At 64.4% G+C, this 226,228-nt stretch carries 211 protein-coding genes, 9 tRNA genes and 1 other RNA gene; 129 read left to right on the top strand and 92 right to left on the bottom strand.

All coding sequences use genetic code 11. From position 1 onward, the window contains the following. The 4 genes from QWY79_RS03870 to QWY79_RS03855 form a co-directional block, all read left to right on the top strand. On the top strand, positions 1-5,246 hold a 5,246-nt coding region (locus QWY79_RS03870; protein WP_290270065.1), incomplete at its 5' end, for a beta strand repeat-containing protein. A 176-nt stretch (positions 5,247-5,422) separates the two neighbouring features. Further along, entirely contained in the window at positions 5,423-6,829 is a 1,407-nt protein-coding gene (locus tag QWY79_RS03865) for a TolC family protein (RefSeq protein ID WP_290270064.1), read from the top strand. Positions 6,830-7,059: 230 nt separating this feature from the next. Further along, entirely contained in the window at positions 7,060-7,305 is a 246-nt protein-coding gene (locus tag QWY79_RS03860; protein ID WP_290270063.1) for a sulfurtransferase TusA family protein, read from the top strand. Beyond that, the gene (locus tag QWY79_RS03855) at positions 7,305-8,405 is read left to right on the top strand and encodes an AI-2E family transporter (RefSeq protein WP_290270062.1); all 1,101 of its coding nucleotides are present in this window, start codon (positions 7,305-7,307) and stop codon (positions 8,403-8,405) included. Before QWY79_RS03860 ends, QWY79_RS03855 begins: the two co-directional genes overlap by 1 nt. Positions 8,406-8,458: 53 nt before the next feature. Here QWY79_RS03855 and QWY79_RS03850 read toward each other — a convergent pair whose 3' ends face one another. Then, positions 8,459-8,935 (bottom strand): peroxiredoxin, encoded by a 477-nt coding sequence (locus QWY79_RS03850; RefSeq protein WP_290270061.1) that lies wholly within the window; start codon positions 8,933-8,935, stop codon positions 8,459-8,461. 178 nt (positions 8,936-9,113) lie between these two features. Here QWY79_RS03850 and dapA point away from each other — a divergent pair, with 178 nt between their 5' ends. The 4 genes from dapA to purC all read left to right on the top strand — a co-directional run bounded on the left by dapA (position 9,114) and on the right by purC (position 12,605). Then, complete coding sequence (gene dapA, locus QWY79_RS03845; RefSeq protein ID WP_290270060.1) at positions 9,114-9,998, top strand: 4-hydroxy-tetrahydrodipicolinate synthase; 885 nt, start codon at positions 9,114-9,116, stop codon at positions 9,996-9,998. A 45-nt stretch (positions 9,999-10,043) separates the two neighbouring features. Further along, the gene (locus QWY79_RS03840; RefSeq protein ID WP_290270059.1) at positions 10,044-11,018 is read left to right on the top strand and encodes an outer membrane protein assembly factor BamC; all 975 of its coding nucleotides are present in this window, start codon (positions 10,044-10,046) and stop codon (positions 11,016-11,018) included. Beyond that, positions 11,018-11,809 (top strand): MBL fold metallo-hydrolase, encoded by a 792-nt coding sequence (locus QWY79_RS03835; protein ID WP_290270058.1) that lies wholly within the window; start codon positions 11,018-11,020, stop codon positions 11,807-11,809. Before QWY79_RS03840 ends, QWY79_RS03835 begins: the two co-directional genes overlap by 1 nt. An 82-nt stretch (positions 11,810-11,891) precedes the next feature. Beyond that, complete coding sequence (purC, locus tag QWY79_RS03830) at positions 11,892-12,605, top strand: phosphoribosylaminoimidazolesuccinocarboxamide synthase (RefSeq protein WP_290270057.1); 714 nt, start codon at positions 11,892-11,894, stop codon at positions 12,603-12,605. A 75-nt stretch (positions 12,606-12,680) separates the two neighbouring features. Here the strand turns inward: purC and tsaA are convergent, their stop codons facing one another. Continuing rightward, entirely contained in the window at positions 12,681-13,409 is a 729-nt protein-coding gene (gene tsaA / locus QWY79_RS03825; protein WP_290270056.1) for a tRNA (N6-threonylcarbamoyladenosine(37)-N6)-methyltransferase TrmO, read from the bottom strand. A gap of 92 nt (positions 13,410-13,501) precedes the next feature. On the opposite strand from tsaA, the gene QWY79_RS03820 reads away from it, so the two are divergent. Further along, the gene (locus QWY79_RS03820; RefSeq protein ID WP_290270055.1) at positions 13,502-14,059 is read left to right on the top strand and encodes a GNAT family N-acetyltransferase; all 558 of its coding nucleotides are present in this window, start codon (positions 13,502-13,504) and stop codon (positions 14,057-14,059) included. A gap of 121 nt (positions 14,060-14,180) precedes the next feature. On the opposite strand, the gene nadC is transcribed toward QWY79_RS03820, so the two are convergent. Continuing rightward, positions 14,181-15,035, bottom strand: coding sequence for a carboxylating nicotinate-nucleotide diphosphorylase (gene nadC, locus QWY79_RS03815; protein ID WP_141317267.1), 855 nt, complete (start codon positions 15,033-15,035; stop codon positions 14,181-14,183). A gap of 79 nt (positions 15,036-15,114) precedes the next feature. Between nadC and ampD the strand changes: the two genes are divergently transcribed. The 6 genes from ampD to QWY79_RS03785 all read left to right on the top strand — a co-directional run bounded on the left by ampD (position 15,115) and on the right by QWY79_RS03785 (position 23,272). Next, complete coding sequence (ampD, locus tag QWY79_RS03810) at positions 15,115-15,684, top strand: 1,6-anhydro-N-acetylmuramyl-L-alanine amidase AmpD (RefSeq protein ID WP_290270052.1); 570 nt, start codon at positions 15,115-15,117, stop codon at positions 15,682-15,684. Positions 15,685-16,019: 335 nt separating this feature from the next. Further along, on the top strand, positions 16,020-18,698 hold the full coding sequence (aceE, locus tag QWY79_RS03805) for a pyruvate dehydrogenase (acetyl-transferring), homodimeric type (RefSeq protein WP_290270050.1): 2,679 nt from the start codon (positions 16,020-16,022) through the stop codon (positions 18,696-18,698). A gap of 71 nt (positions 18,699-18,769) precedes the next feature. Beyond that, entirely contained in the window at positions 18,770-20,803 is a 2,034-nt protein-coding gene (aceF, locus tag QWY79_RS03800) for a pyruvate dehydrogenase complex dihydrolipoyllysine-residue acetyltransferase (protein ID WP_290270048.1), read from the top strand. A gap of 236 nt (positions 20,804-21,039) precedes the next feature. Continuing rightward, on the top strand, positions 21,040-21,696 hold the full coding sequence (adk, locus tag QWY79_RS03795; protein WP_290270046.1) for an adenylate kinase: 657 nt from the start codon (positions 21,040-21,042) through the stop codon (positions 21,694-21,696). Between the two features lie 107 nt (positions 21,697-21,803). After that, on the top strand, positions 21,804-22,508 hold the full coding sequence (gene tsaB / locus QWY79_RS03790; RefSeq protein ID WP_290270044.1) for a tRNA (adenosine(37)-N6)-threonylcarbamoyltransferase complex dimerization subunit type 1 TsaB: 705 nt from the start codon (positions 21,804-21,806) through the stop codon (positions 22,506-22,508). Beyond that, positions 22,505-23,272, top strand: a complete 768-nt coding sequence (locus QWY79_RS03785) for a class I SAM-dependent methyltransferase (RefSeq protein WP_290270041.1) — start codon at positions 22,505-22,507, stop codon at positions 23,270-23,272. The genes tsaB and QWY79_RS03785 overlap by 4 nt, the downstream gene beginning before the upstream one ends. A 6-nt stretch (positions 23,273-23,278) precedes the next feature. On the opposite strand, the gene plsB is transcribed toward QWY79_RS03785, so the two are convergent. Beyond that, the gene (plsB, locus tag QWY79_RS03780; protein ID WP_290270040.1) at positions 23,279-25,708 is read right to left on the bottom strand and encodes a glycerol-3-phosphate 1-O-acyltransferase PlsB; all 2,430 of its coding nucleotides are present in this window, start codon (positions 25,706-25,708) and stop codon (positions 23,279-23,281) included. 64 nt (positions 25,709-25,772) lie between these two features. Further along, on the bottom strand, positions 25,773-26,420 hold the full coding sequence (locus QWY79_RS03775) for a YecA/YgfB family protein (RefSeq protein WP_290270039.1): 648 nt from the start codon (positions 26,418-26,420) through the stop codon (positions 25,773-25,775). Positions 26,421-26,483: 63 nt separating this feature from the next. On the opposite strand from QWY79_RS03775, the gene QWY79_RS03770 reads away from it, so the two are divergent. The 3 genes from QWY79_RS03770 (at position 26,484) to QWY79_RS03760 (ending at position 30,019) form a co-directional block, all read left to right on the top strand. Continuing rightward, positions 26,484-27,035: a SprT family zinc-dependent metalloprotease gene (locus tag QWY79_RS03770; RefSeq protein WP_290270038.1), complete on the top strand. Its 552-nt coding sequence runs from the start codon at positions 26,484-26,486 to the stop codon at positions 27,033-27,035. A 176-nt stretch (positions 27,036-27,211) separates the two neighbouring features. Continuing rightward, the gene (gene acs / locus QWY79_RS03765) at positions 27,212-29,161 is read left to right on the top strand and encodes an acetate--CoA ligase (RefSeq protein ID WP_290270037.1); all 1,950 of its coding nucleotides are present in this window, start codon (positions 27,212-27,214) and stop codon (positions 29,159-29,161) included. Between the two features lie 192 nt (positions 29,162-29,353). Further along, positions 29,354-30,019 (top strand): LuxR C-terminal-related transcriptional regulator, encoded by a 666-nt coding sequence (locus QWY79_RS03760; protein WP_290270036.1) that lies wholly within the window; start codon positions 29,354-29,356, stop codon positions 30,017-30,019. A 311-nt stretch (positions 30,020-30,330) separates the two neighbouring features. Here QWY79_RS03760 and QWY79_RS03755 read toward each other — a convergent pair whose 3' ends face one another. The 5 genes from QWY79_RS03755 to QWY79_RS03735 all read right to left on the bottom strand — a co-directional run bounded on the left by QWY79_RS03755 (position 30,331) and on the right by QWY79_RS03735 (position 38,264). Beyond that, positions 30,331-31,470: a low temperature requirement protein A gene (locus tag QWY79_RS03755; protein WP_290270035.1), complete on the bottom strand. Its 1,140-nt coding sequence runs from the start codon at positions 31,468-31,470 to the stop codon at positions 30,331-30,333. Between the two features lie 41 nt (positions 31,471-31,511). Then, positions 31,512-35,453, bottom strand: coding sequence for a hybrid sensor histidine kinase/response regulator (locus QWY79_RS03750; RefSeq protein ID WP_290270034.1), 3,942 nt, complete (start codon positions 35,451-35,453; stop codon positions 31,512-31,514). A 122-nt stretch (positions 35,454-35,575) separates the two neighbouring features. Then, a complete protein-coding gene (locus tag QWY79_RS03745; RefSeq protein WP_290270033.1) occupies positions 35,576-36,109 on the bottom strand; it encodes a hypothetical protein in 534 nt (177 codons plus the stop codon). 96 nt (positions 36,110-36,205) lie between these two features. Then, on the bottom strand, positions 36,206-37,999 hold the full coding sequence (locus tag QWY79_RS03740) for a sodium:solute symporter family protein (protein WP_290270032.1): 1,794 nt from the start codon (positions 37,997-37,999) through the stop codon (positions 36,206-36,208). Positions 38,000-38,003: 4 nt separating this feature from the next. Next, on the bottom strand, positions 38,004-38,264 hold the full coding sequence (locus QWY79_RS03735) for a DUF4212 domain-containing protein (protein ID WP_290270031.1): 261 nt from the start codon (positions 38,262-38,264) through the stop codon (positions 38,004-38,006). A gap of 575 nt (positions 38,265-38,839) precedes the next feature. Between QWY79_RS03735 and QWY79_RS03730 the strand changes: the two genes are divergently transcribed. The 9 genes from QWY79_RS03730 (at position 38,840) to QWY79_RS03690 (ending at position 43,886) form a co-directional block, all read left to right on the top strand. Next, complete coding sequence (locus QWY79_RS03730; protein WP_290270030.1) at positions 38,840-40,654, top strand: putative nucleotidyltransferase substrate binding domain-containing protein; 1,815 nt, start codon at positions 38,840-38,842, stop codon at positions 40,652-40,654. Between the two features lie 31 nt (positions 40,655-40,685). Next, positions 40,686-41,357, top strand: a complete 672-nt coding sequence (locus QWY79_RS03725) for a 3'-5' exonuclease family protein (protein WP_290270028.1) — start codon at positions 40,686-40,688, stop codon at positions 41,355-41,357. Positions 41,358-41,454: 97 nt separating this feature from the next. Then, positions 41,455-42,333 carry a tRNA 2-thiocytidine(32) synthetase TtcA gene (gene ttcA, locus QWY79_RS03720; RefSeq protein ID WP_290270026.1) on the top strand — a complete coding sequence of 293 codons (879 nt, stop codon included), beginning with the start codon at positions 41,455-41,457 and terminating at the stop codon, positions 42,331-42,333. 185 nt (positions 42,334-42,518) lie between these two features. Then, positions 42,519-43,256 carry an alpha/beta family hydrolase gene (locus tag QWY79_RS03715; protein ID WP_290270025.1) on the top strand — a complete coding sequence of 246 codons (738 nt, stop codon included), beginning with the start codon at positions 42,519-42,521 and terminating at the stop codon, positions 43,254-43,256. A gap of 141 nt (positions 43,257-43,397) precedes the next feature. Further along, a tRNA-Val gene (locus QWY79_RS03710) sits at positions 43,398-43,473 on the top strand. 41 nt (positions 43,474-43,514) lie between these two features. Then, positions 43,515-43,591, top strand: a tRNA-Asp gene (locus QWY79_RS03705). A gap of 27 nt (positions 43,592-43,618) precedes the next feature. Next, positions 43,619-43,695 (top strand) — tRNA-Asp (locus QWY79_RS03700). A gap of 34 nt (positions 43,696-43,729) precedes the next feature. Beyond that, a tRNA-Val gene (locus tag QWY79_RS03695) sits at positions 43,730-43,806 on the top strand. 3 nt (positions 43,807-43,809) lie between these two features. Beyond that, a tRNA-Asp gene (locus QWY79_RS03690) sits at positions 43,810-43,886 on the top strand. Between the two features lie 258 nt (positions 43,887-44,144). Here the strand turns inward: QWY79_RS03690 and QWY79_RS03685 are convergent. The 48 genes from QWY79_RS03685 to QWY79_RS15795 form a co-directional block, all read right to left on the bottom strand. Continuing rightward, a complete protein-coding gene (locus QWY79_RS03685) occupies positions 44,145-44,675 on the bottom strand; it encodes a hypothetical protein (protein WP_290270024.1) in 531 nt (176 codons plus the stop codon). Beyond that, the gene (locus QWY79_RS03680) at positions 44,656-45,720 is read right to left on the bottom strand and encodes a reverse transcriptase/maturase family protein (RefSeq protein WP_290270023.1); all 1,065 of its coding nucleotides are present in this window, start codon (positions 45,718-45,720) and stop codon (positions 44,656-44,658) included. Before QWY79_RS03680 ends, QWY79_RS03685 begins: the two co-directional genes overlap by 20 nt. A gap of 304 nt (positions 45,721-46,024) precedes the next feature. Further along, a complete protein-coding gene (avd, locus tag QWY79_RS03675) occupies positions 46,025-46,417 on the bottom strand; it encodes a diversity-generating retroelement protein Avd (RefSeq protein ID WP_290270022.1) in 393 nt (130 codons plus the stop codon). Between the two features lie 59 nt (positions 46,418-46,476). Further along, positions 46,477-48,132, bottom strand: coding sequence for a hypothetical protein (locus tag QWY79_RS03670; protein WP_290270020.1), 1,656 nt, complete (start codon positions 48,130-48,132; stop codon positions 46,477-46,479). After that, positions 48,132-49,007, bottom strand: a complete 876-nt coding sequence (locus tag QWY79_RS03665) for a hypothetical protein (RefSeq protein ID WP_290270017.1) — start codon at positions 49,005-49,007, stop codon at positions 48,132-48,134. Before QWY79_RS03665 ends, QWY79_RS03670 begins: the two co-directional genes overlap by 1 nt. Before the next feature lies 1 nt (position 49,008). Further along, a complete protein-coding gene (locus QWY79_RS03660) occupies positions 49,009-50,457 on the bottom strand; it encodes a hypothetical protein (RefSeq protein ID WP_290270015.1) in 1,449 nt (482 codons plus the stop codon). Continuing rightward, the gene (locus QWY79_RS03655; protein ID WP_290270014.1) at positions 50,454-56,387 is read right to left on the bottom strand and encodes a DUF4214 domain-containing protein; all 5,934 of its coding nucleotides are present in this window, start codon (positions 56,385-56,387) and stop codon (positions 50,454-50,456) included. Before QWY79_RS03655 ends, QWY79_RS03660 begins: the two co-directional genes overlap by 4 nt. A gap of 4 nt (positions 56,388-56,391) precedes the next feature. Then, entirely contained in the window at positions 56,392-56,718 is a 327-nt protein-coding gene (locus QWY79_RS03650; protein ID WP_290270010.1) for a DUF1799 domain-containing protein, read from the bottom strand. Positions 56,719-56,738: 20 nt separating this feature from the next. After that, the gene (locus QWY79_RS03645) at positions 56,739-57,062 is read right to left on the bottom strand and encodes a hypothetical protein (protein ID WP_290270009.1); all 324 of its coding nucleotides are present in this window, start codon (positions 57,060-57,062) and stop codon (positions 56,739-56,741) included. Positions 57,063-57,072: 10 nt separating this feature from the next. After that, positions 57,073-57,999, bottom strand: coding sequence for a phage tail tube protein (locus QWY79_RS03640; RefSeq protein ID WP_290270072.1), 927 nt, complete (start codon positions 57,997-57,999; stop codon positions 57,073-57,075). 2 nt (positions 58,000-58,001) lie between these two features. Further along, positions 58,002-58,424 carry a phage tail terminator protein gene (locus QWY79_RS03635; protein ID WP_290270007.1) on the bottom strand — a complete coding sequence of 141 codons (423 nt, stop codon included), beginning with the start codon at positions 58,422-58,424 and terminating at the stop codon, positions 58,002-58,004. Next, complete coding sequence (locus tag QWY79_RS03630; protein WP_290270005.1) at positions 58,424-58,675, bottom strand: hypothetical protein; 252 nt, start codon at positions 58,673-58,675, stop codon at positions 58,424-58,426. The genes QWY79_RS03635 and QWY79_RS03630 overlap by 1 nt, the downstream gene beginning before the upstream one ends. Positions 58,676-58,686: 11 nt before the next feature. After that, entirely contained in the window at positions 58,687-59,091 is a 405-nt protein-coding gene (locus QWY79_RS03625; RefSeq protein WP_290270002.1) for a gp436 family protein, read from the bottom strand. A 1-nt stretch (position 59,092) separates the two neighbouring features. Further along, positions 59,093-59,368: an HI1506-related protein gene (locus tag QWY79_RS03620; RefSeq protein WP_290270000.1), complete on the bottom strand. Its 276-nt coding sequence runs from the start codon at positions 59,366-59,368 to the stop codon at positions 59,093-59,095. A 12-nt stretch (positions 59,369-59,380) separates the two neighbouring features. Further along, a complete protein-coding gene (locus QWY79_RS03615) occupies positions 59,381-60,283 on the bottom strand; it encodes a Mu-like prophage major head subunit gpT family protein (protein ID WP_290269998.1) in 903 nt (300 codons plus the stop codon). 12 nt (positions 60,284-60,295) lie between these two features. Beyond that, a complete protein-coding gene (locus QWY79_RS03610) occupies positions 60,296-60,712 on the bottom strand; it encodes a hypothetical protein (RefSeq protein ID WP_290269995.1) in 417 nt (138 codons plus the stop codon). Positions 60,713-60,727: 15 nt separating this feature from the next. Further along, positions 60,728-61,858 carry a phage protease gene (locus QWY79_RS03605; RefSeq protein WP_290269994.1) on the bottom strand — a complete coding sequence of 377 codons (1,131 nt, stop codon included), beginning with the start codon at positions 61,856-61,858 and terminating at the stop codon, positions 60,728-60,730. A gap of 62 nt (positions 61,859-61,920) precedes the next feature. Then, positions 61,921-62,454 (bottom strand): hypothetical protein, encoded by a 534-nt coding sequence (locus QWY79_RS03600; protein WP_290269992.1) that lies wholly within the window; start codon positions 62,452-62,454, stop codon positions 61,921-61,923. Beyond that, positions 62,451-63,440, bottom strand: a complete 990-nt coding sequence (locus tag QWY79_RS03595; protein ID WP_290269990.1) for a hypothetical protein — start codon at positions 63,438-63,440, stop codon at positions 62,451-62,453. The genes QWY79_RS03600 and QWY79_RS03595 overlap by 4 nt, the downstream gene beginning before the upstream one ends. 161 nt (positions 63,441-63,601) lie before the next feature. Then, the gene (locus QWY79_RS03590) at positions 63,602-64,045 is read right to left on the bottom strand and encodes a phage virion morphogenesis protein (protein ID WP_290269988.1); all 444 of its coding nucleotides are present in this window, start codon (positions 64,043-64,045) and stop codon (positions 63,602-63,604) included. Between the two features lie 161 nt (positions 64,046-64,206). Next, the gene (locus QWY79_RS03585; RefSeq protein WP_290269986.1) at positions 64,207-65,364 is read right to left on the bottom strand and encodes a phage head morphogenesis protein; all 1,158 of its coding nucleotides are present in this window, start codon (positions 65,362-65,364) and stop codon (positions 64,207-64,209) included. Next, positions 65,351-66,982 carry a DUF935 domain-containing protein gene (locus QWY79_RS03580; protein ID WP_290269984.1) on the bottom strand — a complete coding sequence of 544 codons (1,632 nt, stop codon included), beginning with the start codon at positions 66,980-66,982 and terminating at the stop codon, positions 65,351-65,353. The genes QWY79_RS03585 and QWY79_RS03580 overlap by 14 nt, the downstream gene beginning before the upstream one ends. Then, on the bottom strand, positions 66,976-68,493 hold the full coding sequence (locus QWY79_RS03575; protein WP_290269982.1) for a hypothetical protein: 1,518 nt from the start codon (positions 68,491-68,493) through the stop codon (positions 66,976-66,978). Before QWY79_RS03575 ends, QWY79_RS03580 begins: the two co-directional genes overlap by 7 nt. Then, on the bottom strand, positions 68,493-69,041 hold the full coding sequence (locus QWY79_RS03570; protein ID WP_290269980.1) for a DUF3486 family protein: 549 nt from the start codon (positions 69,039-69,041) through the stop codon (positions 68,493-68,495). Before QWY79_RS03570 ends, QWY79_RS03575 begins: the two co-directional genes overlap by 1 nt. A gap of 11 nt (positions 69,042-69,052) precedes the next feature. Next, on the bottom strand, positions 69,053-69,355 hold the full coding sequence (locus QWY79_RS03565) for a VpaChn25_0724 family phage protein (RefSeq protein WP_290269978.1): 303 nt from the start codon (positions 69,353-69,355) through the stop codon (positions 69,053-69,055). Continuing rightward, positions 69,352-69,702: a DUF2730 family protein gene (locus tag QWY79_RS03560; RefSeq protein ID WP_290269976.1), complete on the bottom strand. Its 351-nt coding sequence runs from the start codon at positions 69,700-69,702 to the stop codon at positions 69,352-69,354. Before QWY79_RS03560 ends, QWY79_RS03565 begins: the two co-directional genes overlap by 4 nt. Next, positions 69,699-70,328, bottom strand: a complete 630-nt coding sequence (locus tag QWY79_RS03555) for a 3TM-type holin (RefSeq protein ID WP_290269974.1) — start codon at positions 70,326-70,328, stop codon at positions 69,699-69,701. Before QWY79_RS03555 ends, QWY79_RS03560 begins: the two co-directional genes overlap by 4 nt. Before the next feature lie 3 nt (positions 70,329-70,331). Continuing rightward, complete coding sequence (locus QWY79_RS03550; RefSeq protein ID WP_290269972.1) at positions 70,332-70,685, bottom strand: D-Ala-D-Ala carboxypeptidase family metallohydrolase; 354 nt, start codon at positions 70,683-70,685, stop codon at positions 70,332-70,334. A gap of 2 nt (positions 70,686-70,687) precedes the next feature. Further along, on the bottom strand, positions 70,688-71,212 hold the full coding sequence (locus tag QWY79_RS03545) for a hypothetical protein (protein WP_290269970.1): 525 nt from the start codon (positions 71,210-71,212) through the stop codon (positions 70,688-70,690). A gap of 161 nt (positions 71,213-71,373) precedes the next feature. Then, positions 71,374-71,982, bottom strand: coding sequence for a type VI secretion system-associated protein TagO (locus tag QWY79_RS03540; protein ID WP_290269968.1), 609 nt, complete (start codon positions 71,980-71,982; stop codon positions 71,374-71,376). Between the two features lie 104 nt (positions 71,983-72,086). Next, positions 72,087-72,422 carry a hypothetical protein gene (locus tag QWY79_RS03535; RefSeq protein ID WP_290269966.1) on the bottom strand — a complete coding sequence of 112 codons (336 nt, stop codon included), beginning with the start codon at positions 72,420-72,422 and terminating at the stop codon, positions 72,087-72,089. 23 nt (positions 72,423-72,445) lie between these two features. Continuing rightward, a complete protein-coding gene (locus tag QWY79_RS03530) occupies positions 72,446-72,850 on the bottom strand; it encodes a Mor transcription activator family protein (RefSeq protein ID WP_290269963.1) in 405 nt (134 codons plus the stop codon). Beyond that, on the bottom strand, positions 72,843-73,262 hold the full coding sequence (locus QWY79_RS03525) for a gp16 family protein (protein WP_290269960.1): 420 nt from the start codon (positions 73,260-73,262) through the stop codon (positions 72,843-72,845). The genes QWY79_RS03530 and QWY79_RS03525 overlap by 8 nt, the downstream gene beginning before the upstream one ends. Beyond that, positions 73,259-73,459, bottom strand: coding sequence for a hypothetical protein (locus QWY79_RS03520; protein WP_290269958.1), 201 nt, complete (start codon positions 73,457-73,459; stop codon positions 73,259-73,261). The genes QWY79_RS03525 and QWY79_RS03520 overlap by 4 nt, the downstream gene beginning before the upstream one ends. Beyond that, a complete protein-coding gene (locus QWY79_RS03515) occupies positions 73,459-73,866 on the bottom strand; it encodes a hypothetical protein (protein WP_290269955.1) in 408 nt (135 codons plus the stop codon). Before QWY79_RS03515 ends, QWY79_RS03520 begins: the two co-directional genes overlap by 1 nt. A gap of 9 nt (positions 73,867-73,875) precedes the next feature. Beyond that, an RNA gene (locus tag QWY79_RS03510) (hammerhead ribozyme type II) lies at positions 73,876-73,944 on the bottom strand. Further along, positions 73,943-74,155, bottom strand: a complete 213-nt coding sequence (locus QWY79_RS03505) for a hypothetical protein (protein WP_290269954.1) — start codon at positions 74,153-74,155, stop codon at positions 73,943-73,945. Before QWY79_RS03505 ends, QWY79_RS03510 begins: the two co-directional genes overlap by 2 nt. Continuing rightward, positions 74,152-74,475 (bottom strand): hypothetical protein, encoded by a 324-nt coding sequence (locus tag QWY79_RS03500; RefSeq protein ID WP_290269952.1) that lies wholly within the window; start codon positions 74,473-74,475, stop codon positions 74,152-74,154. The genes QWY79_RS03505 and QWY79_RS03500 overlap by 4 nt, the downstream gene beginning before the upstream one ends. A 1-nt stretch (position 74,476) precedes the next feature. Next, positions 74,477-75,097: a DUF3164 family protein gene (locus QWY79_RS03495; RefSeq protein ID WP_290269950.1), complete on the bottom strand. Its 621-nt coding sequence runs from the start codon at positions 75,095-75,097 to the stop codon at positions 74,477-74,479. 1 nt (position 75,098) lies between these two features. Further along, positions 75,099-75,536: a hypothetical protein gene (locus QWY79_RS03490; protein WP_290269948.1), complete on the bottom strand. Its 438-nt coding sequence runs from the start codon at positions 75,534-75,536 to the stop codon at positions 75,099-75,101. Next, entirely contained in the window at positions 75,536-76,144 is a 609-nt protein-coding gene (locus QWY79_RS03485) for an HI_1489 N-terminal domain-containing protein (protein WP_290269946.1), read from the bottom strand. The genes QWY79_RS03490 and QWY79_RS03485 overlap by 1 nt, the downstream gene beginning before the upstream one ends. Continuing rightward, positions 76,141-76,389, bottom strand: a complete 249-nt coding sequence (locus tag QWY79_RS03480; protein WP_290269945.1) for a hypothetical protein — start codon at positions 76,387-76,389, stop codon at positions 76,141-76,143. Before QWY79_RS03480 ends, QWY79_RS03485 begins: the two co-directional genes overlap by 4 nt. Then, positions 76,386-76,781 carry a hypothetical protein gene (locus QWY79_RS03475; RefSeq protein WP_290269943.1) on the bottom strand — a complete coding sequence of 132 codons (396 nt, stop codon included), beginning with the start codon at positions 76,779-76,781 and terminating at the stop codon, positions 76,386-76,388. The genes QWY79_RS03480 and QWY79_RS03475 overlap by 4 nt, the downstream gene beginning before the upstream one ends. Next, positions 76,778-77,407, bottom strand: coding sequence for a hypothetical protein (locus QWY79_RS03470; RefSeq protein ID WP_290269941.1), 630 nt, complete (start codon positions 77,405-77,407; stop codon positions 76,778-76,780). Before QWY79_RS03470 ends, QWY79_RS03475 begins: the two co-directional genes overlap by 4 nt. Before the next feature lie 2 nt (positions 77,408-77,409). Next, on the bottom strand, positions 77,410-78,129 hold the full coding sequence (locus QWY79_RS03465) for an AAA family ATPase (RefSeq protein WP_290269939.1): 720 nt from the start codon (positions 78,127-78,129) through the stop codon (positions 77,410-77,412). Between the two features lie 24 nt (positions 78,130-78,153). Beyond that, on the bottom strand, positions 78,154-80,247 hold the full coding sequence (locus QWY79_RS03460) for a DNA-binding protein (protein WP_290269937.1): 2,094 nt from the start codon (positions 80,245-80,247) through the stop codon (positions 78,154-78,156). Beyond that, entirely contained in the window at positions 80,244-80,681 is a 438-nt protein-coding gene (locus QWY79_RS03455) for a hypothetical protein (RefSeq protein ID WP_290269935.1), read from the bottom strand. Before QWY79_RS03455 ends, QWY79_RS03460 begins: the two co-directional genes overlap by 4 nt. A gap of 2 nt (positions 80,682-80,683) precedes the next feature. After that, positions 80,684-81,061 (bottom strand): helix-turn-helix domain-containing protein, encoded by a 378-nt coding sequence (locus QWY79_RS15795; protein ID WP_353960355.1) that lies wholly within the window; start codon positions 81,059-81,061, stop codon positions 80,684-80,686. Between the two features lie 126 nt (positions 81,062-81,187). Between QWY79_RS15795 and QWY79_RS03450 the strand changes: the two genes are divergently transcribed. The 7 genes from QWY79_RS03450 (at position 81,188) to QWY79_RS03420 (ending at position 90,798) form a co-directional block, all read left to right on the top strand. Next, a complete protein-coding gene (locus QWY79_RS03450; protein ID WP_290269933.1) occupies positions 81,188-81,934 on the top strand; it encodes a LexA family transcriptional regulator in 747 nt (248 codons plus the stop codon). A 320-nt stretch (positions 81,935-82,254) separates the two neighbouring features. Continuing rightward, entirely contained in the window at positions 82,255-84,294 is a 2,040-nt protein-coding gene (locus tag QWY79_RS03445) for an NADPH-dependent 2,4-dienoyl-CoA reductase (protein ID WP_290269931.1), read from the top strand. A gap of 289 nt (positions 84,295-84,583) precedes the next feature. Further along, the gene (locus tag QWY79_RS03440; RefSeq protein ID WP_290269929.1) at positions 84,584-86,506 is read left to right on the top strand and encodes a PrkA family serine protein kinase; all 1,923 of its coding nucleotides are present in this window, start codon (positions 84,584-84,586) and stop codon (positions 86,504-86,506) included. Between the two features lie 133 nt (positions 86,507-86,639). Beyond that, positions 86,640-87,926, top strand: coding sequence for a YeaH/YhbH family protein (locus tag QWY79_RS03435; RefSeq protein ID WP_141317290.1), 1,287 nt, complete (start codon positions 86,640-86,642; stop codon positions 87,924-87,926). Positions 87,927-87,946: 20 nt separating this feature from the next. Beyond that, positions 87,947-89,500, top strand: coding sequence for a SpoVR family protein (locus QWY79_RS03430; protein WP_290269924.1), 1,554 nt, complete (start codon positions 87,947-87,949; stop codon positions 89,498-89,500). 108 nt (positions 89,501-89,608) lie between these two features. Next, positions 89,609-89,884 (top strand): Lrp/AsnC family transcriptional regulator, encoded by a 276-nt coding sequence (locus QWY79_RS03425; RefSeq protein ID WP_141317295.1) that lies wholly within the window; start codon positions 89,609-89,611, stop codon positions 89,882-89,884. A 59-nt stretch (positions 89,885-89,943) separates the two neighbouring features. Continuing rightward, positions 89,944-90,798, top strand: coding sequence for a DNA/RNA non-specific endonuclease (locus tag QWY79_RS03420; RefSeq protein ID WP_290269922.1), 855 nt, complete (start codon positions 89,944-89,946; stop codon positions 90,796-90,798). Between the two features lie 106 nt (positions 90,799-90,904). Here the strand turns inward: QWY79_RS03420 and QWY79_RS03415 are convergent. The 3 genes from QWY79_RS03415 to QWY79_RS03405 all read right to left on the bottom strand — a co-directional run bounded on the left by QWY79_RS03415 (position 90,905) and on the right by QWY79_RS03405 (position 91,271). Beyond that, positions 90,905-90,991: transfer RNA gene (locus QWY79_RS03415), tRNA-Leu, on the bottom strand. A gap of 38 nt (positions 90,992-91,029) precedes the next feature. After that, a tRNA-Leu gene (locus QWY79_RS03410) sits at positions 91,030-91,116 on the bottom strand. 68 nt (positions 91,117-91,184) lie between these two features. Continuing rightward, positions 91,185-91,271 (bottom strand) — tRNA-Leu (locus QWY79_RS03405). A gap of 235 nt (positions 91,272-91,506) precedes the next feature. Here QWY79_RS03405 and rnr point away from each other — a divergent pair. The 6 genes from rnr to rsd all read left to right on the top strand — a co-directional run bounded on the left by rnr (position 91,507) and on the right by rsd (position 100,347). Further along, positions 91,507-93,918 (top strand): ribonuclease R, encoded by a 2,412-nt coding sequence (gene rnr, locus QWY79_RS03400; RefSeq protein WP_290269920.1) that lies wholly within the window; start codon positions 91,507-91,509, stop codon positions 93,916-93,918. 35 nt (positions 93,919-93,953) lie between these two features. Beyond that, positions 93,954-94,745: a 23S rRNA (guanosine(2251)-2'-O)-methyltransferase RlmB gene (rlmB, locus tag QWY79_RS03395; RefSeq protein ID WP_290269917.1), complete on the top strand. Its 792-nt coding sequence runs from the start codon at positions 93,954-93,956 to the stop codon at positions 94,743-94,745. Positions 94,746-94,900: 155 nt separating this feature from the next. Next, the gene (locus tag QWY79_RS03390) at positions 94,901-97,255 is read left to right on the top strand and encodes a Tex family protein (protein ID WP_290269915.1); all 2,355 of its coding nucleotides are present in this window, start codon (positions 94,901-94,903) and stop codon (positions 97,253-97,255) included. Positions 97,256-97,619: 364 nt separating this feature from the next. After that, positions 97,620-99,248 (top strand): glutamate--cysteine ligase, encoded by a 1,629-nt coding sequence (gene gshA, locus QWY79_RS03385; RefSeq protein ID WP_290269913.1) that lies wholly within the window; start codon positions 97,620-97,622, stop codon positions 99,246-99,248. Continuing rightward, positions 99,245-99,796 (top strand): disulfide bond formation protein B, encoded by a 552-nt coding sequence (locus tag QWY79_RS03380; RefSeq protein ID WP_290269911.1) that lies wholly within the window; start codon positions 99,245-99,247, stop codon positions 99,794-99,796. Before gshA ends, QWY79_RS03380 begins: the two co-directional genes overlap by 4 nt. Before the next feature lie 62 nt (positions 99,797-99,858). Then, the gene (gene rsd / locus QWY79_RS03375; protein ID WP_290269908.1) at positions 99,859-100,347 is read left to right on the top strand and encodes a sigma D regulator; all 489 of its coding nucleotides are present in this window, start codon (positions 99,859-99,861) and stop codon (positions 100,345-100,347) included. A 325-nt stretch (positions 100,348-100,672) separates the two neighbouring features. Here rsd and QWY79_RS03370 read toward each other — a convergent pair whose 3' ends face one another. Next, positions 100,673-103,735, bottom strand: coding sequence for an efflux RND transporter permease subunit (locus QWY79_RS03370; RefSeq protein WP_290269905.1), 3,063 nt, complete (start codon positions 103,733-103,735; stop codon positions 100,673-100,675). Between the two features lie 2 nt (positions 103,736-103,737). After that, a complete protein-coding gene (locus QWY79_RS03365; protein WP_290269903.1) occupies positions 103,738-104,847 on the bottom strand; it encodes an efflux RND transporter periplasmic adaptor subunit in 1,110 nt (369 codons plus the stop codon). A 226-nt stretch (positions 104,848-105,073) separates the two neighbouring features. Between QWY79_RS03365 and QWY79_RS03360 the strand changes: the two genes are divergently transcribed. Then, positions 105,074-106,048, top strand: coding sequence for a malate dehydrogenase (locus tag QWY79_RS03360; protein ID WP_290269901.1), 975 nt, complete (start codon positions 105,074-105,076; stop codon positions 106,046-106,048). 134 nt (positions 106,049-106,182) lie between these two features. On the opposite strand, the gene QWY79_RS03355 is transcribed toward QWY79_RS03360, so the two are convergent. After that, positions 106,183-106,839: a histidinol-phosphatase gene (locus tag QWY79_RS03355; protein ID WP_290269899.1), complete on the bottom strand. Its 657-nt coding sequence runs from the start codon at positions 106,837-106,839 to the stop codon at positions 106,183-106,185. A gap of 149 nt (positions 106,840-106,988) precedes the next feature. Between QWY79_RS03355 and QWY79_RS03350 the strand changes: the two genes are divergently transcribed. Together QWY79_RS03350 and ptsP are read left to right on the top strand one after the other, a co-directional pair. Next, positions 106,989-107,483, top strand: coding sequence for an RNA pyrophosphohydrolase (locus tag QWY79_RS03350; protein ID WP_141317306.1), 495 nt, complete (start codon positions 106,989-106,991; stop codon positions 107,481-107,483). Between the two features lie 79 nt (positions 107,484-107,562). Beyond that, the gene (gene ptsP / locus QWY79_RS03345; RefSeq protein ID WP_290270070.1) at positions 107,563-109,824 is read left to right on the top strand and encodes a phosphoenolpyruvate--protein phosphotransferase; all 2,262 of its coding nucleotides are present in this window, start codon (positions 107,563-107,565) and stop codon (positions 109,822-109,824) included. Between the two features lie 23 nt (positions 109,825-109,847). Here the strand turns inward: ptsP and QWY79_RS03340 are convergent, their stop codons facing one another. Beyond that, positions 109,848-110,615: an NRDE family protein gene (locus tag QWY79_RS03340; protein WP_290269898.1), complete on the bottom strand. Its 768-nt coding sequence runs from the start codon at positions 110,613-110,615 to the stop codon at positions 109,848-109,850. A gap of 201 nt (positions 110,616-110,816) precedes the next feature. On the opposite strand from QWY79_RS03340, the gene QWY79_RS03335 reads away from it, so the two are divergent. From QWY79_RS03335 to QWY79_RS03295, 9 genes are all read left to right on the top strand, one after another. Further along, the gene (locus QWY79_RS03335; protein WP_290269897.1) at positions 110,817-111,878 is read left to right on the top strand and encodes a response regulator; all 1,062 of its coding nucleotides are present in this window, start codon (positions 110,817-110,819) and stop codon (positions 111,876-111,878) included. Then, complete coding sequence (locus QWY79_RS03330; protein ID WP_290269895.1) at positions 111,875-112,669, top strand: sulfite exporter TauE/SafE family protein; 795 nt, start codon at positions 111,875-111,877, stop codon at positions 112,667-112,669. The genes QWY79_RS03335 and QWY79_RS03330 overlap by 4 nt, the downstream gene beginning before the upstream one ends. Positions 112,670-112,847: 178 nt before the next feature. Beyond that, a complete protein-coding gene (gene lgt, locus QWY79_RS03325) occupies positions 112,848-113,627 on the top strand; it encodes a prolipoprotein diacylglyceryl transferase (protein WP_290269893.1) in 780 nt (259 codons plus the stop codon). Between the two features lie 235 nt (positions 113,628-113,862). Beyond that, a complete protein-coding gene (locus QWY79_RS03320; RefSeq protein WP_290270068.1) occupies positions 113,863-114,636 on the top strand; it encodes a thymidylate synthase in 774 nt (257 codons plus the stop codon). Beyond that, the gene (locus QWY79_RS03315) at positions 114,633-115,172 is read left to right on the top strand and encodes a dihydrofolate reductase (protein ID WP_290269891.1); all 540 of its coding nucleotides are present in this window, start codon (positions 114,633-114,635) and stop codon (positions 115,170-115,172) included. The genes QWY79_RS03320 and QWY79_RS03315 overlap by 4 nt, the downstream gene beginning before the upstream one ends. Before the next feature lie 63 nt (positions 115,173-115,235). Beyond that, complete coding sequence (locus QWY79_RS03310; protein WP_290269889.1) at positions 115,236-116,408, top strand: ProQ/FINO family protein; 1,173 nt, start codon at positions 115,236-115,238, stop codon at positions 116,406-116,408. A 388-nt stretch (positions 116,409-116,796) separates the two neighbouring features. Next, positions 116,797-117,858 (top strand): porin, encoded by a 1,062-nt coding sequence (locus tag QWY79_RS03305; RefSeq protein WP_290269887.1) that lies wholly within the window; start codon positions 116,797-116,799, stop codon positions 117,856-117,858. Between the two features lie 101 nt (positions 117,859-117,959). Beyond that, the gene (locus tag QWY79_RS03300; RefSeq protein WP_290269885.1) at positions 117,960-118,991 is read left to right on the top strand and encodes a hypothetical protein; all 1,032 of its coding nucleotides are present in this window, start codon (positions 117,960-117,962) and stop codon (positions 118,989-118,991) included. Between the two features lie 153 nt (positions 118,992-119,144). Continuing rightward, entirely contained in the window at positions 119,145-121,121 is a 1,977-nt protein-coding gene (locus tag QWY79_RS03295; RefSeq protein ID WP_290269883.1) for a sensor domain-containing diguanylate cyclase, read from the top strand. A gap of 6 nt (positions 121,122-121,127) precedes the next feature. Here the strand turns inward: QWY79_RS03295 and QWY79_RS03290 are convergent. Continuing rightward, positions 121,128-121,204: transfer RNA gene (locus QWY79_RS03290), tRNA-Arg, on the bottom strand. Positions 121,205-121,350: 146 nt separating this feature from the next. On the opposite strand from QWY79_RS03290, the gene QWY79_RS03285 reads away from it, so the two are divergent. Together QWY79_RS03285 and QWY79_RS03280 are read left to right on the top strand one after the other, a co-directional pair. Continuing rightward, positions 121,351-122,154 (top strand): methyltransferase domain-containing protein, encoded by an 804-nt coding sequence (locus tag QWY79_RS03285; RefSeq protein WP_290269882.1) that lies wholly within the window; start codon positions 121,351-121,353, stop codon positions 122,152-122,154. Then, entirely contained in the window at positions 122,151-123,161 is a 1,011-nt protein-coding gene (locus tag QWY79_RS03280; protein WP_290269881.1) for a methyltransferase, read from the top strand. Before QWY79_RS03285 ends, QWY79_RS03280 begins: the two co-directional genes overlap by 4 nt. Before the next feature lie 28 nt (positions 123,162-123,189). Here the strand turns inward: QWY79_RS03280 and greB are convergent, their stop codons facing one another. After that, a complete protein-coding gene (gene greB / locus QWY79_RS03275) occupies positions 123,190-123,735 on the bottom strand; it encodes a transcription elongation factor GreB (RefSeq protein ID WP_141317317.1) in 546 nt (181 codons plus the stop codon). 222 nt (positions 123,736-123,957) lie between these two features. On the opposite strand from greB, the gene QWY79_RS03270 reads away from it, so the two are divergent. From QWY79_RS03270 to QWY79_RS03255, 4 genes are all read left to right on the top strand, one after another. Continuing rightward, a complete protein-coding gene (locus QWY79_RS03270) occupies positions 123,958-124,590 on the top strand; it encodes a TRAP transporter TatT component family protein (RefSeq protein ID WP_290269880.1) in 633 nt (210 codons plus the stop codon). 79 nt (positions 124,591-124,669) lie between these two features. Further along, a complete protein-coding gene (locus QWY79_RS03265; protein ID WP_290269878.1) occupies positions 124,670-125,308 on the top strand; it encodes an NUDIX domain-containing protein in 639 nt (212 codons plus the stop codon). Between the two features lies 1 nt (position 125,309). Continuing rightward, entirely contained in the window at positions 125,310-125,756 is a 447-nt protein-coding gene (locus QWY79_RS03260) for a DUF1249 domain-containing protein (RefSeq protein ID WP_290269876.1), read from the top strand. After that, entirely contained in the window at positions 125,756-126,505 is a 750-nt protein-coding gene (locus QWY79_RS03255) for a metallophosphoesterase (protein WP_290269874.1), read from the top strand. The genes QWY79_RS03260 and QWY79_RS03255 overlap by 1 nt, the downstream gene beginning before the upstream one ends. 16 nt (positions 126,506-126,521) lie before the next feature. Here the strand turns inward: QWY79_RS03255 and cmoB are convergent, their stop codons facing one another. Together cmoB and cmoA are read right to left on the bottom strand one after the other, a co-directional pair. Then, a complete protein-coding gene (cmoB, locus tag QWY79_RS03250; protein ID WP_290269872.1) occupies positions 126,522-127,517 on the bottom strand; it encodes a tRNA 5-methoxyuridine(34)/uridine 5-oxyacetic acid(34) synthase CmoB in 996 nt (331 codons plus the stop codon). Then, on the bottom strand, positions 127,517-128,260 hold the full coding sequence (cmoA, locus tag QWY79_RS03245) for a carboxy-S-adenosyl-L-methionine synthase CmoA (RefSeq protein WP_290269870.1): 744 nt from the start codon (positions 128,258-128,260) through the stop codon (positions 127,517-127,519). The genes cmoB and cmoA overlap by 1 nt, the downstream gene beginning before the upstream one ends. An 85-nt stretch (positions 128,261-128,345) precedes the next feature. On the opposite strand from cmoA, the gene pgi reads away from it, so the two are divergent. The 13 genes from pgi to QWY79_RS03180 all read left to right on the top strand — a co-directional run bounded on the left by pgi (position 128,346) and on the right by QWY79_RS03180 (position 141,668). Beyond that, complete coding sequence (gene pgi, locus QWY79_RS03240; protein WP_290269869.1) at positions 128,346-130,019, top strand: glucose-6-phosphate isomerase; 1,674 nt, start codon at positions 128,346-128,348, stop codon at positions 130,017-130,019. Positions 130,020-130,095: 76 nt separating this feature from the next. Continuing rightward, positions 130,096-130,740 carry a YqiA/YcfP family alpha/beta fold hydrolase gene (locus QWY79_RS03235; RefSeq protein ID WP_290269866.1) on the top strand — a complete coding sequence of 215 codons (645 nt, stop codon included), beginning with the start codon at positions 130,096-130,098 and terminating at the stop codon, positions 130,738-130,740. Positions 130,741-130,743: 3 nt separating this feature from the next. Further along, positions 130,744-132,624, top strand: a complete 1,881-nt coding sequence (gene parE / locus QWY79_RS03230) for a DNA topoisomerase IV subunit B (protein WP_290269864.1) — start codon at positions 130,744-130,746, stop codon at positions 132,622-132,624. A 146-nt stretch (positions 132,625-132,770) separates the two neighbouring features. Continuing rightward, positions 132,771-135,029, top strand: coding sequence for a DNA topoisomerase IV subunit A (gene parC, locus QWY79_RS03225; RefSeq protein ID WP_290269862.1), 2,259 nt, complete (start codon positions 132,771-132,773; stop codon positions 135,027-135,029). Between the two features lie 88 nt (positions 135,030-135,117). After that, positions 135,118-136,323, top strand: coding sequence for a phosphoserine phosphatase SerB (gene serB, locus QWY79_RS03220; RefSeq protein WP_290269861.1), 1,206 nt, complete (start codon positions 135,118-135,120; stop codon positions 136,321-136,323). A 17-nt stretch (positions 136,324-136,340) separates the two neighbouring features. Further along, the gene (locus tag QWY79_RS03215; protein WP_290270067.1) at positions 136,341-137,177 is read left to right on the top strand and encodes an ion transporter; all 837 of its coding nucleotides are present in this window, start codon (positions 136,341-136,343) and stop codon (positions 137,175-137,177) included. A 182-nt stretch (positions 137,178-137,359) separates the two neighbouring features. Then, positions 137,360-137,731, top strand: a complete 372-nt coding sequence (rpsF, locus tag QWY79_RS03210) for a 30S ribosomal protein S6 (RefSeq protein ID WP_141317330.1) — start codon at positions 137,360-137,362, stop codon at positions 137,729-137,731. A 33-nt stretch (positions 137,732-137,764) separates the two neighbouring features. After that, positions 137,765-137,992 carry a 30S ribosomal protein S18 gene (gene rpsR / locus QWY79_RS03205; protein WP_141317331.1) on the top strand — a complete coding sequence of 76 codons (228 nt, stop codon included), beginning with the start codon at positions 137,765-137,767 and terminating at the stop codon, positions 137,990-137,992. Between the two features lie 12 nt (positions 137,993-138,004). Further along, complete coding sequence (locus QWY79_RS03200; RefSeq protein WP_290269856.1) at positions 138,005-138,856, top strand: hypothetical protein; 852 nt, start codon at positions 138,005-138,007, stop codon at positions 138,854-138,856. 15 nt (positions 138,857-138,871) lie between these two features. Continuing rightward, on the top strand, positions 138,872-139,318 hold the full coding sequence (gene rplI, locus QWY79_RS03195) for a 50S ribosomal protein L9 (RefSeq protein WP_141317333.1): 447 nt from the start codon (positions 138,872-138,874) through the stop codon (positions 139,316-139,318). A 177-nt stretch (positions 139,319-139,495) separates the two neighbouring features. Then, positions 139,496-140,884 (top strand): replicative DNA helicase, encoded by a 1,389-nt coding sequence (dnaB, locus tag QWY79_RS03190; protein WP_290269852.1) that lies wholly within the window; start codon positions 139,496-139,498, stop codon positions 140,882-140,884. A gap of 70 nt (positions 140,885-140,954) precedes the next feature. Next, positions 140,955-141,248 (top strand): hypothetical protein, encoded by a 294-nt coding sequence (locus QWY79_RS03185; protein WP_290269850.1) that lies wholly within the window; start codon positions 140,955-140,957, stop codon positions 141,246-141,248. Positions 141,249-141,365: 117 nt separating this feature from the next. Beyond that, entirely contained in the window at positions 141,366-141,668 is a 303-nt protein-coding gene (locus QWY79_RS03180; protein WP_290269848.1) for a DUF6482 family protein, read from the top strand. A 118-nt stretch (positions 141,669-141,786) separates the two neighbouring features. On the opposite strand, the gene QWY79_RS03175 is transcribed toward QWY79_RS03180, so the two are convergent. After that, entirely contained in the window at positions 141,787-143,361 is a 1,575-nt protein-coding gene (locus QWY79_RS03175) for a cryptochrome/photolyase family protein (RefSeq protein ID WP_290269846.1), read from the bottom strand. 105 nt (positions 143,362-143,466) lie between these two features. Between QWY79_RS03175 and hemH the strand changes: the two genes are divergently transcribed. Continuing rightward, positions 143,467-144,537: a ferrochelatase gene (hemH, locus tag QWY79_RS03170; protein WP_290269844.1), complete on the top strand. Its 1,071-nt coding sequence runs from the start codon at positions 143,467-143,469 to the stop codon at positions 144,535-144,537. 98 nt (positions 144,538-144,635) lie between these two features. On the opposite strand, the gene QWY79_RS03165 is transcribed toward hemH, so the two are convergent. The 6 genes from QWY79_RS03165 to QWY79_RS03140 are packed head-to-tail and all read right to left on the bottom strand — an operon-like array spanning position 144,636 to position 150,474. Then, positions 144,636-145,031: a Na+/H+ antiporter subunit G gene (locus QWY79_RS03165; RefSeq protein WP_290269841.1), complete on the bottom strand. Its 396-nt coding sequence runs from the start codon at positions 145,029-145,031 to the stop codon at positions 144,636-144,638. A gap of 14 nt (positions 145,032-145,045) precedes the next feature. Further along, positions 145,046-145,315, bottom strand: a complete 270-nt coding sequence (locus QWY79_RS03160) for a K+/H+ antiporter subunit F (protein WP_141317337.1) — start codon at positions 145,313-145,315, stop codon at positions 145,046-145,048. Further along, complete coding sequence (locus QWY79_RS03155; protein WP_290269838.1) at positions 145,297-145,806, bottom strand: Na+/H+ antiporter subunit E; 510 nt, start codon at positions 145,804-145,806, stop codon at positions 145,297-145,299. Before QWY79_RS03155 ends, QWY79_RS03160 begins: the two co-directional genes overlap by 19 nt. Beyond that, positions 145,803-147,314: a monovalent cation/H+ antiporter subunit D gene (locus QWY79_RS03150; protein ID WP_290269836.1), complete on the bottom strand. Its 1,512-nt coding sequence runs from the start codon at positions 147,312-147,314 to the stop codon at positions 145,803-145,805. The genes QWY79_RS03155 and QWY79_RS03150 overlap by 4 nt, the downstream gene beginning before the upstream one ends. Next, positions 147,311-147,658 (bottom strand): Na+/H+ antiporter subunit C, encoded by a 348-nt coding sequence (locus tag QWY79_RS03145; protein WP_290269835.1) that lies wholly within the window; start codon positions 147,656-147,658, stop codon positions 147,311-147,313. The genes QWY79_RS03150 and QWY79_RS03145 overlap by 4 nt, the downstream gene beginning before the upstream one ends. After that, complete coding sequence (locus QWY79_RS03140; RefSeq protein ID WP_290269833.1) at positions 147,658-150,474, bottom strand: monovalent cation/H+ antiporter subunit A; 2,817 nt, start codon at positions 150,472-150,474, stop codon at positions 147,658-147,660. The genes QWY79_RS03145 and QWY79_RS03140 overlap by 1 nt, the downstream gene beginning before the upstream one ends. Before the next feature lie 231 nt (positions 150,475-150,705). Between QWY79_RS03140 and QWY79_RS03135 the strand changes: the two genes are divergently transcribed. The 8 genes from QWY79_RS03135 (at position 150,706) to QWY79_RS03100 (ending at position 157,880) form a co-directional block, all read left to right on the top strand. After that, entirely contained in the window at positions 150,706-153,039 is a 2,334-nt protein-coding gene (locus tag QWY79_RS03135) for a putative monovalent cation/H+ antiporter subunit A (RefSeq protein ID WP_290269831.1), read from the top strand. Further along, complete coding sequence (locus QWY79_RS03130) at positions 153,032-153,469, top strand: Na+/H+ antiporter subunit B (protein ID WP_290269829.1); 438 nt, start codon at positions 153,032-153,034, stop codon at positions 153,467-153,469. The genes QWY79_RS03135 and QWY79_RS03130 overlap by 8 nt, the downstream gene beginning before the upstream one ends. Before the next feature lie 9 nt (positions 153,470-153,478). Next, positions 153,479-153,826, top strand: a complete 348-nt coding sequence (locus QWY79_RS03125; protein ID WP_290269826.1) for a Na+/H+ antiporter subunit C — start codon at positions 153,479-153,481, stop codon at positions 153,824-153,826. After that, positions 153,823-155,337 carry a Na+/H+ antiporter subunit D gene (locus tag QWY79_RS03120; RefSeq protein WP_290269823.1) on the top strand — a complete coding sequence of 505 codons (1,515 nt, stop codon included), beginning with the start codon at positions 153,823-153,825 and terminating at the stop codon, positions 155,335-155,337. The genes QWY79_RS03125 and QWY79_RS03120 overlap by 4 nt, the downstream gene beginning before the upstream one ends. Further along, positions 155,334-155,807: a Na+/H+ antiporter subunit E gene (locus QWY79_RS03115; protein ID WP_290269822.1), complete on the top strand. Its 474-nt coding sequence runs from the start codon at positions 155,334-155,336 to the stop codon at positions 155,805-155,807. Before QWY79_RS03120 ends, QWY79_RS03115 begins: the two co-directional genes overlap by 4 nt. 48 nt (positions 155,808-155,855) lie before the next feature. Continuing rightward, entirely contained in the window at positions 155,856-156,125 is a 270-nt protein-coding gene (locus tag QWY79_RS03110; protein WP_290269820.1) for an MrpF/PhaF family protein, read from the top strand. Further along, positions 156,118-156,552, top strand: coding sequence for a monovalent cation/H(+) antiporter subunit G (gene mnhG, locus QWY79_RS03105; protein ID WP_290269818.1), 435 nt, complete (start codon positions 156,118-156,120; stop codon positions 156,550-156,552). Before QWY79_RS03110 ends, mnhG begins: the two co-directional genes overlap by 8 nt. Before the next feature lie 62 nt (positions 156,553-156,614). Further along, positions 156,615-157,880 carry a lytic murein transglycosylase gene (locus QWY79_RS03100; protein WP_290269814.1) on the top strand — a complete coding sequence of 422 codons (1,266 nt, stop codon included), beginning with the start codon at positions 156,615-156,617 and terminating at the stop codon, positions 157,878-157,880. A 30-nt stretch (positions 157,881-157,910) separates the two neighbouring features. Here the strand turns inward: QWY79_RS03100 and QWY79_RS03095 are convergent, their stop codons facing one another. Further along, positions 157,911-158,624: a 16S rRNA (uracil(1498)-N(3))-methyltransferase gene (locus tag QWY79_RS03095; RefSeq protein WP_290269811.1), complete on the bottom strand. Its 714-nt coding sequence runs from the start codon at positions 158,622-158,624 to the stop codon at positions 157,911-157,913. Between the two features lie 164 nt (positions 158,625-158,788). Between QWY79_RS03095 and phaR the strand changes: the two genes are divergently transcribed. The 6 genes from phaR (at position 158,789) to coq7 (ending at position 163,196) form a co-directional block, all read left to right on the top strand. Continuing rightward, complete coding sequence (gene phaR, locus QWY79_RS03090) at positions 158,789-159,256, top strand: polyhydroxyalkanoate synthesis repressor PhaR (RefSeq protein WP_290269809.1); 468 nt, start codon at positions 158,789-158,791, stop codon at positions 159,254-159,256. 74 nt (positions 159,257-159,330) lie between these two features. Then, positions 159,331-160,623, top strand: coding sequence for a phosphoribosylamine--glycine ligase (purD, locus tag QWY79_RS03085; RefSeq protein WP_290269807.1), 1,293 nt, complete (start codon positions 159,331-159,333; stop codon positions 160,621-160,623). A gap of 42 nt (positions 160,624-160,665) precedes the next feature. Continuing rightward, positions 160,666-161,100, top strand: coding sequence for an acyl-CoA thioesterase (locus QWY79_RS03080; RefSeq protein ID WP_290269805.1), 435 nt, complete (start codon positions 160,666-160,668; stop codon positions 161,098-161,100). Beyond that, positions 161,100-161,972 carry a phosphoribulokinase gene (locus tag QWY79_RS03075; protein WP_290269803.1) on the top strand — a complete coding sequence of 291 codons (873 nt, stop codon included), beginning with the start codon at positions 161,100-161,102 and terminating at the stop codon, positions 161,970-161,972. Before QWY79_RS03080 ends, QWY79_RS03075 begins: the two co-directional genes overlap by 1 nt. Before the next feature lie 77 nt (positions 161,973-162,049). Then, the gene (locus QWY79_RS03070; RefSeq protein ID WP_141317355.1) at positions 162,050-162,391 is read left to right on the top strand and encodes a histidine triad nucleotide-binding protein; all 342 of its coding nucleotides are present in this window, start codon (positions 162,050-162,052) and stop codon (positions 162,389-162,391) included. 160 nt (positions 162,392-162,551) lie between these two features. Beyond that, positions 162,552-163,196, top strand: a complete 645-nt coding sequence (gene coq7, locus QWY79_RS03065) for a 2-polyprenyl-3-methyl-6-methoxy-1,4-benzoquinone monooxygenase (RefSeq protein ID WP_290269801.1) — start codon at positions 162,552-162,554, stop codon at positions 163,194-163,196. Positions 163,197-163,296: 100 nt separating this feature from the next. Here the strand turns inward: coq7 and QWY79_RS03060 are convergent, their stop codons facing one another. The 3 genes from QWY79_RS03060 to QWY79_RS03050 form a co-directional block, all read right to left on the bottom strand. Further along, the gene (locus QWY79_RS03060; protein ID WP_290269799.1) at positions 163,297-163,728 is read right to left on the bottom strand and encodes an OsmC family protein; all 432 of its coding nucleotides are present in this window, start codon (positions 163,726-163,728) and stop codon (positions 163,297-163,299) included. Between the two features lie 78 nt (positions 163,729-163,806). Further along, complete coding sequence (gene murU / locus QWY79_RS03055) at positions 163,807-164,472, bottom strand: N-acetylmuramate alpha-1-phosphate uridylyltransferase MurU (protein ID WP_290269796.1); 666 nt, start codon at positions 164,470-164,472, stop codon at positions 163,807-163,809. Continuing rightward, positions 164,469-165,512 carry an aminoglycoside phosphotransferase family protein gene (locus tag QWY79_RS03050; RefSeq protein ID WP_290269794.1) on the bottom strand — a complete coding sequence of 348 codons (1,044 nt, stop codon included), beginning with the start codon at positions 165,510-165,512 and terminating at the stop codon, positions 164,469-164,471. Before QWY79_RS03050 ends, murU begins: the two co-directional genes overlap by 4 nt. A 159-nt stretch (positions 165,513-165,671) precedes the next feature. Between QWY79_RS03050 and QWY79_RS03045 the strand changes: the two genes are divergently transcribed. The 8 genes from QWY79_RS03045 (at position 165,672) to QWY79_RS03010 (ending at position 173,522) form a co-directional block, all read left to right on the top strand. Then, positions 165,672-168,134: an LPS-assembly protein LptD gene (locus tag QWY79_RS03045; protein ID WP_290269790.1), complete on the top strand. Its 2,463-nt coding sequence runs from the start codon at positions 165,672-165,674 to the stop codon at positions 168,132-168,134. A gap of 28 nt (positions 168,135-168,162) precedes the next feature. Then, on the top strand, positions 168,163-168,804 hold the full coding sequence (locus tag QWY79_RS03040; protein WP_290269788.1) for a SurA N-terminal domain-containing protein: 642 nt from the start codon (positions 168,163-168,165) through the stop codon (positions 168,802-168,804). After that, positions 168,801-169,856: a 4-hydroxythreonine-4-phosphate dehydrogenase PdxA gene (gene pdxA / locus QWY79_RS03035; RefSeq protein ID WP_290269787.1), complete on the top strand. Its 1,056-nt coding sequence runs from the start codon at positions 168,801-168,803 to the stop codon at positions 169,854-169,856. Before QWY79_RS03040 ends, pdxA begins: the two co-directional genes overlap by 4 nt. Positions 169,857-169,955: 99 nt before the next feature. After that, entirely contained in the window at positions 169,956-170,756 is an 801-nt protein-coding gene (gene rsmA / locus QWY79_RS03030; protein ID WP_290269785.1) for a 16S rRNA (adenine(1518)-N(6)/adenine(1519)-N(6))-dimethyltransferase RsmA, read from the top strand. Then, the gene (gene apaG, locus QWY79_RS03025; RefSeq protein WP_290269781.1) at positions 170,756-171,145 is read left to right on the top strand and encodes a Co2+/Mg2+ efflux facilitator ApaG/CorD; all 390 of its coding nucleotides are present in this window, start codon (positions 170,756-170,758) and stop codon (positions 171,143-171,145) included. The genes rsmA and apaG overlap by 1 nt, the downstream gene beginning before the upstream one ends. A 30-nt stretch (positions 171,146-171,175) precedes the next feature. Next, positions 171,176-171,982 (top strand): symmetrical bis(5'-nucleosyl)-tetraphosphatase, encoded by an 807-nt coding sequence (locus QWY79_RS03020; RefSeq protein WP_290269779.1) that lies wholly within the window; start codon positions 171,176-171,178, stop codon positions 171,980-171,982. 51 nt (positions 171,983-172,033) lie between these two features. Further along, positions 172,034-172,381 carry a thiosulfate sulfurtransferase GlpE gene (gene glpE, locus QWY79_RS03015; protein WP_290269777.1) on the top strand — a complete coding sequence of 116 codons (348 nt, stop codon included), beginning with the start codon at positions 172,034-172,036 and terminating at the stop codon, positions 172,379-172,381. After that, positions 172,374-173,522, top strand: coding sequence for a tRNA nucleotidyltransferase/poly(A) polymerase-related protein (locus tag QWY79_RS03010; protein ID WP_290269775.1), 1,149 nt, complete (start codon positions 172,374-172,376; stop codon positions 173,520-173,522). The genes glpE and QWY79_RS03010 overlap by 8 nt, the downstream gene beginning before the upstream one ends. A gap of 153 nt (positions 173,523-173,675) precedes the next feature. Here the strand turns inward: QWY79_RS03010 and folK are convergent, their stop codons facing one another. After that, positions 173,676-174,200 (bottom strand): 2-amino-4-hydroxy-6-hydroxymethyldihydropteridine diphosphokinase, encoded by a 525-nt coding sequence (gene folK / locus QWY79_RS03005; RefSeq protein ID WP_290269773.1) that lies wholly within the window; start codon positions 174,198-174,200, stop codon positions 173,676-173,678. Then, positions 174,197-174,565, bottom strand: a complete 369-nt coding sequence (gene folB / locus QWY79_RS03000; protein ID WP_290269770.1) for a dihydroneopterin aldolase — start codon at positions 174,563-174,565, stop codon at positions 174,197-174,199. Before folB ends, folK begins: the two co-directional genes overlap by 4 nt. 150 nt (positions 174,566-174,715) lie before the next feature. On the opposite strand from folB, the gene QWY79_RS02995 reads away from it, so the two are divergent. Further along, complete coding sequence (locus QWY79_RS02995; protein WP_290269768.1) at positions 174,716-175,291, top strand: glycerol-3-phosphate acyltransferase; 576 nt, start codon at positions 174,716-174,718, stop codon at positions 175,289-175,291. Between the two features lie 290 nt (positions 175,292-175,581). Here QWY79_RS02995 and tsaD read toward each other — a convergent pair whose 3' ends face one another. Further along, the gene (gene tsaD, locus QWY79_RS02990) at positions 175,582-176,610 is read right to left on the bottom strand and encodes a tRNA (adenosine(37)-N6)-threonylcarbamoyltransferase complex transferase subunit TsaD (protein ID WP_290270066.1); all 1,029 of its coding nucleotides are present in this window, start codon (positions 176,608-176,610) and stop codon (positions 175,582-175,584) included. A 235-nt stretch (positions 176,611-176,845) separates the two neighbouring features. Here tsaD and rpsU point away from each other — a divergent pair, with 235 nt between their 5' ends. The 3 genes from rpsU (at position 176,846) to rpoD (ending at position 181,163) form a co-directional block, all read left to right on the top strand. Beyond that, on the top strand, positions 176,846-177,061 hold the full coding sequence (gene rpsU / locus QWY79_RS02985) for a 30S ribosomal protein S21 (protein ID WP_013333229.1): 216 nt from the start codon (positions 176,846-176,848) through the stop codon (positions 177,059-177,061). Between the two features lie 193 nt (positions 177,062-177,254). Then, positions 177,255-179,081: a DNA primase gene (gene dnaG / locus QWY79_RS02980; protein ID WP_290269766.1), complete on the top strand. Its 1,827-nt coding sequence runs from the start codon at positions 177,255-177,257 to the stop codon at positions 179,079-179,081. Between the two features lie 234 nt (positions 179,082-179,315). After that, entirely contained in the window at positions 179,316-181,163 is a 1,848-nt protein-coding gene (gene rpoD / locus QWY79_RS02975) for an RNA polymerase sigma factor RpoD (RefSeq protein WP_290269764.1), read from the top strand. 102 nt (positions 181,164-181,265) lie between these two features. Here the strand turns inward: rpoD and QWY79_RS02970 are convergent, their stop codons facing one another. Then, complete coding sequence (locus QWY79_RS02970; protein WP_290269762.1) at positions 181,266-181,916, bottom strand: hypothetical protein; 651 nt, start codon at positions 181,914-181,916, stop codon at positions 181,266-181,268. An 82-nt stretch (positions 181,917-181,998) separates the two neighbouring features. Further along, complete coding sequence (locus tag QWY79_RS02965; RefSeq protein WP_290269760.1) at positions 181,999-182,925, bottom strand: LysR substrate-binding domain-containing protein; 927 nt, start codon at positions 182,923-182,925, stop codon at positions 181,999-182,001. Between the two features lie 198 nt (positions 182,926-183,123). Between QWY79_RS02965 and QWY79_RS02960 the strand changes: the two genes are divergently transcribed. Beyond that, positions 183,124-184,503 (top strand): L-serine ammonia-lyase, encoded by a 1,380-nt coding sequence (locus QWY79_RS02960; RefSeq protein WP_290269758.1) that lies wholly within the window; start codon positions 183,124-183,126, stop codon positions 184,501-184,503. 67 nt (positions 184,504-184,570) lie between these two features. Here the strand turns inward: QWY79_RS02960 and QWY79_RS02955 are convergent, their stop codons facing one another. Next, complete coding sequence (locus QWY79_RS02955) at positions 184,571-185,470, bottom strand: LysR family transcriptional regulator (protein ID WP_290269755.1); 900 nt, start codon at positions 185,468-185,470, stop codon at positions 184,571-184,573. Positions 185,471-185,592: 122 nt separating this feature from the next. Between QWY79_RS02955 and QWY79_RS02950 the strand changes: the two genes are divergently transcribed. From QWY79_RS02950 to etfB, 10 genes are all read left to right on the top strand, one after another. Then, positions 185,593-186,702 carry an S-(hydroxymethyl)glutathione dehydrogenase/class III alcohol dehydrogenase gene (locus QWY79_RS02950; RefSeq protein WP_290269753.1) on the top strand — a complete coding sequence of 370 codons (1,110 nt, stop codon included), beginning with the start codon at positions 185,593-185,595 and terminating at the stop codon, positions 186,700-186,702. Between the two features lie 65 nt (positions 186,703-186,767). Further along, complete coding sequence (gene fghA, locus QWY79_RS02945) at positions 186,768-187,619, top strand: S-formylglutathione hydrolase (RefSeq protein ID WP_290269751.1); 852 nt, start codon at positions 186,768-186,770, stop codon at positions 187,617-187,619. 315 nt (positions 187,620-187,934) lie between these two features. Beyond that, a complete protein-coding gene (gene gbdR / locus QWY79_RS02940; protein WP_141317382.1) occupies positions 187,935-189,077 on the top strand; it encodes a choline metabolism transcriptional regulator GbdR in 1,143 nt (380 codons plus the stop codon). 14 nt (positions 189,078-189,091) lie between these two features. After that, a complete protein-coding gene (gene mtgA / locus QWY79_RS02935; RefSeq protein WP_290269749.1) occupies positions 189,092-189,790 on the top strand; it encodes a monofunctional biosynthetic peptidoglycan transglycosylase in 699 nt (232 codons plus the stop codon). A 134-nt stretch (positions 189,791-189,924) separates the two neighbouring features. Next, complete coding sequence (locus QWY79_RS02930; RefSeq protein ID WP_290269747.1) at positions 189,925-190,902, top strand: dipeptidase; 978 nt, start codon at positions 189,925-189,927, stop codon at positions 190,900-190,902. A gap of 303 nt (positions 190,903-191,205) precedes the next feature. Beyond that, complete coding sequence (locus QWY79_RS02925) at positions 191,206-191,754, top strand: 4-vinyl reductase (protein WP_290269745.1); 549 nt, start codon at positions 191,206-191,208, stop codon at positions 191,752-191,754. A gap of 12 nt (positions 191,755-191,766) precedes the next feature. Further along, on the top strand, positions 191,767-193,839 hold the full coding sequence (gene dgcA / locus QWY79_RS02920; RefSeq protein WP_290269744.1) for a dimethylglycine demethylation protein DgcA: 2,073 nt from the start codon (positions 191,767-191,769) through the stop codon (positions 193,837-193,839). A 109-nt stretch (positions 193,840-193,948) separates the two neighbouring features. Then, positions 193,949-195,943: a (Fe-S)-binding protein gene (locus tag QWY79_RS02915; RefSeq protein ID WP_290269743.1), complete on the top strand. Its 1,995-nt coding sequence runs from the start codon at positions 193,949-193,951 to the stop codon at positions 195,941-195,943. Continuing rightward, positions 195,943-197,211, top strand: a complete 1,269-nt coding sequence (etfA, locus tag QWY79_RS02910) for an electron transfer flavoprotein subunit alpha (RefSeq protein ID WP_290269742.1) — start codon at positions 195,943-195,945, stop codon at positions 197,209-197,211. The genes QWY79_RS02915 and etfA overlap by 1 nt, the downstream gene beginning before the upstream one ends. Beyond that, on the top strand, positions 197,201-198,004 hold the full coding sequence (etfB, locus tag QWY79_RS02905) for an electron transfer flavoprotein subunit beta (protein WP_290269741.1): 804 nt from the start codon (positions 197,201-197,203) through the stop codon (positions 198,002-198,004). Before etfA ends, etfB begins: the two co-directional genes overlap by 11 nt. 102 nt (positions 198,005-198,106) lie before the next feature. Here etfB and QWY79_RS02900 read toward each other — a convergent pair whose 3' ends face one another. Then, positions 198,107-198,622, bottom strand: a complete 516-nt coding sequence (locus QWY79_RS02900; RefSeq protein ID WP_290269739.1) for an invasion associated locus B family protein — start codon at positions 198,620-198,622, stop codon at positions 198,107-198,109. Positions 198,623-199,015: 393 nt separating this feature from the next. Here QWY79_RS02900 and fdhA point away from each other — a divergent pair, with 393 nt between their 5' ends. Next, the gene (fdhA, locus tag QWY79_RS02895) at positions 199,016-200,209 is read left to right on the top strand and encodes a formaldehyde dehydrogenase, glutathione-independent (protein ID WP_290269737.1); all 1,194 of its coding nucleotides are present in this window, start codon (positions 199,016-199,018) and stop codon (positions 200,207-200,209) included. 198 nt (positions 200,210-200,407) lie between these two features. Continuing rightward, complete coding sequence (locus tag QWY79_RS02890; RefSeq protein WP_307725334.1) at positions 200,408-200,671, top strand: hypothetical protein; 264 nt, start codon at positions 200,408-200,410, stop codon at positions 200,669-200,671. A gap of 82 nt (positions 200,672-200,753) precedes the next feature. Here QWY79_RS02890 and gbca read toward each other — a convergent pair whose 3' ends face one another. Beyond that, entirely contained in the window at positions 200,754-202,049 is a 1,296-nt protein-coding gene (gene gbca / locus QWY79_RS02885) for a glycine betaine monooxygenase oxygenase subunit (protein WP_290269735.1), read from the bottom strand. Between the two features lie 328 nt (positions 202,050-202,377). Here gbca and gbcB point away from each other — a divergent pair, with 328 nt between their 5' ends. The 10 genes from gbcB (at position 202,378) to QWY79_RS02835 (ending at position 215,164) form a co-directional block, all read left to right on the top strand. After that, positions 202,378-203,484 (top strand): glycine betaine monooxygenase reductase subunit, encoded by a 1,107-nt coding sequence (gene gbcB, locus QWY79_RS02880; RefSeq protein ID WP_290269732.1) that lies wholly within the window; start codon positions 202,378-202,380, stop codon positions 203,482-203,484. A gap of 156 nt (positions 203,485-203,640) precedes the next feature. Continuing rightward, the gene (locus QWY79_RS02875) at positions 203,641-204,702 is read left to right on the top strand and encodes a GlxA family transcriptional regulator (protein WP_290269730.1); all 1,062 of its coding nucleotides are present in this window, start codon (positions 203,641-203,643) and stop codon (positions 204,700-204,702) included. Positions 204,703-205,005: 303 nt separating this feature from the next. Continuing rightward, positions 205,006-206,307 (top strand): serine hydroxymethyltransferase, encoded by a 1,302-nt coding sequence (gene glyA, locus QWY79_RS02870; protein WP_290269728.1) that lies wholly within the window; start codon positions 205,006-205,008, stop codon positions 206,305-206,307. A 45-nt stretch (positions 206,308-206,352) separates the two neighbouring features. Then, a complete protein-coding gene (locus QWY79_RS02865; RefSeq protein ID WP_141317398.1) occupies positions 206,353-207,603 on the top strand; it encodes a sarcosine oxidase subunit beta family protein in 1,251 nt (416 codons plus the stop codon). A gap of 94 nt (positions 207,604-207,697) precedes the next feature. Then, positions 207,698-208,057 (top strand): sarcosine oxidase subunit delta, encoded by a 360-nt coding sequence (locus QWY79_RS02860; protein ID WP_290269725.1) that lies wholly within the window; start codon positions 207,698-207,700, stop codon positions 208,055-208,057. Beyond that, positions 208,054-211,092 carry a sarcosine oxidase subunit alpha family protein gene (locus QWY79_RS02855; RefSeq protein ID WP_290269723.1) on the top strand — a complete coding sequence of 1,013 codons (3,039 nt, stop codon included), beginning with the start codon at positions 208,054-208,056 and terminating at the stop codon, positions 211,090-211,092. Before QWY79_RS02860 ends, QWY79_RS02855 begins: the two co-directional genes overlap by 4 nt. Further along, positions 211,085-211,735 carry a sarcosine oxidase subunit gamma gene (locus QWY79_RS02850; protein ID WP_290269721.1) on the top strand — a complete coding sequence of 217 codons (651 nt, stop codon included), beginning with the start codon at positions 211,085-211,087 and terminating at the stop codon, positions 211,733-211,735. Before QWY79_RS02855 ends, QWY79_RS02850 begins: the two co-directional genes overlap by 8 nt. 254 nt (positions 211,736-211,989) lie before the next feature. Further along, on the top strand, positions 211,990-212,385 hold the full coding sequence (locus QWY79_RS02845; RefSeq protein WP_290269719.1) for a DUF4168 domain-containing protein: 396 nt from the start codon (positions 211,990-211,992) through the stop codon (positions 212,383-212,385). Positions 212,386-212,533: 148 nt separating this feature from the next. Next, positions 212,534-214,441 carry a DUF294 nucleotidyltransferase-like domain-containing protein gene (locus QWY79_RS02840; RefSeq protein ID WP_290269717.1) on the top strand — a complete coding sequence of 636 codons (1,908 nt, stop codon included), beginning with the start codon at positions 212,534-212,536 and terminating at the stop codon, positions 214,439-214,441. Further along, complete coding sequence (locus QWY79_RS02835; RefSeq protein WP_290269715.1) at positions 214,442-215,164, top strand: 3'-5' exonuclease; 723 nt, start codon at positions 214,442-214,444, stop codon at positions 215,162-215,164. A gap of 72 nt (positions 215,165-215,236) precedes the next feature. Here QWY79_RS02835 and cobO read toward each other — a convergent pair whose 3' ends face one another. Then, the gene (gene cobO / locus QWY79_RS02830) at positions 215,237-215,836 is read right to left on the bottom strand and encodes a cob(I)yrinic acid a,c-diamide adenosyltransferase (RefSeq protein WP_290269713.1); all 600 of its coding nucleotides are present in this window, start codon (positions 215,834-215,836) and stop codon (positions 215,237-215,239) included. Between the two features lie 178 nt (positions 215,837-216,014). Between cobO and QWY79_RS02825 the strand changes: the two genes are divergently transcribed. The 3 genes from QWY79_RS02825 to pepN all read left to right on the top strand — a co-directional run bounded on the left by QWY79_RS02825 (position 216,015) and on the right by pepN (position 219,725). Then, positions 216,015-216,506 (top strand): GNAT family N-acetyltransferase, encoded by a 492-nt coding sequence (locus QWY79_RS02825; RefSeq protein WP_290269711.1) that lies wholly within the window; start codon positions 216,015-216,017, stop codon positions 216,504-216,506. A 93-nt stretch (positions 216,507-216,599) separates the two neighbouring features. Then, positions 216,600-216,977: a YbaN family protein gene (locus QWY79_RS02820; protein ID WP_290269708.1), complete on the top strand. Its 378-nt coding sequence runs from the start codon at positions 216,600-216,602 to the stop codon at positions 216,975-216,977. Positions 216,978-217,094: 117 nt separating this feature from the next. Next, positions 217,095-219,725, top strand: coding sequence for an aminopeptidase N (pepN, locus tag QWY79_RS02815; protein ID WP_290269706.1), 2,631 nt, complete (start codon positions 217,095-217,097; stop codon positions 219,723-219,725). A 74-nt stretch (positions 219,726-219,799) separates the two neighbouring features. On the opposite strand, the gene QWY79_RS02810 is transcribed toward pepN, so the two are convergent. Together QWY79_RS02810 and QWY79_RS02805 are read right to left on the bottom strand one after the other, a co-directional pair. Continuing rightward, positions 219,800-220,087 carry a hypothetical protein gene (locus tag QWY79_RS02810; protein ID WP_290269704.1) on the bottom strand — a complete coding sequence of 96 codons (288 nt, stop codon included), beginning with the start codon at positions 220,085-220,087 and terminating at the stop codon, positions 219,800-219,802. A gap of 89 nt (positions 220,088-220,176) precedes the next feature. Continuing rightward, positions 220,177-221,775 (bottom strand): cation:proton antiporter family protein, encoded by a 1,599-nt coding sequence (locus tag QWY79_RS02805; RefSeq protein WP_290269702.1) that lies wholly within the window; start codon positions 221,773-221,775, stop codon positions 220,177-220,179. A 136-nt stretch (positions 221,776-221,911) separates the two neighbouring features. Between QWY79_RS02805 and yegS the strand changes: the two genes are divergently transcribed. The 3 genes from yegS to QWY79_RS02790 all read left to right on the top strand — a co-directional run bounded on the left by yegS (position 221,912) and on the right by QWY79_RS02790 (position 224,284). Then, positions 221,912-222,820 carry a lipid kinase YegS gene (yegS, locus tag QWY79_RS02800; protein WP_290269699.1) on the top strand — a complete coding sequence of 303 codons (909 nt, stop codon included), beginning with the start codon at positions 221,912-221,914 and terminating at the stop codon, positions 222,818-222,820. Between the two features lie 72 nt (positions 222,821-222,892). Further along, a complete protein-coding gene (locus tag QWY79_RS02795) occupies positions 222,893-223,321 on the top strand; it encodes a VOC family protein (RefSeq protein ID WP_290269697.1) in 429 nt (142 codons plus the stop codon). A gap of 225 nt (positions 223,322-223,546) precedes the next feature. After that, entirely contained in the window at positions 223,547-224,284 is a 738-nt protein-coding gene (locus tag QWY79_RS02790; protein ID WP_290269695.1) for a hypothetical protein, read from the top strand. A gap of 166 nt (positions 224,285-224,450) precedes the next feature. Here the strand turns inward: QWY79_RS02790 and QWY79_RS02785 are convergent, their stop codons facing one another. Continuing rightward, positions 224,451-224,657, bottom strand: a complete 207-nt coding sequence (locus QWY79_RS02785) for a cold-shock protein (RefSeq protein ID WP_141317413.1) — start codon at positions 224,655-224,657, stop codon at positions 224,451-224,453. 299 nt (positions 224,658-224,956) lie between these two features. Between QWY79_RS02785 and QWY79_RS02780 the strand changes: the two genes are divergently transcribed. Together QWY79_RS02780 and QWY79_RS02775 are read left to right on the top strand one after the other, a co-directional pair. Next, positions 224,957-225,382, top strand: coding sequence for an NINE protein (locus tag QWY79_RS02780; protein ID WP_290269691.1), 426 nt, complete (start codon positions 224,957-224,959; stop codon positions 225,380-225,382). A gap of 15 nt (positions 225,383-225,397) precedes the next feature. Continuing rightward, positions 225,398-226,042, top strand: a complete 645-nt coding sequence (locus tag QWY79_RS02775) for a LysE family translocator (RefSeq protein WP_290269688.1) — start codon at positions 225,398-225,400, stop codon at positions 226,040-226,042. Positions 226,043-226,228 lie beyond the last annotated feature (186 nt).

The following is a 226,228-nucleotide window of genomic DNA, read 5'->3' as shown; positions in this document are numbered from 1 at the left end:
CCGACTTCAATGGCACGGACAGCTATACCTACACCGTAACCTCCGGCGGCGTCACCGAGACCGCTACCGTCGATGTGACGGTCGAACCGGTGGCTGACGGCGTTGCCGACAGCTTTACCACCCTGGAAGACACGCCGCTTGATGCCGACGTGTCGACCAATGACACGCACAGCGCCGCGGCGAGCTACGCGCTCAACACCGATGCCGCCAACGGCACGGTGTCGATGAACCCGGACGGCACCTTCACCTACACGCCGGATGCCGACTACAACGGCAGTGACAGCTTCACCTACGACGTCACCGATGTGAACGGCGACACCGAGACGGTGACGGTGGATCTGAGCGTGACGCCGGTGCCCGACATCAGTGATGACACGGCGACCACCGATGAAGACACCGCGGTGACGACCGACGTTCTCGATAATGACAGCTTCGAGTCGCCGGACGCCGAGGTGACCGCGGTTACTCAGGGCACCAATGGCTCGGTGAGCATCGACGGCAATGGCCAGGTGACCTACACGCCCAATGCCGACTTCAATGGCACGGACAGCTACACCTATACGGTGACCTCGGGTGGCGTGACCGAGACGGCGACCGTCAACGTCGCGGTCGATCCGGTGGCTGACGGCGTCGCCGACAACTTCACCACGAACGAAGACACGCCGCTCAGCGATGACGTGTCGACCAATGACACGCACAGCGCTGCGGCCACCTATAGCCTGAATAGCGATGCCAGCAACGGGTCGGTCAGTCTCAACGGCGATGGCACCTTCACCTACACGCCGGGTGCTGACTATAACGGCAGTGACAGCTTCACTTATGACGTCGAGGACGTGAACGGCGACACCGAGACGGTGACGGTGGATCTAAGCGTGACGCCGGTGCCCGACATCAGTGATGACACGGCGACCACCGACGAGGACACGCCGGTCACCACTGGGGTCCTGAACAATGACGACTTCGAGGGCACACCGACGGTCACGGGGGTGACGCAGGGCACGAATGGCAGCGTCACCAACAACGGTGATGGCACGGTGACCTACACGCCGGACGCCGATTTCAATGGCTCCGACAGCTATACCTACACGGTGACCTCCGGCGGCGTCACCGAGACCGCTACCGTCGATGTGACAGTCAATGCGGTGGCTGACGGTGTGGCCGACAGCTTTACCACCCCGGAAGACACGCCGCTCAGCGAGGATGTGTCGACCAATGACACGCACAGCGCCGCGGCGAGCTACAGCCTGAACACCGATGCCGCCAACGGCACGGTGGCAATGAACCCGGACGGCACCTTCACCTACACGCCGGATGCCGACTACAACGGCAGTGACAGCTTCACCTACGACGTCGAGGACGTGAACGGTGATACCGAGACGGTGACCGTCGATCTGACCGTTGATCCGGTTCCTGACATCAGTGATGACACGGCGACCACCGACGAGGACACGCCGGTCACCACTGGGGTCCTGACCAATGACGACTTCGAGGGTACGCCGAGCGTGACGGCGGTGACTCAGGGCACCAATGGCTCGGTGAGCATCGACGGCAATGGCCAGGTGACCTATACGCCCAATGCCGACTTCAATGGTACTGACAGCTACACCTATACGGTGACCTCGGGTGGCGTGACCGAGACGGCGACGGTCAACGTCACGGTAGACCAGGTCAATGATCCGGCGAGCTTCGCCGGGGACACTTCCGGCAGCGGTGATGAAGACACCGCTATCACTGGCACGCTGACGGTCAACGACGCGGCCGACGGCATGAGTACCCCGGGCTTCACGATCGAGGCGGGTGATGAGCCGGCCAACGGCACGGCGAGCATCGATGCCGATAGCGGTGAGTGGATCTACACACCGAACGCCGACTACAACGGCAGTGACAGCTTCACGGTCAGCGTCACCGATGATGATGGCAACGTGGAGACCCGGACGATCGACGTCACGGTCTCCCCGGTGGCGGATATCGTCAATGACAGCGCGACCACCGATGAAGACACCTCGGTGACCACCGACGTTCTCGATAATGACAGCTTCGAGGGCACACCGACGGTCATGGGGGTGACGCAGGGCACCAATGGCTCGGTGAGCATCGACGGCAATGGGCAGGTGACCTACACGCCCAATGCCGATTTCAATGGCACGGACAGCTATAACTACACCGTAACCTCCGGTGGCGTCACCGAGACGGCGACGGTCAACGTCACGGTAGACCAGGTCAATGATCCAGCGAGCTTCGCCGGGGACACTTCCGGCAGCGGCGATGAAGACACCGCTATCACCGGCACGCTGACGGTCAACGACGCAGCCGACGGCATGAGTACCCCGGGCTTCACGATCGAGGCGGGTGATGAGCCGGCCAACGGTACGGCCAGCATCGATGCCGATAGCGGTGAGTGGACCTACACGCCGAACGCCGACTACAACGGCAGTGACAGCTTCACGGTCTCGGTCACCGATGATGATGGCAACGTGGAGACCCAGACGATCGACGTCACGGTCGATCCGGTGGCGGATATCGTCGATGACAGCGCGACCACCGATGAAGACACCGCGGTGACGACCGATGTTCTCGATAATGACAGCTTCGAGTCGCCGGACGCCGAAGTGACGTCGGTCACCCAGGGTACGAATGGCAGCGTCACCAACAACAATGATGGCACGGTGACCTATACGCCGGATGCCGACTTCAATGGCACGGACAGCTACACCTATACGGTGACGTCGGGAGGCGTCACCGAGACGGCGACGGTCAACGTCACGGTCAATGCCGTGGATGACGGCGTGGCCGACAGTTTCACCACCCCGGAAGACACGCCGCTCAGCGAGGATGTGTCGACCAACGACACCCACAGCGCTGCGGCGAGCTACGCGCTCAACACCGATGCCGCCAACGGCACGGTGTCGATGAACCCGGACGGCACCTTCACCTACACGCCGGATGCCGACTACAACGGCAGTGACAGCTTCACTTATGACGTCGAGGACGTGAACGGTGAGAGCGAGACGGTGACGGTGACCCTGACGGTGACGCCGGTCAATGATGCTCCGGTTGGCGTGGATGACAACCTTGCGGTAACCGAAGACACGCCAGTTACGCAGAATATCCTGGGTAACGACGTCGACACCCAGGGCGATCCGTTGATGGTTTCCTCGGCGGAGATCGACATAGATGGGGACGGCACGCTGGATCCGTTGACGCTGGGGTCCACGACGCCACTCACCGATGGCGCGGGCAACCCGATCGGTGACATCACGCTGAACTCGAATGGCGACGTGACCTTCTCCCCGGCGGTGAACTACACCGGTCCCGTTCCTGAGCTGAGCTATACACCGAATGATGGGAACGACGACGGTACGCCCGCAAGTGTCAGTATCGGACCGGTGTCGCCGGTCAATGATGCCCCGGTGGCCGAGGATGACAGCTTCACGGTGGCTGAGGGTGGCAGCACCAGTGTGGCGGTGCTGGGCAATGACAGCGATGTCGACGGTGACAGCCTGAGCGTGGCCACCATCGACGGCCAGGCCGCGACCGTTGGCACGCCGATCACCCTGGCGGACGGTTCCGGCACCGCGACCCTGGAAGCCGGCGGCAGCATCACCTTCAAGCCCGCGGCAGACTACAACGGCCCGGCGAGCTTCGAGTACGAGATCTCTGACGGCACTGCTACGGCCACGGCGACAGTGAACGGCACGGTCACGCCGGTCAACGACGCCCCAACGGGCGTCGAGGACAGTATCCCGGTGACCGAGGATACGCCGGTCACCAACAACATCCTGACCAATGACGGCGATCCGGATGGTGACCCTCTGACGGTCGACACGGCGACCATCGACCAGGACGGTGATGGCACGCCGGATCCGTTGCCGCTGGATACGCCGACCGAGATCACCGATGGCTCGGGTACGCCGATCGGCACGATCACGCTGACCCCGAACGGTGAGCTGACCTTCGAGCCGGCATCGAACTATAATGGCCCGGTGCCGGAGCTGACCTATATCCCGACGGACGGCACCGATCCGGGTGCGCCGACTACAGTGACGCTCGGCCCGGTGACGCCGGTCAATGACGCGCCGACGGGCGTCGATGACAGCATTCCGGTGACCGAGGACACGCCGGTCACGGACAACATCCTGACCAATGACAGCGATCCGGAGGGTGACCCGCTGACGGTCGACACGGCGACCATCGACCAGGACGGTGATGGCACGCCGGATGCGTTACCGCTGGGCACGCCCACCGAGATCACCGATGGCTCGGGTACGCCGATCGGCACGATCACGCTGACCCCGAATGGCGATCTGACCTTCGTGCCGGCAAAAGGGTATACCGGGCCTGTACCCTCTCTGGGCTATTCCCCCAGTGATGGCCAGGATGCGGGGGAACCCCGAACGGTAAGCTTCGGGCCCATCGAGCCGCTGGAGGACATCCCGACGTCGCGTCCTTCCGCCGACCCCGGTGGTGACCCGCTGGAGGAAAGGCCATTCGATCGGCGCGCCGGGATCTACGCCGATCCGATCGTCGGCAGCGTTGCCAATGCTCAGAACGACCTGTCCAGCACAGCGAGCCTGATGTCGGATGTCAACACCGGTCAGGGGGTCAGGCATCCGCTGATGACGGCAGTCGATGCCATTCAGTCGCTGGGTGGCACTTCGGATCTGCAGAGTCAGGCACTGTATGGGAATGACGCCAGTGTCGAGGCCCGCGGCGCCGTGCTCGCCGCCGTCGACAATGTTGGCTTCGAACCCATTTTCGGTGGCCAGACTTTTGCGACCAGCGACTTTGATGAGCGCTTGAAGGCTCTGTTTGATGCCGGCCGTCAGCAGCAAAGTGCCGAACTGATCACCGAACGCGGGGAAGGCCTGCGGTTTGTCGCCTTCCGGGGTGACGACGGCTGGGTCGTCCAGGCTTCCGCGATGACGTCAAGCGGCAACCCGCTGGGTATAGACGCGATTCACGTGCAGGGAGAAACGGGGGTCTCGGCCGAGTTTGATGCCAATGGCATCGCGCTCTTGACCCTTGATGAGGCGCCTGGCAACTCGCAGCTCGAGATTGGCATGGCGAATGGGTATAGCACACACATCTCGCTCGACCTGTCAGTCGATGGTCAGGGTGACGCGGTCGGCGTGAGTGCCAGCGAGGTGCTCGGTCATACCTTTACCGCCCAGACGGAACGACTGGTATTTGCCCGCAACGCCGAGGCATCGAGACTCATGAATGCAGTATCCAGGGGAGTGCTATGAAGCTAGCAGGTCATCGTGGCATGGCGCAGGAGAACAAGTCGATGAAACCATTACGGCAGGGTCTGGGGCTTGGACCGTTGGGCATGATGCTACTGGTGGTGTCAGGTTGTTCGATTAACCCCCAGCCACTGACCCAGGCTGAGATGGATGAATTTGCGGCTGACAAGCAGAGTCGAATGATCTCCGATGAGCAGGTACCGGTGACGCAAAGCATCGATCTTTATGAAGCCATGGCGCGGGCACTGAAGTACAACCTCGACCATCGCCTGGAAGTAGCGGATCGCCGCCTGCGCAACGCGGAATTCCGCGACGCGGAGATGGATATGCTGCCCGAGCTGGTGGCCAAGGCCAATTGGTCGGACCGCAACAACGATCCCTTTTCGACCTCCATCACGGAAGAAGGCAGCCTGGAAAATTCCCTGGCATCAACCTCGGCAGACCCGGGGAGCACATCGGGAAGCCTGGAATTGACCTGGGATATTCTGGATTTCGGACTTTCCTACTTCCGTGCCAAGCAGGCCGGCGACAAGTTCTTCATTGCGGAAGAGCAACGGCGCTCCACGGTCAACCGACTGCTGGAAGATGTGCGTACTGCCTATTGGCGTACCGTGGCCGCGGAACGCCACCTGGACGAGATCGAGCAGCTCGAGAAGCGCGCCGCTGAAGCCCTGCAGGAGGCCAGGGAGCAGGTCAGTCGTGGGGAGGGCGGACGCCTCGATGCGTTGCGCTACCAGCGTGAGATGCTGGATACCCTCAAGACGGCCAAGGAGTTGCGTCGCGACCTCTTTGTCGCCAAGAACCAGCTGGCAGCCTTGATGAACCTGCCGCAGGGCCAGGATTTCTCGGTGGTCATGCCCGAGCACACGGATTTGCAGACGCCGGTGACGACCCTGTCGCCTGAGGCGATGACCGACGCTGCATTGCGCAACCGGCCCGAAATGCGCGAAGTGGCCTATCGCCTGCGTATCAACGATGAAGAAGAAAACGCCTCCATCCTAGAAATGTTGCCTTCCATCCGCGGCTACCTGGGGGCCAACTTCGATACCAACGAATTTCTGGTCAATCAAAACTGGACGGGCTGGGGCGCCCGGGTATCCTGGGATCTCATGAGTCTGGCTCAGTATCCTCGGCGCCAGGACGCCATCGAGCGCCAGGATGACCTGCTCAATGCCCGGGCCCTGGCATTGACACAGTCCATCGCGACCCAGGTCTATGTGGCACACAAGCGCTTCAGCAGCCTGCAGGAAGAGGTGCAGACTGCCGAGGAATATCACGAGACATCGCAAAGCATCTTTCGGCAGGCTCGCAACGAGTATGAAGCCGGCGTCGGATCGCAGCGTGAATTGGTACGCGAGCAGCTCAAGTCGATTCTGGCTTCGCTGCGCTATGATGCGACCTATGCCGAGATGCAGGGCGTCTTCGCCAATGTGTATGCCGCCATGGGACTCAATGCCTATGATGGCAACATGACGGGGGAGGAATCACTCGAGGATCTCGAGAAGGCGCTTCGAGAGCTCTGGCGCGAACGTGGTGACATGGTTCAGACCAGCCGGAGCGCATCAGCCCAGGATGTAACGGGGTAGTAAGAGGATGGCGCGTACCTGATAGCGCCGGCCGGTTATCGCCAGGGCTGCTTCAGCTCTGGCGATCCTGTTTGTGGACCCCGATGCGCCATGGCCACATAACGTGGTCATGGCGATTGAAGCAGTCGTTGTCATTGATTCAGTGGTCAAAGTGCCTTTAAATCCTCAGGGCATGTCGAGGGTGGCGTTAAAGCGCCTGACATGCTCCAGTAAACCGCCCGGGAGACACTATGACGCTGCAAGCTGATGATGTGCTGGATGCACGAGGTCTCGCCTGTCCATTGCCGTTGCTCAAGGCCAAGCAGGCCCTGGCGGGGATGGCGTCGGGGGCGCTGCTGGAAGTCAGGGCGACCGATGCAGGCTCCTGGCGAGATATCGAGTCTTTCATCGAGCAGAGCCGGCATCAAATGCCCGCCCGAGAAGTTCGTGGCGACGTCTATCACTACTGGATCCGCAAAGCGGGGGAGAACGCCTGATGACCCTGAAGTCGCTGTTCCGCGGTTGGGTAGAGCGCTACTTCTCCGACGAGGAAGCCGTCATTCTGTTGCTGGTGCTGGCCCTGGGCTTTGCCGTGGTTATATGGCTGGGGCAGATGCTGGCCCCCTTCCTGACGTCCCTGGTCATTGCCTTCCTGTTACAGGGGGCGGTGAATGGCCTGACGCGTCGGCGTGTGCCGCAGATGCTGGCGGTGCTCATCGTCTACCTGGGGTTTCTGGGCGTGCTGTTGGCGCTGGCGCTGGTGCTGTTGCCGCTGATCTGGAACCAGCTGGTCAATCTGTTGCAGGAAACACCGCGCATGTTCGCCAGCGGCCAGTCACTACTGGATGATCTGCAGGCGCGTTATCCGCAACTGGTGACCCCCGACCAGATTCAGTCGTGGATCGGCATGGCCGGTAGGGAAGTGACGCAACTGGGCCAGCGGGCCCTGTCACTGTCGCTGTCGTCGCTGGGCAATGTGTTGTCGTTGATCATCTATCTGGTGCTGGTGCCGATTCTGGTCTTCTTCATGCTCAAGGATCGCGATCGACTGGTGGGCTTCACGGTGTCGCTGCTGCCGCAGAACCGCAAGTTGATGAAGCGCATCTGGCAGGAAATGGATGACCAGATCGCCAATTATGTGCGTGGCAAGTTCATCGAGATCATTATCGTCGGCAGCGTCGCCTTCTTCACTTTCATCTGCTTTGGTCTGCCGTACTCGGCCCTGCTGGCGGTGCTGGTCGGCCTGTCGGTGCTGGTGCCCTATATCGGGGCGGCGGTGGCCACGCTACCCGTGGCGGCCGTGGCAGGCTTTCACTTCGGCATCAGTGACGAGTTTGCCTATGTGCTGGTGGCCTATGGCGTGATCCAGGCGCTGGATGGCAATGTGCTGGTGCCGGTACTGTTTTCCGAGGCGGTCAACCTGCACCCGGTGTCGATCATCCTCGCCGTGCTGTTCTTCGGCGGCATCTGGGGGTTCTGGGGCATCTTCTTTGCCATTCCCCTGGCGACTCTGCTCAAGGCACTGGTCTATGCCTGGCCGAGAGGCATTCAACAGCGCCGCGAAGAGGCCTCGCTAGAGCAGCCGGTCGAGCCCTGAAGCGGGCTCGACCACCCCGCCAGCGGGGCAGTCTGGCAGGGCAGGGGAGTGAGTCATTCGCCGGCGTGCAGGGCCTGGGCCGCTGCGAGCACTTCGTCGACATGGCCCTTGACCTTGACGCCACGCCATTCGCGCGCCAGCTTGCCCTCGGTGTCGATCAGGAAGGTGCTGCGCTCGATACCCAGATGCTCCTTGCCGTAGAGTTTCTTGAGCTTGATGACATCGAACAGCTGGCAGACGGTCTCATCCTTGTCGGAAATCAACGGGAAGTTGAACGCCTGCTTGGCCTTGAAGTTCTCCTGGGCGCGAATGCCGTCCCGGGACACGCCGATGACCACCGTGTTGGCGGCGTCGAAGGCGGCCTTGTGGTCGCGAAAATCACCGCCTTCGGTGGTGCAGCCCGGGGTACTGGCGCGCGGGTAGAAGTAGACCACGACCTGCTGGCCGCGCAGTGCCGAGAGGGTCAGTTCGGTGCCGCCGGTGGCGGTGGCGGTGAAATCGGGAACGGGCTGGCCGAGGCTGATGCTCATGGTGTCTCCTGTTGGGATGTGTCGAGTGATGCCGTGGATTACACGCAACCCGGAGCAAACTGTAAAGTCGTCGCTGTACAGGCCCTGGCGGCCTGAGTACCATTTAGGATTTGTCGGCAAGACATCGACCGGGCGCCAGCCCGCGTATCACCAGGCAGGCCGGGAGGATGAGTAGAAGATGATCACGGGTAGCATCGTCGCGCTGGCGACACCGATGAAAGCGAGTGGTGAAATCGACTGGGAGGCGCTGCGTCGTCTGGTTCACTTTCATCTCGACAATGGTACGGATGGAATTGTCGCGGCCGGCACCACGGGCGAGCCGACGACGATGTCATTCGCCGAGCATTTCGACGTGATTCGCGCCGTGGTGGAGGAGGTCGGCGGTCGGGTGCCGGTGATTGCCGGAACCGGCTCGAACAACACCACCGAAGCGGTAGAGCTGACACGCTACGCCAAGGAGGTCGGTGCCGACTATTGCCTGACGGTCGCACCCTACTACAACAAGCCGACCCAGGAAGGGCTCTATCAGCACTTCAAGTCGATCGCCGAGACCAGTGACCTGCCGGTCATTCTCTACAATGTGCCCGGTCGCACCTGCTCGGATATCTATAACGAGACCGTGCTGCGCCTGGCGGAGGTCGACAATATCGTCGGCCTCAAGGATGCCACGGGCAACCTTGAGCGCGCCGAGGACCTGATCGCGCGTCTCGAGGGGACCGACTTCATGCTGTACTCCGGTGATGATGGCACGGCCTGTGATTTCATGCTGATGGGCGGACATGGCGATATCTCGGTGACCGCCAATGTGGCCCCCCGGGCCATGCATGAGCTGTGCGCGGCCGCCGTGGCCGGCGAGACCGACAAGGCCCACCAGATCAACACGCGTCTGATGCCGTTGCACACCTATCTGGGCATCGAGGCCAACCCGATTCCGGTCAAGTGGGCCCTGAATCGCATGGGGCTGGTCGAACCCGGCATTCGCCTGCCGTTGACCTGGCTTTCCGAGAAGTATCATTCCACTGTCAGCGAAGCCCTGCAGCTGGCAGGCCTGATAGAAGACTGAGAGGTGGCCGCGGCCATCCCCGATGACATGACGCAAGGTGGATGCATGAACGCTGCGCTGAAATGGATGCCGCTGGTCGCCGCTCTGGCACTGGCGGGTTGCGCTCGAGAAGGCTACTACGATAACCGTAGTGTCGATTATGCCAAGGCCGAGGAAAGTGAGCCCCTGGTGCTGCCCGATACGCGCAACACGCGTCGTTATCGCGATAGCATGCCGGTCCCCGAGGCTCCCGGTGGCTTCGCCTCCCAGGGCGAGGACTTCGATGCGCCGCCGCCGCGCGCGCTCAATGCCGGCAGTGGCGTGTCCGCCGGTGAGGTGGCGCTGCGTGAAGCCGGTGACCAGCGGTGGCTGGTAGTGGGCGCCTCACCCGGCGTCGTCTGGTCGGAGCTGGAAGATTTCGTGGCCACGCGCGGCCTGCAGGTGCTGTCGCGCAATCAGCAGCGTGGCGTGATCGAGACCGAGCAGGGGAGTATCGCTGTCAGCTCGGGCCTGCAACCCGGCGAGAGTGAAGTGCGCTGCGAACGTGGCGGCATGCCGGAAGAGGGTTGCCTGCGAGCCATCGAGCGTCGCTTCGAGCAGCGCAGCAACCTGGCCAGCGCGACCGCATCGGGCCTCGCCACCCAGGGCCAGATGAATCAGCAGAGTCAGCCGCCGCGTCTCGAGCAACAGGACGGCGAGTGGCAATTGATGGTGCCCTTCGGCCTGCAGCGCGCCTGGGCCGAGCTGAGTGCTCAGCTCGAGTCCGACTTCGCCATGCAAGGGCGCCGTGAGTTGATCGAGCAGGATATTGCGTCGCACACCTTCCTGGTGGATTATCTGCTGCTCAGTGAACGCAGCCGAGGCTTCTGGAGCTCGATGGCCTCCCTGGACTTCAGCGAGGACATGACGCGGATTCGTCTGACCCTGAGTCGCCAGTCCGATGGACAGACCCTGGTCAGGGCGCGTGCCGCCGACGAGGGCAACCTGCAGGACAATGACGCCCGCGAACTGCTGGAACGCGTGGGAGGCCTGCTGCGCTGATGGGTGTGCCGCTCGAGGAAGCGGGCCGTTTACGCTTTGCGTCACTGGGCAGTGGCAGCAAGGGCAATGCCACCCTGGTCAGCGATGGCGAGACGCATCTGCTGATCGACTGTGGCTTCGGTCTCAAGGAAGTCGAGCGGCGCCTGGGGCGACTGGGACTGCATCCACGACAGCTCGATGCCCTGCTGGTGACCCATGAGCATGGCGATCATCTGCGCGGTGTCGGCCCTCTGGCCAGAAAGCATGACGTGCCGGTCTACATGACGCCCGGCACCTGGATGGCCGGACGCACTGGTGAGTTGCCCCGGCGTGTCTGGATCACGCCGCAGTCGCCGCTATACATCAAGGGGATCGAAATCGACCCGGTCACCGTGCCGCATGATGCGCGCGAGCCCGTTCAGTTTCGACTGACGGCCGGTGATCGTCGGCTCGGCCTGTTGACCGATCTCGGTTACCCCAGCCACCACGTGGTGGAAGCCTTCCAGGGTTGCGATGCCCTGGTGCTCGAGTGCAATCACGATGTGCACCTGCTCGAGACCGGCCCCTATCCGCCCAGCCTCAAGCGGCGTGTCGCCGGTCGCTGGGGGCACCTGGCCAATGAGCAGGCGGCCTGGCTGCTGCAAAGGCTCGGTCTGGAGCGTCTGCAGCACATCGTCTGTTCGCATCTTTCCGAGCACAACAATCGCCCTGAACTGGCCCGGCAGGCGCTGGATCCACTGCTCGACGGCGACGCCTCGCGGCTGACGGTGGCCGCCCAGGAAGCCGGCCTTGACTGGCGGGTGATCCGCTGAATCGACGACACTGCGCGATGCCGCGAGCGGCGGCGTCGGCGCCATCTTCTGGTTATTTCTCCTTTGTGCCCCGGAGGCTCCCATGGACAAGCAGCAAGAACTCTATGCCGGCAAGGCCAAGTCGGTCTATACCACGGACGATCCCGATCGTCTGATCCTGCACTTTCGTGACGATACCAGCGCTTTCGACGGCGAGCGCATGGAATCACTGGAGCGCAAGGGGAAGGTCAACAATCGCTTCAATGCCTTCATCATGGAGAAGCTGCAGGAAGCGGGCATCCCCACGCATTACGAGCGCCTGTTGTCCGACACCGAGTGCGTGGTCAAGAAGCTGGACATGCTGCCGGTTGAGTGCGTGATCCGCAATATCGCCGCCGGTGGCCTGGTCAAGCGTCTCGGGGTGGAAGAGGGCAGCGACCTGGCACCGCCGACCTTCGAGCTCTTCCTCAAGAACGATGCGTTGCATGACCCCATGATCAACGAGTCACTGGCCGAGACCTTCGGCTGGGCGACCGCCGAACAGCTGGCCGAGATGAAGTCGCTGACCTATCGGGTCAATGACGTGCTCAAGCAGTTGTTCGCTGCCGGCGATCTGCTGCTGGTGGACTACAAACTGGAGTTCGGCCTCTTTCATGGCGGCATCGTGCTGGGCGACGAGTTCTCGCCGGATGGCTGCCGCCTGTGGGATGCCAATACCCGGGAAAAGCTCGACAAGGATCGTTTCCGCCAGGGGCTGGGCGGTGTCATCGAAGCCTACGAGGAAGTCGGCAAGCGCATTGGCGTCGATTTTTCCTGAGGCGATCGAGACGTTCGTGCATGAAGGGCCCTGCGGGGCCCTTCGTCGTGTCGGCTCCCGACCGATCGCGGTTTCTCACCCCATCACGATCTCGACGACCTCCAGCCGTGTCTGGCCTTGCTCGTTGGTCACGGCGCGAAAACGCACATCCACGTCGCGCAGGCGCACGCCATAGGTGCGCTCCTCGCCGCCGCGGCGGTAGGCGGGGCGGGGGTCCTGGCCGAGCACCTGCTGAATCAGCTCGCCCAGCGAGGTGGCGTCGGGCCGAGCCGCCAGGGCGGCCCGGGCGGTGGCGCTGAAGCGCACGGGCAGGAGGTCGGGCGCCGCGGGCGCGAAGCCGGCGCGAGCCGCCGGGCGAGATTCCGCCCAGGGCAGGTAGGGCTTGATATCCAGCACCGGGGTGCCGTCCACCAGATCGGCACCGCGCAGATGCAGGCACACGCCATCCGTGGTATCCAGGTGAGCCAGTTCCACCAGTGATTGCCCCAGACGGTTGGGACGGTGGGTGCTGCGGCTGGCGAAGACGCCAATGCGGGCATTGCCGCCCAGGCGTGGCGGTCGTACCAGTGGCGTCCAGCGCTGGGGACTCAGGTGAAAGAGGAAGGTGAGCCACAGGTGACTGAAGGCCTCGAGACCACGCACGGTCAGGGGATCATCATAGGGCGGGGTCAGAATCAGGGTGGCTCGGGCTGCATCCGCCAGGCCCGGCTGACGCGGTATGCCGAACTTGTCGGGAAAGTCACTGTGTATGTGACCGATCGGCGTCAGCTCGACGCTGCGGTCCGGGGGGCATGGGGAAGTCATGCTGAGTGTCGCCCTGTGTCGCGTCCGGGGGTTGGCCCGAGTCTCGGGTTTAGGTAGCCTTTCGACGGTCTCATCATCTCAGGAAGTGCCGTATGCGTCATGCCGATATCGCGCCACACGCCACGCAAGCCGACCAGGAGTCGACCGCGCGAGGCCGCACGCCGCGCATTTTTTATCGCCTCGCCAGGGGGGCGGACGGGGCGGATCAGGCCGAGGTGTTTCATCACGCCGTGATGCAGGGGGCTGCCGCGCATTACGAACGTGAGGCGCGAGAAGCCTGGGCCGCTGTGCTGCCGCGCGATGCGAGTGCCTGGGTGGCGCGCCAGGCCTTGTATACCACCCTGGTAGCCTGCTGTGAGGGCCGCTGCGTGGGCTTCCTGGAGCTGGATGTGGCGGCCGGCCGTGTCGAGTCGCTGTATGTCTGGCCGTCCCTGGCACGGCGTGGTATCGGCACCAACCTGTTGATTCATGCCGAGCGCCTGATGCTTGAGCACGGGCATGGTCGTATCGACATTGCCGCCAGCCTGGTGCTGGCCGATGGCCTGGAGCGCCGTGGCTGGCAGCGGGTACGCGAGGAATGGGCCGAACGCGGCGGCCAACAGCTTCAGCGGAGGATTATGCAGAAGTCACTGGCCGCGGTGGAAACCTGAAGCACGAGTTCCGAGCGGCGAGAAACGAGCCACGAGTCACGCTAGCTCCTCACCCCCCTCACTCTTCACTCTTCACTCTTCACTCATCCCTCTTCATTCTTCCCTCTTCCCTCTTCACACCTCACTCCCCATCCTGCGGTAGAAAGCGCATGGATAGGTCGATGGCCTTGACGTCCTTGGTCAGGGCGCCACTCGAGATGCAGTGCACGCCGGTAGCGGCGATCTCCTTGAGCCGGGCGGCGTCGACATTGCCCGAGGCCTCGAGGGTGGCGCGTTCCGCCGTGCGGCGCACGGCCTCGCGCATGTCGTCCAGCGAGAAGTTGTCGAGCATGATGACATCCGCACCGGCTTCCAGGGCCTGATCGAGTTCCTCGAAGGTTTCCACCTCGACTTCCACCGGCAGGTCACGGGCGATGTCGCGTGCTTCCCGTACCGCCGCGGCAATGCTGCCGCAGGAAGCGATGTGGTTCTCCTTGATGAGGAAGGCATCAAAGAGCCCGATACGATGGTTGTGGCCGCCGCCGCAGGAAACGGCATACTTCTGCGCCAGGCGCAGCCCCGGCAGCGTCTTGCGCGTATCCAGCACCCGGACACCGGTGCCCTCCAGCAGGTCCACATACTGGCGAGTGCGCGTGGCGGTGCCGGAGAGTGTCTGCAGCAGATTCAGGGCGGCACGCTCGCCGGTCAGCAGACTGCGCGCCGGCCCCTCGAGTTCGAGCAAGACCTGCTCGGCCTCCAGACGGTCGCCATCGGCGGCCCGCCAGTTCAGGATGATGCTCGGGTCCAGGCGCCGGAAGAGCTCATCGACCCAGGCGACACCACACAGGACCGTATCCTCGCGGGTGATGACCCGAGCCCGTGCCCACTGCTTTTCGGGGATCAGCTCGGCGGTGATATCGCCAGGGCCGACATCCTCGGCCAGAAGGCGGGCGGCGCTGTCGCGGATCTCTTCAGCGAGGGCATCCTGATAGTGCATGGTGAGGCTCGTCTCTGTGCTGTGTGGCGTCATGTCTTCAGTATAATGGAAAGCCATGCACTGACGTCAGGGGGAATGCATGTCGATTGACCATGGATGGTGGCAACAGGCGCGGCCTGTCGTGTCGCCCAATCAGGATGCGCGTCCGCGGGATGAAGTCTCGCTGCTGGTATTGCACTCCATCAGCCTGCCGCCCGGCGTCTTCAGTGGCGATGGCGTCGAGGCGTTGTTCACCAATCGCCTGGATCCGCAGGCGCATGCCTATTTCGCCGCCATTCACCATTTGCGCGTCTCGGCGCACCTGCTGATTCGCCGCGATGGTGAATGCGTGCAGTTCGTGCCCTTCTCGGCGCGCGCCTGGCATGCCGGACGCTCCTGCTGGCGGGATGGGCAGCGCTGGCGTCGCGCCCTGAACGACTTTTCGGTCGGCATCGAACTGGAAGGCGATGAAGTCACGCCCTATACCGCGGCCCAATACCGCTGCCTGGTGTCGGCCACCCGGGCCTTGCTGGCCGGGTATCCGCAGCTGACCCCGGCGCGTATCACCGGCCATGCCCATGTGGCGCCGTTGCGCAAGAGCGATCCGGGGCCGGCCTTCGACTGGGCCTATTTCCGTCAGAGCCTGGCTAAGCCCTTGCCGGGCGAGTAATAAAACATTTGTTTCATACGCTTATTGGGATGTTCTCCCGCCTGATGCCGGGCCTGCTGGTGCTACCCGAGTGGTCGGTGGTGTGCGCGAGGAAGGCCCGATGTCATGCGGCACAGGCTCTTTGCGAATTTTGAAAAAAATTTCCATATCTGTTTCAATTGGCAGCCTTGAGTCTTTACGGTATCGTCGAGCTACCCGCCAAATATGGCCGCGTTGCCTTGTAAAACGACGACAAAACTGGCAGTAGACGTGGATCCGCTTCCACGTTCTCCCAACACAGCGCCACACGCCCCTCGCTCGGGGCTGTCGCCCCACCGTCATTCGGAGAGACGTCTATGAGTCTTGAGACACGAGAAGATCTCGATCCGGTCGAAACCCAGGAGTGGTTGGACTCCCTGGAATCGGTTCTGGATCGCGAGGGTGAGGACCGCGCCAGGTACCTCATGACCCGGCTGGCTGATCGCTATCGCCGCGATGGCATGCAAGTGCCCTTCTCGGTGACGACCCCGCATCGCAACACCATCCCGGTGCACCGCGAGGCGCCGATGCCGGGTGACATGTTCATGGAGCGTCGTATCCGTTCGCTGGTGCGCTGGAACATGGCCGCCATGGTCACCCGGGCCAACAAGGCCAACAAGGGGATCGGCGGTCACCTGGCCAGCTTCATGTCGAGCGCGACGCTGTATGATGTGGGCTTCAACCACTTCTTTCGTGCCGCTCATGGCGACTTCCAGGGCGACCTGGTGTTCATCCAGGGCCACAGTTCTCCGGGTGTCTACGCGCGTTCCTATCTGGAGGGGCGCCTGACGGAGGACCAGATGGACAAGTTCCGTCAGGAAGTCGATGGCGACGGTCTGTCCTCCTATCCGCACCCCTGGCTGATGCCCGACTACTGGCAACTGCCCACGGTGTCCATGGGGCTGGGGCCGATCATGGCCATCTACCAGGCCCACGTCATGAAGTACCTGGATCAGCGTGGTCTGCAGCCGATGCATGATCGCAAGGTCTGGGCCTTCCTGGGCGACGGCGAGTGTGACGAACCGGAGACGCTGGGCGCGATTCACCTGGCCAGCCGCGAGAAGCTCGACAACCTCAACTTCGTCATCAACTGCAACCTGCAGCGCCTTGATGGCCCGGTGCGCGGCAACTCGCGCATCATGGACGAGCTCGAGGGCGTCTTCCGCGGTGCCGGCTGGAACGTCATCAAGGTGGTCTGGGGCCGGCTCTGGGATCCGCTCTTCGAGAAGGACAAGAAGGGCATCCTGCAGAAGCGCATGGACGAGGCGGTCGACGGCGAGTACCAGAACTACAAGGCCAACGGCGGCGCCTATACCCGCGAGCACTTCTTCGGCAAGTATTCCGAGACCGCCGAAATGGTCCAGGACATGACCGACGAGGACATCTGGAAGCTCAACCGCGGTGGCCATGATCCGTTCAAGATCTATGCCGCTTACCATGAGGCCTTCCACAACGCCAATGGTCGTCCGACCGTCATCCTGGCGCATACCGTCAAGGGCTATGGCCTGGGGGCCGCCGGTGGCGAGGCCGACAACGAAGCGCACCAGGTCAAGTCCATCGATGACCCCGAGGTCCTCAAGGACTTCCGTGATCGCTTCGGCATTCCGGTCACCGACGAGCAGATCGAAAACGAGATGCCGTACTACAAGCCGGAAGACGACAGCCCGGAGATGAAGTACATGCATCTCCAGCGCGAGCGTCTGGGCGGCTACCTGCCGGCGCGTAACCCGGACTTCGAGGCCCTCGAGATCCCGTCGCTGGAGGACAAGACCTTCGCCTCCCAGATGAAGGGTTCCAATGGCCGTGAAGTCTCCACGACCATGGCCTTCGTGCGGATCCTCAATGGCCTGGTCAAGGACAAGCAGGTCGGCAAGCGCGTGGTGCCCATCGTGCCCGACGAGGCGCGAACCTTCGGCATGGAGGGCATGTTCCGTCAGCTGGGGATCTATACCTCGGAAGGCCAGAAATATGAGCCCCACGACAAGGGCCAGCTGATGTTCTACCGCGAGGACAAGGCGGGTCAGGTCCTCGAGGAAGGCATCACCGAGGCCGGCGCCATGTCCTCCTGGATCGCCGCGGCGACTTCCTACAGCAACCATGGCCTGCCGCTGCTGCCGTTCTACATCTACTACTCGATGTTCGGCTTTCAGCGCATCGGCGACTTGGCCTGGGCCGCCGGCGACATGCAGGCTCGCGGCTTCCTGATCGGGGGCACGGCCGGGCGCACGACCCTGAATGGCGAGGGCCTGCAGCACCAGGATGGCCACAGCCACCTGCAGGCGTCGATGATTCCCAACTGCCGTAGTTATGACCCCACCTATGCCCATGAGGTGGCGGTGATCGTGCAGGATGGCCTGAAGCGGATGTACGCCGACAAGGAAAACTGCTTCTACTACCTGACGGTGATGAACGAGAACTACGAGCAGCCGGCGCTCGAGGAAGTCCCCACCGAGGACATCATCAAGGGCATGTACCTGCTGCGCGAGACCCAGGGCGACAAGGGGCGCGTCCAGCTGATGGGCTGCGGCACCATCCTCATCGAGGTCGAGGCGGCCGCCGAGCTGCTGGCCGAGGAGTGGGGCATCGGGGCTGACATCTGGAGCGTCACCAGCTTCAACGAGCTGCGTCGCGAAGCCCTGGAAGTCGATCGTCAGGCCTTCCTCAAGCCTGCCGAAGAGCCGGGCAAGCCCCATGTGACGGCCTGCCTGGAAGGTCGCCAGGGCCCGGCAATCGCATCCACCGATTACATGAAACTCTTTGCCGATCAGGTGCGCGCCTGGGTGCCGACTGACTATCATGTATTGGGTACCGATGGTTATGGCCGTTCCGACACTCGCGAGAAGCTGCGTCACTTCTTCGAGGTCAATCGCTACTTCGTCACCGTGGCGGCGCTCAAGGCGCTGGCCGATCGTGGCGAAATCGAGCGCAAGGTCGTGGCCGAGGCTATCGAGAAGTACGGTATCGACCCCAACAAGCCGAATCCGCTTGAAGTGTGAGTCGTCGACCGACCCGGTGGCATGGCGGGCCTGCGGGCCCGCCCCCGTCAAGAGTTTGAAGGAGCGCGACCTTGAGTAGCGAAATCATCAAAGTGCCTGATATCGGTGGCGATACCGATGTCGAAATCATCGAGATCGCGGTGTCGGAAGGTGATGTCATCGATGCCGAGGACACCCTGATCACACTGGAATCCGACAAGGCCAGCATGGACGTGCCTTCGCCCAAGGGCGGCAAGGTCGTCAAGGTGCTGGTCAAGGAAGGCGGTACTGTCTCCGAAGGGGACGACATCGTCGAACTGGAAGTGGAAGGCGGCGGCGATGCCGAGCCAGAACCAGCCGCGGCCGAGGCCGATGCCTCCGGCGCCGATGAGGATGAGGCGCCGTCCGAGGCCCCCGAGAAGCCGGCAGCCGGGTCCGGTGGCTCGCGCACGGTGGATATCACGGTGCCGGATCTGGGCGGTGCCGCCGATGTCGAGATCATCGAGGTGTCGGCCAGCGAAGGCGACACCCTCGAGGCCGAGGACACCCTGATCACCCTGGAGTCCGACAAGGCCTCCATGGACATTCCCAGTCCGCATGCCGGCAAGCTGGTCAGTCTGACCGTCAAGGAAGGCGATACCGTCTCCGAGGGCGATGTGATCGGCCGCATGGAAGTCGCCGGTGAAGGCGGGGACGAGGCCGCGAGTGGTGATGATGCCGCCGAGGCATCCAGTGAAGCGCCAGCCGAGGCCCCGGCGGCCGAGGAATCCGCGGATGAAGGCGGTGCCGGCGAGCCGGAGCGCAAGGAAGTGCGCGTGCCGGATCTGGGCGGCTCCAGTGATGTGCCGATCATCGAGATGGGCGTGTCGGAAGGGGACGAGGTCAGTGAAGAAGACCCGCTGATCACCCTGGAGTCCGACAAGGCTTCCATGGATGTACCGAGCCCCTATACGGGCAAACTGGTCGAGCTCAAGGTCAAGGAAGGCGACACCGTCTCCGAAGGCGATGTGATCGGTTTCATCGAGACCGTGGGCAGCAAGCCGGCGGCTGCCAAGGCCGACAAGCCGGCAGCGTCCAGCGGGTCTGCTGACAAGAGCGCCGCCAAGTCCGAGGCATCGAGCAGCCAGCAAGCCCAGCCTGCATCATCCAGCGGTGGCCGCCCCAGCCCCGAGGCCGAAATGGCGGCTCACAAGCCGCGTGACGGCAAGCTGGTGCATGCCGGGCCGGCGGTGCGCCTGCTGGCGCGTGAGCTGGGCGTCGACCTGGGGCTGGTCAAGCCGTCCGGTCCCAAGGATCGAGTGCTCAAGGAAGACGTTCAGGCCTACGTCAAGCAGGCCATCGCCAATCAGGCCAGCAAACCGGCCAGCCCGGCAGCCGCCGAGGGCGGATCGGGTATCCCGCCGGTGCCGGATGTCGACTTCAGCCAGTTCGGCGAGGTCGAAGAGAAGCCGATGGGCCGCCTGATGAAGATGGGCGCTACCAATCTGCATCGCAGCTGGGTGAACCTGCCGCATGTCACCCAATTCGACGAAGCCGACATCACCGAGCTGGAAAACTTCCGCAAGTCCATGAAGGCGGAAGCCGAGGCCCAGGGCGCCAAGCTCACGCCGCTGCCCTTCCTGATCAAGGCCTGTGCCTTCGCGCTGCGCAAGTTCCCGCAGTTCAACGTCAGCATCAAGAGTGACGGCGAGACCGTGGTGCACAAGAAGTATGTGCATATCGGCATCGCCGTGGACACGCCGGATGGCCTGATGGTGCCGGTGATTCGCGATGCCGACCAGAAGTCGCTGATCGAGCTCGCCAAGGAGTCCATCGAGCTGGCCGGCAAGGCGCAGTCCAAGAAGCTCAAGCGTGACGAGATGACCGGCGGCTGTTTCACCATCTCGAGCCTGGGCTCGATTGGTGGCACGGCCTTCACGCCAATCGTCAATGCGCCGGAAGTGGCCATCCTCGGGGTCTCCAAGTCCCAGACCAAGCCGGTGTGGGACGGCCAGGCCTTCCAGCCGCGGCTGATGATGCCGCTGTCGCTGTCCTATGACCATCGCGCGGTCAATGGCGCCGACGCGGCGCGCTTCACCGCCTTCCTGGGCCAGGCGCTGACGGATATTCGTCGCCTGCTGCTCTAGGGGCCAGGGGCAGCGACAGGTCACGAGACCCAATGACGGCGCCGCAGGGCGCCGTCATCTTTTTTGGGGGCGGCAGACGAAAGTGCTAGACCGTTAACTTCCTGCTCATGCTGGGCTTTTCGCGACACCCCGGGATCACCCCGGCGGCCGGCTTGTTTCACGTCAGGCGCGCGGGTATGGTTCAGGGTCCCCGATTTTTCATTTGTGACATTCACCTCTTTTCAAGGAATCATGACATGCGTTTGATCCTCTTGGGCGCGCCCGGCGCCGGCAAGGGCACTCAGGCCCAGTTCATCTGCGAGCGTTTCGGCATCCCGCAGATCTCCACCGGTGACATGCTGCGCGCCGCCGTCAAGGAAGGCAGCGAGCTGGGACTCCAGGTCAAGGAAATCATGGAGACCGGGGGGCTGGTCTCCGATGACCTGATCATTTCCCTGGTCAAGGAGCGCATCCAGCAGCCGGATTGTGCCAATGGCTTCCTGTTCGACGGCTTCCCGCGCACCATCCCGCAGGCCGACGCCATGAAGGATGCGGGCGTGAAGATCGACCATGTCCTCGAGATCGCCGTGCCGGACGAGGAAATCGTCAACCGTCTGGCCGGCCGTCGGGTGCATCCGGATTCCGGCCGGGTGTATCACGTCGACCTGAACCCGCCGCAGGAAGCCGGCAAGGACGACGTGACCGGCGAGCCGCTGATCCAGCGCGATGATGACAGCGAAGCCACGGTACGCAATCGTCTGTCCGTCTATCACGATCAGACCGCACCGCTGGTCGAGTATTATCAGGACTGGGCCAGCCAGGAGCCGAGTCAGGCGCCGCGCTACCATCGTGTCGAAGGCGTCGGCAGTGTCGACGACATCACCGCTCAGGTCATCGCCGCCCTGGAAGGCTGAGCGACACCGCTGCCGCATGTGATGCAGAGGCCCGCTTCGGCGGGCCTTCGTTATGCTGGGGGCGGTGCGTATAATGGGCGTCCCACTCAACTGCCATGACTGCTGCTATGCCGATCCTGCTGGCCCTGGATGCCTCCTCGAGTGCCTGCTCCGCTGCCTTGCTGCGCCGTCAGGAAGGACGAGCGGATGAATGGGTGACTCGCTTCGCCCTCACGCCGCGCACCCACACCCAGCGACTCCTGCCGATGGTCGACGAGGTGCTCGGCGAGGCCGGCCTATCGCCGTCCGACCTCGACGCCGTCGCCTATGGGCGCGGCCCCGGCTCCTTCACCGGGTTGCGCATTGCCGCGGGTGCCGCCCAGGGCCTGGCGTTCGGCCTCGAGCGCCCGCTGCTGGGCATCTCGACCCTCCAGGCGCTGGCGCTGGGGGCGCATCGTCGTCATCACTACCGCCATCTGGTCACCGCGCTGGATGCGCGCATGGGCGAGGTCTATGCCGCCTGCTGGCGCTGCTCCGGGGGGCGGGTCGAGGCCCTGAGCGACGAAGCCGTGCTGCCGCCGGCGCAGTTGTACCTGCCGTCCGGCCATGACGATCACGACTGGGTGGGCGTGGGCTCCGGCTGGACGCTGCAGGCCGACATGCCGGCCCGGACTCAGGTCGCCATGAGTCTCTCGCTGCCCGATGTCGAGGTGGCCGCCGAGGACATGGTGCTGCTCGCCGCCGATGCCTTCGCCGCCGGTGAAGGGCGCGACGCTCATGAGGTGCAACCGGTGTATCTGCGCGACCAGGTGGCCTGGCGCAAGCAACCATGAGCGACAGGGGAGGCGTGGCAGTCGAGTCGTCGCAGCGCCTGGCCGAGCGCTGGGGGCTGCCCCTGCAGGCCGATGCCGTGGGGGCTCCCCTGGTCCTGCGCCATCAGGACGGTCGCCTGGTTCTGGCGGGGGAACCGGGGACGTTCGGCAACCCGCTGGCGGTGGATTTCGTGACGGGCCGGGCGGCCCATCGACGCCGCTTCGGTGGTGGTCGTGGCCAGTTGATCGCCCGGGCCTGTGGTCTCGGCAAGGGTGTCACGCCCTCGGTGGTGGATGCCACCGCCGGCCTGGGGCGCGATGCCTTCGTGCTGGCGTCACTGGGGGCCGAGGTGCTGCTCGTCGAACGCGTGGCGTCGATTGCCGCCCTGCTCGATGATGGCCTCCAGCGAGCCGCCGCGGACCCCGATGCCGCCGGCATCGCCGCTCGCATGCAGCTGGTGCACGGCGATGCCGGTCGCGACCTGGCCGCGCTGGTACAGCAGGGCGGGGTGTCACCGCAGGTCATTCATCTCGATCCGATGTTCCCCCATCGCGCCAAGTCGGCCCTGGTCAAGAAGGAGATGCGGCTGTTTCGCGAACTCGCCGGTGACGATGCCGATGCCCCGCGTTTGCTGGAAGCGGCCCTGGAGGTGGCGACTCACCGGGTGGTGGTCAAGCGGCCTCGCAAGGCGCCGCCCATCGAGGGCCCGGCGCCGCGTCATGTGCTGGAAGGCAAGACCAGCCGGTATGACCTCTATGTGCATCGTTCGCTGACGGCGCCCTGAGCGCGGTCACGCCTCCGCCTGATGCCGGATCCGCTGCAGGCGGTGACGCAGCGCCGGGTCGAACAGCGTCTGGACCTGCCGGGCCGCCCGGTGGAGGCGCTCATCATGATGCAGGTGCCCCGTGTCATCCGTGCTGAGCCAGGTCTCCCGTTCCAGGTTCGCGACCAGGCCGGCAAAGAGTTGCCGGTCGAAGAATTCCGGCGAGTCGCGCCCGGTCAGGCGCGCCAGGCGCTCGGCCAGCTGTCGGGTGCGCGAGGTGAGCCCGTCATGGGTGAAGTGGCCGGATGCCTCGCTGAGCAGCACCGACAGCAGCAGGTAGCCGCGCTCCATCGAGGGCTGCATCAGGCGACCCAGCATGCGCAGCTGCTCCTCGCCGGCCAGGGATCGGGTACGCCGCCAGCCGGCGCCATCGACTTCCAGCAGTTCCAGCGCTGTCAGCCGCTCGAGCACCTCGGCGAGCGAGTCGCGCAGGCGTGGCGGTGATTCGATGGCGAACTCGCGGGCCAGCACCGGCCAACTGGGAGCCAGCAATGCCTCGAGGTCGTCCAGCGTATGGCGGGTCTGGTGGCGGAAGGCGAAGGCGGTCAGTCCGCTCAGGGCGAAGAGGTGCAGCACATTGTTGCGGTACCAGCCGAGCAGGGTGGCCTGGGCGGGTTCGGCGGTGACCAGGTCACCGAGGGCGTCGCGACAGGCATTGAGCATGCCCAGCTGGCGCACCTGGTCGATCCAATCGGCCGGCTCCCCCGGCGGGAGGGCGTCGGCCCGGCTCAGGCTGGCTAGCAGGGCCAGCTGGCGCTCCAGCAGCGGCGTCTCGATGGCGCGATGAGGGGTGGCCAGCAGGGCCAGGGCCACCAGGTTGACCGGGTTCAGCGTGGCGGCGGCGTTGATGCGTCGGGTCAGTGTCTCGCCGAGCCGCGTCACGGCCTCGCGTTGCCAGGTGGGGCGCTCGCCGGTCGCCGCCGCCTGACGCCAGTCGGGCTGCTCGCCGTCCAGGAATTCATCCAGAGCCAGTGGCTCGCCGATGTTCAGGGCCACGCGGCCATGCGGTTCACGCAGGCGTCGCAGGACGCGCAGGAGGGCCAGCGGGGATTCCTTGCGCTTGCGTCCACCGGCCAGCTCGCGCTGATAACTGGCTTCCTCGAGGATGCGTTCGTAGCCGATATACACCGGCACGAACAGCAGCGACTGGCCGTCTTCCTGCTGGCTGCTCAGGAAGGAGTCGACGGTCATGGAGAGCATGCCGGGGCGTGGCGGCAGCATGCGACCGCTGCGCGAGCGGCCGCCTTCGATGAAGTACTCCAGCGGGTGTCCCCGGTTGAGCAGACGGTGCAGGTATTCCTTGAAGACCGCCGAATACAGCGCCTGCCCCCGGAAGCTGCGGCGCATGAAGAAGGCGCCGCCGCGCCGCAACAGCGGCCCGATCACCGGCATGTCGAGGTTGCGCCCGGCGGCGATGTGCGGCGGCATGAGCCCCTGGTCATAGAGCACATAGGACAGCAGCAGGTAGTCGATGTGACTGCGGTGGCAGGGCACATAGACCAGGGTGTGCTCGCCGGCCAGCGTCTTGACGCGCTCCAGGCCGCGGGCATCGACACCGTCGTAGAGGTGGTTCCAGAGGCGACGCAGCAGGCCGTCCAGAAAGCGCAGCACAGGGTAGCTCATGCTGGCGGCGATCTCGCGGCCGTAGCGCCTGGCGCGGCGCGACAGGCGAGCCGCGTGGCGGGCCGATTCGGCATCCTGGTGGATGGCGCGACGCACCGGCTCGCTGCGGGCCACCCCCTCGATCAGGGTGCGGCGGTGAGACAGGTCCGGCCCCAGCACTCGCGTGCGCATGCGGCGGAAGTGCACCCGCAGCAGGCGGGCGGCCTTGCGGTCGGTCAGGGCCGGGGCACGCCCATCGTCGAGCTCGGCGATACTCAAGGGCGCGCCGAAATGCACTTCCAGGTCGCGGCCGTTGACCAGCACCGCCAGCAGCCGGCGCAGGCGTCCGGTCAGGCGCCAGCTGTCGGCGGCCAGCAATTGCCAGACCCCGAAGCGCTTGCCGGGGGCGCGTCCCCAGAAGATGCTGACCGGCACCAGCTGAATGTCCTGACCGCTTTGCCGGCAGGCCTCGATGGCCGCCTGGAAGGGTGAGGCGGCGCCGCGGCGTCGACGCAGCAGGCGACGCCGGGTGGTTGGCAGTGCCAGCTGGGCCGGTAGCTGCCTGTCGCCCAGCAGGTGCGTGGTGGCGGCATCGGGCAGGTCGGCACCTGCCGTCAGGCTTTCCAGCAGCAGGCCGTCGGAGAGCGAGGAGCGGGGCAGCACGTAGATGGTGGGTCGCTCGGGGTCGATGCCCAGCGCCTCGGCCGCGGGTTCCTGGATCCGCACCTGCGTCCAGGCTTCCATGAAGCGGCGCAGGGTCGCGCGAAATGGCTTGAAGCGGCGACGGTCAGCCATGCTTGCACTCTCGGGTCAACGGGAAGGCCGGATGTCCGGGCGGTGGGTCAGCCGGGGGACGCGTCTAGCGCTTCCCGGCGCGGCCGGGCGGGCCCTTGCGACGCGGCTTGGGCTTGGGCGTTTCCGGCGGCACCCGATAGTGCAGGTAGAGGTCGAGCACCAGCTCGGGGAGCTGACCCACCAGTTTTTCCAGGCGCTGAGTGTCGTTGGCCAGCTCGGCCATGTCGGGTTCGTCGGCGAACAGCCCGGACAGCAGCATGAAGGGTAGCAGCAGCTGGGCCGCGGCTTCCTCGTCGTCGGCAAACCAGGCACTCTCATCCAGGAAGACGCCTTCCATGAAGCCGGCGCACCAGTCGCCGATCGGGGTCTCCTCGGGCGGAGTGCCACCGAGCTCCAGGTCGAAGGGCAGCTCCGGGAGGCCGCCCCCCTCGAGTACCTGGATGGCGTTATGACGCAGCTGTTCCAGCAGCGCCAGGATGTCGTCGCGCTCGCTGTCATCGGCAAAGCCCGGCTCGCCGTGAAACAGCTCCGGCACCCAGGTGGCGGCCTGGACATCGCGCGGGGCGATCGCCAGGGCGACCAGAAACCCATGGGCGCTGATCAGGTCCAGGGCGTCGGCCTCGACCCTGTCCGACTCGAGGAAGTCATCGAGCCGATCGAGGGCGTCGTCATCGAGGAGTGGCTGGGGGGCGGGGCTTTCAGTGTCGGACATGGGCATGAGGCTCTGAATAAGTGGTCTTTACGCTGCCTTGGCGTGGCGTCATTCTAGCACCCTATGACGCCTCCCGTGTTGCCTGACCCCGATCGCCAATGGCTCGCTTCGCTCGACCGCGGTGCCAGCCAGGATGCCCTGCATGAGCGGGTCGCAGCCGCCTGGCGACTGTGTCGTGACGTGCATCCGAGCCTGCCGCGGCCGAGGGTCTGGCTGGACCTGCGCGGCAAGGGAGCCGGTCAGGCGCACTTCGAGCGAGGCGGCCTGCGCTTCAATCCCGTGCTCTTCGACGACAATCGGCATGCCTTCCTGGTCGAGGTCGTGCCGCACGAAATGGCGCACTGGCTGGTACACCATCTGTCGGATGGGCAGGGGGTAGCGCCGCACGGTCACGAATGGCGCACCGTGATGCGCGAGCTGTTCGGCCTGACCCCGCAGGCGACCCATGACTTCGACACCCGGCGCGCCAGTCCTGCGCCCTATCAGTATCGCTGCCAGTGCCGGGAGCATGGCTTCACGGCGCGGCGGCACGGCCTGGCGCGCAAGGGTCGGCAATACGTGTGTCGCCGCTGCCGTCAGCCTCTGGTCTACACGGGGCGCTGTGAATCTTGCTGATGCTTTTCTAAGATGTTGTTATGAATGAGAAAAATGCTCATACCAATGTCTAAGGGGAAGCCCGGCGGGCAGAAGGGTATGCTGACAGACAGATTTCATGGCGTCGGTCGAGACCCTGATGGCCTCGCCCGGCTTCATCCACCTGAAGGGATCATCCCGAGGATAGAGGCACTTTGATGAGCGATCAGCAGCACATCTACCCCGTTCGTGATGGCATCGCCGCCAATGCCTGGGCAGACAAGGCGACCTACCAGGCCATGTATCAGCGCTCCGTGGATGATCCGGAGGGCTTCTGGGCGGAGCAGGCCGAGCGCCTCGACTGGTCCACCCAGCCTGCCACCATCAAGAACACCTCCTTTGCCTCGAACAACGTGGATATCCGCTGGTTCGAGGACGGCAAGCTGAATGCCAGTGTCAACTGCCTGGATCGCCATCTCGACAAGCGCGGCGACCAGCCGGCGATCATCTGGGAAGGCGATGATCCCGGCCAGTCCAAGACGCTGACCTATCGCGAGGTGCATGAGCGGACCTGCCAGCTGGCCAATGCGCTCAAGTCGCTGGGGGTCGGCAAGGGAGACACCGTCACGCTGTACATGCCGATGGTGCCCGAGGCGGCGATGGCCATGCTGGCCTGTGCACGTATCGGCGCCATCCACTCGGTGGTCTTCGGCGGCTTCTCGCCGGACGCCCTGGCGCAGCGAGTCCAGGACGCTGCCTCCAGGGTGGTGATCACTGCCGACGAATCCGTGCGCGGCGGCAAGCAGGTACCGCTCAAGGACAACGTCGACGCGGCCCTGACCCGTGACGGTACCGACGTCGCCGAGAAGGTGCTGGTCGTCCAGCGCACCGGCGGACAGATCGACTGGAAGGAAGGTCGCGACGTCTGGTTCCATGAGCTGGTCGATCAGCAGTCCACCGACTGCCCGGCCGAGGAAGTCGGTGCCGAGGACCCGCTGTTCATCCTCTATACCTCCGGCTCGACCGGGGCACCCAAGGGGCTCAAGCACACCACCGGCGGTTACCTGCTGCAAGCTGCCATGACCCACCAGTACGTCTTCGACTATCAGGAAGGCGAGGTCTACTGGTGCACGGCCGATGTCGGCTGGGTGACGGGGCACAGCTATATCGTCTATGGCCCGCTGGCCAACGGCGCCACGACCCTGATGTTCGAGGGCGTGCCGAGCTACCCGACCAATGGGCGCATGGGCGAGATCGTCGACAAGCACCGGGTCAACATCCTGTATACCGCGCCGACCGCCGTGCGGGCCCTGATGGCACATGGTGATGACGTCATGGACTCCAGCTCGCGGGATAGCCTGCGCCTGCTGGGCACGGTCGGCGAACCCATCAATCCCGAAGCCTGGGAATGGTACTACCGCGTAATCGGCAAGGAGCGCTGCCCCATCGTCGATACCTGGTGGCAGACCGAGACCGGCGGCATCATGATCGCCCCGCTGCCCGGTGCCACCGACCTCAAGCCGGGCTCGGCGACCCTGCCGTTCTTCGGCGTCCAGCCGGCGCTGGTCGACAATGAGGGCAACCGCCTGGAAGGCGCCACGGATGGCAACCTGGTGATCCTGGACTCCTGGCCGGGCCAGGCGCGCTCGATCTGGAACAACCACGAGCGCTTCGTGCAGACCTACTTCTCCACCTACGAGGACATGTACTTCACCGGGGACGGCTGCCGTCGTGATGAAGATGGTTACTACTGGATCACCGGCCGCGTCGACGATGTGCTGAATGTCTCCGGCCACCGCATGGGCACCGCCGAGATCGAGTCCTCGCTGGTGGCCCACGAGGCCGTGGCCGAAGCCGCCGTGGTCGGCTTCCCGCATGACATCAAGGGGCAGGGCATCTACATCTATGTCACCCTGAATGACGAGATCGAGCCGTCCGACGAGCTCAAGAAGGAACTGACCCAGTGGGTGCGCAAGGACATCGGGCCGATTGCCTCGCCGGACATCATCCAGTGGGCGCCGAGCCTGCCGAAGACCCGTTCCGGCAAGATCATGCGTCGTATCCTGCGCAAGATTGCCGCGAACGAGTGTGACGGCCTGGGCGACACCAGTACCCTGGCCGATCCGTCGGTGGTCGAGGACCTGATCGAGCATCGCGCCAACCGTTGATGAGCGAGCGTCCCGACACGCAGAAAGCCGGCCCGCGGGTCGGCTTTTTTACGACCTGTACGCGAGGTGTCGACAATACGGGTGGAGTGCTTGGGCATTGCCTCGGCCATGGGGTAACATGCTGTAAACGACAAGCATCCAGCAGGCGGCAGGGCTGCCCTTGCCCGTTGCATCCGGAACCGGAGGAGAACCATGGCCTTTGCCCAGAAATTCATCGTCGCCGATGATCATCCGCTCTTCCGTGCGGCCCTGACCCAGGCGTTGCGTCAGCTGGCGCCACAGGCCGAGATCGTCGAGGCCGATACCATGGAGGCCACTACCGAGGTGGTCACTCGACACCCGGACGCCGATCTGGTCCTGCTGGATCTGCACATGCCGGGGGCACATGGGTTCTCGGGGCTGATTCAGCTGCGCGGCCAGACGCCGGACATCCCGGTGGCCGTGGTGTCCGGTAGCGATGAGCTGCATGTGGTGCGCCGCTCCATCGACTACGGAGCTTCCGGCTTCATCCCCAAGTCGGCCTCGCTGGCGCTGATCGCCGAGGCCGTCGGCGAGATCCTGGATGGAGAAGTCTGGTTGCCGGAGGACATGGCCGAGGCCCTCGGCGAGTCCGATGAAGAGGATGCCCGTTTTGCCGAGGCCATCGCCTCGCTGACCCCGCAGCAGTTCCGCGTGCTGAACATGTTGACCGAAGGGCTGCTCAACAAGCAGATCGCCTACGAGCTCAATGTCTCCGAGGCCACCATCAAGGCCCACGTCACCGCCATCCTGCGCAAGCTCGGCGTACACTCCCGCACCCAGGCGGTCATCGCCGCCCAGAAGCTCGAAGTCGAACCGCCGAAGGTGGAGGAGTCCTGAGCGTCGGTCAGGCCAACGCTCAGGAGCTGTAAGCCGTAAGCTTGAAGCGATAAGTTCGCCTGGCTCCTGGCCGGGCATCTACGTAGGGGCGAGTCGCGAGCTACGAGCTACGAGCTACGAGCAGAAAATCGCTTTACCACTGCCCTTGTCTCCTTGAGCGGCATCGGCACGCTATGCTCGCTTCTCGCTTCTCGCTTCTCGCTTCTCGCTTCTCGCTTCTCGCTTCTCGCTTCTCGCTTCTCGCTTCTCGCTTCTCGCTTCTCGCTTCTCGCTTCTCGCTTCTCGCTTCTCGCTTCTCGCTTTCCTGCGCGTCAGCAGGGCGTGCCGTACGGCGTGGCTCGGCGTCTCAGCAGCGTGCCGCTGACGAGTACCAGCGCTACTGCCTCCAGCGGGGCCGGTGTCGCGAGCCCGAGCAGCAGCAGGACAAGCGCCAGGCAGGGCAGCCTCCAGCGTGCTCCACCCTGCAGGCAGTACCTATCCCGGATCATCCACAGGGTCGCCGCCAGCAAGGCCAGCGCCAGGCTCAACACCTGGTTGCCGAGCGCGGCCGCCCCCGGGTCCTGGATCATCAGGTGCATGCTGGCACCGGCGGCGGCGATGGTGCTGAAGACGATGAAGTGCCCGTACCCCCATATCATGGCGCGCCCGGTAGCACTGCTGTCGAGGTGGGGGCCATCGGTGAAGTAGAGGCCCCATATCGAGCAGGCGATGACGACCAGGAGCAGGCCATGCCAGAGGTGCTGAGCATCCAGCGAGGGCGGTGCAGGTGCTGACTGGAGCGTCAGGACGATGGCCGCGAAGCACTGCCCCAGCACGATCAGGGTAAAGCGGCCATGGCGCGACATGATATGCCCGCGATGCCAGGTGGTGGGGGCGTGACGTTCGGCCATCAGCGGCACGCCAAGTTCTCCGACCATGCCGACCAGAAAGAGGGGCAGGAAGAGGCTGGCCGACGGCAGGATCCCTGTCATGGTCGTGAGCCAGTAGACCTGCATCAGCGTAATGCCCACCGCATAACGGCGTGCCGTCGTCCGGTGCTGCGGGTCACCCCGACCGGCACCGATCCACAACAGGACCATGGCGAGGCGCATGACGCAGAAGCCGGCCAGGACCAGCAGCAGGGGGCTGCGCGTGAAGACCGCATCGATACCGGCGGCCAGCATCAGGGCGCCGAACATGGTCACCATGGTCAATAGCCGAAAGGCCGGGGAGTGATCGTCATAGGCCGAGGCAAACCAGGTGTAGTTCATCCAGGCCCACCAGATCATGAAGAAGTTGCACAGGTAGTCGACCAGGCCCGCCGTGGTGCGTCCGGCCTCGATGCCGTCGACCAGCCCCTGTGCGGCCATGCCGATGGCGACCACACTGGCCAGGTCGAACAGGAGTTCCAGTGGGGTGGCACCCCGCTGGGGTTCATTCGGGTCGCGTGGCGTAAAACGCAGGTCAATCATGAGCCGGAACCTTGTGCTCGCCAGGAGATCGCGTCATCCGCTCAGCGGCCGGCCGCTCGGCTGGCCTGCAGGGTGCGCGTCAGCAGGGCGCGCAGTGCGGCGGGGCGCAGCGGTTTCAGCAGCAGGTGGTAGCCGGCGCGCTTGACGGTTTCGGCGACTTCCTCGGTACGGTCGGCGGTGATCACGATTCCCGGCACATTGCCGTCCAGTCGTTCGCCCAGTGCCTCCATGGCCATCAGGCCGGTGACTTCATTGTCCAGGTGGTAGTCCGCCAGGATGGCATCGGGGTCGCTGTCCAGATGCCGCAGTACCGACTTGGCGCCGCCGATCGAGGTGGCGGTGAAGACTTCACAGCCCCAGCCCGTGAGCATGGCCTTCATGCCTTCCAGCGTCATGGATTCATTGTCGATGCAGACGATACGCGTGCCGGCCAGCTTGTTGCCGGCGCGGCGGGGCTTGTGTTCCTCGAGGTGCTCCTGGGCGCGGGCTTCGACCATCGGCACGCTGATGCTGAACATGGTGCCGACGTCCTCCGTGGAGCGCACATTGATGGGGTGCTCCAGGACCCGGCACATGCGTTCGGCGATGGACAGGCCCAGTCCGAGCCCTTTCTCGTTTTCCTTGTGACGCGAGGCCTGATCGAGTCGGCGGAACTCCTGGAAGATCTCGGTCTGCTTGGCCTCGGGGATGCCCGGCCCGGTATCCCAGACCTCGATGCTGAGCCGCTCGCCGTGACGCCGGCAGCCCAGCAGGACGCGGCCTTCCTGGGTATAGCGCAGGGCATTGGAAAGGAAGTTCTGCACGATGCGCCTGAGCATCTGGGGATCGCTGTCGACCCAGGCGCGACTGGCCACGACCACCAGGTCGAGGCCGCGCTCTTCGGCCATGACCTCGAACTCGGCGCGCAGCGGGCGGAGGATATCCGCCAGGGCGAAGTGATTGCGCCTGGGCGTGAGGGCACCGGCGTCGAGCTTGGAGATATCGAGCAGGGTGCCCAGCAGCTCTTCCGCGGCCTGCAGGGAGTTGTCGATGTGGCCGATGGTGCGTTTCATGTCATCGGCGTCCATATCCTGGGTCAGGGCCGAGGTGAACAGGCGTGCCGCATTCAGTGGCTGCAGCAGGTCATGGCTGGCGGCGGCCAGGAAGCGGGTCTTGGAGGCGTTGGCATCCTCGGCCACCTGCTTGGCCTGGCGCAGGGCCTGTTCGGCTTCGGCGCGCACCCGGTTTTCCTGGCGCAGGGCGGCGTTGGCCTCGGACAGCGCCTGGGTGCGCTCGCGGACCCGTTCCTCGAGGGTCTCGTTGGTTTCCTGAAGCGCGATCTCGGCCCGGCGGCGCTCGGTAATATCCTGGTAGAGCGCGAAGAAGCCGAGGATGGCGCCGCTGTCGCCGAAGTGTGGCGTATAGGTCACCAGCATGTAACGCAGGCCTTCGGGCAGCTGCAGCGAGACCTCGAAGTTGACACGCTCGCCCTCCAGGGCGCGCTCGATCCAGGGGGCCCTCTCGCGTGCCATCGGCTCGGGAATCACGCTGTGCAGGGGGTGGCCGATGACCTCGTTGCGGTCGATCTGGAAGGCCTGCTCATAGGCACGGTTGGTGAAGAGGTAACGGCAGTCCTTGTCGAAGTAGGCGATCAGGGCCGGCACATTGTCGGTGTAGATGCGGATATTGTTTTCCGAGCGGATCAGCGCCTCTTCGGTGCGTTTCTGCTGGGTGATGTCCTGATAGGTGTAGACGAAGCCGCCACCGGGCATGGGGTTGCCCTGAACCTCGAGCACACTGCCGTCCTGGCGATAGCGCACATAGCGATGAGGCTGGCCTTCGCGAATGTTGTCGAGCAGCAGCTTGACGTGCTCCTCGGGATCCCCGGGGCCGTATTCGCCGTTGTGAGCGTTGTACAGGAAGATGCGATCGATGGGCGCGCCCACCCGGATCAGGTGGTCGGGGAAGCGGAACAGTTCCAGGTAACGCTGGTTCCATACCACCAGGCGCATGTTCTGGTCGATCACGCCGATGCCCTGGTTGATGTTCTCGATGGTCGCCTGGAGCAGGGCGCGATTGAATTCCAGTACCTGGGAGGCCTCGTCGACGATGGAGATGACGTCCGAGATGCCGATGCCGCGCCCCTGCAGGGCCGAGTTGACGACGATGCGCGCCGAGGAGGCGCCCAGCACCGAGGCCAGGAAGCGCTCGGTGAACTGAATGACGTCGATGGAGGCGCGGGTGTTGTCGTCCAGCGGCTTGCCGATGCGGCGCGCATAGTCGTCGAAGGCGCGGCCGACCTGATCGGCGCCGAGGAAACGCTCGCACAGGACCTTGAGGTCGCCCACCGTGGTGGCGCCGGTCCAGGGGCGATTGACCGAGGTCTGACGCGTCTCGACGCTGTCGACGAACAATGATGCCTGAATGCGCTCGACCACCCGCTGCGGGGTCATCTGCGAAACGAAGATGTAGGACACCAGGTTGACGCCCAGCGAGAGCATCACGCCATGGGTGAAGTCGTCCCCCACGTTGAGCCCGAACAGTGCCGTGGGCGACAGCCAGCCGACATTCAGTGGCCCGCCCTGCAGCCAGGCCTGGGGCAGTACGCCGGCGGCGATCAGGTCCGGCATCAGCAGGCTGTAGGCCCAGATGGCGAAGCCGGCGTTCATGCCCACGATCACGCCCAGGCGATTGCCGCGCTTCCAGTAGAGGCCCCCGATCAGGGCCGGGGCGAACTGGGCGGCGGCGGCAAACGACAGCATCCCAATGGCGGCCAGCGAGCTGAAGTCGCCGAGCAGCTGATAGACGCCATAGGCCATGGCCAGGATTGCGCCGATGGTGATGCGCCGTGCGCGCAGCACCAGGCGGCCGTAGTCGCGGGCCTTGGTGTCGAACCAGCGCAGCCGGAACAGGGCCGGAATGACGATCTCGTTGGAGATCATGATCGATACCGCTACCGCAGCGACGATGACCATGCCGGTGGAAGCCGAAAAGCCGCCGATGAAGGTCAGCAGGGTCAGCCACTCGCTGCCCGCTGCCATGGGCAGGGCCAGCACGAAGGTATCCGGATCCACGCTGCCATCGGAGAAGACCGTCAAGCCGGCGGCGGCAATGGGCAGCACGAAGAAGCCGAAGGCCACCAGGTAGAGCGGGAACAGCCAGCGTGCCTTGGACGCATCGTCCTTGTGGGTGTTCTCGACCACGGCGACATGGAATTGCCGCGGCAGGCAGAGGATGGCGAGCATGGCCAGCAGGGTCTGCGCCCAGAAGCCCTGACCGAAGTCCTGCTGGGCGAGCTGGCGCTGCAGCTCGAGCTGGATGTCGGCGAAGGCCAGCAGGTCGCCCAGGCCATCGAACATGCCCCAGGTGACGTAGGCCCCCAGGGTCAGGAAGGCCACCAGCTTGACCAGTGATTCGAAGGCGACCGCATGAATCAGGCCTTCGTGGTGCTCGGTGGCATCGGTGTGACGGGTACCGAAGAGGATGGCGAAGGCGGCCATGACCAGGGCGACATAGAAGGCCGTGTCGCCGAACAGCGGGGCTCGAGTAATATCCGAGGCATCGGTGAGCACGCTGAAGGAGGTCGAGACCGCCTTGAGCTGCAGCACGATATACGGAAGGGTTCCGATCAGCGCCACCAGGCTGGCGAAGGCGGCGAGTGACTGGGTCTTGCCGTAACGCGAGGCGATGAAATCGGCGATCGAGGTCACGTTCTGATGCTTGGCGACGCGAATCATCTTCGCCAGGACCGGCCAGAACAGCAGAAAGGTGAGGATCGGGCCGACGAAGATGCTGGCGAAGGACCAGCCGGAGGTCGCGGCCTGGCCCACGGCACCGTGAAAGGTCCAGGACGTGCAGTAGATGGCCAGCGCCAGGCTGTAGATGATCGGACGTCGGCTCGTCGCCCCGCGCTCCTTGGCCATGCGATCACCGCGCCAGGCGATGGCGAAGAGCACGGCAACATACAGCAGAGAAACGAGGATCAGTAGCCAGCCAGCGAACATGTGCGCCTCCCTAGGATAGTGGCGCCATTCTAGCAGGCCATGAGGCTATCCAGCTTCCCGGTGTAACAGGGACGCCAGGCGCTGACGGCATTCCGGCACCGCCAGCCAGGGCGCGCGTCTTGTCAGGGCTGGGGACTGCCGGATTCCCCGCGGCAGACATGCCGATACAGCGGATCCTCGGCCCCCAGGCGACGCCGCTCGTCGATCTGCGGGCGTTGCTGCTGCTTGCCGAGCGGCACCAGTTCACGCTTGTCACAGTTCAGCAGATACCCCTGATGTACCACCGACTGGCCGGGGCCCGACGTGAAGCGATACAGCCGGAACTGGGCGAGGGTCTGCCCGTCAGCCTGGCTGAGGCCGAGATCATCCTGGTCCACCACCGTGAAGGACGTGGTCATCGGTAGCAGGTAGGTCCAGGGGCGCCACAAGGCAGCTTCCTGGCTGGTGGATATGACCCGCGCCGACTCGGGAAGTTGCTGTCGCGTGTGTTCATACCAGCCATATTCGTGCTGGATCTGATAGCCGAGCATGCCGAGGCCTGCACACACCGGAACGATCCAGCGGGGGAGACGCTTGCCGCTCAACGAACGCAACAGCAGTCCAATGCCCGCGGCGCCCAGGCCGGCGAAGACAGCGGCGATCAAGTGCCAAATCATGTGGAGTTCCCTGACGCTGATCGGGCTTCCCGAAGGAAGCCCGATGCAAGGTGATGGTCGGCGCCACGCGTGGCGCCGTTGTGGGGGGATTATGACTCAGTGGTTGCTGGCGGTGCCAGCGCCTTTCGGGTAGCGAACGCTTTCGACCAGGTCCTGGATCTCCTGCGGCGGTTCGGCCGTCATCCGCGACACGCTGAAGGCCACCGCGAAGTTGATGATGGCGCCCACGGCCCCGATGGACAGCGGCGAAATGCCCAGCATCCAGTTCTCCGGCGTGTCCGCCAGGTTGTTGGTGCCCGGAATGAAGAACCAGCCCTTGTAGATGAAGATGTACACCAGGGTGAAGATCAGGCCACTCAGCATGCCGCTGATCGCCCCGGTGTTGTTCACCCGCTTGGAGAAGATCCCCATCATCAGCGCCGGGAACAGCGATGCCGCCGCGATACCGAAGGCCAGTGCCACCACCTGGGCAGCGAACCCGGGCGGGTTGGCCCCGAGGTAGGTGGCGACGATGATGGCCACCGACATCGATATCCGGGCTGCCATCAATTCGCCCTTCTCGCTGATGCGCGGGTTGATGGCCCCCTTGATCAGGTCATGGCTGATGGCCGAGGAGATGGCCAGCAACAGACCGGCGGCCGTCGACAGGGCGGCGGCGAGACCACCGGCGGCGATCAGGCCGATGACCCAGCCCGGCAGGTTGGCGATTTCGGGGTTGGCCAGTACCAGGATGTCGTTGTTGACGGTCAGCTCGTTGCCTTCCCAGCCACGCTGTTCGGCGGTGGAAGCGAAGGACTCGGACTCGTTGTAGAGCTGGATACGGTCGTCGTTGTTCTTGTCCTCGTACTCGATGAGGCCGGTTTCCTCCCAGGTGCGAATCCACTCCGGGCGGTCCGCGTAGAGGATCGGATTGGCCGTTGCCTCTTCGGCACTCTCGACCTGGCTGGCCATTTCCGGATAGACCGTAGTGGCGATGTTGAGGCGAGCCATGGAGGCCACGGCCGGCGCGGTCAGGTAGAGCAGGGCGATGAACACCAGCGCCCAGCCGGCCGACCAGCGTGCGTCCGCCACCTTGGGCACGGTGAAGAAGCGGATGATGACGTGGGGCAGGCCGGCGGTACCGATCATCAGCGAGAGGGTGAACAGCACCATGTTGAGCTTGTTGTCGACATCGGCGGTGTACTCGTTGAAGCCCAGGGCGGTCACCACTTCATTGAGCTTGGCCAGCAGCGGCATGCCCGATTCGCTGTGCTCGGAGAACAGGCCCAGTGGTGGGATCGGGTTATCGGTCAGCTCCAGCGAGATGAAGATGGCCGGAATGGTGTAGGCGATGATCAGCACGATGTACTGCGCCACCTGGGTATAGGTGATGCCCTTCATGCCACCCAGCACCGAGTAGAAGAAGATCACCACGGCGGCGATCAGCAGGCCGGTCGTCGCCTCCACTTCGAGAAAGCGCGAGAAGGCCACGCCGGCGCCGGCCATCTGGCCGATGACATAGGTCACGGACGCCACGATCAGACAGACCACGGCCACCATGCGGGCCGGCTTGCTGTAGAAACGATCGCCGATGAATTCCGGCACCGTGAACTTGCCGAACTTGCGCAGGTAGGGGGCCAGCAGGGTGGCCAGGAGCACATAGCCGCCGGTCCAGCCCATCAGAAAGGTCGAGTTGGCATAACCACCGGCGGCGATCAGGCCGGCCATGGAGATGAAGGACGCGGCGGACATCCAGTCGGCACCAATGGCCATGCCGTTGGTGATGGGATGAACACCGCCGCCGGCGACGTAGAAATCCTTCGTCGAACCGACCTTGGCCCAGATGGCAATGCCGATATAGAGGGCAAAGGAGGCGCCCACGAAGAGGATGTTGATGGCAAATTGACTCATGGGGTTACTCCTCGAGCCCGAACTGTTTGTCCAGGCAATTCATCTTCCATGCATAGAAGAAGATGATGCCGATGAAGGTCAGTATGGAGCCCTGCTGGGCGAACCAGAAGCCCAGGTCGGTACCGCCGATGGCGATGCCCGAAAGCAAGGGCCTGAGTAGAATGGCGGCGCCGTAGGACACCAGGGCCCAGACGACGAGACAGCCGGCTATCAGCCGCAGGTTGGCTGCCCAGTAGGCTTCGGCATTGCTTTTTTTCTCATCCATTGTGTTGCTCCCCGTTTTGTTGTGTGAGCCACAAATCCTGGCTCTCCTGTCGACCGGTGCGCTGCTGGTTTGTATCGAGAATTCTTGTCCGAAAAGCCAGCAAAAACTCGAGAGGCTGCGTACTTGGTTCTCTCGTTATCCAGCCGACCGAGCGTGAAAGCCTTCTTTATATGGCCCGCCAGTAGTGCCTGGGTAATGCTGGTCAATGCATTGAAAAAATAAATCCTCTACTTTGGTATCAGGTAATGGGGCCTGATGAAGTCGTTTTTGGCGTTTTGTTGTTTATCAGTGTTTTATAGTAGGTTTCGGGGGTGGCGGGATATGGTCCTTAAGTCGATATGGGACCATGGTATAGGTGGGATGCCGGCCGAATGAAAGGGAAACTGGAGGGCAGGGTATCCTTCTGCACCGCCAGGGGTACGACTTCGGCATATAACACCATGGTATGGATTCTTTAGCCGGGTCGCTGCTTGCTAGTCTGTGGCTGGATACAGGCTAGCTCATTGCTGTCGGTCGGGTGCTTTCATCGCCGTCCAGGCCTGGCGGCTCAACTCCCATGGCGCGAGGCCCAGCTCATGGTCGATATCGATCTGTCCCAGCCCCCGTTCTCGCTGCTCGACGATGCCGGACAGCAGCGAGTCCGGACACACCTCGGGTCGGCCGACTTCGCACAGGGCGATATCATTCTCGAGGCAGGCGAGGCCGCCGAGTCGCTGTTCGTGATCGCAGAGGGCAAGGTGGCAGAGCTGGATACGTCCCGACGGGGTGATGTCGAATGCATCGGCCGCTACACCACCGGCGACCTGTTCGGGGCCATCAGCCTGTTGCATGGGCAGAGCCGCTATCGGTTTCGAGCCGACCAGCCGACCCACTGCCATCTGCTGCCCCGGGCCGAGTTCCTGGCCTTGTGCGATGAATATCCGGCCTTTGCCGAAAGCTTTCGGCGTAGCCTGGCGCACAAGACTCGCCTGCTGGCGGCCCAGCGAGCCGCGGGAGGCTCGGTGATGGCCGGGGCCATGCTGACCCGGGCACGGGAGTGCATGCGTCAGCCACGAAAGCTGCCGGCGGAGGCGAGCATCCATGATGCCGTCGCGGCACTGGAGGCGTGGCATGTCGACAGCCTCCTGGTCGAGCGCCACGACGCCGTGGGCATGATCACCAAGACCGACCTGCTCAACGCCCTCGTGTTGCGGCAGTATCCGGCGGATACCCCGCTCGCGCGGATCGCCAATTTCACCTTGATCAGCATGCGGCCCGACCAGTATCTGTTCGAGGCATTGGTCACCATGACACGGCATCGCATCGAGCGTGTGGTGGTCATGGAGGATGGCGCCCCTCTGGGGGTGGTGGAGCTCACCGATGCCTTGAGCCATTTTTCCAGCCACAGTCATGTGGTCAGTCTGCAGATCGAACGCGCGGAGGATTCACGCGACCTGGCGGAGGCCAGTCGCCAGTTGCCGAGCCTGGTCCGCGGGCTGGCTGCCCAGGGTGCCAAGCCGCGCTTCATCATGGCGCTGCTGGCGGCCTTGAACGGTCGCATCATGGCCAGGACCTGGCACTTCCTGATCGATCCCCGCTATCGGACGGCGAGCTGCCTGATGGTCATGGGCAGCGAGGGGCGTGGCGAGCAGGTGCTCAAGACCGACCAGGACAATGGTCTGGTGCTGGAGGATGGGGTGTCCTGGCCCGAGTGCGGGGCACAGATGCAGGCGTTCAGCGATGCACTGCTCGAGCTGGGTTACCCACCCTGTCCGGGCGGCATCATGGTCTCCAAACCGCAGTGGGTCGGCACCGTCAGTCAGTGGTGCGAACGCATCGAGGGCTGGGTGCAGCGCGGTGATGCGGATGCCCTGATGAATCTGGCCATTCTGTTGGATGCCCATGCCATGGCGGGCAACCCGGTGCTGCTGTCGCGACTGCGTGAGACGCTCCTCGAGCGCTGCAGCGGCAACGAGATTCTATTGTCGCACTTCGCGCGGCCGGTACTGCGTTTCGCGACCCCCTTGACCCTGTTCGGTTCCCTGAAGAAGCCACGGCAGGGCATCGACATCAAGAAGGCCGGCATCTTTCCGCTCGTGCATGGGGTTCGCGTCATGGCGCTGGAGCGTCATATCGGCCTGACCTCGACCCTCGAGCGACTGGATGCGCTGGTCGCCGATGGGCGTCTCGAGGCGCGCTTCGCCGATGACCTGGGCGAGGCCCTGTCGCTGTTCACCGAGTTGCGGCTCAAGCAGCAGCTGGCGCATCTCGATGGCCTGGCCGATGACCCCGACAGGGTCGTCGTGCAGGCGCTTTCCTCGCTGGAACAGGACCTGCTGCGTGAAGCCCTGCACATCGTCAAGGAATTCAAGCAGCGACTGTCGCATCGCTATCATCTCGAATATGGCTAGGCGGTCATGCCTGCCAGGGAGTGTGCTGCCGATGTATCGGATAGCGTCCGGGCAGGCCAATGACCGCTACCGACCGGGGGCATGGATGTTCAAGGTATTGCGTCGCGTCGTCGACCGTCGTCGTCACGCCGATAGCCAGTATGGCTGGTTGTTCCAGCCTTACATGGGCGACGAGATGGTCGCCCTGGCGCTCGCTGGCGGGGCGGCCCGCGGTGGCCCCGGCGCTCTGGCCATGGCGGCGGTCTGTGTGCAGGGCGATCAGGTCCAGGCGCGTGATGCGCTGGCCCTGAATCTGCCCGCTGACAGGGTGGCGGAAGCTCGGCGCCTCCAGGAGGAGGATGGTCTGCAGCGGTGCGCCGAGGATCCATCGCGCGAGGCTTTGGAAGGCTTGTTGAACTTCGTCGGCAATCGTCCCCTGGTCATCTGGTCGCCACAGCCTGAGCTGGGCCGGCTGAATTGCTGGCTGCGGCCACGCTTCGGCTTCGATCTGCCCAATGCGACAGTGGATGTGGCCCATCTCTATCAGCGTCGTCAGCACTATTGGCATCCACAACTCGAACGTCGCCCGGACTTTGCCGAGGCCGCCCAGCGCCTGGGGATTGTGCTGCCGGAGTCATGGACGCTGCGCGACGAGGCGGTGGCCACGGCGCGCCTCTACCTCGGCCTGGTGCATCGCGAAGTCCCGCGCTGGCGGGGCGGTTGACGGGCGCATTTCGCCACTCCTGCCAGGCAGTGGTAGAATCCACGCCATCGAATTCAGCAACTGTCCTGGCAGCGCCGAGATCATGCAAGATGCCGTAATGACCGAGACCCCCGACCAGCCTGATGCCACTCACAATGGCGCAGGTGATGCCGCCCGCACCAGGCGCGAGTTCAACAAGCTTCAGAAGCGCCTGCGGCGACTGGTGGGCAACGCCATCATCGATTACGACATGATTCGCGAGGGCGACAAGGTGATGGTCTGCCTGTCCGGTGGCAAGGACAGCTACACCATGCTCGAGATCCTGCGCAATCTGCAGCGCAATGCGCCGGTCGACTTCTCCCTGGTGGCGGTCAATCTCGACCAGAAACAACCCGGCTTCCCCGAGCATGTACTGCCCGAGTATCTGGACGGTATCGGCGTGGATTATCACATCCTCGAGCGGGATACCTATTCGGTGGTCAAGGAAAAGACACCGGAGGGCAAGTCCACCTGTGCACTCTGTTCGCGGCTGCGGCGTGGCTCCCTGTATGGCTATGCCGAGGAGATCGGCGCCACCAAGATCGCCCTCGGCCATCATCGGGAGGACATTCTCGAGACGCTGTTTCTCAACATGTTCTTCGGCGGCAGCCTCAAGTCCATGCCGCCCAAGCTGTTGTCCGACGATGGCAAGAACATGGTCATCCGGCCGCTGGCCTATTGCCGGGAAGCCGATATCGCTGAGTTCTCGCGGCGCATGGAGTTTCCCATCATCCCCTGCAACCTGTGCGGCTCCCAGCCCAATCTGCAACGCCAGGTGGTCAAGCAAATGCTGGCCGACTGGGAAGCCAGTCACCCCGGGCGCCTCGAGAGCATGTTCAAGGCAGTGACCAATGTCGCGCCGTCGCAACTCGCCGACCGCGAGCTGTTCGACTTTGCCGGACTCGAGGAAAAGCAGGCGCGGATGCAGGCGGCGCGAATCGACTTCACCGAGCTTTAAGGACAACACTGCTTAAATGCCTGCGCATGCAAATCGCTGCGTTGCGTGGTGCTCGAAAGCTCGCCTAACTATTTGTTATGTCTCGCTTTCTGTGCTCCGTGCGCCTTGCGCTTCACTATGCTCGGGGATTTATGCAGCGTGTCCTAAGAGCCCTATCGACTGTCAGGACTGTACAGGAAGGCGCCATGTCATCTGATTCTTCAGCGGAGTCTGCCGCCGGGTCCTTGCCCGTGCTCGATGCGGCCGCTCTGGCGCGCAGCATCGAGGCGGGCGAACAGGGCCGCTGGTGGCTCGACGCCCTGGGGCCCCTGCAGGTGGAGGGCGAATGCCGTCTGGGCAGGCTGCTGCTGACCCATGGTGCCGGGGCCGGTCAGGACTCGGCCTTTCTCGTCGCGCTGCGTCAGGCCCTGGCGCAGGCGGGTATCCAGACGCTGGCCATCGAATTCGCCTATCTACGTCGCATGCGCCACGAGGGCCGTCGGCGGCCGCCGCCGCGCGTCGAGCGTCTGGTCGATGAACTGGCCGGCTGGCGCGACACCCTGACCGAGCATCTGGCAACTCCGCCGTGGCTGGGCGGCAAGTCGATGGGCGGACGTGTGGCCAGCATGCTGGCGGCGCGGGATGGCGCCCCTGGCCTGGTGCTGTGTGGTTACCCCTTCCATCCCCCGCGTCGCCCGGCGACGCTGCGCCTGGATCACTGGCCAGCTCTGGCCTGTCCGACCCTGGTGGTGCAGGGCGAGCGTGACCCCTTCGGCACCCGGCAGGAAGTCGCCGACTACGACCTGCCGGCTGTGGCCGAGCTGCAGTGGCTGGCGGATGGTGAGCATGACTGGCGGCCGAGGCGTCGCTCGGGGCATGATCAGGCGTCACTGATTCGTCAGGCGGCCTGTGGCATTGCCGATTTCATGCAGCGCCACGGCTGAGCCACAGAAGCGCACCATGCGTCGGGGCCTGCCTCAAGTGGATGATTGAGCGGCGGTTATGGCGACACGCCGGAAGAGGCAGGCAAAAAAACGCGTTGACAAAAAACGCTTACCCTGTAGAATGCTGCGCCACGTGACCAGGGGTGGTTAGCTCAGCCGGGAGAGCACCAGCCTTACAAGCTGGGGGTCACAGGTTCGATCCCTGTACCACCCACCATGACGTCTGTCATGCCTGATCATGTAGCAGGAAGTGCAAGCGGACCGGTAGTTCAGTTGGTTAGAATGCCGGCCTGTCACGCCGGAGGTCGCGGGTTCGAGTCCCGTCCGGTCCGCCAATCATCCTGTATCGCGAGTCATATCGTGGACCGGTAGTTCAGTTGGTTAGAATGCCGGCCTGTCACGCCGGAGGTCGCGGGTTCGAGTCCCGTCCGGTCCGCCATGATGACAAGCGAACAATCTGTGCAGTAACGCGTGGGCGGTTAGCTCAGTTGGTTAGAGCACCAGCCTCACATGCTGGGGGTCACTGGTTCGAGTCCAGTATCGCCCACCACGCGGACCGGTAGTTCAGTTGGTTAGAATGCCGGCCTGTCACGCCGGAGGTCGCGGGTTCGAGTCCCGTCCGGTCCGCCATCTGCCCCGAATTCCGGACCCCGAGTCGCATGACTCGGGGTCTTTTCGTATGTGCCCTCGTATTTTCTCCGGCGGCGGGATCGCCTTCAGGCCAGTACCCGCTACGCTTTGAGCAGGCGCGCCGACGTTTCAGACACGGTGTAACCGCGCGCCGACTTTGGCACTTCCTCGCAGGATAATTGGCACCGCGCCTTCCACCGCCAGAGAAGAGTTTTCGCGGAACAATTGGCACCGCACCCGCATCAGCATTGAATCAGTCTACCGATCTAGCAGTGCATCTCGTTTTGGCAGGTACTCAAGGGCAATAATCTGATTGATGCGCCCGGCTCGGGACATCACTTTATCCAGCATATCATCAGCCCCTTCCACATCGCCCCGCAGGACCAAGCTGCCGCTATCAAGAGCTGAAACGATGCTCTCGGCGCGGGCGAGGTAGCGCGTGCGAGTGTCGCCATCCAGCGCGGTGCCGCCGAGCTGATCAGTGGCCAGCCTACAGACCAGCGCCGTCAGCGCCTCAATCTGCCTTGCCTGGTCGGCCAGAATCTCGTGCACATCGCCTACCTCGCGCTCGATACGGCGCCGGGCGGCGGCCTTGAGCTGTCGAATGGCTGGCAGCTCCAGAAGCGCCGCAGACATCTCATCATTGGACGGCTCGCGGCCCTCGACCGGAATGCTGGCACCCTTGTACCAACACACCCCAGCAGCATAGCCGAGCGACTCAGACCCTTGCGGTGCCGGCTGGGCGGGCGCTTCATCCGAGTCGGGCAGGTCAATCACAAAGAGGGGCATGATGCATCTCCCAGGGCTGGTCATAGATCACCGAGCGCACAAAGCCCTCGGCATTAGCGTGGCTGGCATGGGCCAGCCAGGAGTTGAGTTGCAAGGTGACGTCGCGGCTGCCGACCTCGCCGGTGGCATAATCGCGCCGCAGACGACGGACGCGGCGCTTGAAACGCTTCATACTGCCCTTGCGCAGTCGGCGATGGTGCGGCCACATGTGGTAGCCAACAAAGTCCAGTCCGCGTCCGCGCCGCGGGTGCACGGGGAACACGCAGGTCTTGTGGTTGGTTTCGAGCGAAAGGGTCTCGGCTAGCCACCACTCGAGGTGGATGCGCAGCTTGTGCAGACGCTTCTTGTCGGGGCTGATGATCAGCCAGTCATCCATGTACCGGATGTACCAGGGCTCGCCCAGGCGGCACTTTACGTACTGGTCGAGCGCATCCAGATAGACATTGGCGAGCAATTGGCTGATCAGGTTCCCGATTGGCATGCCCTGCCCCAGGAGCCCAGGCTCATGATAGCTGTCGATCATCTCATCGAGCAGCGCAAGGGTGCGCGGGCACTTGATCGCCCGGCGGATCAGGCGCTTGGCGTGACCGTGATCGATGCTGGCGAAGTATTTGCTGATGTCAGCCTTGAGCACATAGATTTGCCCATGCTTGCGTAGACACTCACCCAGCATCTCCTGGGCGCGGTCGGCAGCGCGATGGGTGCCCTTTCCTACACGGCAGGCGTAGCTGTCGCTGATGAAGCGACGTTCCCAAATCGGTTCCAGGACAGCGTACATGGCTTGCTGGAGCACCCGGTCGCGGAACTGGGTCAGCGCCGTGATACGCCGAGTCTTCGGCTCATGGACATAAAAATGCCGGTAGGGGCCGGTATGATAGCTACCCCAGTGGAGGTGGTTCAGCAAGTCGATGAGATTCTCTTCGAGGCGTTGCTCGAAGCGCATACAGCTGCGGCTGTCTCGACACCCCTTGCGGGCCCGCAAATAGCCTGCGTGCAGGGCGTCGAAATTGGCGTAACGGTCAAACAGAAACCCGTGGGTGCGCACGTCACGTCCTCGTGCTGATGAATGGTGCCGGCCGCGGGCTTCCGCTGTGGTACCACACGCCGCCGGCTGAGGCTTTTTCGCCACTCGGGCGAGGATCATGCATCCGTTTGATGGCGCTGGAAGCAAGCCCGTGAGCTCGCCCCTTCTGGCCAGTTCAAGCGCGAGAGCCGCAACCCAATGTTCGTATTCGAGTTCGAGCGCTGATTGTTGAGATTGAGCGCCGACAGGCCGGCGTTGCCCGCATTGCCGCGGTTGCCGCCGCGCCTGGGGAAGCGGAAACAAGTTAACGCATGACCCCTGCTACTCATGCCGGCGACGCCTCACTGCGCGCAGCGCTCTCCTGGCTTTGCGGCGTCGGTGGATTGTTCCGGATCCATTTCAGCCAACCGCCGACCATGCGCCCAATCTCGTGCAGATGCTCGGCCCAAATGTGGTACTTGCGGAACGGCAAAAACCCAAGATCCATGGCGATGCGGACGAGGCTGCGCAATAGGTCGAGCTCGGCATCGATCTCCTGCGCTGTGGTTTTCTTGTGATAGCGGCGATTGGTGATGACCACCTGGCGTAACAGCCGATACATGCACTGACGAATATCCGCCGCCAAGGTGTGCTTTTCGCTTTTCGGGAACTGCCGTAACACGCCATGCCCGTAAACGATCATTCGCTCGATCTTGAGCTTAATCTTCAGATCTTCCACTTACCTCCCTTAGCGCCGCTATCGCGGCGCAATCAGACTGCCGGTGTGCCGATGGCGGATCACACCAAACGCGAGAGCCGCAACCCAATGATCGTACGCGAGTGCGAGCGCTGACTGCTGAGAGCGAGCGCCGACAGGCCGGCGTCGCCCGCAGCGCCGCGGGCGCCGCCGCGCCTGGGGAAGCGCTCTCCATCCAGGTTCGTCCAAATACTGCCGTCCGGGTCGGCAACGCCGTTGGGCATCAGGAGCGCACGCCGAATGTTCTGAGGCGCCTGGGTCGACAGGCCAGACCAATTCGACGCGCCCGTATTCGGCATGTCGAAGCCGGTATCCTCCCACTCCGACTCGCTCGCACCTCTACCGCTGTCGGGCGCCATGAAGATACGGCCATCGACCATCTTGACGCCCCAAACCCATTCCCAGCGATTACCCACTAGATCGGCGATGCCGTTGGCCGCATTGTTGTGGCGCCAGGAATTGGGGCCGGTACCCAGTAGGGTGTATTCATCGTCATAGGGGTCATTATCGGGCTGACCTCTCTCGTGGAGATGGCTATGACTGCGGCCGTAGTCAGTGTTGCCGCGCGGCTGAAAGCCGTTCGCCATGCACCAGAACGCAACAGCGCTCCACTGCCAGTTGCTCATCAAGTCAAACCCTGATGCCTGCGCCATATTGTTAGCCTGATCCCAGTCGACTGATCGGCAGCCATTGCGGCGTGGCTGACTGACCAGCTCGCCGTTCACCTCGGCCGCCATATACATACCGACCAGCAATTCGGGCTTCCCGACAGAATCTTTCACGAACCCCTCATGAGTGCCATTACTCAGCTCACCACTCGGCACCAACTCCTCCCAGCGCAGCCTCGGGATAACAAACATGTGGCATGCTTGGCCGTTCGGCGTTCGCTCCAGGGTGCACGCACCTCCGGTAGCAGCCTCGAAGTTGGCCCGCTCGACATCCCGGACCAGAATGTCGAAGTTGGCCTCGAGGTTTTCGGCCGTATCGACAGCGCTCTGAGCGCTATCGGACGCCGATTGAGCTGAGGTAGCGGCGTCATCGCGAGCATCCCGGACAGCCTGGAGATCGCCATAAAGGTCCTCTGCACTATTTCGAGCAGCTAGCGCTGAGTCTGCTGAGCCAGATGCCGCCGAGGCACTGCTGTCTGCCGCTGTCGCCGATTGCTCAGCATTGGTCTCGGAATCCGACGCCGCCGAGGCACTGCTGGCTGCCGCGCTGGCGGACTGTCCGGCGTTGGTCTCGGAGCCCGATGCTGCCGAGGCACTGCTAGCTGCCGCTGTCGCCGATTGCCCGGCATTGGTCTCGGAGTCCGATGCCGCCGAGGCGCTGCTGGCTGCCGCTGTTGCTGATTGCCCGGCATTGGTCTCGGAGTCCGATGCCGCCGAGGCGCTGCTGGCTGCCGCCGTCGCCGATTGCCCGGCATTGGTCTCGGAATCCGACGCCGCCGAGGCGCTGCTGGCGGCTGCTGTTGCAGACTGGCTCGCTTGATCACGCAACTGCTGGCACTCCGAGACATATGCCTCGACAGCCGCTGCGCGGTCTTTGGCATACGCCGCCATCTCAACGGCACCGGACAGGCACGGCACGAACCGAGTGAGGTAGCCCAGACCATCGAGACCAGTATCCGGATCCGCATCATCGGTGTACGTCTGACCATCGCCACCGAACTCGCTGGGGAATGTGACTGAGCTGACCATTACAGGATCTCCATTAGCTTCATGGAATTGGAGTGAAAGCGCTGGTGTGGCTGCGTGAGAGGATCGAGCGACTCCAGGCGACCGATGAACGAGCGCGCCAGATTCGTAGGTGTGTTCGTGACGGAGTACGCAAACAACACTTCCCCGACGATATCTTCGGTGCGCTGCAGCCGGTACATGCGCAAGAACGCCTCATCCTCCAGCAGCCAGTCCAGATCGAACGCGACCGTACGCTTGGGGTCGACGCGATCGGCGTAGAGAGTGCGAGCCCGGTCCCGCGCCTCGGTCAGCTCAGTGCCTGAGTCGTAACCGAATTGAACGCCCAGAGACATGTTGTCGTTCGGTTGCCACGCATTGGCGAGAAAGGGCCTGCCAAACGTCACAGCACCGTCCAGGTTGCTGGGGTCGGATAGCTCAACGTGCACAGCCGCGCCGACCTGCGGCTCGTCGAACCACACGATGACAAGTGGCGGGTACGTCTCCCGGGCACCCTCATCGAGACGACGATTCCAGAAGTTGTCGTTACCCCAGATCACGTCATCCAGCCCGTACATCACGGGCCAGACATCTCGATACCCACTATCCCAGAGCTCATCGGTCCGAGCCTCGTCACGGTAGGCCCGCACACGAATGGTTGCCGTGGCGCTCAAGTTGTGTGCCGCCAGAGCAAACACCGCCATCGGCCGGCGGCGTGGCAGTGTGATAACGAACTGCGTGGCGGTCGTGTCCAGGCCCTGCGTCTTCGAAATCACGGCACGACGACCATCCTGGGCATGGGCGAGCGGGAGGGTCGGCACATAGTCACCGCCCGAGAGCTCGGCGTCATCGATGTAGTTCGGCCAGCCCAGGACCAGGCGGTTCGGGTCGAGCGCCATGTCACCCCCATAGATTGATGTTGAGTTCGCCGGTAATGGCGTCGATCCGGTACCCGGTGACCAGCATCACCCGACCATCGGCGTAGCCGTAGCGCGGCGTCTCGATCTCGATCCATTCCCCCACGGACAGCGACTGCAGCACGCTGACGCGCGCCGTCACTGTCACCACGTCGCGCCTAACGCCGAGCAGCTCGACCAGGTCATCGGCGATAGCTTGGGCGTGGCTGCGGGAGCCGAGCACACTGTCGATGGTGATCTCGTCCGCAAGAGGGTGACGGTCTGCTGTGGCCTGGCGCGTCGCCGACACAGGACGCGTCGTTCGTGCTAGCCGTGAGCGACGGGACTCCGGAACGTTGCCATTCAGGTCGGTCTGGGTCGTCTCGATGCGATCGGTATTCAGGGTCACCTTGCGGATCGGCAAACCGTTAGGCCCCGCACCATTCGCACTACGTTTGGCATCAATGATCTCGTAGTCATGCAGCGTCATGAGCGGCGTGCCGGGCGCCGTGATGCGGCGTATACGCAGCTCACCGGAAGCCACGGCGCTGATGTAGCCGCCGACGGATACCGCGATGCGGTCGAGCAGGTCGAGGGTGTTCGTGGCATCGGTAACGTAGAGGCGCACCGGGCCGGCCTGGTTGAGCGCGGTAACGTCGCCAGCCGCGATCGTCCAGCCGCGATCGGCCGCCAACTCAGCCGCAACATCGCCGGCGAGCGGCTGACTGGTGGTGGCATCAACGGTGACGGCGCCGCCCGCAGATAAGCCCAGGCGTACATAGCCCTGGTAGCTACGATATTTTCCTTCCGCCGGTGCGGTGGACTGCAGCTCGCTCAGCGAAGCGTAATCACCCTCGTCTTCCAACTCGCTACCCTGGTCGTAAACGGCTTGAACCTGGCAATCGCTGCGTGATGAGACCTGATAGATGAGCCTCGCGGTGTTGACCAGGTCCGGGGTGGCGTTGCGGGCTTGGCCGAATAGCAACGGCTTGGGCGACCCGCCAATATCGTCGTCGGCCCCCTCCAGGCCGTCCGGCAGGCTATTGTCGCCTGCGTAGACTTCATGCGGGTGGGACGTCTTCAGCGGTTCCAGCGGCTCGCGCAGTTTGATCGAAACCAGTCCCGGCTCGAAGGACAGCCGCGACACCGTGCCGGCCAACACCGTCTGCAATGTGCCGTCATGGCGCCGCAACATCATCTGCCGGCCATCCACGGCGTAGTCGGCCAATCCGTCAAGGGCGCCGTCCGCGTTGATCAGCGTGGTCTCGCCGTGGCCGCTGCGCCCCTGGTCCAGCAGCTCGCCGGCGTAGAGCCCCGCCTCGTACAGGCCCGGCTGCTCGATGCGAGGGTCATAGAAGGCATCGTCCGGGGCGTCATAGCGCCCCAGCGAATAGCGCAGCGTGGCCGGCTGGTCTTGCGCATCCAGAGCATCAATATCGATCAACCAGGTCATGTGCGCGCGTCCTCCAGTCGTTTATCCGCCGCCAACCGCGACAGCATCTTGTTACCTCGTTCAGTCGCGCGCTCGACGCGCCGGAAGCCTTCGCCACGCTGGGCCTGATCGCTCTGCGCATAGCGCCGCAGTTCCTCGAGCAGCCGCGTCATTTCGCGGTGCAGGGCGTTGGCCTCGCGCAGCAGCGCGTCGTCGCGGGACCCGCGTTGCAGAGACGATGGCGGCATGGGGGCAGCAGGTGCCGATGTGGGCGGTGCAGGCATGGGCGTGCCGCCTCTGTTGAGTGCCTCGAGCATGTCGCGCACGCCTGGCTGGCGGACAACTTCGCTGCGCACCACAAACTCATTGGCGTGCACGACCCCGGCTTCATCGTACTTGCCGCCAGGGCCGGTCCAGCCGCCGCGTGCAAAGCCCTGGACACCCCGGTTCTTCCACTCGTTCTTCCAGACACCGGCGATCGCGCGGATGCCACCCTGGTTGTGTGCGTTCGCAATCGTGATGGGCAGCCCAACCCCGGAGCCCCGGAACTCGCCACGGAATTGCTTGGCCGTGTGATAACCGATCGAACGGATCGCCGAGACGTCCTGATGGCGAGACATCGATACGCGCAGACCCCAGCTGGGGCTCCCGGCACGCTCGAAGAACTCACGCACTTTCCGCGTGTTGACTTCGATGCTACCGAGGGCCTTCATTTCTGCTGGCTTGAAGGCCACATTAGCGAGCACTTCGAGACGCTTGGTCCCTTCAGCGGCATTGATGACGGCCCACTCATCCTGGGAGAGATCCAGCCCGCCGCTGACGCGTAGCCGCCGGACGATGTTCTCTGCGTTCGCATCGAGCAGCTTGCGTTCACGACGGCTCAACTGCCCATCTCGCAGATAGGCCCGCATTGATGTCGTAAACTGATTACCGGACTCGAGCGCCAGTTTTCGGACGTTGCGATTGAACCCGCGCGCCATTACGCCATCGACGACGGTCGTGTAGGCATTGCCGGCGCTGAACACCAACTCACGAACCGAGGACGACACACCGCCGTTGAGAGCTGCATTCACGGCGACGCTGTAGTCATTACCCGAGCGCAGCGCCAAACGCCGGTTGTCAGCGCTCAAATCACTCTTGAGGATGTTCTGCACGTGCACGGCATATCGATTGGCCGATGACAGGGCCATGCGCCGATCGCCCGCACTGAGATCCTTTCGAACGGCCAGATCCAGCCAGGTCTGATAGGTATTGCCGTTATTCAGCGCGAGGCGCCGGTTATCGCGTGAGATGTTGCTGCGAACCGCCAGATCCAGCCACGCCCGGTATTCGTTGCCGGCTGATAGGGCCAAACGACGATTATCGGCACTGATGTCGGCGCTCAACGTCAGTGCAATGCTGGCCGCGTAATCGTTGCCGCGCTGTAGTGCCAGGCGCCGCGTGCCTGGGGCTAGATCCTTCTCCAGCACGTTGCTGACATACACCGCATAGTCATTGGCGGATTGCAGGGCCAGCTTCCGGTTATCCGGCGAGAGCTCATCGCTGCGTACGGCGAGATCCAGCCAAGTCTGGTAGTCGTTGGTCGAACCCAGGGCCAGCCGGCGATTGCCGGCGGTGAGGTCTTCCCGAACCACCAGGTCCAGCCAGGTCACATAGGAGTTGCTGGCTTCCAGCGCAAGTCGGCGATGATCAGGGTCGAGCTCGTTGCTGCCGACCAGGTAGTCGATCGTCGCGCTCAACTGATGAGCACGGGTCTGCAGGATGTTGCGCAGGTCCGCAGGCAGCCCCTGGGCATTGGCAGCAAACTCAATCAGGCTGCCAATGCGGTAGCGAGTGTCAAAGATGGCGCTCTCGATCTCGCGTGGCAGATCCTCGGTGATGGCCGAGCGGAACTCCTGGGCCAGAAATTCCTCGGCACTCAGCCGCTCCGGCAGCTCGGCGAGTTCCGACTTGATGCCATCCACGACCGATGCCGTCTCACCGCCGCTGCCGCTCCAGCCCTTTTGCGCCTCAATGAAACGGTCAGCGTATTGCGTGATCGATCCGAGAGCGTCGCGGTCGCCGGAGCGCGCTGCTGCAAGCTGCTCGCGATACGCCTCAGACGCGGCCGCCAACTGGTCTCCGGGTGAGGCCAGCCCGCGATCCGTGGACTCCATCTGATCGATCCAGCTATGAATCGTCGTCGCAAAGCCAGCCAGCTCTTCCTCGGCATCACGCAGCGCCTTGGCGCGCTCTTCCGCTTTTTGCTTCGCTTCGTCTTCCGCGTCGGCCGCGTCCTGGAGGGCCCACATCCGCTCTTTCAGCGGCCGCAGGCTCTCATCCATCGATGCCAGCTCATGTTCGCGCTCGCGCCGCAATGCCTCTTCCTCACGGCCTTGCAGCCGGAGGATCTCGATATTCATCCGGGCGCGTTGATCGGCGAGGCGTGATGCATCGGCCTGGTCGTTGATCGAGTCTGCAGCGCCGTTCGCGGCGACAGAAGCGGCTTCTGACGACGAGCGGATCTCATTCAGTGCGTCGCTGACCGTCATCGAGCCGGATTCAATGGCCTCCACGTAGTGGTTCAGCCCGGCCTCGTCCGGGTCTCGCTTGAGCACATCGTTATAGATGGATGTCACGACGTCTTTGACACTGCCGGCAACTTGGGCGAACGCAGGGGCCAGCTGCAGTAGCTGCGCGTAGGCCTCCTGGCCAGCCTGGGTATTCAGCTTCTGAGCTTCCACCAGCTGCCGATACTGGGCCTTTGTTGTGGGAATCTCATCAGTGATACCGCGCAGCGCTTCATAGACGTCGCTATAGCTGTTGGCGGCTTTCTCGACATCAGATGTGTATGTCTGGAAGAACTGCGACTGAAGCTGCTGAAGGCTCTTCGACCCTCCGACCATTTCGGCAATGTTGCCTGCTGCCACCAACGCATTATCCGCCGTCGCGTTGAACTGCAGGTTGAGCTGCTCTGTCGCGTTACTAATGACGCTGAATCCGCCGACCATGTTTTCCATCTTGGCCGCGAACTCTTCTGTAGGCAGTTCGGTGATTTCGTCGTTGAATGACCGACCGACGGTTTCGAGCGCTGCCAGCGCCCTTTCCTTGAGCGCAAAGTCGATGACCTCGCCCGCGTTGCTGGAACTTATCTCCATCGACTGGACAGCATCGCGCATGCCTTCCAGCTCACCCTCGCTACTGGCCATCGTGGCCACGAGGTTATCCATCTCAACCGAGGCGGCCGTGAGCTCTTCAGCCCAATCCTTATCCCCAGTTCCTGCTCGCTGCAGCCGCTTAGTGCCAACGTCCCTGAAGCCCGTAAAACCGAGTGCACTTTGGCCGTGGAAGCGGGCATTGTCTTGATGCTCAAAAACACCGTCTTTTCCTGCCCCCTCCGAGCGTTCCAGGGTCTCCGTAGTGCCAAACCGGCCTTCAAACGGTGTATATGAGCCAAACAGGGTATCTGCCGCGCCTCCCAGGAACCCACCGATAGCTGATCCAATATATGTCCCGATAACCGGAACGACTGAACCAACGTAGGCACCCACGGCAGTACCTGCCATCTGCCCGTAGTTTGAGTTCGCCTGCTTGTCAGTGAATGCTCCGGCAACTTCGCCACCAGCCCAGCCGCCTGCCATACCAGCCCCGGCTGTCGCCAATCCACTCGCAGCACTAGACGCCATGCTGCCAGCGCTGGATGCAAAACCGCCGGCCCCTGAGCTTGCCGCGCCGGATGCCGAGCCAGCCCAACCGCCGCCATAGCCGCCCGTAGCCACTTGCGAGCCGAACCCCGAGCCGTACCCTACGGCGGCGGTACCTGATGCACCAACAGCCCCTGCACCTGCACCAAACAGCTGGTTGTATCCCCATTTTCCGGCCTTCGCCAGAGTTCCCATGTCCATGCCACCACCGGAACCGCTGAGCATGCCGCCACTCTGCGCCCCCTGGCCACCCCCAATATTTGCGCCGATCGAGGCGGTTATCCGGCGGGTAGTGTATTGATGGATCACCTCGGCGAGGGTGTTAATCGCGAGCCGCTTGAAGGAGCCGAAGGCATCTTCAGAGCCGTCCAGGAAGGAGCGCCACATATCCACGGTCGCGTCGTCCATGCGTTCCAGTCGACGTTCCCAGGTCGTGGCCATGGCGTCGCTTTCATCATCGACGGTATTCGCGGCGTCTTTGGCACCGTCGCCGGCGCTGGAGAAGCGCTCGGCGGCCTTGTCCCAAAGCTTTAGGTACTCATCAAGCGACAGGGCGCCACTGGCCAGCCCCTGGTCGAGCAGTGGGGTAGATTCGGCGAGCCGCTGAGATGCGGCGTAGGCAGGGTCGAGCTGTTCGCGCAGGGACTCCAGGTCGGAGGTGAAGGTGTCGGCGGACTCGGCGGCTGAGGAGGTCGCATCAGCGTTTTGCTGCGTAGATTCGGCAGTTTCAAACAACCAGTCATCCAGGGTCTTGAGAACGGCCGCGCCCTCACGGTCAGCATTGGTTAGCGCTTCCCTACGCTGCCGGTTCTCCTCAATCGCTTGTTGAAGATCAACCTGGCGCTCCCACAGGCCTGCCAATGCGTCGTGCTGTTCGGCAATTGCCGCCCTGACACTCTCTGCAACCCCTTTGTTCGAATCGGCGTAAAAGCGCTCCCTGGCCTCAAGTTCCACAAGTTGCGCCATGGCTTCTTGGGCTTGGAGAGACACTTCCTCAAGAGAAAGCGTCAACGCCTCATAGCTACTATTTAGCGCGGCCTCGCCGCCACTGCGGATTGCCTGGGAGTTGGCGTTCAGCGCCCGAGTCGCACCCTGAGCCGCTTTATCAACGAGCCCGAGCTCCTCTCGGAAGATGTACAGCAGCCCACCAGCACCAACGAGGAGGCCCAGCGGCCCGCCTACCAGGGCCAGCGCCCCAGCGGCGGCCCGCGAGGCACCCGCCATGGTCATCTGTGCGGCAGCGGCACCGCGTGAGACACCAGCCATGCGTGCCAGGGCAGCTTGATATGCCACGGCTTGCTGGGTCGCGGCGATCTTGGCCGCCGTTGCCGTGGCCAGCGCCCCCGCATAGCGGCCGGCCAGCAGCACGGCGAGGGTCGAGGCCACATCCGTGATGTCCTCGAGGACGGCTTCCGCGCCGCCGGCACGCTCGATCCAGTCGGTGAAATCCTCCACGGTGCTGGCGAGCCCCGGGCCGAGCTCCGCTGTCAGCTGGTTGACCAGGCCGTTGATGGAGCCCTCGAGCTGGAGCATGGCGCGGTTGGCTTGCACGGCGCTATCGATCGCGCCGTCATCCATGGCCACGCCCAGGGCGCGGGCCTCGGCGGTGTATTCGCGCAGCCCGGCGGCGTTGTTCTCCAGGAGCGGCTGCAGGCGCACGGCCTCGTCTGCCAAGCTCTCCAGGAAGAAGGTGCGCTCCGAGGCCGTCAGGCCATCCAGGGCCTCGCCGATCTTGAGTAGTTGCTGATCCGGTGAGCGCTGGACCAGCTTGTCGATGTTGAGCCCCATCTGCTCGACGAGGTCGACGGCCTCGCCGGCACCGGTGCGCGCGAAATCCCCCAGCTTGTCGCTGGTGTCCTTGAAGATATCGCCCATCTTGTCGGCGCCCAGGCCGACCTGCTCACCGGCGTACTGCCAGGCTTGCAGCTTGCCGGTGCTGACATCCAGCGCCTCTGCAAGAGAGTGCGTATCGGCGATGACTCGCGCCTGGTTGCGAATACTGCCAGCGGCAAAGGCACCGGCCAGCGCCGTCCCTACGCCCAGCAGCGTCGAGCGCACGGCCTGCCCCACGCCGTTCATCTCGCGCAGGTGGCCACTAACGGTCTCGGCACTCTCGCCGGTGCGGTCCATCGCCGCCGAGGCACGCTGGCCCTGGCGATCGCTCATGTCACCGAACTGGCGCACCTCGCTCTGGGCATTATCCAGCGCGCCGGTGAGGCGGCGGCCATCACCGGTGAGCGTTACCTTGAGTTTGAGATCATCAGCCACGCTGCTAGTCCTTCATTGCCCGCAGGGCACCGATTTCGAGAAGCCGAATCTGCTTGAGGCGTGCTTCCTGGGTGTCGAAATCCAGCCGCGCATAACGCGGATGGCCATACACGGCGGGGTAACTCAGACCTCGACACCGGTCACGGTCGCCATCGCCGGTGTCGTACACCCACTGGGTGGCCAGCTCCAGAAACAGCTCCAGGGCCTCCCAGTTTTCCGGTAGCACCGGTACTGCCGTGTCCTCGGCCGAGGGAGCGATGCCATCGGCCGCTCGAATACCGAGCTCTGCCAGGTCATCGGCCACCCGGCTGGGCGCCCGGGTCTGCGACACCCAGGCGCTCCCCAGCTCGATCAGCTCCTGGGACGGTTCTTTTTTACGATCGACTCCTGGTAGGCGGCCTGGGTCGCCGTGGACAGCGCCGGGTCGTTCTTGACCGCCTCAACCAGCGCCTCGCCCGCCAGCGGCGCGCCATCCGGACCGGGGATCTCGATCTCGCTGACGCCGGTCAGCACGACCTCGAGCAGCGAGGTGTCCTCCGGCAGCTCCTTGGCTTCATCATGCGGCAGCACCTTGAAGCGAGCCTTGAACTTGCCGGTGCACTCCTTGCCATCCTCGTCGTAGATGGTGGCGTTGACGGGATACTGGTAGGTGCGCTGGGTGTTGACCTTGAACATGACGTTCTCCTTATTTGAGGACGATGGTGACTTCGTCGTCACCGTCGACGGGTTGCGGGGCGTAGTTCATGCTGAGCATCTGCACCCCGTCGCCATCGGCGTAGCTGGGGCTTTCAATGCCGATCGAGGGCATGTTGAACTCGATGATCGAACCGGCCTCCTTGCCGTGCACCAGCTTGAGGGCGCCGGTCTCGGCGTTCTGCGACTTCTCGAAGAAGTTGACGGTCTCCACGCCCGGGTCGTCGATCGTGAAGGATCCGCTGGGCGAGCGGCCGGTGATGGCGATGTCATTGGCACCGACCACCTTGCGCTGCTTCACGTCCCCGGCCTGGTCGAAGCTGAACTCGCTGAACGGGCTCGCCGCACCGAACACCTGGAGCACCTCGGTGTTGGCCGTGTTGATGGCCAAGCCATCGACCCAGTTGGTCAGGTCCACGGTCGGCAGCTCGGCCTTGGTGACCGGGCTGATCAAGGCATACAGCGTGACCTTCAGCACCGGCATGCTCTCGGCGTTGAGGGTGAACTGAGCGGAGCCGTGCGCGCCCCGGCCCTTGTGCAGGGTGCCGTCGACGTGGGCGAAGAACACACCGCTGTCCTCGTCGCTGCTGACCATGGAGTAGGTGACGGAAACGCCTTCCTCGATGACCTCGCTCCAGCCGCAGCTGCGCAGCACCTTGCCCCAGGCCGGCGCCGTGCCGACCGTGCCGGAAGGCGAGAGCTCGAACTCGATCTCGGCCTGGACGTGTTTCTCGCCCGGCGCCTTTGGTGAGTTGCCGTAGTAAGGGCGAATGAAGTTGCGTTCGATGTCGCTGCCGGAGAGCGGCGTCACTGTGATGCTGCGCATCAGCAGTGCATCCGTGGCAGCTTCGGGGGTCGTCGAGCCATCGTTGTACTGGCTCTCCAGGGCGAACAGCATCGCCCGGCGATTGGTTCTCATGCTCACGGTGTGGTCCTCCACCAATAGTCGGTCGACAGCACATCGACCCAGAAAAGCGCATGGTCGGCGAGCGCGAGCAGCTGCCCACCATTCCAGTGAATCTCGATCTCGCCGCCGGGTGGCAGCCAACCGATCAGTGCGCCCAGGGCCGGCTCACGCAGCGCTGTCAGCATGTCGGCGCCCTCAGGCAGCGCGGCATGACCATGGCGCGGTACCGCCGATACCAGCATCACCTCGCCAGTCACACGATGCCGCGTGCCGCCCACCTGTGGCTGTTGGCGCACTCGGTCGCGGCCTGCCACCAGCTGCAGCGACGGTAGCGCCTTGGCCTTCTTGGCGCTGTCGACCGTCGCCGCCAGGCTGACCGGAGTTCCCGCGTCCATTACGCTGGCCACGCGATCCTTCCAGGGCGCCAGATCCAGCATCAGTCGTCGGCCTCGGCTGACGGCGTATCGGGCAACCGCTCGACCACCAGCCCGGGGCCCCGCGTCAGCGCCTTGTAGGCACTGCCGCGTTCATCCACCACCAGCGCTTTCGGCTCGCCGGTGATGATCACCCCGGCCACCTGGCGGCGCTGGCCCGGCTGCCGCGTCTTGACGTTCACGCGGACCTGCCTGCGCGGTGGCGGCGTGTCTTGCTTAGCGGGCGCCTTGCCCCCCGTTTGCTTGCGCGTCATGGGATCTCTCCTCAGAATCCACCGCCCGGCATGATCGGCGGCTTGCTGTCGAATTGCGCGGTGGCCTCCGGTGTGGTCGGCTCGTTCTTGCTGCCGAGCATGACCTCACCTCGGGCAACATCGCGCAGGAAGCGGATGGCGTGCTGGTAGCGCGCCACTACCACCTCTGTGGCGTGCTCGTCATACAGCCGGTAGCGGGCAATGTCGGCCGCATGGGCCGTCACGATCGACGGCACCGGGTCGAGCGGCGTGGTGTAGCCCGCCGCCACCAGCCGGGCATCGATCTCGCCGGCGGCATCGGCACAGGCACGCGCGACGGTGTCGGCATCGATGCCACCCTGGCCGTCCGGCGCCAACGCCTTGAGCTCCGTCTCACCGAAGCGGGTCGCCAGTTGCTGCTGATCGATGTAGGGCATGTCAGGCCTCGCTCTCGCTGTCCGCTTCGGCCGGCAGCGTGCAGTCCTTCACCTCCAGGGCAGGGTCGTCACGCAGCTGTGCGACCTGCGCCTCGCTCAGCGCCGAGAGCGCGATGCCAAATCCCTCGCGAGTAAAGCGATGCCCGGCTCGGCGCCGGCTCTTGATGCCGCGCCGGGTGCGCACGAATACCGCCGGGATTTCCTCGGCATCGGCCGGAGCTTTCTGGCTGCCAGCCTTGGAGGGCGCCTTGCGAGCCGTGGTTTTCTGCGTCGCCATGAGCGCCTCCTATCAGGCTGCGGCCAGCCAGGGGTTGAGGATGAGCTGCGAGGTGCCGGCCCATTCGTTGGTGGCGCCGCCGGCGGTCAACTCGTTCTGCAGCACCTTGCGGGCAGGGCCTTCGAGACCGTTGGGCACCATGGTGTGCGAGTGGCGCAGGGCCAGCGGCCGGCCGTAGTCACCGGAGATCTCCTGCAGGCGCTTGCGTGCGGCCTCGTAGTTCTCCGCCGTGAACGGCTGGTTGCTGCGGACCACCAACTGCCACAGGCCGGGGCCGGCATTGGCGCGCGCATCCACACCGAACAGGAAGCGGTCGCGCAGGAAGACCTCGGCATCGGTCAGGTTGGTGATCGAGCGGAAGTCATAGTCACGCCGCTTCTGGAACACGAGCGGTTTGATGACGCGCGTCAGGTCCATCACGTACCAGCTCGGTTCCGAGCCACCCATGTCGTTACTGACCGAGACTTCCTTGCCGGCCTTGTCGAGCACCGGGTGATCGGCATCGAACAGCGGCTGGCCGTCATAACAGGTCGGGTTGGCCTCCAGGATCTCGACGGCGAGCTCATTGGGGTGCTCGCGGGAGCTACGCCCGAACTCCTCCATCACCGGGGCATAGAGGCCGTAAGTGTCGTCCTCGATGTTGTCGCGGGGCACGCCCTCGGTCAGCTCGAACTTGCGGTTCTTGATGGTGAAGTCGCCGCCCTCCAGGGAATGGATGACGCGATCGCCGATCCACTCGCGCAGACGCGGCAGGCTTTTCAGGAAGGGGTAAACCTCGACGGCGGTGGTCGACGGCACGGTGGTGCAGAACTGCTCGTACAGCGCGCCTTGCTCGCCCAGCGAGGTGAAGCCCTGCTGGAAGTTGGCCTTGTAGGCCTTGAACAGCGCCTGCAGATTGGCGGAATTGAGATCCATGAGGGACTCCTATCAAACAGTGGGATCGAGGCGGACCCAGACACCCAGGTCATCGACGCCGTCGACGAAGCCGGCGGCCGACCGGGTGCCGCTGCCATCGGTGGCCGCGACGGTCTGGTCATCGACCAGGTAGCAGGGCGAGCCGATCTGGGTCTGGGCGATCGGGTCGCTTTCGTCGTTGGCCAGCCGGAAACAGCCGCGCTCGATCTCGGCGAGACGCTCGCCGTCACCGCCGGCGGTGTTATCCAGCTCAAAGGTGAAAGCGCCCAGAGCGACCAGCCCCGTGGCGGTCGTGGCCGGCTCCGCAAAGCCGCTGGCATTCATCACGGCGACGGTGCCCGCATGGCAATGCACGCCTGCCGCGACGGGGTGCCCGCGATGGTGGCCGCCCCTGACGGGGGTGTTACGGTTCGTGGTTGCAGCAACCATGGCGATCAGCCTCCTTTACTGAGCATCGGCCGGGTTGGCCTTGCGGTATTCCTCGGGCGACAGGCCCATGGAGCGACACACCGCCAGCTCCGCATCACTGAGCTGGCCCTGGCTGGGCGCGTCCTGCGGCGCCTTTCCCTGTGTTTGCGTGGTCTTGAGCGCGGCAATGCTGGGGGCGTCTTCCAGGTGCGCCTTGCAGGCCGCCAGGCCCTGGCCCTTCAGCCACTCGGCGGTGGCCTGGCCGGCAATGCGGCCATCCTTCAGCCCCTCGTCGATCAGCCGGTTCAACTCGGCGGACTCGCCACCAGCCTTCAGCGCAGCCACCTGCTGCTGGGCCTCGTCATATACGGCCCTGGGCACGTACTGGCTCATGTCCGGTGCCGTGGGCTGGCTGGACTTCAGCGCCGCCACGGCATCTTCCGGTGTTGCATCGTCTTTGGCATCGAGCGCCTGGCGCAGCGCCTTGGCGTCATCCGCCCGGGCCTTCAGTGCTGCCAGCTCGCCTTCGATCTGCTCGTCCGTGGCGTCGGCCGCGAGGCTCAGCGCCTTGATCAGCTGTTCACGTTTCACGGTGGATTCCTCTTGCTCGGTGGTGGTCGACGCCCGCCGGGCGGCCGCCAGCACGGCGTCGCCATCGCTGATAGCGGGGTTGTTGGTCAGGGACAGGTGCAACAGATCCAGCACGGCGCCGGTCTCGGCGTCGTACGGGAACACGGGGGAGAGGTAGCGGTACTCCGGAGGCTCGCCCTCCGGACCCGGCGTGACCGACTCTTTCGCGGCAGCGGTCCACTGGATGCGGCCGAAGAGGCCATCGGCTCGCCACTCGAGCGAGGCCGGAGCGATCCAGCCGGCCGCCGGGGCCGGCTGACCATTGGTCTCGCTGAGCAGCGTTTGATGCTCGTAGTCGACGACGATGTCGGTGTTGCGGTTGGCGGCCAGCTCGATGATGCGCCGGGCCTGGCTTTCATCGAGACGCCAGGGGCCACCGCCTCGCATCGATCCGCGAGGGGCATCGAACTGGCCGGCGGGGATCAGCCGCGTCTTGTCGTCGCCGGGAGTGACGGCCAGGGCACACACCGCCACCGGATGTTCCGGGCGGGATGCCGACAGGGCGGCCAGGGCTGAGGTGGTGCGTAAAATGATCATGCCCGCATATTGGCGGGCATGAGAGGAAGGCTGGATTTAAAGCGTTTTAGGAGTTTTCGGGGTTAGCGTTCTTTCGAGTCGCCACTTGGTGAGCTCGAGGACTTTCCAGTTTCTGCGTCCCGGCGTTGTCGTATTTGCTCCTCAAGTGCGGTGATGTGCTTGCGGCTCAACACCCCCGGCAGCTGAAAAGAATGCAGCAACCCCATGCTGACGAAAAACAAGAGTGCATGTTCTGCCGCTTGCTGAGCGGCTGATGGCCAAGAGCCTGACACGCTGGCACAGAAAGCAAAGACCAAGACCATCAGATAGATATAAAAGGTGATCTTGTGGCGTAGCATCTCGCGCTTGATTTGACGAAGGTAGAAGGTGTCCTGTTTCCAGTTTCTCCCCCTCATCACACGGTCGTTGGCGACAATCGCCATCACCGCTATGAGAAAACCCGTCAGCATCGAAAATACGCTAACCACAACGATGATGGCGTTGTCGCTACAGTGGTACCAAGGTTGGAAAAACCAAGCCACAGCGAGAGACAGCAGCAGGCTGGCCATCTCAATGGCCACCTTCTTCCTGCTGACCCGCTGCTTTACTGTGCTCATCGCTGCCATGCTCCTCTGTGCCTAAGTTCATGGTGGAAAATCTTCAATTCGTCCCATACCTCGAACGCGTCCAGATCATTCTGCTGTTCTTTGCGGCGAAGTCGGACCTTTTTCTTCAATATTACATCTCCAGTGCGAATGGTATTGCCAGCGCGGGTCGTGATGACCACCTCGGAGTCGTCAGGGATCTCATCGACCATGTCGAGTCCAGCTTCATCAAGCGACGTCAGTACCGCTGGTACAGCGTATGTGCCACCCTTCGGCATAATCGTCGTGGTGACATTGATGTCGGCCCAATGCCTAGCCAGAACTTCTTGCTCTTGCTCGTCCTCGACTTCCTCAGCCAGATAGTCCTGGCATCGCTGCCGGAATCGCCTGAAATACTCGGTGAACCCGGCCGGATCTTGTCCTTCTAGCTCCTGGGTAGCAGCGTACATCGTGCCCTTTATGGCAATTTCTTTGACCCCTTCCCGCTCTAAGGTCTGACGCTTCTCCTGATTCGAAGCAGGTTGCAACTCGAATGCGGCGACAGCAGGGTCAAGGTTGGCGCGATTGAAGAGGCCTCGCAGGTACTTTTCCGCAGAGGCGTAGCCGCGCATGGCACCATCTGTGCAGACCAGCAACTCCTGTCCCTCAATGAGCACGAAAGCATCAGCCAGCTTGAAAGCTCTATCTTCTGGCGGATCCTCCGGCAAGTCATCGTCATGGTCTGCCACCACGTCAGTGCCAAAGGTACCCATACGCTCACCAGGTGCGCCGGCACCGATAGCCAACAGCAGAGGCCGTTCAGGATCTGCGCAATCGGGATGGCGCTGCCTGATACCGACTACTCCTAAGTTACTAAGGCCCACCTTGGTGTCTCCTACGCTTGGTAGACGTCGTAGACTTTCTCTGACCAAGTCGGCAAAGGCCTCGGAAGGCGCCTGGTTTTCGTTGTATACGGCACGCAGGTAATGGAGCGTCTTGTAGGCTGGGCGTCTTGGCATGGGATATTCCCTATCGCATAAAGTGGAACAATGAGATACCAATAAGCCTAACTTCTCACTCAATCCCCCTGCCAGAAGAAATCTAACGCGGGTCTAACCCGCCTAGCTGGCCTGGCCCGCCCCATCGTAGCCACCCAGCCCTATAAACGCCTCACAGCGGCTCACAGGCGGCCGGCCAGGTAGTCGCCCAGGATCGACAGGATCTCGTCCTGGTCGTCCTCCGCGACACCCAGAAAAGGGCGGCCGGGGATGTCGCCCCACAGGTGCGGGAACTCGGATTGCTCGCCACCGTAGTGCTGCATGGCGGCGTAGATCATCGAGCTACCCCATTCCAGCGAGTCGTCGCTCGCCTCATAGCTGATCTGGCGCGCGAGCTGGTTCGAAGCGCCCTCCAGGATGCGCTCGTGGCCCTTGCGCTCGACGGTGACCGGCGAGAGCGGCGCCCAGGGCGTCCCGTCCGGAGCCTCCTTGTCGCGGAAGCGCTCGTGAGTACTGGCCACCATCGCCTCGCCGATGACCTTCATGGCCGGATGCAGCGCCTTGCTGCGCGCCTGCATATCACCGAGGGCGTGGAGCACCTGGTCGTCGTCGATGCTGATGGCCATGCGGACTCCTTGACTTGATTGCGGATCGAGATCGGCTCAAACTGAAGGGGCCTGTCATCGGTATGGCTACCGACCCCTTTGCCGCCCGGCATTGATGAGGGTTAGCGTGGGTGCCTCCCATGCGGCAGGCTTTTCCCTCTTCACTCCCTCCGCTATCTGCTCTATCGCAGGCGCGTCGCGTCCGGCGGCGGCTGATCCGTCTTGCTACGAAACAACGACAGGAAGTAGTGCTTCTTGCCATCCTGGGTACGCTTGAGCGCCGCCCGATAGGTCACATCGTCAACCGTGAGGTAGATCAACCGGCCATCCTCACCATCGCGTCGGTAGACCGCGCCTCGATCCAGCAGCTCCTGAACACGACGGTAGTCGGCCAGCCTGATCTCGGGGTGCCGTTCAATATGCGCCGCCAGACTAACTTGAGAGAGGAGTACCGTGGCCGCTTCCGCGCCCAGGAGCTCGCGTTCCATCGGTGGCACCACGGCCACCGGAAACTCACCCTCAACGCCCCCATTGAAGAAACGGGCAAACAGGTCGCTGTCGACCAGTTGGGCGACATTTTCCCGGGCCACGTTGGCATCGATGCTGTCCAGCCGATTGAGCCGCGCCTGGACGGCGGTCTCTGCCGCGCTCTTGCCCGGAGCATAGTCCCAGCCCGGTTGCACGCCCTTTGGCACTTCGGTCACTTCACCGGTGGCGTCATTGACGTGCTCTACCATCTCACTGCCTGGCGCCGCATCCGGACCGTCCCGGCCGCTGCGCTCCAGCTGACGCCGACTCATGGTTTCCACGCCGCAGTTGCAGCCCCAGCCGTTGGGCGGGTAATGGCGCTCGAACCAGGGATCGCCGGCAGGCAGCACCAGATTGTCCCAGCGACGATGCTGAACGCGCGGGTTCTCGACCGTGTTGTGCACGTAGCGCCAGAACGGCCGGGCGCGCATCACGTCCGGGTCGGTCATCTGCGCCCAACGCCCGGCCATGTAGCTGGTATCCATGTTGGTCTTGTAGATGACCCGTGTGCGCCAGGCCCGGCCGGCCTTGGTGTCCTCGCCGGTCCAGCCAGTCCAGCCTCGCTTGGCGACGATCTCACGGAATTGCTGACGGAACTCGCCGAGGCTCTGGCCATTGGTGATGGCGTCATCCACGGCACCGCGCAGGTCGGCCACCAGGTCGGCCTTGGTGGCACCGGCCACGACGAAGGCGCGGTCGTGTTGATCCCGGGCGAGGTCATCCCAGCGCTCGGTGGGCAGGTTCAGCTTCTGGCGGAAGAAATCAACCTGCTCATCGAACGATCGGCGGAAGGTGGCGTTAATCGGCGCCATCGCTCACCTCGTCGTCCACGGTGGAGCGGCCAGCCAACTCGGCGGCCGTGAAGGCCTGGCTCATGATCTCCGTCAGCTGGGCATCATCCAGATCGCCATAGCGCTCGAGGAGCTGTTCCTGGAAGTCCTCGAGGCTCTCGGCATCTTCGAGCAGCGCCTGGATCTGATCGACCCAGCCTTCGATGACGGGCTGCGCCTGCTCGGATAGCTGACCCAGAGTGGCATCGCGGTAGTATTCGGGCTGGGCCGGCGTCGCCTCCGCCGGAGCTTCGCGCAGCGCGGCCAGGCCTGGCGGGCGGGCCGTGGCCTTGAGCATCGCCGGGCCCTGTTGAGGTGGCGCACGGGACGTCAGCACCTCGTCGTTGTCGCTGGCCACCGGGATGCCGGTCTTCTCATGCAGCCACCAGCGCGGTATCTGCGCGCCCATGTCGACAAAGGTCGGCAGGGTATCGGCCAGGTGCTTGAAGTCCTCGCGTTCGCCGGTGTCGAGGTAGAAGCGCGGCGCCCGCCGGCGCTGCTCGATGCCGAAGTTCATCGCTGCCATGGGCCAGAGCACGCAGCGCTGCAGGGTGCCGGCGTACTGGCGCACGTCAGAGCGGATCAGGCTCATCTGGCCACGCTCATGCACATTGCCCAGGGCATTGGTGTTGGTGCCTTCGCCGGTTCCGCTGGTCAGCGTGCCGCCGAGGATCGCCTTGGCCTTGGACTGCTCGCACCACTCCATCATGGTCTTGTAGAGGTCGGCGCTGGTGCCCTTGCCGGAGGCCTCCTGGAAGTCCACCGACATGCCTTCGGGAATGATGCCGCGCGCATCCTTGCCCAGGCTGACCACGGCGCGCAGCAGGGTCGCCTTCTCTTTATCGGTTGCATTCCGGGGGAACTTGCCCACCACACTGGGCAGACCGTACACCTCGAGCAGCTCGGCCAGGTCGCCCAGGGCGTAGTTCTGGAACAGGTACGGCCAGGCCAGCATGCGATGCAGCCCCATGCGAGCCACATAGCCCGCCTTGGCGCGATGACGGTGCTGAATCCAGCCCAGCGGCCAGAGTTCGGCACCGGTGGCCGAGGCATCGCGCAGGGTAATGACGTTCTGGTCATGTGGGTGCAGGCGGAACCAGCTATGTGGCCGCAGGATCGGCTGCTCGATCAAGCGCATCGCGCCGTCGCGGGCCCACGGCAACTCCAGGTTGGCCCAGCCATGGCCGATACCGGTACCGAGATCCAGGATCAGGTCCTCGACCTCGAGGCCGGCGAACACCTCGGCGGCTTGGTCGGCGGCGCGCTTCTCCTGGGCGCTGGGGTTTTCCGGCGGCACGATCTGCCACTCGAGCTCCGCCGCGAGCTGGCGGCGCTTGCCCAGATCGGCTCCGATCTGTGCATCCTTCTCTTCCATGTCGTCGAATAGCTCGGCCTGGGCCTTCAAGTGGCCTTGCTCGGCGTCCTCGAGGATCTGGTAGAGGCGTTGAGGCGTCAGCCCCTTGCTGGGGTGTTCGGCGAATTCGCGCTTTAATTGGCCCACCCGGGCGCCGCCGGCACTGTCATCGTCGGTCTGCTGTTCGGCCAGGGCCTGGTGGCCACCGCCGAACAGCCGGTTGATCACTCCCTTGAGGGCTACCATGCGCCACCTCCCAGCTCCCCGAATCCGCCGATGTCGTCGCTCATGTCATCACCATCCAGAGGCGTGCCGACATGCGGCACGCGAATAAAGTCGATCTCGGTGGCATCCGTCAGGCTGGCACTGTGTGCCAACGCCAGTGCAATGGCGGCATCACCGTGACGCGCCTGGCCATCGCCGGTCTTGCCGTCCGGCAGCTTGGGGATGCCCTTGATGACCTGCAGGGCCCGCAGGTCGTCTGCAACATCGCGGTCACGCGGCACCTCGATGCCGGCATCCTCGAAGGCTGCCTTGAAGGGCGGCATGTTCTCCAGGTACCACCCCTGGGAGAGCATCACGGCGCTGATGCGCCCGGCGCCATAACGGTCGACGGCCTGCTCGGCCAGGTACTGCCCATTGCCTCGCGCATCCAGGGCCCCGGCCTGCAGGCGCGGCAGGCGGTCCACCACGTAGAACAGCACCTGCTCCTGTTGCTTGAAGGGCACGTTGCGCAGCTCGACCAGGAACGGCACCCGGCGCATCAGCTGCATGGTGAGCGCCATCGGCGCGATCACCGTCAGGTCGCCGCTGCGCCCGAAGTCCTCACCGAAGACGTGGGCGTGCAGGGGGTTGAGCCGCTCTAAAAGCGGAAGCAGCTCACGCTGGCACCAGTCTTCCATTTCCATGGCGCGCTGCGGCTCCGGCAGGGCGTTGAACTCGCTGGAGCCCTCGAAGTGCACCACGGGCGTGTCGATCATCCGCGACTCGATCAAGGCTCGCGACAGGTAAGCCCCGCCGCCCGCCTTGGGCACGCAGTAATACTCCTCCAGGGCGTCCTCGCGGGTGGCCGTGTCGGCCAGCAGGTTGCGCTTCCAGCCATCCTCGGCGACCTGGCTCCAGGTCTCGCCACGCACCTGGCAGATGCGCTGATAAAGCCCCTGCTCACAGGCGTCATCTAGGGTGATGCGATGCACGCTGTAGCGCTTCTTGCCGGCACGGCTGTCCTGGATCAGCTCATTGAAGAGGTTATCGACGCCGTTATGGGTGCTGATCAAGCGCACCCGGGCGCCCCACATGGTCAACGCCAGGGCCGCCTTGAGCACCTCGGCCAACTGCTCATGGAAGGCCGCCTCATCGATGGTGACATTGCCCTGGCGCCCCCGCAGGTTGCTGGGCCTTGAGCTGAGCGCCTGGATCTTGAAGCCGCTACTGAAGTGGATGTTGAAGGTGAGGATGTCCTTGTCTTCGTCCTCGAGGACCTCTTCCTGGATGGCCGAGGCGGCCCGATCGAACGCCTTGGCCCACATGGCGCAGGCGTCGATGAACTCGATGGCCATCTCCTTGTTGGAGCCCACATAGAAGTGGTTGGTGCCACCGGCCGCCTTGGCCGCGCTGGCACTCAATACGGCATCCGCCGCCTCGCCCCAGGTCAGGCCGGTGCGCCGGCTTTTCTCGGCGATCTTGAGGTCGGCGTCGTCCTCGATCCACGCCTTCTGGTAGGGCAGCAGGACGGACTCGGGCAGCGTTGCGGCCATCAGGCAATCCCCAGGATGTCGCGCTTGATGCTGTCGATGGCATCTTGCGTCATGCCCTGGTTGGCCAGAGCGCCTTCGGCGGCCTCCGCCGCTTCCTTGGCCACTTCCTGTCGCACCTCGGCGGCCCATTTCTTCTGTGAGAGCGAGACCCGGCCGATATCGGCCAGCGCCTTGGTCACGTTCGATAGGTGCTTGGCGGCCTTCTCGGGCTCGTGCTCGGCCTTGCGCATGGCGATGGTGATGCGCAGCAGCTGGTCCTGGACGATCCGCGCCGTGGCATCGATCAGCGCACCGGTCTCGTCCTCGGTCTCGCTGGCCATGGCGCGTGCCAGCTCGGTCGTCTTGCGCACATCGCCCATGGCCTCGTCGAACTCTTCCTGCAGGTCCTGGCCGTAGCGGTGCACGCTGGAGCGCGAGACGTTATAACCGCGCTCGGAGAGCCAGTCGGCTAACGCCGAATAGCCCTGAAAGCCGGTACTGACCAGCCGCTCATTGAGCTCGTCGCGGATCTCCGGCGGCAGGTCGTAGACCTTGTTACGCGGGGGCATGGCGGATCCTCTCAAACCAGGCCGGGGCGCGGGCGCGCCACGCCCGGCGCCTGAGCGGTGCCCTGGGCGACATCGGCGCCGCGTGCGGTCAGGGTGACGACCCAGCCGGCACGCGGCTGCTGGGTGATCACCAGTTGCTGCTCTTCCAGCCAGACCAGGTCGCCATGCAGCCGGTCTCGGCTCACATGGTGGGCATAGGCGCCCTGCAGCTCGTCATTCAGGGAGTACTCATTGGCGGTGTACTGATTGCGGCGCGATAGGATGCGCAGGATGCCGAGGCGGCGCCCCTCGGTTTCAAAGTCCTGGTAGCTCATCGTTGCTGTTTCTCCGTCAGCAGGTACTCGTGCAGCCGATTGAGCAGCGCGTTACTCGATTGCAACTGCGCTGCCATTTCGGCCACGCCTCGGTTCATGGTGGCCATCTCGGTGCGTAGCTGTTCGATCTCGCCATAGCCCGGGCGGTTGTCGAGGATCTGCTCCAGGCGGGCCACGTGCTTGCCGAGCTCGTCAATCCGCGAGTTGGCGTCGGCGATGGCCGCGCCCGTGGCGCGATGCTTGTTGCTCCACCAGACGTAGGCCGTCACACCCGCCAGAAACAGCCCCTGGAAGACATCCCAGAGCACCTTGATGGCAGGCCAATTCGTGGCTTCGGCTTCCATCATTCCCCCGTTTTACTGCCGCCGGCGATGCGTGTGGCGAGTGCATTCATGAAGCCTTTCGGCCGCTGCCCGGCGGCCACTTGCTTGTCCTTGGAACGCTCGCGGACGTTGATGCCAAGCACTGCCAGAGCGATACCCCAGAGCCCGAGCAGCGCGGACAGCACAGCCCCCAGGGCGCCAACGACACTCGCCAGCTCACCGGGAGTGCGAAACGCCACCACCCCGAGGATGACGGTGAAACCGGTCATCTGGATAAACCAGGCGGCCGCGGTGAGATAGCCATAGGTCGGCCGCCAGCGCCTCACGTAGGCGTCGTTACTGGCCGCCTCGGCCCGCATGGTGCGGTTGACCTGCCCAAGCCGCGCCGTTTGCGCCTCCAGGTTCATGCGCGTCAGCTCACGCTCGTGCTCACGCTCCACGGCGGCCAGTTTGTTGGCGGCCTCGGGGTTATGCTCCAGCTCCTGGACAATCGCATCGGGATTGGCATCGGTGCCCAGAGCCTTGGCGATCATGCCAACTGCCGCGCCGGTGGCCGGAGTGCCGATCAGCGAACCGAGGATCGGCGCCCCCTTCGAGACGGCGCTACTCAGCGCCTCGGTGTCGATATTGTCGAACAGGCCATCCAGCATGGCTCAGCCCTCCCAGCGCGCCGGGCCGTCCGAGCGCGTGTCGATGTGCGTGAAGTTGGCGTAGCGCCCCAGGCTGGTGGCCGGGAAGCGCTCGGCGACCCAGTCGAACACCAGCCCGGGGTCGACGCCCTGCACCTGGATATCCGCCGCGCGGCCCAGCCGGTGCTGGCTGCGCTCGGCACCGCCCACCTGGTGGTTGTAAGCCGGGCAGCGGCAACCGCTGGTCACCCTGACCGGCACACCGAAGTGCTCGCGCACGACCTCGAGGACCTCGAGGGTGTGCGTGTCCACGGTGTCGAAACCGCAACCACAGTTGCAGGCGAATTCATGACGATGGAAATGGGGTGAGATCTTCATGATCAGGCTCCCAGATGACGTTGAAGGCGGTTGGCCAGCCCGCGATAGTGGTGCAGGCGCTCGGTATCCCCGGCCAGGCGGGCCGCGCTCAAGCGCTCGGTCAGCACACCGGCCAGGTCGCACAGCAAGGCGGCCAGCTCGGGCTGGTGTTGCGGGTCGATCGGCTCGATGCCAGGCATGGAGGCGGGTTCGGGCTCCGGCCGCGTTTCGTCGGGGGCCGGCGTAGCGGGCGCAGCCGGTGGCGATTCTGGCGGTTTCGTGGATGCCGTGGCGGAGGTATGGTCGGCTCCGCGCTGGGCATGCTGGCCCGCCTCGGTCAGCATCACGCCATTGCCGCGCAGCGGGTCTGCCACATGCTGAATCAAGCCCTCGGCGTGCAACGTGATCAGCTCGGCATTGATGGCATCACGGTCCGCTGCCGTGCGGCAGTTGCAGGCGATTGGCACCAACTGAGGTGGCATCGGCCCGCGCCGCGCGCGGCTCTCTTCGGCAATGGCCGTTAGAATGGAGTGGCGTGCGGTGGCCATGGTCGCCTCACCTGAAAGTTGTCGGAATAACGCTTCGAGGCTTTCAGGCTAGGGGCTGGGGGAATAACACCGGGAATCAAGCGGTTTACGAAAATGCCCCGCCTGTCGCGGGGACAAGGCGGGGCATCAGGGAAGGAGTATTGCTCAGTCTAGCGGGCTGCCTACCAGTGACAGGCTTCTCGGAGAGGCTTGATCGCCTCTTCCAGCCCCGTGATGGGAAACTGAGTTGTGATGGGGGATTCGCTGTAAGGGGTTGCTCGAACGGTCAGCGTATCATGACCAAACATGCGCTTCACGACAGGGATTGAGCTACCACCATTCCAGAGCCCCAATGCCTGATTATCCGTCGACTCGTTCATGCGAACTCTACGGGCATCCTGGTCGTCAATACGCAGTGTGACTCGGCCATACTGCTGTAAGCTTGCCATATGATGACCACCAAACTGCAGGATCATGGACGTTGTGTTCTCGACGCAGCGTATCAGTAACAGTGCATCCCGCTCACGCCCCAGCCGACCGCGAATCGGCTCTTTAGAATATGTCCGCAGGTAGACAGACACTGAGTCGTCAATAGGCGATTTTTCTTTCGATACACTCCAGCTTGATTCCGTGCTAGTTGACTGGCTGGGCTGGTACTCAGCGTCATAGCAGGCCAGTCGGCTCTCGTCGTCCGAGATGTTGACGCAGTCTTCTGCTGCATTGGCTGTGCCGGCTGCCAGCCCCAAGACGATCCCCGCGAATATTCTCATAGTGCCCTCCAGTGATGACATGAAGCTTTTTACCAACCCTTACCGCTTTAGAACAGCTCAGGCTGTAGGTGCCCCTGGCCAGTTTGCGTTGTTTGGCGGGATTTCGACTGATTTGCCGCAGCACGTCACGATGCCGGGCGGCATTCCTCTTCCCAGGCTCTCTCGAAGCCCTCTCCCCACGAAGATTCGAGACGAACAAGGCCGCCTTCGTACTCGCTGATGAAGCGCTCAAATCCGGCGTAGGCTCCGAAGCCGTTCTTGCCATTAACCTGGCCGCATACGACGATGCTGCCGTGTGGCCCGAAGACATCCAGGCTTCTGAACTTTGCCGATTCAGGATCTCGCAGCTTCTCCGCAACGGCGTTTTTCGCTATACGCTTCTGATTCCAGTCATTGATGTCACAGCCGGCAATAGCCAGGCTCATGGTGGCCACCACCGTGGCCGTAACAATGTGCTTCATATCAGTTCCCTTCTGTTTTGGTTTTAGAACAGCCCTGGCTGCAGGCGATCCCGGGCCAGTTTGCGTTGTTCAGCGAGAATTGAATAAATCTGCGCTTCGGTCAATTTGGTCCAGGCGGCGAGCTCTGACACATTGGAGCCATCGAAACGCTCCCAGATCTCCCGGTCACGCAGGGCTCGTTCGAGCTGCTGTCCCTGGGGCACGTACAGGCTGCGCCCGCCACCGTAGTGGGCCAGGGCGCGTACGGCGCGAAAGGCGCGATCCCGCGCGGTGTCGTCGTCATCGCCGGCACGCCGCAGCGCTGCATGGATCACCGTCAGCATGTCCGACAGGCCCTGTGGCCACTTGCGCAGGATCTCGGGATCCTGCATGCGCGCCAAGGCGTCGTCGGGGATGTCGAAACCGAGATCGAGGTTATCGTCAGACATCGTCGGGGTACCTTCCTTGTCGCTTGGCGTCGATGATCATGGCCTGCATCAGCCGTTGCAGCTGGTCATCGTCGAGCCAGTCGACGCGCTCGACATGAAACATGTGCTTCGCCATGCCGTCGGCATACGCCCAGGAGCGCTCGGCATGCGCCAACATCGCCTCGATCTTGGCCATGATACGAGCTCGCCCCTTGGGCGGCCGGGGCGCCTTACGGCCTGCCTTCTTCGCCGGCTTGGGCTGCCACCCCAGGCGCTGGAATTCATGCAGCACCGCGCCGACATTGCGATTCGTGAGCTGTTTGGCACTGCTCACGCCAGCGGTGCGAGCGAGGATCGCGCGGTAGTCTTCATCGCTGAGACCAAGCTGGCTCTTGGCGATATGGATCTGGGCGAGCTTGCCACGGGATATCATGGGCGGGCTCCTTGTGCCGCCGGCCGGCGCTGCTTCTTGGCGATCACCGACGGCAGCTGCTCATAGCAGGCCTTACACGGTTGGCGGCTCTTGCCGCGGCTTTGGTAGTAGAACTCGGCATCGTCGGGCCACCAGTCGCCGCATTTGCTGCAGCAGCGCTCGGGACCCAGATCGGTGAATCGGATCCACTTGCTCATCACACCACCTCGTCCCGGGGCAGCAGATCGAGATCGGGAAAGCGCTTCTTGAGGTGGCTGATCAGCGTGCGGGGGCTGTTCCAGTAGGGGCTGACGGCCGCGGTGCGCAGCGCCGTCATCTCGTCGGCTTTGCGCTTGCCGAACACCTTGCGCAGTTCTTTGTATTGCTTGAGCGGCCAGGCGCGCGATCGCATGGGCCGATAGAAGCGCCCCTCGGGATGCTTCGGCTCGCCCTGGTCGTCCACCATGCTCCAAGCGCCCTTGATCCAGCCGTCGACGCCTACTTGAATCACCAGCTTCTCGCCGTCGAGGCGCTTCTGCAGGATCACCTCATGCCCTTCGGCCCGCAGCCTGGCGCAGCCGAATATACCGCCTAGTTGCTGCTCGAGCTCTTTCCACTTGTCCACGATTCACCTCGTTGGCTGCTCATCAGTGCCGGGCCACCACGCTCGGCAGACGCCCACCCGCAGGCAGGCGTTTCGCTTAGTGGGTGATGTGGTAGCGATACTGGATGCCTGCGACGGCATCGCCGTCGCGCAGATCACTGGCGGTCACATTGACCTGCTCGCCATACACCTTGCGGGCCACACGCCGCGCAGCCTCTTCATGGCTATAGGCGCAGGTGGCGCGTTTACCCTTGAGGGTGGCGGCATAGCCGCCGATGGCGTGGCGGACACGAATCGGGGCGGATGTCATGAGGATGCCTCCTGGCTGACCAACTGATTGAGCTCGGCCTGAATGTCTCCAGGGCAACGCCATATGGAAGGTTCGCGGTCGTTGCGCGCCCAGGCCACGAAACCGACGACTGCCGCGATGGCGCTGTCGAGGCTGGTGGCCTCCGGCACTCCCGGCACCAGCAGGACGCCGAGCGAGTACCCATGACGCGCTTTCATCTCCACTTCTTCATAGAGGGCTCGGTACGGCCCTTTGGCAATCGCCACGCAACCCTCGGGAACGGTCACGCCGATGCCGATCTTGCCGCTGGCTTCACAGTAGGCATGGTATTGGGTTCGCATCTCACACCCCCGCGATGTCGAGGCTGATGGGCTTGTATTGGTCGCTCTCACCAACCCGCTCGTAGATCCGCACATAGGACTTGGAGCCGGTGACCTGAACGGCATCACTGATGGCATCCATGGCCTTGAGCCAGCGCTTGTCCTGGATGTTGAGGCGGCGCAGGCCGAGCACCTGGCCGGTGCGGATATTGCCGGCCGAGTCGACGCGAAACGCATCCTGGACGATAGTGGCCACCTCGGGCCGGGCGTCGGCCGTCCATTCCGTCAGGCACTCGTCGATCAGGCCCTTCGCCGCCTGGAGGCGCTCATCGAATGTGATCGACTCCTGGATGGCACGGACGACCTTGTACTTGCCATCGAAGCTGACCAGCTGAACGTTGCCTTTCTTGCCGCCGATCTGAACGTCGTACTCCTTGGCCGAGGTCGCCACGAAGGCCTCGATTTCGGAGAAGGTGTCGGACTTGAAGTCCCTGAGCTGGTCGCGGAGTTCGCAGGCGCGATCGACGATGGCAAGCACCAGTTCGTCGCGTAGCTTGTCGACATCCTTGATCTGGTCTTCGGGAATCAGTCGACCCTTGGCGTCGAGGCGATAACCGTCGGGGATCTGTGTCTGGGCATTCATGTCAGGCTCCTTTGCGGGCGTGCTTGCGAGAGAAGTCGGCGGAGAGGCGGTGCGTTCCCCGGTTATGTCGGTGATGCGCCAGTGGCTCGATGATGGCGCCGTTGCGTTGGGGCAGGTGTGCGATAGCCTGCTCTTCGGCGTCGATCTCGGCTTTCCAGCCCGCCAGCAGTTCGTTGATGTCCACCAGGTCGTCGGTATCGAACAGCTGCCCATGTACGGGGTCGGCATGTTGACGCGGCATGACGCCGGTATCCTGCTGCTGCCAGATACGCAGAATCACGGCGTTCTGGGCGGGCAGCGGCGGTTCAGGCTCCAGAGCTTTCAGCTCACACTCTTCGGGGTTGGCGAGGTACTGAGGAAGCGTGATGCCATGCCGAGCCAGGCGTAGCGCCATGAACCGGTCGGCGTAGTAGTCGAGGGCTTCGTCGCTGTATCGCATTATTGCTGCTCCTCTTCATCCGCTTGACTGGGCGCGCCCTGCAGCAGTTCGCCCAGGGTGCGAGGGCCGTTCGGTGTCGGTTTCATGGGGGTGCCGCCATTGGCCAGGCGGCGATGTTCGGCCAGCACATCCTCGGTCGAACGCTCATGCCGCGCCGCTGCCTTCGCGGGGGCCTTGGCACTTCCGCCGCTTCGCGCCGACTCTTCGCGCTGCCGCTCGGCCTGGGCGTCGGCCTGATCGGCCACACTGGCGACGATCTCGAACAGATAGCCGTGGCTGTTCAGAGGCAGCTTGGCGGGCGGCCGCTCGAGCAGCTGGTCCAACGCCGCGGCCCATACGCTGATGGGCGCGGGCCGCGACACGCCGTGCCGGTTGATGCGCTCCAGGGCGATGGTGTCGCGCAGCTCGGTCAGCAGGCGTACCGCCTTGCCGCCCGCCAGCGCCTTGCGTTGCGGCCGAAACAGCCCCAGGTAGCGCACGACGCGCGGGCCGAGTTGCCCGGGGATCTCCAGCGCAGCGGCCAATGCCTGGTTGTGCTCGCCCTGGGCGACGAAGGCCGCCATGTCGGCACTGAAGCCGCATTCGGGGCAGGTGCCTCGGATACTCATGCGTCACCTCCCGTCATCCGGTTGATACCGCCTTGTAGCAAGGCCTGCAGCTCACGGGCTTCCTCGCGAGGCAGCTCCAGGTGCAGGTGCTCTGGAGCGCCGCCGGGATGCACGGCGATGCTGTCGACACCCACCACCAGGTTGTCGACGTCATTGAGCTCAACACTGACCCGATACAGTTTGCCGTCAGGGGAAATGGCGAACATTCCCTCGGGCGGAGTCGGCCACATGTGAATCACACTCATGATTGATCTCCTTTCCTGACGCCGGTGATGCGCCCGGGGTTGTGCGGGCAGCTCTGGCAGGCCTGCCATTTCCTCATGGCCATCGGGTTATGAGTGGGGGTGGGCTGCTCTCGATAGTCGCGGCACTGCTCGACGCTGATGCGCTCACCCCATGCGGGGCAGTCACGGCCGTCGAGGGCTTCGAGCACGCGGCGCTCGAGGCTGTCGGTGCTTGGGCTCGGGTAACGGTTGACCAGTGCCAAAGACACCGCTGTGCGCGAGAGGCCACAGGCCTCGGCTGCCAGCCGACGATTGCTGGCCTCGACTTCGGCAGCCAGCAGGCGTATCCAGCGCGGCGGCTCATTTCCCCAGTTGGAGATGTCCACGGGGCGAGCAAGACGGGTAGCGCTCATGGCTCACCTCCCTCTGTCTTGGTGACCCGGGCATACACGGTCTCGCCGGTGTTGGGGTCAAAAAGGCACTTGGTGCGCTGAATCATCGGCGCCAGAGGCCCGGTCCAGCGGCTGTGCACCAGCCGATATCGGGCGGCAATGCCTGGCGAGCCAGGGCGGGATAGCTGCAGGTATCCCGCCTTCTGCAGGAAGTGGCAGTACTCTTCGGCTGTGTTCCTGGCGATCGGTGATTCGGGCGTGCTGGCGGCTTCCGCCAGACCGGCCGCCGTGAAGTCGCCAATGATGCGCAGCGTGCGCCACAGCTGCTCACGCCCCGGAACCGGCGGCACGCTGCCGTCGCGGCGAACGCGTGGCGCCTCCACGCCGACGTCCCGGATCAGCGCGAACTCGGCCGCTACACCTGGTTTGCGCTCAGGGTTCAGGCATTCGAGATACCCGCCGGCCGCCAGGCTGCGAAAGTAGTCGTTTACCCGTGTGCGTGGCATGCTGTCGGGAATCAATAACCAGGCGTCGCGTGTCGTGATCCGCTGGCCATCGGCGTGCAACGCGCGAATGATTTCCCAGATCCTCTGACGGCTCGGTGCGGCACTCGCGGTGGCGGTTGAGACAGTATTGCGCTTTGCCATGCTCACCCCCTGCGCGCCGGCGGCTGGCCGGTGTGGATGTCGCGATTTCCCCATTCCTTGAGCCCCACCTGCGTCCAGCCGTTGGCCAGAGCTTCCTGGTGGATCTGGTAGAGGTTCACAGCAACGCGGCGCAGGCAGCCTTTGACCCGGTCGTTGACCCGTTCCAGCAAGTCGTCGTCGATCTCGACATCCGGATAGGAACGCTCAGCAAGAGACCGAACATCGTCGAGCGTTGCCGCCTCGGCCGGCACCCACTCCAGCACCCGGTTGTGCAGGCGCTCGAGGCGTACCATCGAGGCCGGCACACGCTCCTCACCAATCAGGACCAGGGTGCCGGCGCTGGCGTTATAGATATCCGTCAGCACATTGGCAGCTGCCTTATCGATAACGTACTGGACGTCATCGACGATCAGCGGCCGGCCGGAGCGGGAGAGCTGCTCGGCTACCTGATCGACCATCTCGCTGATGGTCTTCATCGGAATAATGCCCATCTCGCGCAGCACCGCTTGCAGGAAGGCTTTTTTGGTCCAGCTCTCGCGGCATTCGACGTAATACGCGCGATATTGATTGGCGCTGAAGGCGGCGGCGAGACTCTTGCCAAAGCCGCTCGGGCCGTACATGACGACCAGTCCCGGCAGTTCCGTCGGGCGGTTGGTGGCTCGCTCAATGGCGCTGGCCAGCAGCGCAACATTGGTGAGTGGTACAATGGTATTGACGCTCATATCAGTTCCTTATTGCTGCGAGTGTCATGGCCGTGAATCGGACGGCCTCCGGTTGCGGGCGGGTGACAGCCCGTCCGCATCCATTACTTTGGCGATCGATTTAAAGTCGCCATGGTTCTGGTAGTTGGCGTGCCAGCGCTGGGCTGCTTCGGAGAGCTCTTCTCCGGCTTTCATCCGCTCATTCAATTGGTGCCAGCAGCGGTACCGCTCGACCTTTCCCTGCGGGGGATCAAAGCTCGTCTCGTCATTCGCGAGTTGCTTGGCATAGGCTCGCGCCTCGCTGATGCGCTGTTCGTTGCCGCCACTCTGCGGCGTTGGCTCGACGGTGCGGATCTCGACGTCTTTGCCGGTGACGGTTTTGGCTTTCTTGACCAGCCGGTTGAGCTGGCCTCGCTCCCGCTTGTCGGCGGCACGCTGAATCATGGTTTGAGGCATGGCATCTGTAGCGTTGCCGTTGATCACCGCATCGCCGACCCATTCGCCAGCGAGGGTGTAGATGCCCACGCTGCTGGCGTCTCGGTAGTCCCAGGCCACCTTGATCTCTTCGCCATGAAAATCGCGCAGGGCATCCAGGAAGTAGATTCCGCCGGCATAGCGCACTTCGCCGCGATGCGTCTTGCGGGTTTCCTGCGGACGCATCAGCGAGGCGATCACATCGGCGGGTGCGGTCAGCGCTTCGAAGCCTTCGGCCTCGGCGGATTTCCAGGCGTCCATCGGGCTCTGGTGACGCAGTCGCCCGGTCTCCAGGTCGCGGATCTTCGTCAGGCCGCTGTGCGGACGGCGGTTGTAGGCGTCTAGCGCGTCGTTGAGCTGATCGAAAAACGCCTGGAAGGTCGGGATCTGCTTGGGCTGAAGGCCCTCCTTGATCGCCTTGCGCGAGAGTTTGTGCACGCGGTTGGCGGCTTCGGGGTCCATGTCGGCGCCGAGGTAGCTGTCCAGCGACTTGGCCATCTTGATCAGGATCGACTTGTGCGGGCGCTCGATGACGCCGCGTGCCTGGGAGTTGTAGGGCAGCGAGTGGGTGATGGTGCCGCCCAGGCGATCCACGACTTCGTAAACGCTGGCGTTATCGAAGCCTGCGCCGTTATCGACGTAGAACAGATTGAACATGCCGGCGCGGCTGACGGCGTCGCGCAGGGCGTCCAGCGTGGCCAGGATCGACTCGGCGAGGTTGATGGCGAAGCCGACGATGCGACGCGTGGCCCAGTCGATGATCATCGTGACCTCAGGGCGGAACGCTTGGCCGGTCAGCGGGTTGATCACTTCCGCATCGAACGTGTGGCCGTCAGCGACCCAGACGTCGTTGGGCCATAGGCCGTCGGTACTACGGCGCTTAAAGGGCTGCATCGCTTTGAGTTCGCGCGGCCCCATGCGTCCACGTTCGCGGGCCTCGGGGCTCAACTTGGCCAGCCAGCGGCGCACCTGGTGAATCGACGGGTGCGGTGGCTCGGTCTGCTCGACGAGCAGTTGATATGCAGCCTCGACCGACGGCTTCTGTGGGCGCTGGTAGCGCTTGAGAAAGTCACCGGCCCAAGACGGCATGCTCATGTCTGCCTTGCGACGCTTCGGGGCAAGGCCTCGCTCGCCATCCTTCTTGAACGCCGCCACCCAGCGTTTGAGGGTTCGCTCACTGAGTGTCCGGGTCTCCGTCTTGCGGTCGTTGGCAATGGATACCCGCTCATTGAGGTAGGGTGACAACTCACCAGCCGAAGCCATGTCGACCAGGGCTTGGATAGCGCGCTGCTGACTGACCATGTGGCTCATGCGCTCGATCTCGCGCACGAAGGCCACGCGGGCTGTCATCACCGTGCGCTGCGCCTCGGTCAGCCGACGCGTCTCGGCCGCATCGTTCTGGGGGTCGACAATAGTCGACTCGGTGTTGGCAGGCTCCGGCTCGGCCTGGCCTATGGCCTGAGCGATCAGGGCGTTCTGGGTTTCGGGAGGCAGCACAGCATAGCTGTATTCGAAACCACCCCCACGCCCCAGGCGCTTCTGAGCCTCCCAGTCCTGAGTCTTAGCGCGCGCATTGACACCTTGTACGGTGCCTGGCATGCCCGGGAGCCCCGCTAACTCCTTCGCGGTGTACCAGCCGCGAATTGATGCCTGATGGCCAGTCATTCGTCCTCTCCCATCAGCTTCTTCAGCTCGCGCATGTCCGACTTGAGCTTTTCCATCATCCGCTGGCGTTTGCCGTACTCGGCCGCCAGCGCCTCGCGGCCGTAAGCCACTCGCCCGCCACGTAGATGAACCAGCCAATCGGTGAAGGCGTGGCTATGGCACACCTCCTCGAGCAGCGGCGCACGGTAAAGAGGGATGTTGTGCTCGGTGCGTGCCGGCGAGCTCCACGCATCCAACATGTGCTTGGAAACGTCATCGCCGGAGAGTCGGCTCATCTGCGCCGCCACCTCGTAGCGATCAACCAGGCAGTCTTTCAGCACCCCACCGACCAGCTCGCTGACCTGGGCGGCGTAGTTGCCGCTGCCCGGATGGGGAACAATCGGGGCAGGCACCTCGAAGATGTCGAATGTCTCGGTGTCGCGAACACGCCGCATGTCTACACCTCCACCGCACGTTGACGATGCGCATCAGTGGCGGAGCCGCTACCATGGGTACTTGATATTGAGGCGTTCTTTTCCGCACGGTTGGGGCGCCGCCGACATGGCGTACCATCGGCGTTCCAGCGCTCCGGCCAAATCACTGCTGGAGGCAAGTCAAGCGCATCAGCGATGGCTCGCTCCATTCGGGGGTAGGGGTAGCGCTTGACCGCTGTCAGCGCAGGCCTATCGACATCGAGACGTCGCGCTAACTCAGCAAGGCTTAGCCCACGGGCGCGGATCTGATATTTGATCCACTCCCAGCGGGCCCGCGGTTCGGTTGGAATATCCAGTTTCACAGCGTCACCTCGTGGCGTTTTTTCTGGGTGTCTAACCATCATTAGTGATTAAACATAAACGCTATTGAGGTTGGTGGTCAAGCTCTTTTGAGGTTTTTCAAGTTCAGAAGCGGCCATCTCTCCCTCGTCCTTAAAAACATCTCTTAAAATCAAAGGGTTATAAAGATGAAAGATGAGATGGAGCGCCTTTCAGATTCCGAAAAGGAGCCTGAAAGCAATGATGGATTTATCGAAAGGTTAAGAGGTCTGGTTGCAATGGCGGGTAGTGCGACCTCTTTTGCGAAGAGAGCGGGGCTGTCGCAAAGCGGTTTCCAGCGGTATCTTTCTGGGAGCGAGCCAAGTCGAAAAGCACTTATCACCATGGCCGAAACGGCTGGCGTTTCTGTCGAGTGGCTTGCCACAGGACTAGGGCAACGAGACCCCTTGCGCCACCATGCCCAGCAGGATGGCGGCTATCTGCAGGACGCCGACGACTTCGTTTACATCGAGGAGATGACCACCGCCGAAGAAAGCATCGTCAGCATTCGCCATGCCGTGCGCCGCGACTGGCTGAAGAGCCGGGGCCTGGAGCCCGCCAGCCTGCGCTTCCTGGAGACGCGCGAAGGCGCCATGGCACCCACCATCCAGCCTGGCGATCTGTTGCTATGTGAAACGTACACACACCGCCCCGAAGGGCAGATCAAGACAGGGCTGGCCCCAGGCAAGCTCCCACCCCAAGACGGTATCTACATCGTCCGCTTCATCCTGGATAACGACACCACCTCTGCTATTCGCCGACTGCGCCTGGATATGGCAGGTGGGCTGATATCCATCATGGAAGCGGAGGATCACCACATGCACTTGTCCGAAGCCAAACAGCTTGAACGTATCCAGATCGTCGCCCGGGTGGTCGCCTCGTGGCGCTCCCTATAAGCGGTGCCAAAAAGCCCACAAAAAAACGCCGCTCCAGTTAGGAAACGGCGTTTTCGCATTTGCGCGCCTTTGGCACTGATTTAACCCGTGCCCCTACCTTCCTCACTAGATGCATCATTCCGTATCTGCATGACCTCGAAGTATTTTTTCGTCCCAGGTTGTTTCGCCTGATCGGATTTTATCCCAGGTTTGGCCGCTTGGTGTTTAATGCCATGCCCACTGCAAACTCACACACGGCTCGGGTTTCCGCGACGCAGCCGGCGCCTCGCGTCGGTAGACTTTGCGCAACACCTGTGACTGTCATACAGTTGTTTGAATTCATGCCGTGCGAACGCGAGGATCTGGCCGTGACCGACTATCCCAACCTGCTGCGTCCCATCACCCTGGGGCATCTGGCGCTGCCCAATCGCGTGCTGATGGGGTCCATGCATACCAATCTGGAAGAGGCTCCCCAGGGTTTCGAGCGGCTGGCGGCGTTCTATGCCGAGCGCGCCCGTGAAGGCGTGGGACTGATCGTGACCGGGGGGATTGCGCCCAATGCCGAAGGAGCGGTCTTTCAGGGCGCGGCGACACTCGAGCGCGCCGAGCAGGTGGCGGAGCATCGTCGCGTGACGCATGCCGTGCATGCCGAGCAGGGTCATATCTGCCTGCAGATTCTGCATGCCGGGCGCTATGCCTATTCGCCGGAGCTGGTGGCACCATCGCCGATAGCGGCGCCGATCAACCGCTTCACGCCGCGTGAAATGACGCATGACGAGGTGGAAGCGACCGTCGAGGACTATGTCCGCTGCGCCACCCTGGCCCGCGAGGCGGGTTACGATGGTGTCGAGATCATGGGTTCCGAGGGCTACCTGATCAATCAGTTCCTGTGTCGCCGCACCAACCATCGCCAGGACCAGTGGGGCGGGTCGCTGGACAACCGCATGCGTTTTCCGCTGGCCATCGTAGGGCGCATACGCGCCGAGCTGGGTGAGGACTTCCTGGTCATCTTCCGCCTGTCGATGATCGACCTGGTCGAGGAGGGCAGTACCTTCGAGGAGGTGGTGACGCTGGGGCGTGCGGTGGAGCAGGCAGGCGCGGATGTGATCAATACCGGGATCGGCTGGCATGAGGCCAGGGTGCCGACCATCGTCACCAGCGTACCGCGCGCCGCCTTCAGCCAGGTGACGCGGCGCATGCGCGAGGCCCTGTCGATCCCGCTGATCACCACCAACCGCATCAACATGCCCGAGGTTGCCGAACGGGTGCTGGCCGCGGGGCAGGCCGACATGGTCTCCATGGCCAGGCCCTTTCTGGCCGATCCGGCCTGGGTCGCCAAGGCCCGCGATGGTCGCCGCGACGAGATCAATACCTGCATCGCCTGCAACCAGGCCTGCCTGGACCACACCTTCCAGGGCAAGCTGACCTCCTGTCTGGTCAATCCGCGCGCCTGTCACGAAACCGAGCTGCTGATCACGCCGACCGCCCGGAGCCGGCAGGTCGCGGTGGTCGGCGGTGGTCCGGCCGGCCTGGCAGCGGCCGTGACGGCGGCACAGTGCGGGCATGCAGTCACGCTTTATGAGCGTCAGTCCGAGCTGGGTGGCCAGTTCAACTATGCGCGGCGCATCCCCGGCAAGGAAGAGTTCGATGAAACCCTGCGTTATTTCCGGGTCATGCTCGATCGGCATCGGGTCCAGGTTCGGCTGGGCGTGGCGCCGGACGTGCATGAATTGCGTGCCTTCGACGAGGTGGTGCTGGCCACCGGTGTCAGGCCCCGAACGCTGGACCTGCCCGGCAGCGAACACCCCAGGGTGATGTCCTATCCGATGGCCATCATGCATGCCGAGCGTGTCGGCCCTCGGGTGGCGATCATCGGTGCCGGCGGCATCGGCTTCGACGTCGCCGAGCTGCTGACCCATGCCGGGCATCCGGCCCTGGATGCCGAGGCCTGGTGTGATGAATGGGGCGTCGATCTGAGCGTCTCGTCGGCGGGCGGCCTGAAGGCCCCGCAGCGCCCCGCGGTGCCTCGCCGGGTCACGCTGTTGCAGCGCAAGACCTCCAAGCCCGGCAAGGGGCTGGGCACCACCACGGGCTGGGTGCATCGCGCCTCGCTGCGCCATCGAGGCGTCGAGATGCTGGCCGGCTGCGACTATCTGGGCGTCGATGATCAGGGGCTGCACATCCGCCAGGATGGCGAGCCGCGTCTGCTCGAGGTGGATACGGTGGTGGTCTGCGCCGGCCAGGAGTCGGTCCGCGATGATCTCGAGGCCCTGGTGGAGGCGGGGGTCTCGGTGCACGTCATCGGGGGCGCCGATCAGGCCGCCGAGCTCGACGCCAAGCGCGCCATCGAGCAGGGGACCCGGCTGGCCACCACCTTCTGAGGGCTCGTCGGAGCGGGCGATTCGATGAGATGGCGAACCAAATGGCCGGTCAGCGCATCAAACATACTGAGACCTTCAGTGCTGGTCGGCGTCGGTATCCCGCGGTTGCGTTGAAGGTCACGCCAGGGGGATGCGTGAATGCTGTCTACGCTGAAGGTGTAGCGATCCCCGGTTGGCATGCGGATGGATGACGCCTTGACGGGGAGTCGGGTCCAAGGAGGTCCAGTCGCAAGCATCGCCGGGCACTGGTCGCCGGCGTTCGGACAGGGCCTCCCTAAAGGAGGCTTCGATGAGCATCTTCGATCATGTGCAGAACCGTTATTCCCGTACCCGGCAGGAAGAAATGAGCCTGCAGGAGTATCTGGAACTTTGCCGCGAGCAGCCCTCGGTCTATGCCAACGCCGCTGAACGCCTGCTGGAGGCGATCGGTGAGCCCGAAGTGATCGATACCGCCAAGGACCCCAGGTTGGCGCGTATCTTCTCCAACAAGGTGATCCGCCGTTATCCGGCCTTTGCCGAGTTCTACGGCATGGAAGACGCCATCGAACAGATCGTGGCGTATTTCCGTCATGCCGCCCAGGGCCTGGAAGAAAGAAAACAGATTCTCTATCTGCTGGGCCCGGTGGGCGGTGGCAAGTCGTCCCTGGCGGAACGCCTCAAGCTGTTGATGGAGCACGTGCCCTTTTACGCCATCAAGGGCTCTCCGGTTCAGGAGTCGCCGCTCGGGCTGTTCTCTCCGGAGGAAGATGGCGAGCTGCTCGAACAGGAATACGGCATTCCGCCGCGCTGCCTGAAGAGTGTCATGTCGCCCTGGGCGGCCAAGCGGCTGCAGGAATACGGCGGTGATATCTCGCAGTTCCGGGTCGTGCGGCTGTATCCGTCGCGCCTCAATCAGGTGGCCATCTCCAAGACCGAACCCGGCGACGAGAACAACCAGGATATCTCGTCACTGGTCGGCAAGGTCGATATCCGCCAGCTCGAGCTCTACTCGCAGGACGACCCGGATGCCTACAGCTTTTCCGGTGGGCTGTGTCGCGCCAACCAGGGGCTGATGGAATTCGTCGAGATGTTCAAGGCTCCCATCAAGGTACTGCATCCGCTGCTGACGGCGACCCAGGAGGCCAACTACAACCCCACCGAAGGCATGGGCGCGATCCCCTTCGACGGCATCATCCTGGCGCATTCCAACGAGAGCGAGTGGCAGACCTTCCGTAACAATCGCAATAACGAGGCCTTTCTCGATCGCGTCTATATCGTCAAGGTGCCTTATTGCCTGCGGGTCAGCGAAGAAATCAACATCTACAAGAAGCTGCTCGAACACTCCTCGCTCAACGAGGCGCCCTGTGCACCGGATACGCTGCGCATGCTGGCGCAGTTCTCGGTACTCTCGCGTCTCAAGGAGCCGGAAAATTCCAGCGTCTACTCCAAGATGCGGGTCTATGATGGCGAAAACCTCAAGGACACCGACCCCAAGGCCAAGTCGATCCAGGAGTACCGCGACAATGCCGGGGTGGACGAGGGCATGGATGGGCTCTCGACCCGTTTTGCCTTCAAGATTCTGTCCAAGGTGTTCAACTTCGATAACCATGAAGTGGCCGCCAATCCCGTGCACCTGCTCTATGTGCTCGAGCAGCGCCTCGAGCAGGAACAGCTGCCACGCGAGACCTTCGAGCGCTACCTGCGCTACATCAAGGAGTTCCTGGCGCCACGCTACGTCGACTTCATCGGCAAGGAGATCCAGACCGCCTATCTGGAGTCCTACTCCGAATACGGTCAGAACATCTTCGATCGGTATGTCACCTATGCCGACTTCTGGATTCAGGACCAGGAGTATCGCGACCCCGAGACCGGCGAACTCTTCGATCGCCAGTCCCTCAACGAGGAGCTGGAGAAGATCGAAAAGCCGGCAGGCATCTCCAATCCCAAGGACTTCCGCCACGAGGTGGTGAACTTCGTGCTCCGGGCCCGGGCCCAGAACAACGGCATGAACCCGAGCTGGCAGTCCTACGAGAAGCTGCGCGGGGTCATCGAGCACAAGATGTTCGCCAATACCGAGGAGCTGCTGCCGGTGATCTCCTTCAACGCCAAGGCGTCCACGGCGGACCAGAAGAAGCACGAGGACTTCGTGGCGCGCATGGTCGACCGCGGCTATACCGAGAAGCAGGTGAGGCTGCTGGCCGAGTGGTACCTGAGGGTGCGCAAGTCGCAGTAGGCTGTGTGACGAGCTACGAGCTACGAGCTACGAGCTACGAGCTACGAGCTACGAGCTACGAGCTACGAGCTACGAGCTACGAGCCGCGAGAGGCGAGCTGCGACGTTCGCCGCGCCGCCCAGAGGAGGTCAGCATGAGCTATTTCATCGACCGTCGGGCCAATGCCAAGCACAAAAGTGCGGTCAATCGGCAGCGCTTCCTGGATCGCTATCGCGGGCACATCAAGCGCTCCGTGGAAGAAGCGGTCAATCGCCGCTCCATCACCGACATGGAGCGCGGCGAGAAGGTCTCGATTCCGTCCCGGGATATCTCCGAGCCGGTCTTCCAGCACGGCCCGGGCGGCCGGCGCTCGATCATTGCACCGGGCAACCGGGAGTTCGTCGAGGGAGATCGCTTCAAGCGGCCGGGTGGCAGTGGCGGCGGTGACGGCAGCGGCGAGGGTGGTGCCTCCAATCAGGGCGAGGGCATGGATGAATTCGCCTTCAGCCTGACCCGCGAGGAGTTCCTGGACTTCGTCTTCGAGGGGCTCGAGCTGCCGCATCTGGAGCGCAAGCCGCTGGTCGACCTGGAGGAAACCCGGCCGGTGCGCGCCGGCCTGACCCGCGACGGCGTGCCGGCGCGGATCAATATCGTGCGCTCCATGCGTGAGGCGCATGCCCGGCGTATCGCCATGCGCGGGCCGATCCGCCGGGCACTGCGCGAGGCCCAGCAGGCGCTGGAGGCCGAGGAACACAAGGACCCGGCCCTGCGCAATCCGGTGCGCATCCAGGAGTTGAAGGACGAGATCGCGCGTCTGGAAAAACGCCTGGAAGCGGTGCCTTTCATCGACACCAATGACCTGCGTTACAACAACGTGATCCAGCAGCCCCAGCCGTCGAGCAAGGCGGTGATGTTCTGCGTGATGGATGTCTCCGGCTCGATGACGCAGGCTCACAAGGACATCGCCAAGCGCTTCTTCCTGTTGCTGTATCTCTTTCTGGAGCGCAACTACGAGCGAGTCGAGCTGGTCTTCGTGCGCCACCACACCGCCGCCCGCGAAGTCGACGAGGAAGAGTTCTTCTACTCCCGGGAAACCGGCGGCACCATCGTCTCGAGCGCCCTGACCCTGGTCGACGAAATCATTGAGGCCCGCTACCCGCCGAGCCAGTGGAATCTCTATGTGGCCCAGGCATCGGATGGCGACAACTGGGATGACGACTCGCTGACCTGTCGTGATCTGCTGACCCGCTCGCTGATGCCGAGGCTGCAGTATTTCGCCTATGTCGAGATCACGCCCCATGCGCACCAGGCGCTGTGGGAAGAGTACGAGCGAGTGGAAGCCGAGTATGCCGACCGCTTCGCCATGCGTCAGATCATCGAGGCCGGTGATATCTACCCGGTATTCCGCGAGTTGTTCCAGCGGCGAGCCGCGTCGTCGTGAGGCGCGGCCCAGGAGGCAGCATGTCGGATCGCAAGCCCATCGCCACCGGCTCCGACTGGAGCTTCGAGGTTCTCGCCGAGTTCGAGGCGGAAATCGCCCGCCTGGCCGATGAATACCGGCTGGACACCTATCCGAATCAGATCGAGATCATCACCACCGAGCAGATGATGGACGCCTATGCCAGCGTCGGCATGCCGGTGGGTTACCACCACTGGTCCTTCGGCAAGCAGTTCCTGGCCGTGGAGCAGGCCTATCGGCGTGGTCAGATGGGCCTGGCCTACGAGCTGGTGATCAACTCCAACCCGTGCATCGCCTACCTGATGGAGGAAAACACCCTGATGATGCAGGTGCTGGTCATGGCCCACGCCTGCTATGGACACAATTCCTTCTTCAAGGGCAACTACCTCTTCCAGACCTGGACCGATGCCGGCTCCATCGTCGATTATCTGCTGTTTGCCCGTCGCTACATCGCCGAGTGCGAAGAGCGTCATGGCGTGACCGCCGTGGAGCAGCTGCTGGACGCCTGTCATGCCCTGCAGAACCACGGGGTCGATCGCTACAAGCGGCCCTCGCCGATCTCGGCGGAAGAGGAAATCCGGCGCCAGAAGGAACGCGAGAGCCACCGCCAGGCCCAGGTGAACACCCTGTGGCGCACCATTCCCGGACGCTCGCCGGCCGAGGCCGACAGCCCGGACATGGACGAGGAAGACCCGTTGGGTCTGCATGCCGGTGCCCGGTATCCCCCGGAACCCCAGGAAAACCTGCTTTACTTCATTGAAAAGAATGCCCCCTTGCTGGCGCCCTGGCAGCGGGAAGTGGTGCGCATCGTGCGCAAGTTGGCGCAGTATTTCTATCCCCAGCGTCAGACCCAGGTGATGAACGAGGGCTGGGCCACCTTCTGGCACTATACCCTGATGAACCGCCTCTACGATGACGGCCTCGTGGACGAGGGGCTGATACTGGAGTTCCTGCAGTCGCACACCTCGGTGGTCCAGCAGCCCGCCTTCGACAGCCCCGCCTACAACGGCATCAACCCCTATGCGCTGGGGTTCGCGATCTTCTCGGACCTGCGCCGCATCTGCGAATCTCCCACCGACGAGGACCGCCTGTGGTTCCCCGATCTCGCCGACAGCGACTGGCGGGAGACCCTGCAATTCGCCATGCACAACTTCAAGGACGAGTCCTTCATCCAGCAGTTCCTGTCGCCCCGCGTGATTCGCGAGCTCAAGCTGTTCAAGGTGGTGGACGATGATCAGGACGAGATGCTCGAGGTGACCGCCATTCATGATGAACGGGGGTATCAGCGCATCCGCGAGGCACTTGCCAGCCAGTATGCCCTCGCGGTGCGCGAGCCCAACATCCAGGTGCAGGCCGCGGATATTCGTGGCGACCGCTCGCTGACGCTGCGCCATATCCAGGATAACCGTCGGCCGCTGGCGCGCAGTGTCTATCCGGTCATGCGCCACCTGCACCAGCTCTGGGGATTCCCGGTCAAGCTGGAGTCGGTGCAGGACAACGAAATCGTCGGCCGCTATCAATGGCCATTGCCCGAGGATGACGACGCGGCGCAGTAGGCGCGTGGGCATGGTGCTGAGCATCGCTTGACGCTGCTATACTCGCCGCAGCCGCGATGGCCGCTGTCATCGCCTATCGTTCAGCCGAGTACCGTCGAGGAGCGCCTGATGCAGAATGCCGTGATCCTGATCAATACCGAGAAGGGCCAGGTCAAGCCGGTGGCCGAACGCCTGGCCGATGTCGAAGGCATCAGCGAGGTGTTTTCCACCTGTGGTCGCTATGATCTGGTGGCCATTGCCCGGACCCGGGACTTCGAGAGCCTGGCCGAGCTGGTGACCGGCCGCCTCAATGATGTCGAGGGCATCGCCGATACCGAAACCCTCAATGCCATGCAGGTTCACTCCCGCCACGATCTCGAGACCATGTTCTCGCTGGGTTGGTAACGCCTCTGCCGCAGCGGCCGGTTACGGCCCGCGGTGACTGACTGGAATGGATTCTCGAGATGTCTGCTGACTCTTTTCTGCGTCGCATGATGCGGCGTACGGGTGTTGCCGTGCTGTTCGCCGCCGTCGGCAGTGGCCTCTGGTACATGCAGGAGCGTGAGGTGCGTGATCGGCTGAGCTGGCAGGGCGTGCCGACCTGGGCCGAACTGACGCCGCTGAGCCTGCACCGCGTGCTGCGCAACGACGGCTATCTACTCGGCTGGTCGGACATCCGGGTCAGCCCCTTGTGGGTCAGCTATGCCCTGCAGGCCGTGGATGACCCGCAGGCAGGGGAGCGCCCGGGGTTTCGGCGTGACTGGCGCACCCTCTGGCCGCTCAAGCCCGACAGCTATGCCCACAGCGGGTATGACCGTGGCCATCTGGCGCCCAACTATGCCATCGCCGCCGTGCATGGCCGCGCGGCCCAGCGCGATACCTTCCTGATGAGCAACATGACGCCCCAGCGTCCGGATCTGAATCGCCGGCTGTGGCAGCGGCTCGAGGAGGTGGTGATGGATCGTTTCGTGCCGCGCTTCGGCCGGCTGCGGGTGATTACCGGCCCGATCTTCGACGACGAATTCTTCTTCAGCGGGGTCATGGAGCGTGCCGGCCTGGTGGAGGTGCCGGAGGCCTTCTACAAGATCCTGGTCGTGCCGGGTGCACAGCCCAGGGCGCTGGCCTTCATCATGCCCCAGGACGTCAGTGGCGATGAGCCGCTGGATCGTTACCTGGTCAGCATCGATGACGTCGAGGCGCGCACCGGCCTGGACTTTTTTCCGCAGCTCTCGGCGGCGGCGGACGAAGCGCTGGAAGCCGGGGTGCAGACACAGGGCTGGAATCTCGACGAGGTGGCGCGACTGCCGAGTCGCTTCTGAGCGAAGCCGGCAACGGCAGGACACAAAAAAACCGCGATTCAATGTCGCGGTTGCCTCTGGATACTGCTCGGATTGTGTCGTTCTGTCAGCGGCATGATACGGGGTATGGTGCCCAGGAGAGGACTTGAACCTCCACGTCCGTAAGGACACTAGCACCTGAAGCTAGCGCGTCTACCCATTCCGCCACCTGGGCGCATCATGCATGGTCGTGTTCCGCTATCGCTGTCGCGATGGTGCCCAGGAGAGGACTTGAACCTCCACGTCCGTAAGGACACTAGCACCTGAAGCTAGCGCGTCTACCAATTCCGCCACCTGGGCGAACACGAGCCGATCGAGCTGATAAAGAGCGTGATACCTTCCGACCCGAGGGTCATCAGCGTATCAAATGGTGCCCAGAAGAGGACTTGAACCTCCACGTCCGTAAGGACACTAGCACCTGAAGCTAGCGCGTCTACCAATTCCGCCATCTGGGCAAGTGGCGCGTATCATACCGAATTCAGCCGAGAATGCAACCCCTATTTGCCATGTCCGGTGCTTCGTTCCGGCGACCATGAGGGCAATCGGTGGGCTTGCAGGCTTGGGTGATGGGCGCTGCGGCGCTATACTGCCGACCATGACAAGATATTTGAACAGAACCGATGATAGCCTGCGGCACTCGCGCGTGACGCCACGCATGCCGTCCATGACCCTGCCAAGGATCCTCTCCGCATGACCCACTGGACGCTTGAAGACGACGCGCACGCCAGTCGCGAGGCCCACAAGTACGACAAGCCCGCTCCCAGCCGCGAGTATCTGCTGGCCAGGCTGGAAGACTACGGTAAACCCATTACGCCCGAGTCCATGAGCCAGATGCTCGGCCTCGAGGACGAGGACCTCCAGGAGGCCGTGCGCCGCCGGCTGTCGGCCATGGAGCGCGACGGCCAGGTGCTGCGCAATCGTCGCGGTGCTTACGCGCTGATCGACAAGCTCGACCTGATCAAGGGCAAGGTGCTGGGCCACCGCGATGGCTTCGGCTTCCTGCTCCGGGATGACGGCAAGAAGCCCGACCTGGTGATTCCGCCCCGTCAGATGCGCCGTGTCTTCCATGGCGATCATGTGCTGGTGCGCGTCAGCGGTCGGGATCGTCGCGGGCGTGACGAGGCCACCATCGTCGAGGTCCTGGCCCGCAACACCCAGACGATGGTCGGGGTGTACCGCGAGAATACGCCCGAGTTCGGCGTGCTGATTCCCGAGAACCCGCGCATCACCCAGGAAGTCATCATTCCGCACACCGCCAATGGCGGTGCTCAGGACGGCCAGGTGATCTCGGCGCACATCGTCAAGCAGCCGGCTACCCGTGTGCAGCCGGTCGGCGAGGTCAGCGAGGTGCTCGGCGAGCGCATGGACCCCGGCATGGAAATCGACATCGCCCTGCGCAGCTACGAGATTCCTTCGGAGTTTCCGCCGGAAGTGCTGGACCAGATCGCCAGCATGTCCGAGCAGGTGGCCGATGACGACAAGCAGCAGCGCATCGACCTGCGGGATTATCCGCTGGTGACCATCGATGATGAGTCTGCCAAGGACTTCGACGATGCCGTCTGTGCCTGGAAGACCAAGTCGGGCAGCTGGAAGCTGCTGGTGGCCATCGCCGATGTGTCCCACTATGTGCGCCCCGGCACGCCTCTCGACCAGGAAGCGATTGCCCGCGGCAACTCGGTGTACTTCCCGGGGCAGGTGGTGCCGATGCTGCCCGAACTGCTCTCCAACGGCCTGTGTTCGCTGAATCCCGAGGTCGATCGCCTGGCGCTGGTGTGCGAGATGAACATCTCCAAGAACGGGGCCATCAGTCGCTATCGGTTCTGCGAGGCTGTCTTCCGTTCCCACGCTCGCCTGACCTACAACAAGGTGTCGGCGATTCTCGAGGACGAGGGCGAGGAAGCCGATGCCCTGCGCGAGCAGTACCGTGACCTGGTACCGTCGCTGCAGAACCTGCACTCGCTGTATGGCGTGCTGCGTGGCGCCCGTGAGTCACGTGGCGCCATCGATTTCGAGACCACCGAGACGGCCATCGTCTTCAATGACGAGCGCAAGATCGAGAAGATCGAGCCGCGTTCGCGCAATGACGCCCACAAGATCATCGAGGAGTGCATGCTGGCCGCCAATGTGGCCACGGCCCGCTTCCTCGACAAGCACGACCTGCCGGCGCTGTACCGCATCCACGAGCGTCCGTCGCCGGAGCGCCTCGACAAGCTGCGCCTCTTTCTCAACGAGCTGGGCCTGTCTCTGGGCGGGGGTGACGAGCCGACGCCGCAGGACTATCGCGACCTGGCCGAGACCATCAAGGGTCGCGACGATGCCGACATCATCCAGACGGTGATGCTGCGCTCGATGAATCAGGCGGTCTACTCGCCGCAGAACGAGGGGCACTTCGGACTGGCGTATGAGGCCTATGCGCACTTCACCTCGCCGATTCGCCGCTATCCCGACCTGGTCGTGCATCGCGCCATCCGCTCGGTGATTCGCGGGCCGCGCCAGACCAATACCGTCCTGCGTGCCGACGATGCGCCGGTCGAGGCGCCGAGCAAGTGGTGCCCCTATACCTTCGAGCAGATGCTCGAACTGGGCGAGCACTGCTCGATGACCGAGCGGCGTGCCGATGATGCCACCCGGGACGTCGAAAGCTGGCTCAAGTGCGAGTTCATGTCCGACAAGCTCGGCGAGGTCTATGATGGCACCATCGCCTCGGTCACGCAGTTCGGCATCTTCGTGCGGCTGGATGATGTCTATGTCGAGGGCCTGGTGCACGTCACCTCGCTGCCTTCCGACTACTACCACTACGAGGCCGAGAAACACCGGCTCAAGGGTGAGAAGAGTGGCGCCAGTTACCGGCTCGGGGATGGCGTGACCGTTCAGGTGGCGCGTGTCGACCTGGATGATCGCAAGGTCGATTTCGAGCTGGCCGATGACAAGCCGCGTCCGAAGCAGGCGCCCAAGCGCCGCCCCCGGCAGCAGAATGCCGGCAAGGCAACGGGCAAGGGCAAAGGCAGCCAGGGCAAGGGCAGCCAGGGTGGTGCGGACTCGCAAGCCCAGAACGAAGAGGGCGGCAAGAAGCGCCGCCGTCGTGGTCAACGGCGCCGCTGAGTGGCGCCGTCTCAGCCGCTAGCGGGACTTTCCTCATGAGCAAGCCAACCCATCGCCACGGGCCCCGGGCGCCCGGCGGCCTGGATGCCGTCCATGGGGTGCACGCCGTTCGTGCCCTGATGGCGCGTGGCGAAATGCCGCGTGAACTCTGGGTTCAGGAGGGCGATGCCTCCGGTCGCCTCGCGGAGCTCCTGACACAGGCCCGCGAGGCCGGGGTCAGGGTCCAGACCCTGCCTCGCGAACTGCTCGACCAGCAGGCCCAGGGTGCCGTGCATCAGGGAGTGGTGGCCTTCTGTCCGCCGCTGGCCTTCGAAGCAGAGAACGCGCTCTGGCACCGGCTGCAGGGCTGGTCGGCGGCAACGCCGCCGCTGCTGCTGGTGCTGGACGGCATCACCGATGTGCACAACTTTGGTGCCTGCCTGCGCAGTGCCGATGCCGCCGGGGCGCACGGCGTGGTGGTGCCCAAGGATCGGGCCGCCCCACTCAACGCCACGGTGCGCAAGGTGGCCTGCGGTGCCGCCGAGAGTGTGCCGGTCTACCGGGCCACCAATCTGGCGCGGGCCATGGCGCGCATGAAGGAGCTGGGCGTCTGGGTCACCGGAACCGCCGGGGAGGCCGAGGCTTCGCTCTTCGAAGCGGATTTCAGCGTGGCCACCGCCCTGGTCATGGGCGCCGAAGGCAAGGGCATGCGCCGCCTGACGCGCGAAGCCTGTGATGGCCTGGTCAAGCTGCCGATGGTCGGGCAGGTCTCCAGCCTCAATGTCTCGGTCGCCACCGGTATCTGCCTGTTCGAAGCCGTGCGTCAGCGAGGTGCCGGACACGCTTGAGTGTCGGGGCGGCTGGTCTATCCCCTGAAGTCGATTAGCACACCACCGCTCGTTACTCGTAGCTCGCAGCTCGGCTTCGAGTTTCGTGCCTGCCGTTGGCAACGAGCCTGTGATACCTTATCGCGATCATCTTGACCTGGATTGCCAAGGATTTCATGGACGCACAAGCCAAGATCATCGATCGTCTCGCCGAGGAGCTCGGTGTTCGCACCGCTCAGGTCGCCGCCACCGTCGAACTGCTGGATGGCGGCGCAACCGTGCCCTTCATCGCTCGTTACCGCAAGGAAGTCACCGGGGCGCTGGACGACAGCCAGCTGCGCCAGCTGGAAGAGCGCCTGGTGTACCTGCGTGAGCTGGAAGAGCGTCGTCAGGGCGTGCTGTCGGCCATCGACGAGCAGGGCAAGCTGACCGACGAGCTGGCCGCGAGCCTGCGCGCCGCCGATACCAAGCAGCGCCTGGAAGACCTCTACCTGCCGTACCGCAAGAAGCGTCGCACCAAGGCGCAGATGGCCCGCGAGGCAGGCCTCGAACCCTTGGCCGACGCGCTGCTGGGCGACCCGACACTGGATCCCGAGTCAGAGGCGGCCGGCTATCTGTGTGCGGCCGATGGTGATATTCCGGCTTTCGAGGATGCCAGGTCGGCTCTCGATGGCGCCAAGCAGATCCTCATGGAACGCTTTGCCGAGGACCCCGAGCTGGTGGGCCGGCTGCGCGAGCGTCTGTGGGAAGACGGCATCCTCACGGCACGCCTGATCGACGGCAAGGAGCGCGAGGGGGCCAAGTTTTCCGACTACTTCGAGCATGATGAAGCCATCGGCAAGGTGCCCTCGCACCGTGCACTGGCCATGTTCCGTGGTCGCAACGAAGGCGTGCTGTCGCTGGTCATTCGCCTGCCCGGCGAGGAAGAGGCCAGCGTGCATCCGGCGCAGGTCGCCATCGCCCGACATTTCGCCATCGAGAACCATGGCCGTGCCGCCGACCGCTGGCTGGCCGAGGTGGTGCGCTGGACCTGGCGGGTCAAGCTGTATACCCATCTCGAGACCGAGCTGATGGGACGCCTGCGTGACCGTGCCGAGGCCGAGGCCATCGGCGTCTTCGCCGCCAACCTCAAGGATCTGCTGCTGGCCGCCCCGGCGGGTGCCAAGGCGACCCTCGCCATCGACCCCGGCCTGCGCACCGGCTGCAAGGTCGCGGTGGTCAGTGCGACGGGCCAGTTCCTGGGGGAGTCCACGATCTTCCCGCATGCGCCGCGCAACCAGTGGCAGGCGTCCCTGGCCGAACTGGCGCGCCTGGTCGAGGCGCATGATGTGGCATTGATCGCCGTGGGCAATGGCACCGCCAGTCGCGAGACCGACAAGCTGGCCGGCGAGCTGGTCAAGGCCATGGCCGACAAGCGTCGGCTGTCCAAGGTCATGGTCAGCGAGGCGGGTGCTTCGGTGTACTCGGCCTCGGAATATGCCTCCCGCGAACTGCCGAACCTGGACGTCACGGTGCGCGGGGCCGTCTCCATCGGCCGGCGCCTCCAGGACCCGCTCGCCGAGCTGGTCAAGATCGAGCCCAAGTCCATCGGCGTCGGTCAGTATCAGCACGATGTCTCCCAGGTACAGCTGTCGCGCAGCCTGGAAGCCGTGATCGAGGACTGCGTCAACGCCGTGGGCGTCGACCTCAACACCGCTTCCTCGGCACTGCTGTCGCGGGTATCGGGCCTCAATGCCAACCTGGCCGAGAACATCGTGTCGCGCCGCGACGCCGAGGGCGCCTTTCGTTCGCGGCGCCAGTTGCTGGATGTCAGCCGCCTGGGGCCCAAGACCTACGAGCAGTGCGCGGGCTTCCTGCGCATCATGAACGGCGACAATCCCCTGGATGCCAGTGCCGTGCACCCCGAGGCCTATCCGCTGGTCGAGCGCATCGCCGAGCGCAGCGGTCGCCAGCTGGCCGGGCTGATCGGCGACAGCGGCACCCTCAAGTCGCTCAAGGCGGCCGAATTCGCCGATGAGCGCTTCGGCGAGCTGACCGTCAACGATATCCTCAAGGAACTCGACAAGCCCGGGCGTGACCCGCGTCCCGAGTTCAAGGCGGCGCAATTCCGCGAGGGCGTCGAAACCCTCAAGGACCTGGAGCCCGGCATGGTCCTCGAGGGCAGCGTGACCAATGTCACGCACTTCGGCGCCTTCGTCGATATCGGGGTGCATCAGGATGGCCTGGTGCACATCTCGGCGCTGTCCAGCCAGTTCGTCGAGGATCCGCGGTCGGTGGTCAAGGCCGGAGATATCGTCAAGGTCAAGGTCATGAGCGTCGACCTGGAACGCTCGCGCATCGGGCTGACCATGCGCATGGATGACCAGCCCGGGGAAGAAGCGCCGGCCAGGCCGCGCGGCGGGAGCGACGCCCGGGGGAGCGGCAAGTCGCCGCGCAAGGGCGGTGGCAAGTCGCGCGGGCAGAGCGATCAGGATGAAAGCCGGGTAGGCGCCCTGGGCGCCGCGCTGCTCAAGGCCAGGAAGGACGGTTAAGGGCGAGCTACGAGATACGAGTTACGAGTTACGAGTTGCGAGTTGCGAGGTTCGAGATGCGTTGCCGGTGGATGGGTTGACGTTTGTCGGGGTGGTGCCATCATTCTGCTCGCTGCTCGCTGCTCGCTGCTCGCTGCTCGCTGCTCGCTGCTCGCTGCTCGCTGCTCGCTGCTCGCTGCTCGCTGCTCGCTGCTCGCTGCTCGCTGCTCGCTGCTCGCTGCTCGCTGCTCGCGCTTCGCGCCTTGAAACCTTGAATCACGGTTTTTCGACGCCATAATCTTAAGTTCTGTGGGTGCCCAGGCGCCCGACCGATCACCGGGCAGCCGCCATCCTGCAGCCGGCTGCCACGACAAGGGGTGTCATCTTGTCAGAATTGCTCTCCACCCTTATCGAACGACTCAGCGGTCCCGCCAGCCAGGGGCGCTTCAGTCGCCTGCGGCGCGGCATCGAGAAAGAGGGGTTGCGTGTCGACGCCGGTGGCCATATCGCGCAGACGCCGCACCCCGAGGATTTCGGTTCGAAGCTGACGCACCCGCATGTCACCACGGATTATTCCGAGGCGCTGCTGGAATACATCACGCCGGTCTACAGTCGCCCCGAGGATGCCGTCGAATTCATGGCCGACCTGCATCGCTTCAGCTATCGGCGCCTGAACGCAGAGCTCATCTGGCCGGCGAGCATGCCCGCCAGACTCGAGGGCAACGACAGCGTGCCGATTGCCGACTATGGAGCGTCCAATGTGGGCCGCATGAAGCACGTCTACCGCAAGGGGCTGGACGTGCGTTACGGCCGTATCATGCAATCCATTGCCGGGGTGCATTACAACGTCTCGCTGCCGGATGACTTCTGGTCATTGCTCAAGGAGCTGGAAGGCGATGACACGAGTTCCATGCAGGACTATCGCTCCTCGCGCTACTTCGACCTGATTCGCAACTTCCGCCGCCACAGTTGGCTGCTGCTGTACCTGTTCGGTGCCTCGCCGGCGGTGGATCGCAGCTTTCTGCCGGACGGCAGGGTCCCCGACAACCTGCACCCGCATGGCCGCGAAACGCTCGTTGCGCCTTATGCCACCAGCCTGCGCATGTCCGACCTGGGCTATCAGAACAAGGTGCAGGAGCAGCTCAAGATCTGCTTTAACTCGCTGTCCAACTACGTCAACACCCTGCGCCATGCCATCTCCACGCCGTGGCCGGATTATGCCGCCATGGGGGTGCATCTGGGTGGCAACGACTGGCAGCAGCTCAACGACAATATCCTGCAGATCGAGAACGAGTACTACAGCGATATTCGTCCCAAGCGTGTGGCGCGTCACGACGAGACGCCCAGCCAGGCGCTGGAGGCGCGGGGCGTCGAGTACATCGAGGTGCGCTGCCTGGACCTGGATCCCTTCGACCCGCTGGGATTCGATGCCACACGCAGCCGTTTCGTCGACACCTTCCTGATGTGGTGTCTGCTCACCGAAAGCCCCTGGATCAGTGACGAGGAATGCGAGCACCTCGATGACAACCGCCGCCTGGTGGTGTCCCGCGGGCGCGATCCTGAGCTGCGACTCGACCACCACGGCCGCAAGCGCAGCATCGCCGAATGGGGACACGATATCTTCGCCGAGCTGCGCGAGGTTGCGACCCTGCTGGATCGGCTGGAAGAGGGCGCGCCGCATGCCGAAGCGCTGGCCGAGCTGACGCCCTGGCTCGATGAGCCTGGCCTGACGCCCTCCGGGCGCCTGCTGGCAAGGCTCGAGCAACGCGACGAGGAATTCGTCGATGCGACGCTGGCGCTGGCCCGAGAGCAGGCAGCGCAGTTGCGCGCGGAGCCCGTCGAGTCGGCGCGGGCGGCGCTGTTCGACCAGCTGGTGGAGACGTCCTTTCAACAGCAGTCGGAAATCGAGGCCGGTGAGACCCAGAGCTTCGCGACCTTTCTGGCGGATTATTTCGAACGTGCCCGGGAGTCGCGGGCATTGACGCCACTGTGGGCCAAGGGAGGCCAATCATGATCTGGGAAGTCGAGGAATGGGGCGTCCGTCGCTGGTGCCTGGCGGGACTGGCATTCTGTGTCCTGATGATGGCCGTGGCGCTGGGCCTGGAGAACCTGGCCGGCATGGAGCCCTGTCCATTGTGCGTCTTCCAGCGCATGGCGGTCATCGCGGCCGGGGCCGTCTTCCTGATCGGGGCCCTGCATGCCCCCCGGGGCAGGGCGGGAGCGGCGGTCTACGGCCTGCTGGGGCTCATCGCCGTGGCCGTTGGCATCGCGCTGGCCGGTCGCCATCTGTGGCTGCAGTCGCTGCCGGCCGACCAGGTACCCAGCTGTGGGCCCGGGCTCGATTACATGATGGAGGTCCTGCCGCTGCAGCAGGTACTGGCCACCGTGCTCACCGGTTCCGGCGAGTGTGCCGAGGTAGGGGCCACACTGCTCGGCCTGTCGCTGCCGGGTTGGACGCTGATCGGTTTCGTGGTCCTGCTGCTGGCGCCGCTGGGGCTCTTGTCGAGGGTCTGGCGTCGCGATCACGGCTATCGTTGGCAGGGGCTTCCCGGGCGGGATTGACAGCATCCGCGGCAAGGGTGAGTCTGTGCCTTAAGCTCGGTGGCCACGCGAGGTAAGGGACCATGCTGGAAGACTGCAAGAACGCACAGGAACGCTGGGGCGGTGTTCACCAACTGATCGATCGTTGGCTGGCCGCCCGCAAGGCCCTGCTCGTCAATTTCAGTGAGCTCAAGCAGGCCTGCGACGAGGATCTCGACGCCGTTACCAAGGAACGCATCGACGCCTTCAGCGAGCTGCTGATGGACTACATCAGCGCCGGGCACTTCGAGGTCTACCCGCAACTTCGCGCCGAGGCCGACGCCTTCGACGACCACGACGCCCTGTCGCTGGCCGATCGACTCCTCGAGCGACTCGACATGTCCACCGAACTGGTGCTGGCCTTCGACGAAGACTACTCGAGCACCACCCACTGCGAACAGCACCTGCCGCGCCTGCCCGCCTGGCTGGAACGCCTGACCAAGGGCCTCACTGAACGCTTTTCGCTGGAAGACCGGCTCATCTCCCGCCTCCACGCCGTGCACTCCCCGGACGCCGCCAATGTGGAGCGCTAGCAGAAGCGATGCAGGGCGGCTGCGCCGCTTGAAGGGGCAGGAACGGCGCTTCGCGCCTGGAAGAGGGAAGAACGCGGCTCGCGCCGCTTGAAGGGGCAAGAACGGCGCTTTGCGCCTGGAAGAGGGAAGAACGCGGCTCGCGCCGCTTGAAGAGGGAAGAAAGCCCTTGACGCCACAATCCCGAGCGCTAGCCTGGCTTCTTCCTTCTTCCTTCTTCCTTCTTCCTTCTTCCTTCTTCCTTCTTCCTTCTTCCTTCTTCCTTCTTCCTTCTTCCTTCTTCCTTCTTCCTTCTTCCTTCTTCCTTCTTCCTTCTTCCTTCTTCCTTCTAACCCCTAACCCTCTTCCCCGGCCCCAGCACCAGCATGCAGGGTGTCAGCAGCAGGGTCAGGGCGGTGGCGAAGGTCAGGCCGCCGGCGATGGCGCTGGAGAGCTGGGTCCACCACTGGGTCGAGGGGGCGCCCAGGCCGAGTGAGCCGGCGAACAGGTCCACGTTGACTTCCAGCACCATCGGCATCAGGCCGAGGATGGTGGTGATGGCGGTGAGCAGTACGGGGCGCAGGCGCAGGCCGCCGGCCTGCAGGGCGGCATCATGGGCGGAGAGGCCGTCGCCGCGCAGCTGGTTGAAGGTGTCGATCAGCACGATGTTGTTGTTCACCACGATGCCCGCCAGGGCGATGATGCCCATGCCGACCATGACGATGCCGAAGGGCTGGGCATTGACCAGCAGCCCCAGCAGAACGCCGGCGGTCGAGAAGACGATGGCGGACAGCACCAGCAGTGCCTGGTAGAGGCTGTTGAACTGGGTCACCAGGATCAGCGCCATCAGGAAGATGGCCACCACGAAGGCGGTGACCAGAAAGCGCATGGCCTCCTGCTGATCCTCCTGCTCTCCGGCCACTTCGACAGTGACGCCCTCGGGCAGCGACTGCATGGCATCGCGCAGCGCCTGTAGGCGCTCATCGGGGCGAGCCCCGTCCTCGACATCGGCTTCCAGGGTGATGGCGCGCCGACCGTCGATGCGGTGCAGGGTGCTGACCTTGGGGGCCGGCTCGATGCTCACGAAGTTGGAGATCGGCACCTGGCCGCGGGCAGTATTGACGGTGAGTCGGTCGAGCTGGTCCAGCGAACGCGAGTCCTCGGGCAGGCGTACCCGAATGTCCACTTCATCATCCACGCCGGAAGGCCGGTAACTGGCGACCTGCAGGCCGGTGGTCAGCAGCTGCACGGCATTGCCGATGGTCGCCACATCGGTACCGAAGCGCGCGGCTGACTCGCGATCCACCTGGATTCGCCACTCCACGCCGGGCAGGCTGCGGTTGTCCTCGATGGCGCGGAAGCCGCCCAGCGAGTTCATGGCCTGGCGCAGGCTGTCCACGGCCGCCTCGGTCTGGGCGTTGTCGCTGCCGCTGACTTCCAGCACGATCGGCTTGCCCGCGGCCGGCCCCTGTTCCTGTTCGCGGAATTCCAGCTGGACCCCGGGGATGTCGGCGGTACGCTCCTGCATGTCGGCGAGAATCTGCCGTGCCGGACGCCGCTGGTGCCAGTCGATCAACTGGAATTGCAGCACGCCGATCACATCGGCACCGAGTTGCTGGTCCGAGGTGGCGAAGGACCGCGCATAGAGCGCCTGGATCTCGCTCATCCCGGTCAACCGGGACTCGACTCGCTGGACGATGGCGTCATTTTCCTGTGCCGAGAAGTCGCCCCGGGAGTGCACCAGCACCTGGGCGCTGTCGGGCTCCACGCTGGGAAAGAACTCCACGCCGTGATTGAAGCGCGCGTACGCCGTGTAGGTGACTGCCATCAACAGCAGGGCGACCAGCAACGTCAGCCCCGGGCGGGCCAGCAAGCGTCCCAGTACCCGGCGGTAGAGGCGTCCACCCGTGGTCACCAGCTCCTCGTCACTGAGCGAACGACCACCGCGGGCGCCGAAGACACCGCCCAGCGTCGGCAGGAACACCAGGGCCATGGCCAATGACGCCAGCAGGCACAGAATCACCGTGGCCGGCAGGTATTTCATGAACTCGCCGACCACGCCCGGCCAGAACAGCAGCGGCACGAAGACGGCCAGGGTGGTGGCGGTGGAGGCGATGACCGGCCAGCTCATGCGGCTGGCGGCATTGACCCAGGCCGCGCCGGGTGGCTGTCCCTGGCGCAGGTGGCGGTCGGCCAGTTCGCTGACCACGATGGCGCCGTCGACCAGCATGCCGGCCACCAGAATCAGGGCGAAGAGCACCACCATGTTGAGGGTCATGCCCAGGGCCCAGATCAGCAGGATGCCGGTGAGAAAGGCCCCGGGAATGGTCAGGCCGACCATCAGGGCCGGGCGCAGGCCCATGGCGGCGAGAATGACGATGAGGACCAGCAGTACCGCGGTCAGCACGTTGTTGAGCAGCTCGGAGAGCATCGACTCGACCTGCTCGGACTGATTCATGATGGTCGTCACCTCGAGGTCCTCGGGCATCAGGCCCCTGGCCTCCTCGAGCAGGGCTTCCACCGAGTCGATGGTGGCGATGATGTTGGCGCCGGCACGCTTGGCGACTTCCAGTACCATGGCCGGCTGGCCGTCGATGCGCGCGAAGCCCTGGGGGTCCTTGAAGGTCGGGCTCAGGCGGGCCACGTCGTCGAAGGTCACCACCCGGTCACCCTCCACCTTGACCGGCATCTTCATGATGTCCTCGAGCTGCGATATGACGCCCGGGACCTTGAGTGCCAGGCGTCCGGCACCGGTGTCCAGGCTGCCCGCCGCGACCAACCGGTTGTTGCGGCTGACCCGGTTGAACAGCGTCTGGAAATCCACGCCATAGCTGTGCAGCACCTGAGGGTCGACGATGATTTCCAGCAGGTTCTCCCGATCGCCGCCGATATCGACTTCCAGCACCTGGGGAATGGCCTCGATGCGCTCCTGAAGGCGACGCGCGACGCTGACGCGGCGGCTCTCCTCGACGGGGCCAGACAGGCCGATGGAGAGCACCGGGAAGAGCCCCACATTGACCTCCACGACCCGGGGTTCATCGGCCTCGTCGGGCAGCTCGGCCTTGGCGATATCGACCTTTTCGCGCACGTCGGTCAGGGCCTGGTCGGGGTCGAAGCCGGGATCGAATTCCAGATTCAGCGAGGCGTGGCCCTCGCCGGCCTGAGCGGTCAGCTTGCGCAGCCCCTCGATGCTGCTCAGTTCCTGCTCCATGGGGCGGACCAGCAGGCGTTCGGCGTCCTCCGGGCTGACCCCTTCCAGGGTCATCGAGACATAGATGACCGGAATGGGGATGTCCGGGTTGGCTTCCTTGGGCACCGCCTGCCAGGCGGCCAGGCCGGCCAGCAGCAGGGCCAGCAGCAGCATCAGGGTCGTGCGCGAGCGGTCCAGCGCCGCCGAGATCAGCGTGCGCATGATCAGTCGGACTCCTCTTGCGTCGCGCTGGGCGCTGTGTCGGCGGCGACCGGCGTGACCCTGTCGCCGGGGTCGACGAAGCCCCCGCCCAGGGTGATCAGCCTGATGCGGTCCGGCAGCCCGGCCACCCGGGCCACTTCATCGTCACTGCTGACCAGCTCGACGTTGTCGCGTACCACCCGGTCCCGGGCATCGAGATGCTTGACCGCCAGCTGGCCCCGTTCATCGAGCTCGAGCAGGGCCGGTGACAGGCGGTGCACCTCGCGCGGCGGCAGGGTCAGTTCGAGGGTGGCGCTGGCGCCGGCCAGTCGGCGATGCTCGGGGTTGTCGAGTGCGACCTCAATGGCGAAGCTGCGGGTCTGGTCGTCGGCGCGACTGGCGATATGCGTCAGCTCACCCTCGAGGGTCGAGCCGTCGAGCAGGCGTACCCGGGCCGGCAGGCCGGTCTCCAGACCCAGCACCTTGCGTTGCGGCACCCAGGCGCGGGCGGTGAGTCGGGAGTCGTCGACCAGCCGGCCCCAGGTTTCACCGGCCTGCACCAGCTCGCCAGGGTCCACGTCGAGGCGGTCGAGGACGCCGGGGAAGGGGGCCTCGAGGCGGGTGTCGTCACGTTGCTGGCGCAGCTCGGCGAGTTGTGCGGCGGCGGCGCTCAGGGCACTCTGACGGCGCAGCAATTCGGGGTTCGAGATCAGCTCGCGATCGCGCAGCCCGCGTGCCCCGGAAAGCTCGGCGCGCGCCAGGGCCAGTTCGGCCTCGGCCTGCTGGAGGCGCTCGGGCAGGGCATCCTGCTCGAGGCTGAGCAACAGCTCACCGCGTTCGACACGGCTGCCCTGCTTGACCGGCAGGGCCTCGACGCGACCGCTCTGGCGGGCCCGCAGTTCCAGGGCGCGATGGGCTTCCAGGTCGCCCTGGACAATCAGTCGCGGCGCATGCGACGAGGCCTGGCGCTGCTCGACCTCGACCCGCGGTGGGGCCGCGGTCTCGTCGGAGGGAGCGGCGTCGGGTGCCGAGTCGCGAAAGCTCGAGATATCGCCGAAGACCAGCCATAGCAGCAGGGCAAGCCCCAGGGCAATGGCCAGCAGGACAGAAAAGGCGGGGCGTTGACGTGGCATTCGGGCCTTCCATGGTGGCTACCGGTTGACCGGGGAATCATCGCAGCATCCGGGCGGGTAGGGAAGGTGCCCGGTTGCGCCGATGACATCGCCTGGCCGGCCGTCACCGCGTGAATTGAGTTTTGCGCAATGCCGGCATACCATTTCAGGCGTTGCATGCCCGGCCTGGGCGGGTCATCACCTGCCTGCCTGGCTCACTCTCACGGCGACAACCGAAGGAGCCACGATGAAAGATCCCGTCCGTATAGCCATTACCGGTGCCGCAGGTCAGATCAGCTACTCACTGGCGTTCCGCATCGCCGCCGGCGACATGCTGGGCAAGGACCAGCCGGTCATCCTCCAGTTGCTCGAGATTCCGCCGGCCATGGATGCCCTCAACGGCGTGGTGATGGAACTCAACGACTGTGCCTTCCCGCTGTTGCACGACATCGTCGCCTCAGATGACCCCAATGTCGCCTTCAAGGACGCGGACTTTGCCCTGCTGGTCGGCGCGCGTCCGCGTGGTCCGGGCATGGAGCGCAAGGACCTGCTGGAAGCCAATGCGGCCATCTTCTCGGTTCAGGGCAAGGCGCTCAACGATCATGCCAGCCGCGATGTGCGTGTGCTGGTGGTCGGCAATCCGGCCAATACCAATGCGCTGATCGCCTCCTGCAATGCGCCGGATCTCGACACGGGCCAGTTCACCGCCATGATGCGGCTGGACCACAACCGTGCCACCACCCAGCTGGCGCAGAAGACCGGCAAGCATTCCACGGATGTCGAGTCGATGATCGTGTGGGGCAACCACAGCGCCACCCAGTATCCGGACCTTTCCCATTGCAAGGTGGATGGCAAGCCGGCGCTCGACCTCGTCGATCAGGACTGGTACGAGAACGACTTCATTCCTGGCGTCCAGCAGCGTGGCGCCGCCATCATCAATGCCCGCGGCGCTTCTTCCGCCGCTTCCGCCGCCTCGGCCGCCATCGACCACATGCGTGACTGGGCGCTGGGCAGCGACGGCATCGTCAGCATGGGTATCCCCGCCGACGGCAGCTATGGCGTCGAACCCGGCATCATGTACTCCTACCCGGTGACCTGCCAGAACGGTCAGTACACCATCGTGCAGGGCCTGGAGGTCAGCGACTTCAGCCGCGAGCGCATGAACGCCACCGAGCAGGAACTGCGCGAAGAACGCAACGCCGTGGAGCATTTGCTCGGGTAAGAAGAAAGAATGAAGAAGTAAGTCGTAAGAAAACCCCGGACGCTCAGGCGATCGGGGTTTTCTTGTTGGGGCAGCCTTCTTCCCTCTTCAAGGCGCGAAGCGCCGTTCTTCCAACTTCCCTCGCAGCTGGGGGGTCAATCCCTCAGACTGATAATCCGCCAGTCGCGTTGTGTGGCGATGTCGCGCAGGGTCGGGTCGGGGTCGACGGCGACGGGGTGGTCGACGGTCTCGAGCAGCGGCAGGTCGTTGTGCGAGTCGCTGTAGAACCAGGCGCCGTCGAGGGTGTCGTCGCGATCCTCCAGCCATTCCATCAGGCGGGTGACCTTGCCCTCCTGGTAGCTCGGGGTGCCGGTGACTCGGCCGGTATAGTGCCCGTCGACCATCTCGGGTTCGACGGCGATCAGCTCGTCGATGCCCAGGCGGTCGGCGATCGGCTGGGTGATGAAGCGGTTGGTGGCGGTGATGATCAGCAGGGTGTCGCCGCGACTGCGGTGGCGGGCCACCAGCTCTTCACCGCGCTCGAGGATGGCCGGTTCGATCTTGCTGGCCATGAACTGCTGGTGCCAGGCCGCCAGCTGTTCCGGGCTGTTGTCGGCCAGCGGCTTGAGGGCGACCTCGAGGAAGGCTCGCATGTCCAGGGTGCCGGCCTCGTAGTCGGCCATGAAGCGGTCGTTGGCTTGCCTGTAGGCGACCGGATCCACCGCGCCCTGTTCCAGCAGGAACTCGCCCCAGGCATGGTCGCTGTCGATGGCCAGCAGGGTCTTGTCGAGGTCGAAGATGGCGAGGCTCACGGCATTCCTCTCGAGGGTCGGCGATGATCGGGGAGCGGGGATTATGTCAGAGGTCCGGCGCCGATTCGAGCATGGACGATTGCCTTATTGAACCCTTTCACGCGCTTGTGGAAGAATGATCCCAATATTGGATTCATAAGGTGAAGCCCGTGATCGACGCAGACGGCTTTCGCCCCAACGTTGGTATCATCATTACCAACGACAGAGGGCAGCTGCTTTGGGCGCGTCGGGTTGGGCAGAATGCGTGGCAGTTTCCCCAGGGAGGCATCAAGGCTGACGAGACACCGCAACAGGCACTGTTCCGTGAGTTGTACGAGGAAATCGGTCTGACGGCCGATGATGTCGAAGTGCTTGGCTGCACCAGGGGATGGCTGCGTTACCGCCTGCCGCGACGCATGGTGCGAACGCATTGCCACCCGGTATGCATCGGCCAGAAACAGAAGTGGTTTCTGTTGCGGATTCGCTGCCGGGAAAACCGGATCTGCATGGACAGCGGTCCGGCCAAGCCGGAATTCGATGGCTGGCGATGGGTGAGCTACTGGTATCCGCTGGGTCAGGTCGTGCCTTTCAAGCGCGAGGTCTATCGACGCGCGCTGCGTGAGCTGTCGCCGCGAGCACAGCGTCTGGCTCTCGATCGGAGCTGATTGCCCGACACGCGCCGGGGCGACTCCCGGCACCATACTCCGGAGGCGAGAGACCCGTACAATGGACAGCAGGACGCCGATGCTCGAAGTGCTGCGGCGCATCATTCTGGAGGTCAACGGGGCTCGCAACCTGGACGCGGCCCTTTCCACCATGGTGCGGCGCATCCGCAAGGCCATGCGTACCGACGTGTGTTCCTTCTATCTCTTCGACCCCGATCTCGATCGGCTGGTGCTGATGGAGACGATCGGGCTGCGCAGCCAGGCGGTGGGGCAGGTCACCCTGCCCGTGGGCGAGGGACTCGTGGGCCTGGTGGCCAAGCGCGAGGAGCCGCTCAACCTCGAGGATGCGCGTGCCCATGCGCACTTTCGCTATTTCGAGGCCACCGGGGAAGAGCGCTATTCGAGCTTCCTGGGCGTGCCGATCATCCACCAGCGCCGCATGCTCGGCGTGCTGGTCGTTCAGCAGTCCGAGAAGCGTCGCTATGATGAGGCCGATGAAGCCTTCCTGGTGACCATGGCCGCTCAGCTGGCCGGGGTGCTGGCGCATGCCCTGGCCACCGGCAGTCTGACCCGCCCGGCCATGCCGGGCGGGCAGGCGACCTTCGTGGGCGTCGCGGCCTCGCCGGGGATGGCCATCGGCCAGGCCGTGGTGATCGCGCCGCCGGCCGATCTGAACAGCGTGCCGGACCTCATCCCCACCGATGAAGAGTACGAGATCGAGCGCCTGCGCGATGCCATCGGCAAGGTGCGCGACGAGATTCGCTCGGCGGGCGAGCGCCTGGCCAACCGGATTTCCACCCAGGAGCTGGCGCTGTTCGATGTCTATCAGCAGATGCTGGGCGAGGCGGCGCTGTCCCAGGAGGTGGTCAAGCGCATCCGTGAAGGCCAGTGGGCGCCGGGGGCACTGGCCGATGTGGTGCGTCGCCACGTGCAGTATCTCGAGCGTGTCGACGATGACTACCTGCGCGAGCGTGCCGCGGATGTGCGCGATCTGGGGCGGCGCGTGCTGGCGCATCTCCAGGAAGGCACCAGTGCCACGCCGGATGTCTATCCCGAGAACACCATCCTGGTCGGCGACGAGATCAGCGTTTCCATGCTGGGCGAGGTGCCCCGCGACCGCCTGGCCGGCCTGGTCTCGGTCCAGGGCTCCAGCACCTCGCATGTGGCGATTCTGGCTCGCGCCATGGGCATTCCCACGGTGCTCGGCATGGTCGATCTGCCGCTGCCGCGTCTCAACGGCACGCCGGTGGTCCTGGATGGTCACCGCGGGCGCCTCTTCGTGCGTCCCAACGAGGAGCTCGAGCGTCGCTATCAGAGCATGATCGACGAAGAGCGCGAGCTCAGCGAAGTCCTCGAACACGAACAAGATCTGCCGAGCCGCACCACGGATGGTCATGACATACCGCTGATGGTCAATACCGGCCTGGCGGTGGATGCCGTGTCTTCCCTGAAGGCACGCATCGGCGGCGTCGGGCTGTATCGCACCGAAGTGCCGTTCATGATCACCGAGCGCTTCCCCGGCGAGCAGGAGCAGACGCGCCTGTACCGTGAGCAGTTGGAGGGGTTCGCGCCCCTTCCGGTGGTCATGCGCACCCTGGATATCGGCGGCGACAAGGATCTTCCCTACTTTCCCATCGAAGAGGCCAACCCCTTCCTGGGCTGGCGGGGCATTCGCGTCACCCTGGACCACCCGGAAGTCCTGATGGTCCAGCTTCGGGCGATGTTGCGCGCCTCCCAGGGGCTCGACAATCTGCAGGTATTGCTGCCGATGGTCACCAATGTCGACGAGGTCGGCGATGCCCTGAGGTTGCTGGAGCGTGCCATTTCCGAACTCGGAGAAGACGGCATCGTGGTGGCCAGGCCCAGGGTCGGGGTGATGATCGAGGTGCCGGCCACGCTCTATCAGCTCGGCGCACTGGCCAAGCGCGTCGACTTCTTTTCGGTGGGCAGCAACGACCTGACCCAGTATCTGCTGGCCGTGGATCGCAACAATCCGCGCGTCGCCGAACTCTACGATGCCTGTCATCCGGCCGTGCTGTCGGCGCTGGCCCGGCTGGCCGCGGAGTCGCGCGACCTGCAGGTGCCGGCATCGGTGTGCGGCGAGCTGGCCGGGGATCCGGCCGGTGCCCTGCTGCTGATGGGCATGGGCTTCAGTTCGCTGTCCATGAACGCGCCCAGCCTGCCCAAGGTGCGGGCGGCGGTCAGGCGTGTTTCCTTGCAGGCGGCTCAGCAACTGGTCGACGAGACACTGGAACTCGACTCGCCGGCCGCGGTGCGCAAGCACCTCGACCAGCGCATGGCCGAGTGGCAATTGAGCCACCTGCTGCCGCCGCGGGATTGATGGTCGTCACTGCCGGTGGTGCTTCAGGCATGGCGGGTGTCGATGTGATGGTCGTCGAGCCAGGTTCCGCCGGGGCCGAAACGCCGCTCGTGCATCCTGAAGTGCCCGCTGGACTGCCATTCCAGCCAGCTCGTTGAGCGTGTGCCGTATTCGTCGCCCAGGATGAAGGCGGCAGAGAGCCGGCGTTCGAGCTCCGGCTCCACACCGGTGTCGGGCAGCCGCTCGTCGTCGGTCTGACGGGTGTCGGCGAAGCGTGTCAGTGCCGTCTCCGGCCAGCCGGCCTGCCGACTGTCCGCCAGGCCCTGACAGGCGCTCAGCAGCTTGGGCCAGGGGGTGTCGAGGCTGGCGTTGGAGAGGCCGTGGATGCCGGGCGGAACGGCCGTGAGACTCAGCGCCGCCCGGCCGCGGTGCAGGTGCCAGAGCCGCTGGCCATCCCCGGCCAGCAGGTTGAAGCCGGCGTAGCGTCGCGCCTCGCCCTGTGCGAGCTGCCTCAGCCATTGCGCCAGGTCATCGCACTCGAGAGCGTCTCTGACCAGTGCGCCGCGGCTGGGGGACGAGGCCGGCACCTCGAGACCAGGATCGCGAACATTGGTCACCGCGGCGAAGCGTCCGTGGCGGTGCATGGCCATCCAGCCACCGCCACCTTGCAGGTCACGTCCGCCGATGATGTCCGGGGCATCTTCCCAGATGCCGAGGCCGGCCGTGGGGCGGGCATGAAATTCGTCACGATTGGCCATCAGGCGCAGTCGGATGGCGTCGTCGGGGCGGAAATCGAAGGCGATCAGGCACATCTGGCTGAGCCTAACCGGCTTTGACGGTCTTGCAAAGTCCGCTTGCAAGCCCCGGGCAAGCGTCACGAACGACGGCGGCAATTTATCGGCACCCTCTCATGACAGTCCGGGTTTCTCGGCGTAAACTTTGTTTATCATCGACCCGTTACAAGGATGAGCATGCGAGTCGTATTGCCCAAGGAGCCTCTCTGGACACAGGTAGTGAGCCCTATCCTGTGGCCGGTGTTGCTGGCCCAGTTACTGCTGGTCGTGCTGGGTGTCGCCATCACCCTGATCTGCTGGTGGCTGATGCCGGCAGAGGCTTCCTGGAGTCTCACCTTCTGGCTGCTGTTGGCGCTGCTGGTCGGCAGCAGCCTGAATGTGGCCATCTTCCTGATGCTGCTCAGGCAGCGCCTGTATCGACATACGCAGGAACTCGCGGCGCGTCTCGACAGCCTGGATCGGGCGCTTGACCAGACCGTGGAGCCGGCAGAGGACCAGCGGGCGGCCACGCGCTCGCCTCAGGACCGGATCGACCACCTGGTGACCCGACTGGGGGGGCCGGCGTCTCGGGATCAGGGTGAACTGGCCCGGGCACGACAGGCCGAGCAGCGTCTGAGCGATGAGCTGGAGTCGCTGCAGAGCCGCATGGGCCGCCTGGAGACCGAACGCGAGCGAGCCCGTGAGTCTGCCCGGCTCAAGTCGCATTATCTGGCTCATCTCCAGCAGACCCTGATGCCTTCGCTCGAGGCGCTCGAACAACAGATGCCGACCGAGACGTCATGTCCTGAACTGGTGGGCAAGTTACGCAGCCAGCTGGCGGATGCCAGATCACTGCTGGACACCCTCGACGAGTCACCTGACGCGGCACAGGACCCCAGTGCCTGTGTGCTGATCGTGGATGATGGCCCCGTCAACCTGATGCTGGCCCGACAAGTGCTCGAGCGCGAGGGGTTGCAGGTAGTCACCGCATCCTGTGGCAGCGAGGCGCTGGAGCGCCTGTCGGAATGGCCGATCGATCTGGTGTTCATGGATATCTTCATGGCCGACATGGACGGTGTCGAGACCTGCCGCATCTGGCGGGAACGTGAGGCGGCCGGGCCCGGCACGGGACGCAATGTGGTGATCGCCCTGACCGCCAATGCCGGTGAGGCGGATCGACGCCGTTTCGAGGAAGCCGGGATGGATGACTATCTGGCCAAGCCATATCGCCCCCAGGACATCCTGGAAACCGTGCGTCACTGGTTACCGGGTGTGCTCCAGGATGGCAAGGAGCCTTCATGAGCGCGGTCTCGTTGTGGCTCGGCTACCTGGCGCTGGGTAGTGTGGCGGGGACGCTGGCCGGGCTATTCGGTATCGGCGGCGGCCTGATCATCGTGCCGGCGCTGGTGTTTGCCTTCGAGCTACAGCGGGTCGCGCCGGAGGTGGTGATGCACCTTGCCGTGGGCACGTCGCTGGCGACGATCGTGGTGACCGGCGCCTCCTCGGCGCTTGGCCACTATCGCCGCGGCAGTGTCCACGAGCCCTGGCTGCTGGCCTTGCTGCCGGGCTTGATCATCGGCGCCATTGGCGGTGGGCTGGTGGCGGATCGCCTGTCGAGCGAATGGTTGGGCATGCTGTTCGGTATCTTCCTGCTGCTGGTGGCGGTCAAGATGCTGCTCGGCCTGCGGCCGGCAGCGCGCCACCAGGAGCCCGGGAGTGGTGCGATGATGCTGGCCGGCGCCATGATCGGTGGCGTCTCGGCGCTGTTCGGCATCGGCGGGGGAACCCTGAGTGTCCCCTGGCTGTCACGTAGCGGTGCGACCATGACGCAGGCAGTCGGCACGTCTTCGGCATGCGGTCTGCCGATCGCTTTGCTGGGAGCCGCCACCTTCATCCTGGTCGGCTGGCAGGAGCCCGGTCTGCCGCCGGGCGCGCTGGGTTATGTCATGTGGCCCGCCTTCTTCGGCATCGTTCTGACCAGTGTGCCCTGTGCCCGCCTGGGCGTCTGGCTCGCCCACCGGCTACCGGCCCGACAGCTCGGCGTCGCCTTCGCCCTGCTGCTCGCGGGGGTCGGGGTGAAGTTCCTGCTATAGCTATAAGCCGTAAGCTTTAAGCTGGAAGAAAAAACCTTGACCCTAGGGCGCAAGGAGGCAGACTGCCTTCCAGCTTCCAGCTTCCAGCTTCCAGCTTCCAGCTTCCAGCTTCCAGCTTCCAGCTTCCAGCTTCCAGCTTCCAGCTTCCAGCTTCCAGCTTCCAGCTTACGAGGACCCCATGCTGACTTATCCCTCCATCGACCCGGTTGCTATCTCGATCGGGCCTTTCCAGGTGCATTGGTACGGCCTGATGTACTTGATCGGTTTCCTCGCTGCCTGGTGGCTGGGGCGTCGGCGTGCCGAGCGTATCGGCCTGACCCGCGATGACGTTGGCGATCTGCTGTTCTATGGGGCACTCGGTGTGGTCCTGGGCGGTCGCCTGGGGTATGCGCTTTTCTATGGCATGGAGCAGTGGCTGGCGGATCCGCTCTGGGTGCTGCGTGTCTGGGATGGCGGCATGAGCTTTCATGGCGGCCTGCTGGGGGTGCTGCTGGCTGCCTGGTGGTTTGCCCGGCGCAAGCGGCTGGCGTTTTTCACTCTGACCGACTTCGTCGCGCCCCTGGTACCCATCGGCCTGGGGGCCGGGCGTATCGGCAACTTCATCAACCACGAGCTGCCGGGGCGGGTGACGGATCTGCCCTGGGGCATGCCGTTTCCCGGTGTGGGGCCGGAGCCGCGTCACCCGTCCTCGTTGTACGAGGCCGTGCTGGAAGGCCTGGTGCTGTTCGTCGTGCTCTGGTGGGTCTCGGCGAAGCCGCGTCGTCGTGGCTTTATCTCGGGGCTATTCCTGGTACTCTACGGCATCTTCCGGTTCGCGGTGGAATTCGTGCGGCGTCCGGACCCGCAGCTCGGGTTCATTGCCTTCGACTGGCTGACCATGGGCATGCTGCTGTCGCTGCCGATGATCATCGCCGGGGCGGGTTTGATGGTCTGGTCGCGACGCCAGCCGACGCCCTGACGGGAAGACGCCGCTGCGCGGCGTCTTGAAGAGGGAAGAGCGTCGCTTCGCTCCTGGAAGAGGGAAGAGTATAGCGCGGCTCGTGTTTTTCTTCCCTCTATCCTTCTTCCGACTTGGAGCTGATGGCTTACGGCAGCTGTAGCCTCTGTGTAGAATAACCACTCAATTTCCCAGCTGTGATTTTGCCGTGAAAGCCGAGACTCTACCTCCTCTGGAACAGCCTTATCTCGACCTGATGCGTGCGGTGCTGGAGCATGGCGTCGAGCGCGGTGACCGTACCGGCGTGGGTACGCGCTCGCTGTTCGGCCATCAGATGCGCTTCGACCTGTCGCGCGGATTTCCGCTCATCACCACCAAGAAGCTGCATCTGCGCTCGATCATTCACGAGCTGCTGTGGTTTCTGGCCGGTGATACCAATATCGCCTATCTCCGGGAGAACGGCGTCAGGATCTGGGACGAGTGGGCCGACGCGAACGGCGACCTGGGGCCGGTCTACGGTTACCAGTGGCGCAGCTGGCCGGATCCGCGCGGCGGTCATGTGGACCAGATCGCCGGCTTGCTCGAGAAGTTGAAGCACAACCCGCAGTCGCGGCGCTTGATCGTCTCGGCCTGGAACCCGGCGCTGGTCGATGATATGGCCCTGCCGCCGTGTCACTGCCTGTTCCAGTTCTACGTGGCCGACGGGCGGCTGTCCTGCCAGCTTTATCAGCGCAGTGCCGACATCTTCCTCGGGGTGCCCTTCAATATCGCCAGCTATGCCCTGCTGACCCGCATGATTGCTCAGGTGGCCGGGCTCGAGCCGGGGGATTTCGTGCACACCCTGGGCGATGCGCACCTCTATCTCAATCATCTCGAGCAGGCCGAGCTGCAGCTGACCCGCCAGCCGGCCGAGGCGCCTCGTCTGGTGCTCGAGCCCGGCGTGGATGACCTCTTCGCGTTTCGTTTCGAACATATCGCCATCGAGGGCTATGCACCGCACCCGCACATCAAGGCGGAGGTCGCCGTATGACGGATAACACCCTGGTGCCCGTCGCCATGATCGCGGCCATGTCGAGCAATGGCGTGATCGGCGTCGACAACAAGCTTCCCTGGTACCTGCCCGAGGACCTCAGGTTCTTCAAGTTCATGACCCAGGCCAAGCCGCTGGTGATGGGGCGCAAGACCTTCGCCTCGATCGGCAGGCCCTTGCCCGGCCGCCTGAATATCGTGATCACGCGGGATACGAACTTTCAGCCCGAGGGTGTCAGGGTCTGCCATGACCTGGCGGCGGCACTGACGCTGGCCGATCAGCAGGCCACCATCGATGGCGTCGACGAGATCATGGTCATGGGAGGCGCCCAGATCTATGCTCAGGCCCTGCCGTTGGCCAGCCGGCTGTATCTGACCGAGGTGGCCGTCGAGGTACAGGGCGACGCGCATTTCCCGCCGCTCGACATCACGCAGTGGCAAGAGCAGCAGCGTGTGCCCGGCAACCCCGACGAAGGACAGCCGGCCTATGATTTCGTGTCGTATCAGCGTCGCGGTTTGCCAGAGACCGACGCCTGACACAGACTGTCAGTGTGGCGCCGGGGCGCTGGAGAAGCCCGCGGCGTGTTCAGGAAGGCGCACTTGGAGGATCAGGAATTGATCGAGGAACGTTCAACGCGCTTGATGGTGGCGCTGGAAGGGCGCGCCGAGGCCCTGCTGGAGGCGCTGCATGAGGCGCGCAGCCAGCGTGCGACCATGGTGGCGCGGCTCGATGAACTGGAGCACCAGCGACAGGCTCTGGAAGCGCGTAACGCCGAACTGATAGCCGAGGCCAGGGAGCGGGCCGATGAGCGCGATACGCTGGCACAACAACTGACCGAGTTGCAGGACCGTCTGGCCGATGCCGAAGCCTCGGGGATGGAGTTGCTCGAGGAAAATCGCGAGCTGGACGAGCAGAACCGCGAGCTCGAATCCCACAATCGGCAGTTGCGTGCCGAACGCGATGACCCCGGGGAGCATGAGGTCAGTCCCTTCTTTCAACGGCGTGGCCGTCGCGCCCAGGGGTTTTCGGCCCTGATGGGGCAGCGGCACAAGCCGTTTCAGGAGGCTGGCAATGCCGACTCCGAGCCGGCAGAGAGCGAGGATCAAGTGCCGGAGACTGCCGATGAGCCTGCCGCAGTCGTCGAGGGGCCGTCGGAACAGGACCAGCAGGAAACGCTGCCCAGCATCGATGAGGCGCCGTCTCCCCAGGCGTTGCTCGAGCAATGGTATCAGCGCTATCCCGAGGCCTTCTTCAAGGGGCACACGCGCCCGCTGCAGGTGGGCATTCATGAAGCCCTGACAGCCCGCGAAGCCTGGCCGGAAAAGCTGGTGCGGCGGGCCCTTGCCTGTTACGTCAACCTGCCGCGTTATCTCAAGTCGGTGCGCGAAGGCGCCGAGCGCATCGATCTGGATGGCGCGCCTGGAGGGCAGGTCGATGGCGGTGCCGCCGAGCATGCCCGCAAGAAGCTCGAGCGCCTGCAATCCGCCCGGCGCAGCAGTGCCAAGGCCTCGCGGCGTGCGACTCCGCGCAGAAGTGCCGGCGGCGGGAAGGTGCAGCAACGGGATTCTCGCGACCCGAAAGAGGCCAGCAATGCCGGTCATCAGGGAGGGGCGAGTGACCAGACCCGGGAAACGGATTCAATGAAGTCGTCTGCGGACACGTCGAGCCAGGCGATGTCATCCGCCCAGGCCGATGAGCCCGCCGATAGCCGCATGCAGCGCAAGCTCGGCGAGTTGATGGCTCGCCACAACGCGGACGGCACGAGCCGCTGAAGGGTGCGCGGGTCGTCTGCGTGACTTGAAAGCGTCATCTCGGCCATGCATGATGCACCTTGTGCCGCATCGATATCAGAGCCTCGGGCTCTTCCCGATGTGCGACGGCAGGCCCGCCGGGATGGCGTCCGGCCAGTTTCGCGGGGAAAATGCGGGATTTTTTGTGCAGAGAAAGAAAACAGTGTTTTTTTCTTGTTGCGCTCTCGCTGATCCCGGTATAAAGTTGTCCCTGCGAGCATTGGAATATAACAAGGCTTGGCCGTGGTCCGGCTCGCATGCTGCCCTCCATGAGGATTCATGCAGCAACGAGAACCGGTACCTGACAGGCAAGCCGGCTGCAAAACGCAGCATCGATCGAAACAGCAAGCTAGTCATAAGGAATACTGCAATGAAAAAGACACTGTTAGCGACTGCCATCGCCGGTGCCATGGTTGCCTCCGGCGCCCAGGCAGCTACCGTCTACAATCAGGACGGCACCAAGCTGGACGTCTACGGCAACATCCAGCTGGCCGTCTACAGCACCAAGGGTGGCAACGGCGAGTATGACACCCAGCTGACCGATAACGGCACCACCTTCGGCTTTGCCGCCGAGCATGTCATCTATGATGGCCTGACCGGCTACATGAAGCTGGAAATCGACGATATCAACGCCGACGAAATGGCCACTGGCCCGCGTCAGGACGGTGGTGACACCGCCTACGTCGGCATGAAGGGCAACTTCGGTGATGTCAAGCTGGGTTCCTATGATGACCTCTTCGATGACTGGATCCAGGATCCGGTGACCAACAACGAAGGCTTCGATGTCAGCGACTCCACCAGCTATGCTGGCCTGGGCGGCGCCATCCAGACCGACCAGCTGACCTATGTCTCGCCGTCCTTCAGCGGTCTCGAGATGGCCATCGGTACTCAGTTCAAGGGTGATGCCGAAGCGGAAAACCTTTCCGGTGATAACAACGCCTCCGTCTTCGGTGGCGCCAAGTACACGGCCGGCAACTTCTCCGTGGCCGCCATGTACGACAACCTCGACAACTACGAGGTTCGCTCTGCTGCTGCCATCAATGCCGGTCAGGAATTCGGCGACCGTTACGGCATCACCGGTCAGTACAGCATGGATAGCCTGCGTGTGGCTCTGAAGCTCGAGCGTTTCGAGTCCGATGTTGATGGTGTCGATTCCACCAACTTCTATGGCCTGGGTGCCCGCTATGGCTATGGCAATGGCGACATCTATGGTGCCTATCAGTATGTCGATGTGGGCGCAGAAGACTTCACCAACGAACTGGGTGAGACCCTGCAGGACGAGCAGGAGCGTGACGAGACCTACAACCAGGTTATCGTTGGCGCGACCTACAACATCTCTGATTCCATGTACACTTGGGCCGAAGCCGCGCTCTATGACAAAGAGAACGACGAAGACGACGGCGTTGGTGTGGGCGTGACCTACATGTTCTAAACCCCTCTTGCAGGGAGACCTGCCCGAAGGGTTGAACAACGAAAGCCGATCCCCCGGGGTCGGCTTTTTTCATTGGGCGAGAATGAGGCAAGCGAGGTTCCATGAAACAGCCGATCCTAACCGCGGGTTTGCTTACCCTGGGGCTGAGCCTGGTGGCGGCACCGACCTGGGCCAGCGAGATGCAGGACCGTTTCCGGGAAGAAGGCAAGCAGATGGACTTGACCGGCTACCTGCAGCCGGAGACCGATGCCTATAGCCGCAGCTTCCTGTTCGGGGGCGTCAACGAGCATGATTTTACCGTCGATGAGGCGGGTACCTATGCCTTCACCAGCGATGTGACCGCCGGCTATGCCGATGACTACCGCATTGCCGCCGTGCTGCTGAATGATCAGGGCCAGGAGATCACGCGTTCGCAGGCCCTGGGGCAGAATGGTGGCCTTGAAATGCAGGCCGAGCTCGAGCCGGGGGACTATACACTGCGGGTCGAGGCCCAGCGCTTCGGTACCCGGGGCAAGGCCGGGGATGCCTATTCCATCGATGTCGCGGGTCTGAACGAACGCGGCCAGCGTGTCGAGGATGCCGTCGACGACGGTGGTGATATCCAGTTCATCGGCGAGAATCGCTCCGGCGGCAAGTCCGTCTTCGTGCGAGGCGATGATGCCGTGGCGACGGTGCGCAGCGGGGATAGCGCGTCTGCCGGCGAGGCGTCGACTGCCGGGGCTGCAGCGAGCGGCGCGGCGGCATCGTCCGGCGGAGCGCAGGATGCCTCCGCTGATGAGCGTCAGCAGGCTGCCGGGCAGGAAAGCTTCGAGACCATCGTCACCGACGTCAAGATCCGGGCCAGCGGCAAGGCGCTGACCTTCGACGTGGCCGAAGCTGGCACGATCTCCATCGAGACATCCACCTATCCGCCGGGTGCCGAGGATACCTATCGGCTGACCCTGGATGTGCTCGACGAAGCCGGTAATGTCGTGGCCGAGGGGGCCGGGGAAGGCTTCGATGGCGATGTCGACATGGAAACCGTGCTGCAGCCGGGGCGCTACACCATCAATGTGCAGGGCCAGAAGTTCGGTTCGGCCCACACGGGTCCCAACAACTACGAGCTCAAGGTCGAGCAGTTGAATCGGCGCTGAGAGCGTGGCCGGATGAGCCGATGAGCACGTGACAGCTTGCATTGTCACGTGTTCGGCTAATATCTTCGTCACTATCCCCTTCGCCAACTGATGCTGCGTCGTGGCCGCTGAGGCGCTACGAGAGCCGCCAGTGCCGGCACGCGAGGAGCTCAAGTGTCAGCACCCTTCACCCGCTATCTGCATGGTGCCCTGTCCCTCAAGGGGCGTTTGCTGCTCGGGCTGTTCGTCACCTGGGCGGTCGTGCTGGCGTTGTTGCTGGGCTTCGGCTGGCGTTCGGCCGAGACGCTGGCGGGTGACTCGAGTCGTACTCATCTGCGTTATGAAGCGCGCTTGATTGCCGACGAGCTCACTCAGCAGGTGAACTCGCGGTTGTCGGCACTGCAGCGCCTGGCGGGGCGGGTGCCGCTAGAGGCTTCGGCGAGCCAGTCACGTGATGTGCTGCGGGACAGTGACGCCCTGCTCGAATGGTTCGAGGGGCTCTTCGTCGTCGATGGCGAAGGCCAGGTCCTGGCCGACTGGCCCAATGTCGAGGGTCGTGTCGGGCTGGATGTCTCGGGTCACGAGTATTTTCAGCACCTCGAGGCGTTCAAGTCCCCTCATGTCAGCGAGCCCTTCCGTGGGCGAGCGAGCCAGGAGTCGCTGGTCGTCTTCGTCGTGCCGCGTCTGGACGTTGCCGGCAACTTCCAGGGAATGGTTGGCGGCATCGTCAATATCCGCGATGGTGGTCTCTTCAACCGCCTGTCGCGCATTCGCCTGGGCCTCGAGGGTTTCGCCAGTGTCATGACGTCCTCGGGTCAGGTCCTCTACTACCCGGATCGCTCGCGCATCCTTGCCGAGGTGCCCGATGCTCGGGCCAACCCCTGGGCCAGGCTGTCACTGTTTGGCTGGGAAGGGGAAGTGCTCGGTGAGCTGCCCAGCGGTGAACTGGGCTACCAGGCGTATCGTCAGATATGGCCGGCCGATTGGATCGTCAGCGTGGTCCTGCCCCGCGATCAGGTGCTTTCCCCCCTGCTGCAGAGAGTCGGCCGGCTCGGCTGGTGGGCCCTGCTGGTGGCGGGCTTGATGATGCCTGTCATGGGCTGGCTGGTGTGGCTGTCCCTGCGTCCCCTGTATCGGCTGGAACGGCAGATCGGCGAGATCGGGGCCGGCAAGCGCACCCAGGTGGCCCTGGCCACGCGCATGCAGGAGCTGCAGCGTGTCGCCTCTACCTTCAATCGCGTCGAGGTCGAGCGTGGGCAGGCCCTGGCGCGCTCCCGAGAACGTCAGGCGTTTCTCGATGCCATCCTGTCGTCTTCCCCGGTCGGGATTTTCGTGACCGAGCCCGGTGGCGCCATTTCCTATGTCAACCCAGCGCTGGTGGAGCTGACCGGTTACCAGGAAATCGCGACCAACCCCATGGCCTGGCTGAATCGTGTACACGCGGATGACCGTCAGGCCATGCAGGACCTGTGGCAGCATAGCCTGCTGAGCGGCGAGGACTTCCTGCAGCAGTATCGCTACTGGCACCGCAAGGGCGAGGTGCTGTGGCTCGAAGTGCATGCCAGGCGAGTATCGTCCGAGGACGGCCATCTCGGCTTCGTCGGCACGGTCAAGGACATTACCCAACGTCGCGAGGAAGAAGCGTTGCGCCAGTGGGAAGCGGAGCATGACCCGCTGACCGGACTGCTCAATCGGCGCGGCCTCGAGCGCCGCCTCGAGGAGGCGTTGGCCGACTGGCGCAAGATGGGGACGCCCTCGGTGCTGATGGTATTCGACATGGACCGCTTCAAGCCCATCAATGATATCGGCGGCCACGCCCTGGGGGATGACATGCTGTGCCGGGTGGCCCGGGAGCTGAAGCGGGCCATCCGGCGCAGTGATCACGCGGCGCGTCAGGGCGGTGACGAGTTCGCCGTGCTGTTGCCGAGCTGCACCGTCGAGCAGGCCCGGCGCATTGCCGACTCACTGCGTGAGGCCATCCGCCGGTTGAGGGTCTATCACCAGGGACAGGCATTCAGTGTGACCCTGAGTATTGGCGTGACATGCTTCGAGGGCTCGGACCAGCGCATCAGCAGCATCATGCAGCGCGCCGATGAGGCATGCTATGAAGCCAAGCGAGCGGGGCGGGATGGGGTAGTCATCCGGGGGTGAGGTAGATGGCGCCCTCTACTGGATTCGAACCAGTGACCTGCCGCTTAGGAGGCGGCTGCTCTATCCTGCTGAGCTAAGAGGGCGGGGCCTGGTGAGCCGGTGCGTAGTATAAGCGGCCGATGCGCCGAGATAAACCCGATAGCCCTGGCCGAGCACAGGAGTTTGTAAACACCCTCTGAGTGTCGCGGAGATTTTCAGGTTAGAATGCCGCCACACTTATCCGTCGAGCATGACCGTCATCGAGCCGACCTTCTCAGCCCACGGTGATCGCCATTTCGATGGCATGGCCGACAAGTTTGCCAATAGCCTCTATGCCAAGCGTCGAGGGGCCCTGCGTCTGGCATTGCTGGAGCGCCTGCTGCCCGAGATGCTGGCACTGCGGTCGCAGCCGGCGCTGGATGTCGGCGGCGGTCTCGGCCAGCTATCCGGCTGGCTGGCCCGGCGTGGCCACCCGGTCACGCTCTGCGAACCGGCCCGGGACATGCTCGAACGGGCTGGCGAGGCGCTCGCCGACACGGATGTCGCGTTGCGGGCCCTGCCGCTTCAGGCTCTGCCGGAACAGGCGCCGGGCCCCTGGCCGCTGGTGACCTGTCACGCCGTGCTCGAGTGGATGGCCGATCCGCGAGCTGCCCTGGCGACCCTGGCCGGCCTGCTCGCCCCGAATGGCCAGTTGTCGCTGATGGTCTTCAATCATGATGCACTGCGTTTCTCGAATGTGCTCAAGGGCAATCTGGAGCGTGTCATGGATGACCGGCTCGCCGGCCTGGGCAAGGGCAAGCGGTTGACGCCCATCTCGCCGGTGCGTCACGCGGAGGTGATGCGCTGGGCCGAGGAGAGCGGGCTCAGGGTGACACACCACGCCGGCATCCGGGTCTTCGACGACTATCTGCAACAGCCCGTCGAGACGGCCGGGATGGACGAGCGACTGCTCGAGCTGGAATGGCGTTACTGCCGTGACGAACCCTACTGGCGTCTGGGACGCTATCTGTTGTACACCCTGGTTCCCGCGCGTGACGAGGACGATGATCGATGAAGGCCGAAACCCCTGTCTGCCAGCTTCTCCAACGTCAGTCGACGGATTACCGTGACTGGTTATGGGTCGGCCCGCCCGGAGACAGCTGGCTCGAGAGTGCCGGCGGGCACCTGCTGTCGGCCGACCGGGTGCGGTTGCACGACTGGCAGACGCAGGGCGGGGTGGCCGGTGGCCCCTTTGCCGAGGATCTGCCCGCGCCTGCCGGCGTGGTGCTGTTCTGGCCCAAGGCGCATGCCCTCGGTGAGTGGTGGCTGCTGTGGCTGTGTGCCCGGCTCGAGCCGGGCACGCCACTGCAGGTGGTGGGCGAGCATCAGGGTGGTATCAAGCGCGTCTTGAAGGTGCTGGCGGCGCTCGGCCTGGGCTGCCGCAAGCTCGACAGTGCGCGGCGCTGCAGCCTGTTTGCGTCTCAGCTGGATCGCGTGGGGATCGACCCGGATGCCGCCTGGCAGCAGTTCGAGGCGGCGGGCCTTGACCTGGTCAGCCACCCCGGGGTCTTCGGGCACGGCAAGCTGGATGACGGCACTCGTCTGCTGCTGTCACAGCTTGATGCCTGCCTCCCCGAACAGGGGGCGGTCCTCGACATGGGATGCGGGGATGGCATTCTGGCGGCCTGGCTGGCGCGTCGTGGGCTGACGGTCACGGCAGTGGACGTCAATGGCTTCGCGGTCGAGGCCACACGACGCACACTGGCCGCCAACGACCTGGTGGGTGAAGTGTGCCATGCCGATCTGTATGCGGGTCTCGGGGATCGACGCTTCCAGGCCATCGTCAGCAATCCTCCCTTTCACCAGGAACGTGCCGTGGACCATGGCCCGGCCGGCCGCCTGATTGCCGAGGCCCCGGAGCATCTGGAACCCGGTGGCCAGTTGCTGATGGTCGCCAATGCCTTCCTGCCATATCCGGACCTGCTCGAGCGGGCCTTCGGCGGCTTCGAGATCCTGGCGGATGACCAGCGCTTCCGCGTCTATCGTGCCGTGAAGCGCCGGGCTGCGCCCGGGCCAAGCTGAAAGAGCGTCGCTTCGCTCCTTCCAGCTTTCAGCTACCCGCCTGCGGGTCGCGATACTCGATGGCGGTGATCAGGTAGGTGGTTTCCCCGCCGGGGGCGGCGACGGTGGCTTCGTCATCCAGCCCCTTGCCCAGCAGCGCCCTGGAGAGCGGGGCATCGACGCTGATCCAGTGCTTGTCGGTATCGGTTTCGTCATGGCCGACGATGCGTAGCTGCATGGTTTCGCCTTCTTCATCCTCCAGCGTCACGAAGGCGCCGAAGAAGATGCGCCGGGTGTCGGCCGGCAGGCGGTCCACCACCTGAAGCTCGTCGAGCCGTTTGGTCAGATAGCGGATGCGGGCGATGACCCGGTTGAGCTCTTTCTTGTTGTAGGTGTAATCGGCGTTCTCGCTACGGTCGCCGAGCGCGGCGGCCTCGCCTACCTTGGTGGAGAGGGCGGGGCGCTTGACGCGGGACAGGTGGTCGAGAATGCCGCGCAGGCGTTGAGCGCCCTCGGCGGTGATCAGGTTGCTCTTGGGTTCCTGGCGCGGGTCCTTGGCGGGGTCGCGCCAGCGGGTCATGTTGCGGCCTTTCATGGATCGCGCCTCGTGCACGTGCAGGGTGGTCCAGGGTATCTCGAAAGCCGCAACATACGTCATGCGTGGACGCCAGGCAATTCATGCGCCGCCGGGCCAGAGGTCACGTCATGGTGGCAGTAACAGAGAAGCGGCGACTGGCGAATAATTCAAACGTTCGTTACATTTCATTCTGAAGGTCTTGCCAACCATATCTCTCCAACCCTTCTCGAGGAGCTCATCATGCGCCAACGCCTGTGGCTTGCCGTCGCAATCTGCCTTTGTCTGGGGATGTCGTCCCTGGCCCATGCCTGGCAGGAGGAGGTCTTTGCGCAAACGCGGCGCTGGGAGCATATATCCACCGATATGGCACAGTCCCGGCGTGCCGACGCCCTGTCGACCCTGTCAGAAGAGGCAGCGGCTCTGGCACAGGCCAACCCGGATGTCAGCGAGGTCCTGATCAATCAGGGCATTATTCTGGCCTCGCTGGCGCGCGAAACCGGCGGGCTCGATGCGCTGGGCCCTGCCAAACAGGCGCGGCGTGTGCTGGAACGTGCCATCGAGCTGGATCCCCAGGGCCGGCAGGGCTCGGCGCATGTCACCCTGGGGGCACTCTATGCCCGGGCGCCGGGCTGGCCGGTGGCCTTCGGCGATGACGAGACGGCCGAGGCCATGTTCCAGCGCGCCCTGGAGCTGCAGCCGCAAGGCATCGCCGCCCATTACTATTATGCGGTCTTCCTCGCAGACGAGGGGCGTGATGCGCAGGCGCTCGAGCATGCGCGGCAGGCCCGGGAGGGCGAGGCGCGCGCCAGTGTGACGGCCTGGGATGAGACCCTGCGCGAGAGGTCGGCGGGGCTGGTCGATGAACTGAAATAACCGGGCCAGTGTCGCCTTCTGCTTGCCGAAGTCCCTGCATGGTCCCGATAATGGCCTTTTTGCCACTAGCGGAGGCCCCATGTCGGCAGCGGATGAGGATCATGCATCGGCCAGTGCGGCGTTCGACGCCGATGATGTCGACCTCCTCGAGCGGCGCTATCTCTACCAGGGGTTCTTTCGTCTGGATGCCCTGAGGTTGCGCCACCGCCTCTTCGAGGGCGGCTGGAGCGCGACCATGACCCGCGAGGTGCATCATCGCCATGATGCGGTGGGCGTGCTGCTCTATGATGCCGAGCGTGACGCCGTGGTGCTGGTCGAGCAGTTCCGTGCCGGGGCCATCGATGACCCCGTCTCGCCCTGGAAGCTCGAGTGCGTCGCCGGCCTGGTGGAGCCGGGCGAGACGGCCGCCGAGGTGGCGCGTCGCGAGGCCATGGAGGAAGCCGGCTGCAGCGTCGGCGAACTGCATGAAGTGCACACCTACTATCCCAGTCCCGGGGCCTGCGATGAGCAGGTGACCCTGTTCTGCGGACTGATCGACAGCCGTGGCCTGGGCGGTGTGCACGGCCTGGCCGAGGAGCACGAGGATATTCGCGTGCATGTGCTATCATTCCCGCGTTGCTGGGAACTGCTCCAGGCGGGGCGGCTCGATAACGCCATGTGCCTGATCGGTTTCCACTGGCTGGCCGCGCGACGAGCTTCACTCAGAGCAAGGAGATAGCGTGTCGAAAAGTGCCTATGTCACCGATCTGAAGGACCTCCAGGGGGAGTGCACGGCCAACTTCGTGCGCCTGATGCGCCTGTTGGGCGATATGGAGGCCGGCGAGACCCGCGAATACGAGCTGCTCGGCCAGGGCAAGCGCCTGGGCATCCTCTGCCTGGAACTCCTGGAACGCGCGCCCTATACCAGCATCGTCCGCGTCTCCCAGCGCGGTGTGCTGGATTCGCTGCTGGAAACGCCGCGCATGCGGGTGCACCTCTACCACGATGTGCGCATGGCCGAGGTCAACGACTTCCAGCGCCAGCGGCACTTCGATGGCCGTTATCGCTATCCCAATGCACGCATGCACCAGCCCGACGAAAAGCTCCAGCTCAACCGGTTTCTCGGTGAATGGCTGGATCACGGCCTGGCGCATGGTCATGCCATCGATATTCCCGAATTGCCCTGATGCGCCTGATCCAGGTCAGCGACTGTCACCTGCACGCCGCCCCCGCGGCACGTTCCAGAACCGGCAACCCCTATCGCCAATGGTGTCGAGTCCTCGATGAGGTGGCCCGTTATCAGCCGGACATGCTGCTGGTCACGGGCGATATCAGCCAGGACGACAGCCGGGCTTCCTATGTGCTGGCGGAGCGAGAACTGGCGCGTCTGGAATGCCCCTGGTACTGGCTGCCCGGCAATCATGATGTGCCCGCCCTGATGCAGCAGTTTCAGACGCCGCAGGCTCGGGTCGAACTGGGGGCGGTCGACATGCTGTTGCTGAATACCCAGGTGGTCGGCGCGGCGCACGGTCACCTGGGCCCCGAACGGCTTGCCGCCCTGGATGCCGAGCTGAGCAGGAGCCAGCGAGCGCCCCTGGTGGCCATGCACCATCCGCCGCTGGCGGTCGGCTCGGCCTGGATCGATGCCCTGGGGCTCGTCGATGCAGCCGAGTTCTGGGAGGTGCTGGCCGCGCATGAGCCGGTCGCGGCGATCTTCTGTGGTCATGTGCACCAGGCCGTTGATACGCGACAGGCGCTACCCCGGGGAGAGGTGCCGGTGCATGCCTGTCCGTCGACCTCGGACCAGTTCCTGCCCGGCTCCCGGGCCTTTGCCGTCGACGCCGGAGCCCGGCCGGGCTTTCGCATCATCGACCTGCCGCCATCTGCCGCCAATGGAGCCGTGTCGACCCGGGTGGTGCGCGTCCCGCTGCCTTGAGCCGCCGCAGCACTGCCTAGCCGGGACGGTTGGCCAGGATGATGGCGCGGCGTGGCGCCGGATGGCCCTCCCGGGTCAGGCTCGGATCCCGCGGGTCGAGGAAGTCGGTCAGGGACTGGAAGGTCATCCAGTCGGTGGAGCGCTGCTCGTCGAGCCGGGTGTCGGCCTCGTCGACGACGCGCACATTCTCGAAGCCGCAGCGTTCCAGCCAGCCCATCAGCGCGGCGGAGGACGGCAAAAAGTAGACATTGGGCATGGCGGCGTAACGCTCGCCCGGCAGCAGCACGGTGGTGGCGTCGCCGCGCACCACCAGGGTTTCCAGCACCAGCTCGCCGCCCGGTCGCAGGGCCGCCTTGAGCTGGAGCAGGTGTTCGAGGGGCGAGGGGCGGTGATAGAGCACGCCCATGGAGAAGACGGTATCGAATGCCGCCAGGTTCTCCGGTACCGCCTCGATACCCACCGGCAGGAAATGGGTGCGCCCCTGATCCGCGTCGCCGATGAAATGGCGTACCGCCTGAAACTGCCAAAAGAAGCGCGGCGAAGGGTCGATGACCAGGGTGAAGGCGGCACCGGCACCGGTCATGCGCCAGGCGTGGTAGCCGTTGCCGCCCCCCACGTCGAGCACGCGGCTACCTTCCAGTGGTGCCAGGTGAGGCGCCAGGCGTTGCCACTTCCAGTCCGAACGCCATTCGCTGTCGATGCTGACGCCACCGAGTCGGTAGGGACCCTTGCGCCAGGGCGCCAGGGCGCGTAACAGATTCTCGCACTGGCGCTGCCGGCTGGCATCGAGCTCGCAGTCCACCGTCACGCTGTCGGCATCGAGCGCCACATGCCGCGGCTCGGGCAGTGCCGGCAGTTTGGCCACGGCCTTTTCCCAGGCCGGCAGGTCGCCATGGCGTTTGGGGTCGAGGGCCTGGTCGAGCTGTTCGGGCAGTCTGGCCAGCCAGCGGTCGAGTCGCTGATCGAGCAAGGCCTGGTACAGCGGGCGGTGCACGTCGTGGCGGGTCGACATCAGGCCTCCTTGAAGGCGATCAAAGCGGCGAAGTTCAGGTACTGGAACCAGGTCAACGAACGGCTGAAGCCGGCGTCCGCGAGCCTGGCATGATGGGCCGCCAGGGTGTCCGGCACCAGGACGTTTTCCAGGGCGGTGCGCTTCTGGCTAATTTCCAGGTCGCTGTAGCCATTGGCGCGCTTGAAGTCGTGGTAGCGCTCGACCAGCCAGGCATTGTCCTGTTCGTCATCGGCGACGATCTTTTCGGACAGGATCAGCACGCCGCCGGGCTCGAGTGCCTCGTAGAGGCGGGCGATGACGCTGTCGCGATCCTCCGGGGCGAGAAACTGCAGGGTGAAGTTGAGCAGGATCATGCCCGAGGCCTCGAAGGCATGCCGGCGGATATCGTCCTCGATCACCGTCATGTCATGGGCGGGACATTCCTCGCGCAGGGTCTGGCTGGCACGCTCGACCATGGCCGGCGACAGGTCGATGCCGGTATAGCGGAAGGCATCGGGCGGCAGCTGGCCGGCCAGGGCCAGGCCGGCGGCGCCCAATGAGCAGCCCAGGTCATGGACGTGGCCGCCATGACGCAGATGTCTCTGGGCCAGCGGCCCCAGCATGGCCAGGATCTGCCCGTAACCGGGCACGGAGCGACGGATCATGTCCGGGAAGCAGGCGACCACGCGTTCATCGAAGGAAAAGCGTGCGACTCTGTCCAGGGGTGTCGAAAAGATGCCGTCACGGTAAGATGCATTACTCATGGGAAGGTCGAAGCGTTGGGCTGGAAGCCCGTCATTCTACGCTTCCCTGCCGCAGGCTGCACACAGGACGATCAGGAGTGGATTGATGAGCCAATGCCCCGTGGAACACAGGGAGGCCTGGCGAGCGCTGGCCGAGCATGCCGAGGGCATGGGGCAGCGTCACCTGCGCGAGCTGTTCGCCGGCCATCAGGCACGCTTTGCCGATTTCAGCCGCGAGGCGGCCGGCCTGACGCTGGATCTGTCCAAGCAGCGCTGGGACAGCCGGACCCTGGAGCTGTTGTTGAACCTGGCCAGGGAAGCCGGTGTCGAGGACTCGATCCGCGGCCTGCTGGCCGGCGAGCGCCTCAACCTGAGCGAGAATCGGCCCGCCCTGCACACCGCCCTGCGCCTGCCGGCGGACGCCAGGCTCGAGGTGGAAGGCGAGGACCTGGTGGCCTCGGTGCATGACACCCTGGAGCGCATGCAGCGCATGGTCGAGCGCTTCCACGCCGGTCAGTGGCGCGGTGCCACGGGCAAGCCGATCCGCGATGTAGTCAACCTGGGCGTCGGCGGTTCCGACCTCGGTCCGCTGATGGTCACGCATGCGCTGGCGGATTACCGCCCGCAGGGGCATTACCACATCGATGTGCATTTCGCCTCGACCATGGATGGCTCGCAACTCGCCGACTACCTGGGTCGCCTCAACCCGGAGACGACGCTCTTCGTGCTGTCGTCCAAGTCCTTCACGACCATCGATACCCTGACCAATGCGCGGACCGCGCGGGACTGGCTGAAGGCGCGGCTGCTGGGCAGCGACCGCGAGGAGGGCGTCGACGAGTCGCTGCTGATGCGTCAGCATTTCATCGGTGTCTCGGCGAGCCCCGAGAAGATGCGCGAGTGGGGCATCGATGATGCGCACCAACTGGAGTTCTGGGAGTGGGTCGGCGGACGCTATTCCCTCTGGGGTGGCATCGGGCTGCCCATCGCCCTGGTCGTCGGCATGGACAACTTCCGCGAGCTGCTCGCCGGCGCGCACGACATGGACCGACACTTCAGCGAGGCCGAGCTGGGCGACAACCTGCCGGTGCTGCTGGCGCTGGCGGGTATCTGGAATGTCAACTTCCTGGATATCCGGGCCCATTCGATCCTGCCCTATGATGGCCGGCTGGAATACTTCGCGGCCTACCTCGAGCAGCTGGAAATGGAGTCCAACGGCAAGTCGGTCGACCATGATGGCGAGCCGGTCAACTATTCGACCTGCCCGGTGCTCTGGGGGCAGCTCGGTCCCAATGCCCAGCACGCCTTCTATCAGCTGCTGCATCAGGGCACCCAGTCGGTAGTCTGCGACTTCATCGCACCCCGGGTGCGCTATGACGATGTGGACGACCCGGCGACCCGGGACCACCTGATGAGCCAGCATCGTCTGACACTGGCCAACTGTTTCGCCCAGTCGCGGGCTCTGATGCTGGGCGATGCGGCGCTCGACGAGGACGGGCCGCGCCCGGGCCACAAGCGCTATGCCGGCAATCAGCCCTCCAGCACCCTGCTGCTCGACCGTCTGACACCGCGCACCCTGGGCGCCCTGGTGGCGCTCTACGAGCACAAGGTCTTCGTGCAGGCGACCATCTGGGATATCAATCCCTTCGACCAGTGGGGCGTCGAGCTGGGCAAGACCCTGGCCGGCGAAACGCGCCGCATTCTGGAGCACCAGGCCGGCATCGATGGCATGGATGATTCCACCCGCGGATTGATCGAGGCCGTCTGGGCGGCAGAGTCGTGAACCCGGTCGCCTGGAGCCTCCGGCGCGGATCTTTCATGCTGGCCATATATACAGTTTTTCGCGTATGCTGAATGCCATGCCCGCTTTGCCGACCGCCAGTGGTGTGCTCTATCTGCACGGCTTCAACAGTGGCAGTGCCTCGCCCAAGGCCGCCCTGGTGCGCGAGGCCTGTGAAGGCCTGTCACTGCCGTGCGCAACGCCGGACCTGCCTCACCGGCCCGACCAGGCCCTGGCCCGGGCCGAGGCCGAGCTTGCCGGGCTGGGGGCGGCGCCCATGGTGGTGGGCAGTTCCATGGGGGGCTTTCTGGCCAGCGTGCTGGCCGAACGCCATGAGTTGACGGCCGCGCTGATCAATCCGGCCGTGGCGCCGGCGCGGCTGGTGGCCGACTGGGTCGGCAGGCCCCACGTCAACCCTTACACTGGTGAGCACTTTCGGGTGGAGGACGCCCATCGTCGAGCACTGGCGGCCATGACCCCGGCATCCGTCTCGCCCTGGCGCTATCTGCTGTTGCTGGGCACCGCCGACGCCACGCTGGCGCCGCAGGATGCCTGGCAGCTGTACCGGGGCGCGCGCACCATCCTGCACCCCGGGGGTGATCACGGCTTCAGTGCGCTGGCGGATTATCTGCCGGCCATAATGGCCCATGGCGGTCACGCCCTGTCCGCGGAGCGGGCCACAGCGTTGAGGAAGGAACCAAATGACCCTAACCAGTCCGGGTGATGCATGACACAGTACAGTGCCAGTTCCATCGAGGTGCTTGCCGGGCTCGAGCCCGTGCGCAAGCGTCCCGGCATGTATACCGACACGTCGCGCCCCAACCATCTGATCCAGGAGGTCATCGACAACAGTGTCGATGAAGCGCTGGGTGGCCATGCCGGGGTGATCACGGTTCGCCTGTTCGAGGATGGCGGTGTCGAGGTCAGCGACGACGGCCGCGGCATGCCCATTGATATCCATCCGCAGCATGGTGTCTCGGGTATCGAGCTGATCATGACCAAGCTGCATGCCGGCGGCAAGTTCTCGGCCTCCAGCTATCGCTTTTCCGGCGGCCTGCACGGTGTCGGCGTCTCGGTGGTCAATGCGCTTTCCCGGCGCCTCGAGATCGAGGTGCTCAAGGATGGCAGCCGCCACCAGATGGCCTTCGAGCATGGCGAGAAGGCCTCGGAGCTGTCGGTGATCGGCTCGGTGGCCAAGCGAGCGACCGGCACCCTGGTGCGCTTCTGGCCGGAAGTCAGCTACTTCGATTCGCCGAAACTCTCGCTGCCGCGCCTCAAGCACCTGCTGCGGGCCAAGGCGGTGCTCTGCCCGGGGCTCAAGGTGACCCTGGTCGAAGCCGATGGTACCGAGAGTGTCTGGCAGTTCGAGGACGGCCTGCGCGACTACCTGTCCCAGGCGACCGATGGCTACGAGGTCCTGCCGGCCGCGCCCTTCGTGGGTCATTTCGCCGACGACGAGCAGGCCGTGGACTGGGCCATTCAGTGGCTCCCCGAGGGTGGTGAACCCTTGCTGGAGAGCTACGTCAACCTGATCCCCACCCCGCTCGGCGGGACCCACGTGAACGGCCTGAGGGCCGGCATGCTGGAGGCGCTGCGCGAGTTCTGTGAATACCGCAGCCTGCTGCCGCGGGGCGTCAAGCTGACCGCCGAGGATCTCTGGGAGCGCGTCTCCTATGTGCTCTCGGTGAAGATGCTGGAGCCGCAGTTCGCCGGCCAGACCAAGGAACGCCTGTCGTCCCGCGTGGTTTCCGGCTTCGTCTCCGGGGTCGTCAAGGACGCCTTCTCGCTGTGGCTCAACCATCACGTCGATCAGGGCGAGGCCCTGGCCGAGCTGGTGATCAGCGCCGCTCAGCGCCGCCAGAAGAGTGCCAAAAAGGTGGCGCGCAAGAAGGTCACCTCCGGGCCGGCGCTACCCGGCAAGCTGGCCGATTGCAGTGGTCAGGACCCGGCAGCCAGCGAGCTGTTCCTGGTCGAGGGCGACAGTGCCGGCGGCAGTGCCAAGCAGGCGCGTCAGCGCGAGACCCAGGCGATCCTGCCGTTGCGCGGCAAGATCCTCAATACCTGGGAAGTCGAGGGCCAGGATATCTACGGCTCCCAGGAAGTGCACGACATCGCCGTGGCCATCGGCATGGAGCCCGGCAGTGACAATCGCGACAAGCTGCGCTATCACAAGATCTGCATCCTCGCCGATGCCGACTCCGACGGCCTGCACATCGCCACCCTGTTGTGTGCCCTCTTCGTGCGCCATTTCCCGGCGCTGGTGGATGCCGGCCATGTCTATGTGGCGATGCCGCCGCTGTATCGCATCGACCTCGGCAAGGAAGTCTTCTATGCCCTGGACGAAAGCGAGAAGGCCGCGATCCTGCGCCGCCTCGAAGGCAAGCGCGGCACGCCCAATGTTCAGCGCTTCAAGGGCCTCGGCGAAATGAGCCCGCTGCAGCTGCGCGAGACCACCATGGCCGCCGAGACCCGGCGCCTGGTGCAGCTGACCCGCGAAGCCGACGACGGCACCCTGGAGATGATGGACATGCTGCTGGCCAGGAAACGCGCCGCCGACCGCAAGAGCTGGCTCGAAGACTACGGCAACCTCGCGGAGATCGAGGTGTAAGAGAGAAGAAGGAAGACGTAAGAGGGAAGAAATACGAGGTTAGAGGGAAGAGAGTCTAGGGGTTCTTCCTTCTTCAAGGCGCGAAGCGCCGATCTTCCCTCTTCTGACTGTGTTTTTCTCCTGATGGCAGATAGGGCCCAGAACCCATGACCATGGATATCCAGGTGGCGGAGGGCGACGTCGAGCGTCTGTCCCTTCGCGAGTATACCGAGAAGGCGTATCTCGATTATTCGATGTACGTCATCCTCGACCGCGCCTTGCCGCATATCGGCGATGGCATGAAGCCGGTGCAGCGGCGCATCATCTACGCCATGCGCGAGCTGTCGCTGAGTGCCAGCGCCAAGTACAAGAAGTCGGCGCGGACCGTCGGCGATGTGCTGGGCAAGTTTCACCCGCATGGTGACAGCGCCTGCTACGAGGCCATGGTGCTGATGGCGCAGTCCTTCAGTTACCGCTATCCGCTGGTGGATGGCCAGGGCAACTGGGGCAGCCCGGACGATCCCAAGTCCTTCGCCGCCATGCGCTATACCGAGGCGCGGTTGTCGAAGTTCTCCGAGGTGCTGCTCAGCGAGCTGGGGCAGGGCACCGTGGACTGGGCGCCCAACTTCGACGGCACCATGAGCGAGCCCGTGGTACTGCCGGCGCGCCTGCCGCATGTGCTGCTGAATGGCGGGACCGGCATCGCGGTGGGCATGGCGACGGATATTCCGCCGCACAATGTCCATGAGGTGGTCGAGGCCACCTGTCATCTGCTGCGCCAGCCCGAGGCGACCACCGTCGACCTGCTGGCGCACATGCCGGGGCCGGATTTCCCCACCGAGGCCGAGATCATCACGCCGGCGGCAGAGCTGCGCAAGACCTACGAGAGCGGTCGTGGCTCGGTGAAGGTGCGGGCACGTTACGCGCGTGAAGAGAGCAATGTGGTGATCACCGCGCTGCCCTATCAGGTCAGCGGCGCCAAGGTGCTCGAGCAGATCGCCGGGCAGATGCAGGCCAAGAAGCTGCCCATGGTTGCCGATCTGCGCGACGAGTCCACCCATGAGGAGCCCACGCGGCTGGTCATCGAGCCGCGTTCCAACCGGGTCGATGTCGAATCCCTGATGGCGCATCTGTTCGCCACCACGGACCTCGAGAAGAACATTCGCGTCAACATGAACGTGATCGGCCTGGATGGCCGGCCGCGTGTGCTGTCGCTGGCCGGCATGCTCGGCGAGTGGCTGGACTTCCGGCGCAGCACGGTGCGTCGGCGTCTCGAGCATCGTCTGGGCAAGGTCGAGGACCGCTTGCACATCCTCGAGGGCCTGCTGACGGCCTACCTCAATATCGATGAGGTCATCCGTATCATCCGTGAGGAGGACGAGCCCAAGCCGGCCCTGATCCAGGCCTTCGGGCTGAGCGAGCGTCAGGCCGAGGCCATTCTCGAGCTGCGTCTGCGCCACCTCGCCAAGCTCGAAGAGATGAAGATCCGTGGCGAGCAGGACGATCTCGAGGAAGAGCGCAAGCACCTCAAGGAACTGCTGGGCAACGAGGCGGCGCTGACCGACCTGATCGAGCGCGAGCTGCGCGAGGCCGCCGAGCAGTACGGTGATGCGCGTCGGGCGCCCCTGGTCGAGCGTCAGGAGGCCAGGGCACTGTCCGAGGTCGAGCTGATCGGGGCCGACCCGGTCACGGTGGTGCTCTCCGAGAAGGGCTGGATCCGCAGCGCCAAGGGCCACGACATCGATCCGTCGGGGCTTTCCTACAAGGCGGGGGATCGCTTCGCGCTGGCGGCCCGCGGCAAGACCAACCAGCCGCTGGTGCTGCTCGACGACACCGGGCGCGCCTACACCCTGGCCGCCCATAACCTGCCCAGTGCGCGCAGTCAGGGCGAACCCGTGACCGGCCGCGTCAATGTGGCGGCCGGGGCGCACATGGCCGGCGTCATGCTGGCCCCGCCGACAGCGCGGTATGTGCTGTGTTCCGATGGCGGCTACGGCTTCGTCGCCGCGCTGGAATCGCTGACCGGCAAGAACAAGGCCGGCAAGGGCGTGTTGACGGTTCCCAAGGGCTGCAACGTATTGCCACCGATCCAGGTGCCGGAAGGCGAGGGGATCAGTGTCGCCACGGTGTCCAACGAGGGCCGCCTGCTGGTCTTCCCGCTGGAGCAACTGCCCGAGATGGCCAAGGGCAAGGGCAACAAGATGATCGATATTCCGGGCGCGCGTGCGGCCCGTCGCGAGGAATTCCTGCGCGACCTGGCGCTGCTCGGCCCCGGCCAGGCCCTGGTAGTGCACGCCGGCAAGCGCAAGCTGACCCTCAAGGCCAGCGAGCTGGACTATTATCGAGGTGAGCGCGGGCGCCGCGGCAGCAAGCTGCCCAGAGGCCTGCAGAAGGTCGACCGCCTTGAGGCGGAAGAGGGAAGGTAGAAGAGGGAAGACAGGAGGTGGGTTATAGTGCTTTCTTTCTTCTTCCAGGCGCGTAGCGCCGCTCTTCCTTCTTCTTTCTGGGAGTAACATGACACGACGAGTCTTGATCCGTGCGACGGGTAACGCGCGCCCCGGCCAGCTGGCCGGGTTGGGCCGGGCATTGGCGAGTAGCGGGGCGCGGCTGCTGGATATCAACCAGAGCGTGACCTTCGGCATGCTGTCGCTGGAGGCGCTGGTGGGCCTGGATCACGAGGCCGATCTGGAGGGGGCGCTCACCGCGGCGGGCAGCGAGCTGGGGCTCGATGTCCAGGCGGTGCAGGTCAGTGCCGAGGATTATCATCGCTGGAGCGTGCAGAGTGGCCAGCCGCGTCTGATCATGACCCTGCTGGCGCCGCGTCTGCCGGCCGGCATCCTGGCCGAGGTCGGCCTGCTGACGGCCGAGCAGGGGCTGACCGTGGAGCTGATCCACCGGCTCTCCGGCCGCGAGCCCCTGGATGGTGAAACGCCGCCCCATGGCGCCTGTGTCGAGTGCTGGCTGCGCGGCGATGAGGTGGATATCGAGGCCCTGCGCGAGAAGGCGCTGGCGCTGGGGGCCGTGCATGGCATCGATATCGCCCTGCAGGAGGACTCGATCTGGCGCCGCCATCGACGCCTGGTGTGCTTCGACATGGACTCGACGCTGATCCAGGCCGAGGTCATCGACGAACTGGCGCGGCGGCATGGTGTCTTCGATGAGGTGGCCGCGGTCACTGAACGTGCCATGCGCGGCGAGCTGGACTTCCAGCAGAGCTTTCGCGAGCGCATGGCCAAGCTCGAGGGGCTGGATGAGTCGGTGCTGGCCGACATCGCCGAGAACCTGCCGCTCATGGATGGTGTCGAGCGTCTCATGCATCACCTCAAACGCCTGGGCTATCGCACCGCGATTCTCTCCGGTGGCTTCACCTACTTTGCCGAATATCTGCAGCAGCGCCTCGGGTTCGATGAGGTGCACGCCAACGAGCTGGTCATCGACAACGGCAAGCTGACCGGTGAAGTCCGGGAGCCGATCGTCGATGCCGAGCGCAAGGCCGAGCTGCTGCGCGGGATCGCCGCGCGCGAAGGGCTTGCCATGGAACAGACCATCGCCGTCGGCGATGGTGCCAATGACCTCAGGATGCTGGCCGCCGCCGGCCTCGGCATTGCCTTTCGTGCCAAGCCGATGGTGCAGCAGCAGGCGCGTCAGAGCATCTCGACCCTGGGGCTCGATGCCGTGCTGTACCTGATCGGTTATCGTCAGGTGGATCTGGAAAGCTGATGAGACGATGGTTCGGCATGAGTACCGCTGCGCTGACCTGGCGCGACCGCTTCGAGCGCATTCGCGCCAACAAGATCTTCGAAATCCTGGTGATCGCCATCATCATCGTGTCGGCCCTGTTGGTCGGGGCCAAGACCTACTCGGAAACCGGTCGCTTCCACTATTGGCTGCTGGCCATGGACATGGCGGTGACGGTCTTCTTCCTGGTGGAGATCGTGATCCGCATGGCGGCGGAAAAGCGGCTGCGCGACTTCTTCAAGCAGGGCTGGAACGTCTTCGACTTCCTGATCGTCACGGCCAGCCTGGTGCCGCTGGGCGGGTCCGATATGGTGCTGCTGGCGCGTCTGTTGCGCATCTTCCGGGTATTGCGTCTGGTGTCCATGATCCCGGAGCTGCGCATGCTGATGGCGGCCCTGGTCAAGTCGATCCCGCGCATGGGCTATGTGGCGCTGTTGATGTTCATCATCTTCTACATCTATGCCGCCATCGGCAGCTTTCTGTTCGTCGATGTGGATGACTATCTGTGGGGCAACATTGCCACGGCGATGCTGACCCTGTTCCGAATCGCGACCTTCGAGGACTGGACCGACATCATGTATGCCACCCAGGAGGCTTATGCCTGGAGCTGGATCTATTACCTGACCTTCATCTTTCTGACCGCCTTCATCTTCCTGAACATGATGATCGGCATCGTGCTGGACGTGATGCAGAAGGAGAGTGCTGCCATCGACCGGGAAAACGGCGAGGGCGAGGAAGCCGAACTGCAGGACCTGCGCCACGATGTGCGCCAGTTGAGTGGCCAGATCGCTCGCCTCGAGGCTTCACTGCAGCGCCGGGACGACCACCACCAGTGACCGGGCGGGCCGCTCGGCAATGTCAGAGGCCTGCGGTTGCGCTCATCCTAGCGAGTCTATAAAATACTTGCGCCCGTTCGCCTGTCGAGCGGGAACCGTGTTTTTTTCGAAAATCACCTCCTTGCTTCCTCTGGGTGCATCTGCTGCCTCCACCGGAAGCTGCCAAACCGCAAGGAGAACCCATGCGTCATTACGAAATCGTTTTCATGGTCCATCCGGACCAGAGCGAGCAGGTCCCGGCGATGGTCGAGCGCTACACCGGCCTCGTCACCGAGAACGGCGGCACCGTGCACCGTCTCGAGGATTGGGGGCGCCGCCACATGGCCTACCCGATCAACAAGATCCACAAGGCTCACTACGTGCTGATGAACGTCGAGTGCAGCGGCGAGACCCTCGAGGAAATCGAGAACATCTTCCGCTTCAACGATGCCATCATTCGCAGCCTGGTGGTGCGCTGCAAGGAAGCCATCACCGAAGCTTCACCGATGATGAAGCCGGCCGAGGACAAGCGCGCGCGCCGCGACGACAAGCAGCGCACCGCCGAGTCCGCCTGAGCCCACCCGTCGCACGTTTGAAGGAGTCTTTACATGGCACGCTTTTTCCGTCGCCGTAAGTTTTGCCGTTTTACCGCCGAAGGCGTGAAGCAGATCGACTACAAGGATCTGGACACGCTCAAGGGTTATGTCACCGAGACCGGCAAGATCGTTCCCAGCCGCATCACGGGTACCAAGGCGCGCTATCAGCGTCAGCTGTCCACCGCGATCAAGCGGGCACGCTACCTGGCGCTGCTGCCTTACACCGATAGTCACCAGTAAGTTACCGGCTCGATGCTGCCTGTCGCACGATGGCTGATGCAGGGCCTGCCCCAGGCGATGCTCGGGGCGGCCGTCAGCACAGTGGTGCCCTGGCTGTTCTGGCTGGGTGCTGCCATTGCGGCCTTGATGACGCTACGCAAGGGGCTGGCATCGGCGCTGCCGGTGATCATTGCCGCCGCTATCCCGGCGGGCTGGTGGTGGAGCCAGGGGGATGTCGTACCACTCTCCAGCATCCTGCTGGTGACCCTGATGGCCGTGGTGCTGCGCGCCCGGATGCGCTGGAGCGAAGCCCTGATCGTGGGTGCCCTGGGCAGCGCCCTGATGATTCAGGCAGGTAGCTTCACGCCGCCGGGCAGTTCCGAGGCGCTACTCGAGCAACTGCGCCAGGGAGCGCCTCAGATCGCCACCATGCTCGATGATCTGGCCAGTCAGGGGGTGGATACCCGGGAACTCGCCGATCTGCTGATGGGTGGCGTGACCGGGCTGGTCGTACTGCTGATGGCAGTGGCCTGTCTGGCCCTGGCTCGCTCCTGGCAGGCCGGGTTGTACAATCCGGGGGGCTTTCGCGAGGAGTTTCATGCCCTGCGACTGTCGCCGCGTGAGTTGCTGGTATTGCTCGGTGTCGGTGTTGCCGGTGTCGTGCTCGATATGCCGGGACTCGGCATGTTGATCTGGATACCACTGCTGATAGCCGGCATCGCCCTGGTACATGGTTTTATTGGATTGAAGGGAATGCATGGGATCTGGCTGGGCGTCTTCTACGTGATGCTCATCTTTACCTGGCCCATGATTCTCATCGTGCTGCTCGTGGCCCTGCTGGATTCGTTCGCGAACATCCGCGCCCGAATCGGCAGCGGCAACTGACAAGAGGTTAACGAGATGGAAGTCATTCTGCTCGACAAGATTGGCAAGCTGGGCGGTCTGGGTGACCAGGTCAACGTCAAGCCCGGTTATGGCCGTAACTACCTGGTGCCCTACGGCCTCGCCGTGCCGGCCACCAAGGACAACATCGCGGCTTTCGAAGCCCAGCGTGCCCAGCTCGAGGCGGAAGCCGCCGAGCGCAAGGCAGAAGCTGAAGCGCGCGCTGCGCAACTCAACGACATCGAGCTTTCGCTGGTCGCCAAGAGCGGTGACGAAGGCAAGCTGTTCGGCTCCATTGGTCCGCGTGACCTGGCAGATGCGATTGCCTCTGCCGGCATCGAGGTGGCCAAGAGCGAAGTACGCATGCCGCTGGGCCCGATTCGCCAGACCGGTGAATACGACATCGACCTGCACCTGCATGCCGAAGTCGGCGCCACCGTGCGCGTTGTGGTCGTGGGCGAGTAAGCCCGTCGATCGACGTCCGCGTTGATGTCCAGGGGCGCGAGGTTCAACCTCGCGCCCTTTTTTTACCCGGCGATTTTTGCTGGTCTGGGTGGCAGGCCGTGCGGCGTCCTTCGCTGCATGAGGTCAGTGCCTCCCTTCGGGTAGAATATCGGTGCCGAACCCGTCAGGAATTCCACCATGAATGAACCGCAAGCGCTGGATCAGGAAACGGCCGCCCTCAAGGTGCCGCCGCATTCGCTGGAGGCGGAGCAATCCGTGCTGGGCGGGCTGATGCTCGACAATTCCGCCTGGGACAATGTTGCCGACCGGCTGGTAGCGAATGACTTCTATCGCTACGAGCATCGCCTGGTCTTCAATGTCATGGCCCAGCTCGCCGAAGAAGCGCGGCCCATGGATGTGGTCACGCTGTCCGAAGCACTGGAGGGGCGGGATCAGCTGGATACCGTCGGCGGCCTGGCCTATCTGGCGGAACTGGCGCGCAATACGCCCTCGGCCAGCAACATACGCGCCTATGCCGATATCGTGCGTGAGCGGGCGATCCTGCGCAAACTCATCAAGGCGGCCAACCAGGTGGCCGAGAGCGCCTTCGCTCCCCAGGGGCGGCCCTCCGAGGAGCTCGTCAACGAGGCCGAGCGACTGGTCTTCCAGATCAGCGAGGACAGGCCCAAGTCGGGTGGGCCGATCGGCATGAGCGACCTGTTGACCAAGGCCGTGGACCGCATCGACGAGCTGTTCAACATGCAGGGCGAGATGACCGGGCTCTCCACCGGCTTCCGCGACCTGGATGACATGACGTCGGGGTTGCAGCCGTCCGATCTGGTGATCGTTGCCGGGCGTCCTTCCATGGGCAAGACCACCTTCGCCATGAACCTGGTCGAGCATGCGGTCATCTCCAGTGACAAGCCGGTGATGGTGTTTTCCATGGAAATGCCCGCCGAGGCCCTGATGCTGCGCATGTTGTCCTCGCTGGGGCGTATCGACCAGACGCGGGTGCGCACCGGCCAGCTGGAGGATGAGGACTGGCCACGCCTGACCTCGGCGGTCAACCTGCTCAAGGACAAGCAGCTGTTCATCGATGACACTGCCGCTTTGTCACCCAACGAGATGCGTTCGCGGGTGCGTCGTGTGGTGCGCGAGCACGGCAATCTGTCGCTGATCATGATCGACTATCTGCAGCTGATGCAGATCCCCGGCTTCTCGGAGAATCGTACCGGCGAGATTTCCGAGATCTCGCGCTCTCTCAAGGGGCTGGCTAAGGAGTTCGGCTGCCCGGTGGTGGCGTTGTCCCAGCTCAATCGCTCGCTGGAGCAGCGCCCCAACAAGCGCCCGGTGATGTCGGACCTGCGCGAATCCGGTGCCATCGAGCAGGATGCCGATATCATCGGTTTCGTCTATCGCGACGAGGTCTACAACCCGGACAACCCCGACAACCAGGGGCTGGCCGAGGTCATCATCGGCAAGCAGCGTAACGGGCCCATCGGTACCGTCCACATGGCGTTCATCGGCAAGTACACGCGCTTCGAGGACCTGGCCCCGGACAGCTATGGCGAAGCCTTCGGTGAGTGAGGCGTGTCGCTTGAGCGCGCGCCTCAGCTCCGTATAATCCCTCCCCCCAACAGCATTCTGGAGAAGCACCATGGCAGGCGGATTCCGACGCGGCAATCAGCGCCGTGCGCCCAAGCTCGAAGCACGCGGCGAACTGCAATCGGTGGAACGCGAAGGGCCCTTCAAGGAGTGGCTGGGCATGCCCGACCTGTATCGCTTCGAACTGGTCGTGGACGGCGAACACTACAGCTATCAGACCGAAGACTCCGAGCTGCCGGTGTCGGTCGGCGATCGTGTGGTCCTGCGCTACAAGGAGACCAAGGCCGGCAGGTGGGTCGACAAGAAATCATTGGGCAAGGCCATCGACCCGTCGCAATACCAGTGACGGAACCCGGCCCGCCACGGTCGGTCCCAGGGTCAGCGGGCATCGGTCACACTGCTGTCATCATCTGCCGGCAGTCTGTTGCCGATGCCCAAGACACTGAACCACCGGGAGGGCCAGATGGACCTCAATGACTTAAAGGCCTTCGTGGCCGAACACGACAACTTCGAAATCCGCGTCATCGGACACGCCGGCAATCGTTCCTATCAGGTCGAACTCGAGGACATCGAGGGCCAGCGCCACATGCTGACGCGTGCCGGCAAGCCGGTGCTGTTCCGTTCGCTGGATGATGTCTACCTGGAGCTCAAGCGTGCCGACGTGCATCGGGTCTACCTGGTCGAGCAGGTCTCGGAACAGGAAGCGACCGGCTTGACCACCCGTTATCACGAGCCGCTGGGTGCCAAGATCCCCGTCAGCCTCTGACCCCTCTCACTCCCAGTGCCGCATGGCGCCGGCGAGCGATTCCTTCCCGACACAACTTTTCCGGCCACCACGAGCTGCCCCGGTCCAGGCGGGCGGCCTGCGTTGCGCGACCCGACCGTCATGATGCGGGGCCATAGGCGTGGCGATGCTCTCCCTGCCCGTAGGCGGGTTCGGTTGTCAGGTGTTCGAGAAAGCGTTCGGCCTGGTCGCGGATGGCGGCCCGCCTGTCGGCCGACATTCTGGCCAGATTGCCGTAGATCGGCTTCATGCGGTGGTTGTCGGCCAGGGCATCGCGGTTGCGTTCCAGGAAATGCCAATAAAGGCTGTTGAGCGGGCAGGCGTCTTCGCCCACTGTCTGCCTGGGGTCATAACGGCATTGCGCGCAATGATCCGACATGCGGTTGATGTACTTGCCGGAGGCACAGTAGGGCTTGGAGCCCATCAGGCCGCCATCGGCATGCAGGACCATGCCCAGGGTATTGGGCAACTCCACCCACTCGCAGGCATCGGCATATACGGCCAGGTACCAGTCGCATAATGCCGAGGGGGCAACGCCGCAGAGCAGGGCGAAGTTGCCGGTGACCATCAGCCGCTGGATGTGGTGGGCATAGGCGTTGTCATGGGTCATCCGGATGGCACGCGACAGGCAGCGCATGTCGGTGTCGCCCGTCCAGTAGAAATCCGGCAGGCCGCGTTCGGCGTGAAGGGTGTTGCCCTGCTTGTAGGCCGGCATCCGTGTCCAGTAGAGGCCTCTGACATATTCACGCCAGCCCAGTATCTGCCGAATGAAGCCCTCGACGGCATTCAGCGGGGCCGTGCCCTGATAGTAGGCCGCCTCGGCTGATTCGCAGACTTCCCGCGGCGAGAGCAGGCCGATATTCAGGGACGCGGAGAGGCGGGAATGGAACAGGAAGGGCTGGTCGTCACTGATGGCATCCTGGTAACGGCCGAAATCCGGCAGCAGCTTGTCGATGAAGTGTCTCAAATCGGTCAGGGCCTGATGCCGCGTGACCGGCCACTGGAAGCCCTCGAGCCGTCCGAAGTGCTCGCCGAAGTGCGTCTCGACAAGGCTTAGAACCTCTTGCGTCATGGCGTCGTGTCGATGCTCGGGCGAGCTCGGCAGGTCCAGCCGGTCGGGGAGCGGCTCGCGATTGTCGGCATCGTAATTCCACTTGCCGCCGGCCGGTTCGGCGCCTTCCATGAGAAGACCGGTCCGCTTGCGCATCATCCGATAGAAGTATTCCATGCGCAGCGACTGGCGTCCGGCGGCCCAGTCGGTGAAATCCTCGGGCGTGCTGAAGAAACGGTCATCCTCGAACACTGTCCAGGACAGCGGGGCTGTAGAACGCTGCTGCATGGCCTCCCAGAGTCGCCATTCGCCGGGCCGAGTGACGCGAATTTCGTCGCATTGATAGAGGCCGGCAATGCGCTCGGCCTCGGGTATCAGGGCCTGGGTATTATCGGGGTCATCCAGGGCGCTGTAATGCACTCGATACCCCTGCTTGCGCAACCGTGCGGCAAAGTGACGCATGGCGGCGAAGATCAGGGCGATCTTCTGCGGATGATGGGGCACATAGCGACCCTCGCCGGCGACCTCGCACAGGGCAATGACCGCGTCACTCGGGGCCTGTGACAGGACGCCCAGGTCCGCGGTCAGCTGATCGCCGGCAAGCAGTATCAGGGGGCGTGGCATGCGACTCCATAGGGCGAGAGGATGTCGGGCATAGTGTAATGCTATTCCGGCCTTGTTGCCGCCGATGGTACCCTGATGCCTCTTCTTTCAGGCATTGGAGGCGTCATGACGCCCGATTCCGCGTCGTCCTCTTCCGAACATCTCCCGCAAGGTCATCCTCCGTCACCCGGCGGCAAGGTCGGCGTGGTGCTGGCCAACCTGGGCACCCCGGATGCGACGGACTACTGGTCGGTTAGGCGTTATCTCAGTGAGTTTCTCTCCGACCGGCGGGTCGTCGATTACTCGCCCTGGTTATGGCAGCCCCTGCTGCAGCTGGTGATCCTCAGCCGCCGCCCCTTCGCCTCCGGCAAGGCCTATCGCGGCATCTGGAATCGCGACAATGACGAGAGTCCGCTGCTGACCATCACCCGCGAGCAGACCGAGAAGCTGGCGGCCGAACTCAAGCGCGAGCATGGCGAGCGCCTCGAGGTGGCCTTCTGCATGCGCTATGGCAACCCCTCGACCGAGAGTGTGCTGAAAGACCTGCATGCCAGGGGCTGCGAGCGGATTCTGTTCTTCCCCCTTTACCCTCAGTACGGTTCACCGACCACGGCCACGGCCAATGATCAGGCTTTCCGTACCCTGATGAAGCTCAAGTGGCAGCCGGCACTGCGAACCGTGCCGGCCTATTTCGAGCATCTGGCCTATCTCGCGGCGCTGAGTGCTTCGGTGCGCGAGGCCTATGCGGCGGCCGAGACGCCCCCCCAGGCCCTGGTGGCCTCCTATCATGGCGTGCCCAAACGCTTCCTCGACGAAGGCGATCCCTATTACTGCCATTGCCGCAAGACCACGCGGCTCCTCAAGGAACAGCTGGGGCGGGACGGTCTGCCACTGGATGACGAGGCCATAATCACGACCTTCCAGTCGAAGTTCGGGCCCGAGGAGTGGGTCGGGCCGGCCACTGTGGAACATGTCGCCGAGCTGGCCCGCCAGGGCATCAAGCACCTGGCCGTGGTGTCGCCGGCCTTTGCTGCCGACTGTGTGGAAACCCTGGAGGAAATCGAGGAGGAAATCCGTGGTGCCTTCCTGGAGGCCGGCGGCGAGACCTTCACCTATGTGCCCTGCCTGAATGCGCGTGACGATCACGTCCGGGCGTTGGCGCGGATTGCCGAGCAGGAGCTCGCGGGCTGGCTATAGTCCGGGGGAGTGCCTTGGCGTGGCTAATCCAGCTCACGCATGGCGGTACAAAAAAGGCGGGGCGCTCGGCGCCCCGCCTTTTCCTTGGCATGCCGCATTCAGTCGTGGCCGGCATCCGAGTGATGGGGCACGGGCTTCTTGCCGACTTCCTCGTCGCGCAGCTCGGCGGGTTCCCCCTGGGTCTTCTCCACCCGCCGCAGTTGCTGGTGCAGGCCGGTCTTGGCCAGCAGGTGAGCACTGACCGGTGCCGTGATGAACAGGAAGAGGGCGATCAGCATTTCCTGGATCACCGGGTAACTGTCGATGATGCCGAAGTACAGCATCGAGGCCGTCAGGATGCAGCCGATGCCCATGGTGGTGGCCTTGGTCGGGCCATGCAGACGCATGTAGAAATCGCGCAGGTGGGTCATGCCCAGCGAGCCGATGAAGATGAAGGCACTGCCGGCGATCAGGAAGAAGGAAATCACGCCTTCGAGGATGACGTAGATCGACATGGTGGCTGCTCCCGCTATTCGATGATGTCGCCGCGCAACAGGTACTTGCACACGGCCACGGTACTGATGAAACCGAGCATGGCGATCAGCAGCGCGGCCTCGAAGTAGGTCTTGGTATTGAGCCAGAGTCCCATCAGAACGATCAGGGCGATGGAGTTCACGTACATGGTGTCCAGCGCCAGGATACGGTCCGGCATGTCCGGGCCGACCGAGAGACGATAGGTGTTCAGCACGATGGCAACCAGCACCAGTGCCAGGCTGATCTTCAGCGCGATGTCGAGCATTCGTAGATCTCCTTGAGCGGGCGCTCGTAGCGTTCGCGAATCTGTTCGATGAGCGCCTCGTCATCGTCGACGTCCAGGGCGTGAATCAGCAGCGTCTCGCCGTCCATGCGCAGGTTGGCCGAGACCGTGCCGGGCGTCAGGCTGATGGTGTTGGCCAGCAGGGTGATGGTGAAACGTTCCTGCAGCATCAAGGGATATTCCACGAAGTGGGGCCGAGTTCGCCGCCAGGGGTTCACGATCAGCCAGGCCACCTGGACGTTGGCCGTGATGATGTCGCCCAGCACACGCAGGATGAAACGAGCCAGCAGGCCGGGGCGACGCACGCTCGGTTGAACGTCCCAGAAACGGTAGGTGCCGAGCGGAATGACCACGGCCAGGACGCTCCCCAGCAGAATATGGCCCGGTGCCAGGCTGCGCACCATCATCAGCCAGACGGCGAGCAGCAACAGCGACAGGAGCGGGACGGGGAGCCAGCGTCGGGACTTGATCATGGGGCATCTCCGTTTTCGGACAACAGCGCACTGACCAGGGCATCAGGGGAGGCGAGCTGCTCGGCGGTGGCCCGGGTATAGTCGCTGACCGGCCCGGCCAGCGCCACCATCAGCGGCGAGGTGGCCAGCAACAGCCAGACCCCCGCCCACTGGGTGCGGGGCAGGCGTGTACCGCCGCGTTCGCCGTTCTGACTGCGCCAGAAGAGGGTGGAGCCGGCGCGCGACAGGGCGATGATGGCGCTCAGGCCGCTGATCAGCAGGATCGGCCACAGCCAGATACGTTGCCCGGCCTCGGCGGCATCGAGCATCAGCGCCTTGCCGATGGCGCCGGACAGGGGCGGCAGGCCGGCGACCGCCGCCGCCGCGATGAAGAAGAGACCGGCCAGGGTGCCACCCTGGGTCATCGGGCGGCCCTTGACAATCCGGGTGCCGGCCTTGCCGCGTTGCTGGCCGATCATGTCGGCCAGCAGGAAGAGGCCGCCGGTCACCAGGGTGGTGTGCAGCAGGTAATAGAGCAGGCCGGCGGTGGCGGCCGGGGTGTCCATGCCGACACCGGCCAGCAGGGTACCGGCGGAGACGAGTACCAGATAGGCGACCAGCAGGCGCAGGTCGCGCGCCGCCAGCACCCCCACGGTGGCCGCGACCAGGGTAGCCAGCGCCATCCACCAGACCCAGGGCTGATCGAGCGAGGTCAGTTCCCCGGCATTCTGGCCGAAGACCAGCGAATAGACACGCAGGATGGCATAGACGCCGACCTTGGTCATGATGGCAAAGAGGGCGGCCACGGGTGCCGGTGCCGCGGCATAGGCACGCGGCAGCCAGAAGTAGAGCGGCAGGATGGCCGCCTTGAGGCCGAAGACCACGAGCAGCAGCAGGGCACCGGCGGTCACCAGGCCGCTGCGCTCGGCCGGCAGCTCGCTCAGGCGGGCCGCCATGTCGGCCATGTTGAGGGTTCCCGTAGCGCCGTAGAGCACGCCGACCGCGATGAGAAAGAGCGCCGACCCGGCCAGGTTGAGCACCACATAATGCACCGCGGAATGGATGCGCGACTTGCCGCCGCCATGCAGCAGCAGGGCATAGGACGCCAGCAGTAGCACCTCGAAGAACACGAAGAGGTTGAAGAGGTCGCCGGTCAGGAAAGCGCCATTGATGCCCATCAGCTGAAACTGGAAAAGGCCGTGGAAATTGCTGCCTTTCTCGTCGTCACCGCCGCAGGCGAAGATCACGCAGCCCAGGGCCAGCACCGAGGTCAGCATGAGCATCAGGGCCGACAGGCGATCCAGGACCAGCACGATGCCGAAGGGCGGCTGCCAGTCGCCCAGGGCGTAGTAGCCAATCTCGCCGCTGGATGCCTTGATCAGCAATGCCAAGGCGATGAGCACCAGCAACAGGGTGGCCCCAACACTGGCGGCACGCTTTAGGCCGGTGCTGCCGAAGCGCGTCAGCAGCAGCACGACGCCCATGACGAGCGGTAGTACGACTGGCAGGACAATCAGATGCTGTATCACCGACGCGACTCCTCTGAATCCTCTTTGGTGCGGCCATCGACATGGTCATTGCCCATGTCGCCACGCGCCCGCATGGCCAGGATGACGGCAAAGGCGGTCATGGCGAAGCCGATGACGATGGCGGTGAGCACCAGGGCCTGGGGCAGCGGGTCGGCATAGTCGCCTGCGCCGTCGAGGACCACGGCGCCATCCGTGGTCAACCCGCCCATGGAGAACAGGAAGAGGTTGACCGCATAGGACAGCAGGGTCAGGCCGACCACCACGGGAAAGGTTCTGCCGCGTAGCGTCAGATAGAGGCCACAGGCGCTGAGCACGCCGGTGGTGATGGCATACAGACTTTCCATCAGCTCGTCTCCTCGCTGGGGGTCGTGGATTCGCCTTGCTTGCTCGGCCGGTGAGGCGTGGTCAGCTTGCCGAGGTTGGCCAGGATCATCAGGGTCGCGCCGACCACGGCCAGGTAGACGCCGAGGTCGAAGATCATGGCCGTGGCCAGCTCGAAGTCACCGATCAGCGGCAGGTGGAAATGCCCGAACGATGACGTCAGGAAGGGGTAGCCGAACAGCCAGCTGCCGAGCCCGGTCAGGGTGGCGATGCCCACCCCGGTGATGGCCACCGGCTGGTACTGGAAGTCGAGACGCGACTGTGCCCATTCCACGCCGCGCGCCATGTACAGCAGGATCAGCGCCACGGCGGTGATCAGGCCGGCAATGAAACCGCCGCCCGGATAGTTGTGGCCGCGCAGGAAGATGAACACCGAGACCAGCAGGGCCAGGGGCAGCAGGGCCTGCGAAATGGTGGTCAGGATCATCGGATAGCGATCCGGTGACCACAGGCGTCCCTCGACGTCACTGTGCGGCATGAACAGGCGCAGCCGGTTGAGCAGCTTGAAGATGGCCAGGCCGGCGATGGCCAGCACGGTGATCTCGCCCAGGGTATCGAAGCCACGGAAGTCGACCAGGATGACGTTGACCACGTTGTGGCCACCGCCGCCGGGCACGCTGTTGTCGATGAAGAAGCCCGAGATGCTGGCGTTGTCGCGGGTCAGGACGGCGTAGTTGAGGCTGGCGACGATCGTGCCCAGGGCGGCGGCCAGGGCACTGTCGCGCAGGTTGCGCGGCATCGAGGACTCGCGCGGCGTCTTCTGGGGCAGGAAGAAGAGTGCCAGCATCAGCAGGATCATGGTCACCACTTCTACCGAGAGCTGGGTCAGGGCCAGGTCCGGCGCGGAGAAGCGCGCGAAGGTCAGCGACACCAGCAGCCCCACCATCGACAGCATCAACAGCGAGATCAGACGATAGCGATGCGTGGCCACCGTGGCGATGCCGCTGAACATCAGCAGCACGGCGCCGGTGATCAGGACGCCATCGAGCTCGCTGCCGGGCTGGTCGCCGGCCAGGCTGGGCATGCGGAAGAGTCCCAGCCCGGCCAGTATCAGGGCCGTCACCAGCAGCAGACTCATGTAGCGCTGCAGGGAGCCATTGTCGAACCAGGCGAGCAGTCGCTCGGCCTGGCGCCCGACGTGCTGAACGGCACCTTCGAAGACCAGGCGCGCATCCACCGGCTTGAATCCCTTGAGGAAGTGACGCAGATGGCGATGCCCGAGGTAGGTGCCGATGCCGGCAAGCAGGGCGACCACGCTCATCAACAGCGGCAGGTTGAAGCCGTGCCAGATGGCCAGGTGAAAATCCATGGGCTCGCCGAGCACGGCTCGGGTGGCCAGGTCCATGAGACCCCCGGCCAACGGGGAGGGCAGTAGCCCCACCAGGATGCACAGCACCGCCAGCAGTTCCACCGGGGCACGCATCAGCCGGGGCGGTTCGTGGGGCGAACTGGGCGGCGCCTCGCGGGCCGGCTTGAAGAAGACGGCGTGCACCAGGCGCAGCGAGTAGGCCACCGAGAGGATGCCTCCCAGGGTGGCCAGTACCGGCAGGAGCCAGCTGATACCGCCCAGCATGTCGGCCTTGGTGGCGCTGGTGAAGAACATCTCCTTGGAGATGAAGCCGTTGAGCAAGGGCACGCCGGCCATGGCGGCGCCGGTGATCGAGGCCAGCAGGGCGGTGATGGGCATGGCGCGGCGCAGTCCGCCGAGTCGCGACAGCTCGCGTGTGCCGGTCTCGTGGTCGATGATGCCGGCGGTCATGAACAGGGCCGCCTTGAAGGTGGCGTGGTTGAGGATGTGGAACATCGCGGCCAGCACCGCCATGGGCGTACCGATGCCCAGCAGGGCGGTGATCAGGCCCAGGTGACTGATGGTGGAAAACGCCAGGATGCCCTTGAGGTCGGTCTTGATCAGGGCAAACCAGGCGCCGTAGACCAGCGTGATCATGCCCACCAGGGTGACCACCAGGGTCCACAGTTCGCTGCCGGCGATCGCCGGATGCAGGCGCGCCATCAGCAGCAGGCCGGCCTTGACCATGGTGGCCGAATGCAGGTACGCCGAGACCGGCGTGGGTGCCGCCATGGCGTGGGGCAGCCAGAAGTGGAAGGGGAACTGCGCCGACTTGGCGAAGGCGCCCAGCAGGATCAGCCCCAGCGCCAGGGGATAGTGTTCATGGGCCAGGATGACATCGCTGCTGGCCAGTACTTGGTTCATGTCGAAACTGCCGACCATGTTGCCGACCAGCAGCAGGCCGGCGAGTAGGGCCAGGCCACCGGCACCGGTCACCGCCAGGGCCATGCGTGCGCCCTTGCGGGCATCGCTGCGATGGGACCAGTAGCCGATCAACAGGAAGGACGAAAGGCTGGTCAGCTCCCAGAACATCCACAGCAACAGCAGGTTGTCGGCCATGGCGATGCCCACCATGGAGGCCATGAAGAGGATCAGGTAGGCATAGAAGCGCCCGTACGGCTCGTCGGCGTCCAGGTAGTAATGGGCATACAGCACGATCAACAGCCCGATGCCCAGGATCAACAGGTTGAAGAGCACCGAGAGGCCATCCAGCCTGAAGGCCAGGTCAAGTCCCAGGGCGGGTATCCAGTCGACGGCGAAGCGCAGTGTCTCGCCATCGGCCAGGGCGGGAAGCTGGGTGAACGTCAGCAACAAGGCAATGGCCGGAAGGAGTGCTGTCGCCAGGGAACAGTAGCGGCGCTCGAGCCGAGCGCCGAGCGCCGGCACCAGCACGCCGAGAAGCGGGAGCAGTGCTATCCAGAGCAATGTCATCGATCGGTCATCCTGCGCGTTTGCGTGAGGCCAAGGGTGCTGCAACCGGCGTGAACGATCAACGGTGGCGCTTGTGCTGAGCGTCCATGCGTGGGAATACAGGCCCATCAATGGCATTTGCGTCCTACTCTAACCAAAATGGACGCGTCTTGTCCCCTTGACTTGCGTATGGCTTTGTCCGCTCTATAAAGTAGCGAGCTTACGGTTGAGCCATGCGCTCGAGGAGGCTGCATGCAGCTGGCGATACTGACAGGGTTTGGCCTGGCGTGCATGGCGCCCTGGCTACATCGATGGCTGGGTCGGTACACGCCGCTGATGATGGCATTGTGGCCGATGTTCATCGCCGGCTGGCTGGTCCTGCAGTGGCCCGTCGTGCTGGGCGGGGAGCCCGTCCTGCTGGAGTGGGCCTGGGTCCCGGCCCTGGACATTTCCCTGAACTTCTACCTCGATGGCCTGGCCTGGCTCTTCGCCATGCTGATCAGTGTGGTCGGCGCCCTGGTGCTGGTCTATACCGGGGAATACCTGAAGGGCGAGCGCGACCTGCCGCGTTTCCTGGTCATCATCAGCGCCTTCATGACCTCGATGCTGGGGCTGGTGCTGGCCGACAACCTGGTCACCCTGTTCGTCTTCTGGGAGCTGACCAGCATCACCTCCTACCTGCTGATCGGCTTTCATCATCAGGATCCGGTGGCACGCCGCTCGGCCCAGCAAGGCCTGTTCGTCACCGTCGGGGGTGGACTGGCACTGTTGGCGGGCCTGGTCATGCTGGCCCAGGCCGGCGGCAGCTGGTCGCTGGCCGCGCTGACCCAGAGCGGTGAGCAGCTCGTCGGCCATGAGCTCTATACCCCCATCCTGATCTGCGTGCTGCTCGGCGCCTTCACCAAGTCGGCGCAGTTTCCCTTCCACTTCTGGCTGCCCAATGCCATGGCGGCGCCGACACCGGTCTCGGCGTACCTGCACTCGGCGACCATGGTCAAGGCCGGCGTCTACCTGCTGGCGCGCCTGCACCCGGCGCTCGGCGACACCCTTCTGTGGGAGATGACGCTCTCGCTGGTCGGCGCCCTGACCATGGCGACGGGCGCCTTGCTGGCCATTCGCGAGACGCATGTCAAGAAGCTGCTGGCCTACTCGACGGTCATGGCCCTGGGTACCCTGACCATGTTGCTGGGCATCGGCACGCGGGATGCGCTGGTGGCCTTCGTGGTCTTCCTGCTGGCCCACTCCCTGTACAAGGGGGCGCTGTTCATGGTGGCCGGCATTCTCGATCATGCCACCGGCACCAAGGACGTCACTGCCATGGGCGGCTTGCGCAGTGCCATGCCGCGCACCGCCGCCGTGGCCTGTGTGGCCGCCCTGTCGCTGGCGGGGCTGCCGCCCTTGCTGGGCTTCGTCGGCAAGGAACTGATGCTGACGTCGCTGCTCGGCGCGCTGCCGTATGGCGGGCTGGTGCTGGCGCTGGCCTTCACTGGCGCCTTCTTGACGCTGGCGGTGGCGGCCATTGTTGCCTTGAGGCCCTTCTTCGGGCCCGTGCGTGACACGCCGGTGACGCCGCATGAAGCGCCACTCGGCATGCTCGTCGGCCCGGCCCTGCTGGCCGGGCTGTCGCTGCTGTTCGGCCTGCTGCCCGGGCTGCTCGACGGCCTGGTCGCCGTCACCGTCAGTGGCCTGGGCGTGTCGGAACCCGGCGTCCATCTGGCGTTGTGGCATGGCCTGAATCCGGCCCTGGGCCTGTCGCTGGTGAGCCTGGTGCTCGGCACCCTGGTGTTCTTTTGCTGGGGGCGTGTGCGACACGCACTGGCACGGTTCGACCCTGTCATGCGGCATGGCCCCGAGTGGGGCTACGAGAGGCTCATGGCCGGCCTGGTGAAGCTGGCCGAATGGCAGACGCGCTGGCTGCAGAATGGGCATGTGCGCCATTACCTGGCCATGACCCTGCTGGTGCTGATGGGCCTGGTGGGGCATGCGCTGTTCCTGCGTCACCGCTTCGTGATCGATGTCGGAGTCGATGCCTATTTCCATGAGGTCGTCGTGGCGGGATTGATGGCGGCGGCGGCCCTGACCGCCTGCCTGATGCGCTCGCGACTGGCCGCCGTGGCGGCGGTGGGCATCATGGGCTTCTGTATCGCCCTGACATTCGTGCTGTTCAGTGCCCCCGATCTGGCGATCACCCAGTTGCTGGTGGAAACCCTGACCGTGGTGCTGCTGGTGCTGGTGCTCTTCCGCCTGCCGCGTTTCACGCGGCTGTCGACGCCCGTGGAGCGCTGGCGGGATGTGCTCGTGGCGGGCAGTTTCGGGCTGCTGATGGCCCTGTTCATGCTGTCGGTGCTGACGGCGGATGCCCTGCCGCGCATCTCCGACTACATGGTGGCCAACAGTCAGCCGCTGGGGCATGGGCACAACATCGTCAATGTCATCCTGGTGGACTTCCGGGCGCTGGATACGCTGGGCGAAATGTTCGTGCTGGCGCTGGCGGCCATCGGCGTGCAGGCGATGCTACGTTTTCACGCCGATGACGACGTGGCGAGCCGCGAGCGGATGACGACGGGAGAGCGTTCTCATGGTTAGATCCGGTACCCTGATTCTCAGCGTGGCGGCCCGCCTGCTGCTGCCCCTGCAATTGTTGTTCTCCCTGTTCCTGCTGCTGAGGGGGCATGATGAGCCGGGGGGTGGCTTCATCGCCGGTCTGGTGGCGTCGGGGGCCTTCGCCCTGTACTTCTTCGCCTATGGCCGGCAGGCGCTGAGCGCCATGCTCAAGGTGTCGCCGCGCGACCTGGTGGCCGTCGGTCTCTTGCTGGGCGTGCTGTCGACACTGCCGGCCTGGTGGTTTGGCGAGGCCTTCTTCACGGCGCAGTGGTGGACGTTGCCCGTCATCGACTTCAAGGCTTCCACTCCGCTGGTCTTCGATATCGGTGTCTATCTGGCCGTGGTGGGCTCCGTCCTCACGGCGATCACGGCGCTGGCGGATACCGCCCTGGCGCAGGATTCAAGTGACTGAGGAGGCCTCATGGAAGCCGTTCTGGCCGTAGCCATCGGTGTGCTCTTCGCCACGGCGATCTACATGATGCTGCGCCGCTCCATCGTCAAGCTGGTGATCGGTCTGATGTTGCTGTCCAACGCCGCCAACCTGCTGATCTTTACCATGGCCGGGCTGACGCGCGGTGCGCCGCCCCTGGTGCCGGAGGGAATGTCGGCGCCGGCGGGCCCGGTGGCCGACCCGCTGCCCCAGGCGCTGGTGTTGACGGCCATTGTCATCGCCTTCGGCGTGCTGTCCTTCGCCGTGGTGCTGGTGCGTCGCGCCTGGGAAATCGTGCGAACCGATGACCTGAACCGGATGAAGGATACCGATACGTGAACCCGGCCCTCGTTCTGCCCATCGTGTTGCCGCTGTTGTCGGGCACTCTGTCGCTGGTGCTGTGGCGTTCGCGGCGGATGCAGCGCTGGATCGCCGTGCTCGGCACGCTGGGGCTGCTGGTCAGTGGCGTGAGCCTGCTGGGGCTGGTGAGTCGAGATGGCATACAGGTGCTGCAGGTGGGCGGCTGGCAGGCCCCCTTCGGCATCAGCCTGGTGGCGGATGTGCTGGGTGCCATCATGGTCGTGCTGACCGGCATCATCGGGCTGGCGGTGGCCATTTACTCACTGGCGACCACCGGCCGGGGGCATGAGGCCTTCGGTTACTTCCCGCTGATGCATCTGCTGCTGGCCGGTGTGGCTGGTGCCTTCCTGACCGGGGATATCTTCAACCTCTATGTGTGGTTCGAGGTCATGCTGGTGGCGTCCTTCGCGCTGCTGATCCTGGGCAGCGAGAAAGCGCAGATGGAGGGGGCCATCAAGTACGTCACCCTCAATCTGGTATCGTCGGTATTGTTCCTGGTGGCGGTCGGCCTGCTGTACAGCCTGGTGGGCTCGCTCAACATGGCCGACATCGCCCAGCGCCTGGCCCGACTCGAGGATCGGCGACTGGTCGATGCCCTGGCGATGATGTTCATGGTCGCCTTCGGCATCAAGGCGGCGGCCTTTCCGTTGTTCTTCTGGCTGCCGGCCTCCTATCACACGCCGCCGGTGGCGGTATCGGCGCTGTTTGCCGGCCTGCTGACCAAGGTCGGGGTCTATGCGCTGTACCGGGTCTTCACCCTGATCTTCCACCACAGTCCCGGCTATACCCACGAGATCCTGCTGTGGGGGGCGGGGCTGACCATGCTGTGCGGTGTGCTGGGAGCGGCGGCGCAACATGAGTTCCGGCGCATCCTGTCGTTTCACATCGTCAGCCAGATCGGCTACATGATGCTGGGGCTGGCGCTGTTCACGCCGCTGGCGATCATCGGTGGGGTCTTCTATATCATTCACCATATCCTGGTGAAGACCAACCTCTTCCTGGTGAGTGGCATCGTGCACCGGCTGCTCGGCAGCTATCAGTTGAAGCGCCTGGGCGGGCTCTACCGCGAGCATCCCTGGCTGGCCATCCTGTTCCTGATCCCGGCGCTGTCGCTGGCCGGCATGCCGCCGCTCTCCGGCTTCTTTGCCAAGTTCATCGTGATTCGCGCCGGCATCGAGGCCGAGGCCTATGGGGTGACCTTCGTCGCCTTGCTGGTGGGGCTGCTGACGCTCTACTCGATGATCAAGATCTGGTCCGAGGTGTTCTGGAAGCCGCTTCCCGAGGAAGGGGAAAGCGACGATCGCCAACCGCCGGCACGCCGCGAGCTGTGGTTGATGGCCGCACCCGCGCTGGGCCTGGCGTTGTGCACCCTGTTCATCGGCCTCAATGCCGGGCCCATTCATGCACTGGCCGAGGCCTCGGCAGCCCAGTTGCTGGCACCCGAGCACTATATCGAGGCGGTCCTCGGTGAAGCGGGAGGTGGTTCATGATCGGTGCGGCCTGGCATCTGTTGCTGGGCATCGCCTGGGTGGTGCTGACCGGGGACTTCAGCGGTGGCAACCTCCTGGCAGGCCTGGTCTTCAGCTATCTGGTACTGGCCCTGATTCAGCCCCAGGTGCCGGCGCTGGCGGGCTATGCGCAACGCTTGCCGCGGCTGGTGCGTTTCGTCGGCTTCTTCGTCAAGGAGCTGGTCATGGCCAACTTCAAGGTCTCCTACGATATCGTCACGCCACCCTGGTACATGAAGCCTGGCGTGATTGCCATGCCGCTCCAGGCCCGGACGGAGTTCGAGATTGCCTTCGTGGCCAACCTGATTTCCCTGACGCCGGGGACCCTGAGCCTGGATGTCTCCGATGATCGCCGGGTGCTGTATATTCATGCCATGTTTCTCGATGATGAAGCGGCACTCAGGCAGAGTCTGGAAGAGCTGGAACGCCGTGCCCTGGCGCTGTTCCGCTAGGCCGGGCAAACCGCAGTCGAGTGGGCAACCGATGGAGAGGAGGTCGTCGTGTCGATCGTGATGCTTGTCAGTCTGGCGGTGATGTCGCTGGCGCTGTGCCTGACGTTTATCCGTCTGTTTCGGGGGCCGAGCCTGCCGGATCGCGTGGTCGCCATGGAGCTCTTTTCCTCGATCCTGGTCGGCATGATGGGCGTCATCGCCATCGCCACCGAGGTTTCCTTCTTTCTCGATGTGGCCATCGTCGTCGCGCTGATGGGCTTCATGGCGACCATCGGGTTCTCGCGCTTTCTGGAACGCGGGGGGCCGCGCGATGATTGATGGACTGGTTTCCGTGCTGGTGCTGGTCGGCTCGGTCTTCATGTGCCTGGCGGCGCTTGGCATCCTGCGTCTGCCGGACCTGCTGACGCGCATGCATGCCACCACCAAGGCCGCGACCCTGGGGGTGTCGCTGATCATGCTCGGGGTCTGCCTGCATTTCGCCGTGGAGACAGTGGTGGCACGGGCCCTGGCGATCATTCTGTTCATCATGATGACCGCCCCGGTGGCGGCGCATGTCATCGGGCGCGCCGGTTATTTTGTCGGTGCGCGCCTGTGGTCCGGGACCCTCAAGGACGAGCTGAAACCCAACTATGACCCGCTCAACCACCGACTGCACAGCGGCCTGGACGATGCCGGTTCGAGTTCGCCGCGCGGGTCGTCGGCGGCGTCGGGGGATGACACGGATGACGCTGCCTCGGGGCAATAGGGGCTGGCGTACCGCGACGATGTCGGCGATCATCGCACCACACCGCCAAGGACCGCGACGCCATGACCTTTAAGTTTTTTCCGCTTGCCATCCTGTGTGCCGCCCTGGTCGGCTGCCAGAGTGCGCAACCCCGTGATGCCCGGGCCGAATCGCCCACCACCGCAGCAGCAGACTCGGCCGGCGCCACCACCGAGTCGACGACCGACCGCGAGAGGACCTTCGCGGCCTGGCTGGCGGACTTCCGCCGTCACGCCCGTGACGAGGGCATCGCCGAGTCGACCCTGGAGCGTGCCCTGACGGGCCTGCGCTATCGTCCCCGGGTGATCGAGCTGGATGGCTCCCAGCCGGAATTCGTCCGGCCGATCTGGGAATATCTCGACAGCGCCGTGTCAGCGACGCGCATCGACAATGGCCGGGAGCGCCTGGCGCAGCATCGGGATACCGCCGAACAGATGGCGGCACGCTATGGGGTGCCCAGTGAGGTGCTGGTGGCCATCTGGGGCATCGAGAGCAGCTATGGCGATTATCTGGGCGATTTCTCCACCCTGGAGGCCCTCGCCACCCTGGCCTATGACGGCCGCCGCAGCGACTTCGCCCGGGGCGAACTCATGGCCGCGCTGCGCATCATCGAGGCCGGCGATATTTCACCGCAACGCATGAAGGGCTCCTGGGCCGGCGCCATGGGGCATACCCAGTTCATTCCCTCGAGCTTCCTGGCGCATGCCGTGGATGGTGACGGTGATGGCCGGCGTGATATCTGGGGCAGCATTCCCGATGTCATGGCCTCGACGGCCCGTTATCTGGACGAGGCCGGCTGGCGCCAGGGGCAGTCCTGGGGGACCGAGGTGCGCCTGGCATCCGGTTTCGATTATTCGCTGACCGAGCCCGATACGCGTCGCTCCACCGCCGAGTGGCAGGCTGCCGGCGTGCGTGCCCTGGAGGGTGGCAGCCTGCCGAGCCTCGACTCGGCGGCCGTGATCACGCCGGCGGGCGCCCAGGGGCCGGCGTTTCTGGTCGGCCACAACTTCCGTGTCATCCTGCGCTACAACAACGCCACCAGCTATGCCCTGGCGGTGGCCAAGCTGAGTGATGCCATCGCCGGTCGGTCGGGGATCCAGGGCGACTGGCCGCGCGAGCAGCCGCCTCTGAAGCGCAGCGATGTGCGCGACATGCAGCGCCTGCTCAATGAGCGCGGCTACAACGCCGGCACGCCCGACGGCATCCTGGGCCCCAATACACGACGCGGCCTGCGGGCCTTTCAGCGCGACATCGGGGTGACCCCGGATGGCTTTGCCACCCAGGCACTGCTCGAACGCCTGAGGTCCTGAAGGTGGCAGCCAGGCCGGCGCTGGCCTGGCTCATGCCAAACGGGCGAGCAGGGCGGTCACGGCGGTTTCCACGCGCAGGATGCGCGGCCCCAGGTGAATGCCCTGACAGCCTGCCGCCAGCAACTGCTCGACTTCCCAGGGAATGAAGCCGCCCTCGGGGCCGACCACCAGGGTGACCGGCTCTGCCACCCGCTGCGGACATTCATGCGGCATCCCGGGGTGTGCCACCAGGCCGCGGCTGTCGCCCAGCAGTCCCGGCAATTGATCCTCGACGAAGGGGCGAAAGCCCTTGGCCAGGCGTACCTCGGGCAGCCGGGTGTCGCGTGCCTGCTCGAGGCCCAGAATCAGATGACGTTGCATGCGCTCGGCGCCCAGTTCCGGGGATTGCCAGTAACTCTTCTCGACGCGGCGCGTGTTGAGAAGCGTCAAGGTCTTCACGCCCAGGGCCGTGGCATGCTCCAGGCTGCGGGCCAGCATGCGGGGCCGCGGCAGGGCCAGTACCAGATGGATGCCGAGTGGTGCGGGCGGTGCCTCGTCGAGCCGGGATACGTCGAACACGGCCTCGTCGTCGCGGTACTCGAGCAGCGTGCCGCGGCCCATGGGACCATTCTCCAGGCCGAGCGTCAGGGTGTCGCCGACCGCGGCGCCATGGACGTCGCTTAGGTGCTTGAGGCGTCGTGGATCGCGGACACGGGCAAGCCGATCGTTTTCCACATCGTCCGGCGAAAGCAGGATAAGGTTCATGATGTCTCGTCTTTCTGAGGGCAAGAGTCCCGGGGCGTCGACGCAGGCCGCTTGGCGGTCGTCACCGGCACCGATTTCGCTCGACGCCTTGCAAGCAGGGTGGCGCGGTGCACAATACTCGGATGAAGGGTGAATGCCCAACCCACAATGCAAGGAGCTGCGCCGTGCGCGTCATTCGCAAGTATGCCAATCGCCGTCTCTATGATACCGAACAGAGCCGCTATGTAACCCTCGAGGACCTGCGAGGCCTGGTGCTGGATGACGTGGCCTTCCGGGTCGAGGACGCCAAGTCCGGGGAAGACCTGACACGCACCATCCTGCTGACCATTATCATCGAGCAGGAGCAGGCCGATGGCGAGGCCGAGGTGTTCTCCAACGACCTGCTGGCCCAGTTCATCCGTGTCTATGACATGGCCAAGCCGCTGCCGCTGGCCCGCTATCTCGAGCAGGGTACCCGGCTGATGATGGAACAACAGAAGCACATGCAGGACCAGTGGCAGCAGGCCATGCGCCACACCCCCATGGAGCTGATGCGGGAACTGGCCGAGGAAAACATGCGCTTCTGGCAGCAGAACCTCGGGGGCCAGTCGGGCCGGCAGCGTCAGGACGATGACGATGACGGCAAGGCCTGAACGGGCGGCGACCCGTTCAGGTTTCTGACATAATGGCGTTCTATGTTTCCCGAGGTATCGAGGTAGAGCAGCGGATGAAGGTCTTGATCATCGGCGGCGGTGGCCGCGAACACGCCCTGGCCTGGAAGGTGGCGCAGTCGCCCCGGGTGGAAAGCGTCCAGGTGGCGCCGGGCAATGCCGGCACGGCCCGTGAGCCCGGGCTCGAGAACGTCGCGATCGGCGTCGGCGATCTGGAGGGGCTGGTAGCCTTCGCGCGTGACCAGCGGATCGACCTGACGATCGTGGGGCCCGAGGCACCGCTCGTCGAAGGCGTGGTGGACCGATTCCGGGAGGCCGGACTGGCCATCTTCGGACCCAGCGCGGCCGCCGCCCGGCTCGAGGGCTCCAAGGCCTTCAGCAAGGACTTTCTGGCCCGGCATGCCATTCCGTCTGCCGAGTATCGCACCTTCGTGGACGTGGAGCCGGCGCTGGCCCATGTCGCCGAGAAGGGCGCGCCGATCGTCATCAAGGCCGACGGACTGGCCGCCGGCAAGGGCGTGATCGTGGCCATGAGCGAGGCCGAAGCCGAGGCGGCGATCCGTGACATGCTGGAGGACAATGCCTTCGGCGATGCCGGGGCGCGCGTGGTCATCGAGGAATTTCTCGATGGCGAGGAAGCCAGTTTCATCGTCATGGCCGATGGCCGGTCCATCGTGCCCATGGCCACCAGCCAGGATCACAAGCGCGCCCTCGATGGCGACCAGGGCCCCAACACCGGCGGCATGGGGGCCTATTCGCCGGCTCCCGTGGTGACCGCCGAGGTCCACGAGCGCATCATGCAGCGCATCATCGAGCCCACGGTCAAGGGCATGGCGGAGGATGGCCACCCCTATAGCGGCTTTCTCTATGCCGGGCTGATGATCGATGCCGAGGGCAATCCCAGGGTCATCGAGTTCAACTGCCGCTTCGGCGATCCCGAAACCCAGCCGATCCTGATGCGTCTGCAGTCCGATCTGGCCGAGCTGTGCCTGGCCGGTGCCCGGGGCGAGCTCGCCGGCAGGGCCTGCGACTGGGATCCGCGCCACGCCGTGGGCGTGGTCATGGCCGCCGGTGGCTACCCCGGCAGCTACCGCAAGGGCGATGTGGTCGAGGGTCTGCAGGCCGCCGAGGCCACGGGCTGCAAGGTCTTTCATGCCGGCACGGCCCAGGGCGACGACGGGTCGGTGGTCACCGCCGGGGGGCGCGTGCTGTGTGTCACCGCCCTGGGCGATGCTATCAGTGATGCCCGGAATCAGGCGTACCGTGGTGTGGATGCCATCGACTGGCCCGGCGTGGCCTGTCGACGGGATATCGCCCATCGCGCCATCGGGCGCGGCCGAGCCGGGTAATCGGTTGCCATTGCGCGTCTGCGCAGCTATTCAGGAGGGCCCATGGAGCGCGTCAGGATCGACTTTCCCGAAGCGGCTATCTGCCACCGGCACCCGCTGGCGGTGCGTATCACGGACATGAACTACGGGCGCCACCTGGGGCACGACGCGGTGATCTCGCTGATGCATGAGGCGCGGGTGCAGGCACTGGCCAGCCTGGGGCTCAGCGAGGGCGACATGGCCGGCTATCCCTGTGTGGCGGCGGATCTGGCCGTGCAATACCAGACCGAGTCACGCTGGCCGGATGCGCTCATCGCCGATACCGCCATTCCCGCGCCGTCACGCAAGACGATCGGCGTCTATCATCGCCTGCGTCGCGAAGCCGATGGTCGTAGCGTGGCTACGGCGCGCCTCACCCTGATGCTGGTCGACCCCGAGGCGGGTCGCCCGGTCCCGGTACCCGATGCGCTGGTCGAGCGCCTGTCGAGGGGGAGCTGATGTCCCGCGAGTATCCGATCATCGCCGTCACCGGCTCTTCCGGGGCGGGCACCACCACCGTCAAGCGCACCTTCGAGCGGATGTTCGCGCGTGAAGACGTGCACGCCGCCTTCGTCGACGGCGATGCCTTCCATCGCTATACGCGCCAGGAGCTGGCGCGCATGTTCCGCGAAGAGCCCGAGCGCAAGGATGAACTGTCGCATTTCGCCGTGGAGGCCAACCTGCTGGACAAGCTCGAGGCGCTCTTTCAGGACTATGGCGACAACGGCTACGGTACCTACCGGCATTACATTCATGCCGAGGACAAGTCGATGATCGAGGCCGGCTATCAGGTCGGCACCTTCACCGAGTGGCAGTCGCTGCCGTCGGGCACCGACCTGTTGTTCTACGAAGGCCTGCATGGTGGCCTGGTGACGGCCGAGCATGACATCGCCCGACATGTCGATCTGCTGGTCGGCGTGGCGCCGACCATGAACCTGGAATGGATCCAGAAGATCGACCGCGACATCCAGGCGCGCGGCTATACCCAGGAGGCGGTGATCGACACCATTCTGGGTCGCATGGACGATTATGTGCGCTACATCCTGCCGCAGTTCTCGCGCACGCACATCAACTTCCAGCGCGTGCCCACCGTGGATACCTCCAATCCCTTCGAGGTCCAGGACATTCCCACCGATGCCGAGTCCTTCGTGGTGATTCGCTTCCGCGACCCCGCCACCGTGGACTTTCCGTATCTGCTGGCGATGATCCAGGACTCCTTCATGAGCCGGCCCCATACCCTGGTGGTTCCGGGATCGCGGCTGTCGCTGGCCATGGAGCTGATCCTCGGCCCGCTGGTACGCCACCTGCTCGCCCAGCGACGGTTCCGCTGACTGGCCCGGCGCTGACAACGAGCCACACGACCGTTAAGCTCGCCCCTGAATCCCTGACGCTTTGCCTGGAGCCCGACATGGATTGCCTGTTCTGCAAGATCATCAATCGCGAGATTCCCGCCGATATCGTCCATGAGGACGATGACATCCTGGCCTTCAACGACATTGACCCCAAGGCCCCGCGTCACATGCTGGTGATTCCCAAGCGGCATATCGCCACCCTGAACGACATCGAGGAGGGGGATCTGGCGCTGGTCGGCCGTCTGCAGTACACCGCGGCGCGCCTGGCCCGGGAGCAGGGATTCGCCGATGATGGCTACCGCGTGGTGATGAATTGCAATGAAGACGGCGGACAAACGGTCTATCATATTCATATGCACCTGATGGGCGGTCGACGCTTCACTTGGCCGGCTGGCTAGCCGGAACCTGTCAAGGCCCCGAGCCGCGAATCGAAGGTGTTCGACGCATCAGGTGCGTGCCGATGCCGCCCAGCCGGGCGGCATCCTGCGCTCTGGACGCTGTGCCCGTCGGCTGGCTGGGGTATGATAATGAGGCCAACGACTGATCAAGAGGGATGCCATGACTCGCCAACTGTCCCGCGCTGATAACCTGATTCACCAGTTCGACACCGTGCTGCGCACTCTGGTGCCCGGTGCCGCCCAGCCCTCGCGGCCGTCACCGGCCACCGAGGACATTCAGGACGAGCCGCTGGATGCCGAGCAGCGCCAGCACGCCGCCGGCCTGATGCGCATCAACCACACCGGTGAGGTCTGTGCCCAGGCCCTCTACCAGGGCCAGGGGCTGACCGCCAAACTGCCCGAGGTGCGCGGACAGATGGAAGAGGCGGCCCAGGAGGAGGTCGATCATCTGGCCTGGTGCGACACCCGCCTACAGGAACTCGATGGCCGTACCAGCCTGCTCAACCCCTTTTTCTACGTCACATCCTTCGGCCTCGGGGCCGTGGCGGGAGCCGTGGGGGATCGTGTCAGCCTGGGGTTCGTGGCGGCGACCGAGGAGCAGGTGGGGCGCCATCTGGACGAACACCTCGAGAAGCTGCCCCGCGGCGACCGCCGCTCGCGCGCGATTCTCCACCAGATGGCCATCGATGAAGCCCATCACGCCCACCAGGCCCTGGAAGCCGGCGGCGCCCGCTTCCCGGCCCCGGTGAAAGCCGGCATGACCTTGATGTCCAAGGTCATGACCGAGTCGGTTTATCGGCTATAAGCTATAAGCTTCGAGCCACGAGTTGCGAGCGGCGGGCTACACTCTGCTCGTATCTCGTATCTCGTATCTCGTATCTCGTATCTCGTATCTCGCGAAACCCTCAGCTACCTTCCCCGGTCTCGACGATGGTGTAGGAGTGCGTCACCTCCACGCCGCCATTGGCGAGCATGATGGAGGCGCTGCAGTACTTCTCGGCGGAGAGTTCCACGGCGCGCTTGACCTGCTTTTCCTTGAGCTGGTGCCCGCTGACGGTGAAGTGAACATGGATCCGGGTGAACACGCTGGGTACGGCATCGGCGCGCTCGGCTTCTATCTCGGCGACGCAGTCGGATACCGGGGCGCGGGACTTTTCCAGGATCTCCAGCACGTCGAAGGAGGTGCAGGCGCCCATGCCCATCAGGAGCATCTCCATGGGACGGGGGCCGGTGTTGCGACCGCCGTGGTCGGGCGGGCCGTCGATGACCACGCTGTGGCCGCTTCCGGATTCGGTGACGAACTGGCGACCGTCGGTCCACTTGACGCTGGCTTTCATGAGCGGGGATGTCCTCGTATCGGGTTGAGAGGCGAGCAGCATAGCAGTTGAGGCCATGCGACTCAGCCCCGTGATGCGTCAGTCCTGGAGCAGCCGGTCGAGCTCGGCGAGGCGCTCCGGGGTGCCCACGTCGACCCAGTGTCCCGGATGGTGATAGCCGGCGATGCGATCCTCGGCGATGGCCTGACGCAGCAGGGGGGCCAGGGCAAAGGCGCCGGCCGGATGGTCGGCGACCAGGGCAGGGTCGATCTGGGCAATCCCGGCATAGGTCCAGCGCGGCTCGGGGGATTCCCGGACTCGCCCATCGGCCGTCAGGTGGAAGTCGCCGCCTGGGTGGTGGGGCGGGTTGTCGACCACCACCAGGCGCGCCAGGTCGGAGCCCAGCGAGGGCGGCAGGCGGGCCGGGTCGAGGTCGCACCAGACATCGCCGTTGACCAGCAGAAAGGGCGCATCGCCCAGCATCGGCAGGGCCTGGCGGATGCCGCCGCCGGTTTCCAGCGGTGAGGCTTCGCGGCTCCAGGTGATCGTCACGCCATGGTCACGTCCGTCGCCCAGCGCTTCAATGATCTGTTCGGCACGGTAGCTGACATTGATGACAATATCGCGCATCCCGGCCGCGGCCAGGCGCTCCAGATGGTGGACGATCAAGGGCTTGCCGCCGACCTCCAGCAAGGGCTTGGGGCAGTGGTCGGTGAGCGGGCGCATGCGCGTGCCGTATCCCGCCGCGAGAATCATGGCCTTCATGCGACCGACTCCCGGCTGATGCCTTCTGCCTGCAGCCTGTCGAGCATGGCCGGGCGCAGCGTCGTGCTGACCCAGTGGCGGAAATCGGCCAGTTCCGCGCGTGCTTCCAGGGCATCCTCCAGGTGGTTCAGGAAGTGCGGCAGGCGCGCCAGATAGCCGTCACGCTGGTCGCGCAGGGTCAGGCGGACGAAGATGCCGAGCACCTTGAGAGCACGCTGCGCGGCCATGCCGGCCACCCATTGCTGGAAGGTGGCGGCATCCGGGTCGCCCAGGCGGCCGTCGGCGATGGCGCGCTGGCGAAAGGCCTCGACCCAGGCTTGACGGCGCTCGGCCGGGAAGCGGCAGTACCGGCCGTGCAGCAGGGACACCAGGTCATAGCTGATGGGGCCGGCCACGGCGTCCTGGAAGTCGATCAGGTGCAGGGCGTCATCGACGACCATCAGGTTCATGGCGTCGAAGTCGCGGTGGACGGTGACCACGGGCTGGGCCAGGGCGGTCTCGATCAGTTGTCGGCGCACCGCCGGCCAGTCGGGCGGGGGCGCCAGCGACAGCCACTCGCCCAGGCACCAGTCGGTGAAAAGGTCGAGTTCCTTGCCCAGCAGTTCGGCGTCATAGCGGGGCAGGCCATCGCTGGCGGCGCGGTTCTGCAGACCATCCAGCAGGTTCAGGGCCGTGTCGTGCCAGGCCAGGGTCGTCGCCGCCCCCGAGCCCTCGAAACAGCATTGCAGCGGTGTGTCGCCCAGATCCTCGAGTTCCACGAAGCCGGCGGCCTGGTCCTCGGCATGGACATGGGGCACCGGCAGCCCGGCCGCGGCCCACTGCCGCGCGATGGCAATGAAGGGGCCGATATCCTCCTTGCCGGGTGGTGCATCCATCAGGATGCGGCGCTGGCCGTCCGCCAGTATGAGACGGAAGTAGCGGCGGAAGCTGGCATCATCCGCCGCCAGCTTCAGGTCGAGAGCGTCGGGGGCGAGCCCGTGACGCCGGCTGATCCAGTGGCGGAGGGCGGATTGGCGCGAGGACGCGTCGGCCTCTGACATCTTCACCTCTGTCGTGTTGAGTGGCGGGTGTCCTCAGGTTGACGACCCCGGGGCGTCACCGCATGCTGAGGCCAGTATCCAGGCTGACGGGCACTCTGCGGGACAGCTCGCTGTGTGGCTGTATAATACCGTTTCATTTCGCCAAGGACATCGTTGAACATGGGCAATCGATCCTCCAGGACGGCCCTGGCCGGTCTATTGATCTCGAGCTTGCCGGCTGCCCCGCTAGGGGCGGCACCGCCCGAGTCATTGCCGGCCGAGCAACTGGACTGGCAGCCCTGGGGCGAGGATCGTCCGCAAGGCGCTGTGTGTCGGGGTGTCTACCGCGCGCCGGAATATCGGCTTGCCGAGCCCATGGGCAACCAGGTGGCCACCGAGGCCGATGATGCCGAGTATGGCGATAACGGCCGGACCGTTCTCAGCGGCGAGGTCGTACTGCGTCGTAACAATACGCAGCTGGAGGCGCCACGCATAAGCGTGCCGGCGTCGCGTGAGCGCGTCGAGGTGGAAGGTCCGCTGGCCCTGCGCGATCAGAACGCCCTGGTGCGTGGCGCCAGGGCGACCTATTCGCTGCAAGGGGAAGCCGCGAGCATCGACCGGGCGCATTATGTGTTCCATGAACATCGCCTGCGCGGCGATGCGACCCGGCTGGCGCGGGTCGGCGAGGACCAGTATCGGTTGACCGAGGCCAGTTTCACGACCTGCGAGCCCGGCAACAACCTGTGGCGCCTGGTCGGCGAGGACATCGAGCTGGATCAGCAGAGCGGCTTCGGTACCGCCCGCCATGCGCGCCTCGAGGTCGGCGACGTGCCGGTCTTTTACTGGCCCTGGATGCGCTTTCCCATCGATGAGCGGCGTCAGTCGGGTTTCCTGTGGCCCACGGTGGGGATGTCCGGCGATGGCCTCGATTACGCCCAGCCCTATTACTGGAACATTGCGCCCAACCAGGATGCCACCATCACGCCGCGCCTGATCACGGATCGTGGCCTGTTGCTGGGTGGGCAGTATCGCTACCTGCTGCCCTCCGACGCCGGCGCCATCGAGGGTGCCTACATCTTCGATGACCAGCAAGCTGGGGAAGAGGCCTCGGAGTATACGCCGCTGGCAACCGGTGATGACCGCTGGTACCTGGATTACCGCCACGCCGGGCACTTCGATGAGCGCACCCGTTATCGACTGCGCTATGGTGCGGCCAGTGATGGGCGCTATTTCGACGACTTCGGCGCCGGCTTCAGGGAGCTGGACAGGGGCAGCATGCAGCGCCTGGCGCTACTCGAGTATCGGGGCGAGACCTGGCAGCTGGAAGGCAAGGCCCAGGGCTACCAGGTACTGGATGACCCGCTGAACCCCAACGACAAGCCGTTCTACCGTCTACCCAGCCTGACGGCCCGAGCCGACTGGCAGCAGGGCAACTTCTACGAGGAGTGGAACGCCAATGCGACTTACTTCTGGCGCGATCAGATTGGCGATGCCCAGGGGAACTATACCTACAAGGGGCAGCCCCGCCAGGTGCCGCTGCGCGAGGCGGCCAATGGCGCGCGCTTGCAGCTGACACCGGCAGTCGGCTGGCGCGGCGAGTCCACCTGGGGCTTCTTCGAGCCGCGGCTGCAATTGCACCATACCAGCTATGCGCTGGATTACGGGCAGCGTGACACCCAGCGCGACGAAAGCCTGACACGCACCCTGCCGGTGGTGTCGCTGGATACCGGCGTCATTCTGGAGCGGGCTGTCGAGGTCGCGGATAGCGCCTATCGCCAGACGCTCGAGCCCCGCTTCAATTATGCCTTCGTGCCGGGCGAAGACCAGAGCCAGTACCCCGACTTCGACACCACGGAGCGGGCCTTCTCCTGGCAGCAGCTGTGGTCGCCGTATCGTTTCAGTGGCGGGGATCGTGTCGGTGACCTCAATCGTTTGTCGTATGGCGTGAAGACGCGTTTCTTCGAGGACAGCAGCGGTCGCCAGCGTTTCTCCCTGGGCGTCGGTCAGGCGGCCTACTTCGAGGATCGCAATGTCGACATGGACGGCGACTCCGGTACCCTGCCGGACAACGAGGATGATCGCTATCGCGCCACACGCGACCGCTCTCCCTGGGTCACCCAGCTGGACTGGCAGGTCACGGACCAATGGCGCGCGCGCAGCGAATGGCTGTATGACGACCAGCGCAGCCGTACCGAGAGTGCCGGGCTGAACGTGCAATACCGGGCCGACGCCGGTCATGTATTGAACCTTGGCTACCGTTGGCAACTCGAAGGGTTCGAGCCCACGGAAGATCTCGAGGACACCCGCAACTATGACCGCGAGGAGTTCTCGGCATCCTTTGCCTACAAGGCCATGGATCGGCTCGACCTGGTCGCCGGAGTACGCTACGACAACACCAACAGCCGGATGCTCGAGCAGCTGGCGGGTGTGCAATGGAATGACTGCTGCTATGGTCTGCAGCTGGTGTGGCGTGAATGGGTCGACGACGAGAACACGGCCAACACTATCGCAGATGACACGACCGATCGCGGGCTCTTCCTGCGCTTCGCGTTCAAGGGGCTGGGCGGCGTCGGCGGAGAGACCGGGCGCTTCTTCGAGTCGGCGGTGCCCGGATACCGCCCGGCCGACTTCGGTCGCCCCTGATCAATTCATGAGGAAAGGAAGGAACGACATGCACAGTCGACGTATCGCCACCCTGACACTGGCTCTGTGTCTGGGCCTGGCACCCCTGGGAGCCGTGGCGCAGGAAGCCCGCCAGCCCCTGGACCGCATCGTGGCGGTGGTCAACGAGGGTGCCATCATGAACACCCAGCTCGAGGATCGGCTGGCACGCACCCGCTCGCAACTGGAAGCCCAGGGCCAGCAGGTGCCGCCGAACGACGTCCTGCGCGAGCAGGTGCTGGATCGCTTGATCGTCGAGGAAATACAGCTGCAGATGGCGCGCGAGAACAATCTCAGCGTGGATGATACCGAGCTCAACCGTCAGGTACGGGCGATTGCCCAGAACAATGGCATGAGCCTGGATGAGTTCGCCGATGCACTGGAAGCCGATGGCCTGTCGCTGGGCGTGGTGCGTGATCAGGTGCGCCGCGAGCTGCTGATGCGTCAGATCCAGCAGCGACGCGTCGGCAGTCGGGTCAGCATCTCCGAAGCCGAAGTGCAGCGCTTCATCGAGCAGCAGGGCGGCGGCATGAGCACCGAACAGGCACGTCGGGCGCTCTTCCAGCAGAAAGCCAACAGCGAGATGGAAACCTGGGTACAGGAAATCCGCTCCCAGGCCTTCGTCGAAGAGCGTCTCGGATCGGGGTCGTGAACACCGGCGACCTTCCGGTCATCGCCCTGACCACCGGCGAGCCGGCGGGGATAGGGCCCGAACTCGCGGTGATGCTGGCCTGCTGTTCACCACTGGCCGCGCGCGTGGTGGCGGTGGGGGATCCGGCCCTGCTGGCCGAGCGTGCCGCGGCGATCGGTCATGACATCCGCCTGCATGTGCTGGCGCCGAGCGACGCGCCCCCGGCTCCCGAGGCCGGCGTGTTGCCGGTCTGGCCGGTGGCGCTGCGGGCGCCGTCCGTGCCGGGCAGGCTGGACGCTCGCAATGCCGCCTATGTGCTGGAGACCCTGGATCGTGCGGTCGAGGCCTGTCGGGCCGGGACTGCCGCGGCAATGGTCACGGCCCCGCTGCACAAGGGCGTGATCATCGAGGCCGGTCATGGCGACTTTCGTGGCCACACGGAGTATCTGCGCGATGCCTGTGGCGTCGATGACGTCGTCATGATGCTGGCCACCGATTCGGCGCTGCATGCCCGGCACGCCGACTGGTCCGCCGGGCATGCCTTGCGCGTGGCGCTGGCCACGACCCATCTGCCCCTGCGCGATGTGGCCGATGCCGTGACCGCGCCGCGCCTGACGCGTATGCTGAGCATCCTCGATGCCGAATTGCGTCAGCGTTTCGGCCTGACGTCGCCGCGTATCCTGGTCTGCGGTCTCAACCCGCATGCCGGCGAGGATGGCCACCTGGGACGTGAGGAGCGCGACATCATCGAGCCGGCCCTCGAGGCCCTGCGTGAGCAGGGTTTGTCCCTGACAGGTCCGCTGCCGGCGGATACCCTGTTCACGCCGCGGCACCTGATGGAGGCGGACGCCGTCCTGGCGATGTATCATGATCAGGGGCTGCCGGTACTCAAGTATGCCGGTTTCGGGCGTGCCGCCAACATCACGCTGGGGCTGCCGCTGGTGCGCACCTCCGTGGATCATGGCACGGCACTGGATCTGGCCGGGCGCGGCGAGGCCGACCCCGGGAGCCTGCGAACGGCCGTGGCGCTCGCCATCCAGATGGTTCACGGCGGGGCGAGCTCGCCGCAGTAGGGCAGGGCGCCGTCCGCCACTGGCCTGCCATCGCCGCCCGCGCATCGGTGCACGGCCAGCCCGCTGCAATAGACCATCGCAACACAAGGACTCTCCTGAATGTCATCCCGTCCCACGGGCCATCGCGCACGCAAGCGCTTCGGCCAGAACTTCCTGCGTGACCCCGGTGTCATCTCCCGGCTGGTGCGTTCCATTGCGCCGGGTGCCGGTCAACGCCTGCTGGAAGTCGGCCCCGGCCAGGGGGCGCTGACCGAACCTCTGCTGGAAGCGGCGGGCGGGCAGCTCGAGGTGATCGAGCTGGACCGCGATCTGATTCCCGGGCTGCGTGTCCAGTTTTTCGACAAGCCGGGCTTCGTGATTCACGAAGGTGACGCCCTCAAGTTCGACTTCTGCGCGCTGCAGGGCGATGGCCCGCCGTTGCGAGTCGTCGGCAACCTGCCGTACAACATCTCGACCCCCTTGATCCTGCATCTGCTGCGCGCCGGCGATGCCATCTCGGACATGCATTTCATGCTGCAGAAGGAAGTGGTCGAGCGCCTGGCGGCCGAGCCGGGCGGTGCCGACCGTGGCCGCCTGTCGGTGCTGGCGCAGTACTATTGCCGGGTGGAGTCGTTGTTCACCGTCCCGGCCGAGGCCTTTGTCCCGCAACCCAAGGTGGAATCGGCCATCGTGCGCCTGACGCCGGCCGCCGGGGTGACGGCAAGGGACGAGGAGCTGATGTTCGAGGTGGTCCGCGAGGCCTTTGCCCAGCGCCGCAAGACGTTACGCAACAACCTCAGGGGGCGCCTGTCGGCGGAGGCGCTGACGGCGCTGGGCATCGACCCGGCGCGGCGTCCCCAGACACTGACGGTCGCGGAATTTGTGCGCATCGCCGACCACCTGGTAGAGGAGCCGAATTGATGGATGTCGCGCCCCAGAGCGAAGAAGTGCATGTCGATGTCGAACCGGCCTACTGTGATGATGAGTCATCCCCGGAAGAGAAGCGCTATGTGTTCAGCTACACCATCACGGTGCACAATTATTCCCGACACAGCATGCAGTTGATGGCGCGTCACTGGTCGATCACCCAGAGCAGCGGTCAGGTCCAGGAAGTGCGGGGCAAGGGAGTGGTCGGCCAGCAGCCGATGATCGGCCCCGGTCAGACCTTCCGCTATACCAGCCGGGCGATCCTCGACGGCCCGGTCGGCGTCATGGAAGGGGCCTTCACCTGCGTCGACACCGTGACGCAGCGGCCCTTCGAGGTGCCGGTAGCGCCCTTCCGGCTGGCCGGACCCAACCAGGTACATTGACGCCCACTATTCATCGTCAGGGGAGTCGGCATGACCACCTATGTCATCGGGGACCTCCAGGGTTGCCACGCCGAATTCGTCGCGCTGCTCGAGCGCCTGTCCTTCGACCCGCGCCGCGACCACTTGTGGCTGGCCGGGGATCTGGTCAATCGCGGCCCGGGGTCGCTGGACTGCCTGCGCGAGGCCAGGGCGCTGGGCGAGAGTGCCGAGGTGGTGCTGGGCAATCATGACCTGCACCTGCTGGCGGTCGCCCGCGGCGGCGCCGGGCTCAAGCGCAAGGATACCCTGGCCCCGATTCTCGAGGCGCCTGATCGCGAGGCGCTGCTGGACTGGTTGCAGAGCCGCCCGCTGCTGGTGCGGCGTGGCAACACCGTGATGAGCCATGCCGGTCTGCCGCCCCAGTGGGGCATCGAGCAGGCCGCGCGCCTGGCCGGCGAAGTCGAGCACTGCCTTAGCAGCGACCGGGCCGGGGCCTTTCTCGAACGCATGTACGGCAACGAGCCCTCCGCCTGGCACGACGCGCTCGAGGGCATCGAGCGGCAGCGCGTCATCGTCAATACGCTGACGCGGATGCGCTTCATCGACGCCTGCGGCCGGCTGGACTTTGCCGCCAAGGAAGGGCTGGACACGGCGCCCGAGGGGTTTGCCCCCTGGTTCCAGTTCCCGCGTGACGATCAGGCACACCTGCTGTTCGGCCACTGGGCGGCGCTGGAGGGGCGCACCCCGGACAGTCGCGTGCGGGCCGATGCCCTGGATACCGGCTGTGTCTGGGGCGGCAGCCTGACGGCTCTCGACCTCGAGACGGGGCAACGCATCAGCGTGCCCAGCCAGCAATGAACTTTCCCGGGTGACGTCCGACGTCGCACTGCCTGACCTCTGGAGGCTTCCATGACCACGCCGACATTCGAACACCTCAACGTGACCACCCTGGCCGACTGGCTCGAGGCAGCACGACCGCTGACGCTGGTGGATATCCGCGATCCGGCCAGCTTTGCGGCAGGCCATCTGCCCGACAGCCGACACCTGGACAACGACGGCGTGCCCGCCTTGCTGGCCGAGGCCGATCGCCGACAGCCGCTGGTAGTGGTCTGCTACCACGGCAATTCCAGCCAGCAGGCGGCGGCCTGGCTCGCCGGGCAAGGGTTCGAGGAGGTCTATAGCCTGGATGGCGGCTTCAGCGACTGGTCGGCCCGTTATCCCGAACGTGTGGCCGAGGGAGCGCCCGGCGGTGGCTGATCGCTATCTCGCCGGGCTCGAGGTCTACCGGGTCGGCGGGGCCGTGCGTGATGCACTGCTGGGCTGGCCGGTCACGGATGTGGACTGGGTAGTGGTTGGCGCTACCCCCGAGGCCATGCAGGAGCGGAGCTTCAAGCCCGTCGGGGTGGATTTTCCGGTCTTCCTGCATCCCGACACCCATGAGGAATTTGCCCTGGCGCGTACCGAGCGCAAGTCCGGGCATGGTTATACCGGCTTCGAGGTGCATGCCAGCCCCGCGGTGACACTCGAGCAGGACCTCGAACGTCGCGACCTGACGATCAACGCCATGGCCCGGGGCGCGGATGGCAGCCTGGTGGACCCCTTCAACGGCCAGGCAGACCTGGCGGCGCGCGTGCTGCGTCATGTGTCGCCGGCCTTCGTCGAGGACCCGCTGCGCGTGCTGCGCGTCGCGCGTTTCCTGGCCCGCTATGCCGGTCATGGCTTCGTGATTGCCGATGAGACGCGCGCCTTGATGCGCCAACTCGTCGACAGCGGCGAGCTGGCACACCTGGTCGCCGAGCGCGTCTGGGCCGAGACCGAGAAGGCGCTGGGCGAGTCCTGGCCGGAGCATTACTTCACCGCGCTTGATGACTGCGGTGCCCTGGCGGTGCTGATGCCGCAGCTCGCTCACGAAGGCCCATCCCTGGCGGAGACGCTGGCGCGGCTGCAGCGCTTGCCCGAGGATATCGATCACCTGGACGTCGTCGCCTGGCGCTGGGCACGCCTGGTCGAGCACCTCGGGGCGCCGGCCAGACGCCAGCTGGCCGAGAGCCTCCGCCTGCCCAGGCGAGTGAGTCGTCTCGCCGATCAGGTGGCCGAGACGCGTGGCCTGATGCATGCGCCCGGCGCGCTCGACGGGCAAAGGACGATGACCTGGCTGGAGCGTATCGATGCCTGGCGACAAGGCGATGTCGTGGCATCACTGATTGATCTGGTCAGCCTCGAGGATGCCGAACTGGCCGAGGAACTGGCGCTGGCCTGGCGACTGGCCACGCAGATTCTCCCTCAGAGGCTGGTCGAGGAGGGCTTCAAGGGCAAGGCGCTGGGCGATGAGCTGAGGCGTCGTCGGCGTCGTGCCATCGATGATGCCCTGGGGCGGGCGTCGCGCCATTCTAGCTAGGGGCAACGGGCCTAGGCACTGTTTGAAAAGTCGACGAGCGAAGGTTAGACAAGGCGAAAATCTGCGAAAACGCGGAGTTTACAAGGAGTAAATGAGCATTTGAGCGGATTTTCAACGTCGTATAACCGAGCACAGGCAGTTTTCAGACAATGCTTAGTCGCTGGCGCCCGGGGACAGGTCCACCCCGCGCCAGATGAAGGAGGCCGGCCACAGCGGCTGGTCGTCGCAGTCGAGTTGCTGCCAGAGATCCTGGTAGCGCTCACCCTTCACGGGGTGCCGGCTTTCCGGCAGCAGCTCGGCCAGTGGCTTGAGCACGAAGGCGTGGTGCAGGATCTCGTCGCGCGGCAGGCTGACGCCATCATGCTCGCCGGTCAGGCCGCCGACATCGAGCAGGTCGATATCGAGGGTGCGGGGACTGAACTTGGGGCTGTCGGGCAGTCGGCCATTGGCGAATTCCAGTCGCTTGCACCAGGCCTGCAGTTCGCCCACCGTCCAGTCGCAGGCGAAGAGGGCGACCAGGTTGTAGAAATTGCGCCCATCCTCGAAACCTACCGGCTGGCTTTCGTAGACCTGCGACACGCGCAGCTCACCGAAGGTGTCGGCCAGGGCATCCAGGCCGGCACGGACGTGTCGCTCGCGATCGATATTGCTGCCGATGCTGACGCTGACCAGGCTCATGAGACTGCCTCCTCGCGGGAACCACGTTCGATGCGCACGCCGACCGCGCTGGCTGTGGGTACGGCACCGGGCTTGCGCACGGTCAGGCCCAGCCAGGGGATGTTGAACTCCTCCCGCAGCCGCTCGGCCAGGCGTTCGGCAAAGGTCTCGACGAGTTCGAAGGCCTGGCTGGCAGCGAACTCGGCGATACGCTCACTGATGGCAGCATAATCGAGGGTTTTGTCGATGGCGTCGTCGGCCGCGGCAGGGCGAATGTCCGTGGCCAGCTCCAGGTCCAGCACCAGCGTCTGGGTCATGGTGCGTTCCCAGTCGTAGACGCCGATGACGGTATCGACGCGCAGGGATTCGATCAGTACGAGGTCCATCAGCCTTCCAGGCGCATGTAGCGGTTCGAGCAAGCTCGGTGGTCGGGCCCCTGATTGTACGCGAGGCGAATCGCCGACGACAGCGGCGCGCTGTCGCCGACGACGACTGGCTGGCAGAATACCGGGTGAATTCCTCTTCGAGGCACAGTCGTGCTGGCGACACTCGAAACGACACTGCCCTTGATGGCGCTCGGCTACCTGAGCGGCACCTGGCTGGGCGCCCTGACGGTATGCCGGCTGGCCGGGGTGGGCGATCCGCGCCTGGCGGGTTCGTGTAACCCGGGGTTCTCCAATGTGCTGCGCCTGCATGGCCCCTGGCCGGCGCTGGCGACGCTGTTGGTGGATGTCGTCAAGGGCATGCCGGTGCTCGGCCTGGCGCTGTTGCTCGGGCTGCCGCCCTGGGCGCAGGGGCTGGTGGGGCTCGGGGTGATGCTGGGGCACAGTTATCCCGTCTGGCACCGCCTGCGCGGCGGCCGCGCGGTGGCCAGCGCCTTCGGCGTCATGCTGGTGCTGACCCCGACGGTGGCACTGTGCTGTGCGCTGGTGTGGTGTCTGCTGGGCTTGAGCGGCCGGGCCTCGGCGCTGGCTTCCTTGACCAGTGCCGCCCTGGCGCCGTTGCTGACGCTGTGGCTGGCACCGGCCTACAGCGAGGTGGTGATCATCTTCACCCTGCTGGTGTTCACCCGGCATGCGCTCTACCTGCGCCGCTGGCCGGGGGCGCGGTAAGCCGCGCGCTTCGAGCCGCGAGTTTCGCGCTGCGGGCCGCGAGCTGCGAGTAGCAAGTGTCGGACATGCGCCATAAGCTCCAGGCTGGCTACCAACCGCTCGTGTCTCGTTTCTCGCGACTCGTTTCCCGCCGCTCGCCGCGAGCTTCGAGCTGCGAGTATCAAGTGTCGGACATGCGCCATAGGCTCCAGGCTGGCTACCAACCGCTCGTGTCTCGTTTCTCGTATCTCGCCAAGAGCTACCAACAGCTCGTTTCTCGCGACTCGTTGCTCGTCGCTCGCTGCCCGCCGTCAGGGCTGCCGGAGTTGCTCCAGTGGCCAGCGGGGGACCGCCTGCATCCGGCCGATCACTTCACGCTCGCCGGCCAGCAGGCGTTGCGCGCCGGCGTAGGCGATCATGGCGCCGTTATCGGTGCAGAAGCGGCCGCGCGGGTAGAAGACCTCGGCGCCGCGCTTGGCGGTTTCGCGTTCCAGGCGTTCACGCAAACGCTGGTTGGCACTGACCCCGCCGGCCACCACCAGGCGAGACAGGCCGGTGGCGTCGAGGGCGCGACGGCACTTGATGGCCAGGGTATCGGCCACGGCCTCCTCGAAGGCGCGCGCCACGTCGGCGCGTGCCTGGTCATCCAGCGCGTCCTGCTGGTCGAGCTGGCGAATGGTGGTCAGGGTGTGGGTCTTGAGGCCCGAGAAGCTGAAGTCCAGCCCGGGGCGATCGGTCATCGGGCGGGGGAAGCGCCAGCGCTGAGGATCGCCCGCGGCGGCCAGTCGAGCCACCGCCGGGCCGCCGGGGTAATCCAGGTCGAGCATCTTGGCGGCCTTGTCGAAGGCTTCGCCGGCGGCATCATCCACGGATTCGCCGAGCAGTCGGTACTGGCCGATGCCGCTGACCTCGACCAGCTGAGTGTGTCCGCCCGAGACCAGGAGTGCCACGAAGGGGAACGCCGGCGGGTTGTCCTCTAGCATGGGGGCCAGCAGATGCCCTTCCATGTGATGAACGCCGAGTACCGGAAGGTCGAGGGCGCGGGCCATGCCGTGCGCGGTGCTGGCGCCGACCATCAGGGCGCCGACCAGGCCGGGGCCGGCGGTATAGGCGATGGCATCGAGGCCTTGGCGGCGAATGCCGGCTTCGTCGAGGACTCGCTGGATCAAGGGCAGGAGCCGCCGAGTGTGGTCCCGCGAGGCCAGCTCCGGCACCACGCCGCCGTATTCGGCGTGCATGGCGATCTGGCTGTGCAAGGCGTCTGACAGCAGGCCTTGCTCGGTGTCGAAGAGGGCGACGCCGGTTTCGTCGCAGGATGTCTCGATGCCCAGTACGCGCATGGTCATGACCCGATGAGTCGCAAATGGCGGGTATTCTACGCGTTTGCGGGTCGCAACGGCAGGGCCGGTGGAGAAAACGGATTGCATGACGCCATGACGACGACTAGAATATTGTGCGCTGTAAGACTGGGTCGTGCGCCCGGGGCTTGCCTTGCATTGACAAGGCGATAGCGGATGAACGCCCCAAGGCGTGCGTTCTAACCGAACTCAAGTTTTTAAGGTAGGTGAGTGCTTAATGCCTTCTGTCAAAGTACGCGATAACGAGCCGTTTGACGTCGCACTGCGTCGCTTCAAGCGTTCCTGTGAAAAAGCCGGTGTCCTCTCCGAGGTTCGCCGTCGCGAGCAGTACGAGAAGCCGACTGCAGAGCGCAAGCGCAAGGCGGCAGCCGCCGTCAAGCGTCATGCCAAGAAGCTGCAGCGCGAGCGCAAGCGTTTCGAACGGCTCTATTGATCCGTACTTGAGGCGACGCCCTGCGTCGTCTTGGGAGGATGCCAAGCGGCCGCCATCAGGTGGCCGCTTGTTTTTGCGCCTTCCTGCTTGCCCGTCGCATGCCCGCGAACGGTATCGGCGGGCAGGGGGCGCTCCTTGTCATGGCGGGTTGCCGTGGCGTGTTTCCTGTTGTTCCGTTTTCGGGATTGCCTGAATGGCCGGACAGATTCCGCAACGCTTCATCGATGACCTGCTGGCGCGCACGGACGTGATCGATATCGTGTCCGAGCGCGTGAAGCTCAAGAAGACGGGGCGCAACCATTCCGGGCTCTGCCCCTTTCATCAGGAGAAGTCGCCGTCGTTTACCGTCAGCGCCGACAAGCAGTTCTATCACTGCTTCGGCTGCGGTGCGCACGGCAATGCCTTGCGTTTCCTGATGGAGTACGACCGCCTGGCCTTCCCCGAGGCCGTCGAGCAGCTGGCCGGCCGGCTGGGGCTCGATGTGCCGCGGGAGGGCGATGATGATCCTCGCCAGCAGGTGCGCGAACGCAAGCGCAAGGAAGGCGTCAATCTGCTGGAGCTGGCGGCGAGCTTTTTCCGCGAACGCATGAAGATGCCCGAGGGCGAGTCTGCCAGGGCCTACCTCGAGCAGCGTGGCCTGTCGGCGGAGGTGGTCCGGGACTTCGGCATCGGCTTCGCGCCGGCCCAGTGGGAAGCCATGCGCCACCACCTGGGCGGGCACGGCATCAGCGAGGCGGTGCAGATCGAGTACGGCCTGCTGGTGCATCGGGAAGACAGCGGCCGTATGTATGACCGTTTCCGCGATCGGGTGATGTTTCCGATCCGCGATATGCGCGGGCGCACCGTGGCATTCGGCGGCCGGGTGCTGGGCGACGCCAAGCCCAAGTACCTTAACTCGCCGGAAACCCCGGTGTTTCACAAGGGCCGCGAGCTGTATGGCCTGTATGAGGCGCGGCAGGCCAATTCACGCCTCGAGCGTGTGGTCATCGTCGAGGGCTACATGGACGTCGTGGCCCTGGCGCAGTTCGGCATTCGCAATGCCGTGGCCACTCTGGGGACGGCCACCACCGAGGATCACCTGTCGCGGCTGTTTCGTGTCGTGGATGAGGTGGTGTTCTGCTTCGATGGCGACCGCGCCGGCCGGCAGGCGGCCGACCGGGCCCTGCGCACGGCGCTGCCGATGATGATCGACGGCCGGCAGGCGCGCTTCCTGTTCCTGCCCGAGGGCGAGGATCCGGATACCCTGGTGCGCCGCGAGGGCGCCGATGCCTTCGAGGATCGGGTTACCTGTGCCAGCCCGCTCTCCGAGTTTCTCTTCGATCAGGCGGCCCAGGGGCGGGATCTCGGGCAGATCGAGGAGCGTGAGCGTTATGCCAGCCAGGTGCTCGAGGCCATCGGCCTGCTGCCCGAGGGCATGCTGAAGTCGCTGTTGCTGACGGAACTCTCGCGCCGTACCGGCGTCGACCAGTCAAGCTTCGAGTCGATGATGATGCGCCATGCCGGCGCGGCCCAGGAGTCGCCGATGGAAACGGCCGCGCCCGTGCCGCCCGGTGAAGCGGGGCCCGCGCCGAGCGAGGCGGTCGGACAGGCTCAGGGCGGTTCCCTGGGGCTGATGGCCCGGGCCCTGCAGTTGCTGGTGCACGAGCCGGGGCTGGCCGAACGCCTGCCCGACAATGATGACTGGTGTGCCCAGGAACAACCGGATGCGCAGCTGTGCCGTCAGGTGGTGCGGCTGCTCAAGGCGGGCGGGTATCGCAGCCCGCAGGTGCTGCTGGCGCATTTCCACGGTACGCCCGAAGGAGAGCGGCTGGCGGAGCTGGCGCGTCGCGAGCCGCTGGTGCCCAAGGGCGTGCGGGGAGCGGAGCTGGATAACTGGGTGGCGTATTTTCAGCGCCATCGCCGCCAGCGTTCGCCACAGGAGGAATATGATGCGCTGCTGGCGCGCAGCCGAACCGGGGAAACGCTGTCCCAGCAGGAACGCAAGCGGCTCAGTGAGCTATTGATGGAGCTCAAGGGGTGAGAATGGCCGCGGCCAGGAAAAGTGGCGCATGGGTTGAAATCTCTCCTACCATCACCATATTCAGTTGCGACCGAAAGCAACGTAACCGGACAAACTACCACACCTGAATGACCGCGCAAATACATTGTACTGGCAAAACAGGGCGCTTAACCGCTATACTGTACGGCTTATCGTATTTTGTCACCGCCTCAGTGCTTCAGGTGCTTCATTCTTCTTCGTCGAGATAGGGTTTCTATGGCTGGAAATGCGCAGCAGCAGTCACGTCTGAAGGAGTTGATCGCGCGCGGCAAGGAACAGGGTTTCCTGACCTATGCCGAGGTCAACGACCATCTACCCGAGGATATCGCCGACCCGGATCAGGTGGAAGACATAATCGGCATGATCAACGACATGGGGATCAATGTCGTCGAGGAAGCTCCCGACGAAGATACCCTGATGATGTCCGATCAATCCACCGACGAGTCGGCGGCCGAAGAGGCTGTGGCGGCATTGGCTGCGGTGGAAAGCGATGTCGGTCGAACCACCGACCCGGTCCGCATGTACATGCGTGAGATGGGGACAGTGGAACTGCTGACTCGCGAAGGCGAGATCGAGATCGCCAAGCGGATCGAAGAGGGGACCCGCGAGGTCATGTCGGCGCTGGCGTATCTGCCCGGTGCCGTGGACTCCATCCTCGAGGTCTACGACGGCACCCAGGATGAAGAGGCGCCGGGCCGGCTGTCCGATCTGTTTTCCGGATTCATCGACCCCGACGAGGGCATTCCCGGCGTCGCCGAGGCGGAAGCACCGGCGTCCGTGCCCGAGCAGGGTGCCGCGGCCGGCGAGGCCGAGGACGAGGACGGTGAAGCCGAGGAAGAAGAGTCCGGCGGTGGTCCCGATCCCGAAGAGGCCAGGGCACGTTTCGAGCAGATTCGCGAACAGAATGAAGCGGCGCGGCGCGCCATCGAGGCGCATGGTCGCGAGTCCAAGCAGGCTCAGGACGCGCTGGCGCGGCTGGCCGAGCTGTTCTCGCCGATCAAGCTGGTGCCGAAGCACTTCGAGCGTCTGGTCGGCCAGGTGCGTATCAGCGTCGAACAGGTCCGCGCCCAGGAAAAGGCCATCATGCAGCTGTGCGTGAAGAAGGCCAAGATGCCGCGCAAGACCTTCATCAAGTCGTTCCCGGGCAACGAGTCCAATCAGGAATGGCTCGATGCCTTCATGGCCGACAACGGCAAGTACTCGACGCGTCTCGAGCCGCTCAAGGGCGAGATCCAGCGCTCGCAGCGCAAGATCGCCTTCGAGGAAGAAATGGTGGCGCTGGCGGTGACGGACCTCAAGGAGGTCAATCGCAAGCTGTCCATCGGCGAAGCCAAGGCGCGTCGGGCCAAGAAGGAGATGGTCGAGGCCAACCTGCGCCTGGTGATCTCGATCGCCAAGAAGTACACCAACCGTGGCCTGCAGTTCCTGGACCTGATCCAGGAAGGCAACATCGGCCTGATGAAGGCGGTGGACAAGTTCGAATACCGTCGTGGCTATAAGTTCTCGACCTATGCCACCTGGTGGATCCGTCAGGCCATCACGCGCTCCATCGCCGACCAGGCGCGGACCATCCGCATTCCGGTCCACATGATCGAGACCATCAACAAGCTCAATCGTGTGTCGCGTCAGATGCTCCAGGAAATGGGGCGTGAACCGACTCCCGAGGAGCTGGGCGAGCGCCTCGAGATGCCGGAAGACAAGGTGCGCAAGGTGCTGAAGATCGCCAAGGAGCCGATCTCCATGGAGACGCCGATCGGTGACGATGATGACTCCCATCTGGGGGACTTCATCGAGGACGGCACCATGGTGCTGCCGATCGACTCGGCCACCGGCGAGGGCCTGATCGAGGCCACCCGCAATGTGCTGGGCGGCCTGACGGCACGCGAAGCCAAGGTGCTGCGCATGCGCTTCGGTATCGACATGAACACCGACCACACCCTCGAGGAAGTCGGCAAGCAGTTCGATGTCACGCGCGAGCGGATCCGCCAGATCGAGGCCAAGGCGCTGCGCAAGCTGCGTCACCCGTCGCGCTCCGAGCCCCTGCGCTCCTTCCTCGACGAATAGGCGAGCGGGAGTGCGGCTCCCTTGACCGGGACCACGACGAAAAACGCCCACGGACCTCCGTGGGCGTTTTCTTGTGTGGGTCGTGCGGCGACGTTCAGGCCCTCATATGGTGGCTCCGTCTGCGGCCTCGACCCGGCGTCGAATCAGCAGCAGCAACTCCACCATGGCCAGTACCATCAGGGTATAGCCGAACATCTCGGTGACTTCCTCGGCGGCATTCTTGAAAACGCGCACGTAGCCCTCGGCCAGCATGGCCTGCCAGAGTTCGCCGCGGCCGAAGAGGCGCGAAAACACATAAGTGGTCAGAAAGCCGGCGGCGAACAGGCCGAAGGCGAAGGTGCCGCTGCAGCTCGCCATTTCGTCGACAAAGGCGCGGCGCCGGCGTATCACCACCGTCAGCAGGGGCAGTACCAGCAAGGTGACCAGCACCTGCCAGGCGCCATCGAAGACAAACTGGTCCAGCCATTTGTCCTGCTCGCGTATCAGGGAAGCGCCGAAGAGGCCGGCCAGCAGCAGCATGACATGCTCGAGCTGGCGATAGCGGAATCGCGTGAACAGGGCGAGGCCGGTGGCCACGGCAAGCAACAATGTCTGGGTGAACTCGGTGAAGCCGAGTTCGGAGAATTCCTGCTCGATGGGGCGCTGGGCTTCCATCATCACGCCCTCCATGAGGGCGGCGACCAGCAGGATGTAGGCCACTGCCCGCAGGCAGAGCTGGCGAAAGTGGATGCGGTCGGGGTGGGTCGTGGGCATGCAGTTGTCTCGCGGCATGGTGATTAAAGCCGCAATATTATACGCCAAGCGGAAGGCGCACGCCTGCCCGAGACGCGCCGGATCAGCGGTATCGGTACTGGCGCTGTGCTTCCTCGACCAGCCAGTCATGCACGGCCCTGACGCGCCGATCATCCAGGGCGCCGGCCGAATAGACGATGCCATAGTGCATGCCGGTGGCGACTCTCTGGTCGAGGGGCGCGATCAGGGTGCCGGTATCCAGCTCGTCGGTGATCAGGGTCTGACGTGCGATGGCCACGCCCATGCCGGCGATGGCTGCCTCCATGGTCAGGTGGTTGCGGTTGAAGGTATAGCCGCGCTGCACGTTGAGAGAAGGGGCGTCGATCGCCGCGAGATAGTGTTCCCATTCGCCATAGTCGCGGCTGCCGCGCCAGGCGGTCACGTCGTGGAGCAGCGGATACCAGGACAGGTCCTCGGGGCGCCGCAGGGGAGGGCGGCCGCGTAGTAGAGAGGGTGAGCAGACCGGAAAGATCGTTTCTTCCAGCAAGGGGGTGATGGTCAAGCCGGGGGTCTGGCCGTCATTGAGGTCCAGCGCCAGGTCGAAATCGCCCTCGCGCAGCGAGGTGCTGCTGTCCTCGGAGGTGATGTGCAGCTCGATGTCGGGAAAGCGGGCCTGCAAGCGAGGCAGCCGGGGCATCAGCCACTTGTTGAGGAAGGAAGGAATGCTGCGCAGCCGGATGATGCCGCTCATTACACCACTGCGCAGCCGTTTCACTTCCAGGCCGACCGACTGGTAGGCCTCATCGACCACGCTGGCCAGCCGTCGCCCCTCCTCGGTCAGGGTCAGGCGGCGCGGCAGGCGCTGGAACAGCTTGAATCCCAGGCGCTCTTCCAGTTGCTTGATTTGCTGACTGACCGCGCCGGTCGTCACGTGCAGCTCCTCGGCTGCCCGCGTGAACGACAGGTGATGGGCGCTGACGGCAAATACCTTCAGCCAGGCGTGGGTCTGGGAGTTGAGAAGGCGGCTCATGGTTTAGTCATACTATACTGAAAGCAAGATATTCTGGATTGTGCATCGCGGAATCTGGGCCCAACATAAGGGTTAATCAAGATAAACGCCAGCTGGCTTTAGTCTGACTGACAGTAGAGCCGTCGACTCGAGCCTCCATTCCGCTGGCACGATGACCCTGACGACCGGTGATGCCGGTCCGGCAATGAGGCACCCATCATGGCGATTAGCGTCTTTGACCTGTTCAAGATCGGCATTGGGCCGTCGAGCTCCCACACGGTTGGCCCCATGCGCGCGGCTTATGACTTCGTTCAGGAACTGCGCACGCGGGATCTGCTGGAGCGCGTGGCGCGTGTCGAGATACATCTGCATGGCTCCCTGTCGTCCACCGGCAAGGGGCATGGCACCGATCGTGCCACCATCATGGGCCTGATGGGCGAGAAGCCGGAAACCATCGACCCGGCCATCGTCTCCCCCAATATCGAGGAGCTGCTGGAGTCCCAGTCGCTGCTGCTCGATGGGCGCCTGGCGATTCCCTTCGTCTGGACGCGGGATCTGCAGTGGCATGACGAGAGCCTGCCCTACCATCCCAACGCCATGACTCTGGTGGCTCACGGCCATGCCGACGAGCTCTACCGCAATGTCTTCTACTCGGTGGGCGGCGGTTTCGTGGTCGACCAGGGGCAGGTCGATCGCAATGAACTGGATGCCGACTCCACCACGCTACCCTATGATTTCAACAGTGCCGGTGAGCTGCTGGCGCTGTGTCGCCTGCATGACATGCGCATCAGCGAACTGATGATGGAAAACGAAAAGGCCTGGCGCGACGAGGCGGAGATCCGGGCCGGCCTGTGGCGGATCTGGGAAGCCATGCAGGAGTGCGTCAATCAGGGCTTCAGCAACGAGGGCGTGCTGCCCGGCGGGCTCGACGTCAAGCGGCGTGCGGCGGCGCTGCATCGGCGCCTGGAGGCCCTGGAAGACGACACCAGCCTGATCACTTCCACCTTCTCCGCCATGGACTGGGTCAATGTGTTTGCCCTGGCGGTCAACGAGGAAAACGCCGCCGGCGGGCGCATGGTCACGGCGCCGACCAATGGCGCGGCCGGCATCATTCCGGCGGTGCTGCACTATTACATGCGCTTCCAGCATGATGCCTGCGAGCGCAATGTGGTGGACTTTCTGCTGGCGGCCGGCGCCATCGGCATCCTGTGCAAGAAGAATGCTTCCATCTCGGGTGCCGAGGTCGGTTGCCAGGGTGAGGTGGGCTCTGCCTGTGCCATGGCCGCCGCCGGCTTGACCGAGGTCATGGGCGGCAGTATCGGTCAGGTCGAGAATGCCGCCGAAATCGGCCTGGAACACAATCTGGGGCTGACCTGCGATCCGGTCGGCGGACTGGTTCAGGTGCCCTGTATCGAACGCAACGCCATCGCTTCGGTCAAGGCGATCAACGCCACCCAGATGGCCCTGCGCGGCGATGGCGAGCACTTCATCTCGCTCGACAAGGCCATCCGCACCATGCGCGATACGGGGGCCGACATGCAGGAGAAGTACAAGGAAACCTCCAAGGGGGGCCTGGCCGTCAATGCCATCGAATGCTGAGACCCCGTCTCTCTCTCGGACCGGTTAGCGGTCCCTTTCGCGCGGTGCCCTTGGGCACCGCGTTTTTTTATCTGCCCCGCGCATTGCCCGGCAGGCGCGGACCCAGCGAAGCCACCAGGTAGTCGAGGAACTGACGTACCTTGGGGGAGCGATGGCGATGTCGCGGGTAGACGGCCCAGACGGCCGTGTCATCATGCTGATAGGGATCCAGCACGCTGATCAGGTCGCCGCTTGCCAGGTGTTCATCCACATAGTAGCCGGGCAGTTGGGCCAGCCCGAGGCCCTTGAGCGCCGCATCCAGCAGCGCCGGTCCGGAGTTGCCGCGCCAGGGGCCGTCGACACGAATCTCGCGCCGTACGCCGTCGACGTCGAAGCGCCAGTATTCGCGTGTGCCCACCAGGCAGCGATGGCGCGACAGCTCGGAAAGTGCATGCGGCTGACCGTGGTGCCTGAAGTAGTCGGGTGAACCGACGACGAATTCGCGGCGTTCGCACAGCCGGCGGGCAATCAGGGTGGAGTCCTGCAGGGTGCCCATGCGAATGGCGATATCGAAGCCCTCGTCAATGATGTCGACCTGTCGGTTGGTGAAGTGCATCTTCACTTCGAGCTGCGGATGCAGGCGCATGAAGTCATGCACCAGCGGGGCGAGGTAGCGCTCGCCGAAGGTGGTGGCGCAGGTCAGTCCGAGCAGGCCGCTGGGCCGGGTCTGGAGCTCCTTGACGGCGGCCTCGGCTTCGCGGAAGCCATCGAAGAGGTGGTGACAATGCTGGTAATAGAGGCGGCCGGCTTCAGTGAGACTGATGCGACGGGTGGTGCGGTAGAGCAGCGGGGTGTCGAGCTGGCTCTCGAGCTGGCTGACCAGGCGGCTGACATGCGAGCTCGACACGCGCAGTCGTTCGGCGGCGGCGTTGAAGGCGCCCAGGCGCACGACTTCGATGAAGGCTTCCACTCGATCCCAGCGTTGCATCGGTGCCTGACTCCATGATTATTGCTGTGTGACAATGATGTCATGTATTTGATGCAGTTTATACGCTCCCCGTTGTTGCCTAGACTGGAGCGGTGCCAATCCATCACTTTGAAGGAGTGATCATGAAATCTCGTGCCGCTGTGGCTCTGGAAGCGGGCAAGCCGCTGGAACTGACCGAAATCGATGTCGAAGGCCCGAAGTCGGGCGAAGTCCTGGTTCGCATGGCGGCCACCAGTGTCTGTCATACGGATGCCTTCACGCTCTCGGGCGCCGACCCGGAAGGCAACTTTCCCTCGGTGCTGGGGCACGAGGGTGCCGGCGTCGTGGAGGAAGTCGGCGAGGGCGTGACCAGCCTGCGTCCGGGGGATCACGTCATCCCGCTGTATACCGCCGAGTGCGGGCAGTGCAAGTTCTGCCTCTCCGGCAAGACCAACCTGTGCAGCTCCGTGCGGGCGACCCAGGGCAAGGGGGTGATGCCGGATGGCACCAGCCGCCTGTCGCTGGATGGCCAGTCACTGCACCATTACATGGGCACCTCGACCTTCAGTGAGTACACGGTCGTGCCCGAGGTATCGCTGGCCTCGGTATCCAAGCAGGCGCCGATGGACAAGATCTGCCTGCTGGGCTGCGGTGTGACCACCGGCATCGGGGCGGTCATGAACACCGCCAAGGTCGAGCCGGGCAGCACCGTGGCGGTGTTCGGCCTGGGCGCCATCGGTCTGGCGGTCATCCAGGGCGCGGTGATGGCCAAGGCCAGCCGTATCATCGCCATCGACGTGAACCCGGAAAAATTCCAGCTCGCCGAGCAGTTCGGCGCCACCGAGCTTGTCAATCCCAAGGATTACGCGGGCTCCATTCAGGAGGTCATCGTCGACATGACCGACGGCGGCGTCGACTACTCTTTCGAGTGCATCGGCAACGTCAATGTCATGCGCTCCGCGCTCGAGTGCTGCCACAAGGGCTGGGGCGAGTCGATCATCATCGGGGTCGCAGGTGCCGGTGAGGAAATCTCCACGCGTCCCTTCCAGCTGGTGACCGGTCGCGTCTGGAAGGGCTCCGCCTTCGGCGGCGTCAAGGGGCGCACCGAGCTGCCCGGTTATGTCGAGCGCTACATGAATGGTGAACTCAACATCGACGACTTCATCACTCACGACATGCCGTTCGAGCAGATCAACGAGGCCTTCGACCTGCTGCACAAGGGTGAAAGCATCCGCACCGTGCTGCACTACTGATAGGCAGCTGGCGCCGCGCGGGCGCAGCCCGCGCGGTATTCTGCGCACTCGACGAGGAATCGCCCATGACCATGACCGAAAATCTCGAACTGGTCTCGGCCAATCGCAGCTTCGGTGGTTGGCACAAACGCTATCGTCATCGCTCGCGGGCGCTGGACTGCGAGATGATCTTCGCCATCTATCTGCCGCCCCAGGCCGAGACGCAACGTGTGCCGCTGCTGTGGTGGCTCTCGGGACTGACCTGCAACGACGAAAACTTCATGCAGAAGGCCGGTGCCCAGCGGCTGGCCGCCGAACTGGGCATCGCCATTGTCTGTCCGGACACCAGCCCCCGCGGCCTGGACCTGCCCGGCGAGCACGACAGCTATGACTTCGGTTCCGGGGCCGGCTTCTATGTCAATGCCACCGAGGCCCCGTGGAAAGACCATTACCGGATGTACGACTACGTGGCCGAGGAGCTGCCGTCCGTGGTGCGTCAGCATTTCCCCGTGAATGGGCGCGAGTCCATCAGCGGTCACTCCATGGGCGGGCATGGTGCCTTGATCATGGCCCTGCGCCGTCCCGGCCACTATCGCTCGGTGTCGGCCTTTGCCCCGGTGGTCAACCCGACGCAATGTCCCTGGGGGCGCAAGGCCTTCACGGCCTACCTCGGTGAGGATGTCAGCAACTGGACGCAATATGATGCCTGTGAACTGGTGGCCCGCGGGGCGTCCCGCCAGCCGCTGTTCATCGATCAGGGCGAAGCGGACAACTTCCTGGATGAGCAGCTGTGCCCGTCCCGGCTGGAAGCGGTGTGTGCGGAGCATGACCATCCGTTGACGCTGCGTCGCCAACCGGGCTATGACCACAGTTACTTCTTCATCGCCAGTTTCATCGATGAGCATCTGCGTTATCACGCCGAGCGCCTGAACGCCTGAGGGACAGGCCTCGACAAGTGTGTTCGCGCAGGCACGGAATGCCGGCCCCCGAGCGGGGTCGGCTTTTTTATGCACAGGGGGCGGATGTCGCTGCGTTGATGTCCTGTTTGCGACACGGTATATCTGTTTGCGCCGGAAGTGTCCGGAGTAGGGTCGGAAAGGGTGCCGAAAGAGAAATTCAGCATGTCAAATAACGACACAAGTATTACATTAAGAGGTAGGCGCATCCTGGCCATGTGGATGCTTTAGTCGTTGGCGCCAGGCGCCGCGCGACAATAACAAGATGGTCCGTGACCACCGATCTGGAGTTTCAAGATGACCAACACAGCCCAGGCTCCACCCAAGGTCGCCCCACAGACGCTGGGGTTTCTGCTGCTGGAAAATTTCACGCTCATCTCGCTGGCGTCCGCCATCGAGCCCCTGCGCATGGCCAATCAGCTGGCCGGCCGGGAGCTGTATCGCTGGTACACCCTGAGCCTCGACGGCAGTGCCGTGAGCGCCAGCGACGGCATGAAGGTGACGCCGGATGCCTCGACGACCGTGCCACTCGCCCTGGATTCGATCATCGTCTGTGGTGGTGTTGCCCCGCATCGCAGCGTGCAGCGCGAGCACGTCAACTGGCTGCAGGCCCAGGCACGGCGGTCGCGTCGCCTGGGATCGATCTGTACCGGCAGCTGGGCGCTGGCCCGGGCCGGCCTGCTGGACGGCTATGAGGCCAGCGTGCACTGGGAGTGCCTCGCCGCCATGCAGGAAGCCTTTCCCAAGGTGGCGCTGAGTACCCGCCTGTTCTCGATCGACCATGACCGGGCGACGTCCTCGGGCGGAACGGCACCGCTGGACATGATGCTGACCCTGATCGGTCGTGATCATGGCCGCGAGTTGTCGGCCGGCATCTCCGAGATGTTCATCTATGATCGGGTACGCGGTGAGCAGGACCAGCAACGTGTGCCGCTCAAGCATGTACTGGGCACCACCCAGCCTCGCCTGCTGGAAATCGTGGCCCTGATGGAAGCGAATCTGGAAGAGCCCATCAGCCTCGATGAACTGGCCGACTACGTGAATGTCTCGCGGCGCCAGCTCGAGCGACTCTTCCAGAAGAACCTGAGTTGCTCGCCGTCGCGCTATTATCTCAAGTTGCGCCTGACGCGGGCGCGTCAGCTGCTCAAGCAGACCCCGATGTCGATCATCGAGGTGGCCTCGGCCTGTGGCTTCGTGTCCACGCCGCATTTTTCCAAGTGTTATCGCGAGTATTTCGGCATTCCGCCGCGTGATGAACGACTGAGCAGCAGTGCCGTCGAGCTGGTGCCGCCGGTTCGCCTGGGCGAGGAAGCGGCGTCGATGCTGCAGACGGCCTCGGCCTTCGAAGCCGTGCCCGATGAGCCGGTCTCCGGTGCCCTGTCGGCGCTGGATCAGGCGCGTGGCGAGCCGACCTACGCCAGCGTGAGGTTGCGATCATAGGCGAGCGAGGTCGAATGCGAGGCTGGTTGCGACGTCTGGCGCGAGTCCTGGGGCTCGCGCTGCTGGGCTGGGTCGGTATCTCGGTGCTGCTGGTGTTGATGTTCCGCGTCATACCGGTCGTCGGCTCGATGGTCATGATCGAGCGCAAGATGGAGGCCTGGCTGGCCGGGGAGTCGCTGGACATTCGCCAGCAGTGGCGGCCCTGGCCGGCGCTGTCGGACAACGCCAAGCTGGCGGTGCTGGCCGCCGAGGATCAGCGCTTTCCTGATCATCACGGCATCGATTTCATCGAGCTGCGGCGTGCCCTGCAAGCCAGCCTGAACGGCGATGAGTTGCGCGGTGCCAGTACCATCAGCCAGCAGACCGCCAAGAACCTCTTCCTGTGGACCGATCGCAGCTGGGTGCGCAAGGCCCTGGAGGCCTGGTTCACGCTCTGGCTCGAGCTGCTCTGGCCCAAGGAGCGGATCCTCGAGGTCTACCTCAACATCGTCGAGTGGGACGCCGGCGTCTTCGGCCTCGAGGCGGCGGCGCAGCATTATTTCGGCGTCACCGCCGCCGAGCTGTCGCTGGCCCAGGCCAGCCGGCTGGCGGCCATCCTGCCCAATCCGCGCGGCTTGAGCGCCTCGCGTCCCAGCAACCAGGTGCTGCAACGCAGTCGCTGGATTCGCGGGCAGATGGGCAACCTGGGGCATGCCTATCTGGAGCGCCTCTAGGGCGTCGCTCACGGATTGTCGCGATTGCGACGTCGGTGACGCTTTTGGGATCCTTCCGGTCGCTCCCAAGCGCCGGGCACAGCAGGCCGAGATATATCCTGCCGGCAAGATCATGCACCAACCGGAGTCTTGCCATGACACCCGCCGAGCTGCACAACGATTCCATCGTCATCGATGGTCTGGTCATCGCCAAGTGGAACCGCGAACTCTTCGAAGACATGCGCAAGGGCGGCCTGACAGCCGCCAACTGCACCGTCTCGGTCTGGGAAGGGTTCCAGGGCACTGTCAATAACATCGTCGCCACCAATGCCCTGCTGGCCGAATCCAGTGACCTGGTGCGGCCGGTCCAGACCACGGCGGATATTCGTCGGGCCAAGGAAGAGGGCAAGACCGGCATCATCTACGGATTTCAGAATGCCCATGCCTTCGAGGACCAGATCGGCTATGTCGAGGTCTTCAAGCGCCTCGGGGTGGGCATCGTGCAGATGTGCTACAACACCCAGAACCTGGTCGGTACCGGTTGTTACGAGCGTGACGGCGGGCTCTCCGGTTTCGGCCGCGAGATCGTGGCCGAGATGAACCGCGTGGGTGTCATGTGCGACCTCTCGCATGTCGGCGAAAAGACCTCCACCGAGGTCATTGAGGCGTCCGAGAAGCCGGTCTGCTATTCCCACTGCCTGCCTTCGGGCCTCAAGGACCATCCGCGCAACAAGTCCGACGAGGAACTCAAGTTCATCGCCGACAAGGGCGGCTTCGTCGGCGTCACCATGTTCACTCCCTTCCTGCGTGCCGGCGTCAACGCCACCATCGATGATTATGTCGAGGCCATCGCCTATGTCATGAACATCGTCGGCGAGGACGCCATCGGCATCGGCACCGACTTCACCCAGGGCCAGGACCACAACTTCTTCGAGTGGCTGACCCATGACAAGGGCTATGCCCGTCGCCTGACGCGTTTCGGCGAGATCATCAATCCCAAGGGCATCCGCACCATCGGCGAGTTCGGCAACCTCCCCGAGGCCCTGTTGCGGGGCGGCTTCAGCGAGTCCCAGGTACGCAAGATCATGGGCGAGAACTGGATGCGCGTGCTGAAGGACGTCTGGGGCGAGTAAGCAGGAAGAAGGAAGAAGGAAGAAGGAAGAAGGAAGAAGGAAGAAGGAAGAAGGAAGAAGGAAGAAGGAAGAAGGAAGAAGGAAGAAGGAAGAAGGAAGAAGGAAGAAGGAAGAAGGAAGAAGGAAGAAGGAAGGGCCTTGCGGACCGTCACTTGTTGGGCTGCACTTGCTTACCTCTTACCTCTTACCTCTTACCTCTTACCTCTTACCTCTTACCTCTTACCTCTTACCTCTTACCTCTTAGCCCCTGACCCCGCACACGAAAACCTTTTATAACAAACAGCAATTCCGAGGAATAACACCGTGACCAAGATGGCCCCCGAGCTGCCCATCGAAGTGGACGCCGAGACCGGCGTCTGGACCACCGATGCACTGCCGATGCTGTACGTACCCCGCCACTTCTTCGTCAACAATCACGTGGCGGTCGAGGAAGCCCTGGGTGCTGACGCCTATGCCGAGATCCTCTACCAGGCGGGTTACAAGAGTGCCTGGCACTGGTGCGAGAAAGAGGCCGCGATGCATGGCCTCGAGGGCGAGGACGTGTTCGAGCACTACATGAAGCGACTCTCCCAGCGTGGCTGGGGCTTGTTCATCACCGAGCACATTGATCTCGCCGAGGGGACCTGCCGGGTTCGGCTCGAGCACAGTGCCTTCGTCTACCAACTCGGCAAGGTCGGTCGCAAGGTCGAGTACATGTTCACCGGCTGGTTCGCCGGCGCCATGGATCAGATCCTCGAGGCGCGCGGCAGCCAGCTGAGAACGGTCGCCGAACAGACGCAGAGTGCCGCCGAGCAGGGTTGTGAAGTCGGCTATTTCGTTACCGTGCCGCGTGATAACCGGGACCAGGGCTGAGGAGTAGAGATCATGGCATTCGATGCGATGTTCCAGCCGATTCAGATCGGCAAGCTGACCATTCGTAACCGGGTTGTCAGCACCGCGCATGCGGAAGTGCATGCCACCGACGGTGGCATGACCACCGATCGTTACGTGAAGTACTACGAGGAAAAGGCCAAGGGTGGCTGTGGCCTGTGCATCTGCGGTGGCTCGTCGATCGTGTCCATCGACAGTCCCCAGGCCTGGTGGAGCTCGGTCAATCTGTCCACCGATCGGATCATCCCGCACTTCCAGAATCTTGCCGACGCCGTGCACAAGCATGGCGGCAAGATCATGATCCAGATCACTCACATGGGGCGTCGCTCGCGCTGGGATGGCTTCGACTGGCCGAATCTGGTCTCGCCGTCAGGTATTCGCGAGCCGGTTCACCGCTCTACCTGCAAGACCATCGAAGAAGAAGATATCTGGCGTATCATCGGGGATTTCGCTCAGGCCGCTCGCCGGGCCAAGGAAGGCGGGCTGGATGGCGTCGAACTGTCGGCCGTTCACCAGCACCTCATGGACCAGTTCTGGAGCCCGCGGGTCAACAAGCGCACCGACCAGTGGGGCGGCAACTTCGAGAACCGCATGCGCTTCGGCATGGAAGTCCTCAAGGCGGTCCGCGCCGAGGTCGGTGACGACTTCGTGGTCGGCATGCGCATCTGTGGTGACGAGTTCCTGCCGGATGGCCTGACCCATGACGACATGAAAGAGATCGCGGCCTATTACGATGCCACCGGGCAGATCGACTTCTTCGGTGTGGTGGGATCCGGTTGCGATACCCACGACAGCCTGGCCAATGTCATCCCCAACATGTCCTATCCGCCGGAGCCCTTCCTGCACCTGGCGGCGGGCATCAAGGAAGTGGTCAATGTGCCGGTGATCCACGCCCAGAACATCAAGGATCCCAACCAGGCCAACCGCATCCTCGAGGGAGGCCATGTCGACCTGGTGGGCATGACCCGTGCGCACATTGCCGATCCGCACCTGATAACCAAGATCAAGATGGACCAGGTGGACCAGATCAAGCAGTGCGTGGGGGCCAACTACTGCATCGACCGCCAGTATCAGGGGCTGGACGTGCTGTGCATCCAGAACGCCGCTACGTCCCGCGAGTACATGGGACTGCCGCACATCATCGAGGAGACCGAGGGCACCAAACGTCGTGTCGTCGTGGTCGGCGGCGGCCCCGGGGGCATGGAAGCGGCCCGCGTGGCGGCCGAGCGCGGGCATGCGGTGACTCTGTTCGAGGCCGCCGATCAGCTCGGCGGCCAGATCACCACGGCGGCCAGGGCGCCCCAGCGCGATCAGATCGCGGGCATCACGCGCTGGTACCAGCTCGAGCTGAACCGCCTGGGTGTCGACCAGCGCATGGGCACGCGTGCCGATCAGGCGACCATTCTCGACCTCAAGCCGGATATCGTCGTGCTGGCCACCGGTGGCCGTCCCTACCTGGATCAGTTCGAGGACTGGGGCTATGACGAGGACCTCGAGCAGAGCCTGGTGGTCAGCACCTGGGATATCCTCGACGGGCGTGTCGAGCCGGGCAAGAATGTGCTGATCTACGACACCATCTGCGAGTTCTCCGGGGTCTCGGCGGCGGATTATCTGGCCGAGAAGGGGGCCCAGGTCGAGATCGTTACCGATGACGTCAAGCCGGGCTCCGCCGTGGGCGGTACCACCTTCCCGACCTACTATCGCAGTCTCTACGAGAAGGAGGTCGTCATGTCCTCCGACATGGGGCTGCACAAGGTCTATCGCGAGGGCGATTCCCTGGTGGCGGTGCTCGAGAACGAGTACACCGGCACCCAGGAAGAGCGAGTGGTCGATCAGGTCGTGGTGGAGAACAGCATCCGTCCCGACGAAGCACTGTATTACGAGCTCAAGCCGCAATCGCGCAACAAGGGACAGCTGGACCTCGAGGCACTCTATGCGGCGGACCCGCAACCCTGCCTCAGCGAAGAGGGAGACGGCTGGCTGCTGTTCCGCCTCGGTGACTGCACCTCGCCGCGCAATACGCATGCCGCCATCTACGATGCCCTGCGTATCTGCAAGGACTTTTAACCCCTAGCTGGAAGTCTGAAGCTTGAAGCTGGAAGGAACCCCCGCGTTTTGCGGCTTTTCTTTCAGCTTCAGGCTTTCAGCTTCCGGCTTGCCGATGAGGTGAGCCGAGATGCTTGATATCCTCCTTCCCATCCTGATCTTCGCTGCCCTGGCGGTAGCGGCGATCGGCGCCTGGCGTCGCTCGCGGCTGTGGCGTCAGGGGCGCCCTGCCAGGGTCGACCTGATCAAGGGGCTGGCCTCCATGCCACGCCGCTATCTGGTGGATCTGCACCATGTCGTGGAGCGCGACAAGGTCATGTCGCATACCCATGTGGCCACGGCCGGCGGCTTTGTGGCGGCCGCCTTGCTGATGATCCTGGTACACGGCCTGGGACTGGCCGAGGGCGTGCTGGGCTGGCTGCTGCTGCTGGCGAGCACCTCGATGTTCGTGGGCAGCCTGTTCGTGGCGCGGCGTCGCCGTAACCCGCCGGCTCGCCTGTCACGCGGCCCCTGGATGCGTCTGCCGAAAAGCCTGATGGCGTTTTCGGTCAGTGTCTTCGTCATTACGCTGCCGAGTGTCGGCCTCTTGCCCGAGGGGCTGCTCACCGGTGCCGCCGGCACGCTGTTTGCCCTGATCCTGGCGGCACTTGTCACCTGGGGGCTCGCCGAGATGCTGGTCGGCATGGGTTGGGGTGGCCCCATGAAGCACGCCTTCGCGGGGGCGCTGCACCTGGCCTTTCATCGTCGCCCCGAACGTTTCTCGACGCGTGACGGCGGAGAAGGGCGCTCCACCGGCCTCAAGGCGCTGGATCTGAATGATCCCGATGCCACCCTGGGGGTCGAGAAGCCGAGCGATTTCACCTGGAACCAGCTGCTGGGCTTCGACGCCTGTGTGCAATGCGGCCGCTGCGAGGCGGTATGCCCGGCCTTTGCCGCCGGTCAGCCGCTCAACCCCAAGAAGCTGATCCAGGACATGGTCGTCGGCCTGGCCGGTGGCAGCGACGCCGAGTACACCGGCAGCCCTTATCCGGACCGCCCGGTGGGGGAGCACCACGGCACGCCGCATGGACCGATCGTGGCACGTGACGGCAAGGCCCTGGTGGACTCCGAGACCCTCTGGTCATGCACCACCTGCCGTGCCTGCGTGGAAGAGTGCCCGATGATGATCGAGCACGTGGATGCCATCGTCGACATGCGTCGTTTCCTGACCCTCGAGCAGGGCGAGACGCCCGGCAAGGGCGCCGAAGTGCTCGACAACCTGATCGCCACCGACAACCCGGGTGGCTTCGATCCCGGTGCGCGCATGCACTGGGCGGCGGACCTGGAACTGCCGCTGATGTCCCAGCGCGGCGAGGCCGAGGTGCTGTTGTGGCTCGGTGATGGTGCCTACGACATGCGCAACCAGCGTACCCTGCGCGCCTTCATCAAGGTCATGCGCGCGGCCGGTGTCGATTTCGCCGTGCTCGGTGATGAAGAGCGCGATAGTGGCGACGTGGCCCGCCGCCTGGGCGACGAGGCGACCTTCCAGTCGCTGGCCCGACGCAATATCGCCACGCTGTCGCAGTATCGCTTCGAGCGCATCGTGACCTGTGACCCGCACAGCTTCCATGTGCTGGGCAACGAGTATACCGAGCTGGGCGGGGACTACCATGTGTCCCACCACAGCACCTTCATCGGTGAGCTCTATGATGCCGGCCGCCTCGCTTTCCGCCCCTGGAAGGGAGGACGCGTGACCTATCACGATCCCTGCTACCTGGGGCGCTACAACGGCGAGTTCGAGGCGCCGCGCCATGTGCTCAGGGCGCTGGGCATCGAGGTGGCCGAGATGCAGCGTTCCGGCTTCCGTTCGCGCTGCTGTGGCGGCGGTGGCGGTGCTCCGATCACCGACATCCCGGGCAAGCAGCGCATCCCCGACATGCGCATGGGGGATGTTCAGGAAACCGGTGCCGACATGGTGGCCGTGGGCTGCCCGCAGTGCACGGCGATGCTGGAAGGTGTCGTCGACAGCAGCGCCGACGTGCGTGATATTGCCGAGCTGGTGGCGGATGCGCTGGTGCACGAGACACCCATCGCGACAGGGGGCGCGTCAGCCGACGCGCCGTCACTGGCCAAGGAGGTGGCGTGATGAGCGAGGTGCAACGTCGCGATCCGCGCAAGGAGTGGATCGCCCGCAATCGGCTGCATCCCCGGCACCTCGAAGTGCTGGCCGAGCTGGGCCGCGGTGCGGCCAGCGAGTGGATGGGACCGCATGGTGTATTGCGACGCAATCCCCATGCGGTGGGCTTCACCGGTCCCAATGGTGTCAAGCGCATCGACCGCAGTGGCGCCCAGCAGGGCGTCACCGGGGGCGGGGCGGCGGCAGCCGCGGCAGAGCAGAACCCCCGGGTCGAGATCAGCGACCCGGCCTTCTCGGTGGTCGTCGTGCCGGACATGTCGGGTGGCCGCTTGAGTGGTCATGATCGCGACCTGCTGGGCCTGGCACGACGCCTGGCCGATGTGGACAGCGCTTCCCGCGGGGTCGTGGTGGCCGTGGTGTTCGGCCCGCACAAGGAGTCCGGCTTCGAGGAAGCCGGCATCGATCGGCTGCTGCATCTCGATTCGCCGGACGTGACAGGCTATGCACCGGAGGCACGCCTCGGCGCGCTGGGCATGATCGATATGGCCTGGACGCCCAGGCACTGGCTGCTGCCGGACTCGAAACTGGGCGGTGGCGAGCTCGGCCGTCGCCTGGCCGCGCGCCTGGACGAGCGCCCTGCGACCGGTGTCTGGCAGGTCGAGGCGGACCCCAACCAGGCCACGGGCTGGCACTGTATTGCGCGTGGCGCGGCCGAGTCGCTGGACATTCAGCGCGAACTGCCGCGCATCACCCTGGCCCTGGCCGAGTGCGCCGAGCCGGTGAGCGAAACGCGTCATGCGGCGGCTCCCCTGAGCCTGCCCGAACCCTTGCCGACGACGCTGTCGCGCATCGAGGACCTGGGCCAGGTGCCCGTCGACCCGTCCGGCGTGGCGCTGTCCGAGGCCGAGTTCATCCTCTCAGCCGGCAACGGCGTCAAGGACTGGGACGGCTTCCATCACGCCGCCGAGGTGCTGGGCGCCACCGAAGGGGCGTCGCGTGTGGCCGTCGATGACGGCTATATGGCACGCGATCGTCAGGTCGGTGCCACCGGTACCTGGGTAACGGCCAAGGTCTATGTGGCGGTGGGCATCAGTGGTGCCATCCAGCATCTGCAGGGTATCCAGACCTGCGAGAAGGTCATCGCCATCAACATGGATCCCGGCTGTGACATGTTCAAGCGCGCTGACCTGGCGGTGGTCGGCGATTCGGGGAAGATTCTCGAGTCGCTGGTCACGATGGTCGAACAATCACGAGAGGAGAGTCGCGATGCAGCCTGATTCCTCCAGGGGGCCCGCACTCGAGGTCACCGTCCTGGTGTCCGTGGGGCGTCATCCGGTGACGGGGCGTGCGCGTCGTGCCGATCAGGACGCACGCGGTGTCGAGCTGGCCAAGTCGCTGCCCAACGCCGAGATCGGCCTGTTGCATGCGGGTCGCTTGAGTGAGCGTGATGAGCCGGCCCTGCGCAGCTATCTGGGCATGGGCTTTGCCGAGCTGTCTCTGCTCGAACAGCCCGAAGGGGCCGATGTGGTGCCGGCCGTGGCGGAGGCGCTGGAAGCATCCTCGTCCCAGCTGGTCATCGCCGGCGAGCGCGCTGAGCAGGGCGAAGGTTCCGGACTGATGCCCTATCTGCTGGCCGAGCGTCTCGGCTGGCCGCTGGTCACCAGCCTGGCGGCCGTGGAGAGCGTCGAGAATGGGCAGGCGACTCTGTTGCAGGCCCTGCCGCGTGGCCAGCGGCGTCGTCTCAAGGTGCGTCTGCCGGCGCTGTTGACGGTAGATGGCTCGGCCCCGGCGCCGCGTCAGAGTGCCTATGGGCCGGCGCGCCGCGGGCAGTTCGACAGCGTGCCGGGCTCGGTCTGTGACGATGAGCCCTGGTCGCAATGGCAGGTGCAACCCGCACGCAAGCGACCCAAGCGCCTCAAGATCGTCAAGGCAACGTCGCCACGCGACCGCTTCAAGGCGGCGGCGGCCAAGTCCGAAGGCGGCGGCGGTCAGGTGCTGACCGATGTCACGCCGCAGGAGGGGGCCGAGGCGATCTTCAAGCTGTTGCGCGAGGAAGAAGTCCTGCGCTGAGGCGCCGGCTTTCAGCATTCCCTCCAAACCAGAACGGCGGCCCGCGGGCCGCCGTTCTTATTGGTCACTCACCTTTCGTCGGCGTGCATCACGCCGAGGCCATCAGAGCTGTGCCATGGCGTCGGTGAAGCCCATCAGCGAGATGTCCAGGTCCATGCGCTGGCCATTCGGCGCCATCAGGCTGAGCGTCGCCGTGGTACCGCCGCGCAGGCTCTGCAACAGCGAGGATTGCAGCGGAATGTCGGCGCGGCATCCCTGCTGCTGGCAGACCTGATAGGGGAACTGAACCGGCTCGCCACCATCGACACCGAGCTGCAGGCCGGGGGCCAGGCGCACACCCAGCGGGACCAGGAAGGTCATGACGGGGCGCTCGGCCTGGGGCGGATCGGCCAGTACCACGCGCATCATGGGTTGGTCACTGTCGTTGTTGGTGATGACCTGGTTCATGGTGCAGGGGCCCTGGCTGGCATCCTGCGGGCAGACGACCTGCCAGTCCTGGAACTGCTGAGTGTCGACATTGGCGTTGGGATTCTGTTGCTGCGCGAAAGCCTGCGGCGCGAAGGCCAGCAGGGCGAGCAGCGCGGCCAGGCAAAGGCGTGGCGCGAGGCGGTTGAGCATAAAAGGTCTCCTGTCGGTTCAGCGACATCCTGTTGCTGAAAGGGTTGTGGGTCATGACCGGGTCCATGATACGCATCTTTCGCGGCTCGTGGGGAGACCCGAGTCAGAGTGCTCATGGTGGCAAGCCATGTGGCCAGCTTGTCGTGGGCCTTTGTAAATCATGTCCCGGGGACGAGCAAGCTGCAGGCTTGAACAAGGCCGGGCATCCGCCAGGCGGTCGGCCGGTGAGCCGGCCCCGACGCGTGGCCTGCCAGCTCCCGTGAACGACGCCATGTCTCGTTTTGGCATGGCGATGACTCTCACAGGATAGTCGGCCGCGTGGAAGGGGCTATTGTCGGCATGCGGAGCTTCCGCCTTTGCACGCTACTCACCACAAGTCTAAGGAAGATAGCCATGAGCACAGCCAACCGCGGTGTCGTCTACAAGGGGCCCGGCAAGGTCGCCGTCGAATCCATTCCCTTTCCGGAGCTTGCCCTGGGCAATCGCAAGTGCCAGCACGGCGTGATTCTCAAGGTCATCACCACCAACATCTGCGGCAGTGACCAGCACATGGTGCGGGGACGCACCACGGCGCCGGAAGGCCTGGTACTGGGGCACGAGATCACCGGCGTCGTCCTCGAGACAGGCCGTGATGTCGAGTTTCTCAAGCCCGGCGACATGGTCTCGGTGCCCTTCAATATCGCCTGTGGACGTTGCCGCAACTGCAAGGAAGGCCAGACCGGCATCTGCCTCAACGTCAATCCGGCACGCCCGGGTGCCGCCTACGGCTATGTCGACATGGGCGGCTGGGTCGGTGGCCAGACCGACTACGTCATGGTGCCCTATGCCGACTTCAACCTGCTCAAGTTCCCCGACGCCGATCAGGCCATGGAGAAGATCCAGGACCTGACACTGCTGTCCGACATCTTCCCCACCGGCTTCCATGGCTGCGTGACCGCGGGTGTTGGCCCCGGCAGCACCGTCTATGTCGCCGGCGCGGGTCCGGTCGGCCTGGCGGCGGCGGTATCCGCACAGCTGCTCGGCGCGGCCTGCGTGATCGTCGGCGACATGATCGACGAGCGCCTGGCCCAGGCACGCAGCTTCGGTTGTGAAACCATCGATCTGACCCAGGACGGTGACATGCCCGACAAGATCGAGGCGATCACCGGTGAGCGCGAGGTCGATGCCTTCGTCGACTGCGTCGGCTTCGAGGCCCATGCCTGTGGTTGCAACCACGGCCAGGAAGCGCCTGCCGCGGTGCTCAACTCGGCCATGGAAGTCACGCGCGCCGGTGGCCAGATCGGCATTCCGGGGCTCTATGTCACCGAGGATCCGGGCGCGTCCGACGAGGCGGCCCAGCAGGGCTCGCTGAGCATGCGTTTCGGTCAGGGCTGGGCCAAGTCCCACTCCTTCCATACCGGCCAGTGCCCGGTCATGAAGTACCACCGTCAGCTGATGCAGGCGATCCTGTTCGACAAGGTCAAGATCGCCGATGCGGTGAATGTCCAGATGATCACCCTGGACGACGCGCCCAAGGGCTATGCCGACTTCGATGGCGGTGCACCGAAGAAGTTCGTCATGGATCCGCACGGCAGCGTGGCAGCCTGACAGCGCGACGCTGAGGCCATGATGGGGGACGCGCCCTGGCGTGCCTGCCCCCGATCCACCGGAGCCATTCATCCGCCGCGGCGGATGGGTGGCTCCTTTGCATGATCCGGCGTTGCGAGCCTGGCCGGGTGGTGCCAATCTAGAGAGAAAGACGACTGCAGGGCATCGCCCGTCGGGATCGGTCGATCCACTGGAGCGATGTCACGCAAGGGGGATGCCGTGATGATGATCGTCGAGTTGATTGACGGTGACGACTTTCGCGACCGACTGGTCGAGCTCGGAATTCGCATCCCGGAGGATGCCTGCCCCGAGACGTGTGCTCGCACGGCGCTGCGCAAGCACATGGAGGTCGGGGTGCCGGGACTGCAGGAAGTGGTGCAGGAGCTGATGGACAAGACGGATATTCTGTTGCCGTCGGTGAGAGCCGCGGTCGAGCGCTTTCTGCTGCCCGCACTGCGCTGACGGGCCTGCCGGAACCGAGCGTCCATGAAAAATGCCGACCCCCTGGGGTCGGCATTGTCATTGGCAAGCGGCGAGGGCGTGATCAGCCGCTGGATCCGCCGCTGGCCAGCGACAGGCGCGGAGCACCGCCCAGGTTGTCCAGCATGCGCTCGCTGTACCACTTGACGAAATCGATGACGCCGAACTCGAAGGTCTCGGAGTAGGGGCCCGGCTGATAGGCGGTAGAGTTGATGCCACGCTGGTTCTCTTCCGCCAGGCGACGATCCTGGTCATTGGTGGCGTCCCAGACCCGGCGCATCTGTTCGGGATCATAGTCGACCCCTTCGACGGCATCCTTGTGCACCACCCACTTGGTGGTGACCAGTGTCTTCTGCGGGCCGATCGGCAACACACGGAAGACCACCGCATGGTCGCCCATGAAATGGTTCCAGGAGTTCGGCAGGTGCAGAATGCGCAGCACGCCGAGATCCGGGCTGGGCAGTCGGCCCAGCAGCTTGCGGCTGGCCTGCTTGCCGTCCATGGTCATGGAGACGGTACCGTTGAGCAGCGGGGTGCGCGTCAGGCGGTTGCGCCGACCGATGCGCTTCAGCTCCCAGGGCACGCCCATGGCCTGCCACTCGTTCTGCTTGCGCTCCACCAGTGCCCGGTAGGCGGGTGTGGCCCGCGGGTCTTCGCTGTCGTCGAATTCCTGCAGCGAGTTGAGCAGTTCCGGGTGGGCGCCGTTGCAGTGGTAGCACTCCCGGTTGTTCTCGATGACCAGCTTCCAGTTGGCGTCCTCGACGATGTTGGACTCGGCCGCCACCTTGGCGTTGTCCATGTCGCACAGGTCGAGATAGTGGTCGAGGCTTTCCAGGAGTTCGTCGATGTCTTGCGGCTGCTCGGCCAGGCTGATGAAGATATAGCCGCCTCCGGTGCGCACATTGACCGGCTTCAGGCCATACTGCGAAAGATCGAAGTCCGACCCCATGTCGGTTCCGGCGAACAGCAGGCGACCGTCCAGCTCATAGGTCCACTGGTGATAGGGGCAGACCAGCTTGGCCACCTTGCCCTTGTCGTGCACGCAGAGGCGCGAGCCACGGTGGCGGCAGACATTGTGGAAGGCGTGCACCTCGCCGTTGTTGCCGCGCACGATGACGATCGGATTGTTGCCGACCTCCAGTGTCATGAAGTTGCCCTTGGCCGGAATCTCGCAGGTCAGCCCGGCAAAGAGCCACTCCTTCTCGAAGATTTCCTGAACATCAATCCGGAACAGGCGCTCGTCATTGTAGAACGGCTGGGGCAATGAGAAATTCGGATGCCGATTATTGAGCATCTCGGCGGTTGCCTCGCGAGCGGCAGCCAGGGGGTCATCCAGGCGTTCGAGTGACAGTGGATCCATGGGGCACTTCCTCATTGCTGGGCCACTCGAGTGGCCTCGGGATTGTAGGGCAAAGAACTTGGAGGTCGCGGTCTACCACGCAGGGGGTCGGGGCGTGGCGAGGTTGAGAGAGTGTGGCGCAGTGCCTGGCTCGCTAGTTGCCCATTGACGACGCCTGTTGATGCAGTTGCGACGCAGGTTGCAAGAAAAATGGGGTCTGCTGGAAACCATGGGCATGCCCATGTCGCTTCCAGGCAAGTCACCGCTTGCAGGGCTGCGCAAAATCCCGTTAACGGCAGGCGGGAACCGCGGTCGGATACCTCCATGCTGCAGCCTAGGCGACGCGACGATGACCATGAACTTCCTCAACCCAGTCACCACTCAGACCTGGACCAACGGCCGCCACCCGGTACGCTGCGTCAAGGTCATCCAGGAAACCTGGGATACCCGTACTTTCTGCTTCATGGCCGAGCAGCCGGTCATGTTCTTTTTCAAGCCCGGGCAATTCGTCACCCTGGAACTGGAAATCGAGGGGGAGCAGGTCATGCGCTCCTACACGATCGCCAGCTCGCCGTCGGTTCCCTATAGTTTCTCCATTACCGTCAAGCGCATCCCCGGCGGCAGGGTGTCCAACTGGCTGCACGACAACCTGGGCGTCAATGATGAGCTGGCCGTGCATGGTCCGGTCGGCGGTTTCAATATCATCGACTACCCGGCGGACAAGATCCTGATGCTGTCCGGTGGCGTGGGCATCACGCCGCTGATGTCGATGGTGCGCTGGCTGTTCGATACCAACGCCGCCGTGGATCTGCAGTTCGTGCACAGCTCGCGGACGCCCAAGGACCTGATCTTTCATCGCGAGCTGGATCACATCTTCTCGCGCATTCCCGAATTCAAGCTGCACGTGGTCTGTGAGCGGGGCGATGAACTGGGCGAGGCCTGGTCCGGCTTCCGTGGCTATCTCAATCAGGCCATGCTCGAGCTGATGGCGCCCGACTTCATGGAGCGCGAGATCTTCTGCTGCGGCCCGACCCCGTACATGAACGCGGTCAAGCAGATCCTCAAGGCCAATGGCTTCGACATGGACCATTACCATGAAGAGTCCTTCGGTGCCACACCGATGGACGTTCAGGAAGAGGTCATCGAACATGCCGAGCAGGCCGAGGCCGAAGCCGAGGAAGTCGAAGCCGCCGACATGGTCAACATCGAGTTCAGCACGTCCGGCAAGAGCGTCAAGGTGCTGCCCAGCGAGACCATTCATGCCGCGGCTTCCAAGCTCGGCCTGCATATTCCCAAGGCATGCGGCATGGGCATCTGCGGCACCTGCCGTGTCGGCGTGACCGAGGGCCAGGTCGACATGGAGCACAACGGCGGCATCACCGAGGACGATATCGAGGAAGGCTACATCCTCTCCTGCTGCAGCAAGCCACTGGGCAATGTGGTCGTGGACTTCTGATCAGCCCTCGGCAGAGTGGCGTCCATCCCTCACGGACCCGCCGGCCGGCGGGTCTTGTGGTTTCCGGTAAAGGCTGACCCGCGGGCCAGCGTTGGTGGCCGCGGCGCAAAGCGCTAGACTGTCGGCTTTCGGCTCGTGTCCTGCAGGGGGATTGCCATGTCGGACCCCGTTTCCCGGCCGCTGTCGGTCGGTTTCGTGCTCTTGCGCCGCTTCACCATGCTGCCCTTCGCGGCCTTCGTCGACTGCCTGCGGCTGGCCGCCGACGAAGGCGATCGCAGCCGTCAGCTGCGCTGTCACTGGGTCTTCATGACCAGTGCCGGCCAGGATGCCATGTCGAGCTGTGGTGCAGCGGTCACGCCGTGCACCGCCTTTCGCGATCCGCGGGAGTTCGACTACATCGTCACCATCGGTGGCGTGCAGGACGAGCATGACGAACTCGATGACACGGCCATCGCCTATCTGCGCCGTGCGGCCCAGGCGGGGGTGCCCCTGGTCGGTGTCTGCACCGGGGTGTTCGCGCTGATCCAGGCGGGTGTGATGGGGGGCCGGCGCTGCTGTGTCAGCTGGTATCACCATGGTGATCTGACACGCCGCTTTCCGGATATCGAGCCGGTGGCGGACCGGTTGTTCATCGATGACGGCAATCGCCTGACCTGTGCCGGCGGCACGGCGGCCGCCGATCTGGCGGCCTATCTGATCGAGCGCCATCTGGGCAAGGCCTGGGCGATGAAAAGCCTGCACATCATGCTGTTCGACGAGGCGCGTCCCGGCGATCATCCCCAGCCGCAGCCCGTGGTCTTCGACAAGGTCGAGGACCGAGTGGTCAGGCGGGCCATCGCCATCATCGAGCAGCACCTGGGCGAGGCCATGACGGTGGACGAGCTGGCGCACCGGGTCGGCACCTCGCGACGCAACATCGAACGCAGGTTCCGCGAGGTGCTGGGGGTCGGGCCCCAGAAGTTCGCACGTGATCTGCGGCTGCGCTACGGGCTCTGGCTGCTGCACTATACCGCCAAGAGTGTCACCGAGATCGGGGAGCGCTGTGGTTTCTCCGATACCGCCCATTTTTCCCGGCACTTCCGCGAGGCCTTCGGCGCCACGCCCTCCACGGTGCGCAAGACCGCGTCCGGTCGCGATACGGCGCGGGTCGATCCCTTCTTTCTGCATATCGAATCGCGGCCCGGCGAGGGCCAGGCGGAAGGCAAGAAGCGTCGCTGACCGGGGCCACCGGCGTTGGGCTTCGGGCCAGTGATTTATTCTGCTGTGGCGTCGCCATGGCCGCGATCACTTCGCCATTCTGGTGTGTGTGTTCAAGATCTTGCTGCCCGTGAACGCCCTGAATGCGCCACTTCGCATGGCCGGTCGCGAATATGGCGCTAAAGTTGTCGCGTATATTCAATCGCTCGCGGTCAGGTTTGGCTATTAATGACGGATATCAGCGAGAGGCTGTCCAGGCGTCTCGCGGGTTCATGAAATTGACGTTTCGAATCCATGTAATCCAGCCATTCCTCAGGTGATGTCATGAACAACAACGCCCTCAGTCAGACCGATCCACAGATCGCGGCCGCCATCGACGAAGAGGTGGCGCGTCAGGAAGCCCATATCGAGCTGATTGCCTCGGAAAACTACGCCAGTCCCCAGGTCATGGCGGCCCAGGGCACCCAGCTGACCAACAAGTACGCCGAGGGCTATCCCGGCAAGCGTTACTATGGTGGTTGCGAGCATGTGGATGTGGTCGAGCGTCTGGCCATCGAGCGCGCCTGTGCGCTCTTCGGTGCCGACTATGCCAACGTCCAGCCGCACTCCGGCGCCCAGGCCAATGCCGCTGCCTTCATGGCGCTGGTGGCACCGGGTGACACCGTGCTGGGCATGAGCCTGGCGCATGGCGGGCACCTGACCCATGGCGCGGCCCCGAACTTTTCCGGCAAGCATTACAATGCCGTCCAGTATGGCCTGAACCCCGACACCGGCGAGATCGACTACGAGGAAGTCGAGCGTCTGGCCCACGAGCACAAGCCCAAGCTGATCATTGCCGGTTTCTCGGCCTACTCGCGGGTCATCAACTGGCGTCGCTTCCGTGACATCGCCGATGCCGTGGGCGCCTGGCTGCTGGTCGACATGGCGCATGTCGCCGGCCTGGTCGCCGCGGGGCATTATCCGAGCCCGCTGCCCCACGCCCATGTGGTCACCACCACCACCCACAAGACCCTGCGCGGTCCGCGCGGCGGTCTGATCCTGTCCGCCAGCGGCGATGAGGCGCTCTACAAGAAGCTCAACGGCGCGGTCTTCCCGGGCCAGCAGGGCGGTCCCCTGATGCACGTCATCGCCGCCAAGGCGGTGGCCTTCCGCGAGGCCATGAGCCAGGACTTCGTGCGCTATCAGGCGGGCGTCATCGACAATGCCCGCGCCATGGCCGATGTCTTCGTCGAGCGCGGCTGCGATGTAGTGTCCGGCGGCACCGATGATCACCTCTTCCTGGTCTCCATGATCAAGCTGGGCGTGACCGGCAAGGACGCCGATGCGGCCCTGGGCCGGTCCAACATCACCGTCAACAAGAACGCGGTTCCCAATGACCCGCAGAGCCCCTTCGTGACCTCCGGCCTGCGCATCGGCACGCCGGCCGTGACGACGCGCGGCTTCGATCAGGCGGATTGCGAAGCACTCGCCGGCTGGATCTGCGACATCCTGGATACGCTGTCCCGGCAGGAAGATACCACCGAGATTGAAGCCGAGGTGCGCGGCAAGGTCGCCGAGCTGTGCGCTCGTCATCCGGTCTACGGCGTTGCCGTGGGCAGCCAGGCCGACGCCACCACCACCGCGTGAAGCCCTTCCCGCCATGCCTGGCGGGAACCCAGTAGGAGAGATTCCATGCAACGTTATTCAGGCTTCGGGCTGGTCAAGCACGCACTGAGCCACCACGAGAACTGGCAGCGCCAGTGGCGCAATCCCACGCCCAAGAAGGCATACGATGTCATCATCATCGGTGGCGGCGGTCATGGCCTGGGCACGGCCTATTATCTGGCCAAGGAGTTCGGCATCCGCAACGTGGCGGTGATCGAGAAAGGCTGGCTGGGTGGCGGCAACACCGCCCGCAACACCACCATCGTGCGCTCCAACTATCTTTGGGACGAGGCCGCGGCGCTCTACGAGCACTCCCTCAAGCTGTGGGAGGGCCTGTCCCAGGACATCAACTACAACGTCATGTTCTCCCAGCGTGGTGTGCTCAACGTCGGCCACACGCTGCAGGACATGCGTGACATCCAGCGCCGGGTCAATGCCAACCGCCTCAACGGCGTCGACAGTGAAGTCCTCGACGCCAAGGGCGTGCAGGAGCTGGTGCCGGCCATGGACTGCTCCCAGAATGCCCGTTATCCGGTCATGGGCGCCTCCTGGCAGCCGCGTGCCGGTGTCGCCCGTCACGACGCCGTGGCCTGGGGCTTTGCCCGCGCCGCGGATGCCTATGGCGTGGACATCCTGCAGCAGACCGAAGTCACCGGCTTCAAGATCCGCGACGGCCAGATTCACGGCGTGCACACCAACCGCGGCGACATCGAGGCCAAGACGGTGGGCTGTGTCACCGCCGGCAACTCCGGCGTCATGGCCAAGATGGCGGGCCTCAAGATGCCCATGGAATCGCATCCGCTGCAGGCACTGGTCTCCGAGCCGCTCAAGCCGGTGCTCGACACCGTGGTGATGTCCAACCATGTGCACGGCTACATCAGTCAGTCGGACAAGGGCGACCTGGTCATCGGGGCCGGCATCGACGGCTACAACGGCTATGGCCAGCGCGGCAGCTATCCCACGGTCGAGCATACGCTGCAGGCCATCGTCGAGATGTTCCCGTCCTTCTCGCGGGTCCGCATGAACCGTCAATGGGGCGGTATCGTCGACACCTGCCCGGACGCCTGCCCGATTCTCTCCAAGACCAAGGTCAAGGGGCTGTACTTCAACTGTGGCTGGGGTACCGGCGGCTTCAAGGCCACGCCGGGCTCGGCGCATGTCTTCGCCTCGAGCCTTGCCAAGGGAGAAATGCATCCCATCGCGGCACCGTTCTCCATCGATCGCTTCAATACCGGTGCCTTGATCGATGAACACGGTGCGGCTGGTGTCGCCCACTAGGCGTTGACGACATTCGCCTGCGCTCGATGCAGCAGCGGCTCGCCGAGCGCAGCAACCCTATTTGCTTTCATCCTCAGCGATGGAGGAACCAGACATGTTCTATATCTACTGCCCCTATTGCGGCGAGCATCGGGAAGAAGAAGAGTTTCACCCCAAGGGTGAGGCGCATATCGCACGCCCGGCGGATCCGGAATCGTGCAGCGACGAAGAGTGGGGCGACTACCTCTTCTTCCGCACCAATCCACGTGGCATCCATCACGAGATGTGGGTGCACGCCGTGGGCTGCCGCAAGTTCTTCAACATCACGCGCAACACGGCAACCTACGAGATCCTCGAGACCTACCGGATGGGAGAGCAGCCTTCCATCACGGATGACACCCGTGAGCCGCTCGAAGTCGCGCAAACCCCGACGGAGACCACTCCCGCTGATAACCTGGAAGGAGTCCGAGCATGAGCCAGCCCAATCGTCTCGATCGGGGGGGAAGCATCGATCGCTCGCGCGAGCTGAGCTTCACCTTCAATGGTCAATCCTACCGCGGCTATGCCGGCGATACCCTGGCCTCCGCTCTGCTGGCCAACGGGGTGGATATCGTCAACCGCAGCTTCAAGTACTCGCGTCCGCGGGGCATCGTCGCCGCCGGTGCCGAAGAGCCCAATGCGGTTATCCAGCTGGGCAGCACCGAGGCCGCTCAGGTACCCAATGTGCGTGCCACCCAGCAGGCGCTCTTCGATGGCCTGGAAGCCCGCAGCACCAATGGCTGGCCCAATGTCCAGCGTGACCTGATGGGCCTGGTCGGCAAGCTGGGCGGGGGCTTCATGCCGCCGGGTTTCTACTACAAGACCTTCATGGCGCCGGCCTCCATGTGGATGACCTACGAGAAGTTCATCCGCAAGGGCGCCGGCCTGGGTCGGGCTCCGGCGGAACGTGACCCGGACACCTATGACCACGTCAATCGTCATTGTGACGTCCTGGTGGTCGGTGGGGGGCCGGCCGGTCTCGCCGCCGCCCTGGCCGCGGGACGCAGCGGTTCCCTGGTGATCCTGGCCGACGAGCAGGAAACCATGGGCGGCTCGCTGCTGGATACCCGTGAGCTGCTCGATGAGCGTCCGGCCGAGCAGTGGGTCGCCGAGGTTACCGCGGAGCTGGAAGCCATGGACAATGTCCTGCTGCTGCCGCGTACCACGGCCAATGGCTATCACGACCACAACTTCGTCACCCTGCATGAGCGGCGCACCGAGCACCTCGGCGAAACGGCCCCCGAGCACAATGGCCGCCGTCCGGTGCGCTCGCGTCTGCACCGTGTCCGCGCCGGGCGCGTGGTGCTGGCCACCGGGGCGCATGAGCGGCCGCTGGTCTACGGCAACAACGATGTGCCGGGCAATCTGCTGGCGGGTGCCGTCTCCAGCTACATTCGTCGCTATGGCGTGGTGCCGGGCAGCAAGCTGGTGCTCTCCACCAGCAATGATCATGCCTACCGGGCGGCGCTCGACTGGGCGGAAAGTGGCCGTGAAGTGGCGGCGATCGCCGACGCGCGCGCCGAGCCGAAGGGCGAACTGGTCGAGCAGGCCCGCGCCAAGGGCATTCGTATCATCCCCGGTGCGGCCGTGGTGGAAGCGCGTGGCCAGAATCGTGTCAGCGGGGCACGCGTGGCCCGCATCAACATCGACGACTTCCGGGTCGAGGGCGATGGCGAACTGATCGAATGCGACACCATCGCCAGCTCCGGCGGCTACAGCCCGGTGATTCACCTGGCGTCGCACACTGGTGCGCGCCCCACCTGGCGCGATGACATCCTCGGCTTCGTGCCGAACATGGTCGACGGCGTGCAGGCCGCCGGCGGAGTGCAGGGCGTCTATGCCACACCCGAGGTGCTGGCGGGCGGCTGGACTGCCGGGGCCGAAGCCGCCCGGGCTGCCGGTTTCGAGGCCCTCGAGGCCGCGCTGCCGAGTGTCGAGACGCGTCACGACGGCGAAGCCGTGGCGCTCTATCAGGTGCCGCACCAGAAGGCCACGCTGCGTGCCCCCAAGCAGTTCGTCGACATGCAGAACGACGTGAGCGCGGCGGCCATCGAGGTGGCGACGCGCGAAGGCTTCGAGTCCATCGAGCACGTCAAGCGCTACACCGCCATGGGCTTCGGGACCGACCAGGGCAAGCTGGGCAATATCAACGGCATGGCGATTGCCGCGCGCTGCCTGGGACGCACCATTCCCGAGGTCGGCACCACGGTCTTCCGCCCCAACTACACGCCGGTGACCTTCGGTGCCATCGTCGGCCGGCACTGCCGCGAGCTCTTCGATCCCAAGCGCTATACCGCCATGCACCAGTGGCATGTCGAGCAAGGCGCCGAGTTCGAGGACGTCGGTCAGTGGAAGCGCCCCTGGTACTTCCCGCGCCGCGTGCAGGGCCGTCAGGAGAGCATGCACGACGCCGTGGCCCGCGAGTGTCGCGCGGTTCGCGAGAAGGTCGGCATCCTCGATGCTTCCACCCTGGGCAAGATCGACATTCAGGGCCCGGATGCGCGCGAGTTCCTGGGCCGTGTCTACACCAACAAGTGGGCCAAGCTGGCGCCCGGCCGTGTCCGTTATGGTCTGATGTGCAAGGACGACGGCATGGTGTTCGACGACGGCACCACCAGCTGCCTGGCCGAGAACCACTTCCTGATGACCACCAGCACCGGCGGCGCCGCCACCGTGCTGGAGTGGCTGGAAGTCTGGCACCAGACCGAGTGGCCTGAGCTGGAGGTGTACTTCAACTCGGTGACCGACCACTGGGCGACCCTGACCGTGACCGGACCCGAGGCGCGCAAGCTGATGTCCGAGGTCACCGATATCGACCTGGATCGCGAGTCCTTCAAGTTCATGGACTGGCGTGAAGGCAAGGTCGCCAACGTGCCGGCGCGTGTCTTCCGCATCTCCTTCACCGGAGAGCTGGCCTACGAGATCAACGTCCAGGCCAACTATGCGCTGCATGTCTGGGAGACGCTCTTCGCGCATGGCGAAAAGTACGAGCTGACGCCCTACGGTACCGAGACCATGCACGTGCTGCGTGCCGAGAAGGGCTTCATCATCGCCGGTCAGGACACCGATGGTTCGGTGACCCCGGAAGACCTGGGCATGCATTGGGCCATCGGCTACGACAAGCCGTTCTCCTGGATCGGCAAGCGGGCGCTGACCCGTCCGGATACCGCCCGGGCCGATCGCAAGCAGATGGTCGGGCTCAAGCCCAAGGATCCCAAGGTGATCCTGGAAGAGGGCGCGCAGATCGTCTTCGAGCCCGAGCATGCCATTCCCATGCCCATGAAGGGCCATGTGACCTCCAGCTATTACAGCCCGACCCTGGACAGCGGGTTCGCCCTGGCCGTGGTCAAGGGAGGCCATCAGCGCATGGGCGAGACCGTCTACCTGCCGATGGTCGACGGCCAGGTCCATGAAGCCGAGATCGTCAGCCCGATCTTCGTCGATCCCAAGGGAGAGCGCCAGAATGTCTAACACTGTTGATGACAAGATCAAGACCTTCGATACCCGCACGGATGCCAACGTGCCGATCGAATCACCGCTTGCTTATACCTATCGGCGTTCGGGGGCTCCGGCCCCCGACAAGAACAGTCAGGCGGTATTGCACGAGCGCCCCTTCCTGGGTCATCTGACACTGCGTGGCGGGGCCATTGTGCTGGACGAGGCGCTGCGTTCGGTGCTCGACATGTCGTTGCCGGCCGAGCCCCAGTCGCTGCTCTTCGACGCCAGCGGCGAGCGCAGCGTGCAGTGGATCTCGCCCGACGAGTGGCTGTTGATCGTGCCGGGAGGCGAAGAGTTCGAACTGGAGAATCGGCTGCGCGAAGCGCTCGGTGATGCCCATTTCGCGATCACCAATGTGGGCGGAGGCCAGACCGTTGTCGATCTCGAGGGCGAGGCGGCCAGCGAACTGCTGATGAAGTCGGTGATCTATGACGTGCATCCGCAGCACTTCCCGGTGGGCAAGGGCGTGACGACGGTATTCGCCAAGGCCACGGTGATCCTGCGGCGTCCTTCGGAAACGCGTTGGGAACTGGTGGTACGGCGCAGCTTTGCCGATTACGTCTACCGCTGGTTGCTGGATGCCGGGGCCGAGTACGGCATCGGAGTCCAGCGCTGATCCGTCAGCTACGCCGTGATACCCAGGGGGTGTCGGCGCACGGCGCCTCTGGCTGTTGAGGCGCGATTCAATGAGGCCGGGGTTTTCGCCCCGGCCTTTTGCGTATGTACCAGACATGGCGCGACTCCCGAGGGGCCGCGGGATGGTTGTAGCCGGTTACAAACTGTTACATTAATGATTGAACTTGCCATCCCGAGGACCGTCCCAAGGTGGCGAATCAACGAAAACGCACCAATGAATGACTGGAGATGTTCATGCAACGACTCACTACCCTGCTATCTGCCGCTCTGCTTTCCACTGGTCTGATGGCAGGCGTTGCCCAGGCACAGGACTCGAGCTCCACGGCGAACCAGTCGCAGACTCAAGGACAGACTCAGGCTCAGGCCAGTGACTTCTCCGATCAGCAACTGCAGAAGTTTGCCGATGCGTCCCAGGAAATCGCCGGGATTTCCCAGAACTACACTCAGCAGCTGCAGAATGCCGAGGGCGAGGAAGCGCAGAAGTCCATCCGCGAAGAAGCCAACACCAAGATGATCGAGGCTGTTGAAGCGAGTGGACTCGAAGTGGAAACCTTCAACACCATTGGCCAGGCCGTTCAGCAGAACCCCGAGCTGATGAAGAAGGTTCAGGGCATGACCTCCGGTCAATAAGTAGCGTTCGAACTCCTTCCGCACGCAGCGGTACCAGCGCATGGGCCACCTTCGGGTGGCCTATTTTTGTTGGGTTGAAGAACGCCGCTTTACAGTCTCCGGCGATCCTTTCAAACTTGGCGCATTCGTTGCTTTCGGAGCCGCCGACATGGAAGTAGAACTGCTGGAAATTCGCCAGCACATGGGGCGCTTCCCGCCCTTCGAGGCACTGTCCGACGACCTGCTCGATGAAGTGGTCGGCAGTATCGATGTGGCCTACTACAAGGCCGGCGAGGAAATCCTGGCGCTCGATCAGGAACTTCACCACCTCTGCTATGTGCGCAGCGGGGCGGTGGAAGTCTTCCGGCGTAGCGGGGACCTGCACAATCGCCTCGGCGAGGGTGACATCTTCGGCCAGTTGAGCCTGCTGCGTCACCGTCGCACGCGCTATCCCGCCACGGCGATGGAAGACACCCTGCTGTATTTCATTCCCGAGGAGATGTTTCATCGGCTCTGCGAAACCGATGATGTGTTCGCCGACTTCGTCGAGTTGCAGCGACCGCGCCTGGAAAGTGCGGTAGAGCAGCACAAGAAGAACAACGACATGATCGTCACGCGTATCCGCAAGCTGGTGACGCGTTACCCGGTCATGGTCGAGGCATCCACCACGGTACAGGAAGCTGCCCGCCAGATCGGGGATTTTCAGGCGTCCGCCGTGCTGGTGCTGGACGAGCCCCGGGACAATCCTCGCTATACGTTTCGTGACAGCGAGGACCGAGCCTGGCAGGTACGCGGCATTCTCACCGACAGCGATTTCCGCACCCGGGTGGTGGCCGAAGGTCGGCCACCGGAAACGCCGGTGGGTGACGTGGTCGCCGACAGGGTGATCGCCGTGCAGTCCGATGAGTCCGTGCACGAGGCCATGCTGTGCATGCTGCGTCACAACATCCATCACCTGCCGGTCATGCATCGGCGGCGCCCGGTGGGCATCGTGCATCTGTCGGACATCATCCGTTACGAGACGCAGAGCAGCCTCTACCTGGTCAGCAACATCTTCCATCAGCCCAACATGGAAGGCCTGGCGCGCCTGGCCCCGGACATCAGTGCCGCCTTCGTGCGCATGGTCGAGGAGGGTGCGGATTCGCGCATGGTCGGCAATGCCCTGTCGACCATCGGCCGCAGCTTCACGCGCCGGCTGCTGGAACTGGCCGAGGATACCCTCGGGCCGCCGCCGGTGCCGTATTGTTTCATGGCCATGGGCTCCATGGCGCGCAACGAGCAATCGATCGTCACCGACCAGGACAATGCGCTGGTCCTGTCCGACGACTTCGATCCCGAACAGCACGATGCCTACTTCCTCGAGATGGCCAGGATTGTCAGCGATGGCCTGGATGCCTGTGGCTATACCTATTGCAAGGGCGACATCATGGCCACGAATCCCCAGTGGCGGCAGCCGCTGGCGACCTGGAAGCGCTATTTCAGCGACTGGATCGACGACCCGAACCCCGAGCACCTGTTGCACAGTTCGATCTTCTTCGACCTGGACACCGTTCACGGTGAAAACGCCATGGTCGAGGAGCTTCAGGATCTGGTGGCCGACAAGGCGTCGAGGAGTTCGCTGTTCCTGGCGGCCATGGCGCGCAACGCCCTGAATCGCACGCCGCCGCTGGGCTTCTTCCGCACCTTCGTGATGGAGAAGGACGGCAAGCACAACAACTCGATCAATCTCAAGCGGCGCGGCACGGCCCCCTTGACCGATCTCATCCGGGTGCATGCGCTGGCCTGCGGCTCGCGGGCCCAGAACAGCTTCGAGCGCCTCGATGACATCGACAAGACCTCCCTGCTGGCCCCGGGTGTCAGCGACCGCCTGCGCTATGCGCTGGAACTGATGTCCATGTCGCGCATTCGCCATCAGGTCATCGACCTGGAGCACGAGCAGACGCCGGACAACAACATCGAGCCGGAGAACGTCTCGAGCCAGGAGCGCCACAACCTGAAGGAAGCCTTCCAGGCCCTGAGCCATGCCCAGAAGTTCCTCAAGTTCCGCTATCCGTTGCCTTCATCGAGGTCGCGCTGAATGACCATGCTCGTACCACGTCGTCCCCAGATACCCGATTGGACGGCCTATCTGGCGCAGCGGGCCGAGCATGCGCAGGACGCGCGGCTGGCCCGTTTCTTCGAGGCAGGCACGCCGTCACCGGATACGCCGGTCCGGGATGTGCCGATGGTGGCGCTGGACATGGAAACCACGGGGCTCGATGCGCGCAACCATGCCATCGTCAGCATCGGTATCGTGCCCTTCAGCCTGGGACGCATCCAGCTGAGCGAGCGTCGTTACTGGGTGGTCCGGCCCCAACGCACCCTGCATGCCGAGTCGGTGACCTTTCACCACATCACCCATACCGATATCGAGCAGGCGCCGGAATTCGGCGATGTCCTCGAGGACCTGCTGGAAGCACTGCAAGGCCGTCTGGTGGTGGTGCATTACCGGCATATCGAGCGGCTCTTTCTCGATGATTCGGTAAAGGCACGCCTCGGCGAGGGCCTGATGTTCCCGATGATCGATACCATGGCCGTCGAGGCGCGTTTCCAGCGCCAGACCTGGCTGGCGCGCTTCAAGCGCTGGGTGGGGCGGCCGCCGGCGTCGATTCGTCTCTTCGACAGCCGGGCTCGCTATGGCCTGCCGGCCTACCAGGGGCATCATGCGCTGACCGATGCGCTGGCCACCGCCGAGCTGCTGCAGGCTCAGGTGGCCCATCACTATGAGCCGGAGATGCCCATCGGTCAGCTCTGGACCTAGGCCAGAACGGCCTCGCGGTGGTGCGCGTTTGCGTGCCTGCGACCTGAATCCCCGCTTGCCCGAGCGCCGTGCTCAATAATCGATGCCGCGTCTGGCCTCCAGGCCGGCATTGAAGGCGTGGCGAACTTCCTGCATCTCGCTGATGGTGTCGGCGGCATCGAGCAGCTGACGATGGGCGTTACGCCCGGTGACGATCACCGTCTGTTCGGCCGGGCGCTCGGCCAGGGCGTGCATGACGTCCTCGATGGCCAGGTAGCCGAACTTGAGCATGTAGGTGATTTCGTCCAGCACCACCAGATAGACATCCGGGTCGGCCAGCATGCGTCGTGCGGCCTGCCACACTTCCTGACAGGCCTGCGTATCGGCCTCGCGGTTCTGGGTTTCCCAAGTGAACCCCGTGCTCATGATGGCCACGTCCAGCCGGGGATCCTCGGCCAGGCGCTGGCGCTCGCCGCACTCCCAGTTGCCCTTGATGAACTGCACCACGCCGACGCCATAGCCGTAGCCCAGGGCGCGGGTGACGGTGCCCCAGGCGGCAGTAGTCTTGCCCTTGCCGTTGCCGGTAAAGACGAGGAGTTGGCCGCGCTGCTCGCTGGCACTGGCGATACGCTGGTCGACATGCGTCTTGAGGCGCTGCATGGCCTGGCGGTGGCGGTTGTCACGATCTGTCATGCGAAAGGTCCGAAACTGGCGGTATGAAGTTGCCATGGCAGCTTACGCGACCCGCTGAAGGGCGTCGATGTCTTCATGTTCACGCTGGAGTGTCATGAGAACCCTTCAGGTTGGGGCGGCTGACAACGTCATTCAGGCGCGTCACAATCCGCCAGGAATCGGCCACGAGTCTAGTCGCATGACCCTCACGCTACGCCCGGCGGCGGCTCACGACCTCGCCGCCCTGTGTCACCTGGAGCAGGTCGCGTTGAGCACGGACCGCTTCAGCCGCCGTCAGCTCTATCACCTCCTGCATGGTGCCAATGCCCTCACCGTGGTAGCGGACGGCAGTGCAACCGGCCTGCAGGGCTATGGCACCCTCTTGATGCGACGCAACAGCCGGCAGGCCAGGCTCTATTCCTTCTGTGTCCATCCCCGAAAACGAGGGCGCGGCCTCGGGCGTGACATGCTGCGCTGGTTGATGCGCGAGGCCATCGCCTGCGGTTGTGAACGGATGGTGCTGGAAGTGCGGGTCGACAATCCGGCGGCCCTGGCCCTCTACCGGCAGGCCGGCTTCCTGCCCGAGGCCTGGCTCACCGCGTATTATGAGGACGGTTGCTCCGCCTGCCGGATGTCCAGGGCGCTGGCGGCACCCCATCCTGATAGACAGCCTCGCATAGCCGCATCCTGAAGGCGTGATTGACGATGCCGATTGGCAGATGCGGCGCCGATGCGCTTCAATGGTCATCACGATTCCAGTACCGCCACAGGGAGCAAGCGCCACATGTCACACGCACGTCGTGTCGCCTTCATGATCCTGGCGGGGTTGTGTTTTACGCTCGGCGTGATCGGTGCCTTCCTGCCGATCATGCCGACGACCTGCTTCATGCTGTTGGCGGTGTGGTTCGCATCGCGCAGTTCACCGCGTTTTGCCGCCTGGATCCGCCAGCACCCTCGCTTCGGCCCCACGGTCTCGGCCTGGGAAGCCGAACGTGCCATTCCTCGGCATGCCAAGTGGACAGCCGGCGTCATGCTGCTGGCCTCGATGATCGTGCTGGCCTTCACGGTCAGTCTGCTTTGGCTGAAGCTGGTGCTGATTCTCGGGCTGGCACTGCTGGGTGCCTGGATTCTGACCCGACCGGAGCCTGCTGCCACGTCCTGATGGCCGAGCCTGCAGGAGGTGACGCCACCCCGGCCATGACGGCCCGGATCCTGCTTTGAGGTTGTGGCATGCTGAGCCGTACAATGGTCGGCAACTTTTGACAGGAGCCATACCTCGATGTCCCAGCCCCAAGCGATTCACCTAAGCGACTATCTGCCACCTGCCTATCGCGTACGCCACACCGAGCTGACCTTCGACCTCGACCCGGCCGCGACGCGGGTCAAGGCGCGCCTGCATCTCGAGCGCCACCCCGAGCGGGAAGCGGGCGCCGCGCTGGAGCTCGATGGCGAGCAGTTGACGCTCGAGTCGGTCGCCATCGACGGCCAGTCGCTTGGGGCTGACGAGTACCAGCTGACCGAGCAGGGCCTGCGCATCGAGGGGGTGCCGTCGCGCTGTCAACTCGACACCGAAGTGACCATCGCCCCCGAGGCCAACACGGCACTGGAAGGGCTCTATCAGTCCGGCGGCATGTTCTGCACCCAGTGCGAGGCCGAAGGGTTTCGCCGCATCACCTTCTATCCCGATCGTCCCGATGTCATGGCGACCTTCTCGACCACCGTGATCGGACAGGCCGAGCGGGAGCCGGTGCTGCTCTCCAACGGCAACCCGGTGGAGCGCGGCGAGCTGCCGAACGGGCGTCATTTCGTGACCTGGGAGGACCCTCACCCCAAGCCCTGTTATCTGTTTGCCTTGGTCGCCGGTGACCTGAAGAAGGTCGAGGATCGCTTCACCACCATGAGCGGGCGTGACGTCACCCTGCAGATCTGGGTGGAAGAGGAAAACCTCGGCAAGACCGATCACGCCATGGCCTCGCTCAAGCGTGCCATGCGCTGGGACGAGGAGACCTATGGTCGCGAGTATGATCTCGACCTGTTCATGATCGTCGCGGTCAATGACTTCAACATGGGCGCCATGGAGAACAAGGGGCTCAACATCTTCAATTCGGCGGCGGTGCTGACCCATCCGGACACGGCCACCGATGCGGCCTTTCAGCGTGTCGAAGGCATCGTCGCCCACGAGTACTTCCACAACTGGTCGGGTAACCGGGTGACCTGCCGCGACTGGTTCCAGTTGTCCCTCAAGGAAGGCTTCACCGTCTTTCGTGACCAGACCTTCTCCGCCGACGTGAACTCGGCACCGGTCAAGCGTATCCAGGACGTGTCCTTCTTCCGCACCGCCCAGTTCGCCGAGGACGCCGGGCCGACGGCCCACCCGGTGCGTCCCGACCACTACATCGAGATCGGCAACTTCTACACCCTGACCATCTACGAGAAGGGCGCCGAAATTGTCCGCATGCTGCGCAATCTGGTCGGCTGGGAGGCCTTCCGGCGTGGTTCGGACCTGTATTTCGCGCGCTTCGACGGCCAGGCGGTCACCATCGAGGACTTCGTGGCCTGCATGGCGGAGGCCTCCGGGCAGGACCTGAACCAGTTCATGCTGTGGTACTCCCAGGCCGGTACACCGGAAATCGATGCCCACGGCGAGTATGACTACGCCCGCGCCGAGTACCGCCTGGTGCTGCGGCAGCGCACGCCGGCCACGCCCGGGCAGGCCGACAAGCAAGCCCTGCACATCCCCCTGCGCATGGGGCTGGTGGGCACCAAGAGCGGCCGCGATCTGGCGCTGACACTGGACGGTGAATCCATCGGACGCGACGGCGTGATCCACCTGCGCGAGGAAGAGCAGGAATTTGTCTTCACCGACCTCGCCGAAGCACCCGTGCCCTCGCTGGCGCGGGGCTTCTCGGCGCCGGTCAAGCTAAACTTCCCTTATTCCCGCGAGGACCTCGCCTTCCTGCTGGCCAACGACAGCGACGGCTTCAACCGCTGGGATGCCGGCCAGCGTCTGGCACTGCTGGCGCTGGATGATCTGATCGCCGCCCATCGCAATGGTGTCGAGAAGGTCATGGATACCCGTGTCATCGAGGCCTTCCGCACTCTGCTGCGTACCGACACCGATGACAAGGCGGTACTCGCGGAAATGCTGACACTGCCGTCGGAGGCGTACATCGCCGAACAGCAGCCGGTGGTCGATGTCGACGCCATCCATGCGGCGCGTCAGTTCGTCAAGCAGTCCCTGGCCGGGGCGCTGCGCGATGATTTCCTGGCGGTCTACCAGGCCAATGTCGATGCCGCGCCCTATGCGCCGGAACCGGAGCAGATTGCCGCACGCAGCCTGAAGAATGTGGCCCTGTCCTACCTGATGAGCATCGAGGACGAAACAGCGGTCTCACTGGCCCAGCGTCAGTTCGAGGCCGAGCACAACATGACCGATGTGCGCCACGCCCTGACGCTGCTGACCCACAGCAGCCGTGACGACCTGGCCGATCCGGCGTTGAAGACCTTTGGCCAGAAGTGGGCCCATGATCCGCTGGTCATGGATCAATGGTTCAGCATCCAGGTCTCGCGGCCCCAGGACGACGCCCTGGAGCGTGCGCGCTTCCTGATGGAGCACGAGGCCTTCTCCCTGACCAATCCCAACAAGGTGCGCGCCCTGATCGGCGCTTTCGCCCAGAATCGCGTCAACTTCCACCGCCTGGATGGTGAGGGTTACAAGCTGCTGGCCAACGCGGTCATCGAGCTCAACCGCCTGAACCCGGAAATTGCCGCCCGGCTGCTTACCCCGCTGACCCGCTGGCGGCGGTTCGACGAGACGCGCCAGGACCTGATGAAGGCGGAACTGGAGCGCATCCAGGCCGAAGACCTGTCACCCAATGTCTATGAGGTGATCGAGAAGGCGCTCGCCTGATATCGGCGGAGACGCGTCAGGACATCAGCGCCGCCCTCGAGGCGGCGCTGATGTATGGGGGCCGGGTTGTTTCACTAGTTGATCAGCCAGCCCAGCACCAGCAAGGCCAGCAACCACCACAGCAGGGTGGCGATGAAGGCGCGTCGCAGCAGGGCGCTGAAGCCGCGCCACAGCATCCACAGCCCGAGCACCAGGATGAGCAGGCTGATCCAGGACGCCGAGATGCCGAGTGACTCGGACAGGCCGCTGAACAGGCCATCCACGGCGTTATCGGCGTGGCGGAAGAGGCCGCTCAGCAATTCGACGATCAGGCGAATGCCTTCGCCCAGGGTGTTGCCGATAAAGGCAAACAGGTCTTCCATGGCAGAGATCCATCGCAGGCTTGAAACGAGGCGCCAGTATCACGGCTCTCGTCATGCGGGGCAAGGCGCCCCGATCCGCTCCCGAGTGCCTAGCCGAGCTGCTGGATCTTGGCATAGATGCCGGCCTCCTCGGCGGCGCTGTCGGCCAGGGCGCGTCCAGCCTCGTCATAGACGTGGAAGACCGCATTGGCTCCCAGTTCGCGAATCGGGCCGATTTCCTCGGGGTATTCGACCACGGCCGTGATGCGCCCGGGGAAATGCCGCAGGCGCAGTTGCTTGAGCGCCGCCAGGTTGCCGGCATGGTGAGGCATGGCCAGGACCACCATGCGTGCCTGCGGCGACATCAGCAGCTTGTCCCAGAAGTCCGAATCCACGGCGTCACCCTCCAGGATGTTGAAGCCGCGCTCCTCCAGGCGCTTGACGCTCTTGGGGTTGCTGTCGATGCCCAGCACATTCAGGCCGTACTCCTTCTGCAGGCGGCGGTAGGCGCTGCGCCCGATGCGGCCCATGCCCAGCACCACGGCTTCGGCATCGCCGACATCGATGGGCCGGTCACTCGGCGACAGGGCCGCGCTGTCGATGCTGGGCAGCAGACGCTCGAGACGCCGATAGAGGCGTTCGCTGAAGGCATTGAGGAGTGACGAGGCGGCAAAGCTCAAGGCCACGGCCAATGACAGCGTGACCAGCCAGTCGGTGGGCAACAGGCCGGTACTGGCGGCGATGGCGCCGACGATCAGGCCGAATTCGGAGTAGTTGGTCAGGCTCAGGGAAGCCAGCAGCGAGGTACGATGGCGCATGCGAAAGCACATGAAGACCAGCTGGAAGAGCAGCCCCTTGAGCGGCAGCAGCATGACCAGCAGGATGGCCAGGATGACCTGTTCCAGGTCGGGCAGGGCGGTCAGGCCCAGGCTGAGGAAAAAGCCGACCAGCAGCAGTTCCTTGAGGTTGAACATCGAGCGGGCCAGCGTCTGCGCCGCGGGGTGGGGCGATAGCAGCAGGCCGATGATCAAGGCGCCGAGATCGCCCTTGACGCCGACCGCCTCGAACAGCGCATAGCCCATCACCAGTGCCAGCAGAATGCCGCACAGCATCTGCATCTCGCCATGGCCCATGCGATCGAGCAGGCGGCGCAGCGCCGGTGCCGCGGGAATCAGCAGCAGCAGGCCCAGGGCCCAGGGGCTCGGCAGGGTGCCGCTGGAGGCCGTCAGGAAGACCACGGCGAAGATGTCCTGCATGATCAGCACGCCGATGGCCAGCCGACCATAGGCGGTCTGTGATTCGCTGCGTTTCTCGAGTACCTTGACCACCAGTACGGTACTCGAGAACGACAGGGCGAAGGCCAGCAGCCACAGCGTCGATGACTGGACATCGCTCAACATCGACAAGCCTGCCAGCTTGAGGCCCATGAAGATGCCCATCAGCGCCAATGTCGAGGCCAGCATGTGCAGGGTGGCGCCGCCCCAGACATCCGGTCGCAGCAGGGTGCGGATATCCAGTTTGAGCCCGATGGTGAACAACAGCAGGGTGACCCCGATACCGGCCACGACATCGAGCATGGCCGAGGCCTCGAAGCCGAGGACATTGAGGGCGAATCCGCCCGCCAGGAAGCCGACCAGTGGTGGCAGGCGCAGGATCTGAGCGACCAGGCCACCGAGGAAGGCGGCGATGATGAAGGCTGGATCGATCATGATGGCTCCGCTGCGACAACAGGATGCAAAGACACGTATTATAAGGAAGTCGTAAACTGAATGGCATTCATCATCCTAGCGTGTCGCCCTGGCATTCAACGCATGCGGCACAGCTGTCATGACGCGAGGAGGCTGGGTGGGCTCCACCAGGTTGATTCTTAACGGTCAGGTCGCGCAATTGCCGGCGCTGCGCCAGGCCGTCTTCGCCAGTCGTCGCTCGGGCGCCCGGCTGGAAGTACATGTGACCTGGGAGGCCGGGGATGCGGCTCGCCTGGCCGAGCAGGCCGGCCGCGACGGCATGACCCGGGTGATCGCCGGCGGCGGTGATGGCACCGTCAACGAAGTGGTCAATGGGTTGATGCGGCTGGTGCGCCACCAGCGCCCGGAGCTGGGCATCCTGCCCCTGGGCAGCGCCAATGATCTCGCCACTTCGCTGGGCATGCCCATGCCCCCCGGCAAGGCACTGGCCGTGGCCTTGACTGGCGCGGCGCGCCGCGTCGATGTGGTCAGGCTCGATGAGCGCTATTTTCTGAACATGACCACCGGCGGTTTTGGTGCCGAGGTCACGTCGTCCACGCCGAAGAGTCTCAAGCGCTTGATGGGGGGCGGGGCCTATTCGCTGATCGGCGCGCTCAAGGCCTGGCAGCATCGTCGCTATCCGGGCGAGATCCGCTGGGCGGAGGGCAGGCGTCGGGCCGATCTGTTCGTGCTGGCCATGGGCAATGGCATCCAGTCCGGCGGGGGCCAGCCGTTGACGCCCGAGGCATGTCTCGATGATGGCCTGCTGGATATCCTGGTGGTCCGCGACTTCGCCTCCCTGCAGGACATGATCAGGATGCGCCGCGAATTGCAGACACGCCCTGTGCAGGGTGCCTTCGTCGAAGCCTTCCGCACTCGCTGGCTCAGCTACGAAGGACGCCAGCCGCTGCCCTTGACCCTGGATGGCGAGCCCATGCAGCGCCGACGCTTCAGCGCCGAGGTCGAGCCCTCGGCGCTGGAACTCGTCGCGCCGGCGGGCTGTCCCTTGTTTAGCGCGGGCCGATAGTAGGGTCGCGGACTGTCCTGAACCGGCCCCTGGCATGCAGCCCGGGCGCTACCGAACCGAGGAGATTGCATCATGCTGACGCCTTTCCATCTTGCCGTGCAGGTCCGCGACCTGGCCGAGGCGCGCGCCTTCTACGGTGAGCTGCTGGGGTGCGAGGAAGGCCGCTCGAGTGATAGCTGGGTGGATTTCAACCTCTATGGCCACCAGTTCGTGGTGCATCTCAATCCGGCGCTGGGTGAGGGTGGCGTGGCCAGCCATCACAATCCCGTGGACGGCCATGGAGTCCCGGTGCCGCATTTTGGGGTCGTTCTGGAAATGGCCGACTGGGAGTGGTTGGTCGACCGCCTGAACGCTGCCGGCGTGAGTTTCGATATCGAGCCCCATGTGCGCTTTCAGGGCGAGCCCGGCGAGCAGGCCACCATGTTTTTCCGTGATCCGAGCGGCAATGCCATCGAGTTCAAGGCCTTTCGTGACATCCAGGGGCAGTTGTTCGCGACCTGAGAGCCGCCCCAGCCGCGAGGGAACCACTGCTTAAATGCCTGCGCATGCAAATCGCGGCGTTGCGCGGTGCTCGAAAGCTCGCCTAACTATCTGTTATGTCTCGCTTTCGGCGCTCCGTGCGCCTTGCGCTTCACTATGCTCGGCGATTTTTTCAGCGCTTCCCGAGTGCTTGCGGTACGCCAGGGGGTCTGTTGCAATATCGCTTCGTTTGTCGGGAGGCCGAAGATGTCGATGAAATTCTGGGTGCCGTTGGCGTTGGCACTGTCGTTGCTAGTAACCGGATGTGGCGAGGAGCCGGACGCCCCGGTCAATGAACAGGGCTCGTCGGAGCAGACAGCAGCAGGGGCAACCGAGCAAGAAGCGGCGAGCCCGGCCGATGAAGAAGCGGAGGGCGAGTCGGCTGCCGCGGACAGCGCGACGACAACGGCAGCCGCGGCGTCCGGCGGCGAAGAGTCCGAGCCGAGTGCGTCGGCTGACGAGTCCGCCATGACCGAGGAAGAGCTGTCGACCCTCGAGGCCTCGCAGGAGAGTGGCAGCAGCGAGGTGCTGGGCGAGTCGGAATCACTGCCCGGCGAAACCGGCGGGGATGATGTGGATGCCATCATCGAGGAGACCGAGCGGCGTTTCCAGGAAGCTCGTCAGCAGATCGACGAGCAGTTCAAGGAAGCCGAGCAGCAGGCCCCGGAGGCGACCAGCACCGCGGAAAACGACATGGGCGCCGACCTGGACGAGGCACTGGAATCCTCGAGCGAGCTGCCGGATGAGCCGGCGACGCTCAGCGAATCCAGCTCCGACCCGGAAGTGCAGGCGATTCTCGAGGAAACCGAGAAACGCTTTCAGGAAGCCAGTCAAAAGATCGATCAGCAGTTCGAGCAGGCCGAACAGTCGGTCCCCGGCGAGGTCCGCGAGTCGACCACCACCGAGTCCGGATCATCCGCGACCGAGGAGGAATCCACACCCTGAGTGTGGTGCACTGGCGCAGGGCCGACAGGTGGCAGCGTGCTGCCTGTCGGTCGGCGTCGGGGCGGTGACAGTCTGAACGACCAGGCATCAAAAAGGCCCACCTTACGGTGGGCCTTCGCATGGCGTCGTCAGCAACGACGCTCCGGGGGAGACAGCCGCTGTGGACTCAGTCTTCAGCCCGGACGTTGGAGGCCTGAAGGCCTTTTTTGCCCTGAGTGACCTCGAAGGAGACCTTCTGGCCGTCCTGCAGGGACTTGAAGCCTTCAGCCTGAATCTCGGAGAAGTGAACAAAGAGGTCATCGCCACCGTCTTCCGGAGAGATGAAGCCATAGCCCTTGGTGTCGTTGAACCACTTGACAGTGCCAGTTGCCATTGTCGATTTCCTTAACTAGCTAAATGATGTTGCTGGGCGTGACGAAGAGATCGCACTATGCCCAAGTGCGTGGGCAAGACAAGAAAGAAGTGCGCACTCGGTGTATCGAAGGGATCGACGTACAACTGACGACTTTTCTACTTGCTGTCCAACGCGATTGATGGTGCATCAGCACCAGGGTTGCGTCAACCGCGACCCGCGAGGAAACTGTTGTCACCAACAAGAGTCACTGTAGATGGAAAGCTCCGGGTCGTCCAGTGACGCAGGAGCCTTCACAATCCCTTTGTCGAGACATGTCCATGCAACACACGCAAATTGCCGCGCAAGACACGCACAGCAAGCTGATCGGCTACCTGCTGTGGTTCTTTGGCTTCCTGGGCGCTCACCGCTTCTACTTCGGCAAGCCGGTCACCGGCACCATCTGGTTCTTCACCTTCGGCCTGTTCCTGATCGGCTGGTTGGTCGATCTGTTGCTGATTCCCGCCATGGACCGTCAGGCCGACCTGCGCTTCCAGGCCGGGCCGATCAGCTATACGCTGGCCTGGTTGCTCCTGACCTTTCTGGGAGTCTTTGGCGTGCACCGCTTTTACCAGGGCAAGTGGCTGACCGGTCTGCTGTATCTGTGCACGGGCGGCTTGTTCCTGCTTGGCGTGCTGTATGACTTCTGGACCCTCAATGACCAGATTTCCATGCGACATACCGAGCGTGGTGTATTCAGCCACTGAGGCGTGGAGGGGCTCATGCTGATCGATACGCAGTTCTGGCCGTTTGTGGTCGCCATCACCCTGTTGAGCATTACCCCCGGGGTCGACACCCTGCTGGTGATCCGCAATACCGCCCGGGGCGGGCCGCGTGATGGCATCCTGACCAGCCTGGCCATCTGCAGCGGGCTCTTCGTGCATGCCACCATCTCGGCCCTGGGCATCTCGCTGATCCTGCTGCAGTCGGCATGGGCCTTCGGGGTGCTGAAACTGGCCGGTGCCGCTTACCTGATCTGGCTGGGCCTGAGCAGCCTGCTGGCAGCGCGACGCGGACAGGGCCTGCCGGTGGCGAGTGTCGCGGAATCGCGCCAGAGCGTGCCGATCTGGCGCCCGTTGCGGGAAGGGCTGCTGTCCAATGTGCTCAACCCCAAGACCGTGGTCTTCTACATGGCCTTTCTGCCGCAGTTCATCGCGCCGGGGGATCCGGCGCTGATCAAGTCGCTGTGGCTTGCCGGCGTGCATTTCGTGATCGCCAACCTGTGGCAGATCGGCGTGGTCTTCATGGTCGGCAGCGCCGGACGCTGGCTGGCCAGCCCCGCCTTCTCGCGCTGGCTGAACGGCATCACCGGCGGGGTGTTGATCTTCTTCGGGATCAAGCTGGCAGTGACACGGGCGCCAGGCTGAGCCTGTCGCAATGAGTTAAGGCAGAGGGAAGAGGTAAGAGGGAAGAGGGAAGGGAAAGCCGCTGGTGTGACCCCGAAAAAGTAGACACCTTGTCTCAAGCCGCTAACTCATAGGCTCTGGGCGCCACTCCGCCCAGAGTCTCGTGAGCACGGATTCCATCATAATACTCACAGATGTAATAGCGCA

The sequence above is a fragment of the Halomonas sabkhae genome, from assembly GCF_030409265.1.
GTDB classification, from domain to species: domain Bacteria; phylum Pseudomonadota; class Gammaproteobacteria; order Pseudomonadales; family Halomonadaceae; genus Halomonas; species Halomonas halmophila.
The sequence above is the reverse complement of the archived record's forward strand: the minus strand, read 5'-3'. Positions and strand labels throughout refer to the sequence as shown.

Bases quoted from the DNA above. Each gene is read 5' to 3' on its own strand.
- QWY79_RS03420 (WP_290269922.1), top strand. From the start codon at position 89,944: ATGTCTGCTGACTCTTTTCTGCGTCGCATGATGCGGCGTACGGGTGTT.
- QWY79_RS03480 (WP_290269945.1), bottom strand. From the start codon at position 76,389: ATGAGTGTGATTCACATGTGGCCGACTCCGCCCGAGGGAATGTTCGCC.
- QWY79_RS02960 (WP_290269758.1), top strand. From the start codon at position 183,124: ATGGCGATTAGCGTCTTTGACCTGTTCAAGATCGGCATTGGGCCGTCG.
- QWY79_RS03130 (WP_290269829.1), top strand. From the start codon at position 153,032: ATGGTTAGATCCGGTACCCTGATTCTCAGCGTGGCGGCCCGCCTGCTG.
- QWY79_RS03450 (WP_290269933.1), top strand. From the start codon at position 81,188: ATGAAAGATGAGATGGAGCGCCTTTCAGATTCCGAAAAGGAGCCTGAA.
- ttcA (WP_290270026.1), top strand. From the start codon at position 41,455: ATGACCGAGACCCCCGACCAGCCTGATGCCACTCACAATGGCGCAGGT.
- QWY79_RS03135 (WP_290269831.1), top strand. From the start codon at position 150,706: ATGCAGCTGGCGATACTGACAGGGTTTGGCCTGGCGTGCATGGCGCCC.
- QWY79_RS03525 (WP_290269960.1), bottom strand. From the start codon at position 73,262: ATGATATCCCGTGGCAAGCTCGCCCAGATCCATATCGCCAAGAGCCAG.
- ampD (WP_290270052.1), top strand. From the start codon at position 15,115: ATGTCGATTGACCATGGATGGTGGCAACAGGCGCGGCCTGTCGTGTCG.
- QWY79_RS02890 (WP_307725334.1), top strand. From the start codon at position 200,408: ATGTCACGCAAGGGGGATGCCGTGATGATGATCGTCGAGTTGATTGAC.
- coq7 (WP_290269801.1), top strand. From the start codon at position 162,552: ATGACTCGCCAACTGTCCCGCGCTGATAACCTGATTCACCAGTTCGAC.
- rplI (WP_141317333.1), top strand. From the start codon at position 138,872: ATGGAAGTCATTCTGCTCGACAAGATTGGCAAGCTGGGCGGTCTGGGT.
- QWY79_RS03425 (WP_141317295.1), top strand. From the start codon at position 89,609: ATGCAGAATGCCGTGATCCTGATCAATACCGAGAAGGGCCAGGTCAAG.
- QWY79_RS03435 (WP_141317290.1), top strand. From the start codon at position 86,640: ATGAGCTATTTCATCGACCGTCGGGCCAATGCCAAGCACAAAAGTGCG.
- folK (WP_290269773.1), bottom strand. From the start codon at position 174,200: ATGAGCCTGGTCAGCGTCAGCATCGGCAGCAATATCGATCGCGAGCGA.
- QWY79_RS03460 (WP_290269937.1), bottom strand. From the start codon at position 80,247: ATGACTGGCCATCAGGCATCAATTCGCGGCTGGTACACCGCGAAGGAG.
- QWY79_RS03505 (WP_290269954.1), bottom strand. From the start codon at position 74,155: ATGACATCCGCCCCGATTCGTGTCCGCCACGCCATCGGCGGCTATGCC.
- QWY79_RS03595 (WP_290269990.1), bottom strand. From the start codon at position 63,440: ATGCCAAGACGCCCAGCCTACAAGACGCTCCATTACCTGCGTGCCGTA.
- rnr (WP_290269920.1), top strand. From the start codon at position 91,507: ATGACCCACTGGACGCTTGAAGACGACGCGCACGCCAGTCGCGAGGCC.
- QWY79_RS02900 (WP_290269739.1), bottom strand. From the start codon at position 198,622: ATGCTCAACCGCCTCGCGCCACGCCTTTGCCTGGCCGCGCTGCTCGCC.
- QWY79_RS03465 (WP_290269939.1), bottom strand. From the start codon at position 78,129: ATGAGCGTCAATACCATTGTACCACTCACCAATGTTGCGCTGCTGGCC.
- tsaA (WP_290270056.1), bottom strand. From the start codon at position 13,409: ATGACTTCCCCATGCCCCCCGGACCGCAGCGTCGAGCTGACGCCGATC.
- QWY79_RS03280 (WP_290269881.1), top strand. From the start codon at position 122,151: ATGAAGGCCGAAACCCCTGTCTGCCAGCTTCTCCAACGTCAGTCGACG.
- QWY79_RS03320 (WP_290270068.1), top strand. From the start codon at position 113,863: ATGCGTGCGGTGCTGGAGCATGGCGTCGAGCGCGGTGACCGTACCGGC.
- QWY79_RS03270 (WP_290269880.1), top strand. From the start codon at position 123,958: ATGCGCCAACGCCTGTGGCTTGCCGTCGCAATCTGCCTTTGTCTGGGG.
- QWY79_RS03855 (WP_290270062.1), top strand. From the start codon at position 7,305: ATGACCCTGAAGTCGCTGTTCCGCGGTTGGGTAGAGCGCTACTTCTCC.
- parE (WP_290269864.1), top strand. From the start codon at position 130,744: ATGACACAGTACAGTGCCAGTTCCATCGAGGTGCTTGCCGGGCTCGAG.
- QWY79_RS03440 (WP_290269929.1), top strand. From the start codon at position 84,584: ATGAGCATCTTCGATCATGTGCAGAACCGTTATTCCCGTACCCGGCAG.
- QWY79_RS03445 (WP_290269931.1), top strand. From the start codon at position 82,255: ATGCCGTGCGAACGCGAGGATCTGGCCGTGACCGACTATCCCAACCTG.
- nadC (WP_141317267.1), bottom strand. From the start codon at position 15,035: ATGCACTATCAGGATGCCCTCGCTGAAGAGATCCGCGACAGCGCCGCC.
- QWY79_RS03560 (WP_290269976.1), bottom strand. From the start codon at position 69,702: ATGATGGAAGCCGAAGCCACGAATTGGCCTGCCATCAAGGTGCTCTGG.
- purC (WP_290270057.1), top strand. From the start codon at position 11,892: ATGGACAAGCAGCAAGAACTCTATGCCGGCAAGGCCAAGTCGGTCTAT.
- rpsU (WP_013333229.1), top strand. From the start codon at position 176,846: ATGCCTTCTGTCAAAGTACGCGATAACGAGCCGTTTGACGTCGCACTG.
- QWY79_RS02790 (WP_290269695.1), top strand. From the start codon at position 223,547: ATGTCGATGAAATTCTGGGTGCCGTTGGCGTTGGCACTGTCGTTGCTA.
- QWY79_RS03775 (WP_290270039.1), bottom strand. From the start codon at position 26,420: ATGTCCGACACTGAAAGCCCCGCCCCCCAGCCACTCCTCGATGACGAC.
- parC (WP_290269862.1), top strand. From the start codon at position 132,771: ATGACCATGGATATCCAGGTGGCGGAGGGCGACGTCGAGCGTCTGTCC.
- QWY79_RS03075 (WP_290269803.1), top strand. From the start codon at position 161,100: ATGTCCCGCGAGTATCCGATCATCGCCGTCACCGGCTCTTCCGGGGCG.
- QWY79_RS03535 (WP_290269966.1), bottom strand. From the start codon at position 72,422: ATGAAGCACATTGTTACGGCCACGGTGGTGGCCACCATGAGCCTGGCT.
- cobO (WP_290269713.1), bottom strand. From the start codon at position 215,836: ATGACAGATCGTGACAACCGCCACCGCCAGGCCATGCAGCGCCTCAAG.
- gbca (WP_290269735.1), bottom strand. From the start codon at position 202,049: ATGGATCCACTGTCACTCGAACGCCTGGATGACCCCCTGGCTGCCGCT.
- QWY79_RS03125 (WP_290269826.1), top strand. From the start codon at position 153,479: ATGGAAGCCGTTCTGGCCGTAGCCATCGGTGTGCTCTTCGCCACGGCG.
- QWY79_RS02785 (WP_141317413.1), bottom strand. From the start codon at position 224,657: ATGGCAACTGGCACTGTCAAGTGGTTCAACGACACCAAGGGCTATGGC.
- etfB (WP_290269741.1), top strand. From the start codon at position 197,201: ATGCAGCCTGATTCCTCCAGGGGGCCCGCACTCGAGGTCACCGTCCTG.
- QWY79_RS02970 (WP_290269762.1), bottom strand. From the start codon at position 181,916: ATGCCCACGACCCACCCCGACCGCATCCACTTTCGCCAGCTCTGCCTG.
- QWY79_RS03760 (WP_290270036.1), top strand. From the start codon at position 29,354: ATGGCCTTTGCCCAGAAATTCATCGTCGCCGATGATCATCCGCTCTTC.
- QWY79_RS03725 (WP_290270028.1), top strand. From the start codon at position 40,686: ATGTATCGGATAGCGTCCGGGCAGGCCAATGACCGCTACCGACCGGGG.
- mtgA (WP_290269749.1), top strand. From the start codon at position 189,092: ATGCGAGGCTGGTTGCGACGTCTGGCGCGAGTCCTGGGGCTCGCGCTG.
- QWY79_RS03600 (WP_290269992.1), bottom strand. From the start codon at position 62,454: ATGAGCACAGTAAAGCAGCGGGTCAGCAGGAAGAAGGTGGCCATTGAG.
- QWY79_RS03530 (WP_290269963.1), bottom strand. From the start codon at position 72,850: ATGTCTGACGATAACCTCGATCTCGGTTTCGACATCCCCGACGACGCC.
- QWY79_RS03615 (WP_290269998.1), bottom strand. From the start codon at position 60,283: ATGGATCTCAATTCCGCCAATCTGCAGGCGCTGTTCAAGGCCTACAAG.
- dnaB (WP_290269852.1), top strand. From the start codon at position 139,496: ATGAATGAACCGCAAGCGCTGGATCAGGAAACGGCCGCCCTCAAGGTG.
- QWY79_RS03100 (WP_290269814.1), top strand. From the start codon at position 156,615: ATGACCTTTAAGTTTTTTCCGCTTGCCATCCTGTGTGCCGCCCTGGTC.
- QWY79_RS03645 (WP_290270009.1), bottom strand. From the start codon at position 57,062: ATGTTCAAGGTCAACACCCAGCGCACCTACCAGTATCCCGTCAACGCC.
- QWY79_RS03685 (WP_290270024.1), bottom strand. From the start codon at position 44,675: ATGCCCCTCTTTGTGATTGACCTGCCCGACTCGGATGAAGCGCCCGCC.
- QWY79_RS03215 (WP_290270067.1), top strand. From the start codon at position 136,341: ATGAGTACCGCTGCGCTGACCTGGCGCGACCGCTTCGAGCGCATTCGC.
- plsB (WP_290270040.1), bottom strand. From the start codon at position 25,708: ATGGCTGACCGTCGCCGCTTCAAGCCATTTCGCGCGACCCTGCGCCGC.
- QWY79_RS03520 (WP_290269958.1), bottom strand. From the start codon at position 73,459: ATGAGCAAGTGGATCCGATTCACCGATCTGGGTCCCGAGCGCTGCTGC.
- QWY79_RS03630 (WP_290270005.1), bottom strand. From the start codon at position 58,675: ATGACGCGCAAGCAAACGGGGGGCAAGGCGCCCGCTAAGCAAGACACG.
- QWY79_RS02810 (WP_290269704.1), bottom strand. From the start codon at position 220,087: ATGGAAGACCTGTTTGCCTTTATCGGCAACACCCTGGGCGAAGGCATT.
- QWY79_RS02950 (WP_290269753.1), top strand. From the start codon at position 185,593: ATGAAATCTCGTGCCGCTGTGGCTCTGGAAGCGGGCAAGCCGCTGGAA.
- QWY79_RS03750 (WP_290270034.1), bottom strand. From the start codon at position 35,453: ATGTTCGCTGGCTGGCTACTGATCCTCGTTTCTCTGCTGTATGTTGCC.
- QWY79_RS02780 (WP_290269691.1), top strand. From the start codon at position 224,957: ATGCAACACACGCAAATTGCCGCGCAAGACACGCACAGCAAGCTGATC.
- QWY79_RS03070 (WP_141317355.1), top strand. From the start codon at position 162,050: ATGGATTGCCTGTTCTGCAAGATCATCAATCGCGAGATTCCCGCCGAT.
- QWY79_RS03305 (WP_290269887.1), top strand. From the start codon at position 116,797: ATGAAAAAGACACTGTTAGCGACTGCCATCGCCGGTGCCATGGTTGCC.
- rpsR (WP_141317331.1), top strand. From the start codon at position 137,765: ATGGCACGCTTTTTCCGTCGCCGTAAGTTTTGCCGTTTTACCGCCGAA.
- QWY79_RS03180 (WP_290269848.1), top strand. From the start codon at position 141,366: ATGGACCTCAATGACTTAAAGGCCTTCGTGGCCGAACACGACAACTTC.
- QWY79_RS02860 (WP_290269725.1), top strand. From the start codon at position 207,698: ATGTTCTATATCTACTGCCCCTATTGCGGCGAGCATCGGGAAGAAGAA.
- QWY79_RS03160 (WP_141317337.1), bottom strand. From the start codon at position 145,315: ATGCTCGACATCGCGCTGAAGATCAGCCTGGCACTGGTGCTGGTTGCC.
- QWY79_RS03770 (WP_290270038.1), top strand. From the start codon at position 26,484: ATGACGCCTCCCGTGTTGCCTGACCCCGATCGCCAATGGCTCGCTTCG.
- purD (WP_290269807.1), top strand. From the start codon at position 159,331: ATGAAGGTCTTGATCATCGGCGGCGGTGGCCGCGAACACGCCCTGGCC.
- gbdR (WP_141317382.1), top strand. From the start codon at position 187,935: ATGACCAACACAGCCCAGGCTCCACCCAAGGTCGCCCCACAGACGCTG.
- QWY79_RS03045 (WP_290269790.1), top strand. From the start codon at position 165,672: ATGGGCAATCGATCCTCCAGGACGGCCCTGGCCGGTCTATTGATCTCG.
- QWY79_RS03165 (WP_290269841.1), bottom strand. From the start codon at position 145,031: ATGTCGATCTACGTCATCCTCGAAGGCGTGATTTCCTTCTTCCTGATC.
- QWY79_RS03660 (WP_290270015.1), bottom strand. From the start codon at position 50,457: ATGACCTGGTTGATCGATATTGATGCTCTGGATGCGCAAGACCAGCCG.
- dapA (WP_290270060.1), top strand. From the start codon at position 9,114: ATGATCACGGGTAGCATCGTCGCGCTGGCGACACCGATGAAAGCGAGT.
- adk (WP_290270046.1), top strand. From the start codon at position 21,040: ATGCGTTTGATCCTCTTGGGCGCGCCCGGCGCCGGCAAGGGCACTCAG.
- QWY79_RS03580 (WP_290269984.1), bottom strand. From the start codon at position 66,982: ATGGTAGCCCTCAAGGGAGTGATCAACCGGCTGTTCGGCGGTGGCCAC.
- QWY79_RS02915 (WP_290269743.1), top strand. From the start codon at position 193,949: ATGCTTGATATCCTCCTTCCCATCCTGATCTTCGCTGCCCTGGCGGTA.
- QWY79_RS03745 (WP_290270033.1), bottom strand. From the start codon at position 36,109: ATGATTTGGCACTTGATCGCCGCTGTCTTCGCCGGCCTGGGCGCCGCG.
- QWY79_RS03330 (WP_290269895.1), top strand. From the start codon at position 111,875: ATGAGCGCGGTCTCGTTGTGGCTCGGCTACCTGGCGCTGGGTAGTGTG.
- QWY79_RS03590 (WP_290269988.1), bottom strand. From the start codon at position 64,045: ATGGCCATCAGCATCGACGACGACCAGGTGCTCCACGCCCTCGGTGAT.
- QWY79_RS03835 (WP_290270058.1), top strand. From the start codon at position 11,018: ATGGGTGTGCCGCTCGAGGAAGCGGGCCGTTTACGCTTTGCGTCACTG.
- glpE (WP_290269777.1), top strand. From the start codon at position 172,034: ATGACCACGCCGACATTCGAACACCTCAACGTGACCACCCTGGCCGAC.
- QWY79_RS03610 (WP_290269995.1), bottom strand. From the start codon at position 60,712: ATGGTTGCTGCAACCACGAACCGTAACACCCCCGTCAGGGGCGGCCAC.
- QWY79_RS03670 (WP_290270020.1), bottom strand. From the start codon at position 48,132: ATGGTCAGCTCAGTCACATTCCCCAGCGAGTTCGGTGGCGATGGTCAG.
- QWY79_RS03380 (WP_290269911.1), top strand. From the start codon at position 99,245: ATGATCTGGGAAGTCGAGGAATGGGGCGTCCGTCGCTGGTGCCTGGCG.
- murU (WP_290269796.1), bottom strand. From the start codon at position 164,472: ATGAAGGCCATGATTCTCGCGGCGGGATACGGCACGCGCATGCGCCCG.
- QWY79_RS02845 (WP_290269719.1), top strand. From the start codon at position 211,990: ATGCAACGACTCACTACCCTGCTATCTGCCGCTCTGCTTTCCACTGGT.
- QWY79_RS03500 (WP_290269952.1), bottom strand. From the start codon at position 74,475: ATGCGAACCCAATACCATGCCTACTGTGAAGCCAGCGGCAAGATCGGC.
- fghA (WP_290269751.1), top strand. From the start codon at position 186,768: ATGACCATGACCGAAAATCTCGAACTGGTCTCGGCCAATCGCAGCTTC.
- QWY79_RS03285 (WP_290269882.1), top strand. From the start codon at position 121,351: ATGACCGTCATCGAGCCGACCTTCTCAGCCCACGGTGATCGCCATTTC.
- QWY79_RS03550 (WP_290269972.1), bottom strand. From the start codon at position 70,685: ATGAAGATCTCACCCCATTTCCATCGTCATGAATTCGCCTGCAACTGT.
- QWY79_RS03860 (WP_290270063.1), top strand. From the start codon at position 7,060: ATGACGCTGCAAGCTGATGATGTGCTGGATGCACGAGGTCTCGCCTGT.
- QWY79_RS03315 (WP_290269891.1), top strand. From the start codon at position 114,633: ATGACGGATAACACCCTGGTGCCCGTCGCCATGATCGCGGCCATGTCG.
- QWY79_RS02875 (WP_290269730.1), top strand. From the start codon at position 203,641: ATGTCGGACCCCGTTTCCCGGCCGCTGTCGGTCGGTTTCGTGCTCTTG.
- glyA (WP_290269728.1), top strand. From the start codon at position 205,006: ATGAACAACAACGCCCTCAGTCAGACCGATCCACAGATCGCGGCCGCC.
- QWY79_RS03140 (WP_290269833.1), bottom strand. From the start codon at position 150,474: ATGACATTGCTCTGGATAGCACTGCTCCCGCTTCTCGGCGTGCTGGTG.
- rlmB (WP_290269917.1), top strand. From the start codon at position 93,954: ATGAGCAAGCCAACCCATCGCCACGGGCCCCGGGCGCCCGGCGGCCTG.
- rsmA (WP_290269785.1), top strand. From the start codon at position 169,956: ATGTCATCCCGTCCCACGGGCCATCGCGCACGCAAGCGCTTCGGCCAG.
- QWY79_RS03850 (WP_290270061.1), bottom strand. From the start codon at position 8,935: ATGAGCATCAGCCTCGGCCAGCCCGTTCCCGATTTCACCGCCACCGCC.
- QWY79_RS03785 (WP_290270041.1), top strand. From the start codon at position 22,505: ATGAGCGACAGGGGAGGCGTGGCAGTCGAGTCGTCGCAGCGCCTGGCC.
- QWY79_RS02795 (WP_290269697.1), top strand. From the start codon at position 222,893: ATGCTGACGCCTTTCCATCTTGCCGTGCAGGTCCGCGACCTGGCCGAG.
- QWY79_RS03555 (WP_290269974.1), bottom strand. From the start codon at position 70,328: ATGCTGGATGGCCTGTTCGACAATATCGACACCGAGGCGCTGAGTAGC.
- QWY79_RS03390 (WP_290269915.1), top strand. From the start codon at position 94,901: ATGGACGCACAAGCCAAGATCATCGATCGTCTCGCCGAGGAGCTCGGT.
- QWY79_RS03625 (WP_290270002.1), bottom strand. From the start codon at position 59,091: ATGCCCTACATCGATCAGCAGCAACTGGCGACCCGCTTCGGTGAGACG.
- QWY79_RS03175 (WP_290269846.1), bottom strand. From the start codon at position 143,361: ATGCCACGCCCCCTGATACTGCTTGCCGGCGATCAGCTGACCGCGGAC.
- QWY79_RS03495 (WP_290269950.1), bottom strand. From the start codon at position 75,097: ATGAATGCCCAGACACAGATCCCCGACGGTTATCGCCTCGACGCCAAG.
- QWY79_RS03455 (WP_290269935.1), bottom strand. From the start codon at position 80,681: ATGCGGCGTGTTCGCGACACCGAGACATTCGACATCTTCGAGGTGCCT.
- apaG (WP_290269781.1), top strand. From the start codon at position 170,756: ATGGATGTCGCGCCCCAGAGCGAAGAAGTGCATGTCGATGTCGAACCG.
- QWY79_RS03185 (WP_290269850.1), top strand. From the start codon at position 140,955: ATGGCAGGCGGATTCCGACGCGGCAATCAGCGCCGTGCGCCCAAGCTC.
- cmoA (WP_290269870.1), bottom strand. From the start codon at position 128,260: ATGAGTAATGCATCTTACCGTGACGGCATCTTTTCGACACCCCTGGAC.
- QWY79_RS03570 (WP_290269980.1), bottom strand. From the start codon at position 69,041: ATGCCCCCGCGTAACAAGGTCTACGACCTGCCGCCGGAGATCCGCGAC.
- QWY79_RS03545 (WP_290269970.1), bottom strand. From the start codon at position 71,212: ATGGCCACCGCACGCCACTCCATTCTAACGGCCATTGCCGAAGAGAGC.
- QWY79_RS03235 (WP_290269866.1), top strand. From the start codon at position 130,096: ATGCCCGCTTTGCCGACCGCCAGTGGTGTGCTCTATCTGCACGGCTTC.
- QWY79_RS03430 (WP_290269924.1), top strand. From the start codon at position 87,947: ATGTCGGATCGCAAGCCCATCGCCACCGGCTCCGACTGGAGCTTCGAG.
- QWY79_RS03050 (WP_290269794.1), bottom strand. From the start codon at position 165,512: ATGTCAGAGGCCGACGCGTCCTCGCGCCAATCCGCCCTCCGCCACTGG.
- QWY79_RS02855 (WP_290269723.1), top strand. From the start codon at position 208,054: ATGAGCCAGCCCAATCGTCTCGATCGGGGGGGAAGCATCGATCGCTCG.
- QWY79_RS03080 (WP_290269805.1), top strand. From the start codon at position 160,666: ATGGAGCGCGTCAGGATCGACTTTCCCGAAGCGGCTATCTGCCACCGG.
- QWY79_RS03475 (WP_290269943.1), bottom strand. From the start codon at position 76,781: ATGAGCGCTACCCGTCTTGCTCGCCCCGTGGACATCTCCAACTGGGGA.
- tsaB (WP_290270044.1), top strand. From the start codon at position 21,804: ATGCCGATCCTGCTGGCCCTGGATGCCTCCTCGAGTGCCTGCTCCGCT.
- QWY79_RS03565 (WP_290269978.1), bottom strand. From the start codon at position 69,355: ATGAGCTACCAGGACTTTGAAACCGAGGGGCGCCGCCTCGGCATCCTG.
- QWY79_RS02820 (WP_290269708.1), top strand. From the start codon at position 216,600: ATGTCACACGCACGTCGTGTCGCCTTCATGATCCTGGCGGGGTTGTGT.
- QWY79_RS03155 (WP_290269838.1), bottom strand. From the start codon at position 145,806: ATGATCAAGTCCCGACGCTGGCTCCCCGTCCCGCTCCTGTCGCTGTTG.
- serB (WP_290269861.1), top strand. From the start codon at position 135,118: ATGACACGACGAGTCTTGATCCGTGCGACGGGTAACGCGCGCCCCGGC.
- dnaG (WP_290269766.1), top strand. From the start codon at position 177,255: ATGGCCGGACAGATTCCGCAACGCTTCATCGATGACCTGCTGGCGCGC.
- QWY79_RS03020 (WP_290269779.1), top strand. From the start codon at position 171,176: ATGACCACCTATGTCATCGGGGACCTCCAGGGTTGCCACGCCGAATTC.
- QWY79_RS03840 (WP_290270059.1), top strand. From the start codon at position 10,044: ATGAACGCTGCGCTGAAATGGATGCCGCTGGTCGCCGCTCTGGCACTG.
- QWY79_RS03200 (WP_290269856.1), top strand. From the start codon at position 138,005: ATGCTGCCTGTCGCACGATGGCTGATGCAGGGCCTGCCCCAGGCGATG.
- QWY79_RS02955 (WP_290269755.1), bottom strand. From the start codon at position 185,470: ATGCAACGCTGGGATCGAGTGGAAGCCTTCATCGAAGTCGTGCGCCTG.
- QWY79_RS03755 (WP_290270035.1), bottom strand. From the start codon at position 31,470: ATGATTGACCTGCGTTTTACGCCACGCGACCCGAATGAACCCCAGCGG.
- QWY79_RS03040 (WP_290269788.1), top strand. From the start codon at position 168,163: ATGCACAGTCGACGTATCGCCACCCTGACACTGGCTCTGTGTCTGGGC.
- lgt (WP_290269893.1), top strand. From the start codon at position 112,848: ATGCTGACTTATCCCTCCATCGACCCGGTTGCTATCTCGATCGGGCCT.
- QWY79_RS03820 (WP_290270055.1), top strand. From the start codon at position 13,502: ATGCGTCATGCCGATATCGCGCCACACGCCACGCAAGCCGACCAGGAG.
- mnhG (WP_290269818.1), top strand. From the start codon at position 156,118: ATGATTGATGGACTGGTTTCCGTGCTGGTGCTGGTCGGCTCGGTCTTC.
- cmoB (WP_290269872.1), bottom strand. From the start codon at position 127,517: ATGTCGACCCGCCACGACGTGCACCGCCCGCTGTACCAGGCCTTGCTC.
- QWY79_RS02865 (WP_141317398.1), top strand. From the start codon at position 206,353: ATGCAACGTTATTCAGGCTTCGGGCTGGTCAAGCACGCACTGAGCCAC.
- rpsF (WP_141317330.1), top strand. From the start codon at position 137,360: ATGCGTCATTACGAAATCGTTTTCATGGTCCATCCGGACCAGAGCGAG.
- folB (WP_290269770.1), bottom strand. From the start codon at position 174,565: ATGGACCTCGTACTGATCGAATCCCTGCGCGTCGATACCGTCATCGGC.
- QWY79_RS03095 (WP_290269811.1), bottom strand. From the start codon at position 158,624: ATGAACCTTATCCTGCTTTCGCCGGACGATGTGGAAAACGATCGGCTT.
- QWY79_RS02835 (WP_290269715.1), top strand. From the start codon at position 214,442: ATGACCATGCTCGTACCACGTCGTCCCCAGATACCCGATTGGACGGCC.
- QWY79_RS03470 (WP_290269941.1), bottom strand. From the start codon at position 77,407: ATGGCAAAGCGCAATACTGTCTCAACCGCCACCGCGAGTGCCGCACCG.
- QWY79_RS02775 (WP_290269688.1), top strand. From the start codon at position 225,398: ATGCTGATCGATACGCAGTTCTGGCCGTTTGTGGTCGCCATCACCCTG.
- QWY79_RS03115 (WP_290269822.1), top strand. From the start codon at position 155,334: ATGATCGGTGCGGCCTGGCATCTGTTGCTGGGCATCGCCTGGGTGGTG.
- QWY79_RS03490 (WP_290269948.1), bottom strand. From the start codon at position 75,536: ATGCGATACAGCGACGAAGCCCTCGACTACTACGCCGACCGGTTCATG.
- etfA (WP_290269742.1), top strand. From the start codon at position 195,943: ATGAGCGAGGTGCAACGTCGCGATCCGCGCAAGGAGTGGATCGCCCGC.
- QWY79_RS02965 (WP_290269760.1), bottom strand. From the start codon at position 182,925: ATGAGCCGCCTTCTCAACTCCCAGACCCACGCCTGGCTGAAGGTATTT.
- QWY79_RS03605 (WP_290269994.1), bottom strand. From the start codon at position 61,858: ATGATCATTTTACGCACCACCTCAGCCCTGGCCGCCCTGTCGGCATCC.
- QWY79_RS02805 (WP_290269702.1), bottom strand. From the start codon at position 221,775: ATGATCGATCCAGCCTTCATCATCGCCGCCTTCCTCGGTGGCCTGGTC.
- greB (WP_141317317.1), bottom strand. From the start codon at position 123,735: ATGAAAGGCCGCAACATGACCCGCTGGCGCGACCCCGCCAAGGACCCG.
- QWY79_RS03540 (WP_290269968.1), bottom strand. From the start codon at position 71,982: ATGTCATCACTGGAGGGCACTATGAGAATATTCGCGGGGATCGTCTTG.
- ptsP (WP_290270070.1), top strand. From the start codon at position 107,563: ATGCTCGAAGTGCTGCGGCGCATCATTCTGGAGGTCAACGGGGCTCGC.
- QWY79_RS03300 (WP_290269885.1), top strand. From the start codon at position 117,960: ATGAAACAGCCGATCCTAACCGCGGGTTTGCTTACCCTGGGGCTGAGC.
- hemH (WP_290269844.1), top strand. From the start codon at position 143,467: ATGACGCCCGATTCCGCGTCGTCCTCTTCCGAACATCTCCCGCAAGGT.
- QWY79_RS03620 (WP_290270000.1), bottom strand. From the start codon at position 59,368: ATGGCGACGCAGAAAACCACGGCTCGCAAGGCGCCCTCCAAGGCTGGC.
- gbcB (WP_290269732.1), top strand. From the start codon at position 202,378: ATGACCATGAACTTCCTCAACCCAGTCACCACTCAGACCTGGACCAAC.
- QWY79_RS03715 (WP_290270025.1), top strand. From the start codon at position 42,519: ATGTCATCTGATTCTTCAGCGGAGTCTGCCGCCGGGTCCTTGCCCGTG.
- aceE (WP_290270050.1), top strand. From the start codon at position 16,020: ATGAGTCTTGAGACACGAGAAGATCTCGATCCGGTCGAAACCCAGGAG.
- QWY79_RS03665 (WP_290270017.1), bottom strand. From the start codon at position 49,007: ATGGCGCTCGACCCGAACCGCCTGGTCCTGGGCTGGCCGAACTACATC.
- pepN (WP_290269706.1), top strand. From the start codon at position 217,095: ATGTCCCAGCCCCAAGCGATTCACCTAAGCGACTATCTGCCACCTGCC.
- QWY79_RS15795 (WP_353960355.1), bottom strand. From the start codon at position 81,061: ATGGTTAGACACCCAGAAAAAACGCCACGAGGTGACGCTGTGAAACTG.
- QWY79_RS03365 (WP_290269903.1), bottom strand. From the start codon at position 104,847: ATGCCACGTCAACGCCCCGCCTTTTCTGTCCTGCTGGCCATTGCCCTG.
- tsaD (WP_290270066.1), bottom strand. From the start codon at position 176,610: ATGCGCGTACTGGGCATCGAGACATCCTGCGACGAAACCGGCGTCGCC.
- QWY79_RS03635 (WP_290270007.1), bottom strand. From the start codon at position 58,424: ATGCTGGATCTGGCGCCCTGGAAGGATCGCGTGGCCAGCGTAATGGAC.
- QWY79_RS03060 (WP_290269799.1), bottom strand. From the start codon at position 163,728: ATGAAAGCCAGCGTCAAGTGGACCGACGGTCGCCAGTTCGTCACCGAA.
- dgcA (WP_290269744.1), top strand. From the start codon at position 191,767: ATGGCATTCGATGCGATGTTCCAGCCGATTCAGATCGGCAAGCTGACC.
- QWY79_RS03740 (WP_290270032.1), bottom strand. From the start codon at position 37,999: ATGAGTCAATTTGCCATCAACATCCTCTTCGTGGGCGCCTCCTTTGCC.
- acs (WP_290270037.1), top strand. From the start codon at position 27,212: ATGAGCGATCAGCAGCACATCTACCCCGTTCGTGATGGCATCGCCGCC.
- pgi (WP_290269869.1), top strand. From the start codon at position 128,346: ATGAGCCAATGCCCCGTGGAACACAGGGAGGCCTGGCGAGCGCTGGCC.
- QWY79_RS02850 (WP_290269721.1), top strand. From the start codon at position 211,085: ATGTCTAACACTGTTGATGACAAGATCAAGACCTTCGATACCCGCACG.
- QWY79_RS03730 (WP_290270030.1), top strand. From the start codon at position 38,840: ATGGTCGATATCGATCTGTCCCAGCCCCCGTTCTCGCTGCTCGACGAT.
- QWY79_RS03370 (WP_290269905.1), bottom strand. From the start codon at position 103,735: ATGCGCACGCTGATCTCGGCGGCGCTGGACCGCTCGCGCACGACCCTG.
- rpoD (WP_290269764.1), top strand. From the start codon at position 179,316: ATGGCTGGAAATGCGCAGCAGCAGTCACGTCTGAAGGAGTTGATCGCG.
- fdhA (WP_290269737.1), top strand. From the start codon at position 199,016: ATGAGCACAGCCAACCGCGGTGTCGTCTACAAGGGGCCCGGCAAGGTC.
- QWY79_RS03340 (WP_290269898.1), bottom strand. From the start codon at position 110,615: ATGTGCCTGATCGCCTTCGATTTCCGCCCCGACGACGCCATCCGACTG.
- QWY79_RS03575 (WP_290269982.1), bottom strand. From the start codon at position 68,493: ATGGCCGCAACGCTGCCCGAGTCCGTCCTGCTGCCCTACCAGAAGGCG.
- QWY79_RS03865 (WP_290270064.1), top strand. From the start codon at position 5,423: ATGATCTCCGATGAGCAGGTACCGGTGACGCAAAGCATCGATCTTTAT.
- QWY79_RS03255 (WP_290269874.1), top strand. From the start codon at position 125,756: ATGCGCCTGATCCAGGTCAGCGACTGTCACCTGCACGCCGCCCCCGCG.
- QWY79_RS03145 (WP_290269835.1), bottom strand. From the start codon at position 147,658: ATGGAAAGTCTGTATGCCATCACCACCGGCGTGCTCAGCGCCTGTGGC.
- QWY79_RS03360 (WP_290269901.1), top strand. From the start codon at position 105,074: ATGAAAGATCCCGTCCGTATAGCCATTACCGGTGCCGCAGGTCAGATC.
- QWY79_RS03265 (WP_290269878.1), top strand. From the start codon at position 124,670: ATGTCGGCAGCGGATGAGGATCATGCATCGGCCAGTGCGGCGTTCGAC.
- QWY79_RS02825 (WP_290269711.1), top strand. From the start codon at position 216,015: ATGACCCTCACGCTACGCCCGGCGGCGGCTCACGACCTCGCCGCCCTG.
- QWY79_RS03735 (WP_290270031.1), bottom strand. From the start codon at position 38,264: ATGGATGAGAAAAAAAGCAATGCCGAAGCCTACTGGGCAGCCAACCTG.
- QWY79_RS02840 (WP_290269717.1), top strand. From the start codon at position 212,534: ATGGAAGTAGAACTGCTGGAAATTCGCCAGCACATGGGGCGCTTCCCG.
- QWY79_RS03640 (WP_290270072.1), bottom strand. From the start codon at position 57,999: ATGAGAACCAATCGCCGGGCGATGCTGTTCGCCCTGGAGAGCCAGTAC.
- QWY79_RS02930 (WP_290269747.1), top strand. From the start codon at position 189,925: ATGACACCCGCCGAGCTGCACAACGATTCCATCGTCATCGATGGTCTG.
- QWY79_RS03485 (WP_290269946.1), bottom strand. From the start codon at position 76,144: ATGAGTATCCGAGGCACCTGCCCCGAATGCGGCTTCAGTGCCGACATG.
- QWY79_RS03585 (WP_290269986.1), bottom strand. From the start codon at position 65,364: ATGGCGCCGATTAACGCCACCTTCCGCCGATCGTTCGATGAGCAGGTT.
- rsd (WP_290269908.1), top strand. From the start codon at position 99,859: ATGCTGGAAGACTGCAAGAACGCACAGGAACGCTGGGGCGGTGTTCAC.